This is a genomic window from Pseudomonas fluorescens, assembly GCF_900636825.1.
Lineage (GTDB): Bacteria > Pseudomonadota > Gammaproteobacteria > Pseudomonadales > Pseudomonadaceae > Aquipseudomonas > Aquipseudomonas fluorescens_BG.
Map to the genome: position 1 here is coordinate 888,907 of NZ_LR134318.1, position 229,603 is coordinate 1,118,509.

The following is a 229,603-nucleotide window of genomic DNA, read 5'->3' on the forward strand; positions in this document are numbered from 1 at the left end:
ATCCGTTTCCTATGGCTTTTCCCAACCAGATTTTCCGAATCATCGGGGATCGAGCCTCAGAAATGCAAAACTCTAACAACCCCTCTACGGCCCATTATTTCACGGCGAACACTATCAACTGGTCTGTGACCCATGTGCGAGCATCGGGAAGCGTGGCGATTCCTTTCGTTTATTTGGCCATTGGCCGTTGAGGTAAGAATGAAATATCTGACTTTTAATGACGCTGGTGAGATCAACGGTCGCTACGACAGCAGCTTCTATGTGGCCCTTCCCAGTGATGCAATGGAGATATCGGAAGCTTTGTGGCGTTCAACGCTGAACGAAACGGATGGTGTTTGGCGCTTGGTAGACGGTGAGTTGTTGAAGCAGCCGCAGCCTGTCGTTGAGCCGAATCTACACGAGCAGGAACGCGACTGGCGGGATAAGGAGTTGGTGAAACTGATATGGCTGCGTGACCGACATCGCGACCAATTAGAACTAGGCATCGAGACAATCCTCACTCCCGAGCTGTTTACCGAACTACTGGTGCACATGCAGTCGCTGCGCGACTGGCCCCAGTCGCCGCAGTTTCCCGATCAAGCTCAGCGGCCTGTGGGACCAACATGGATTGCTGACCAAGATAAATAAACGCCCGCACCGCCTGGGCGTTTTTTTGTATTCGTAACTAGGCCCGCCATCGCGCGGGTTTTTTTGTGCCTGGAGAGAGCTGATGACTTTGACTGATAAAGACCGAGACATACTTGCCCGCACGCTTTGGGGGGAGGCGCGCGGCGAATCACTGGCTGGACAGTTAGCCGTGGCCTGGACGATTCGCAATCGAGTGAACGACGGTAAGACCAAGTCGTGGTGGGGCGAGGGCTACGTGGGCGTGTGCCAGAAGCCTTATCAGTTCAGCTGCTGGAACAAAACAGACCCGAACTATCAATTCCTGATCGGCGTGAAGCAGATCCCGTTCCGCGAACTGGCGCAGTGCCGAATTGCTGCTGACCAAGTGATCGACGGCAAAGTGCCGGATCCTACCGGCGGCGCCACGCACTATTACGCCACCAGCATCAAGGCACCGGGCTGGGCGGCGAAGGCCAAGCAGACATTGAAGCTCGGGCACCACGTCTTTTTCAAGGATGTTCCGTGACAGCCGTCGCTTGGCGCCTAATTGGCGTGCTGGCGCTGATGCTCGCCGGCTTCGGCAGTGCCTGGCAGTTTCAGGACTGGCGCTATGGTCGTCAGCTCGCCGAGCAGGCCAGGCTGCACACCGACACCCTCAATCAAATGGCCCTGGTCGGTGCGGCCGCGCAACAAGCTGAGCAGGACAAGCGTCTCGCGCTCGAACAGAAGCTGTCGGCCAGCGAGAAAACCCACTTTGAGAAAATGACCAATGCACAAAACGATCAGGCTCGCCTGCGCGATCGTCTTGCCACTGCTGATGTGCGGCTGTCAGTCCTCATCGCCGCGGATTCAGCCAGTGGGTGTGACGTGCCAAAAACCACCGGCGCCGGCAGCGTGGATCATGCAACCGTACGAGCCAGACTTGACCCGGCGCATGCTCAACGAATTATCGCCATCACCGACACCGGCGACCGTGGACTGATCGCGCTTCAGGCGTGCCAAGCGTATGTAAAAGCGCTGGCTCAATGACGAACCGATGCGCTTTCTACAATGATGAAAAGCGCCTCAATCGTGGCGGGGTTCAAGCAGCGAGCAGCTTCCAGCCCTTCCACAAAACCCTCGGCGCGTTCGACCGCCAGGCGGATATCGGCCTCACCCTGAGCATCCGAAACCCTGCGCACGTGACCGCCGATCTTGCTCTGCATTACTTGTGGAAGCTCGAGATCTTCAAGGTTCTTCATGGCGCTGGCCACTTCATTCCTCTTCACTGTCTCTCCGCTCCTGGAGCAATCGCTGGTTTTCATCATGGAGAAAGCTCCTTTGGTGTTCAACTTGAACAAATTTACGCTTCTCAGTCAGTAACTCCGATTCAACTGACATGAGCTTTGCTCTCAGAGAATCCCTCTCCTGTGTGATCCGGTCATTATCCCGAACCAAGCCTTGAACGTTTTCCAGCGCTCGCTGCAGCTGAAGGGTGAGCGCTTCGAATTCGTTCTCGTACATCCGGAGCTGATGCCGGCAGGTTTCGAGCGGAGTCGGGGTGCCGAGCCAATCGTCGGTGTCTTCTATATAGAGGGGGTCCACGGAGGCGCCTTGCTGAGTACTGTTTGGATGTACAGTAATCGAGGCGCCGTAACTGGGCGACCTTAAGGCGACGAGCTGCAGGCACAACCATTCAACGTGGAACTGGCGTCAATTTAGCTTAAGCATCTGCGCCAGTAATGGATCATTCGACCCCAAGACGGCCGCCTGTATATCCACGAAGTACATGCCTCCCGTAATTTCACCTACGACCTCGCCCTCTTCAATCCATTTTTTCAGCTGCTGCAGGCTAGGTTTATTGCCCGCATAGCGCAGCTTTCGATACTCGCTGGCCTCCATCAGCCTGGGCAGTCTAACGGTGACCTGAGAAAGAATTTTCATACTCCTTGCCCTCTCCGAGCCGCCTCTACACGCTCAACCAGACTGCTTCCAGCCGTCCTATCAAGCCGCGCTGGTTCACGGTAGTGAGCATTTGGCTCCACATAGTAATTGCGCCCATGCTTGATCGGGGCAGGGGAGATTCGCCCTTCGCGTGCCCACTTTCTCAGCGTGTTTGAGCAGGGAGGCGTTCTGAAGTGATCTTTGGCCCATTCAGTGAGAGTCAGTTTGGTCATGAAGGCACCGGGTCATGAGTTTATTATCAAACTTATTTCAGTCGGAGCTCTGGCTCTTTCTTAGCTTCGCAGCGCCCTCCGAGGAGGCTGATGACAACTTGGCGCAACACCTTTGCATGCCCATCCCCGCCGCGAATGCAAGGGATCGAGTTGTCATGTAACCAGCGTGACTGAGCGGCCGGCCGCTCATAGCCCGTAAATACGGCCATTTCGTCTTTCGTTAGAAACATATCGTTCGCTCGTGCAATGCTTATAACCCCTGCATTTGCTGCCGCTTGCGAGTAAAGAATTATCGCCATCACCGACACCAGTGACCGCGGACTGATCGCGCTGCAAGCCTGCCAGGCATACGTGAAAGAGTTCGCTTACGCGCGCACTGAATGAGTATAGCGGCGGTGATGTGAGGATTTGTCAATCCGGCGCCATCATGACAGCCAAGGTCATCTTGATGAATTCCTCATTCTTGTTGATGGCCCATAGTGCGCCACGCACGTTCTCAGCAACCTCGGCCGAGCCTCGCTGCTCAACCCAGTTTGTCAGCTCCATGATGGCTGCTTCGAGGGCGAGCTGGTTCTCGTTAATTTTGTAGAGCAGAGAAGGGAGCAAGTCTGAATTTGGCATGTGATGTCCTCCTTGATGAGGACAGCGTAGCAGTCGGAAGCGTCGAGACTTGTTTGGTAGAGAGCAGCCAGCAGTCACTCGTCGCGTTGCGTCGCTATGAAATAATCCAAAGAGGGGAGTTTGAAGGGAGGATGCTTAGCCCAATGGACGATTGTAGTTTTCGTCCCGCAAGGATGCCTCTGAAGATGAAGAACATATTCAGAGGTTCTGTCTCCGAACGGCTTTCCTGGGTCATAGGAAGGATAGCCAATATGATAATGCCAGAGATTGTGCTCGCGAACGAAGAGAACTTTTTTAAGCCATTCCCCGTCATCGGTAGGGATGTCGTCGGACTTCTTCAAGCGACCTTCTAGCAGTATCAGGCCGTTTTCCTCAACGTGCGTGATGAAATTATCAACAGGGAAGAGCTCATTCGCAGCCATGTCGAGATAGGTAATCTCGAAATGATCGCTCATGTTCACGATGTGGGCTGGCTGTTTTTCCTTCGGTTGCGTATCCATTCTCTTCGCTCTTCACCGGTTAGGCCGGCTGGAAAATTCACCACACCACTTCCTAGGGCCTTCTTCATAATTTCGAGATCGAAATTGAAGACCCGTTCCTCGGAATCATTCCTTGGCACGTTTGGTTTCTTCTGCATGTTTTTTGGCCCTTTTGGGTCCATAACCTCAGCTCGTATGAGATGAGTCCCGATAAAGCAACTACACGTTAGAGTGCGCCGGGAGCCAAGCGTTCATGTTCTACTCTCGTAGCGCTGTGGCGTAACGCAATCATAGCCTAGTGATGGCTCGCTAGAGAATAGATCCAATACTGTTCATTTGAACAGGTAAATTCGGGTGTGTGACGTGCAAAAGCTGTCATAAAGCTGGCAATACCGAGCCAAAACCACCCATTCAGACACAAAAAAGACACTTGCGGTAATCGCTAAGTGTCTGATTTGTAACGCTTATTTGGTGGAGCCGGGGGGATTTGAACCCCCGTCCGCCAGTACTCCGCTGTCGGTACTACATGCGTAGCCGTGTCTATTAAGTTAACCCTCAGCGACCCGACGGGCAGGGTGCTTTGGGCGAGTTGTGTAAGTTTTAGCCGCTTCGTCCACAACGTACTGCACGGCGATTCTGTTCTATATGACAATCATTTTGGGTTTACAGACATCCCCTGATGATTGCTGGACCCGAAGGTACCAGGAGCATTGTCAGCTGCAATTAAGCAGCGAGAGCAACACCGTATTGGTCGTCATTGGCAACTATAAGTAGTTGCAACAGTGGATTTACGACTTCTGTTACCAAGTCGGCATGCACCTAAAGTTTCGCAACCGGCGTCGAATCCTAAACGGCCCCGAACTCATTGCTCAATGAATCTGTTTGAGCAACAAGCCTGCACAGTGTACGTCAATCAGCCCGCGAGGCCAACCCGCAGGTTGGCCCGGCGTTGATCAATTGTTGGTGCCGGTGGCTTTGCGCATTTCCACGATGAGTTGCGAGGTTTCCGCAACGCAGTCGTCGATTTTGCCTTCGGCTTTGAGCGACTGGGCTCTGGCCACGCTGGTTTCAGCGCGCTGCACCAGCTCTGGTTTAGACGCCAACTGCGCCTTGGAATTGTTGATCGTCTGAATATTGGCATCACACAGATCGGCTGGTTTGTCTGCGGCGAACGAAGTGGACGCCATCATCGAGGCAGTAACGAACAGACCTAACAGTACAGAACGCTTCATGTGTATCTCCTTGAACTGAGGGATCCAGGCTTCGCTGACCGCTGGGCGAGCCACCGAATGGAGGAAAAGCCCCGATTGTTCGGGGCCTGTTCTGTGGATCGCCGTCTCGCTTGAGAGTTCTATTTTTCTTCAGGCGACTTTCGCCCGCGTGACCCGATCGACCAGATAAACCAGCCCGTGGTAGTCGATTCCGCCATGTTGCGTCAGACCGATCTCGCACGTCCGGCTGGTCGAAATCCCTTCGCTGCAATGCTGCACCGCCTCCTTGAGCGTGCGCAGCGAGTGACTGTTCAGCTCCGGCGTGGTGAATCCCTTGTCGCCGGCAAATCCGCAGCAATGAATACCTTCCGGAATGACCACCTGCTTGCTGCATTTGCGTGCGAGGTCGATCAGCGCTTGGCTTTCGCCCAGATGCTGGGTGCTGCAGGTGACGTGCACGGCAATCGGTGCGTCTTGAGGGGTGAAGTCCAGTCGGTCGAGAAGATGCGTACGGATGAAGCGCACCGGATCGTACAGATCCAGGCGAATGTCTCCTACGTCTTGAACCAGGCGCAAGGTGCACGGGCTGGTGTCGCAGTAAATCGGGTCGAGTCCGCCGCGGCTGGCGTGCAACAGTGCGCTGATCAATTCTTGACGTTTGTGTTCGGCCTGCTCGGCGTAGCCTTTGGAGGCGAAGGGCTGGCCGCAACAGAGATTGTCGAGATTGTCCGGGAAGACCACTTGGTAACCGGCTTTTTCCAGCAGACCGCGAGTTTTGTCGTACAGCGACATCTGCTCTTTATCGCCGGCTGCGGGGCCCATGACGCGCGAAACACAGGCTGCGAGATAGACCACCCGCGGGCGTTCGTCAGGCACGCTCGGGCTGAAGCGAATGGCTTTTTCCGGTCGGGGCATGGCGTTGGTCCATAACGGGACGTGGCCTTTGGACAAGCGTGTAAGCGTTGCCGACAACTTCGCCAATCGCGGCGCCCCAAGCATCATCCGTGCGCCGTTGGCGGCGTGCAGAGTGAAGCGTGCGCCTTGCAGGGTCTTGGCGAAATTTCCTTCGATCCAGTCAGCGCTTTTCTGATGGGTTGCGTGTCGGCCACGGAGCTTTTTCACCAGCTCACCGGTATTGATGCCTACAGGGCAGCGTTGCGCGCACAGACCGGTCGCGGCGCAGGTGTCGATGCCTTGGTAGTCGTAGGCTTTTTCCAATTCGGTGGTGTCGATGCCGGCACGTTTTTTTGCCTGAATATCACGCCAAATGACGATGCGCTGGCGCGGGCTCAGCGTCAGCCCTTTCGATGGGCAAACCGGTTCACAGAAACCGCACTCGATGCATTTGTCGACAATCTCGTCCGCCGCCGGCAGCGGTTTGAGATGTTTGAGATGGATCTGCGGATCTTCGCTGAGCACTACGTCCGGATTGAGAATGCCGTTCGGGTCGAGCAGACGTTTGAGCTGCCACATGAGTTGATAGGCGTCGCTGCCCCATTCCAGTTCCACGAACGGCGCCATGTTGCGCCCGGTGCCGTGTTCGGCCTTCAGCGAGCCGCCGAATTCCACCGCGACCAATTGAGCGACGTCGTCCATGAACGCCTGATAGCGTGCGACTTCTTCCGCGCTGTTGAAGCCCTGGGTGAAGACGAAGTGCAGATTGCCTTCCAGCGCGTGTCCGAAAAGGATCGCCTCGTCGTAGGAATGTTTTTCGAACAGCTCGATCAAGCGGTTCACGCCGATCGCCAGTTGCTCAACCGGGAAGGTCACGTCTTCGATGATCACCGTAGTGCCGGTTTTGCGCACGGCACCGACGGCGGGGAAGGTATCTTTGCGGATCGCCCAGAGTCGGGCGTTTTCCACCGGGTCTTCGGTGAAGTCGACCTGTTTCTCCACGGGGAAATCGCGCAGCGAAGCCATGATTTCCGCCAGTTGCTCCTGCAGCAATGTGGAAGACGCGGCGCGGGATTCGATGAGCAGCGCGCAGGCATTTTCCGACAGCAACTGTACGAAAGCGGGCATGCCTTTTTTATCCTGCACCGAGCGCAGACTACGTCGGTCGAGCAGTTCCACTGCGGATACCGGTTGGCTTTTCAGCACGGTCACCGCGTTGCAGCACGTCTCGACATCCGGAAACACGATCAGCGCCGAGGCCTTGTTCGGATGATCGATGACCGTGTCGTAAGTCACCGCACTGATGAACCCGAGCGTCCCTTCGGAGCCAACCAGCAAGTGGCTCAAGATATCCACAGGCTCGTCGAAATCCACCAAGGCGTTGAGTGACAGGCCAGTGGTATTTTTCAGACGATATTTGTGGCGGATTCGCGCAGACAGATCGGCATTCGCGCGGGTTTCGCGGCCCAATGTCGCCAGGCGTTCGAGCATTTCGCCGTGGCTTGAGCGAAATTCCGCGACGCTGGCAGGGTCTTCGGTATCCAGGCGTGTGCCATCGGCCAGCACCAGACGAATCCCGGCCAGGGTGTGATAGGTGTTTTGCGCGGTGCCGCAGCACATGCCACTGGCATTGTTGGCGACGATTCCGCCGATTTTGCAGGCATTGATCGACGCCGGGTCCGGACCGATCTTGCGCCCGAACGGTGCCAGCCAGGCGTTGGCCTGCGCGCCGATCACCCCCGGTTGCAGGCGGATCTGCGTGCCCTGCGCGCGAATCTCGCGAGCGTTCCAGTTATCCCCAAGCACAATCAGCACGGAATCGCTGATCGCCTGCCCGGACAGGCTGGTGCCGGCGGCGCGGAATGTCACCGGAACGTGGTCGCGTTGAGCCAGTTGCAGCAGCGCTACGACCTCTTCTTCAGACTCAACGCGGATCACCAGTTTAGGGATCAGCCGATAAAAACTGGCGTCGGTGCCAAAGGCCAGGGTCGACAGCGGATCGTCGAAACGCCGGTCAGCCGGAATCAGTTGTTCGGCATCACGCAGGAAAGCAGCAGGAAGACTCATTGATCCTCCAGAATCAGCACGACCAGATCTTTCGGGCCGTGTGCGCCGTAAGCCAGCACTTGCTCGATGTCAGCGGTTTTCGACGGGCCGGAGACCAGCAGCGCGTTGGTCGGCATGCCTTGCGCCCATTCGAATTCCTCTTGCACCTGATAGAAGTCGTCGCGGATCTGGCTGGCCTTGAGCAGGGCAAAATGTACCGGCGGCACCAAACTCATCAAGCGTGGCTCTTCACGGGTTGGCCAGATAATCAGGCTGCCGGTCGCGGCGATGGCGCCGAGGGTGCCGGTGAGGCTGGCCGGGGTGTCGTTGAACAGCTCGGCTTTCCACTCTTCCATCGGTCGGTCGTAGGATTTCAGTGCTGGCAGCTCTGGATTATTCGCCCAGTGCTGCGTGATGCGTTGCCCATGCGGCGTGGTCGGCGCGATCAACAGGCTTGGCAACTGGCGATCCCTTAGCAGTTGCGCGAGCAGCGCCGGCCACTCGGCGTCCGAGGTCAGATGTATTTCGGTGTGCACCGCTTCCATCAGTTTGCGAAATTGCGGGATGCGTTGTTCGGGGCTGTAAGTGTACGGCTGCGTCAGTAGCTCGACGTCGAAGTTGTCGGCGATCGGCGTGGTGCCTGTCAGACTTTTCCGTAGCTTGCCGAGGATATTGTGCTTGGCGCTCATCGATGCTCTCCCTGTTTGGCCAAATGCTCGCGGGCCATGTCATGCAACGAACGCGCGGCGGGTTTGGGCGCGCTGTGGTTCTGCGTCCATGGGCCGACGTTGCTCGGTGTCAACGCGCGTAGACGCGTGGCGAAGAAAGCGAACAAGCGATACAGCGTCGGCGAGCTGTTGAGCCTGGCCCAGGCATTCCAGATGAAACGTTCTTTGCGCGAATATTTGCTGCCCTGGCCCCGCATCACCTGATTCGGCGCGTCCGGGGCTTTGACGTTTTCCTCACGCAGACGGCGCAGGATTGCCGGGATCGGAATTTTTACCGGACACACTTCACCACAGGCGCCGCACAAGGAAGATGCGCTTGGGTGATCCGGGACTTTCGCCAGGCCGACCATGTGCGGCGTGATGATCTTGCCGATTGGCCCCGGATAAACCTCGCCATAAGTGTGGCCGCCGACTCGGGTGTAAACCGGGCAATGATTCATGCAGGCGCCGCAGCGGATGCAGTTCAGGGTCTGGCGCAATTCACTGTCGGCGAAGGCCTGGCTGCGACCGTTGTCGAGCAGCACCAGATGCACTTCCTGCGGGCCGTCGAGTTCATGTTCCTTGCGCGGGCCGGAGATCATGTTGACGTAAGTGGTGATCGGAATGCCCAGCGCCGAGCGCGTCAGCAGTGACAGCAGCGGCACCACGTCACGCAGGTTTTCCACGACTTTTTCGATGCCGGTGACGGCGATGTGCACCGGTGGCACGGTGGTGGTCATGCGCCCGTTGCCTTCGTTTTCCACCAGCAACAGGGTGCCGGTTTCGGCCACGGCGAAGTTGACGCCGGAGACGCCGATGTCCGCTTCGAAAAATTTCTGCCGCAGGACCCTGCGACCGATCTGAATGAGTTGGTCAACGTCCTTGGTGTATTCCACGCCAAGTTTGTCGTGGAACAAGGACGCGACCTGACCGGCATTCTTGTGGATCGCCGGCATAATGATGTGTGAAGGCTTCTCGTGGTCGAGCTGGACGATGTACTCCCCCATGTCGGACTCCAGACATTCAATGTCTCGAGCCTCGAGGAAATGGTTCATCTCCATCTCTTCGCTGACCATCGATTTGCCCTTGATCACTTGCCGCGCCTCGTGAGCGCGGATGATCGATAAGACGATGCCGTTGGCCTCGTCCACCGTTTCCGCCCAGTGCACTGTCACACCGTTGCGGGTCAGGTTCTGTTCCAGTTGCTCAAGCAAATCGGGCAACTTGGACAGCGCGCGGGCCTTGATCGAATTGCCCAGTGCGCGCAAGTGTTCTCTTTCGTGGGCATCGCTGAAAGCCGCTGCCCGCTTGGTCATCAGTGAGTCCATGGCAGTGCGGAAATTGTTCCGCAGCTGCTGATCACCCAAGGCGTTGTGTGCCCGGGTGCGGAAATCTTCTTCCACGGCCACCGTAGGAATAATCGCGGAAGTGCTCATTGCGCATCTCCGGTTCGCTGCCAGAGGAAGCTCGCCAGATGTTGCCCGCGTAACGCTTCCTGCTGTTTCTCCAGCGCGCCGTTGATGTTCATCAAACAGCCGCAGTCGGCACTCAGTACCTTGTGCGCGCCGGACTCCTTCAGTGCGCGGGTCTTGTCAGCCACCATCGCGCCGGAAATGTCTGGCATACGGACGCTGAATGTCCCACCAAAGCCACAGCATTCGCTTTCATGGTCATGATTGACCCGTTCCACGTTGCTCAACTGCGCCAACAACTCGCGGCCGTGCAGGTGGGTATTCATTTCACGGCGTGCCGAACACGAGGTGTGCAGCGCGACCTTCACCGGTTCGCCGCTGTCCTTGAGCTGCACCTTGCAGACGAACAGCAGAAATTCGGCCAGTTCATAAGTCCGAGCCGCGAGAGCCTGAACCTGTTTCAACGTTTCCGGCTCGTCCTTGAACAAGTTGGCGTAATGTTCGCGCAGCATGCCGGCACAGGAACCCGATGGCACCACCACCGGATAATCCCCGGCAAACAGCGCCAGTTGCGAGCGCGCTACCGTTCGCGCCTGCTCGGTGTAACCGGAGGTGTAAGCCGGTTGCCCACAGCAGCTCTGGCCTTGCGGATACTCGACCCGGATCCCTTCGCGCTCCAGCAAGTGGATCGCGTCCATCCCGGCCTCGGGGTAGAACAGGTCGACCACACACGTGCCGAACAGGTAGACCCGCGATGGTTTTTCGCTGGGGTATTGCCGAGGTTCGGGCAGTGGCGGTGCCACGCGAGTCGCGTTTGGCACAGCGTTGTAAAAAAGCTCGCTCATCAGGCGTGTCTCCGGGTGGGCCCGGTTATCCGTCTGTTGCGGCTGCTGAATATAGAGAGCATTGCTTTCAGCAGCCTTACAGACCGGGTGGTGAATTGCTGACGCCGGATCACGGGCCGGCGTCGGTTATTTCTGTCCTGCTTGTAGGATTAATGCACCAGCATGCCGGTGAACCAGTAGGCCTGAGCCAATGTGATCAAACCGACAATCGTTGCAAAGAATAGGCTGTGCTTGAGGGTGAAGCGGAACAGATCCGATTCTTTGCCCACCAGACCGGTCGCGGCGCAGGCCACGGCGATCGATTGCGGCGAGATCATCTTGCCGGTCACGCCGCCACTGGTATTGGCCGCGACCAGCAGGGTGTCGTTGACGCCGATTTGATGCGCGGTGGTTGCTTGCAACGAACTGAACAGCGCGTTCGACGAAGTATCCGAGCCGGTGAGGAACACACCCAGCCAACCGAGGAACGGCGAGAAGAACGGAAACGCCGCACCAGTACCGGCCAGCACAAGTGCCATGGTCGAGGACATGCCCGAGTAATTGGTGACGAAGGCGAACGCCAGCACCATGCCGATCGACAGGATCGGCCAGCGCAGTTCGTAGAAGGTCTCTTTCAAAGTGGTCAGACCAGTTTTGAGGTTGATCTTCAGCACCAGCATCGAAATCAGCGCGGAGAAGAAGATCGCCGTGCCGGTCGCGGAAATCGGGTCGAGTTTGAACACCGCTGGAATCGCGGTCGGGTTGGCCACGATCGGTGCAGTCTTGATCACCAATTGATCAAGATGCGGAATCGCGAAGTTGAACACCCAGCTGTACATCGAACCGCCCGCAGCGAACATCGCTTTGAAGGGCTTCAGCGTCCAGATCGTCACCAATACGGTAAGGATCAGAAACGGCGACCAGGCCTTGAAAATTTCCCCAAGGCTGTAGGGCGAAGCCACGGTGCTGCGCTTCTGGCCGAAACCGCCGACGCTGGCGCTCACCACCGAGGCAGACACAGCACCGACGATGTGCTGACCGGCAGCGCGGCGTGGTTGCCAGACTTTCAGGAACAGGGTCAGCGAGATCAGGCTGGCCAGCGCCGAGGTAATGTCCGGCAGTTCCGGGCCAATGAAGTTGGAGGTGAAGTATTGAGTGACGGCGAAGCTGAAGCCCGCAACCAGCGCCGCCGGCCATGTTTCGCGCACGCCGCGCAGGCCGTCCATCATGAACACCAGCCAGAACGGCACGAACAGCGACAGCAATGGCAATTGCCGTCCGGTCATGGCGCCGATCTTGAATGCATCGATGCCGGTGACCTGGCCGGCGACGATGATCGGAATCCCCAGCGCACCGAACGCAACCGGCGCGGTGTTGGCGATCAGGCACAAACCGGCGGCGTACAGCGGATTGAAGCCGAGTCCGACAAGGAGGGCAGCGGTGATCGCTACCGGCGCGCCGAAACCGGCGGCGCCTTCCAGAAATGCACCGAAGCAGAAGCCGATCAACAGCACTTGCAGGCGCTGGTCGTCAGTAATCGATAGCACCGAACTGCGGATGACCTCGAACTGACCGCTTTTCACCGTCAGTTTGTAGAGGAATACCGCCGCGACAATGATCCAGGCAATCGGCCACAGACCGTAAGCGAAGCCATAACCGGCGGCGGCGAATGCCATGTCCACCGGCATCTGAAAGGCGAAGATCGCCACGGCAATCGAAAGCGCGAGTGTGATGCTGCCGGCCACATGGCCTTTGAGGCGAAACACCGCCAGCGCGAGAAAGAAGAACACGATGGGAATGACGGCCGCGAGAGCGGAGACGCCAAGACTGCCGAGCGGACTGTAGAACTGTTGCCAGGTTTGCATGGTGGGGTGGCCCCTAATTGTTGTTGGTCAGGCACTGCCAGCGTTTTTGGATAATTGGTAAGACCAATTTACATTCGCTGTTGGCTAGGGTAAAAGCCTTGGTATCGGTGTGTCAATTTGTCGCCCTAGAACTTTTGTCGAATGCGCGGTGCATCTGGCAGCCGGGCTGCTTGGCTGAAGTGGTTGACCGGTAGGTGCCGGCGAGGCGCCGATACGCCAGAATAGAGAGCCCGGCGAGCGGTCGGGATCGTGGAGAGTTGAGTTATGGGGTTTGATCAGATACGTCAGCGCCGTTTGTCTGACGATATTGTCGAGCGACTCGAGGGGATGATTCTTGAGGGCACGTTGAAGTCCGGTGAACGGCTTCCGGCGGAGCGCACGCTGGCCGAGCAATTTGGCGTGTCGCGCCCTTCGTTGCGCGAGGCGATCCAGAAACTGGCAGCCAAAGGCTTGCTGGTAAGTCGTCAGGGCGGCGGCAATTATGTCGTGGAGAATCTGGGCTCCACGTTCAGCGATCCGCTGCTGCAACTGCTCGAAACAAATCCCGAGGCGCAGCGGGACTTATTGGAATTTCGCCACACCCTGGAAGCATCGTGCGCGTACTACGCCGCATTGCGTGCAACGGATGTTGATCGCGAGCGACTGACGGCGGCGTTCGAGGAATTGCAGGACTGTTATGCCCGTCACGACGAGGTTAGTCGTGCCGAAGAGGGCGCGGCGGATGCGAAATTTCACCTGGCGATTGCCGAAGCCAGCCACAACGCCGTACTGCTGCATACGATTCGCGGTTTGTTCGATCTGCTCAAGCGCAACGTCGTGACCAACATCGGCGGCATGTACAAGCAACGCGCGGAAACCCGCGACATGCTGATCACGCAGCACCGGGAATTGTATCTGGCAATTATTGAGGGGCGTGCGGAGCAGGCGCGGGAAGTGTCCAGCCGACATATTTTGTATGTGCAGGAAGTGCTGGAAGAGGTGCGTCAGGAGGTTCAGCGCATGGCTCGGGCGGAGCGGCGCAAAGGGATGTGAGGTGGCAGATTAATTGTGGCGAGGGAGCTTGCTCCCGCTGAGGCGCGCATTGGGTCTCGCTTTTATCGATAATCGCGAGAACCAAATGCGCCTGCTGCGCAGTCGAGCGGGAGCAAGCTCCCTCGCCACAGGCCGGGAATCAGTCTTCCTTGCCCTTGTTGCGCACTGCACGCTGCAACTCGCGACCGGCATCGCGCTCGCGCTCGGTATCACGCTTGTCGTATTCCTTCTTGCCCTTGCCCAGAGCGATCTCGCACTTGACCATGTGCTTGCTCCAGTACCAGGACAGGCAGACGCAGGCGTAACCCTTTTGCTGCACAGCGGCGGCGAGCTTTTCCAGCTCGCGGCGGTTGAGCAGCAATTTGCGCGTGCGCACCGGGTCAGCGATGACGTGGGTACTTGCGGTCATCAACGGTGTGATGTGGCTGCCGAGCAACCACGCCTCGCCATCCTTGAGCAGCACATAGCTGTCGACCAGCTGTAGCTTGCTCGCCCGCAGACTTTTTACTTCCCAGCCGGCCAGGACCAGACCAGCCTCGAACTTGTGTTCGATGAAGTAATCGTGTCGCGCCTTTTTGTTCTGCGCGATGGTCCCTGTAGGGTGTTTCTTCTGTTTAGCCATAGGGGCGGCATTATATGGAGATAAATGGCTGTCGGCTACGGTGATGCAGCGTGCTTGAGCAGGTTGAGTGAATCCCGGACAATGCGGCCTCTTTTTCTAACGCTTGGGCGTGATAAACGATGTCGACAGACAAGGTTTCTGTCCACGGCAGTTGGGCTAGCCGCTGGGTTTTCATACTCGCCGCGACCGGTTCGGCCGTGGGGCTGGGTAGTATCTGGAAGTTCCCCTATATGGTCGGGGTCTACGGCGGCGGCGCATTTGTCCTGATGTTTCTGGCCTGTATCGCGCTCATCGGCATCCCAGTCATGCTGGCCGAAACCCTGATCGGCCGGCGTGCGCGGCAGAGTCCAGCGAATGCCCTGAAGGTGCTGGCGCTGGAAGCCGGGCACTCGGCCAAGTGGTCGTGGGGTGCTTTCGCCGGAATGATCACGGCGTTGCTGATTCTGTCTTTTTACAGTGTGGTGGGTGGCTGGTCGCTGGATTACATCGTCGACATGGGCCGGGGCGATTTCCAGGGCGCCACGGCGGATCAGGTCGGTGCTTATTTCGGCAATGTCATCTCCAATCCATGGCGCCTGACACTTTGGCACACGATTTTCATGCTGTTGTCGGCGTTCGTCATCGCAAAAGGCGTGGTCGCCGGGCTTGAGCGCAGTCTGCGAATCATGATGCCGTTGCTGTTCGTGATGATTCTGGTGCTGCTGGGCTACAGCATGACCACCGGGCATTTCATGGAAGGCGTGCATTTCATGTTCGATTTCCACCCGGAAAAAGTCCTCGATGGCCTGCTGCCGGCTATGGGGCACGCATTCTTTTCGCTGAGCGTCGGCGTCGGTTCGATCATGATCTACGGCGCCTACATGCCGAAAAATACCTCGCTGTCCGGCACCGTGGTCGGCGTGGCGCTCCTGGACACCTTCGTTTCGCTGGTGGCCGGTCTGGCGTTGTTTCCGATTGTATTTGCGGCCGGCCTTAACCCGAGCGAAGGCCCCGGCCTGATGTTCGTCAGCCTGCCGTTTGCTTTTGGTAATGTACTTTTCGGCCAATTGATGGGCGTGGTGTTCTTCGTTCTGGTTGCCGTAGCGGCCTGGAGTTCGGCGATTTCCCTGCTCGAGCCGATGGTGGCCTACCTGGTTGAACGCACCAAAATCAGCCGCGCCTGGGTGACGTTCTCGCTGGCATTCACGTGCTGGTTCGTCGGTTTGGGTACGGTGTTTTCTTTCAATATCTGGAAGGAAGCCAAATTTTTCGTGAACGAAGGCGGGATGTTTCACCTCTACCAATGGGGTGCGCAGAGCGGTCTGGACTTCTTCGGCGTGATCGATTTCTTCACCTCGCGGATCATGTTGCCGCTCGGTGGCTTGTGTTTCGTCCTGTTCGCCGGATGGGTGATGGGGCGTGACGCGGTGCGAGACGAGTTGTCGATCCGCAATCCGAAGCTGTTCGCCCTGTCTTTGTTCTTGATGCGCTACGTGGCGCCTATCGGCATTCTGGTTGTGTTTGCCGCTCAGCTCTGGAAGTAACGCTTACATGACGACACATATTCAACGCTCGGCGCTGCTGCCGTATCCGGCGCAATTTCTCTACGACCTGGTCAACGACGTGGCGCGTTACCCGGAGTTTCTACCCTGGTGTTCATCCGCTGAAGTGCTGGAAAGCTCGCCTGAGCATATGCGGGCCAGTGTTGGGGTGGCGAAAGGCGGACTCAGTCAGCATTTCGTCACGCGCAATACGCTGGTGCCAGGGCAGTCGATCGAAATGAATCTGGAGGAGGGGCCGTTCAACCAGTTGCACGGTATCTGGGTGTTCAAGGTCTTGAACGAGAAGGCCTGCAAGATCAGCCTCGACCTGTCTTTCGATTACGCTGGGCCGCTGGTTCGCGCGACGCTTGGGCCGTTGTTCAATCAGGCCGCGAATACGCTGGTGGATGCGTTCTGCCAGCGCGCCAAGCAGATGCATGGTTAAGTCGATGATCGAAATAGAGGTCGTCTACGCCGCCGTTGATCGCCAGATTCTGCGTACTGTCAGCGTTGCAGAGAGTGCAACGGTGCGGGCTGCGGCGCTTGCTTCGGGCGTAGATGCCGAATTTCCTGAACTGGATCTGGCGCATTCTGCGCTGGGGATTTTCGGCAAGGTGGTGACTGATCCGGATTCGCGGCTGGTTCAGGCGGGTGATCGCATCGAGATTTATCGCCCGTTGCTCGCTGATCCGAAAGAAGTGCGTCGCTTGCGGGCGGCCAAGGCTGCCGCCGCCAAGGCGCGAAACGAGTAACGGCCGTATTGCAGGCAATAAAAAACCCGGAAAATCCGGGTTTTTTATTGCTTCGCCAATTACTGCGGCGAAGTATCTAGCGGCTCTGGCGTCGGCACCGGAACGGTTTCCACACCATCGACATCCTTCTGGATCTGATCCAGCAAGGAGCCAGGCTTGGCCGGTTTTTCGGCTTCCGGCTTCTCGGCGTTTTCAGCAGGAGCGGTCACGGTCGTGCCACTGTCCTTGCCGAGAATCGCTTCGTCGCGGCTCACGCCCGGCATAAAGTCACCGGACAGGCTGACAAGCTGGTCGTTCGAATTGAAAATAACGCTGACGCGTTCCTGTTGGCGTTCACCGCCACCCGGTTGCAGGCTGTACAGATAATCCCAGCGATCGGCATGGAACGTGTCGGCAAGCAGAGGGTTGCCCATGATAAACCGTACTTGCGGCCGGGTCATTCCCGGGCGTAACTGGTCTATCATGTCCTGCGTGACGACATTGCCCTGCTGGATGTCGATTTTGTAAACCCCGGGGAATGAACAACCGGCGAGTGCGAGCAGTCCCACAAAGGTGAAACTGGTTAGCAAGAGCTTGGTGTTTTGCATCGGTGGGCGACTTCCACTATCTTGGCTGGGACAACGTAAACGCCGATCATACCCGCATTAAGAGAAGCTGCGAAGCAGCATCGCGAGAAAGCTGACCATGGTTGAAAATAGCGAACTACGCAAAGCCGGCCTCAAAGTGACCCTGCCACGGGTCAAGATCCTGCAAATGCTCGACTCTACCGAGCAGCGCCACATGAGTGCCGAAGACGTCTACAAGGCGTTGATGGAAGCCGGTGAGGACGTCGGTCTGGCCACGGTTTACCGTGTCCTGACCCAGTTCGAAGCGGCCGGCCTCGTGGTCCGCCACAATTTCGACGGCGGCCACGCGGTCTTCGAATTGGCTGACGGTGGCCACCACGACCATATGGTCAACGTGGAATCGGGTGAAGTTATCGAATTCTTCGACGAAGAAATCGAAAAGCTTCAGAAGTCGATCGTCGAGAAGCATGGCTTCGAGATGGTTGATCACAACCTGGTGCTGTACGTGCGCAAGAAAAAGTAAGCAAGTCGCGCGAATTTCATATTCGCGAAACGAACGAAGGCGACCCAAGGGTCGCCTTCGTGCTGTCTACCGTTTGTTAAGCCTTGGCGGTCACCACCATTTTTTTCGCGTGGGCCAAAGACTCTTTGGTCAGATCGATGCCGCCGAGCATGCGTGCGACTTCTTCGATGCGTTCGTTCTTGCTGAGCTTCGCGACGGCCGTGTGAGTGGCCTCTTTATCGCGGACCTTATGCACGAACAAGTGCTGATGCCCTTGCGCCGCGACTTGCGGCAGGTGCGTCACGGTCAACACTTGGCCGCGATCGCCGAGGCGACGTAACAATTGGCCGACGATCTCGGCCGTGGGGCCGCCAATCCCCACATCCACTTCGTCGAATACCAGCGTGGGAACTCGGGAGGTCTGTGCAGTGATCACCTGAATTGCCAGGCTGATTCGCGACAGTTCGCCACCGGACGCGACTTTTGCCAAAGCCTTGAGCGGTTGACCGGGGTTGGCACTGACCAGCAATTCGACTTGTTCCAGCCCGTTCGGCAGCAATTCGTCGCTGCTGTTGGCTTTCAGTTCAATGGTGAAGCGGCCCCCGGGCATGCCCAGTCGCTGAATCTCTTGCTCCACTGCGCTCGCCAGATTACCGGCCGCTTGCTGTCGGAGGTCGCTGAGCTCGCGCGCTTTCTCCTGATAATGCCGCGCATAGGAGGCCAACTCTTCGCCCAGTCGCTCGATGGATTCGTCATTGGCATTGAGGGTTTCGATTTCATCAAGCAACTTTTGCTGCATTTCGCCGACTTCGGTCGGTTGGATCCGGTGTTTGCGCGCCAGGGTATAGATGGCGTCGAGGCGTTCTTCCAGATATTGCAGGCGCGCCGGATCGGCATCGAAGTTGTCGAGGAAGCGGTTGAGCTCGCCGACCGCTTCCTCGACCTGGATTTGTGCGCTGGTCAGCAGGCTGCTGGCTTCACCCAGCGCGCCGACTGAATTATTCACGCTGGAAAGACGATTGAGGCTGGCGGTGAGCGCATTCAGCACATTGCCGGAATCGCTTTCACTGCATTGCTCGACCACTTGCCGGCAAATGCCCAGCAAGGTTTCCGCATTGGTCAGGTTTTTGTGTTCCTGCTCCAGCTGTTCAAGCTCGTTTTCGCCGAGGCCGAGGTTTTCCAGCTCTTCAAGTTGATAGCTGAGCAACTGGTGGCGGGCGCGTTGTTCGTCGCCGGAATTGGAGAGCCGCTCCAGTTCCTGGCGGGTCTGGCGCCAGCGTTGTGCGGCAAGCTGCACCTGACGGGCCAGGTCGGTGGCGCCAGCGTACTCATCCAGCAGGCGGCGATGGGTGTCGGTCTTCAGCAGCGACTGATGTTCGTGCTGGCTGTGAATATCGATCAGCAGCTCGCCAAGTGCTTTGAGGTCGCCAAGCGGGCAGGGCGTGCCGTTGATATAGCCGCGAGAGCGGCCTTCCGAAGTGATCACCCGGCGCAGGATGCACGGACCGTCGTGTTCCAGGTCGCGTTCGGCCAGCCAGGCGCTGGCTTCGGGGATATCAACCAGATCGAACGTGGCGAGAATGTCAGCCTTGTCCGCGCCCGGGCGAACCACGCCGCTGTCGGCGCGATCGCCCAGTGTCAGGCCCAGGGCGTCGAGCATGATCGACTTGCCGGCGCCGGTTTCCCCTGTGATCACGCTCATCCCGCGATCGAGTTCGAGATCGAGATGTTCAACGATGGCGTAGTTATGTACAGACAGGTGCACCAGCATGAAGGCCGCTCCCAGGCTTTAGGTCTGGTTATTTATACAGTGTTTTGTTTCTGGCTGACAATGCCTCGCCTTAGCTCGATTTGCTTGAACCGCAAACTTCCTTAGCGCAACCAGGAATGAGAAAGCGGCACTTTTTAGTAGGGTTAATCCTTGCAGGCCCTTGAAGCCTGATTTTGCGGCCCCATATATCGGGGCAGAAGCGCGAGTCAGGCTCGCGGACGAAATTGAAAGGAGAATTCTATGGCTGACGAACAGACAGTAGATACGCAAAACCCAGACGCCAATCAGGCGCCCGAAAATACGGGTGATGACTTGGCGACCCGTGTGCAAGTGCTCGAAGAGCAATTGGCCGCCGCGCAGGATCAGTCTCTGCGTGTAGCTGCTGATCTGCAGAACGTCCGTCGTCGCGCCGAGCAGGACGTCGAGAAGGCGCACAAGTTTGCCTTGGAAAAATTCGCCGGCGACTTGCTGCCGATCGTCGACAGTCTGGAGCGCGGCCTCGAGCTGTCGAATCCGGATGACGAAAGCATCCGTCCGATGCGCGAAGGCATCGAGCTGACCCTGAAAATGTTCCACGACACCCTCAAGCGCTATCAGCTTGAAGCGATCGATCCGCATGGCGAACCATTCAATGCCGTTCACCATCAGGCGATGGCCATGCAGGAAAGTGCCGACGTCGAACCGAACAGTGTTTTGAAGGTGTTTCAAAAGGGCTATCAGCTCAATGGTCGCCTGCTGCGTCCGGCCATGGTTGTGGTCAGCAAGGCGCCTGCGCCAATTTCGCCTTCGATTGACGAGAAGGCTTGAAATTAGCCGCAAGGCCCCCATTTAGAAGTCAAGCGTTTAAGTGCTACCGCAGTCAGCCACCACTGCTGCGGCAACAAAATCCAAAGTTTCGGGAGAGTGAACATGGGCAAAATCATCGGTATCGACCTGGGGACTACCAACTCCTGCGTCTCCGTGCTGGAAAACGGCAAAGCCAAAGTTATTGAAAACGCTGAAGGCGCGCGTACCACGCCGTCGATCATCGCTTACGCCAACGATGGCGAAATTCTGGTAGGTCAGTCCGCCAAGCGTCAGGCTGTGACCAATCCGCACAACACTCTGTACGCAGTTAAGCGTCTGATCGGTCGTCGTTTTGACGAAGAAGTTGTGCAGAAAGACATCCAGATGGTCCCTTACAAGATCGTCAAGGCTGACAACAACGACGCCTGGGTTGAAGTGAACGGCCAGAAAATGGCACCGCCACAAATCTCGGCTGAAATTCTGAAGAAGATGAAAAAGACCGCCGAAGATTACCTCGGCGAGCCAGTGACTGAAGCGGTGATCACCGTTCCGGCCTACTTCAACGACAGCCAGCGTCAAGCGACCAAAGACGCCGGCCGCATCGCTGGTCTGGACGTGAAACGTATCATCAACGAACCAACCGCGGCCGCTCTGGCTTACGGTATGGACAAGGCCAAGGGCGATCACACCGTGATCGTTTATGACCTGGGTGGCGGTACTTTCGACGTTTCCGTGATCGAGATCGCTGAAGTCGACGGTGAGCACCAGTTCGAAGTGTTGGCCACCAACGGTGACACTTTCCTCGGCGGTGAAGACTTTGACATTCGTCTGATCGACTACCTCGTTGACGAATTCAAGAAAGAAAGCGGCATGAACCTTAAAGGTGACCCGCTGGCCATGCAGCGCCTGAAAGAAGCCGCTGAGAAAGCCAAGATCGAGCTGTCGTCCGCTCAGTCGACCGATGTCAACCTGCCGTACATCACTGCAGACGCAACCGGTCCTAAGCACCTGAACGTGAAAATCTCGCGTGCCAAGCTCGAAGCACTGGTTGAAGACCTGGTTCAGCGCACCATCGAACCTTGCCGCATTGCCATGAAAGACGCCGGTATCGACGTCAGCGCGATCAACGACGTGATTCTGGTCGGTGGTCAGACTCGTATGCCGCTGGTGCAAAAACTGGTTACCGATTTCTTCGGTAAAGAAGCACGTAAAGACGTCAACCCGGACGAAGCTGTTGCCATGGGTGCTGCGATTCAGGGCGCTGTTCTGGCTGGCGACGTGAAAGACGTTCTGCTGCTCGACGTCAGCCCGCTGACCCTGGGTATCGAAACCATGGGCGGCGTGATGACCGCACTGATCGAGAAAAACACCACGATTCCTACCAAGAAATCGCAAGTGTTCTCGACCGCTGACGACAACCAGGGCGCAGTGACCATTCACGTTCTGCAGGGTGAGCGCAAGCAAGCCGCACAGAACAAGTCGCTGGGCAAGTTCGATCTGGCCGACATTCCGCCTGCTCCACGTGGCGTGCCGCAGATCGAAGTGACCTTTGACATCGACGCTAACGGCATCCTGCACGTTGGCGCGAAAGACAAGGCTACCGGCAAGACCCAGTCGATCGTGATCAAGGCCAACTCCGGTCTGTCCGACGAAGAAATCGAGCGCATGGTGCGTGACGCCGAGGCGAATGCCGAGGAAGACCGCAAGTTCGAAGAACTGGCCGCTGCCCGTAACCAGGGTGATGCGCTGGTGCACTCGACTCGCAAGATGATCGCTGACGCAGGTGACAAGGTCACTGCTGAAGAGAAGACTGCTATCGAAGCCGCTGTGGTTGCCTTGGAAGCCGCTGTCAAAGGCGACGACAAGGCTGCCATCGAAGCCAAGGTCGAAGAGCTGTCGAAGGTCTCCGCGCCGGTTGCTCAGAAGATGTACGCCGAACAGGCTCAGCCAGCTGATGGCGCAGCCCCGCAAGGCGAATCGGCGGAAAAGGCTGATGATGTTGTCGATGCCGAGTTCGAAGAAGTAAAAGACCACAAGTAAGTTGTTGGTCGCCCGGTTGACTGCCTTGCGGCGGTGACTGGTAGGATGTCGCCGCGCGGGAGCTTGCTCCCGCGTTGGCGTATCTGGAATACGCGAATTTTTACAGCATGCGACAAGCTTCGCGTGTTGGCGGTATGGCCGAAAATGCTCCTGCTTTTCACGCCGCAGATACCGCATGAATCAAAGACCAGGATCGTTGAATTGACGTGAGTTGGGTCCGGGCCTGTATTGGGGCTCAACGAGTTTGGCCATCCTCAGGAGGGGTTTGCCGAACGTCCTCAAGAGTGCAAAGAACTTATGGCAAAGCGTGACTATTACGAAGTATTGGGTGTTGAGCGGGGCACGAGCGAAGCAGACCTGAAGAAGGCCTATCGCCGCCTGGCCATGAAGCACCACCCCGACCGTAATCCCGGTGACAAAGCATCGGAAGACATGTTCAAAGAGGCCAACGAGGCCTATGAAGTGTTGTCGGATTCCAGCAAGCGCGCAGCCTACGACCAGTACGGTCATGCCGGCGTTGACCCAAGCATGGGTGGTGGTGGTGCGGGTTTCGGAGGTCAGAACTTCTCGGACATCTTCGGCGATGTGTTCAGCGATTTCTTCGGTGGCGGTCGCGGCGGATCCCGTGGCGGTGCTCAGCGCGGCAGCGACCTGCGTTACACGCTGGAGCTGAACCTCGAAGAAGCGGTGCGCGGCACGTCGGTGAATATCCGCGTACCGACATTGGTCAATTGCAAGCCGTGTGATGGTTCCGGCGCGAAGAAAGGCTCGTCGCCTACGACGTGTCCGACCTGCGGCGGCATCGGTCAGGTGCGCATGCAGCAAGGCTTCTTCTCGGTGCAGCAGACCTGCCCGCGCTGCCATGGCCAAGGCAAGATCATTTCCGATCCGTGTGACTCCTGCCACGGTGACGGTCGTGTTGAAGAGTACAAAACGCTGTCGGTGAAAGTACCTGCCGGCGTCGACACCGGCGATCGCATTCGTCTTTCCGGCGAAGGTGAGGCGGGCACTCAGGGTGGGCCTACTGGCGACCTGTACGTGGTCATCAATGTCCGCGAACACGATATCTTTCAGCGCGATGGCAAGCATCTGTTCTGCGAAGTGCCGATCAGTTTCGTCGATGCGGCGTTGGGCGGCGAGCTGGAAATTCCGACCCTCGACGGTCGCGTCAAGCTGAAAATCCCTGAAGGCACGCAGACCGGCAAGCAGTTCCGTGTCCGCGGCAAAGGCGTGGCGCCAGTGCGTGGCGGCGGTGCCGGCGACTTGATGTGCCGAGTGGCGGTCGAGACTCCGGTCAACCTCAATCGCCGTCAGCGCGAGTTGCTGGAAGAATTCCGTAGCTCGCTGGCCGACGACAACAGCCATTCGCCGAAAACCACCGGTTGGTTCGACGGTGTGAAGCGCTTCTTCGGCGATCTGTAAGGAGTCGGCATGCGACGTATAGCTGTGATGGGCGCTGCTGGGCGCATGGGCAAGATTCTGGTCGAGGCCGTTCAGCAGCGTGCGCCGCTGACCGGTTTGACCGCTGCCGTGGTTCGCCCGGGCAGTACGCTGATTGGCGTGGATGCCGGTGAACTGGCCTCGCTGGGGCGTATCGGCGTGCCGTTGTCCGGTCACATCGAAGCGGTGGCTGAAGAGTTCGATGTGTTGATCGACTTTACGCTGCCGGAAGTGATGCTGAAGAACCTGGCTTTCTGCCGCAAGGCGGGCAAAGCCATGGTCATCGGCACTACCGGTCTGGATGCGGCGCAAAAGCAGTTGCTGGTCGAGGCGGGCAAGGATATTCCGATCGTGTTCGCGGCCAATTTCAGCGTCGGCGTAAATCTGTCGCTGAAATTGCTCGATATGGCCGCGCGGGTGCTGGGTGATGAGGCTGACATCGAAATCATCGAAGCCCATCACCGGCACAAGATCGATGCGCCGTCGGGTACTGCGCTGCGCATGGGCGAGGTGATTGCCAGTGCGCTGGATCGCGACTTGCAGAAGGTCGCAGTCTACGGTCGTGAAGGTCACACCGGTGCCCGGGAGCGCGAAACCATCGGTTTTGCCACCGTGCGCGGCGGTGATGTGGTGGGTGATCACACCGTGCTGTTTGCCTGTGAAGGTGAGCGTCTGGAGATCACGCACAAGGCGTCGAGCCGCATGACATTTGCCAAGGGCGCAGTGCGTGCTGCGCTGTGGCTGGATGGTCGCGAGCCTGGTCTGTATGACATGCAGGATGTGCTGGACCTGCGTTGATTCAATGTTGAACCCGGCGCAAATGCCCTGTTTGCGCTGGTTTTTCCCCGCCAAGTGACGCTCTGTCGCATTCTCCGGCCTTTCAGGCTCTTTAGCGGTGGACCAAAAAAGCCTTTTTCTGTAAGCTACAGCTTTAGTGTGTCCACTAAAAGCGCGCAGAATAATTCAGTGAAGAAGCGGGGTGACGTGTCCATACGTCACTCCGCTTTTTTACAACCTGCGATCGCCCTTTCATGCGTTATTTACGGGAGGTCTTCTTGACTAAGCCAGCCATACTTGCCCTTGCTGATGGCAGCATTTTTCGCGGCGAAGCCATTGGTGCCGACGGTCAAACCGTTGGTGAGGTGGTGTTCAACACCGCAATGACCGGCTATCAGGAAATCCTTACCGATCCTTCCTACGCCCAGCAGATCGTTACCCTGACTTACCCGCACATCGGCAACACCGGCACCACGCCGGAAGACGCCGAGTCCGATCGTGTCTGGTCCGCTGGCCTGGTCATCCGTGATCTGCCGCTGGTAGCGAGCAACTGGCGTAACACGATGTCCCTGTCCGATTACCTGAAAGCCAACAATGTGGTGGCAATTGCCGGTATCGACACCCGTCGCCTGACCCGTATCCTGCGTGAAAAAGGCGCTCAGAACGGCTGCATCATGGCCGGCGACAACATCTCCGAAGAAGCGGCGATCGCTGCTGCGCAAGGCTTCCCGGGCCTGAAGGGCATGGACCTGGCGAAAGTCGTCAGCACCAAGACCCAATACGAGTGGCGCTCGACTGTCTGGGATCTGAAAACCGACAGCCACGCGACCATCGAAGCTTCCGAGCTGCCTTACCATGTGGTTGCCTACGACTACGGCGTCAAGGTCAACATCCTGCGCATGCTGGTCGAGCGCGGCTGCCGCGTCACCGTGGTGCCTGCCCAGACACCAGCCGCTGATATGCTGGCACTGAAGCCTGACGGCGTATTCCTGTCCAACGGCCCGGGTGATCCGGAGCCATGCGACTATGCGATCAAGGCGATCAAGGAAGTTCTCGAAACCGAAATTCCGGTATTCGGCATCTGCCTCGGCCACCAGTTGCTGGCACTGGCATCCGGCGCCAAGACCCTGAAAATGGGCCATGGCCACCACGGTGCCAACCACCCGGTGCAGGATCTGGACACTGGTGTTGTGATGATCACCAGCCAGAACCACGGTTTTGCGGTAGACGAAGAAACCCTGCCAGCCAACGTTCGTGCGATCCACAAATCGCTGTTCGACGGCACCCTGCAAGGCATCGAGCGCACCGACAAGAGCGCGTTCAGCTTCCAGGGTCACCCTGAAGCGAGCCCTGGCCCGAATGATGTCGCGCCACTGTTCGACCGCTTCATCAACGAGATGGCCAAGCGACGCTAAGCGTTCGCCTTGAGACTGTAGAGAGAAGCCCTCGAGGGCGGCCCCGGCACCGGCGGCCCCCTCGGACTTCAGAAATCGATCAAGACGGCTTGCCGACTGACCTGCGGATTTGAGTGACAAACCATGCCAAAACGTACAGACATTAAAAGCATCCTGATTCTCGGCGCTGGCCCGATCGTTATCGGCCAAGCCTGTGAATTCGACTACTCCGGCGCCCAGGCCTGCAAAGCCCTGCGCGAAGAGGGTTACCGCGTCATTCTGGTGAACTCCAACCCGGCCACCATCATGACCGACCCGGACATGGCCGACGCGACTTACATCGAGCCGATCAAATGGCAGACCGTTGCCAAGATCATCGAAAAAGAACGTCCGGATGCGGTGCTGCCGACCATGGGTGGCCAGACTGCATTGAACTGCGCCCTGGACCTGGAGCGCGAAGGCGTTCTGGAGAAGTTCGGCGTAGAAATGATCGGCGCCAACGCCGACACCATCGACAAAGCTGAAGACCGTTCGCGTTTCGACAAGGCGATGAAATCCATCGGTCTGGCCTGCCCGCGTTCCGGCATCGCCCACAGCATGGAAGAAGCCAATGCGGTTCTCGAAACCCTCGGCTTCCCGTGCATCATCCGTCCGTCCTTCACCATGGGCGGCACGGGTGGCGGCATCGCTTACAACCGTGAAGAATTCGAAGAAATCTGCGCCCGTGGTCTGGACCTGTCGCCGACCAAAGAGCTGCTGATCGACGAATCGCTGATCGGTTGGAAAGAATATGAAATGGAAGTTGTCCGCGACAAAAAGGACAACTGCATCATCGTCTGCTCAATCGAAAACTTCGACCCGATGGGCGTGCACACCGGTGACTCGATCACTGTTGCTCCGGCACAGACCCTGACCGACAAGGAATACCAGATCCTGCGTAACGCCTCGCTGGCGGTACTGCGCGAGATCGGCGTCGAGACTGGCGGTTCCAACGTTCAATTCGGTATCTGCCCGAACACTGGCCGTATGGTCGTGATCGAAATGAACCCGCGTGTATCGCGTTCCTCGGCCCTCGCTTCGAAAGCCACCGGTTTCCCGATCGCCAAGGTCGCGGCCAAACTGGCTGTGGGTTACACCCTTGATGAGCTGTCGAACGACATCACCGGCGGCAAGACCCCGGCGTCCTTCGAGCCGTCGATCGACTACGTCGTCACCAAGCTGCCACGCTTCGCCTTCGAAAAATTCGCCAAGGCTGACGCGCGCCTGACCACGCAAATGAAATCGGTGGGCGAAGTCATGGCCATCGGCCGGACCTTCCAGGAATCCCTGCAGAAAGCCCTGCGCGGTCTGGAAGTTGGCGTTTGCGGTCTGGACGAGAAGCTCGACCTGAGCAATCCGGAAAGCATGAGCGTGCTCAAGCGCGAGCTGACCGTGCCGGGCGCCGAGCGTATCTGGTACGTGGCGGACGCCTTCCGCGCCGGCCTGTCGGTCGAAGACATCTTCGGCATGAACATGATCGACCCGTGGTTCCTTGTGCAGATCGAAGACCTGATCAAGGAAGAAGAGAAGGTCAAGACTCTCGGTCTGTCCTCCATCGATCGCGACCTGATGTTCAAGCTCAAGCGCAAAGGCTTCTCCGATCAGCGTCTAGCCAAGCTGCTGGGCGTGACTGAAAAGAATCTGCGCACGCACCGGCAGAAGCTGGAAGTGTTCCCGGTCTACAAGCGCGTCGACACTTGCGCGGCCGAGTTCGCCACTGACACCGCTTATCTCTACTCGACGTACGAGGAAGAGTGCGAAGCGGCGCCGTCCGGTCGCGACAAGATCATGATTCTGGGTGGCGGTCCGAACCGTATCGGCCAGGGCATCGAGTTCGACTACTGCTGTGTTCACGCCGCTCTCGCACTGCGCGAAGACGGTTACGAAACCATCATGGTCAACTGCAACCCGGAAACCGTTTCCACTGACTACGACACCTCCGACCGTCTGTATTTCGAGCCGGTAACCCTGGAAGACGTACTGGAAATCTGCCGCGTCGAGAAGCCGAAAGGCGTGATCGTGCAGTATGGTGGCCAGACTCCGCTGAAACTGGCTCGCGCTCTCGAAGCGGCCGGCGTGCCGATCATCGGCACCAGCCCTGACGCCATCGACCGCGCTGAAGACCGTGAGCGCTTCCAGCAAATGGTTGAGCGTCTGAACCTGCGTCAGCCGCCAAACGCCACCGTGCGCAGCGAAGACGAAGCCGTTCGCGCGGCGGCGAAAATCGGTTATCCGTTGGTGGTGCGCCCGTCCTACGTACTGGGCGGCCGCGCGATGGAAATCGTTTACAAGGAAGACGAGCTCAAGCGTTACCTGCGTGACGCGGTGCAAGTGTCCAACGACAGCCCGGTGCTGCTCGACCACTTCCTCAACTGCGCCATCGAAATGGACGTGGACGCGGTTTGCGACGGCAAAGATGTGGTGATCGGCGCGATCATGCAGCACATCGAACAGGCTGGCGTTCACTCCGGTGACTCGGCTTGCTCGCTGCCGCCGTACTCGCTGCCGGCGCACATCCAGGACGAGATGCGCGAGCAGGTCAAGAAAATGGCCCTGGAACTGGGCGTTGTCGGCTTGATGAACGTGCAACTGGCATTGCAGGGCGAAGACATCTACGTCATCGAAGTCAACCCGCGTGCTTCGCGTACCGTACCGTTCGTATCGAAGTGCATCGGTGTCTCTCTGGCCATGATCGCTGCCCGCGTGATGGCCGGTAAGACCCTGAAAGAAATCGGCTTCACCAAAGAAATCATCCCGAACTTCTACAGCGTGAAAGAGGCGGTGTTCCCGTTCGCCAAATTCCCTGGCGTTGACCCGATCCTCGGCCCAGAGATGAAGTCGACCGGTGAAGTGATGGGTGTCGGCGACACCTTCGGTGAAGCCTTCGCCAAGGCCCAGATGGGCGCCAGCGAAGTTCTGCCGACCGGCGGTACTGCGTTCATCAGCGTACGTGACGACGACAAGCCACTGGTTGCAGGCGTGGCCCGTGATCTGATCAACTTGGGCTTCGAAGTGGTCGCCACGGCCGGCACTGCCAAGCTGATCGAAGCCGCAGGTCTGAAAGTGCGCCGCGTGAACAAGGTGACCGAGGGTCGTCCGCACGTGGTCGATATGATCAAGAATGACGAAGTCACGCTGATCATCAACACCACCGAAGGTCGTCAGTCGATCGCTGATTCGTACTCCATTCGTCGTAATGCCCTGCAGCACAAGATTTACTGCACCACCACCATTGCTGCGGGCGAGGCTATCTGTGAAGCGCTGAAGTTCGGTCCGGAAAAGACCGTGCGCCGCTTGCAGGATCTACACGCAGGATTGAAGGCATGAGCATAACCAAGTACCCAATGACTGTTCAGGGCGCTCGCGCCCTGGAAGAAGAGCACACTCATCTGACCAAGGTCGTTCGTCCGAAGCTCAGCCAGGACATCGGTACGGCCCGTGAGTTGGGTGACCTTAAGGAAAACGCTGAATACCATGCCGCGCGCGAACAGCAGGGCATGGTCGAGGCGCGTATTCGTGACATCGAGGGCCGGATTCAGAATCAGGTCATCATCGACGTCACGACTATTCCGCACACCGGCAAGGTGATCTTCGGCACGACCGTCGAAATCGCCAACGTCGAGACCGATGAAAGCGTCACCTACCACATCGTGGGAGAAGATGAGGCTGACTTCAAACTCGGCAAGATTTCGGTTGGCTCGCCTCTGGCTCGCGCCTTGATCGGTAAGGAAGAGGGCGATGTAGTCGCCGTGAAAACGCCTGGTGGCGTTATCGAGTACGAGATTGTCGAAGTTCGTCACATCTGAAAGAAGGCGCCCGCTGCAGGCGGGCGCCATGCTTTGGCAATTGACCCAGATGCTGTGGGTCGGTGGTCTATGGTTGATTCATCTCGGTTTGCAGCCGGCGTTGGGCGAAATCGGTCTGGCGCCGCTGTTGATCGACGAAGTGGCCAGTGCGTTTGAAGTGCTGGTGGTGGGATTTGCCGCCGCATGCGTATTGTTTCAGGCTTTGGTGCTGATACAGGCCGAGGGCCTTGCCAGTCTATGGCGTGATCTTCGCGGGCAGGTGCTGCTGTTGGCGTTGTACGCATGTGCGATGTTTTTCGCAGTGCGTTTCGGCTGGCCGGATGCGCAGCGCTGGCAGGTGTTCAGCTTTCTGATTCTGGGTTTTTCCGGGCTGGTGCTGGTATTGCAACCTGTGCCGGGGTGGAGTGGCAGGGTGCGCGAAGCACACCCTTGACCCCTTTCATCACTTGAAGCGATGAACGTTCGACAGCTGCTTGTTAGCGCTGAAGTTCTTGCGGTAAACCAGCGCCATCTTGCCGATGACCTGCACCAGATCAGCTTTGCCGACCTTGCACAGCTCCGCGATGTGCGCCAAGCGCGACTCGCGATCAAGAATGTTGAGCTTGATTTTGATCAGTTCGTGATCGGCCAAAGCGCGTTCAAGTTCTGCTAGCACACCTTCAGTCAACCCATTGTCAGCCACGGTCAAGACCGGTTTCAGGTGGTGACCGATGGATTTGTACTGTTTCTTCTGCTCGGGAGTGAGCGGCATAATCTGACCCTTTCGTCTGGATTCTGTAAAATGGCGGCCATTTTACCCGAGGGTTCGTGGATCCGCCCAACTAATCACGACCCTTATCATCGAGGTGCCCAATGGCGCGTTCCAAGACAAGCCTTGGTTGGCTGAAAAGACATGTCAACGATCCCTATGTGAAGCAGGCGCAGAAGGATGGCTATCGTTCGCGTGCAAGTTACAAACTGCTGGAGATCCAGGAAAAGTACAAACTGATCCGTCCAGGCATGAGCGTGGTCGATCTGGGCGCGGCGCCTGGTGGCTGGTCCCAGGTGACCAGTCGTCTGATCGGCGGTCAGGGGCGTTTGATCGCCTCGGACATTCTGGAGATGGACAGCATTCCCGACGTGCAATTTATCCAGGGGGACTTTACCGAGGACGCAGTGCTCGCCCAGATCCTTGAAGCCGTGGGTAATTCGCAGGTGGACCTTGTGATTTCCGATATGGCCCCCAATATGAGTGGTACGCCTGAAGTGGATATGCCGAAAGCCATGTTCCTTTGCGAGCTGGCGCTTGATCTGGCAGAGCGGATCCTCAAGCCGGGTGGTAATTTCGTGATCAAGATTTTTCAGGGCGAAGGGTTTGACGTATACCTGAAGGATGCCCGGAAGAAATTCGACAAGATCCAGATGATCAAGCCGGACTCTTCCCGCGGCAGTTCTCGCGAGCAGTACATGCTGGCGTGGGGCTACCGCGGTAATGAATAAAACGCGGTTTTTTTGCGGGGTGATAGGTTTTTAATATTTCGCCCCGCCAGCATTAGCGAATATTGTGTAGAAAGTGTTTCACAAAGGGTTACAGACGGCGCCTGCCAGAGCTGTAGGTAATGTAGTAAGTTAGGCCGGTGAATTCATGCGAAGCGCGCGCCAGTAGCGGAGCTTGCTTCAGAGGGTAGTTAATTGAACGATATGGCAAAGAATCTGATCCTGTGGTTGATCATCGCGGCAGTCCTGGTGACGGTGATGAACAACTTCTCCAGCCCTAACGAGCCGCAGACCCTCAACTATTCCGACTTCATCCAGCAGGTCAAGGATGGCAAGGTCGAGCGCGTTGCCGTCGACGGTTATGTCATCACGGGCAAGCGTAACGATGGCGATAGCTTCAAGACCATTCGTCCGGCCATTCAGGACAATGGCCTGATTGGTGATCTGGTCGACAACCACGTTGTGGTTGAAGGCAAGCAGCCTGAGCAGCAAAGCATCTGGACCCAGCTTCTGGTGGCCAGCTTCCCGATCCTGGTGATCATCGCGGTGTTCATGTTCTTCATGCGCCAGATGCAGGGCGGTGCGGGCGGCAAGGGCGGCCCGATGAGCTTCGGCAAGAGCAAGGCACGCCTGCTTTCCGAAGATCAGGTGAAAACCACTTTGGCTGACGTTGCCGGTTGCGACGAAGCCAAGGAAGAAGTCGGCGAGCTGGTCGAATTCCTCCGTGATCCGGGCAAGTTCCAGCGCCTGGGCGGTCGTATTCCTCGGGGCGTACTGATGGTCGGTCCTCCGGGTACCGGTAAAACCTTGCTGGCCAAGGCGATTGCCGGCGAAGCCAAGGTGCCGTTCTTCACCATTTCCGGTTCTGACTTTGTCGAAATGTTCGTCGGCGTCGGCGCAAGCCGTGTCCGTGACATGTTCGAGCAGGCCAAGAAGCACGCGCCTTGCATCATCTTCATCGACGAAATCGACGCCGTTGGTCGCCATCGTGGCGCCGGTATGGGTGGCGGTCACGACGAACGCGAGCAGACTCTCAACCAATTGCTGGTTGAGATGGACGGCTTCGAAATGAATGACGGCATCATTGTGATTGCCGCAACCAACCGTCCTGACGTTCTCGATCCAGCGCTGCTGCGCCCGGGTCGTTTCGACCGTCAGGTGGTGGTTGGCTTGCCGGACATTCGTGGTCGCGAGCAGATCCTGAAAGTGCACATGCGCAAAGTGCCAATGGGCGACGACGTTGCTCCAGCCGTTATCGCACGCGGTACTCCGGGCTTCTCGGGTGCTGACTTGGCGAACCTGGTCAACGAAGCATCACTGTTCGCTGCGCGCAGCGGCAAGCGCATCGTTGAAATGAAGGAATTCGAGTTGGCCAAAGACAAGATCATGATGGGCGCCGAGCGCAAATCAATGGTCATGTCTGAGAAAGAAAAGCAGAACACGGCTTACCACGAAGCGGGTCACGCTATCGTTGGTCGCGTCGTGCCTGAGCATGATCCGGTTTACAAAGTGTCTATCATTCCACGCGGTCGTGCACTGGGGGTGACGATGTTCCTCCCGGAAGAAGATCGCTACAGCCTGTCCAAGCGTGCCTTGATCAGTCAGATCTGCTCGCTGTACGGCGGTCGTATTGCTGAAGAGATGACTCTGGGTTTTGACGGTGTAACTACCGGTGCTTCCAACGACATCATGCGTGCCAGCCAGATCGCGCGGAACATGGTGACCAAGTGGGGCTTGTCGGAAAAACTCGGTCCGTTGATGTACGCAGAAGAAGAGGGTGAAGTATTCCTGGGTCGCGGCGGTGGTGGTCAGGCTGCCAGCTTCTCTGGCGAAACAGCCAAGCTGATCGACTCGGAAGTTCGCAGTATCATCGATCAGTGCTACGGCACCGCCAAGCAGATCCTCACGGACAACCGTGACAAGCTGGATGCGATGGCTGACGCGCTGATGAAATACGAGACGATTGATGCTGAGCAGATCGACGACATCATGGCGGGTCGCACACCTCGCGAGCCTCGTGACTGGTCTGGTGGTACGGGCACGCCTCCGCCGCCTGTCGTTCGAGACGAGCGTCCGGAAAATCCGATTGGCGGTCCGGCTGCTGACGTTTAAGGTTTGAAATGACTTTTGCACAGTCCCTGACCCGGTTGCCTTGCGGCAACCGGGTTCTTGATTTGGCCCAGACGCACGTCATGGGCATTCTCAATGTCACTCCCGATTCCTTTTCTGATGGCGGCCGATACAGTCAGCTCGATGCGGCCCTGCGCCACGCTGATGCGATGGTGGCGGCCGGTGCGACACTCATCGATGTTGGTGGAGAATCCACTCGGCCAGGCGCCCGCGCCGTTTCGCCCCTTGAGGAGCTCGAGCGTGTTGCGCCGATCGTCGAGTTAATCAATCGCGAGCTGGATGTGATCATCTCGGTCGATACCTCGACACCGGCAGTCATGCGTGAAACCGCGCGACTGGGCGCTGGCCTGATCAACGATGTACGCTCCCTACGGCGCGACGGTGCGCTGGATGCGGCGGCCGCAACCGGGTTGCCGGTATGTCTGATGCATATGCAGGGCGAGCCTGGCGATATGCAGGATGACCCGCAGTATCAGGACGTCACCCGGGAAGTGGCTGAATTTCTGGCTGAGCGTATGACTCAGTGCGCGCAGGTGGGTATCCCGGCCGAGCGCATCATTCTTGATCCTGGCTTCGGCTTCGCCAAAACGCTGCAGCACAACCTGAGTTTGTTCAAGCATATGGAAGCCTTGCATGCGCTGGGTCGGCCCCTATTGGTTGGTGTTTCGCGAAAAAGCATGATCGGTCATGCCTTGAATCGACCGGTCGGCGAACGTTTGCATGGCGGTCTTGCATTAGCGGCACTGGCATCCGTCAAGGGTGCGCGTATATTGCGCGTCCATGATGTGGCGGAAACAGTGGACGTGTTGCGGATGATCGCGGCCGTGGAATCAGCTGAATAAGAATGATGGAGCACTTATGAGCAAAAAATATTTTGGTACCGACGGCATTCGCGGTCGTGTCGGTGTTTACCCGATTACTCCTGATTTCATGCTGAAGCTTGGGTGGGCTGCCGGTATGGCGTTCCGCAAGATGGGCGCCTGCAAGGTTCTGGTCGGCAAGGACACGCGGATTTCCGGCTATATGTTTGAATCGGCACTCGAGGCCGGCCTGACCTCGGCGGGTGCCGATGTGATGCTGCTAGGCCCGATGCCGACCCCGGCGATCGCTTATCTGTCGCGCACGTTTCAGGCCGAGGCCGGTATCGTGATCAGTGCATCGCACAATCCCCATGACGATAACGGCATCAAGTTTTTCTCCGGTAAGGGCACCAAGCTGCCGGATGAGTTGGAGTTGATGATCGAGGAGTTGCTCGACACGCCAATGACCGTTGTTGAATCGAACAAGATCGGCAAGGTTTCGCGAATCAACGACGCCTCTGGGCGCTACATCGAATTTTGCAAAAGCAGCGTGCCGACCGGAACCAGTTTTTCTGGTCTGAAGATTGTCATCGACTGCGCGCATGGTGCGACCTATAAGGTGGCTCCGAGCGTGTTTCGTGAGTTGGGTGCGGAAGTCGTTGTGCTCTCGGCGCAGCCGAATGGCCTGAACATCAACGATAATTGCGGCTCAACCCATATGGATCAGCTGCAGGCTGCGGTGCTGGCCGAGCACGCCGATCTGGGCATCGCTTTTGATGGCGATGGTGATCGGGTGCTGATGGTTGATCACACCGGTGCGATCGTTGACGGTGACGAGTTGTTGTTCATCATTGCTCGAGATCTGCACGAGCGCGGCAAATTGCAGGGCGGTGTCGTCGGCACGCTGATGAGTAACCTGGGCCTGGAACTGGCGCTCGCGGATTTGTCGATCCCGTTCATTCGGGCGAATGTCGGCGACCGTTACGTCATTGCCGAGTTGCTTGAGCGCAACTGGCTGGTGGGCGGAGAAAACTCGGGGCATATCGTCTGCTTCAACCACACCACCACTGGTGACGCGATCATCGCGGCGTTGCAAGTACTGATGGCGCTGAGAACACGCAACGAAAGTCTCGCGCAATGCCGTCAGGCGCTGCGTAAATGCCCTCAGGTACTGATCAATGTGCGGTTTGGTGGCGGCGAGAGTCCGCTGGAGCATCCGGCTGTCAAGGAAGCCAGCGCTCGCGTGACCCAGGCGATGGCAGGTCGTGGACGTGTGCTTTTGCGCAAGTCCGGAACAGAGCCGTTGGTGCGCGTGATGGTTGAGGGCGAGGACGAAACCCAGGTTCGTAACTATGCCGAAGAACTGGCAAAACTGGTAACTGAAGTTTCTGCCTGATTCGGCTTGCAAGCCATGATTGTGTTGGGTAACATCTGCGCCCACTTTGACCGACGAGGTACAGCATGCGTCGCCCTATGGTAGCTGGTAACTGGAAGATGCACGGTACCCGCGCCAGCGTCGCTGAGCTGATCAACGGCCTTCGTCATCTGGCCTTGCCTAGCGGTGTTGATGTCGCGGTATTCCCGCCTTGCTTGTATATCAATCAAGTGATTGATGGCTTGAAAGGCAAATCGATTTCGGTCGGTGCGCAGAACTCTGCGGTGGAAGCGATGCAAGGTGCATTGACGGGTGAGATTGCTCCCAGTCAATTAGTGGATGCAGGATGTTCCCTGGTACTTGTGGGGCACTCGGAACGCCGTCAGATAATGGGCGAGCGAGACGGAATGCTGAATCGCAAGTTCGCAGCGGCACAGGCATGTGGCTTGATCCCGGTGTTGTGTGTAGGGGAAACCCTCGAGCAGCGCGAAGCTGGGAAAACTCTTGAGGTTGTCGGGCGTCAGCTGGGCAGCATCATCGAGGAGCTGGGTGTAGGTGCTTTTGCCAAGGCAGTCATTGCTTATGAGCCGGTCTGGGCCATTGGTACCGGACTGACTGCAACGCCGCAACAGGCGCAGGATGTGCATAAAGCCATCCGCGAACAGTTGGCGGCAGAGAATTCTGAAGTCGCGCGAGGTGTGCGGCTTCTATACGGCGGCAGCGTGAAGGCGGCCAATGCGGTCGAACTGTTCGGCATGCCGGATATCGATGGGGGGCTCATTGGTGGAGCCTCCCTGAATGCAGATGAGTTCGGTGCGATCTGTCGCGCCGCGGGAAACTGAAAAAATGCTGGAAACAGTCGTAGTCGTTTTTCATCTGCTGGGTGCATTGGGCGTAGTTGCTCTGGTTTTGCTGCAGCAGGGTAAGGGTGCGGACGCTGGCGCGTCTTTCGGAGCAGGTGCTTCAAATACTGTGTTCGGAAGCCAAGGTTCCTCTACCTTTCTTAGTAAGTTTACTGCTATACTTGCCGCCGGTTTCTTCATAACCAGCTTGGGGTTAGGTTATTTTGCTAAAGAGAAAGCTCATCAGCTGACTCAAGCAGGTTTGCCAGATCCAGCAGTGTTGGAAGTACCTAAGCAACAACCGGCTTCTGATGATGTCCCGGTGCTTCAAGAGCAAAAGTCGGCTACTCCAGCGACTGACGTACCTCCAGCTCAAGAGCAGAAGTAAGAAGGGTTTCAAAGTAGTTTTGCCGAGGTGGTGGAATTGGTAGACACGCAACCTTGAGGTGGTTGTGCCCATAGGGTGTAGGGGTTCGAGTCCCCTTCTCGGTACCAATTAGTCAGGAGAGCCCGCTGTTGCGGGCTTTCTTGCAGGTGGAAGGTTACATTGACCCTATAAGGGATCGGTCGTATACTTCCGCCCCAGCTTTGTCGCGGGGTGGAGCAGTCTGGTAGCTCGTCGGGCTCATAACCCGAAGGTCGTCGGTTCAAATCCGGCCCCCGCAACCAGTTTCAGGAGCCCCTTTTAAGGGGCTTTTTGTTAGCTGGATACTTTCAACGCCGCTGTTCGACGGCGTTTCAAGGATGGGCGTTAGGCCCATTTTTTTATTTTGCAAAGCATGCACATATCATGCACTAGGGGGTTCAGGTGTCGAGCAAGCTAGAAGAGTTGCAGGCCTTGCTGGCCCCGGTGGTCGTGGCCCTGGGCTATGAATGCTGGGGTATCGAGTTTTCGGCTCAGGGTCGTCACTCGATGTTGCGCGTTTATATCGATAAAGAGGGCGGTGTGCTGGTGGACGATTGCGCCATTGTCAGCCGTCAGATCAGCGGTGTGCTGGATGTTGAAGATCCAATTTCCGTTGAATATACCCTCGAAGTTTCCTCGCCTGGCATGGAGCGCCCACTGTTCACTCTTGAGCAGTTTGCAAAATTTGCCGGTGAACAAGTGAAGATCAAGCTGCGCTCGCCTTTCGAAGGTCGACGCAACTTTCAGGGCCTTCTGCGCGGTGTAGAAGAGCAGGACGTCGTGGTGCAGGTAGACGACCATGAGTTTCTGTTGCCGATCGATATGATCGACAAGGCCAACATTATTCCCAGTTTTGACTGAGACGCGGATCCCGCGGATCCAATGGCTTGCGAAAGGCGAGGCGTACGATGAGCAAAGAAGTACTGCTGGTTGTTGAGTCGGTATCCAATGAAAAGGGCGTACCGGCAAGCGTAATTTTTGAAGCGTTGGAGCTGGCGTTGGCCACTGCTACCAAAAAGCGCTTTGAAGACGAAGTAGATCTGCGTGTGGAAATTAATCGCCACACCGGTTCCTACGAAACATTCCGTCGCTGGACGGTCGTCGAAGAGAATGATCTCGACGATCCGGCTATCGAGACCTGGCCGAGCAAGGTTGCCCTGACGCATCCGGGTGCCAACGTAGGCGACGTCGTCGAAGAAAAGATCGAATCCATCGAGTTCGGCCGCATTGCTGCACAGACTGCCAAGCAAGTCATCGTGCAAAAAGTGCGTGAAGCCGAGCGCGCTCAAGTGGTCGATGCTTATCGCGAGCGCCTGGGAGAAATCATCTCCGGCACCGTGAAAAAGGTCACCCGCGACAACGTGATCGTCGACCTTGGCAACAATGCAGAAGCGTTGCTGGCCCGTGAAGACATCATTTCTCGCGAAACCTTCCGTGTCGGCGTGCGTCTGCGTGCGCTGCTCAAGGAAATCCGCACCGAGAACCGTGGCCCGCAGCTGATCCTGTCGCGTACCGCGCCGGAAATGCTGATCGAGCTGTTCCGTATCGAAGTGCCGGAAATCGCTGAAGGCCTGATCGAAGTAATGGCGGCGTCCCGTGATCCGGGTTCGCGTGCCAAGATCGCCGTCCGCTCCAAGGACAAACGCATCGACCCGCAGGGCGCTTGCATCGGTATGCGCGGTTCGCGCGTCCAGGCAGTGTCGGGTGAGTTGGGCGGTGAGCGTGTTGATATCGTTCTGTGGGACGACAACCCGGCTCAGTTCGTAATCAACGCCATGTCCCCGGCTGAGGTTGCGGCAATTATCGTTGACGAAGATGCCCATGCCATGGACATCGCCGTTGGCGCAGACAATCTCGCTCAGGCCATCGGTCGTGGTGGTCAGAACGTGCGTCTGGCCAGCCAATTGACTGGCTGGACCCTGAACGTGATGACCGAATCGGACATCCAGGCCAAGCAGCAAGCAGAAACCGGCGACATCCTGCGCAACTTCATCGACGAGCTGGAAGTCGACGAAGATCTGGCACAGGTGCTGGTAGATGAAGGCTTCACCAGCCTGGAAGAGATTGCCTACGTACCGTTGGAAGAAATGCTCAACATCGACGGCTTTGACGAAGATACCGTCAACGAGCTTCGCGCTCGTGCCAAGGATCGTTTGTTGACCAAAGCCATCGCTACTGAGGAAAAGCTGGCAGACGCCCATCCGGCCGAAGACCTGCTCTCGCTTGAGGGTATGGACAAGGATTTGGCGATGGAACTGGCGGTGCGCGGCGTAATTACCCGCGAAGACCTGGCCGAGCAGTCTATTGACGACCTGCTCGACATCGACGGCATTGACGATGATCGTGCCGGCAAGTTGATCATGGCCGCCCGAGCCCATTGGTTCGAGTAATTAGGCGCGGCCTGAGGAGAGAAGTGCATGACGCAAGTCACGGTGAAACAACTGGCCGATGAGGTCAAAACACCGGTAGAGCGCCTGTTGCAGCAGATGCGTGAGGCAGGTCTGCCGCACACCGCCGCCGAAGAGAATGTGACTGACAGTGAGAAGCAGTCCCTGCTGACTCACTTGAAGAGCAGTCACAAGGCGAAAGTGGAAGAACCACGCAAGATCACGCTGCAGCGTAAAACCACCAGCACCCTGCGGGTTGCTGGTAGCAAGAGCATCAGCGTAGAAGTTCGCAAGAAGAAAGTTTTCGTACAGCGCAGCCCGGAAGAAATCGAAGCCGAGCGCAAACGTGAACTGGATGAGCGTCGCGCAGTAGAAAACGCTGCCCGTCAAAAGGCTGAAGAAGAAGCCAAGCAGCGCGCCGAAGAAGAAGCGCGTCGCCAGCCTGCTGCTCAGACTGCAAACAGCGACGCCGTTGCGGCGCCGGCTGCTGCTGCCGAACCGGTACGCGAAAGCGCGCCAGTAGTGGCTGCTGCTCCAGCGCCATCCGCTGACGTTCGCAACAAGCAGAACGAACAGCGCCGTCCGGACAAGCCACGTGCAGACGATAACAATCGTCGCAGCGGTGGCGGTGATGGTGAGCGTAAAAACGCTCCGCATCGCGCTTCGGTCAAAGAAAAAGCGCCGGCGCCACGTGTGGCACCACGCACTACCGACGAAGAAAGCGATGGCTTCCGTCGTGGTGGTCGCGGCAAGGCCAAGCTGAAAAAGCGCAACGCCCACGGTTTCCAGAGCCCAACCGGTCCTGTCGTGCGTGATGTGCAGATCGGCGAGACCATCACTGTTGGCGATCTGGCCAATCAGATGTCGGTCAAGGCTGCTGAAATCATCAAGTTCATGTTCAAACTGGGTACTCCAGCGACCATCAACCAGGTGCTTGATCAGGAAACTGCTCAACTGGTAGCCGAAGAACTGGGCCACAAAGTGACCCTGGTCAGCGACACCGCCCTGGAAGATTCCCTGGCCGAGTCCCTGAAGTTTGAAGGTGAGTCGTTCTCCCGTGCACCGGTCGTGACCGTAATGGGCCACGTAGACCACGGTAAAACCTCGCTGCTCGACTACATTCGTCGTGCCAAGGTGGCCGCTGGCGAAGCCGGTGGTATCACCCAGCACATTGGTGCCTACCACGTTGAAACCGAACGCGGCATGGTTACCTTCCTCGACACCCCGGGTCACGCTGCGTTTACCGCAATGCGTGCTCGTGGTGCCAAGGCCACCGATATCGTGATCCTCGTGGTTGCAGCGGATGACGGCGTGATGCCGCAGACCATTGAAGCTGTTCAGCACGCGGTAGCGGCTGGCGTTCCACTGGTTGTAGCGGTGAACAAAATCGACAAGCCGGGCGCCGATCTCGACCGCATCCGTAGCGAACTGTCGGTTCACGGCGTGACTTCCGAAGAGTGGGGCGGTGACACGCCGTTCGTACCGGTGTCGGCGAAAGTCGGTACTGGCGTGGACGAGCTGCTGGAAGCCGTTCTGCTGCAGGCTGAAGTTCTCGAACTGAAAGCGACTCCATCGGCTCCTGGCCGTGGTGTTGTGGTTGAATCGCGTCTCGACAAGGGTCGTGGCCCGGTCGCAACCGTTCTGGTTCAAGACGGTACTCTGCGCCAAGGCGACATGGTGCTGGTCGGTTCGAACTACGGCCGTGTACGTGCCATGCTCGACGAGAACGGCAAGCCAATCAAGGAAGCCGGTCCGGCCATTCCTGTCGAGATTCTCGGCCTGGACGGTACCCCGGACGCTGGCGACGAGATGAGCGTGGTTGCCGACGAGAAGAAAGCCCGTGAAGTGGCTCTGTTCCGTCAAGGCAAGTTCCGCGAAGTCAAACTGGCTCGCGCTCACGCCGGCAAGCTGGAAAACATTTTCGAAAACATGGGTCAGGCGGAGAAGAAGACGCTCAACATCGTCCTCAAATCCGACGTCCGTGGTTCGCTGGAAGCGTTGAACGGCGCCTTGAATGGCCTGGGCAACGACGAAGTTCAAGTGCGCGTAGTAGGCGGCGGTGTCGGTGGTATCACCGAGTCCGACGCTAACCTGGCACTGGCTTCCAACGCTGTACTGTTCGGCTTCAACGTGCGTGCCGATGCTGGCGCACGGAAGATCGTCGAGCAGGAAGGTCTGGACATGCGTTACTACAACGTGATCTACGACATCATCGAAGACGTCAAGAAAGCCCTCACCGGCATGCTCGGCAGCGATGTTCGCGAGAACATCCTGGGTGTGGCCGAAGTGCGTGACGTGTTCCGTTCGCCGAAGTTTGGCGCGATCGCTGGTTGCATGGTGATCGAAGGTGTTGTGCACCGTAACCGTCCGATCCGTGTACTGCGTGAAGACATCGTTATCTTCGAAGGCGAGCTGGAATCCCTGCGCCGCTTCAAGGATGACGCTTCCGAAGTACGTGCCGGCATGGAATGCGGTATCGGCGTGAAGAGCTACAACGACGTCAAAGTCGGCGACAAGATCGAAGTCTTCGAGAAGGTTCAGGTTGCTCGCAGCCTCTGACTCGCGCACTTCAGGAGCCGTGATGGTCGGCCGCACTCAACAGTGCGGCGCATCACCCGGACTCTAAACGCAACGCCCGGTCTGGCTTTTGTCAGGCCGGGCGTTTGCCGCTTTCAGACCTTGCGGGTTTCACCGCCGGGCAGTAACAGGTAACAAAACATGGCAAAAGAATACAGCCGTACCCAACGTATCGGCGATCAGATGCAGCGTGAGCTGGCTCAACTGATCCGTCGCGAAGTCAAAGACCCGCGCGTTGGTCTGGTCACCATTACTGCAGTGGAAGTCAGCCGTGACGTCGGTCACGCGAAGATCTTCATCACCGTGATGGGGCAGGACAATGCCGAAGATATCGCGCAAAGCATCAAGGTGCTGAACGCTGCCGCAGGTTTCCTGCGCATGCAACTGGCCCGTGAAATGAAGCTGCGCAGCGTGCCGCAATTGCATTTCCACTACGACGAGTCTGTCGTGCGTGGTGCGCATTTGTCGGCCCTGATCGAGCGTGCCGTTGCTGAAGACAATCAGCATCCGGTCGCTGCTGAACCTGAAGACACCAAGGAGTAATTCGTTGGCTCAGGTTAAACGTATCCGTCGTAACGTCAGCGGTATCATCCTGCTCGACAAGCCGCTGGGGTTCACCTCCAACGCCGCGTTGCAGAAGGTTCGCTGGTTGCTCAACGCCGAGAAGGCCGGTCACACCGGCAGCCTCGACCCGTTGGCTACTGGCGTGTTGCCGCTGTGCTTCGGCGAAGCGACCAAATTCTCGCAATACTTGCTCGATTCCGACAAGGCCTACGAAACGCTGGCACAGCTCGGCAAAACCACCACCACGGCAGACGCCGAGGGTGAAGTTTTGCAAGAGCGGCCGGTGACCGTTGGTCGCGCCGATATCGAAGCGGCGTTGCCGAAATTTCGTGGTCAAATCAGCCAGATACCGCCGATGTACTCGGCGCTCAAGCGTGATGGCCAGCCGTTGTACAAGCTGGCTCGTGCAGGTGAAGTAGTGGAGCGCGAACCGCGTTCTGTTACTATTGCGCGCTTGGAATTACTGGCCTTCGAAGGCGATACTGCGCGTCTTGCGGTGGATTGCAGCAAGGGCACCTATATCCGCACGCTGGTGGAGGATATCGGTGAGCAACTTGGTTGTGGTGCGTACGTCGCTGAATTGCGTCGTACCCAGGCCGGGCCTTTCACCCTGGCGCAGACCGTGACCCTCGAAGAGCTGGAAGCGGTACATGCCGAAGGCGGCAATGAAGCGGTTGATCGCTTCCTGATGCCATCGGACAGCGGCCTGCAGGATTGGCCGTTGTTGCAGTTCTCCGAAGCGAGCGCGTTCTACTGGCTCAACGGCCAGCCGGTGCGTGCCCCGGATGCTCCGAAGTTCGGCATGGTGCGGGTTCAGGATCACAATGGTCGCTTCATCGGTATCGGTGAAGTGAGCGAAGACGGACGCATCGCGCCCCGTCGACTGATTCGGTCAGAATGACCGGAACCGGTCTGCGTAAAAGCAGGCCGGCGAGTGTGGCTGTTAACAGGCATGGTCACTACTCATTTATAGATACAGGGATTTGTCCCTGGCCTGTTGAAACTGTTTTTTTGAAACAGTTTCCTGATAAGGAAGGATTGCCTCATGGCTCTCGACGTTCAAGAAAAAGCTCAAATCGTTGCTGACTACCAGCAAGCTGTTGGTGACACTGGTTCGCCAGAAGTGCAAGTTGCACTGCTGACCGCCAACATCAACAAACTGCAAGGTCACTTCAAGGCCAACGGTAAAGATCACCACTCCCGTCGTGGTCTGATCCGCATGGTAAACCAGCGTCGCAAGCTGCTGGACTACCTGAAAGGCAAGGACGTGAGCCGTTACAGCGCTCTGATCGCTCGCCTGGGTCTGCGTCGCTAATCAGCGATTGCGCTATGAGGTTGGTGGTCTGTCGGACGTCAGTGGTTTACCGCTGGCGTCTTGCAGGCTCCCAGCCTCAAGTTTTATCTGGATGCACGTTTTACCCTGGACAGGCGTTGGGCCGATTCCCGACATTGCCCAAGAATTCGCAAGAACCGATTTCCCCAAGAGCCACAAAGAAGGTAGGACACCGTGAACCCGGTAATCAAAAAATTCCAGTTCGGTCAATCGACCGTTACCCTCGAGACAGGCCGTATCGCCCGTCAGGCCTCCGGCGCAGTATTGGTCACCGTTGACGACGACGTCAGCGTGTTGGTGACTGTCGTCGGTGCAAAGCAAGCCGATCCGGGCAAGGGCTTCTTCCCTCTGTCCGTTCACTACCAGGAAAAGACTTACGCTGCCGGTAAGATCCCTGGCGGTTTCTTCAAGCGCGAAGGCCGTCCTTCGGAAAAAGAAACCCTGACTTCCCGACTGATCGACCGTCCGATCCGTCCGCTGTTCCCGGAAGGTTTCATGAACGAAGTGCAGGTTGTCTGCACCGTCGTTTCCACCAGCAAGAAAACCGATCCGGACATCGCTGCGATGATCGGTACCTCGGCTGCTCTGGCCATTTCCGGCATTCCATTCGACGGCCCGATCGGCGCCGCTCGCGTGGCTTTCCACGAAAGCACCGGCTACCTGCTGAACCCGACCTACGAACAGCAAGCCGCTTCGAGCCTGGACATGGTCGTTGCCGGTACTTCCGACGCCGTGCTGATGGTTGAATCGGAAGCCAAAGAGCTGACCGAAGACCAGATGCTGGGCGCGGTACTGTTTGCTCACGACGAATTCCAGGTTGTGATCAACGCTGTTAAAGAACTGGCTGCCGAAGCCGCCAAGCCAACCTGGAACTGGGCTCCGGCTCCAGAAGCCACCGAGCTGCTGGGTGCGATCCGTGCCGAGTTCGGCGAAGCGATCTCCCAGGCTTACACCATCACCATCAAGGCCGACCGTTACGCTCGCCTGGGTGAGCTGAAGGATCAGGTTGTTGCCAAGCTGTCCGGCGAAGAAGGCCAGCCTTCGGCCAGCGAAGTCAAAGCGGCTTTCGGCGAAATCGAATACCGCACCGTTCGCGAAAACATCGTAAACGGCAAGCCACGTATCGATGGTCGAGACACCAAGACCGTACGTCCGCTGAACATCGAAGTCGGCGTTCTGCCGAAGACTCACGGTTCGGCGCTGTTCACCCGTGGTGAAACCCAGGCACTGGTTGTTGCAACACTGGGCACCGCCCGTGACGCACAGCTGCTGGACACCCTGGAAGGCGAGAAGAAAGACCCGTTCATGCTGCACTACAACTTCCCTCCGTTCTCGGTGGGCGAGTGTGGTCGCATGGGTGGTGCCGGTCGTCGTGAAATCGGTCACGGCCGTCTGGCTCGTCGTTCGGTTTCGGCCATGCTGCCAGCCGCTGACGTGTTCCCGTACACCATCCGCGTGGTTTCGGAAATTACCGAATCCAACGGATCGAGCTCGATGGCTTCCGTTTGCGGCGCTTCCCTGGCCCTGATGGACGCTGGTGTTCCGATGAAGGCCCCGGTTGCCGGTATCGCCATGGGTCTGGTTAAAGAAGGCGAGAAATTCGCCGTCCTGACCGACATCCTCGGTGACGAAGATCACCTCGGCGACATGGACTTCAAAGTTGCCGGTACCGCCAAAGGTGTTACCGCGCTGCAGATGGACATCAAGATCAAGGGCATCACCGAAGAAATCATGGAAATCGCTCTGGGCCAAGCCCTGGAAGCGCGCCTGAACATCCTCGGTCAGATGAACCAGATCATCGGCCAGTCGCGTACCGAACTGTCGGCCAACGCTCCGACCATGATCGCGATGAAGATTGACACCGACAAGATCCGTGACGTTATCGGTAAAGGTGGCGCGACCATCCGTGCGATCTGCGAAGAAACCAAGGCTTCGATCGACATCGAAGACGACGGTTCGATCAAGATCTTCGGCGAAACCAAAGAAGCGGCTGAAGCAGCACGTCAGCGCGTTCTGGGTATTACCGCTGAAGCCGAGATCGGCAAGATCTACGTGGGTAAAGTTGAGCGCATCGTCGACTTCGGCGCATTCGTAAACATCCTGCCGGGTAAGGACGGTCTGGTTCACATCTCGATGTTGAGCGATGCTCGCGTCGAGAAAGTGACCGACATTCTGAAAGAAGGCCAGGAAGTGGAAGTGCTGGTACTGGACGTGGACAACCGCGGCCGTATCAAGCTGTCCATCAAAGACGTGGCAGCTGCCAAGGCTTCGGGCGTTTAATCACCCCTTCGCTTTAGCGCAATAAAAAAGCCCCGCCGTGAAAACGGCGGGGCATTTTTTTGTCTGGCATCTGGATCAAGAGATCGCAGCCTGCGGCAGCTCCTACACACAGGGCTACTGTAGGAGTCGTCGCGTGCGGTGATCTTTGCTTTTGTGAAAACCGGTGCTAGGTTTAGCCCACCGCCCGTGTAGCTCAGCCGGTAGAGCAGCGCACTCGTAACGCGAAGGTCGCAGGTTCGATTCCTGTCTCGGGCACCATCTTTCTTATTTCACCTTGCGGCTCAAATCCTCAACGGTACGTTTGAGCTGATCCATCGCTCGATCCTGATCGTTGATTTTCTGCTTCAGACTGGAAATCTCACTGCTGTTGGAATTTGAACTGGACCCGCTGTTGCGCTTGAGTTCTTCAACCTGACGCCCGAGCGTCTCGAGTTTGCGGTCCTGTTCTTTGACCTTGTTTTGCAGTTCATCGATTTCCTTGCCGTTGGAAGTCGAGCTTGTGCCGCTGCTGCGTTTAAGCTCTTCGATCTGGCGGGATTGCTCGCCGATGGTGTCACGCATCTTTTTCAGCTCATCAATGCTGATGTCGCTTCTGATCACCACTTCTTTGCCGTAATCGTTATGAACCAGCGAAACCTTGTCACCAGTGGACTGGCTGGTGTTGCTCAACTCAATGGCCATGGCGCTTGCTGGCACGACTAAGGCGGTGATCAGAGCCGAGGTAGAAACAACTGCGGAAATCTTCGAAAAGCTGCGCATCACTGGTTTTCCTTGTGAACAGCATAGAGGTGCCGAAGTGGCACATCGCTATGACTCGAAATCCGCATTTATGTTCCGCAGGTCAGCTTTTTCTGCGGCAGATGAAAAGAGCCGTGTAATTCGTCATGCAAACGTCCTATATTCGGTGCCTGCATGAGCATCGCTTAGCAGTTTTCAGATGATCCCGAATGGTTCCGAAGGCCGGTCTATCCGCGTCAGAGAGATCCTTGATGATCCAGATCCATCCTCCATTCCAATGATCAGCGAGAACCCCATGACTGAATTGACTCAAGAGCAACGCCACGAACAAGCGCTGGAAAAATACCTTCTGGATGTCCCCGACCTGAAGGAAGAGATCAAGGACCTGAGCGCCGATGATCAGAAAGACCAGATCCAGTGGGCCTTCGAGGATGAAGCCGAAGCGCAGGGCTTGCAGCCGTGGGAGTTGACGCTCAAGTACACGAGCACGCCGGAAGAATTCGAGGCACAGCGCCTTGTGCTGCACAAGGAGGCGGCTGAAGTATTGGGTGTCGAATGGGATGAATACTGCGAGATGAATAATCTCGTCGTTTGACGAGAGCTGCTAGCTCCAAGCGGCAAGCTGCAAGTCAAAGCAAAAGCGCTGTGGCTTGCAGCTTTACCGCTGCTGTCAGAGGCTGAGTCGCATCGACAGATCGACAGCTTTGACGTCTTTGGTCATTGCGCCGATCGAGATGTAATCCACACCGGTTTCAGCAATCGGCAGCAGCGTGCTTTCGTTGATGCCGCCGCTGGCCTCCAGTTTTGCCTTCCCGCCGTTAAGGCGCACGGCTTCGCGCATGTCAGCCAGGCTCAGCTCGTCGAGCATGATGATATCGGCACCGGCCTCCAGCGCTTCTTTCAGTTCTTCAAGGCTTTCCACTTCGATTTCCACCGGTTTGCCCGGGGCGATCTTGTGCGCGGAGGCCACTGCTTCGGCGATGCCACCGCTGGCGGCGATGTGGTTTTCCTTGATCAGGAACGCATCGTAAAGACCGATGCGGTGATTGTGGCAGCCGCCGCAGGTGACGGCATATTTTTGCGCCAGGCGCAGGCCCGGCAGCGTCTTGCGGGTGTCCAGCAGTTTCACTTGGGTCTGTGCAACGAAGTCAGCCAGGTACTGCGCGCGTGTCGCCACTCCGGAGAGCAATTGCAGAAAGTTAAGCGCGCTGCGTTCGCCGGTCAGCAACGACCGGGCCGGGCCTTCCAGGTGAAACAGCGGCTGATTGGCTTTCACGCGCTGGCCATCGACCACTTGCCAATGCACGGCAACGCGCGGATCAAGCTGACGAAACACGGTGTCGACCCACGCGGTGCCGCAGATGACGGCGTCGTCGCGGGTAATGATGGTGGCTTTGGCCAGACGTTCGGCCGGGATCAGTTGCGCGGTGATGTCGCCGCTACCGATGTCTTCGAGCAACGCACGGCGCACGTTGGCTTCGATTTCGGCGGTCAAATCGGCGAGACGTAGATTCGGCATAACGGGCTCCACAAACAAAGTGATTCGATTATAGGGGCATGCCGCAAGCCAACCCAAGGCGAGAACGCGGCTGCCTGAATGCATCCGGTCGAATTTCTTTGAGTAAACGGCATCGCAGCATGGTCTGTGGAAGGGCTGCGACATAAGGGAAACCCTGAGGGCTATAGCGCCGGTGACAACTTTTGCAAGATAATCCGCCTTGCATTTGACGTCATAGCTTTGACGTGAAGGGCCGCCAGCATTGTTGGGAGCTGTGGAAGCGAGCCTGCTCGCAAAAGCGCACTGCCAGTCACCGACAATGTCACTGACATGTCGCCTTCGCGAGCAAACTCGCTCCCACAGGGGGCTCAATCGAAAGTGACCGAAGAATCACCGCTTCAGGAGGCTGGGATGCACAACGACGGGAAAGTAGTTCCCTTGCACAAGGTTGCTACCGATCAGGCCAATCACGCGCCGCTCGCCCGCCTGCCTGTGATTCTGCTGCAGGTTCGCGATAAGGCTGCGCAGCAACTGCGCCACGCCTTGCAGGACCTTTTCGATAACGCCGATGACACACTGTTCGAAATGGCGGATCGAGCACGCAACGACGTCGATCAGAACATTTTCTTCGAAGCCATGCGCGACCTGCGTCTAAAGCGCAAGAATATCGAGCGCGGTTTTCTTGAGCTGTTCTTCGAGGCTTTTGTTGGTCTGACTCGCTACGATTCTGTCGACCCGGTGTTGCCGCAAGCGTTGATCGGCGAAGCGTCTACCCCACGCACCGATGACATGGAACGCCAAGTGGCGGTCGAAACCATGGTCAGCCGGGTGCTCAAACGTGATGGCTTCGCCCTCGGCCAACTGACCGCGCGGCTGAATGCGCTGCTCGGCAATCCCCTCGATGATCACCACAATCCGCTCGGCCCGGCATTGCTTTGCGAGTTCTTCTTGCAGGCGGGTCGTAATCTCGGTGTGGAAATCAAGGTCAAACTGATCCTGCTGAAGCTGTTCGAGCGCTATGTATTGGCGGACACCGAGCAGCTGTACGCCGAGGCCAATCAGTTACTCAGAGCTACCGGCGTATTGCCCGAACTCAAACCCGCGCCGACGCGACGTGCAATGGACCGTGCGACCGCCAGCGTCTATGGCGAAGAGCGCATTGTTCCGCCCCCGGCCGATGATGGCGAGCCTGAAGTCTTCCCCGCGTTGCAGAAATTGCTTCTGCAAGTACGTGGCAGTGTTGCGCCGACGCTTGAGTCCGGCGCCACCGCCCAGCCAATTTCAACCCGCGACCTGCTGCGCTTGCTGTCGCACTTGCAGCAATACGTGCCGACCCTGACTGCGCAGGACGACTTCGATCTGCGCCAACAACTCGAACAGTTGCTGACCCGCGTCAGCGTCAGGAGCGGCAAATCCCGCAGCGTAGACGGTGCAGATGAAGATGTGATCAACCTGATCGCGATGATCTTCGAGTGCATGCTCGCGGACCGCAACCTGCCGGATTCGTTGAAAGCATTGATCGCTCGTTTGCAGATTCCAATGCTCAAGGTCGCCGTACTCGACAAGAATTTTTTCAGCCGCAGCAGCCACCCGGCGCGGCGCCTGCTCAACGAAATCGCGGCGGCGGCCATGGGCTGGGGCGATTGCGACGGTGATGCGCGCGATAGCCTGTATCTGCGGATCGAACAGGTGGTGCAACGGTTGCTGAGCGATTTCGTCGATGATCCGGCAATTTTCTCCGAGCTGCTGGCGGATTTTCTCGCCTTCACCAACGATGAACGGCGCCGCAGTGAATTGCTTGAGCAACGTTTGCGTGACGCCGAAGAAGGCCGGGCGAAAACCGAACTGGCTCGGCGCCGGGTCGAGCAAGCGTTGAACCACGCCTTGCTGGGCAAGGTTTTACCACCGTGCGTGGTGAACTTTCTGCAGAACGCCTGGAGTCAGGTGCTGTTGCTGACCCGCCTCAAGCATGGCGATCAGTCTGCCGAGTGGCAGGCCGATGTGCAGACCATGGAGCAACTGATCTGGAGCGTCCAGCGTGACGATGACGCTGAGTTCAGCCTGCATTTATTGGCGCTGGTGCCGGGCTTGCTCAAATCGCTGCGTGACGGGCTGAACAGCATCGCGTTCGATCCGTTTGCCACCAGCGAGTTTTTCAGTGAGCTCGAAGCGCTGCACGTGAGCGTGCTGGAACCTGCGGCGGACGCCCATCCAGCGCCCGCAATGGTTGAAGTGTCGCAACGCATCGTGCTCCACACTGCTGAAGAGAGCAGCATGACTGCAGAGCGCCAACCCCATAACGACGCTGTTTTGCGTCAGGTTGAGCAATTGCGCCTGGGCAGTTGGGTGCTGTTTGAGGAGGAAGACGAGCAGACCCTGCGCTGCAAGCTGGCGGCCATCATTCAGGCGACCGGCAAATACGTGTTTGTCGATCGCACCGGGATGAAGGTGCGCGAGCGCAGTCGTGTGGCGCTTGCGCAGGAATTACAGCGCGGTGCGGTGCGGGTACTGGACGATACGTTGTTGTTCGATCGCGCGCTGGAGTCGGTGCTCGGTCAACTGCGTCGACTCAATCGCGCCAAGTGATCGCGCGTGATGGATCCACACGGCATACTGAGCGCCAACACAGTCGGCGTTGAAGGAATCGGTATGCAGTTGGATCCCGCGAGCGGGTGGTGTCATGGCGTGCAGATCTGCCCGTCGCCCAACTTCAATGAGCGCCCGGCGGGCGAAGTTTCGCTGTTGGTCATCCACAACATCAGCCTGCCGCCGGCACAGTTCGCCACCGGCAAGGTGCAGGAATTTTTCCAGAACCTTCTGGATGTCACCGAACATCCCTACTTTGCAGGGATCGCTGACCTGCGGGTTTCAGCGCATTTTCTGATCGAACGTGACGGCACAGTCTCCCAGTTTGTCTCTTGTCTGGATCGGGCGTGGCACGCGGGCGTATCAGTGTTCGAGGGTCGCGAAACCTGTAACGATTTTTCCGTGGGCATCGAACTCGAAGGCACCGATGATCTGCCGTTCACCGATGCGCAATATCGCGTGTTGACGGTGCTGACCCGACAATTGCAAAAAGCATTTCCGGCCATCACCGGCGCGCGTATTTGCGGGCACAGCGACATTGCTCCCGGGCGCAAGACCGATCCTGGGCCGGGGTTCGACTGGGCGCGCTACCGTGCGGCCCTGGCAGAAGAGGAAGGACAATGAGTTTTCTGGTGTTACTGCTGGCGGTCTGGATCGAGAAATTCTCGGCACTGCGCCATCGGCTTCAGCGTGATGGCGGATGGGTCCGCGAGCTGCACAAACTCGAAAGCAGCCAGCGCCTGGCTGATAAGCCGTGGCTGGTTTTGACGATTCTGATCTTGCTGCCGGTGGCGCTGCTCGGCTTTTTGCTGCTGGTGCTCGAACCGGTGGCTTATGGTCTGCTGGCCTTGCCCGTACATTTGCTGGTGGTGATTTACAGTCTGGGGCGAGGCGATCTGCTCGGCGGCCTCGGACCGTTCCGCGATGCGTGGCGCCGCGAGGATTTGCAGGCAGCGGCTCACGTGGCCAAGCGCGACCTGGATATCTGCGCCGACAGCGGTGAGCAATTGCTGGATCGGGTCCAAGGGCATTTGCTATGGCAGGCTTATCAGAGTTTCTTCGCGGTAATTTTCTGGTACTTCCTGCTCGGGCCTGTGGCTGCGCTGGCCTACCGCTTGTTGGCGCTGGCCGAGGAGCATGGCAAGAATCCCGCGCTAGTGGAACGCGCAGCGCAACTGCGCCACGCCTTTGACTGGGTGCCGGTGCGCTTGCTGGCAGCGAGCCTGGCACTGGTCGGTAATTTCGTTGCGGTCAGCCGAGTCATGCTGCATGAATTGCTGAACTGGAACATTAGCGCTGCGCATCTGATCAACAAAGTCGGTCTGGCAGCGGGCGAGATCCCGCCTCCGGCGCTCGGCCCGGAAGGCATCAACACCCTCGATTGTCTGTGGGAGTTGCTGCTGCGTGCGGCGGTGTTGTGGTATGCCGGGTTTGCCTTGTGGACGGTTCTGGTTCACTGATCTGCTGATTCATCAAAAGACCGAACCACCTAAAGATCAAAAGCGCAGATCAAAAGATCGCAGCCTGCGGCAGCTCCTACACAGGGATTGTGTGTTTCCTGTAGGAGCTGCCGCAGGCTGCGATCTTTTTGTTGTTAACCTTAAGTTACAAAACCTCCCGCCGATTTGCGCTATACAGAGACTGCGCCCGATAGTGGCTATCTGCTGTCGCCCCGCGCCTGCTAATAAAAACAAGAAAAACCAAGGGAGACTTCCAGTGAAGAGCTTGCTCTATCCCGCCGTCTCGCTGATGAACCGTCTGAGCTTCGGCATGAAGTTCAGCCTGATCAGCGTGCTGTTCCTGGTGCCGATGCTGGTGACCAATTTCTATCTGGTGCGCGATTCCTATCGCGAATTCCAGGGCACCCGGATCGAGCTCAAGAGCCTCGACCTGCTCGGCAGCAGCCTGGCGCTGCGCCGCGATCTGGAAACCCTGAATAATCTGGTGCAGATCGATGTCACCCTCGGCCAGTCGGGCAAGGCCGGGAATGTCGAGGCGCAGATCAACAATCTGGAGCAGGCCGTGCTCGCTCGCCTCGAGGGCTTGACGGCGATGACCGACGATCCTGACCAGATCAGCGTGTTCGATGGGAAGCGCGATGAAATGGTCGCCGCGTTCAAGGCGCAGCAAGCGGAGAACTCGCTGCAAAGCAAAAGCGCGTTGATCGGCAAACTGCTCGCCAGCGCGCAGATTTTCAGCCAGATCATCACCAGTCAGGCCGGCCTGAGCCGCGACAATCAAAGCGATATCCGCCAGCTCAGTGAACTGGTGACGCTGGTCACCCCGACCGTGACGCAAACCCTTGGCGAAGGTCGGGCGATTGGCGCTTATTCGTTAGGACAAGGATTTCTCAACAGTGCGTCGAGCACCCGTTTCGATGAATTGCTGGTGCAGATCGAAAAGCTCCAGGCCGAATACGGCTTGAAGTTGCAGGATGCCCTCGGCTCCAGCAAGGCCGCCCGGGAACAGCTGAGCACGCCGGCCGACGGCAGCAGGGTCTCGCTCAAGCAAGCCAGCGAGCTGTTCGAAGAACAGGTGGTGATGGCCGATACCCTCGATGCCCCGTGGCAAGGGTTTTACGAGCAGGTCACCGGGTTGATCGACAAGACCTATGAGCTCAACGAAGCGACGCTGAAATTTCTCGACACCCAATTACAGCAACGCCTGATGCATAACCGCACGCACATGGTTTTGCAGGCCGTGGCGCTGTCGGTGGTGTTTGTGCTGATTTTCTATCTCTACGGCGGTTTCTACGCCTCGACCCGCACCACCCTTAAACGCCTTGGCGCGATGATGGACAAGGTCGCGGCGGGCGACATGACCGTCAACTTCAAGGCCAGCAGCCGCGACGAACTCGGTGAGTTGGGCGAGGTGTTCAACGCCACCGTGAAGAAGATCCATGATCTGATCGAGCGCGTGGGCCACACCGTCAGCGAAGTTGAACGGCAAGCCGGGCAGGTCGAAGACGTCTCGGCGCAAAGCAACCTGGCCGTCGCTGGACAGCGTACGCAGATAGAACAGGTGGCCACGGCGATGAACCAGATGTCGGCGACCTCGCTTGAGGTCGCGCGCAGTGCCGCAGCCGCCGTGAGCAGCGCGCACAGCGTCAACGACGAAACCATCAGCGGCCGCGGTCTCGTGGAGTCGCAGCAGGGCAGCATTGCCGCACTCGCCGGCGAGATTGATCAATCGGTGCGGGTGATCAATCAACTGGCGAGCGACAGCCAATCGATCAGCCGCGTGTTGGAAGTGATCAAGAGCATCGCCGAGCAGACCAACCTGCTGGCGCTCAACGCGGCGATCGAAGCGGCCCGCGCTGGCGAGCAGGGGCGCGGTTTTGCCGTAGTCGCCGATGAAGTGCGCACCTTGGCCAAGCGCACTCAGCAATCGACCGAAGAAATCGAGCAGATGATCGCCAAGCTGCACGGTGGGGTGGGCGCGGCGGTGAAGGCCATGGGTATCAGTCATCAGATGGCCAACGGCACCGTTGGCCAGTCCGAGAAAGTGCAGCAGGCGCTGGAAAACATTCTCGGTGCGGTCGGCATGATCGTCGATCAGAACCAGCAGATCGCCGCAGCCGTCGAACAGCAAACCGCAGTGGCCCACGACATCGATCAAAACATCGTCGAGATCAATCGCGCCGGGGAACGCACGGCGCAGGGCGCGCACCAGACCGAAGATGCCAGCCGCGCGCTATCTGCACAGGTCGTGGAACTCAAACAACTGATCAGCGCCTTCCGCGTCTGAGACCTACACAACCCCCCTGTAGGAGCTGCGGCACGCTGCGATCTTTTGATCTTCAAACACAGAATCAAGAGATCGCAGCGTGCCGCAGCTCCTACAAAAGCGGTTACCAGCCGAAGACTTCGCAGCAGTTGGTTGTGCTGGCGTTCGCCAGTTGCTCAGGGGTGACGTTCATCAACTCGGCCAACGCCTCGCAAATCGCCGGCAAGTGCGCCGGTGAATTACGAACGCCGGGAAACATCGCCGGCGCCATGTCCGGTGAGTCGGTTTCCAATACCACTGATGCCAGCGGCAGTTCGGGTAGCACCCGATGCATGCGCAACGCCTGCGGCCAGGTCGGCGCGCCGCCCAGGCCGAGTTTGAAACCGAGTTTGATGTATTCCCGCGCTTCCTCGCGGCTGCCGGCGAAGGCGTGGATAATCCCGGCGCGCTTGAGCTTGAAGCGTTTGAGCGTGGCGATCACTGCGGCGTGGCTGCGGCGTACGTGAATCAGCGCTGGCAGTTCAAAGTCCGCTGCCAATTGCAGCTGCGCTTCGAACAGCATCTGCTGGCGCTCGCGATCCAGCGTTTCGATGAAGTAATCCAGACCGATCTCGCCCACCGCGCAGAGTTGCCGATGGCCACGCAAGCGGCTCAGCCAATCGCCGAGAGCGGTCAAATCTGCCGGGCGATGCTGATCGAGAAACACCGGGTGCAAACCGAACGCCGCGTACAGATCGACATCGCTTTGCACCAGATCCCACACCCGCTGCCAGTTGCCCTGGTGCACCCCCAGCACGACGATACGCCGCACTCCAAGAGCGCGGCTTTCAGCGAGTAACGCCGAACGATCCGCGTCGAAGTCAGGGAAGTCGAGGTGCGTGTGGCTATCGATCAGCTCCACGATTCAGTCCCGATGAATACGCTGCTTGAAAGTCCGCGCAATGGCTTGCACGCCCGGTTGGTAATCGTCCTGTTCGACGGCGGCCAGCGCCAGTTCCAACGCCTTGTCGGCGATCAACTGGTGTTGCTGGGACATGGCGTTGACCGGCAACGGCAGGAAATCCAGCAGCTGCGTGTCGCCGAAGGTACCGAGGCGCAGCGGGCGCGGTTTCAGCGGAAAGTCATGCAACGCATCGAACACACCCTGCAACAGCACGTAGGAAGTGGTCACCAGCGCGTCGGGCAAATGCCCTAGGCGTTGCAGGAGTTCTTCCATCAATTGCTTGCCGCATTCACGGCTGAACGCTTCAGCGTGTTCGACCAGCACTTCGCCTTTGAACGCGCTGAGCGCTTCGCGGAAACCGGCGGCACGTTCCTGGCTGATGCTCAATTCGGGACGTGCGCCGAGCAGCACGATCTGCTTGAGTTGCGGTTCGAGCAGGCTTTGCGTGAGGTGCTGACTGGCCTCGCGGTCGTCACTGATCACCGAGCAAAAATGCTCCGGCTCCATGACCCGGTCGATGGCGATGATCGGCGTGCCCTTGGCCTGCAACTGGCGATAACTGTCATCACCGGCCGGCAGGCAACTGGCAACGATCAGCGCATCGCAACGGCGGGCGCGGAACAATTGCAGCAATTGCCGCTCGCTGTCAGGCGCATCGTCGGAACTGGCGATCAGCAATTGATAGCCGCGTGCGCGAGCGCCTTGTTCCAGCAGCTTGGCGATGCGTGCGTAACTGGGGTTTTCCAGATCCGGCAGAATAAAACCCAACGTGCGCGTGTGCCGACTGCGCAAGCCGGCCGCTTGCGGATTGGGCGTGAAGCCGTGCAGATCGACCACGGCGCGCACGCGCTCAACGGTCGCGGTGCTGATGCGTTGCTGTTCGGCTTTGCCGTTGATGACGTAGCTGGCGGTGGTCACGGACACTCCGGCCAAGCGCGCAATATCACTGAGTTTCAACCCGGTATTTCCTTGTTTTTTCGAGCTTGCTGCAACATTTCGCCAATCCTAACCGATTAGGGCGGGTGACTATTGTCGCAACGCATCCGACAAGTTGGACTTCAAGGATGAGACATTATCGAGTAACGTGCCGATCAATCTAGATTAAACGTTTCAGCAAGCGTATTTTCTACGTTTTAGACGCCTTTGGCCGGTGCTGCCGTGAAACCGCCAAAACTGCCGCTGAAAAGCAAAGCAGCAGAGCGCCTAAGCTGCAACCATTCAAAACAATACCTGGCACCTCCTGTGCCAAAAAGGAGATCGCATGCTCGAGCTCACTATAGAGCAGATATCCATGGGCCAATCGGCTGTGGATAAACCCGCCGCTTTGCAATTGCTGGCCAACCATCTGGTCGCCGATGGCCTGGTTGCCGACGGCTACCTCGCCGGCTTGCAGGCCCGGGAAGCCCAGGGCTCGACCTTTCTCGGCCAGGGCATCGCCATTCCCCACGGCACCCCGGAAACCCGCGATCAAGTATTCGCCACCGGCGTGCGCCTGATGCAATTTCCCGAAGGTGTGGATTGGGGCGATGGCCAGATCGTTTATCTGGCGATCGGCATCGCGGCGAAATCCGACGAACACTTGCGTCTGCTGCAACTGCTGACCCGCGCCCTCGGCGAGACCGATCTGGGCCAGGCCCTGCGCCGTGCCAGCTCGCCCGAAGCGCTGTTGAAACTGCTGCAAGGCGCGCCGCAAGAGCTGGCGCTCGACGCGCAGATGATCGGCCTCGGTGTTTCGGCCGACGATTTCGAAGAACTGGTCTGGCGCGGCGCACGTCTGCTGCGTCAGGCCGATTGCGTGAGCAATGGTTTCGCTGGCGTTTTGCAGCAAGTTGAAGCGCTGCCGTTAGGCGATGGCCTGTGGTGGCTGCACAGCGAGCAAACCGTCAAGCGTCCGGGGCTGGCCTTCGTCACCCCGGACAAACCGATGCGTTACCTCGGCCAGCCGCTCAGCGGCCTGTTTTGCCTGGCCAGCCTGGGCGAAGCGCATCAGGCGCTACTCGAACGTTTGTGTGCGCTGTTGATCGAAGGTCGCGGCCATGAATTGGGCCGCGCCACCAGCAGCCGCAAAGTCCTTGAAGTTCTCGGCGGTGAATTGCCGGCCGACTGGCCGAGCGCGCGTATTGCGCTGGCCAACGCCCACGGTTTGCATGCGCGCCCGGCGAAGATTCTGGCGCAACTGGCGAAGCGTTTCGATGGCGAAATTCGCGTGCGCATCGTCGACGGGCAGGACAGCGCCGTGTCGGTGAAGAGTCTGAGCAAACTGCTGAGCCTTGGCGCACGGCGCGGTCAGGTGCTGGAGTTGATCGCCGAACCGAGTATCGCCGCCGACGCCTTGCCGGCCCTGCTCGCCGCCATTGAAGAAGGGCTCGGTGAGGAAGTCGAGCCGCTGCCCGCCGTGAGCCAACAACGTGAGGTGATCGCCGACATCGCCGAAGTGCTGGTCGCCCCGGCGTCCGGCAGCTTGTTGCAGGCAATTCCCGCCGCGCCGGGCATTGCCATCGGCCCGGCGCACATTCAGGTGCTGCAAACCATCGATTATGCATTGCGTGGCGAGTCTGCAGCGATCGAGCGCGAACGCCTCAAGCAAGCGCTGAGCGACGTGCGCAGCGACATCCAGGGCTTGATCGAGCGCAGCAAGGCCAAGGCGATTCGCGAAATTTTCATCACCCACCAGGAAATGCTCGACGACCCGGATCTGACCGACGAAGTCGACACCCGCCTCAAGCAAGGCGAAAGCGCTGAAGCGGCGTGGATGGCAGTAATCGAAGCGGCAGCCAAGCAGCAGGAATCCCTGCAGGACGTATTGCTGGCCGAGCGCGCGGCAGATCTGCGCGACATTGGTCGCCGCGTGCTGGCGCAACTGTGTGGCCTGCAAACTGCGAACGAACCGGAGCAACCGTACATTCTGGTAATGGATGAAGTCGGCCCGTCCGACGTGGCGCGGCTTGATCCGGCGCGAGTGGCGGGGATTCTCACCGCACGCGGTGGGGCTACCGCGCACAGTGCAATCGTTGCTCGTGCCCTCGGTATTCCGGCGCTGGTCGGTGCGGGTGCCGCGGTGTTGCTGCTCGAACCGGGCACGCCGTTGTTGCTCGATGGCCAGCGCGGGCGCCTGCATGTCGACGCCGATGCCGCGACCCTCAAACGCGCCGCCGAAGAACGCGACACCCGTGAACAGCGCTTGAAGATCGCCGCCGAACAGCGTCATCAACCGGCGCATACCACTGACGGCCACGCCGTCGAAGTGTTCGCCAACATCGGCGAAAGCGCAGGCGTCACCAGCGCTGTGGAGCAGGGCGCCGAAGGCATCGGTCTGCTGCGTACCGAACTGATTTTCATGGCTCACCCGCAGGCGCCGGACGAGGCGACGCAAGAAGCGGAATACCGCCGCGTACTCGACGGCCTGGCCGGGCGTCCGCTGGTGGTGCGCACGCTCGACGTCGGCGGCGACAAACCGCTGCCGTATTGGCCGATCGCCAAGGAAGAAAACCCGTTCCTTGGCGTGCGTGGCATTCGCCTGACCTTGCAGCGCCCGCAAATCATGGAAGCGCAACTGCGCGCCTTGCTGCGCTCGGCCGACAACCGTCCGTTGCGGATCATGTTCCCCATGGTCGGCAGCGTTGATGAGTGGCGTCAGGCTCGCGATATGACTGAGCGTTTGCGTCTGGAAATCCCGGTCGCTGATCTGCAACTGGGGATCATGATCGAAGTGCCGTCCGCCGCTCTGCTCGCGCCCGTATTGGCCAAGGAAGTCGATTTTTTCAGCGTCGGCACCAACGACCTGACTCAATACACCCTGGCCATCGATCGCGGTCATCCGACGCTGTCGGCGCAGGCGGACGGCTTGCACCCGGCGGTGCTGCAACTGATCGACATCACCGTGCGCGCCGCCCATGCCCATGGCAAATGGGTTGGCGTCTGCGGCGAGTTGGCGGCCGATCCGCTGGCGGTGCCGGTGTTGGTCGGCCTCGGCGTCGACGAGCTCAGCGTGTCCGGTCGCAGCATCGCCGAAGTGAAGGCGCGCATCCGCGAACTCAGCCTGACCCAGGCGCAAACCCTTGCTCAACAGGCTTTGGCCGTGGGCAGCGCCAACGAAGTGCGCGCATTAGTGGAGGCCCTGTAATGGCCAGAATTCTTACCCTGACCCTCAACCCGGCACTCGACCTCACCGTCGAGCTGTCACGGCTGGACGCCGGTCAGGTCAATCGCAGCGAAGAAATGCACACCCACGCCGCCGGCAAAGGCGTGAACGTTGCGCAAGTGCTGGCCGACCTTGGCCATCAAGTCACCGTCAGCGGCTTTCTCGGTGAAGATAATCTGCAAGCCTTCGAAACCCTGTTCACCAAGCGCGGTTTTGTGGACGCGTTTATCCGTGTGCCGGGCGAGACGCGCAGCAACATCAAGGTTGCCGAACATGACGGGCGCATCACCGACATCAACGGCCCAGGGCCGGTGGTCGATGCGGCGGCGCAGCGAGCTTTGCTCGAGCGGCTGTTGCAGATCGCACCGGGGCACGATGCGGTGGTGGTCGCCGGTAGCCTGCCGCGTGGTGTCGCCGCGCAGTGGTTGCGCGAGCTGATCGAAAAACTCACTGCGCTTGGCTTGAAGGTCGCCCTCGATTCCAGCGGTGAAGCTTTGCGCGCCGCGTTGCAGGCCAGCCCCTGGCTGATCAAACCGAACACCGAAGAGCTGTCCCACGCACTGGGCTGCGAAGTGGTGTCGCCGATCGCTGAAGCGCAAGCGGCCGCACGCCTGCACGAGCAAGGCATCGAGCACGTGGTGATTTCCCACGGCGCCGACGGAGTCAACTGGTTCAGTGTCGGCTCGGCCCTGCATGCCTCGCCGCCGAAAGTCAGCGTCGCCAGCACGGTCGGTGCCGGTGATTCATTGCTCGCCGGCATGCTCCACGGTCTGCTCAGCGCCGACACGCCTGAGCAAACCCTGCGCACCGCCACCGCCATTGCGGCGATGGCGGTGACGCAGATCGGTTTCGGCATCAACGACGCTGCGCAACTGGCGCAGCTCGAGCAGGGCGTGCGCGTGCGTCCGCTGACAGAACAATAAGAGGGTTTGTCATGAAATTAGCCATTGTTACGGCTTGCCCGAACGGCATGGTCACCAGTGTGCTGTGCGCGCGTTTGCTCGATGCGGCAGCGCAGCGTCAGGGCTGGAGCACCAGCGTGGAAGTGGTCGATCCGGCGCACCCGGAGCGCGAATTGTCGGCGGCGACCATCGAAGCCGCTGAGTGGGTTTTGCTGGTCAGCACCGGCGCGGTGGACATGAACCGCTTCGTCGGCAAACGCGTGTTCCAGATCGCTCCGGCGCAGGCACTGCAGGATGTTGAAGCGGTGCTGCGTCGTGGCGCTGAAGAGGCTGAAGTTTACGTCGCCAGCGCGGTCGAACCAGTGCTTGATGCCCCGCGCGCACCGCGCATCGTTGCCATCACTGCGTGCCCGACCGGTGTCGCCCACACCTTCATGGCGGCCGAAGCGTTGCAGCAGACGGCCAAGCGTCTGGGCTATGAATTGCAGGTCGAAACCCAAGGTTCGGTCGGCGCGAAAACCCCATTGAGCGCGACGGCGATTGCCGAAGCCGACGTGGTGCTGCTGGCGGCGGATATCGATGTCGCCACCGAGCGATTTGCGGGCAAGAAAATCTATCGCTGCGGCACTGGCGTTGCGCTCAAGCAATCCGAAGCGACGTTGAAAAAAGCCTTGGCCGAAGGCGCAGTGGAGAGCGCGGCAAGCGATAGCAACGCTGCCGCGCGTTCGGAAAAAAACGGCGTCTACAAACACCTGCTTACGGGCGTGTCGTACATGCTGCCGATGGTGGTGGCCGGTGGTTTGCTGATCGCGTTGTCCTTCGTGTTCGGCATCACCGCGTTCAAGGAAGAAGGCACCCTCGCAGCCGCGCTGATGCAGATCGGCGGCGAGTCCGCGTTCAAACTGATGGTGCCGCTGCTTGCCGGGTACATCGCCTATTCGATCGCCGACCGTCCGGGCCTCGCGCCGGGGATGATCGGCGGACTGCTGGCAAGTACCTTGGGCGCCGGGTTCATCGGCGGCATCGTTGCCGGTTTCATCGCCGGTTACGCTGCCAAAGCGATCGCCCGCTATGTGAAGTTGCCGCAGAGTCTGGAAGCGTTGAAGCCGATTCTGATCATCCCCTTGCTGGCGAGCCTGATCACCGGTCTGGTGATGATTTACGTGGTCGGCAAACCGGTGGCCGGCATGCTCGCCGCGCTCACCCAGTTCCTCGACAGCATGGGCACCACCAACGCGATCCTGCTCGGTGTGTTGCTCGGCGGCATGATGTGCGTCGACCTTGGCGGGCCGATCAACAAGGCTGCCTATGCGTTTTCGGTGGGGTTGCTGGCCTCGCAGAGTTACGCGCCAATGGCGGCGACCATGGCGGCCGGCATGGTGCCGCCAATCGGGCTGGGCATTGCCACGTTCATTGCCCGGCGCAAGTTTGCCCAGACTGAACGCGAGGCCGGCAAAGCGGCTTTCGTACTGGGCCTGTGCTTTATCTCCGAAGGGGCGATTCCGTTTGCGGCGAAAGATCCGCTGCGGGTGATCCCGGCGAGCATCGCTGGCGGCACGCTGACCGGTGCGTTGTCGATGTACTTCGGCTGCAAACTGATGGCGCCGCACGGTGGCTTGTTCGTGCTGGCGATCCCGAATGCGATCAACCATGCGCTGTTGTATCTGCTGGCGATTGTCGCAGGGAGCCTGGTTACGGCGGTGGTGTATGCGCTGCTCAAACGGCCTGAGGCTGTCGAGCTGGCAGTCGAGCCCGTCAACGCCTAAGGGCAAAAGATCGCAGCCTGCGGCTCCTACAGGGAATTGTGTTTTTGTAGGAGCTGCCGAAGGCTGCGATCTTTTCGTGTCATGTCTGTTTCACACGCGCGTGCTTAAGTTTTCCCTTTTGCAGGGAGAACACCATGAGCGATTTCAATCTCGGTCGGCGTCGCGTCATGCAAGCGGTCGGCGCCGGGCTGTTGCTGCCGGGGCTGGCGCCGGCGGTGATTGCCTCGGTCAAGGATCGTCCACAACTCACCGATGGCGTGCAGTCCGGCGACCTGCTCGGCGACCGCGCGATGATCTGGAGCCGCAGCGATCGCCCGGCGCGCATGGTGGTCGAATGGGACACCGGCAGCCTGTTCGGCAACCCGCGCAAGTTCGTCTCGCCACTGGCCGATGCACGCAGCGATTTCACTGCCCGCGTCGAACTCACCGGCCTGCCGGCCAACCAGGCGATCTTTTATCGCGTGCACTTCGAAGACGCCCAGAGCGGCGTCGCCAGCGAACCGTGGTTCGGTCATCTGCGCAGTGTGCCGACTGCCAGGCGCGACATCCGTTTTGTCTGGAGCGGCGACACCGTCGGCCAGGGCTTCGGCATCAACCCGGACATCGGCGGCATGCGCATTTACGAAGCCATGCGCCTGCGTCTGCCAGACTTCTTCATCCACAGCGGCGACACCATCTATGCCGACGGCCCGGTGCCCGCGCAACTGACCACCGAAAGCGGGCGCATCTGGCGCAATATCACCACCGAAGCCAAGAGCAAAGTCGCGCAGACCCTCGACGATTATCGCGGCAACTATCGCTACAACCTGATGGACGAAAATATCCGCCGCTTCAATGCCGAAGTGCCGCAGATCTGGCAGTGGGACGATCACGAAGTGGTGAACAACTGGTCGCCGGGCAAGCAGTTGGACGAGCGTTATCAGGAGAAAGATATCCACAAGCTGGTCGGCCGTGCGCGGCAGGCATGGCTGGAATACGCGCCGATGCGTTTGCAGGCGGCAGACGGTGGCGGGCGGATCTATCGCAGGCTGAGTTACGGGCCGATGCTCGATGTATTCGTGCTGGATATGCGCAGCTATCGCGAGGCCAATGACGACAACCTTGGCGCGGCAAAACCGTTTCTTGGGCGCGAGCAACTGGATTGGCTCAAGCGAGAGTTGCAGGCATCGAAGGCGCAGTGGAAAGTCATCGCCGCCGACATGCCCATCGGCCTTGGCGTCCCGGATGGCGAGGTCAGCCCGGCTGTGGCGCGTTGGGAAGCAGTGGCCAACGGCGACCCCGGCCCGGCGCAGGGGCGTGAACTGGAAATCGCCGAATTGCTCGGGTATCTGCGAGCGCAACAGGTGCGTAATTTCGTCTTTCTGACGGCGGATGTGCATTACTGCGCAGCGCATCACTACCACCCGGATCGCGCCGCGTTTCAGGATTTTGAGCCATTCTGGGAATTTGTCGCCGGGCCGTTGAATGCCGGGAGTTTCGGGCCGAATCCACTGGACAAGACCTTTGGCCCGCAGGTGGTATTCGAAAAGGCACCGCCCGCACAGAACACTTCACCGTTTGCCGGGTTTCAGTTTTTTGGCGAGGTGAATATTGAAGGGCAGAGCGGCGAGATGAGCGTGGTGTTGCGCGATCTGGATGGGGTGGCGGTGTTTGAGCAGAAGTTGCAGCCGATTTGATCTCTGTAGGAGCTGCCGAAGGCTGCGATCTTTTGACTTTGATTTTTTGAAAACAAGATCAACAGATCGCAGCCTTCGGCAGCTCCTACAGAGTCAGAGTGTTGTCAGTAAACATCCCGGCGATAACGGCCCTGTTCGATCAGGCGTTCGACTTCGGCGCTGCCGAGGATATCTGTGAGTGCCTGGTCTACGCCTGAGGCCATCCCTTGAAGGCTGCCGCAGACATAGATGACGGCACCATCAGCCAGCCATTTGTTCAGCTCATCCGCAGACTCACGCAAGCGATCCTGCACATAAATCTTCTCGGCCTGATCGCGGGAAAACGCCAGGTCCAATCGCGCCAGATCGCCATTGACCAGCCACTCTTCCAGCTCGGTGCGGCAGAGGAAATCGTGCTCACGGTTACGCTCGCCAAACAGCAGCCACTGGCGTTGCTGGCCGTCGGCAATTCGCGCTTTGAGCAGGCTGCGCAAGCCCGCCAGGCCAGTGCCGTTGCCCAGCAGAATCATCGGCACAGGTTCGTTCGGCAGATGAAAACCACTGTTGCGCCGCACCCGCAGGCTGACGCTGCCGCCGACCGGCGCATGCTCGGTGAGCCAGCCGGAACCGATGCCGAGCGTGCCATCAGCGTGCTGTTCCTGACGCACAATCAACTCGAGCATGCCGTCAGCGGGGATCGAAGCGATCGAATATTCGCGCATGGCCAGCGGCACCATCGCGTCGACCAGTGATTGCGCATGCAACCCGACCAGATGCGCGCGGTGTTCCGGCAACTGGCGCGAGGCGAGTGCCACTTCCAGTGGCTCGTCGATGCCGTTGACCTTGACCAGAGTTTCGCCACGAATGCCGAGGCCGTCGAGGAAATGTTCGATCGCCCACGGGCAATTGCGCGGCAACACTTCGACCAGGTCACCGGCCAGCCAGCTGCGAGTATCTGGCGCTTTGAGCCCGAGCAGGTAGACCGGCGCGCCGCTGCTGTCGGGGTTCATCAAGTCACGACGGACCAGCGTCCAGTTGTCGTAGCTCGGCGCTTGCCAGGTGTCGGCGGGTGCTTGTCCGGTGAGTTGGCCGAGTTGCGTTTGCCAGTGGCGCAACGCGTAGGGATCACCGCTGTCGACTTCCACCGGGGCGAACAGCGTCTTGCCGCCGTGCTCGCCGAGCCATTGATGCAGGCGCTTGGCGAAGCCGCAAAAGTGCGCGTACTGGCGATCGCCGAGGCCGAGTACCGCGTAGTTGAGGCCGTCGAAGGTCGAAGCTTTGCCCAGCACTTTGCGTTCGAAACCGCGGGCGCTGTCCGGGGCTTCGCCGTCGCCGAACGTGCTGACCACGAACAGCGCATTGTTCGATTCACGCAAATCCTGCTCGCTGACATTCGCCAGCGGCTGCACGTTGACCGGTAGACCGGCGGCCTGTAATTGTCCGGCGGTCTGCCACGCCAGTTGCTCGGCGAAACCGCTTTGGCTGGCGAAGCCGATCAGCCACGCCGAAGCATCTGCGGACGGTTGCGCGAGCCCCTGACGAGCATCCTTGATCTGCTTTTTCTTGCGCCGCCGATCCAGATACAGCAACCAGCCAGTGATGAAAAACAGCGGCATGCACACCGCCGCCAGCGTCACGATGATCCGCCCGACCAGACCGAAATAACTGCCGACGTGCAATGCATAAATGCTGGTCAGCAGCTGCGCCTTGAAGCTTTTATCGGCGTAGCGGTCGACGCGTTTGACGATGCCGGTGGCCGGATCAAGCGTGATCTGGTTCAGGGCGCGGTCGTGCGGCGAGCTGTCGAGCAGATAGAACACCGTCGCCGGTTGGCCGGCCACCGCCGGCATGCGAATGTTGTACGCGGCCAGACCCGGGCCGGCAGCGCTGTATATGCTGCTCCACATTGCTGCGTAGTCGGCAACCGGCGGCGGACCTTCCGGCGCCGGTCCGCGACCGCCGCGCACGCGTTCGTTTTGCGGCGCATCCGATAGCAGTTTGGTCAGGCCCTTGTTGTACCACTCGTACGACCACGACAACCCGGTCAACGCCAGCAGCAAATACACCAGCAGGCACCAGGTACCGGCCACCGAGTGCAGATCCCAATTGAACGCGCGGCCCTTCTTTTTCCAATCCAGAGTCAGCCACACGCGCCAGCTGTTCCACTGGCGCGGCCAGCGCAAATACAGACCAGAAAGGCAAAAAAACAACAGCATCAAGGTGCAGGCGCCGGTGATGTTGCGCCCGGTATCGCCCATCGCGAGGAAGCGATGCAGTTGCAGCATCAGGCCGAAGAAGTCCTGGCCAGTGGCGTCGCCCTTGAACTCGGCGGTGTACGGATCGAAGTAGCGCATCTCGCCGCGACGCTCACCCTTGGGCGGGGTGAAGAACACCCGGGCGGCGTGGCCGCTGTCGGTTTCGACCCAGAGCATCGCGACTTTCTTGCCGGATGCGGTTTCGATGCGTTCCACCAGCTCCACCGGCGGCAACACCCCGGCGACCTGTTTTTCCACCTGCAGGACGGACGGATTCAGCGCGCGGAGGATTTCGTCCTGAAACGAATACGCCGCACCGGTGATGCCCATCAGAGCCAGCACCAGCCCCGCGGTGATGCCAAAAAACCAGTGCAACTGGAACAGGGTTTTCTTCAACACGTCACTCGCCGTCCGTTCGGAAATTGTCATCACGGCGCGCATTATGCCGTGGGTTATCAAGATGCGTTTTGCGTAACACACAAAAGCCCCGTTCAATCGAATGAACGGGGCCCCACCATTTTTCTAGGAGCTGCGGCACGCTGCGATCTTTTGACTTTTCTCTTGAAGATCAAAAGATCGCAGCGTGCCGCAGCTCCTACAGGATCAGAAATGGAAGTTGGTGCTCAACAGCGCCGTCCGGCCCGCCGCCTGGTTGGCGAAGTGGGTCGAGAAAGCTTTGTCGTAATAGTTTTCGTCGGTCAGGTTCTGCACGTTGAGTTGCAGGTCGACGTTCTTGGTCAGCTTGTAGGCCGCCATCGCGTCGTAACGCACATACGAATCGACCATCGTCGTGTTCGCCACACTGCCGTAGACGTCATCGACGTAGAACGCGCCACCACCGATGGTCAGCTTCGGCGTGACCTGATAGGTGGTCCACAGGCTGGCGCTGTTTTTCGGCGTGTTCGGCAGATCGTTACCGTCGTTGGCACGACCCAGCGGGCCACCGTCGACTTGTTCGCTGTCCATGAACGCGTAACCGGCGAACACCTGCCACTTGTCGGTGATCTTGCCGCTGGCCGACAGTTCGAAGCCTTGCACGCGGGTCTTGCCAGCGTTCTCGTAGGAACTGGTGTCGACCTGCACGCGAGCGTTTTCCTTCTCGGTGCGGAAGATGTCGGCGGTCAGCGACAGGCGATCATTGAGCAGATCCCACTTGGTGCCGATTTCGTAGTTCTTGGTGGTTTCCGGCTCCATGTCGCTGTCCAGCAGGACGCCGTTGCGATCCGGTGTGCCGCCCAGAGGGTTGCCTTCCTGACCTTCGCCCAAGGTGTTGCCCGGCGGCGTCGCCGAGGTCGCATAGGAGGCGTAGATGCTGCCGTTTTCCGCAGGTTTGTAGACCACGCCGAACTGACCGGTGACGAACTCGCTGGTGTCATCGCCCTTCGAGGTGGTGCGGCCAGCGCCGTTGTAAGTCTGGTAGCCGGTTTCGAAATGGTCGTAACGCAGGCCCATGTTCACCAGCCATTGCTCGGACAGCTCAAGGGTGTCGAACACGTACAGTGCGTAAGTATCGGACTGGGTGTCGGTGCCAGCGTAGTTGCGCGAGATCGCGCCGTTCCACGGATCGTTCGGATTCGGATTCGACAGCGAGGTGCAGTTGTAGCCGCTGGCGGCGCCGATCAGGCCCGGGTTGCAGTTGGTGGTCGCGGCGCTGGTGCGCGGCGTGGTGTCGGTGTTGACGTTGTACGAGGATTTCTCGCTTTGTTCGCGAGTGTATTCGACACCGGTGGAGAAGCTGTTCTTGAAGCCGCCCAGGTAGAAATTGCCAAACAGGTCGGTTTGGTTGGTGGTGGTTTCGGTGTTGCTCACCCGCGTGTTCGCACGACGCCAGACGCTGCCATTGTTGACGTTGCCTTTGCTGTCGTCCGGCTGAGTGAGGATGTAATCCTGCATGCTGGTGCCGTGACGCAGGGTGTTCTTGAGCGTCAGCGAGTCGTTCAGGTCATGCTCGATGGCGAAGGTCGCGGTGTCGGTACGGCCCTTGCGGAAGTCGCGGTCCAGACCGTAGAAATTGTCGTGATCGCCACCTGCGTTCGGCTTGTCCGGATTGGACTTGGTGCGTGCGGCCGAACCACCGGTTGGAATGGTGTACGGGATGCCCGAATCTGGCGTGTCGTTGCTTTCCAGATGGTAGTAATCGAGGTTGACGCGGGTGTCGGTGCCCAGGCCAAAGGCCAGGGACGGGGCAATGCCCCAACGGTCGTAATCGACTTTGTCGCGACCGGCGACGTTGCTCTCGTGGCTCATCAGGTTCAAACGACCGGCAGCGCTGTCGCTGAACTGATAATTGCCGTCGAGGGTGTAGCGCTGGGTCTGATCGGAGCCGTAGGTAAAGCCGCCGTCAAACGAGTTGCCCAGGTGCGCTTTTTTGCTCACCAGGTTGATGCTGCCGCCCGCTGCGCCGCGACCGCCGATGGCGGAGTTCGGGCCTTTGCTGACTTCGATGTTTTCTACGGCGAAAATCTCGCGGCTCTGCGAACCGGTGTCGCGCACGCCGTCCAGATAGGTGTCGCCCTGAGCATCGAAACCGCGAATGAACGGACGGTCGCCCTGTGGGTTGCCGCCTTCACCAGCGCCAAAGGTGATGCCCGGCACGGTGCGCAGTGCGTCCTGCATGTTGAGGGCGCCGGTGTCTTTGAGCACCTGTTGCGGAATCACGGTGACCGAGCGTGGTGTGTCGACCAGTGGCGCGGTGTACTTGGGCGAAGAAGCTTTCTCCACCTGGTAGGAAGTCGAATCCTGGGCTTCGCCAGTGATTGAGGTGGCGTCGAGGGCGATGGCGTTGCCGGAGGCTTTGCTCTCGGTTTTTTCCGCAGCGAATACCATCTGACCAGCTGACCCGGCGGTAATCGCCACGCCAATTGCAGACGCGAGCAGACGTGGTGAACTGACCGGTAATTGTGCGTGTAGACGTGCCATTTTTATTCCCCTCCCCAAGGATTTGAGGCGGCGGAATATAGGGTAAACGGGTATTCGTATCAATTGCGAAACATTGCTAACTGCACTGAATTTACATTCTTTACAATTTGCCCTTACGGTTTTGGCGATTTCATTCGTCTGTCGGGTTTTACATGGCCAATGGGAATCAATACCATTGCCGCCTCTTTGCCATCAGGTGACATCGCCATGCTGCTGCACATTCCCGGGCTGTTCGCAAAAGACGAAGTGCAGCGTATCCGCCAGGCTCTGGAGCAAGCGGACTGGGCCGACGGCAAGGTCACCGCAGGCTTCCAGTCGGCCAAGGCCAAGCACAATCTGCAACTGCCGGAAGGTCATCCGCTGGCCAAGGAGATCGGCTCGGCGATGCTTGAACGGCTGTGGAAAAACCCGCTGTTCATGTCCGCTGCGCTGCCGCACAAAGTCTTCCCTCCGTTAGTGAACTGTTACACGGCCGGTGGCAGCTTCGATTTCCATATCGACAACGCCGTGCGCCAGCCCAAGGGCAGCATCGAACGGGTGCGTACTGATCTCTCGGCGACGCTTTTTTTCAGCGAGCCTGAGGATTACGACGGCGGTGAACTGGAAATCCAGGACACCTACGGCACCCAGCGCGTAAAGCTGCCGGCCGGTGACATGGTTCTGTATCCGGGCACCAGTTTGCACAAGGTCAATGCGGTCACTCGCGGCGCGCGTTACGCGTCGTTCTTCTGGACGCAAAGCCTGGTGCGCGAAGACAGCCAGCGCGCATTGCTGTTCGAGATGGACGGAGCGATCCAGCAGTTGACGCAGGACATCCCCGATCATCCTTCGCTGATTCGCCTCACCGGCACTTATCACAATCTTTTGCGGCGCTGGGTCGAGGTATGACTTTTCAACTGCGGCGCGAAGAAGTCCTCGATGGCGCGCAACTCAGCGCCATGCTCGAACAAAGTCCGGCCCGTGCCGCACAGGCGATTCTGCTGGCGGCGGGCGAGGGCGAAGTCGAAGCGCAGGCCTTGCTCGGGCAGATCCTGCTCGACGGCCGAGGCATCGCCCGGGATCAACCGTTGGCGCTGCGCTGGTTCGGCATTGCCGCCGGACGAGGACATCTGATGGCGCGCAACATGCTCGGACGCTGTCATGAGCATGGTTGGGGTTGCGTGGCGGATGCCTCGGTGGCGGCACAGCATTATCGGATCGCCGCCGAGGCGGGGCTGGACTGGGCGATGTACAACCTCGCCAATCTGCTGGCGACCGGGCGCGGAGTGGCCGTGGATCATCTGCAGGCGCTGGCGTTGTATCGACGCGCGGCTGAGTTGGGTCATGCGAAGTCGATGAATCTGCTGGGGCGCTATCTGGAAGATGGGCAGGTGTGCCCGGCGGACCCGTTTGCGGCTCGCGATTGGTATCGGCGTTCGGCTGAGGGCGGGGATTTTCGTGGGCAGTTCAGCTTTGCGGCGGTGCTGGCCGATGAAGGCAGGATCGATGATGCCGTTCTGTGGTTGCAGAAAGCGCTGGCGGGGGGGAACTTGAACTTTCTGCGCACGAGTGCCGAGTCATTACTGAAAGCACAACATCCTAAAGTCCGTGAAATGGCGGATGCCTATCACGCGCGTCTCGCTCAATGGAGTGCGGTGTAAGGCGTTATTAGTAGGGTTTGTTTTCTCGATGAAAGTGCAAGAAATTCAACTTTCCAGGTCCCGTGGAGGACCGAATTGTGCGGCAGTGGTTGTTAGGCCTTAGTTGGTTTTTTCGATAGGGGTTATTGTCGTATTTTAGAACATTTTAAAACTTGTGGGATTCGCACGTTGACGATTAATGTTGTTCGGCACTTCGCTAGTTTAATTGGCGGGTGACTAACTTCAGATATTAGTTGTTGACGCCCGATATGGGTAAGGATCTCAAGGATGAACGGTAAGATATTTGATGCGGCGGCTAAAGCGCCAAAGCTATTTGTAAACGCTTCGGCGGGTGAGGGAGAAGAATATACTCGTGAGCCCGGACTGCAACTAACCAAAGAGCAAATTATTGATCTGCGCAAGTATGAAGTCTTGGGGCTTTCGCTTCCGGTCAATCTCCATGATGTAGGCGTGTACCTGGATTATGGTCAAGGTGAATCAGGTGGGGCTGGTCTGACCGCCGCGGACTTTCTGGTAACGTTCAAGAAAACGTTCGAGCACGCCAGACGCTGGTCGCCGTTGCGGGAAAAAATAATGCTCACCGGCACGGATCTGAAGATCTTCGCTGGCAGCATTCTTTTGACTGGCAATGCGATTGTGGAGATCTATGAAGATCTCAAGGTTTCCAAGTACCTTGAGGAACATGATATCAATACGCCGGAAGAGTATTTGAAGTTGAAGCTGCAGAACCCGGGTCTTCCCGATCTCGGCTTGCCTGCCGGCGATGTGCCTGAATTGAAGTTGTACCTTGACGACATACTCAAGAAAGTCCGCGATGCTCACGTACGGGCCGAAAACGTACGGGAGGAGTTGGATAACTTCGGCAAAGACATGCGCGAAGACGTGCTGCCACAAATCAAACTTCGATTGAAAGCTGTGGCGAGCAATACCTATCAAAAAGATGTCAAGGAACTGCAGGATCAAATTGATGAGCGCTCTAAAGAAATTGATGTCCTTAATAAACAATATGATCAGATGGTTCAGGAAGCGATCAAGTCGGCGGCAGGGCTGAATATCGGTGGGCTGATCCTTGCCATTTACACTGGCGTTAAAGCTGAAGGTATTCGCAAGCAGCGAAACGCGCTCAGGGAAGAGCAGCAGCGGGACAACCAGAAAATGGCGGCCAAAAGCAAAACGTTAAGTTCGCTGAACCGGGTTCGTGATGATCTTCAAGAACTCACCAGCGTGGCCATCGATGCGGAAGTTGCGACGCAAAATCTCATGCTGGTCTGGAACGCGCTGAGCCTGTTTATCGGCGAATCGAAAAAGTCTGCTGACTTGCTTGAGGATGCGACCTCGTTGAGGCGTTTCAAGAATCAGATCATCAGTATTGTCGAGCCTTGGGAGCAGATCAAAACCAGTTCGGATCAACTGCTGAATGTGTTCGTGCAGGCTGATAAAGAATACGAGCGTGGTCGAATCAATTTTTCTGGGAAGGTAAGTATGTTCAGGTCTTTTAATGGCTCGGCCGATTTCGACGTGGCCAAATTGCGCGCTTCTAACAATGAGTTGCAAAGCAACAATACGACGGCGCAGATGCTTTTCGAAAGATACAACTACGCCCCTGGCGCCGTTCAGACGATTAATAATCTGGCCGTTTCTGCAAATACGGCAACGGTCGATGTGCGGCTGCAAAGTCAGACCATTGCCTTCAATCTGCAACGCTCGCAAAACAAGCTGGAGGAGTATCAGGAGGAGGTCAAGAATCCCGACGACGCGGAAGAAGTTCGTGAGGATATGGAGATTGAACTGAAAAGTCTGCTCGGCAAGCTATCGACGGAAACCCGAAATTTCAAGAGTGTTCATAAGAACCTGCAGTCGCCCTACAGTCGAGAGGATTCTGCCAAGTTGGTGACTACCCTGCAAGACGATCAAGCATTTGCGGAAGAGCGAAAGGGTAAAATCGATTCGCAGTTGCAAGAACTGGAGGAGGAGGTCAAGTCGGTATCCGAGGCCATCGACCTGATCGTTAAAGCAGGGATCGAGAAAATCGGTGAAGAAGCAGCCTTATCGCTGGACAGCTTGAAAAGCCTCGGGTTGGCTCCGCCCCAGGTGCAAGTCGCGATGCTGGCCATGGACACGCTGAAGAAGTTGATCGCGGGTATCGGCGAGGCGGTTAACTTTCTGCAGATGGTGGCGGCATATAACCAACTTAGAGGCAAAGTCGCCACCCTGAAAGCACAGTCGAAGAAGTGCCTGCAGGATGTCGAGTTGGCCATGGGACGAATAGAGTTGCTGGAAACACTGGATAAAGTTGACGGCGACCGTCAGATGTTCGTCGATGAATATGCCAAGTTGCCGGCCTACTTCGAAGGTGTGCTTGATCAGTTTGCGCAGATCAAATCGAAAGCAGTCGAGGAGCGCGTTGATTTTGCCATCGCCACGCTCCCTGCCATTGGCAAGTATCTGAAAACACTGACTGTATAACGAGGAGGTGAGGGCAGCGTGTGTTTGCACGCTACCCTCTTCAGGGGATATGAATACAGTCACCTATGAGTTCACCAGGGAGCAACGTCGGGTACTGGATCGCTTTACGTTTATGCTGGGGCAGTTTGTGCCGACCCATGACAAAGCCAATCTTGTACTTGAGCGTCGCGCAAAAAGCGGCCACCAGGCGGCCTATTTGCCTTACGACTCACGCTTGAACAGCGTTGTCTTCAATGAGCGAAATCTGCAAGGCGTTTGGCGGCGTATCGAAGAAGTGAGAAACCGGGCATATGGCTGCGCACGCGCACTGGAGACGTTCACCCGTGAAGCTTCAGAGATCATGGCGCAGACGTCCAGAAGCGTACCGGTTGATCAAGTGGATTTTAGCTACTTCACCCAGTCCCCGATCTGGAGTTCGAATCCGCCGCGCACGATTAAAGCGCTGGTGAGCGGGCTTGGGAGTTTGTTTTATGCGCTCAAGGGCGATCTGATTACAACTGATCAGTCAATCCAGGCGGCGTATGAAAATTCATTCGGGTTGAAATCGGTTTTTCTCAAGGAGATGGGATATCGCACTTGCGAGTGCCACGCCCAGCCTGTTGTTGCCTCGGAGATGTTCAAGAGTTTCGATACGACACCCATCTGGCAGATCAACTACTCGGCGCCTGATCCTGTTATCAGAGCACGCGAGTACGTGGCTGATGTGTCGCAAGTCTTCGATCAGTTCGCGATATTGGCAACTCACTGGGGGGTATTTATCGAAGAAATCTCCCAAAGCCTGGATCGCCTGCGCCTCGCACTGTCGAAAACCGATGACATGGAGACCCTGGGCAGATTGAATTTCAAACTGGCCACTGTTCGGGAGGATGCTGAAGGCGCTATGAGTAAGTTGACTCATCTCGAGTCGTGGTTAAGGAAATAAAAAAAAGGTCCATTTTCATGGACCTTTTTTCTGGATCAGGGGGCTTAAACGTAGAACGATTTCAACGGCGGAAAGCCATTGAACTCAACCGCGCTGTAACTGGTGGTGTACGCACCGGTCGACAGCCAGTACAAACGGTCACCAATCGCCAGGTTCAGCGGCAGACCATACTTGTAGTTCTCATACATGATGTCGGCGCTGTCACAGGTCGGGCCGGCGATGACGATTTCTTCCATCTCGCCTTTCTTCTCGGTCCAGATCGGGAACTTGATCGCTTCGTCCATGGTTTCGATCAGGCCGGAGAATTTGCCCACATCGGTGTACACCCAACGCTCGACTGCAGTGCGGGATTTACGCGCCACCAGTACCACTTCGCTGACCAGAATGCCGGCGTTGGCGATCAGTGAACGGCCCGGTTCCAGAATGATTTCCGGCAAGTCATCACCGAAGTCTTCTTTCAGGAAACGGATGATTTCTTCAGCGTAGGTTTCCAGGCTGTTGGTGCGGGTGATGTAGTTGGCCGGGAAGCCGCCGCCCATGTTGATCAGCTTGAGGTGGATGCCGTCTTCTTCTTTCAGACGTTCGAAGATCACCTTGACCTTGGCGATCGCCGCGTCCCAGACGCTGATGTCGCGCTGCTGCGAACCGACGTGGAACGAGATGCCGTAAGGCACCAGGCCGAGGTCGCGAGCGAGGATCAGCAGGTCCATGGCCATGTCGGTCTGGCAGCCGAATTTGCGCGACAGTGGCCAGTCAGCCGTGGTCGAGCCTTCGGTGAGGATACGCACATAGACTTTCGAACCCGGTGCAGCCTTGGCGATGTTGCGCAGGTCGGCTTCGGAGTCGGTGGAGAACAGACGTACGCCCTTCTCGTAGAAGTAGCGGATGTCCTTGGATTTCTTGATGGTGTTGCCGTAGCTGATACGGTCGGCGCTGACGCCGCGATCCATCACTTTGTCCAGCTCGTAGATCGAGGCGATGTCGAAGCTCGAACCTTTTTCCTTGAGCAGGTCGATGATCTCGACGGCCGGGTTGGCCTTGACCGCATAGTAGACCTTGGCGAATTCGAAACCGGCGCGCAGGTCATCGTAGGCCTGGGCGATCATCGCGGTGTCGATCACCACGAACGGGGTTTCCTGTTTGTCGGCGAACGCCTTCATTTTGTCAAAAGTGGCGCGCGCGAAATAATCTTCGACCTTGATCGACATGCTGGGAACTCCTACTGGCAAACAAAAAGTATCAATGGGTGCAAATGAACGCCCTCCGTATCCCCACTTTGGTTCGCCTACTTCCCAAGGCATGTCGCCGAAAGCAAAAAGGCCCAGAGATGTGCAGCTATCCCTTGGCCTTGCTGTCTCGTCGTCAGTACTTGAGCCGGATGGATCGTTTCCAGCATGGACGTTCGGCGCGAACTTTAGGGCGTGAGGGGCGTGAGATCAACTAAAAATGTCGCGTTTTTGCACGCTTCTGACGTGCGACGCGTTCATCACTCCTTGTAGCCGACCGAGATGACGGAAAGATGTTCCCGGCGTTTTTTCGAGTGTTAAACATACCTGCACGTTCGCGGCTTTTGGCGGCGAAGTCAGTGGTAAGTGTGATGGCGGCAACATCGGCGATGTTAGCGGCGAGAGTGGGGCGTGGGAGGGATTTTGGCTGTTTGAAGGGTTATCGCGGACAACCTAGGCGGTTGCCAGGTGTTGAGATTCTTTTGCGTATGACCAAGGTCTGGAAAATTGCACCGAACCTGTGGGAGCCAGCCTGCTGGCGATGACAATTTCATCATCAAAACAGGTTGACTGATCTGGCCTCATCGCTAGCAGGCTAACTCCCACAGGTTTTGCGTGTTTATCGGTAGATCAGGCGACCACGGCCTCAGCTGGCGAGACGATATTGGTCTTCATCCCCCGCGAACGCCCCGAACTCAGATAAGCCGCAATCGACTCCTGCGTCACTTCGCCAAGGAATACCCGCTCGGCATCCATCACCGGCAGCCAGGCGCGGTTGAACTCGTACATGCGCGACAACAGGATGCGCAAATGCTCGTCGTACGCCGCCGTGGCGTTGAACTCACGGAGGAACTGCGCGCAGGTGCCGGTCTGGCGGTGCAGGTCGCGACGACGCACATAACCCAGCGCCTTGTTCTCGGCGCAAGTCACCACGACGTAACGACGGTCATGTTCGTCCATCAATTCCAGCGCATCGGCCACCGGCGTTTCCGGGCTCACCGACGGCGCGTTGTCTGCCGCGTCTTCGGCTTTCACCAACAGCAGACGCTTGAGCGTGCTGTCCTGGCCGACGAAATTGCTGACAAAGTCATCTGCCGGGTGCGCGAGCAGGGTGTCCGGATGATCGATTTGCAGCAGTTTGCCGGCGCGGAAGATCGCGATCTTGTCGCCGAGTTTGATCGCTTCGTCGATGTCGTGGCTGACCATGATCACGGTCTTGTTCAGCGCGCGCTGCATCTCGAAGAATTCGTTCTGGATCATCTCGCGGTTGATCGGGTCGACCGCACCGAACGGTTCGTCCATCAACAGCAGCGGCGCGTCAGCGGCCAGTGCACGGATTACACCGATGCGCTGTTGCTGACCACCGGACAATTCGCGCGGGTAGCGATGCAGATACTGCTTGGGCTCGAGCTTGATCATGCTCATCAGCTCGCGGGCGCGGTCGTGACATTTCTGTTTGTCCCAGCCGAGCAGTTTCGGCACGACAACGATGTTCTCTTCGATGGTCATGTTCGGGAACAGACCGATCTGCTGGATGACGTAACCGATGTTGCGGCGCAGGGTCACTTCGTCGAGATCGGTGGTGTCTTCGCCGTTGATCAAGATCTTGCCCGAGGTCGGTTTGATCAGGCGGTTGATCATTTTCAGCGTGGTGCTTTTGCCGCAGCCCGATGGCCCGAGGAACACGCAGATCTCGCCTTCATTGACGGTCAGGCTCACCGAGTCCACGGCTTTGACATCTTTGCCGTTGCTTTGGAAAGTTTTGCTGAGGTTTTGAAGTTCGATCATTTGAGGAGTCCTTTTGGAGTCAACGAGCGTTGCAGCCATTGGAGAAACAGGTCGGCGAAGATCGCCAGAAGACTGACCAGCAGCGCGCCGACGATGAGCATCGACATGTCACTGCGGCTGATGGAGGCGAGGATCAAGACACCGAGGCCGCCAGCGCCGATGGTCGCGGCGATGGTCATCACACCGATATTCATCACCACGGCGGTGCGCACCCCGGCGAGGATCACTGGCACAGCGATCGGCAGTTCAACCATGCGCAGGCGCTGGCCGAACGTCATGCCGATGCCGCGAGCGGCTTCACGGATGCCAGGTTCCACGCCGGTCAAGGCGAGGTAGGTGTTGCGCATGATCGGCAGCAGCGAATAGAGGAAGACGGCGGTGATTGCCGGCAGCGGCCCGAGGCCTTGGCCGAACTTGGAATAGAACGGCAGCAGCAGGCCGAACAGCGCGATCGACGGCACCGTCAGCAGCACGGTAGCGCTGGCCTGCAGCGGGCCCGCGAGGCTCGGAAAGCGTGTCATCAGAATGCCCAGCGGCACACCGATGACAATCGCCAGAGTCACGGCGATGCCGACCAGAGTGATGTGCTGCCAGGTCAGGTGCATCACCTGCTGCCAGTCGAGATGGGAAAAGGCGTTCAGAAATTCCATGACTTCTCCTCTCTTAATTCAGTGGATGCTGGCGCAGGAAATCGGCGGCAACGGACGATGGGCTTTCATGATTGACGTCGACCCGCGCGTTGAGCTGGCGCATGGTTTCGTCGTCGAACAGTTCGGCCAGCGGCTTGAGCTGCTCGGCCAGTTTCGGGTTGGCGTCCAGCGTGGCCTGACGCACCACGGGAGCTGCGGTGTAGTCGGGGAAATAATGCTTGTCGTCTTCCAGTAATTTCAGGCCGAAGGCGTTGAGGCGACCGTCGGTGGTGTAGACCAGACCGGCAAACACCTGACCGTTACGCAGCGCGGTGTACACCAGCCCGGCGTCCATCTGGCGGATGTTCTTGCGGCTCAGATTCATGCCGTAGAGATCGACCATGCCGATCAGCCCGTCGGAACGATTGGCAAACTCGGTGTCCAGCGCCACCAGGTGATTGGTCTTGGCTTCAGCGCGCAGCACTTCATTGAGCTGGCTGATGTTGGTGATCTGCGGATATTCCTCAGCCACTTTTTTCGGCAGCGCGAGGGCGTAGGTGTTGCTGAATTTCGACGGGGTCAGCCAGATCAGGCCTTTTTTCGCGTCGAGTTCTTTCACCCGGGCGTAGGATTGGGCGCTGTCGAGTTTTTCCGTGACGTGGTTGTAGGCCACCAGCGACACGCCGGTGTACTCCCAGAGCAAATCCAGTTGCCCGCTTTCGTGGGCGCTGCGCGCAAGATTGCTGCCCAGGCCGCCGGTGATCTGCGCGTCGTAGCCTTTGCTGCGCAGGTATTGCGCGGTGATTTCAGCCAGTAGGGTCTGCTCGGTGAATACGCGAGCGCCGAGGCGGATGACCGGTTTTTCAGCGGCTTGCGCAATGCCTGCGAGCAGCAATATGCAGCCTAAGATCAAGCTAAGTCGTTTCATAAATATTCCTTCGCAAAGCCTTAAGACGGGCGCAAACCGCGTTCCAGCCAGAGACGGCTGGCGAGGGTGACCACGCCATCGAGCAGCAGGGCCAGCAGCGCGGTGCACGCGGCGCCGAGCAGCAGTTGCGGCTGATTGTTCAGGGCGATGCCAGGGAAGATCAGGCTGCCGAGGCTGTTGGCGCCGATCAGGAACGCCAGCGGTGCGGTGCCGACGTTGATCGCCAAAGCCACGCGTACTCCGCCGACGATGATTGGAACAGCGTTGGGCAATTCGACTTTCCACAGCACCTGGTGCGGGGTCATGCCGATGCCGACGGCGGCTTCTTTCAGCGAGCCCTGGACGTTTTTCAGGCCTTCGTAGGTGTTGCGCACAATCGGCAACAGGGAGGCGAGGAACAGCGCAAAGATCGCCGGGCCACTGCCGATACCGAGAATGCCCAGCGCGATAGCAAGCACGGCCAGCGGGGGCACGGTGTTGCCGATATTGAAGATCTGCATGAAGCGTTCGGCGCGGCCGACCATGCTCGGGCGGCTGAGGAAGATACCGGCAGGGATGCCCACGACGAGGGCGGCCAGCATGGAAGCGAGGACGAGAACCAGATGAGCTTGCAGGTAAAACAACAAATCGTCGCGGTAGTGTTCGATCGTGTTGATGCCGATCCAGTGGACCAGCAGGGCCAGGAGCGCGATCACCACCGCACCTCCCATCAGCCCTTTGCCATAGCGGATAGCCACAGGCGGACTCCTTTTTTGTAGTCGGCGAGCGCAGTCCCGTGTGGCATGCCGTGCATGGCTGCCGGGAAAGTCGTTCGCGAAAAGTAGCCTTTTCCCAGCACCGGCCAAGCGGTGTGAAAGCGAGCCATGAGCGCAGCCTCGTCAGGCTAACTTGCTGATTTTTCAGCCCCTGACGAAAATTCGTAACAGGGGATGGACGTCTCCGTGCTTTAAAAGGTTCCCACATCGGATGCCATTTGGCCACCTGTAGGAGCTGCCGCAGGCTGCGATCTTTTGACCTTGCTTCTTGAAAACAAGATCGAAAGATCGCAGCCTGCGGCAGCTCCTACGGGGTTTTACGGAGCGAGGGACGGTGGTTTGGCGATCACTTTTTAAGCTATACTCGCCGCCCTTTTTTGAATCACCGCCAGGCGATTTCCCATGACCAACCAGGCCGCCGAAGTCGCGAAACGCCGCACTTTCGCCATTATTTCCCACCCCGATGCCGGTAAAACCACGATCACCGAAAAGCTCCTGTTGATGGGCAAGGCGATTGCAGTGGCCGGTACGGTGAAATCCCGTAAATCCGATCGCCATGCGACCTCCGACTGGATGGAGATGGAGAAGCAGCGGGGCATCTCCATTACCACGTCGGTCATGCAGTTCCCCTATCGCGAACACATGATCAACCTGCTCGACACCCCGGGCCACGAAGACTTCTCCGAAGACACCTACCGCACCCTGACGGCGGTCGACTCGGCACTGATGGTTCTCGACGGCGGTAAAGGTGTCGAGCCACGGACCATTGCGCTGATGGACGTCTGCCGTCTGCGTGACACGCCGATCGTCAGCTTCATCAACAAACTCGACCGTGACATCCGCGACCCGATCGAACTGCTCGACGAAATCGAAGCCGTTCTGAAGATCAAGGCTGCGCCGATCACCTGGCCGATCGGCTGCTACCGCGACTTCAAAGGCGTGTATCACCTGGCCGACGACTACATCATTGTCTACACCGCCGGTCACGGTCACGAACGCACCGAAACCAAGATCATCGAAAAACTCGACTCCGACGAGGCGCGCGCGCATTTGGGCGACGAGTACGAGCGCTTCATCGAGCAGCTTGAACTGGTGCAGGGCGCCTGCCACGAATTCAACCAGCAGGAGTTCCTCGACGGTCAACTGACCCCGGTGTTTTTCGGTACAGCGCTGGGCAACTTCGGTGTCGACCACGTGCTCGATGCGGTCGTCGATTGGGCGCCGCGTCCGCTGGCCCGTGTCGCCAACGAGCGTACTGTTGAGCCGGTCGAAGAGAAGTTTTCGGGCTTCATCTTCAAGATCCAGGCAAACATGGACCCGAAGCACCGCGACCGCATCGCCTTCATGCGTATCTGCTCGGGCAAGTACGAAAAAGGTATGAAGATGCGCCACGTGCGCACCGGCAAGGACGTGCGCATCGGCGACGCCTTGACGTTCTTCTCCTCCGAGCGTGAGCAACTGGAAGAGGCTTACGCCGGCGACATCATCGGTCTGCACAACCACGGTACGATCCAGATCGGTGACACCTTCAGCGAAGGCGAAGCCCTGGGGTTCACCGGCATTCCGCACTTTGCCCCGGAACTGTTCCGTCGTGTGCGTCTGCGTGATCCGCTGAAGTCCAAGCAATTGCGTCAGGGTTTGCAGCAGTTGGCGGAAGAGGGCGCCACCCAGGTGTTTTTCCCGGAGCGCAGCAACGACATCATTCTGGGCGCCGTCGGTGTGCTGCAGTTCGATGTGGTCGCGAGCCGGTTGAAGGAGGAATACAAGGTTGAGTGCTCATACGAGCCGATCACCGTTTATTCGGCGCGCTGGATCGAGTGCGACGACAGGAAGAAGCTTGAGGAATTTTCCAACAAGGCGGTGGAGAACCTGGCTTTGGATGGCGGTGGGCATTTGACGTATCTGGCGCCGACGCGGGTGAATCTGGCGTTGATGGAAGAGCGTTGGCCGGATGTGAAGTTCCGGGCGACGCGGGAGCATCATTAAGGTTTGAGTTGTATTTTGAAGCCCCCAAGGTGTAGGCCTTGGGGGTTTTTTTATGCTTTGTGTATATCCGTTATTGCGGGTGTTGCTGATTACGGTTTCGCCCTTACGGCGACTTACTTTTTTACAAGCGCCAAAAAAAGTAAGCAAAAAACGCTAGCTCCTGCGTGCGGCCCTCGCAGGCTCGGGTTCCTTCGCTGCGGGATCGATCCGGGCGCAGCGGCTCCGGTTTGCTTCGCTGCACCTCCTTCCGCTGTGTACGACTGCGTCGTACGGTCGCTGCGCTCCCACGCCCGGATCAATCCCTCCACTCAGCCTTCCGACGTCGCCTGGGGATCAAGATCAAGAGCTTTACTCGAGCTTGCGCTCATTGTTTTGAGTGGTGAGAAGCGTGTGGTCTGCTTTGGATCTGTGTTGGATTCACCCCTCACCCCTCACCCCTCACCCCAGCCCTCTCCCGAGGGAGAGGGAGCCGATTGATAAGCTGTTCAAATCCTGAGTTCGGCTCGGTATTTCAGGTCGGCGTACCTTGCCCGAACAACGCGGTCAGTTCCCTCTCCCTCCGGGAGAGGGTTAGGGTGAGGGGCTGTTGATCTTTAGCGCCGCGTGAACAATGAACTTGAAATCCGGGCAGCGATTTCTCTGTAAGACGTTTTCCTTCAGCGTCGTAGCCATACTCTGCTTTTACTTCGGCTGACCTCACCCCCACGACATTCCAATCCAACCCGTCTACTGTTCAGCAAACCCTCGCGCCCAGCGGACGTTACATGCTCAAAGGACTGACCCATCTCCTGCGCCCCAACGGCTATTTCACCCCCATGGCCTGGGTCCTCGCGGCTCTGTTGTTCATCAACCGGCTCAGCGCCATGGTCAAACTCTTCATGGCGCTATACCTGCGCCAGGAGCTGGGGCTGGCGATCGAGACCGTCGGCTGGTTGCTATCGGCCTATGGTGCGGGTTTGCTGGTCGGTTCGATCTTGGGTGGCTGGCTCAGTGATCACGTGCGCACTGCGCGGCTGACGGCGGCGTTGTTTTTCGTGTCGGTGTGGGTGCTGATGCTGTTGGGGCTGGTGACGCAGGTGCCGTGGCTGGCCGGTTTGCTGTTGCTCAGCGGTGTCATCGATGGCGCGATTCGCACGCTGCATCAACGGCTGATCATGGAATATTGCGAGGTCGCGCAGCGCTCGCGGGCGCAGGCCTTGAGCCGGGTGGCGCGCAATCTCGGCATGGCGGCTGCCGGGGTCGCCGGTGGCGTGCTGGCGCAGGCGGATTTTCGTTGGGTGTTTTTCGCCAGTGCGGCGATGACGATGCTGGCGCTGCTGTGGTTCGTGAAAACAACATGGCGGCGGCCGGTGCTGATGCTTGAAGACAAATCCGCAGATGGCGTAAGCATGCCGCTCCGCGACAAGCCGTTCCTTTGGCTGCTGTCGGCGACGGCCGTGCTGGGCATCGCGTTTGACACGGTCTACAGCACGCTGGGCAATTATCTGCGTGATTACTATCACCTCAGCACCGAAGCGATCGGCTGGCAGTTCGGGCTCAATGCATTGTTAGTGATCGCGCTGCAAATCCCGCTGTCGCACGCGATCGAGCGTTGGGGCGCGCGCTGGCAGATGCTCGCCGGCAGTGTGCTCCTGGCCTGTGGGCTGGGAATGTTGCCGTTCGGTTCCGGGTTGGCTTTTGTGTGTTTGTCGACGCTGATCTGGACGCTGGGCGAGGCGTTGTTCATGCCGCCTCTCAATGTACTGGCGATGCAGTTTGCCCAGAGTGGCAAAAGCGGTCAGTACTTCGGGCTGTTCTTCATGAGCTGGAGCGCCAGCGCGTTGTTGTCGCCGGTGCTCAGCGGTCAGCTTTATGGCGAGTTTGGCGGGCACAGCGTCTGGCTGATGAGTGCGCTGCTGGTGCTGATCTCTATCCCGCTGACCTGGCAAGCCACGCGCGGCGCTTAGCTGTTTCGGTTATTGGCGTTATTCGAAAGCAATCTGTCTGCCAATGGCATTTCTACCCGCGCCGTCGCGTCCTAAGTGTTGAGCCGGCCGGATCGCAACTGGATTTCACACGAAGCCAGTCCGGCAAGCATGTCTCAGCGCAACAGGATGGAGTCGGCCATGAAAAGCAGATTGTTACGGATTTTGATGTTGGTGAAAGTGATGGTGATGCTGTCCCTCGGCACCGCGACGGCGTGGGCCGAGTGCGAGGATCACGACTCGCAGGCGTTCAACGGGCAGGTGGGGCATAGCGGGCTGATGCTCGCCAAGTCCGAGTCGGAGCCGGGTGATATGAATCAGGGCGGCAGCGCCGATGATGACGACTCGACCACGGATGAGCCGGATACCGATGACCCGGATGACGAAGGCGATAGCCAGACGTAGGTAGTCGACCAAAGAAAAACCCCTTCGGCCTCGACTGATGTGCAATCGAGGTAGAAGGGGTTCTATTGACTCTGGTTCAACGCAAGTCCCCTGTAGGAGCTGCGGAACGCTGCGATCTTTTGATCTCGCTTCTGAAAATCAAAAGATCGCAGCCTCGTTGCACTCGTCAGCTCCTACAGGTTTTGCCGTGGCCTACGCCGCGCCGTCGAGGAACTGCTCGGCGTAATGGCATGCCACCTGCCGATTATCCAGTTCGCGCAACAGCGGTTCTTCCGTGCTGCAGCGCTCGGTCGCATACGGGCAGCGCTTGTGGAAAGCACAGCCCGACGGCGGGTTGAGCGGGTTAGGCAGTTCGCCGACAATTTTGATTTTCGGCTTGTTCGGGTCCGGGTGAATGGTCGGGGTCGCCGACAGCAGCGCTTGGGTGTACGGGTGCAGCGGGCGTTCATAGATGGCGTTTTTCGGACCCAGTTCCACCGGGCGACCGAGGTACATCACCATCACGTCATCGGCGACGTGCTGCACCACCGCGAGGTTGTGCGAGATGAACACGTACGCGGTGTTGAACTCCTGCTGCAGATCCATGAACAGGTTGAGCACCTGGGCTTGAATCGACACGTCCAGCGCCGAGGTCGGTTCATCCGCCACCAGCACTTTCGGTTGCAGCATCATCGCGCGTGCCAGAGCAATACGCTGACGCTGACCGCCGGAGAACATGTGCGGATAGCGCTGATAGTGCTCAGGACGCAAGCCGACCTGCTTCATCATCGCCTGGACTTTCTCGCGACGCTCGGCAGCGGAAAGTTTGGTGTTGATCAACAGCGGTTCAGCGAGTTGGTCGCCGACTTTCTGCCGTGGATTCAACGACGCGTAGGGGCTTTGAAACACCATCTGCACGTCTTTGCGCAGCTGTTTGCGCTGCGCTTTGTCGGCGCCGGCGACTTCCTGGCCGGCGATCTGCAGCGAGCCCGAGGACGGTTCTTCGATCAGCGTCAGCGCGCGGGCGAGGGTGGATTTGCCACAGCCCGACTCGCCCACCACGGCGAGGGTCTTGCCGGCTTCCAGTTCGAACGACACGCCATTCAGCGCGCGCACGGTCGCGTGGCCCTTGAACAGGCCGCGGGAGACTTCATAGTGGCGGGTCAGGTCGCGGGCGGTAAGTACGACGGCCATTACGCCACCTCCTGGTTCAACGGGTAGAAGCAGCGGGCGAGGCTGTTGGCTTTCGGATCAAGGCCCGGACGTTGCGTGCGGCAGTTTTCCTGCACGTACGGGCAGCGCGGCGACAGCACGCAACCCTGCGGACGGTCGTAACGGCCCGGGACGATGCCCGGCAACGTCGACAAGCGTGAGGCGCCGAGGCTGTGCTCGGGAATCGCCTTGAGCAGCGCTTCGCTGTACGGGTGCGCCGGGATATCGAACAGTTGCGGCACCTGACCGACTTCAACAGCTTGCCCCGCGTACATCACGCAGACGCGCTGAGCGGTTTCTGCCACGACCGCGAGGTCGTGGGTGATCAGCACCAGGCCCATGTTCTGTTCTTTCTGCAGCGCCAGCAGCAGATCCATGATCTGCGCCTGAATGGTCACGTCGAGTGCCGTGGTCGGTTCGTCGGCGATCAGCAGTTTCGGCTCGCCGGCAATCGCCATGGCGATCGCGACACGCTGGCTCATACCGCCAGACAGTTGATGCGGGTAGGCGTCCATGCGGCTGGCGGCGCCCGGGATCTCGACTTTTTCCAGCAGTTCAATAGCGCGCTTGCGTGCTTGCTTGCCGGACATTTTCAGGTGCAGGCGCAGCACTTCTTCGATCTGGAAGCCGACGGTGTAGCTCGGGTTCAGCGCAGTCATCGGGTCCTGAAACACCATCGACAAGTCTTTGCCGACGATTTGTCGACGCTGACGATTGCTCAGTTTGAGCATGTCCTTGCCGTCGAAGCTGAGCGAGTCGGCGGTGACGATGCCGGGATGCTCGATCAGGCCCATCAGCGCCATCATGGTCACGGATTTACCCGACCCCGACTCGCCAACGATGGCCAGCACTTCGCCTTTGTCGATTTTCAGGTCGAGGCCATCGACGACTGGCGTTGCGGTCTTGTCGCCGAAGCGGACGTTGAGATTCTTGATTTCCAACAGTGACATGTGAATCTCCTCAGGCGGCGTTCTTGAGTTTCGGGTCCAGCGCGTCGCGCAGGCCGTCGCCCATCAAGTTGATTGCCAGCACGCTGAGCAAAATGGTCAAACCAGGCAGACTTACCACCCACCAGGCGCGTTCGATGTAGTCGCGGGCTGAGGCCAGCATGGTGCCCCACTCAGGGGTTGGCGGTTGTACGCCGAGGCCGAGGAAGCCCAGTGCGGCGGCGTCGAGAATCGCCGAAGAGAAGCTCAGGGTCGCCTGCACGATCAGCGGCGCCATGCAATTTGGCAGCACGGTGATGAACATCAGGCGCGGCAGACCTGCACCGGCCAGACGCGCGGCGGTGACGTAGTCGCGGTTCAGTTCGCCCATCACGGCGGCGCGGGTCAGGCGCACGTAGGACGGCAGCGAAACCACAGCAATGGCGATCACGGTGTTGATCAGGCCAGGGCCGAGGATGGCGACGATTGCCACAGCCAGCAGCAGCGACGGCAGGGCCAGCATGATGTCCATGAGACGCATGATGGTCGGGCCGATCATTTTCGGGAAGAAACCGGCAAACAGACCCAGCAGGATCCCCGGGATCAACGACATCACCACCGACGACAGGCCGATCAGCAGCGACAGCCGCGAGCCCTGGATCAGACGCGACAGCAAGTCACGGCCGAGTTCGTCGGTGCCGAGCAGAAATTGCCACTGCCCGCCTTCCAGCCACGCCGGCGGCGTCAGCAGGAAGTCACGGTATTGCTCGCTCGGATTATGCGGCGCGACCCATGGCGCGAAAATCGCGCAGAAAATGATCAGCAGCATGAACAGCAGGCCGGCGACCGCGCCCTTGTTCTTCGAAAACGCTTGCCAGAATTCTTTATACGGGGACGGGTACAGCAGGCTTTGATCCGCGGCGGAAGCGGCGGTGGCTACTGAGGATGTTGGAGTGCTCATGGTATGGACCTCAGCGCTGATGACGGATGCGTGGGTTGGCAAAGCCGTAGAGGATGTCCACTACGAAGTTGACCAGAATCACCAGGCAGGCGATTAACAGGATGCCGTTTTGCACAACCGGGTAGTCCCGGGCGCCGATGGCTTCGATCAGCCATTTGCCGATGCCGGGCCAGGAGAAAATGGTTTCGGTCAGCACCGCACCGGCGAGCAGGGTGCCGACTTGCAGGCCGACCACGGTCAGTACCGGAATCAGTGCGTTACGCAGACCGTGGACGAATACCACGCGCGACGGCGACAGACCCTTGGCCTTGGCGGTGCGGATGTAGTCTTCGCGCAGCACTTCGAGCATCGACGAACGGGTCATCCGCGCGATCACCGCCAGCGGAATGGTGCCGAGGACGATGGCCGGCAGAATCAGGTGATGCAGGGCATCGAGGAAGGCGCCCATGTCATCGGCCAACAGCGTATCGATCAGCATGAAGCCGGTTTTCGGCTCGATGTCATACAGCAGGTCGATGCGCCCGGATACTGGCGTCCAGCCCAGGCTGACCGAGAAGAACATGATCAGAATCAGGCCCCACCAGAAGATCGGCATCGAATAACCCGCCAGGGAGATGCCCATCACCCCGTGGTCGAACAGCGATCCTCGTTTGAGTGCCGCGATCACCCCGGCCAGAAGCCCGAGGATGCCAGCGAACAGCAGGGCGGCCATGGACAGTTCCAGGGTCGCCGGAAAAAGGGAGGTGAACTCGGTCCACACGCTCTCGCGCGTACGCAGGGATTCGCCCAGATCGCCTTGAGCCAGTTTGCCGATGTAGTCCAGGTATTGGGCATACAGCGGCTTGTTCAGACCTAGGCGTTCCATTGCCTGAGCGTGCATTTCGGGGTCGACCCGACGTTCGCCCATCATCACTTCCACGGGGTCGCCCGGAATCATGCGAATCAACGCGAAAGTCAGCAGGGTGATGCCGAAAAACGTGGGGATCAACAACCCCAGTCGGCGGGCAATAAAGCTAAACATCTTGTGTGGTACCTCATCAGCCGGTTAGGCGTGTCCGGCGTCCCTCAGGTCAGGGACGCCGGGCGTTTCTTATCTACTTCACCTGGGTGGTGGCGAAGTTATTAGTGGTGAGAGGGCTGATGTGATAACCCTCTACGTTGTTGCGCATTGCAGTAAACATCCGTGTGTGGGCCATGCTGATCCATGGCTGGTCCTGATTAAACAGCACTTGGGCCTGTTCGTAGAGCGCGGCGCGTTCGGCCGGATCTACTTTAGCCCGTGCTTCATCCAGCAACGCCTGGAATTTCTCGTTGCACCAGCGCGCATAGTTTTCGCCGTTCTTGGCGGCCTCGCAACTGAGCATAGGCGTCAGGAAGTTATCCGGGTCGCCGTTGTCGCCCGCCCATCCGGCAGACACCATGTCGTGCTCACCGTTCTTCGCGCGTTTAAGCATTTCGCCCCATTCCATCACGCGGATGTCGATCTTGATCCCGACTTTCGCCAGGTCAGCCTGCATCATTTGCGCGCCCAGCATCGGGTTCGGGTTGGTCGGACCGCCGCCGTTACGGGTGAACAGGGTGAAGGTAGTGCCTTCCGGAACCCCGGCTTCCTTGAGCAATTTGCGCGCAGCATCGAGGTCGCGCGGCGGGTTCTTCAGTGCATGGTTGTAGCCGAGCAGAGTAGGTGGGTACGGATTGACCGCCACCGACGCGTTGCCTTTGCCAAACAAGGCGTTGACGTAGGCCTCCTTGTCGAACGCAATGTCGATGGCCTTACGCACGCGCACGTCGCTCATGTATTTGTGCTGGGTGTTCATGGCGATGTACGAGACGGTCATCGCGTCCAGCTCGTCGACTTTCAGGTTGCTGTCTTTCTTGATGCTCGGAATGTCGTCGGGCTTGGGATACAGCGCGATCTGACACTCGTTGGCCTTGAGCTTTTGCAGGCGCACGTTGTTGTCGGTGGCAATTGCCAGGATCAACGCGTCAGCCGGTGGCTTGCCGCGGAAATAATCCGGGTTGGCCTTGAAGCGCACCTGAGCGTCTTTCGCATAACGCTGGAAGATGAACGGGCCGGTGCCGATCGGCTTGTTGTTCAGATCGCCGGTCTTGTTCGCCTTGAGCAACTGGTCGGCATATTCGGCGGAGTAGATCGAGGAGAACGCCATGGCGATGTCGGCCAGGAACGGTGCCTCGCGGCGGGTCAGGGTGAACTTGACCGTGCTGTCGTCGACTTTTTCTACGCTTTTCAGCAGTTCCTTGAAGCCCATGCTTTCAAAGTACGGGAAGCCCACGCTCGACAGTTTGTGCCATGGGTGATTCGGGTCCAGCTGACGCTGGAAGCTCCAGACCACGTCGTCGGCGTTCATGTCGCGAGTCGGCTTGAAGTATTCAGTGGTGTGAAACTTGACGCCTTTACGCAGGTGGAACGTGTAGGTCAGGCCGTCTTCACTGATGTCCCAGGAATCGGCAAGGGCCGGAATCACCTCGGTGGTGCCGGGCTTGAAGTCGGCCAACCGGTTGAAGATGGTTTCGGCCACAGCGTCCGCCGTGACTGCAGTTGTGTACTGGACCATATCGAAGCCTTCCGGGCTGGCTTCGGTGCAGACCACCAAGGGTTTGGCCGAGACGCCGACAGCGACACTCAGCAACGCAGCCGCGATGGCCGCTCGTAGGGGAAGCATTTTCATCAATAACCCTCTGCAATCGGTTGAAGACAAAAAACCTGCGGCCGACTCGTCATGAGTCAGCCGCAGGTTTGCGTTTTACAGAATGTTGAACGGAATCGTGGTCACGAGACGGAACTCGTTGATGCTGCCGTCAGCCTGGTTTTCGCTGGCGCGGTGAGCGGTGTAAGTGCCGCGAATCGTCGTGGCTTTGAGCGGACCGCTTTGTACTGCGTAGGTTGCGCCCACGCCGTATTCATAGTGGTGCTCGCCGTCCATCGCCTGCACGCCGTCGTAGCCGCCACCCTTGTAGTGAGTGCCGTCGATGCCCCAGCCGCGCGCTTGGTAGATGTTGAACTTCAGGCCTGGCACGCCGTACTCGGCCATGTTGATGCCGTAGGAAATCTGGAAGGATTTCTCGTTCGGGCCGTTGAAGTCCGACAGCAGGGAGTTGGCCAGGTAGATACCGTTGGTTTCGTGCAGGTAATCGAAGTACTCGTTACCGTTCACTTCCTGATACGAGAAGGTCAGGGTGTGGGCCAGGTGAGTCAGGCCGAACGACAGCGAGTAGGTGTCGTTGTCGATGTCGCCCAGCAGTTTTTTGCCTTCATCGACGGTTTTGTAGTAGTTCAGGCCGGTGGTCAGGCTCAGCACCGAGCTGTCGCCCAGCACATGGGTAGCGCCGAAGTAGTACTGGTTCCACAGGTCTTCAGCCTGAGTGCCCCACAGGCTGGTGGTCAGACTGGCGAACGGCTGGTACGAGATACCGGCGGTGTTGACGTGGTCGGCTTCAGCGTCGATCGCGCCGTACTCGGAGCGGAACTTGCTCAGGCTTTCTTCGGTACGTGGCGAGACGCGGTCGAAGGTGGCCAGGTCGAACGACAGGTTGTTGAGTTCTTCGCTGTGCAGCGCGATACCTTCGAAGCTCGATGGCAGCGGACGGTTGCCGATCACATCGACCTGCGGACTGCTGAAATTCATGCGGCCAGCGGTCAGGGTGGTGTTGGAAATGCGCGCCTTGACGTTGGCCAGGCCAACTTTGCTCCATTGACCCTGAGCGTCGCCGCCTTCTTTGGTCAGCGTACGGTTGTTGCCTGCGCCTGCACGGGTGCCCGGGGCGCCGCCATTGTTGGAAGCGAGATTCTCGCGATCACGCTCCAGCGCGATAGCGTTGTACGCAGCCACTTCGGTGCTGAAGCCAACAGTCCCTTCAGTGAAGCCCGAGTTGTACTTGATGATCGTGCCTTGCACCCAGTTGATACGGCGGTCGGTTTCGGTCGACTGGCCATTCTTGCGGTAAGCGAACTTGCCGCCACGCTTGAGTTGCTCGTTGGCGTACCAGTTACGGGTCGAACCGCTGATCGATTGACCTTCGAGGAAGCCAGTGGCGTCTGCCTGGGCGCTTTTCTCGTTGACGGTCACCGGAGTGAACGCCTGGCTTTGGGTTTCCGCATAAGCCGTGGCGGTGATGCTGCTGATGGCCAGAGCCAGTATCGCGGTGCTGCTCAGTTTCATGGGTGAAGCTCCTTTACTTTCTTTTTATCCCGGCTTTTTTTGGTATGCCGGTTATTGGTTTAGAACTCATTCACACATCGCAAACGTTTGCAAAAGGCCGATTTGGCGAATTTAGGCAAAGCGCTTGCGTGAGGGGATAGACAGCTCCCCTCAGCGTTGCGGCTAATCGGTTGGTTTAATCGATACTGACGCCCGAGAAAACGTTGCGTCCGAACGGGCTGACTTTGAACCCTTCAACCTTGGCGTTTAAGGGCTGGTTGACCGTCGAGTGAGCGACAGGCGTGATCGGCACTTGCTGTTTAAGCAACTGCTGAGCCTGTTTATAGAGCATGGTGCGTTGGTCGCGGTCAGTGACGACCTTGGCCTGTTTGATCAGCTTGTCGTAAGCCGGATCGCACCACATGGAATAGTTGTTGCCGCCGATCGCATCGCAGCTGTACAGCGTACCGAGCCAGTTGTCCGGATCACCATTGTCACCGGTCCAGCCGATCAGGCTGACGTCATGCTCGCCGTTCTTGGTGCGCTTGATGTATTCGCCCCATTCGTAGCTGACGATCTTCACTTTCAGGCCGATTTTCGCCCAGTCCGACTGGAGCATTTCAGCCATCAATTTGGCGTTGGGGTTGTACGGACGCTGCACCGGCATCGCCCATAGGGTGATCTCGGTGCCTTCTTTCACGCCGGCAGCCTTAAGCAGCTCTTTGGCTTTTTCCGGGTTGTAGGCGGCGTCTTTGATGGTGTCGTCGTAGGACCACTGGGTCGGCGGCATGGCGTTGACCGCCAGTTGGCCGGCGCCCTGATAAACAGCGTTGAGAATCCCTTGTTTATTGACCGCCATGTCCAGCGCCTGGCGCACTTCGAGCTGGTCGAACGGCTTGTGGCGGACGTTGTAGGCGATGTAGCCGAGGTTGAAGCCAGGTTTGGTGATCAGTTGCAGTTTCGGATCGTTCTTCAACGCTTCAACATCCGCCGGACGCGGGTGCAGAGTGATTTGGCACTCATTGGCCTTGAGTTTCTGTACCCGTACCGAGGCGTCGGTATTGATCGCGAAAATCAGGTTGTCGAGTTTGACGCGGCTCGGATCCCAATATTGTTTATTACCGGTGTAACGAATGTTCGAGTCTTTCTGATAGCTCTTGAACACGTACGGCCCAGTGCCGATGGGCTTCTGGTTGATGTCGCTCGGCTTGCCGCCGGCCAGCAATTTGTCGGCATATTCAGCGGACAGAATGGACGCGAAGCTCATTGCGATGTTCTGGATGAACGCGGCGTCGACGCTGTTGAGCGTGAACTCCACGGTCAGCGGCGCGGTTTTTTCTACCTTGGCAATGTTCTTGTTCAGGCTCATCCCGTTGAAATACGGGAATTCGGTTGGGTAAGCCTTACGGAATGGCTGCTGCGGATCGAGCATGCGGTTAAACGTGAACAGCACGTCGTCGGCGTTGAAGTCGCGTGTAGGTTCGAAGTAAGGCGTTGTATGAAACTTCACACCTTCACGCAGGTGGAAGGTGTACTTGAGACCATCCTCGGAAATGTCCCACGTGGTGGCCAGGCCCGGAACGACGTTGGTCGCGCCTTTTTCGAACTCGACGAGGCGGTTGTACAGCGGCTCAGCGGCGTCGTTATCGGTAGCCGTCGTGTATTGCGCGGTATCGAAACCCGCCGGGCTGCCTTCGGAACAGAACACCAGACTCTTGCTGGCGGCGAAACTGGCGGACGATGCGGCCAACAGGCCGGCGCCCAGCAATGCGGAAAAAACCAAGGTATGGCGCATGACGCTCCCTCTTTTTTAGTGGTGTTCAATGCCCCGTCGCCTCATCCGGAGATGTCTTGGCGGCAGCATCGAGCTCAATCCAGTACGTGCGGCAAACCGGTAGCCCACGCAGAAACTGGTCAGTACCCGACGGTAGGGGCCGCGGTTCTGGCAGTAAATGCGTAAAAGCCTTAAAGCTTGTAGGAAAAGGCGACGCGTCCTATCCCGCTGCGGTAATCCGCAGTGGAATTGGCTGTAGGCAAATTCCTAATTTCCCGGTAGGTAAAACAACGGCGACGTCCAGGACGTCGCCGCCGCAGTGCCTTATTTGCTGACGCTGACGCCGTAGAAGGAATTCAGGCCAAATGGGCTGATCTTGAAATCCTGCACGTTGGCGCGCATGGGTTGATACACCGTCGAGTGAGCGATAGGTGTCATAGGGACGGCATCTTTGAGGACGTGTTGCGCCTGTTTGTATAGCTCGGTGCGCTTGCCCTGATCAGTGGTGCGTTTGGCTTCTTTCACCAGACCGTCGAACTTCTTGTCACACCACTTGGAGAAGTTGTTGCCGCTCAGCGAGTCGCAGCCGAACAGAACGTTGAGCCAGTTGTCCGGATCACCATTGTCACCGCTCCAGCCAATGATCATGGCCTGGTTCTCGCCACCTTTGGAGCGTTTGATGTACTCGCCCCACTCGTAGCTGGTAATTTTCACTTTCAAGCCGATCTTGGCCCAGTCGGACTGGAGCATTTCAGCCATCAGTTTGGCGTTCGGGTTATACGGACGCTGAACCGGCATCGCCCACAGGACGATCTCGGTACCTTCCTTGACGCCGGCTTCCTTGAGCAGCTGTTTGGCTTTCTCAGGATCGTACTTGGCGTCCTTGATGGTGGTGTCGTAGGACCACTGGGTCGGTGGCATGGCATTGACGGCCAACTGGCCGGCGCCTTGGTAAACCGAATCGATGATCTGCGGCTTGTTCACCGCCATGTCCAGCGCCTGGCGGACACGCAGGTCAGCCAGCGGGTTGGCCTCGTTGCTGCCCTTGACCTTGTCCATCACGTTGTAGGCGATGTAGCCAAGGTTGAAACCGGCCTGATCCGGCATCTTCAGCGCTTTGTCTTCTTTCAGCGCTTTCAGATCGGCCGGACGCGGGAACAGGGTGACCTGGCACTCGTTCTTTTTCAGCTTCTGGATACGCACGGACGGATCGGTGGTGATGGCGAAGATCAGGTTGTCGATCTTCACGTCTTCAGGCTTCCAGTAATCCTTGTTGCCGGTGTAACGGATGTTGGAATCTTTCTGGTAGCTCTTGAACACGAACGGGCCAGTGCCGATCGGCTTCTGGTTGATGTCGGCGGCTTTGCCGTCCTTGAGCAGTTGCGCGGCGTATTCGGCGGACTGCACGGAGGCGAAGCTCATGGCCATGTTCTGAATGAACGCAGCGTCGACTTCTTTCAGCGTGAACTTGACGGTGTGGTCGTCGACTTTATCGATCTTGGTGATGTTGGTATCCATCCCCATGTCGGTGAAGTACGGGAATTCGGTCGGATACGCCTTACGGAACGGGTCGTCCTTGTTGATCATGCGGTTGAAGGTAAACAGCACGTCGTCGGCGTTGAACTCACGAGTCGGCTTGAAATACGGGGTGGTGTGGAACTTGACGCCTTCGCGCAGGTGGAAGGTGTAAGTCAGGCCATCGTCGGAAATGTCCCACTTGGTCGCCAGACCAGGAATCACGGCGGTGCCGCCGCGCTCGAACTGGGTCAGACGGTTGAACATGGTTTCGGCTGAGGCGTCGAAGTCGGTTCCGGTGGTGTACTGGCCTGGATCAAAACCGGCCGGGCTCCCTTCGGAGCAGAACACCAGGTTAGTCGCAGCGGTGGCGAAAGGTGCGGAGGCTAACAAGCCTGCGCCGACTAGAAACGGAATGACCGCGTGTTTAAGCATGTTGGCCTCATGATTTGTTGTCATTTTTTAGTAGTGAGGTACGACCTCGTGAGTCGTGCCTGCGGATACTTATGCAGGGGCCATACCCATTGCAAGATCCACAGCGGCTAGCAGCCTTAAACCGTGGCACGAACGTACCTTAATGTCGCATCTGTATAACTTCTGACGCATTTGACCGTTTGCGGGTGGTTTTTACGGTGCAAATGAGGCCCCAAAACAGTGCGCTGGTCACACCATGCGCGCTGCCTTGGAGCCTGGTGTTACTTATTTATACCGACCCCATAGAAGGGCGTCAGGCCAAACGGACTGATCCGAAAGTCGGTGACTTCTTTGCGCAGCGGCTGAAATACCGTCGAGTTGGCAATTGGTGTGATGGGCACCTGCTGTTTAAGAATCAGTTGCGCTTGTTGATAGAGTTTGACCCGCTGCTCTCTGTCGGTGGACAGCTTGGCCTGTTGCACCAGTTTGTCGTAAGCCGGATCACACCATTTTGCGTAGTTGCTGCCTTTCACCGCCGCGCAGCTGTAGAGCACACCGAGCCAGTTGTCCGGGTCGCCGTTGTCACCGGTCCAGCCATAGATCATGGCGTCATGTTCACCATTTTTGGCGCGCTTGATGTACTCGCCCCACTCATAGCTGACGATGTTGGCCTTGATGCCGATTTTGTCCCAATCCTGCTGAATCATCTGCGCCGACATTCGCGCATTCGGGTTCGAAGCGCGCTGCACCGTCATTGCCCAGAGGTTGATGGTTGTACCCGGTGCCACCCCCGCTTCTTTAAGTAGCACCCGGGCTTTGACCGGGTCATAAGGGGCATCCTTGATATTCGGGTCATACGACCATTGCGCCGGCGGCAGGGCGTTGCGTGCCAGCTGGCCGGCACTTTGGTAGACGGCTTTGATGATCGCCGGTTTGTCGATAGCCATGTCCAGCGCCTGCCGTACCTTGAGCTGATCCAAAGGGGCGTGGGTGGTGTTGTAAGCGAGGAAGCCAAGGTTGAAACCGGCCTGTTTGAGTACTCGCAGGTTGGGGTCTTTTTCCATGACTTCGATGTCGGCCGGGCGTGGATAGCCGCTGACCTGGCATTCGCCAGTCTTCAACTTCTGCAGGCGCACCGCGGCGTCCGGGGTGATCGAGAAAATCAGGTTATCGATTTTCACGTCCTCGGGTTTCCAGTAAGCCGGGTTGGCGGTGTAGCGAATCTGCGAGTCTTTCTGGTACCGCTTGAACACGAACGGGCCGGTGCCGATGGGTTTCTGGTTGAGGTCGGCGGCTTTGCCTTCCTCCAGTAACTGCGCGGCGTATTCGGCCGACTGGACGGAGGCGAAACTCATTGCCAGGTTTTGCACGAATGCGGCGTCGACGTTGTTGAGGTTGAAGCGCACGGTGTTGTCGTCGAGTTTTTCCACTGATTTGATCGTGGTGTTCAGGCCCATGTCGGTGAAATACGGAGATTCTGCCGGGTAGGCCTTGCGGAAGGCGTTGTTCGGGTCGAGCAGGCGCTGGAAGGTGAACAGGATGTCGTCGGCGTTGAAGTCGCGGGTTGGTTTGAAGTAGTCGGTGGTGTGGAATTTCACGCCTTGGCGCAGGTGGAAGGTGTATTGCAGGCCATCCGGGGAGATGTCCCATGTTGTCGCCAGACCGGGTTCGATTTCGGTGCCGCCGCGTTTGAATTGGGTGAGGCGGTTGAAGACGGTTTCGGCGGAGGCGTCGAAGTCGGTGCCGCAGGTGTATTGGCTGGGGTCGAAGCCGGCGGGGCTGGCTTCGGAGCAGTAGACCAGGGTTGTGGCGGCGTTTGCGATCGGGGCTATGGCTGTTAGGGCGAGGGAGATCAAGAGCGGTTTTAGGGTGGATCTTGGCATGGGGTCCCCGGGGAATCGGCGGTGGTAATCGTGGAAGAGTAGCTGGGGCGGGGGTGTTGGCGGAAATATCGTTTTTCCTTTTGAAGCGTCTATCTCGGTATATCCAGCGGTTGTGGGCATATCCGTTGCTGCGGTGATGGCTGCTTAGGGTTCCGCCCTTACGGCGGGTCACTTTTGACAAACGCCTCAAAAGTAACCAAAAACGCTTGCTCCTGCGTGCGGCCCGCTCGCTGGGGCTCGGGGTTCCTTCGCTCCGGGATCGATCCGGGCGCAGCGCCTACGGTTTGCTTCGCTGCACCTCCTCTCGCTGTGTTTGGCTTCGCCAAACGGTCGCTGCGCTCCCACGCCCGGATCAATCCCTCCACTCAGCCTTCCGAAGTCGCCCGTGGATCAAGATCAAAAGCTGCAGCCGAGCTTGCGCTCATCCTGCGAGTGGTGCGGCTGCGCCGCGGGCTGCGCGACAAATTCCATGTAGGAGCTGCCAAAGGCTGCGATCTTTTGATCTTGCTTCTGGTGTTGGAAGATCAACGTCAAAAGATCGCAGCCTTCGGCAGCTCCTACAGGGGAGGGGTGTTTAAAAGGGTTTTGTAATGGGTGAACCTTCCCACAAGGTTTTCAGGTTGTCCGTCGGACGTCCGCTCTCTAGGCTTGGGTCGTCGCTGGTTGTTCAGCGATCGGGTGTGACCGGCCGGGTGCCTATGACCGGTTTCTCACCCCGCACAAAGCTGCCACCTCTTCGTCGTGTGAGAAACGGCATAGAGATAGCTCAACTTCATAGGTGAAGCACATGAACAAGCCAGTTCCCGATCTACCCCTCGAATCCATTTCCTTCCTCGAAAACGCCATCCGCGCCGACGATCAGATCAAGAACCGCGAAGCGATCAAGCGCGCGCTCGATTTCTATCTCACCCCCGAACCGAGTAAACCGCGATCCCCCAGCACAATGTTTCTCGTCCACCCGAACATCGACACCGAAAGCCTGCTCGCGCATGCCAGTGAATCGCTGGCTTCGGCCGATGTCATGGCGGGTGATTTCGCTGATCAGCTCAGCCGCCCGCAACGCAATACGGCGCTGGCTATTCAGCAAATCATCATGCTGGCGGAGCTGGCGGTGAATCGGGCGCTGGATCGGGTTGATCCACGTTCCTGATTGGTCGAAGCACCGCGTTATCGTTCATCGCGGGCAAGCCCGCTCCCACAGGGTTATATGCAATTTTCAAAACACTGCAGAACTTGTGGGAGCTGGCTTGCCAGCGATGGCGGCAGATCATTCACCGCAAAAATGAGGCACAAAAAAACCGGCAATCATCCGCTGATTGCCGGTCCTTCATTCAGCCAGGCTCAAATCACTGCATCAACACTTCAATCGAGCCATCAGCGGTCATGCTCACTTGGCTGGTGCCGGCTTCTACTTCAGGTGTCACCGGTGCCGAGTCCATAGCTGCCGCTTTCATCATCATCGGTGCACGCAGGTACGGTTGTGGATAACCGTTGCTGTTTAGGTTCAGGTTGACGATTTTATAACCCTTGCCGCCCAGTGCATCGGTGGCCAGTTGCGCGCGGGTCTTGAACGCGGTGACGGCTTCTTTGAGCAATTGGTCTTCGCTGGCCTTGCGGGTCGGGTCGGCGATGGCGAAGTCCATGCCACCCATCTTCAGGTCGGTCAGCAACTCGCCGGTGAGTTTGGACAGGGCGGCGAAGTCGGTGCTTTCCAGGCGCAGTTCGGCGCGTTCACGCCAGCCGGTGATTTTCTGGCCTTTGGTGTCGTAGATCGGGTAACTGTTGCGGCTGCCCGTGCGCAGGGTGATGTCTTTGACTTGTTTGGCCTGGGCGGTTGCCTTGTTCATGGTGGTGCTGATGGCGGCAGCGAGTTTTGCCGGGTCGGTGTTCTGCTCTTCGGTGTAGAGCGTCACGATCATCTGGTCGCGAGCGACTTCCTGGCTGACTTCGGCGCGCAGGGAAATCTGGTTGTAGTGCAGCTCATCGGCAGCCAGCGCCGGAAGGCTGGCGACGCTGCCGATGGTCAGGGCGAGAAGGGCGGCGCTGCGGCGAAATGTGTGCATGAAGGCTCCTTGATAAGGGCGCAGAGGGCGCTGCGTGAACCATCAGACTCTATAAAGCAGCTGCAAGTTGCAAGCTTGAAGCTGCAAGTAAAGGCAAGAGCAAGAACTGCGGCGCTTTCGATCCTGCTTGCCGCTTGAAGCTTGCAACTTGCAACTGCTCTCCTGTGGTCGTTTGCCGCACTTTCGCCTCTGAACCCCGCGCCTTGGTTATACTCCCTGCGATCCGCCTGGAGCGCTCATCAGGAGAGCTCATGCTCGCCCCCGTACAACTGACTTCCGCGACTCGCCAGAACCTCTGGCGGTTGACCTTCATCCGCACCCTGGTGCTCGCCGCGCAGGCTGGCTCCGTCGGCCTGGCCTACTGGCTGCAATTGTTGCCGTTGCCGTGGGTGCAACTGGCGATGACCCTGGGCTGCTCGACGCTGCTCTGCGTGTTCACCGCGGTGCGTTTGCGCACTTCGTGGCCGGTGACCGAGCTTGAATACGCGCTGCAACTGGCCTGCGATCTGGTGATTCACAGTGCCTTGCTGTATTTCTCCGGCGGTTCGACCAACCCGTTCGTTTCCTATTATCTGGTGCCGTTGACCATCGCCGCGGTGACGCTGCCATGGCGCTATTCAGTGATCCTCTCGGGTATTGCGCTGGCGCTGTACACGGTGATGCTGACGCGCTTTTATCCGCTGGAAACCTTGCCGGTCGCCCGCGAAAACCTGCAGATTTATGGCATGTGGCTGAGCTTCGCGCTGGCCGCCGCGGTGATCACGTTCTTCGCCGCGCGGATGGCCGAAGAACTGCGCCGGCAAGAAGAATTGCGCGCGATTCGCCGCGAAGAAGGCCTGCGGGATCAGCAATTGCTGGCCGTCGCCACCCAAGCCGCCGGTGCCGCGCATGAGTTGGGTACGCCGTTGGCGACCATGAGTGTGCTGCTCAAAGAGATGCAGCAGGATCATCCCGACCCGCTCCTGCAAGACGATCTGAAAGTGCTGCAGGATCAGGTCAAGTTGTGCAAGGAAACGCTGCAACAGCTGGTGCGCGCGGCCGAAGCCAATCGGCGTCTGGCGGTGGAAATGCAGGATGTCACCGACTGGCTCGACGAAGCGCTGAACCGCTGGCACCTGATGCGCCCTGAGGCCAGTTACCGCTTCCAGCGTCTCGGCCAGGGCACTGTGCCGCGCATGGCGCCGCCGCCGGATCTGACCCAGGCGTTGCTCAATCTGCTCAACAACGCCGCCGACGCCTGCCCGGAAAACCTTCAGGTCACGCTCGATTGGGACGCGGAAACCCTGACCATCAGCATTCGTGACCACGGCGCCGGTGTGCCGCTGGCCATCGCCGAGCAGATCGGCAAACCGTTCTTTACCACCAAGGGCAAAGGTTTCGGCCTGGGCCTGTTTTTGAGCAAGGCCAGCGTGACACGCGCCGGCGGCTCAGTGAAACTCTATAGTCATGAGGAAGGCGGCACGCTCACCGAGCTGCGCCTGCCCCATGGCGCCCGAGGAGACCAACATGAGTGACGAAATCCAAGTTGAAGGCGAAGAACTGCCGCATTTGCTGCTGGTCGACGACGACGCGACCTTCACCCGCGTCATGGCCCGCGCCATGGCCCGCCGTGGCTTTCGCGTCAGCACCGCCGGTTCCGCCGAAGAAGGCCTGACCATCGCCCAGGCAGATCTGCCGGATTACGCCGCGCTGGACCTGAAAATGGACGGCGATTCCGGGCTGGTGCTGCTGCCGAAACTGCTGGAGCTCGACCCGGAAATGCGCGTGGTGATCCTCACCGGTTATTCGAGCATTGCCACGGCGGTCGAGGCGATCAAACGCGGCGCCTGCAACTACCTGTGCAAACCGGCCGATGCCGATGACGTGCTTGCTGCGCTGCTGTCCGAGCATGCCGACCTCGACAGTCTGGTGCCGGAAAACCCGATGTCCGTCGACCGCTTGCAGTGGGAACACATCCAGCGCGTGCTCACCGAGCATGAAGGCAACATCTCCGCTACGGCGCGCGCGCTGGGCATGCACCGCCGCACCCTGCAGCGCAAGTTGCAGAAGCGTCCGGTTCGTCGCTGAACCTGCGCTGAACGACTATTGCCAGCCCTCGCGATAAAACGCGCCGATCATCTATGATCGGCGCGTGTCTGTTCTTTTCTTTATCGAGCCTTATCCATGAATCAGAACGCTGAATATTCCGCGGTCAACGATGCTGTGCGCGGGCAGTTTTTTCGCAAAGTCTGGGCGATGACCACGCCTTACTGGCGCAGCGAAGAGAAGGGCAAGGCCTGGACGTTGCTGATTGCCGTGATCGCGCTGACGCTGTTCAGCGTGGCGATTTCGGTGTGGATCAACAGTTGGTACAAGGATTTCTACAACGCTCTGCAGAAAAAGGATGAAGCGGCGTTCTGGCAGCTGATCCTGTATTTCTGCGGCATTGCCGCCGTGGCGATTCTTGGCGCGGTGTATCGCCTGTACCTGACGCAGATGCTGACCATCCGCTGGCGCGCGTGGCTGACGGAAAAACACTTCAAGCGCTGGCTTGACCATAAAAACTATTACCAGCTGGAGCAGGGCGGTTACACCGATAACCCTGACCAGCGCATTTCCGAAGACCTCAACACTTATACCGCCAACACCTTGAGCCTGGGCCTCGGGCTGCTGCGCACGATTGTCAGTCTGGTGTCGTTCTCGATCATTTTGTGGGGTGTGTCGGGCAGTATTGAAGTGTTCGGCATCGAGATTCCCGGCTACATGTTCTGGTGTGCGCTGCTGTACGCGGCAGTCGGCAGTTGGCTGACGCACTTGATCGGTCGGCGCTTGATCGGTCTCAACAACCAGCAGCAACGCTTCGAAGCGGATCTGCGTTTCTCCATGGTGCGGGTCCGCGAGAACGCTGAAAGCATTGCGTTGTACAACGGCGAGCCAAACGAGAATCGTCGCTTGAGCAGCCGCTTCGGGCTGGTCTGGCATAACTTCTGGGACATCATGCGCGTGTCCAAACGCCTGACGTTCTTCACCTCCGGTTACGGCCAGATTGCGATTATTTTTCCGTTCATCGTCGCCGCGCCGCGCTACCTGTCCGGCAAGATCGAACTGGGCGAGCTGATGCAAATCAACTCGGCGTTCGGCAATGTGCAGGAGAATTTCAGCTGGTTCATCACGGCCTACTCGGATCTCGCCGCATGGCGTGCCACCTGTGATCGTCTGCTGAGTTTCCGTCAGGCCATGACCGATAACGAGCAGCGCACCCCGGCCATTGATGTGCAAAATCAGGGCAGCGAATTGCAGGTGCATAGCCTCGGGTTGGATCTGGCGGATGGTCGTCACTTGCTGACCGGCGCCGACATGACCGTTGAACCGGGTGAGCGCGTAATGCTCAGCGGGCGTTCCGGCAGCGGCAAATCGACCCTGCTGCGCGCGATGGGGCATTTGTGGCCGGCGGGGCATGGCAACATTCGGCTGCCGGCGGCGCGTTATCTGTTCTTGCCGCAAAAGCCTTACCTGCCGATCGGCACGTTGCGAGAAGCGCTGAGTTATCCACAGCCGGGCGACACCTACACGTCAGAGCGTTATGCACAGGTGCTGGAGACCTGCCGTTTACCGCATTTGGTCGGTCGGCTGGATGAAGCCAATCATTGGCAGCGCATGTTGTCGCCGGGCGAGCAGCAACGTTTGGCGTTTGCTCGAGCGCTGCTTTATGCGCCGCAATGGCTGTACATGGACGAGGCCACGTCGGCGATGGATGAAGAAGACGAGGCGACGTTGTATCAAGCGCTGATCGATCAAATTCCAGGGGTGAGCATTGTCAGCGTCGGCCATCGCAGCAGTTTGAAACGATTCCATCCACGGCATGTGCGGATCGATAGCGGGCATTTGATAGAGCAACCCGTGACTGCCTGACTAAGTGCAATACCTCTGTGGGAGCTGGCTTGCCAGCGATGGCGGCGCAACAGACGACATCTATGTTGCCTGATTTGGCCTCATCGCTGGCAAGCCAGCTCCCACAGGATTTGTGTAGATACGGAAAGTGATCGTACAACCCGCTTGAGCTATGATGGCGCCAAGCCGAACTTTCGAGACAAGATGCAGACCATGGAAAAGCTGATCGAGACCCCGCGCCTTCCCCGCAAGCGCCGCAGCCTGGCCCAGGAACTGGTGACGGTGCTGAGCGAGCAAATCCGTGATGGCCTGCTCAAACGGGGCGATAAGCTGCCCACCGAATCGGCAATCATGGAAGCCCATGGCGTCAGCCGCACCGTGGTGCGTGAGGCGATCTCCCGTTTACAGGCTGCCGGCCAGGTCGAGACTCGCCACGGCATCGGCACCTTTGTCCTCGACACTCCGAGCCCGAGCGGTTTCCGCATCGACCCGGCCACCGTCGTCACCCTGCGTGATGTCCTCGCCATCCTCGAACTGCGCATCAGCCTCGAAGTGGAATCCGCCGGCCTCGCCGCGCAACGCCGCAGTCCCGAGCAACTGGCAACCATGCGCGCCGCCCTCGACGCATTGAACGAAAGCGCCTCGCATGCCAGCGATGCCGTGTCGTCGGACTTTGCCTTCCACCTGGAAATCGCCTTGTCCACCGGCAACCGCTATTTCACCGACATCATGACTCACCTGGGTACCAGCATTATTCCGCGTACGCGTTTGAACTCGGCGCGCTTGGCCCACGATGACCAGCAGCACTACATGGGTCGCTTGAGCCGTGAGCACGAAGAAATCTACGACGCCATTGCTCGCCAGGATTCAGATGCCGCCCGTGCGGCAATGCGTCTGCACCTGACCAACAGCCGCGAAAGACTGCGCCAGGCCCATGAAGAGGCGCAGGCGCAGGGGTAAGCGGATCAGGCGATCAGCGTGGCAGGATCAAGCCTCGATCCGCAGCAGCAACGGGTTAGAGTAGGGTTCCTGGCTCGACTCATCCTGAAACTTGTAGCGCAGTTCTATTTCCGTATTCAGGAAGGGGCGCAATGCCTCTTTGGGAATCTGCACTTCGATGCCCGTCAGTTTTTCCATATCGTCCTCGGCGTCGTCCCAGGTGCCGGTGTCGACTTCTTCGCCGGCCCATTCCGGATGGTCGGGGTCGACGCCGAGGATGGCGTAGACGCTCCAGTTCGCCGGGAAGTCGCTAGAGTCTGGAACACCTGCGAGCAAAACGTCGGGCAGCAGCGAGAGCTGCAGGGTGACCCGCTCCGGTTCCAGGGATGAGAGTTGCGACAGTGTCGGGGCAGCGTAACGGCTGAGCATGGTCAGTCTCCTTCGAAATATCCACCACGATCCTTCGTGGCGGTGACCGTACGGTACGCGGTATCGGTTGATCTTCAATTAAACCAATCTTGACCACACGTTTCGGTTGCGAAACGCCGCGAACGCTTGGATTACGTGGGTCTTCGTACAACTCATCACTTATGAGTCCGAGGTACAAACCGCACCAATCGCGATTTTGTCGGACAAAAAACCGCTCACAACGATGAAATGCAGTTGACGGTTATATTTTAAGTTGTACGATGACCTACAACTTCGGCGAAGGCTGAACGTTCCACTCACAATAAAACGTTGCTACCAGGGTGTTCGAATAATGAATCCACAAGAACTGAAGTCCATCCTCTCTGCCGGCCTGCTGTCTTTCCCGGTGACCGATTTCAACGCGCAAGGCGATTTCAACCGCGCGGGCTACATCAAACGCCTGGAATGGCTGGCTCCGTATGGCGCTTCGGCTCTGTTCGCCGCCGGCGGCACCGGTGAGTTCTTCTCCCTGGCCGCCAGCGAATACTCGGAAATCATCAAGACTGCCGTCGACACTTGCGCCACCAGCGTGCCAATCCTCGCCGGTGTCGGCGGTTCGACCCGCCAGGCCATCGAATACGCTCAGGAAGCCGAGCGCCTGGGCGCCAAAGGCCTGTTGCTGCTGCCGCATTACCTGACCGAAGCGAGCCAGGACGGTGTTGCCGCTCACGTTGAAGCCGTGTGTAAATCGGTCAACATCGGCGTGGTCGTATACAACCGCAACGTTTGCCGCCTCAACGCGCCGCTGCTGGAACGTCTGGCCGAGCGCTGCCCGAACCTGATCGGCTATAAGGACGGTCTGGGCGATATCGAGTTGATGGTGTCGATCCGTCGCCGCCTCGGTGATCGCTTCAGCTACCTGGGTGGTCTGCCGACCGCCGAAGTCTACGCCGCTGCCTACAAGGCTTTGGGCGTGCCGGTCTACTCTTCGGCAGTGTTCAACTTCATCCCGAAAACCGCGATGGACTTCTACCACGCGATCGCTCGCGAAGATCACGCCACCGTCGGCAAGATCATCGACGACTTCTTCCTGCCGTACCTGGACATCCGCAACCGCAAGGCCGGTTACGCCGTCAGCATCGTCAAGGCAGGTGCAAAAATCGCCGGCTATGACGCAGGTCCGGTGCGTGCGCCGCTGACCGACCTGACTGGCGAAGAGTACGAAATGCTCGCCGCGCTGATCGACAAGCAAGGCGCGCAGTAAACGAGAAAAGCGAGGCCGCTGAGCAATCAGCGGCTTTTTGCGTGAAGGCTTCAGAGTTGAGGGCTGCCCTGTGACAACTGCAAAACGCTACGACAACTACATCAATGGCGAATGGGTCGCCGGTGCCGATTACTCGGCCAACATCAACCCGTCCGAACTGAGCGACACCATCGGCGACTACGCCAAGGCTGACCTGACTCAGGTTCACGCGGCCATCGACGCCGCTCGCGCCGCGTTCCCGGCGTATTCCACTTCGGGCATTCAGGCCCGTCACGATTCGCTGGACAAAGTCGGCACGGAAATCCTCGCCCGTCGCGAAGAGCTCGGCACGCTGCTGGCCCGTGAAGAGGGCAAGACTCTGCCGGAAGCAATCGGCGAAGTGACCCGCGCCGGCAACATTTTCAAGTTCTTCGCTGGTGAATGCCTGCGCCTGTCCGGCGACTACGTGCCGTCGGTACGTCCGGGCGTCAACGTTGAAGTTACCCGCGAAGCGCTGGGCGTGGTCGGTCTGATCACTCCATGGAACTTCCCGATTGCCATCCCGGCGTGGAAAATCGCCCCGGCCCTGGCCTACGGCAACTGCGTCGTGCTCAAACCTGCCGATCTGGTGCCGGGTTGCGCCTGGGCCCTGGCTGAAATCATCTCCCGCGCAGGCTTCCCGGCCGGCGTTTTCAACCTGGTGATGGGCAGCGGCCGCGTGGTTGGCGATGCCTTGGTGCAGAGCCCGAAAGTTGATGGCATCAGCTTCACCGGTTCGGTGGGCGTTGGCCGCCAGATCGCGGTCAACTGCGTATCGCGTCAGGCCAAAGTGCAGCTGGAAATGGGTGGTAAAAACCCGCAGATCATTCTCGACGACGCCGACCTCAAGCAAGCGGTCGAGCTGTCGGTACAGAGCGCGTTCTACTCCACTGGCCAGCGTTGCACCGCGTCGAGCCGCTTGATCGTTACCGCCGGCATTCACGACAAATTCGTCGAAGCCATGGCTGAGCGCATGAAGTCGATCAAGGTCGGCCACGCGCTGAAAGCCGGCACCGACATCGGTCCGGTGGTATCTCAGGCGCAGCTGGAACAGGACATGAAGTACATCGACATCGGCCAGTCCGAAGGTGCGCGTCTGGTCAGCGGCGGTGGTGTGGTGACGTGCGACACCGAGGGCTACTTCCTCGCGCCGACGCTGTTTGCCGACAGCGAAGCGTCGATGCGTATCAGCCGCGAAGAGATCTTTGGCCCGGTGGCCAACATCGTTCGCGTGGCCGATTACGAAGCCGCGCTGGCGATGGCCAACGACACCGAGTTCGGTCTGTCTGCGGGCATCGCGACCACGTCGCTGAAGTACGCCAACCACTTCAAACGCCATTCGCAATCCGGGATGGTGATGGTCAACCTGCCGACCGCCGGCGTCGATTACCACGTTCCGTTCGGTGGGCGTAAAGGCTCATCCTATGGCTCCCGCGAGCAAGGCCGCTATGCGCAAGAGTTCTACACGGTCGTGAAGACCAGTTACATCGGTTCCTGATACACGCAACACCCCTGTAGGAGCTGCCGAAGGCTGCGATCTGTTGATCCTGATTTCGGGCGTCACGGATGGCGCTGAAGATCAAAAGATCGCAGCCTTCGGCAGCTCCTACAGAGGACACCCGAATTACCAAGGGCACCCCGCAAAACGGGGCGCGTGGAATACCGGGACCAAAGAAGCTTCACCCGCGCATAAAAATAATCAGTGGGAGTACATCTACATGCAATCGACTCAAAAGCCGACTCACGTCCGCTATTTGATCCTGCTCATGCTGTTTCTGGTGACCACGATCAACTACGCCGACCGTGCCACGATCGCTATTGCCGGCTCCAGCCTGCAAAAGGATCTGGGCATCGACGCCGTCACCCTCGGCTATATTTTCTCCGCATTCGGTTGGGCGTACGTGGCCGGGCAAATTCCCGGTGGCTGGTTGCTCGATCGCTTCGGCTCGAAAAAAGTCTATGCCCTGAGCATTTTCACCTGGTCGCTGTTCACCGTGCTGCAAGGCTTCGTCGGTGAGTTCGGCATGTCCACGGCAGTGGTTGCGCTGTTCATGCTGCGCTTCCTCGTAGGCCTGGCCGAAGCGCCATCGTTCCCCGGAAATGCGCGCATCGTCGCTGCATGGTTCCCGACCGCAGAACGCGGCACCGCCTCGGCGATCTTCAACTCGGCGCAATATTTCGCCACCGTGTTGTTCGCGCCGCTGATGGGCTGGATCGTCTACAGCTTCGGCTGGGAGCACGTGTTCATCGTCATGGGTATCCTCGGCATCGTCTTCTCGATGGTCTGGCTCAAAGTCATCTACAGCCCGCGCGAACACCCACGCGTCAACGAGGCTGAGTTCAAGCACATCGCTGACAACGGCGGCATGGTCGACATGGATCAGAAGGGCAAGAAGTCCGACGGTCCGAAGTGGGATTACATCCGTCAACTGCTGACCAACCGCATGATGCTGGGCGTGTATCTGGGCCAGTACTGCATCAACGGCATCACCTATTTCTTCCTGACCTGGTTCCCGGTGTATCTGGTGCAAGAGCGTGGCATGACCATTCTCAAGGCTGGTTTCATCGCCTCGTTGCCGGCAATCTGCGGTTTCATCGGTGGCGTGCTTGGCGGGGTGATTTCCGACTACCTGCTGCGCAAGGGCCACTCGCTGACCTTCGCCCGCAAGGCGCCGATCATTGCCGGTCTGCTGGTTTCGAGCAGTATCGTTGCGTGCAACTATGTTGAAGTGGAATGGATGGTCGTTGGCTTCATGGCCCTGGCCTTCTTCGGCAAAGGCGTTGGTGCACTGGGCTGGGCGGTGGTTTCCGACACCTCGCCAAAACAGATCGCTGGTCTGAGCGGTGGCCTGTTCAACACCTTCGGCAACATCGCTTCGATTACCACGCCGATCGTGATTGGCTACATCATCAGCTCCACCGGTTCGTTCAAATGGGCGCTGGTGTTCGTCGGTGCCAACGCACTGGTCGCGGTGTTCAGCTATCTGGTGATCGTCGGCCCGATCAAACGTGTGGTCTTGAAAGAGCCGCCAACCAAGGGCGGCAATGAAGTCACCGGTAATTTGTCTCAAGCGCATTCCTGAGGAGCGGCGTCATGCAGTTGATTGAACATTCCGACTCGCCGCGCTACATCCGCCTGCACGAGCGGGACAACGTTGTAGTGGTGGTCAACGATCAGGGCGTACCGGCCGGTACCGAGTTTGCCGACGGCCTGGTAACCGTGGATTTCGTGCCGCAGAGCCACAAGGTCACCCTGGAGGATATTCCCGAAGGCGGCCCAGTGATTCGTTACGGGCAGATCATTGGCTATGCGTTGCAGCCGATCCGTCGTGGCAGTTGGGTCAAGGAAGATCAACTGCGCATGCCGACCGCGCCGCCGCTGGACAGCTTGCCGCTGTCCACCGATGTGCCGGACGCGCAGGCTCCGCTGGAAGGCTTTACCTTCGAAGGTTATCGCAACGCCGACGGCACCGTCGGCACGCGCAACATTCTCGGTATCACCACCACGGTGCAGTGCGTCACCGGCGTGCTCGATCATGCGGTCAAGCGCATCAAGGAAGAACTGCTGCCGAAATACCCGCACGTCGATGACGTGGTTGCACTGACCCACAGTTACGGCTGCGGTGTGGCGATCACTGCCACCGATGCCTACATCCCGATTCGCACTGTGCGCAATCTGGCGCGCAACCCGAACCTGGGTGGCGAGGCACTGGTGATCGGTCTGGGCTGCGAGAAATTGCAGGCCGCGCAGGTGATGCACGAGGACGACGCCTCGGTGGATCTCAGCGATCCGTGGCTGTACCGCTTGCAGGATTCCAGTCACGGTTTCACCGAAATGATCGAGCAGATCATGGAACTGGCGGAAGTGCGCTTGAAGAAACTCGACCAGCGCCGTCGCGAAACCGTGCCGGCCTCCGAGCTGATTCTGGGCATGCAGTGCGGCGGCAGCGATGCCTTCTCCGGGATCACCGCCAACCCGGCGCTGGGTTATGCCTCGGATTTGCTGCTGCGTGCCGGGGCGACGGTGATGTTTTCCGAAGTCACCGAAGTGCGCGATGCGATCTATCTGCTGACCTCTCGCGCACAAACGCAAACCGTCGCCGAAGAGCTGGTACGGGAAATGGACTGGTACGACCGTTACCTGGCCAAGGGCGAGGCCGATCGCAGTGCCAACACCACGCCGGGCAACAAGAAGGGCGGGTTGTCGAACATTGTCGAGAAGTCGCTGGGCTCCATCGTCAAATCCGGCAGCAGCGCGATCAACGGCGTGCTCGGCCCGGGCGAGCGTTTCAAGCAGAAGGGCCTGATTTTCTGTGCGACACCGGCCAGTGATTTCGTCTGCGGCACGCTGCAACTGGCGGCGGGGATGAACCTGCACGTATTCACCACCGGTCGCGGCACGCCTTATGGGCTGGCGATGGCGCCGGTGGTCAAGGTCTCGACGCGGACAGAACTGGCGCAGCGCTGGCCGGATCTGATCGATATCGATGCCGGACGTATCGCCACCGGGCGCGCGACCATCGAGGAGCTGGGTTGGGAGTTGTTTCACTATTACCTGGATGTTGCCAGTGGCAAGCAACAGACCTGGGCGGAGAAGCACAAGTTGCACAACGACATCACCCTGTTCAACCCGGCGCCGATTACCTGATGGTTTGGGGGTAGGTCAAAAGCTACCCTCACCCCAGCCCTCTCCCGGAGGGAGAGGGGGCCGACCGAGTTGTCTTGCGCCATACATTGACCCGACAAATCGGGTCGATTATGGATTCGGCGATGTCATTTCAGGTCGGTGGAATCATTGAAGATCCCGCGATCGGTTCCCTCTCCCTCTGGGAGAGGGCTAGGGTGAGGGGCTTTTGCTTTATCATTGGCATCCAACGACGCTCACCCAAGGCTCCCCGGCATGCTGGCAATCTTTCTCGAAACCCTGAACATCACCGCGCCGGTGTTTGCCATGCTGTTTCTCGGTGTGCTGCTCAAGCGCATCAACTGGATCAACGACAACTTTATCCACACGGCTTCGTCACTGGTGTTCAACGTGACCATGCCGGCGCTGCTGTTTCTCGGCATCCTCCACGCGGACCTGCATGCCGCGCTGCAACCTTCGCTACTGATCTACTTCTCTCTCGCCACCCTGGTGAGTTTCGCCGTGGCCTGGGGTTGGGCGATTTTCAAGTGTCCGCGGGAAGATCGCGGCATCTACACCCAAGGTGCGTTTCGCGGCAACAACGGCGTGATCGGTCTCGCGCTCGCCGCGAGCATGTACGGTGACTACGGAATTTCCCTCGGGGCGATTCTCGCGGCGCTGGTGATCCTGTTTTACAACACGCTGTCGACCATCGTGCTGGCGGTGTACAGCCCGGTGATCAAGTCCGATCCGTGGAGCATCTGCAAAAGCGTGTTCAGCAATCCGCTGATCATCAGCGTGATTTCGGCGGCGCCGTTTGCCTATTTCAAGATCGGTTTGCCGGGCTGGCTGGAAACCTCCGGCCAGTATCTGGCGCAGACCACCTTGCCGCTGGCGTTGATCTGCATTGGCGGCACGCTGTCGCTGGTGGCGTTGCGCAAGAGCGGCAAGATGGCACTCAGTTCCAGCCTGGTGAAGATGGTCGGCTTGCCCGTGCTGGCGACGCTGGGCGCGTGGTTGTGGGGCTTTCGCGGGGCGGAACTGGGGATTCTTTTTCTCTATTTTGGTAGCCCGACGGCAGCGGCGAGTTTCGTCATGGCGCGGGCGGCGCAGGGCAATCATGAGTTGGCAGCGGCGATTATCGTGCTGACCACGTTGATGGCGGCGATTACCACTAATGTCGGGATATTCGTTTTGCAGTGGGGCGGGTGGATCTGAGGCCAGATCAAAAGATCGCAGCCTCCGGCAGCTCCTACAAGAGACCGCATTTCCATGTAGGAGCTGCCGCAGGCTCGGGCCGCGTTCGGACGATCTTTAGCTTTTCTGGTAGGTATCGATCACTTCCTGCGCCGCGCGAAACGCATCGATCGCCGCGGGCACGCCGGCGTACACCGCGCAATGCAGCAACGCTTCGCGAATTTCGTCTACCGTACAGCCGTTGTTCAGCGCACCGCGCACGTGGCCTTTCAATTCCTGCGGACACTTCAACGCAGTCAGCGCTGCCAGAGTAATCAGGCTGCGGGTTTTCAGTGGCAGACCATCACGGTTCCACACACCGCCCCAGGCGTGCTCGTTGACGAAATCCTGCAACGGCTGAGTGAACTCGGTGGCATTGCCCAATGCGCGATCAACGAAGGCATCGCCCATGACCTGACGACGGATTTCAACCCCGGATTGCTTCGACTCGCTCATGGCATATCACTCTTGTGGTGTTGGCGGCGCCAGGCGCGGATTGACGTGAACAGCAAGAACGTCAGCAGCGTCGGCAGGACATAAAACAGCATCAACCGCTCCAGTTTGCCGGCCAGCGGCATGCCGGTGGTGAACGACACCACGTGCAGCCCGTAGACCAGATACAAACCGAGCAGCAACAGGCCTTCAGCGCGGGTCACGCGGTAGCCGGAATAAAACACCGGCAGACACAGCGCGGCGACGCCGAGCATCACCGGCAAATCGAAATCCAAGGCGTTGGGCGAGACCGACAGCGGCGTCGGCGCGATCAGCGCGGTAAGACCCAGCACGCCGAGCAGATTGAACAGATTGGCGCCGATCACGTTGCCCACGGCGATGTCGCGCTGGCCGCGTAGCGCGGCGATCAACGAGGTCGCCAGTTCCGGCAGCGACGTGCCCACAGCCACCACGGTGAGGCCGATCACGCGTTCGGAAAAGCCCAGGTCCGTCGCCACCACCACGGCCGCGCCGAGCAGCAAATGCCCGGCAAACACCAACATCGCCAGACCGCCGACGATCATCAGCAAACTGCGAACCCAGGAGACTTGCGCGGTTTGCGCCTGCGGCGAATGCGGACGCGTCGAGTGCCGTGACTGACGCAGCAGCAAACCGAGGTAGAGCGCCAGGGCACCGAGCAAGAGAATACCGTCGAAACGACCGATCTCTTCGTTCCAGGCCAGGACGAACACCAGCAGGCTGGCGCCGATCATCAGCGGGATATCCAGTCGCACCAGTTGCCGTGACACGCGCAACGGGATGATCAAGGCTGACAGGCCGAGAGTGACAAGGATGTTGAAAATGCTGCTGCCGACCACGCTGCTGACGGCAATGTCGGGGTTGTGCGCCAGCGCCGCCTGCACACTGACCGTCATCTGCGGCGCACTGCTGCCAACGGCGACAATCGTCAGGCCGATTATCAGCGGGCGCACGTGCAGACGTTCGGCCAAACCCACAGCGGCGCGCACCATCAGCTCGGCGCCGAGAATCAGCAGGCCGAGGCCGGCGAGCAGCTCGATGATGTTAATCAGCGGTAGATCGGCTAATCCGAAAATGGTCGGCGCTCCATCAGTCGAGGGCCTGCACGCGCACCCGTGCGGTGCCGCTGCGCAACATACCGATATCGTCGGCGGCTTCGCGCGACAAATCAATCAGCCGACCACGGGTGTGCGGGCCACGGTCGTTGATACGGACCACAACGGATTCATCGTTTTTCAGATTGGTGACCTTCACCCGTGTGCCGAACGGCAACTGGCGGTGGGCAGCGGTCAAGGAATGCTGGTTGAACGCTTCGCCGCTGGCGGTGCGCTTACCATGGTGTTTGGCTCCGTAATAGGAGGCGACGCCGGTCTGGTCGTAACCGTGCGGGTCGATGACGTCGTTGCTGGCGCAACCGGCCAGCAGAGAGAGCAGGGCGCAGCTGAGGAACAGACGCTTCATTCAAAGGCTCCACAAAACAAATGTGGAAACAACCCGGTATGGGGATGAGCTTCTGTGGCGAGGGGATTTATCCCCGATGGGGCGCGCAGCGGCTCCAAATTCCAAGTACACAGGAATTGGGACTGCTTCGCAGCCCGTCGGGGATAAATCCCCTCACCACAAAATCCGTCCAGCCACAGAGGATTATTCCCACAGGGGATGGAGCCAGGCTTTGAGTCTGGCTCCATTTTCATCAGCCTTCGAGCTTGCTTTTCAGCAGTTCGTTCACCTGCTGCGGGTTGGCTTTGCCTTTCGACGCTTTCATCGCCTGACCGACGAAGAAGCCGAACATCTTGCCGCGCTTGGCTTCGTCTGCCGCACGGTACTGTTCGACCTGCTCAGCGTTGGCCGCGAGCATTTCATCGAGCACGGCCGAGATCGCACCGCTGTCGGTAACCTGCTTCAGACCGCGCTTTTCGATGATCTCGTCAGCACTGCCTTCGCCGTTGGCCATCGCTTCAAATACCACCTTGGCAATTTTGCCGGAGATGGTGTTGTCCTTGATGCGCTGCAGCATGCCGCCCAATTGCTCGGCGGACACTGGCGATTCGTCGATGTCCAGGCCTTGCTTGTTGAGCAAGCTGCCCAACTCGACCATCACCCAGTTTGCCGCCAGTTTGGCGTCGCCACCGATGGCCGCGACTTTCTCGAAGTAATCCGCCTGCTCTCGACTGGTCGCCAGCACGTTGGCATCGTAGGCCGACAGACCGAACTGGCTCTGGAAACGCTCGCGCTTTTGCGGCGGCAGTTCCGGCAAGGTGGCGCGCACCTCGCCGAGGAACGACTCTTCGATAACCACTGGCAGCAGGTCCGGATCGGGGAAGTAACGGTAATCGTTGGCTTCCTCTTTCGAGCGCATCGGACGGGTCTCGTCCTTGTTCGGATCGTACAGGCGGGTCTGCTGGATCACTTTGCCGCCGTCTTCGATCAGCTCGATCTGGCGCTGGATCTCGGAGTTGATCGCCTTCTCGATGAAGCGGAACGAGTTGACGTTTTTGATCTCGCAGCGGGTGCCGAATTCAACCTGGCCTTTCGGACGGATCGACACGTTGCAGTCGCAACGCAACGAGCCTTCGGCCATGTTGCCGTCGCAGATGCCGAGGTAGCGCACCAGCGCGTGGATCGCCTTGACGTAAGCTACGGCTTCCTTGGCGCTGCGCATGTCCGGCTCGGAAACGATTTCCAGCAGCGGCGTGCCGGCACGGTTCAGATCGATGCCGGTGGCACCGTTGAATTCTTCGTGCAGGCTCTTGCCGGCGTCTTCTTCCAGGTGCGCGCGGGTGATGCCGACGCGTTTCACCGTGCCGTCTTCCAGGGCGATGTCCAGGTGGCCCTTGCCGACGATCGGCAACTCCATCTGGCTGATCTGATAGCCCTTGGGCAGATCCGGGTAGAAATAGTTTTTACGGGCGAACACGTTGTGCTGACCGATCTCGGCGTCAATCGCCAGACCGAACATCACCGCCATGCGCACCGCTTCCTGGTTCAGCACCGGCAGCACGCCGGGCATGCCCAGGTCGATCAGGCTGGCCTGGGTGTTCGGCTCGGAACCGAAGGTGGTGGAACTACCGGAAAAGATTTTCGATCGGGTGGTGAGCTGAGTATGAATCTCCAGCCCGATCACGACTTCCCATTGCATGTGTGTCTCCTCAGAAGCCGGTTGGGGTGCGGGTGTGCCAGTCAGTGTTCAACTGATACTGGTGCGCAACATTAAGCAAACGGCCTTCCTGGAAATACGGCGCGAGCAACTGCACGCCCACCGGCAGACCGTTGACAAAACCGGCCGGCATCGACAGACCTGGCAGGCCTGCGAGGTTGGCGGTGATGGTGTAGACGTCTTCCAGATAGGCAGCAACCGGGTCGCTGTTCTTCGCGCCGAGTTTCCACGCCGGGTTCGGCGTGGTTGGGCCGAGAATGATGTCGACTTCGTTGAAAGCCGCCATGAAATCGTTTTTCACCAGACGACGGATCTTCTGCGCTTTCAGGTAGTAGGCGTCGTAGTAACCGGCGGAGAGCGCGTATGCACCGACCATGATCCGGCGCTGCACTTCAGGGCCGAAGCCTTCGCCACGGGAGCGTTTGTACAGATCGATCAGGTCTTTCGGTTGCTCGCAACGGTGGCCGAAACGCACGCCATCGAAACGCGACAGGTTCGAAGAGGCTTCTGCCGGGGCGATCACGTAATACGCCGGAATCGCGTGCTGCATGTTCGGCAGGCTGATTTCCTTGATCACCGCACCGAGCTTCTGCAACTGCTGGATGCTGTTCTGGATCAGCTCGGCGATGCGCGGGTCGAGACCGGCGCTGAAGTATTCCTTCGGCACGCCGATGCGCAGGCCTTGCAGCGAGTCGCCGAGACTGGCGGAGTAATCCGGCACGGGCTCATCGATGCTGGTGGAGTCGTTCTGATCGAAGCCGGCCATACCTTGCAACAAAATTGCGCAGTCTTCGGCCGTGCGCGCCAGCGGCCCGCCCTGATCGAGGCTGGAGGCGTAAGCGATCATGCCCCAGCGCGAAACGCGACCGTACGTCGGTTTCAGACCAGTGAGATTGGTGAACGCCGCTGGCTGACGGATCGAGCCACCGGTGTCGGTGGCGGTCGCCGCAGGCAGCAGGCGAGCGGCGACGGCGGCTGCCGAACCACCGGACGAGCCGCCCGGTACATGTTCCAGGTTCCACGGGTTTTTCACCGCGCCATACCAGCTCGACTCGTTGGCCGAACCCATGGCGAATTCGTCCATGTTGGTTTTGCCCAGAGTCACGGCGCCGGCGGCAGCCAGTTTCGCGACCACGGTCGCGTCGTACGGAGCCTTGAAGTTGTCGAGCATCTTCGAGCCGCAGCTGGTGCGAATGCCCTGGGTGCAGAACAAGTCCTTGTGAGCGATCGGCGCGCCAAGCAGGGCGCCGCTCTCACCGTTGGCGCGGCGCGCATCGGCGGCTTTCGCCTGCTCGAGGGCCAGCTCTTCGGTGAGGCTGATGAAACTGTTGAGCTGCGGATCAAGCTGGGTAATACGCGCCAGCAGGACTTTGGTCAGCTCTTCGGAGGAAAACTTTTTATCGGCGAGACCGCGGGCGATCTCGGCCAGAGTCATTTGATGCATTGCAGGCTCTTTCCCTTTAGTCGATGACTTTCGGAACCAGATACAGGCCGTTTTCGACCGCTGGTGCGATGGACTGGTAGGCCTCGCGGTTATTCGTCTCGGTCACGACATCGGCGCGCAGGCGCTGACTGGCTTCCAGCGGGTGCGCCAGAGGTTCGATACCGTCGGTATCGACCGCCTGCATTTCGTCGACCAGCCCGAGAATGCTGTTGAGGGCGGAAGTGATATGTGGAAGATCGGCATCATCGAGGCCAAGGCAGGCCAGATGCGCGATTTTTTCCACGTCGGAGCGTTCTAGCGCCATCGGGATTCTCCTGTGGAAAACAGAACGGACGTCGTCCGTGTGTTAGATTGTCGGAACACTACCGCACTTCTACGGTCATAAGGCCGCGATTGTGGGGCTTGGTGCACAGAAAAGCGGCCAATTTAACATATTGGCGCCTTGCCCAAAATCCCTGTCGTTGTTAGAGTTTGCCGCACTTTTTTACCCACGCGTTGCCTAGGGTCCCTTTCCCATGTTCAAGAAACTGCGTGGCATGTTTTCCAGCGATCTTTCCATTGACCTGGGCACTGCCAACACCCTTATTTACGTGCGCGAGCGCGGTATCGTCCTGAATGAGCCATCGGTTGTGGCCATTCGGACACACGGTAACCAGAAAAGTGTCGTCGCTGTCGGCACCGAGGCCAAGCGCATGCTCGGCCGTACGCCGGGCAACATTGCTGCCATTCGTCCGATGAAGGACGGCGTGATCGCCGACTTCAGCGTCTGCGAAAAGATGCTGCAATACTTTATTAACAAGGTTCACGAAAACAGCTTTCTGCAGCCCAGCCCTCGTGTGCTGATCTGCGTTCCATGCAAGTCCACCCAGGTTGAGCGTCGTGCCATCCGTGAATCGGCCCTCGGTGCCGGTGCCCGTGAAGTGTTCCTGATCGAAGAGCCGATGGCGGCTGCGATCGGTGCCGGTCTGCCGGTTGAAGAAGCGCGCGGTTCGATGGTCGTGGACATCGGTGGTGGTACCACTGAAATCGCCCTGATCTCCCTGAACGGCGTGGTTTACGCCGAATCCGTACGGGTCGGCGGCGACCGTTTCGACGAAGCGATCATCACCTATGTGCGCCGTAACTACGGCAGCCTGATCGGTGAATCCACCGCCGAGCGCATCAAGCAGGAAATCGGTACGGCCTACCCGGGCGGCGAAGTTCGCGAAGTCGACGTTCGCGGTCGTAACCTGGCCGAAGGCGTTCCACGCGCATTCACCCTGAACTCCAACGAAGTGCTGGAAGCTCTGCAAGAGTCGCTGGCAACCATCGTTCAGGCGGTGAAAAGCGCTCTGGAGCAATCGCCCCCGGAACTGGCTTCCGATATCGCCGAGCGCGGCCTGGTGCTGACAGGTGGTGGCGCGCTGCTGCGTGACCTCGACAAGTTGCTGGCTCAGGAAACCGGTCTGCCGGTGATCGTCGCCGAAGATCCGCTGACCTGTGTGGCTCGCGGCGGTGGCCGTGCATTGGAAATGATGGATAAGCACACCATGGATCTGCTCTCGAGCGAATAAGTCGCCGAGTGCAATACGTGGGTGAGCGCGCGCAGGCAGCACTTTGCAGTGCTGCCTGTTGGCGTTTATCTTCTGTCAGTCTTCATCCAGGCCGGTTTGATGCCGTATGAATAAACAGAACATTTGCCTGGGAGGAGCGGCTTATTAAACCGCTTTTCGCCAAAGGCCCTTCGTTGGGCGTGCGCCTGTTGGTGCTGGCCGTGCTGTCGGTCGCGCTGATGGTGGTCGATGCCCGTTTCGAGCTGCTCAAGCCCGCGCGCAAACAAGCATCGCTGGTGCTGATGGACGCCTACTGGATCACCGATCTGCCCGGCCGCTTGTGGGAAGGGATCGCCAGTCAGTTCGGCAGCCGTACCGAGCTTGTCGCCGAAAACGAAAAACTCAAGACCGAGAACCTGCTGCTGCAGGGGCGCATGCAAAAGCTTGCCGCCCTCACCGAGCAGAACGTTCGGCTGCGCGAGTTGCTCAATTCCTCCGCACTGGTCAACGAAAAGGTCGAAGTGGCCGAGTTGATCGGCATGGACCCGAACCCGTTCACTCATCGCATCATCATCAATAAAGGTGAGCGTGATGGCGTGGTGCTTGGTCAGCCGGTGCTCGACGCGCGCGGCTTGATGGGCCAAGTGGTGGAGTTGATGCCGTATACGTCGCGGGTATTGCTGTTGACCGACACCACTCACAGCATTCCTGTGCAGGTCAATCGTAACGGCTTGCGCGCGATTGCCAGCGGCACCGGTAACCCGGAGCGCCTGGAATTACGCCATGTTGCCGACACGGCGGACATCAAAGAGGGCGATCTGCTGGTCAGCTCCGGCCTCGGCCAGCGCTTCCCCGCGGGTTATCCGGTGGCAACGGTGAAGGAAGTGATCCACGATTCCGGTCAGCCGTTTGCCATCGTCCGCGCGGTGCCGACCGCAGCTTTGAATCGCAGCCGTTACTTGCTGCTGGTGTTCAGCGACAATCGCACCGCCGAAGAGCGTGCCAATGACGCGGCGCAGGCGCAGGAACAGCTCGATGCCCACGGCGGCGGTCCGATGTTGCCGGCCAGCGTGCCGAAGCCTTTGATCATGCCTGCCACACCGGCGACGACTGCTGCTACGCCGACCGCGGAAGCGGCAGCGCCCGCAGCCACACCTGCCGCTACACCGGCGAAACCCGCCGCGAGCAAACCGCCCACCACCGCACCGGCCGCTGCCAAGCCGCCGGCCGCGAGCAAACCACCGGTGAAACCGCCGGCAACCACGGGGGGACGCGAATAATGGTCGGTGCCAAAGCTTCCGGAAACGGCTGGATGATCTGGCTGACGTTCGTCGTCGGTATCCTGCTCAGTGTTTCGCCGTTACCGATTTTCATGGAAATCCTTCGTCCGCTGTGGCTCGCCTTGCTCGTGACCTTCTGGGCGCTGTATATGCCGCATACGGTCGGCATGGTCACGGCGTTCTGCCTGGGGCTGGCCGAAGATGTGCTGCAGGGCGATCTGCTTGGCCAGAACGCGCTGATCCTGACCTTGATCACCTTCCTTGTTCTGTCGTTGCAGCAGCGGCTGCGCATGTTTCCCATGTGGCAGCAGTGTCTGGTCATCCTGGTCATCTTCGGCCTCGCGCAACTGGCGCAGCTGTGGCTGAGCGCTTTGACCGGTAATCGCCAGCCAACCCTTGCGCTGGTCCTGCCGGCGTTGGTCAGTGCCTTGCTCTGGCCGTGGGTCAGCTTCGCCCTTCGCGGAATGTGCCGACGCTACAGAATCTACTGACCGGAAGCAGGGCACTGAACAGGGAGATGTTTTGATGAAACGGCTTTACCTCGCTTCCGGATCGCCACGTCGCCGCGAGCTGCTGACGCAGATCGGCGTGGCGTTCTCCGCTATCAGTGCGGACATCGATGAAACCCCATTTTCCGAAGAATCGCCCTCGGCCTACGTCGAACGCCTCGCGCGTGGCAAGGCCGAAGCTGGCCGGTGCACGGTCGTGTCCGACGCACCATTCTGCGTGCTGGGCGCTGACACCGCTGTGGTACTCGACGGAAAGATTCTCGGCAAACCGGTGGACGAAGCTGACGCATGCGCCATGCTGATGATGTTGTCGGGTAGGGAGCACGAAGTGCTGACCGCCATCGCCGTGCTCGAGGGCGAACGCTGCGAGTCGCGGGTGGTACGCAGTCTTGTGCGGTTTCGGCCGATCAGCCGCGAGGAGGCCGCTGCCTATTGGGCGAGCGGCGAGCCGCGCGACAAGGCCGGCGGTTACGGCATCCAGGGCCTCGGTGGCGTGTTCGTCGCCGGGCTCAACGGCAGCTATTCGGCGGTGGTCGGCCTGCCTGTTTGCGAAACCGCAGAACTGTTGGGCCATTTCGGCATACCCTGTTGGCAAAACCTGAACGCGCAATAAGCGGCGTACGAATCCAGATGCGGCCACTATCGTGAACATGCCTGAACGAGATCCTGCCATGAGTGAAGAGATTCTGATCAACATCACGCCGATGGAATCGCGCGTGGCGGTGGTCGAAAACGGTGTGCTGCAAGAGGTCCACGTCGAGCGCACGCAAAAACGCGGGATCGTCGGCAACATCTATAAAGGCAAGATCGTCCGAGTATTGCCGGGGATGCAGGCGGCGTTTGTCGATATCGGTCTGGATCGTGCTGCGTTCATTCACGCCGCGGAAATTTCCCTGCGCGAAGGCCCGGCCGTGGAGAGCATCAGTTCGCTGGTGCACGAAGGCCAGAGCCTGGTAGTGCAAGTCACCAAGGACCCGATAGGCTCGAAAGGTGCGCGCCTGACTACGCAGTTGTCGATCCCGTCGCGTTATCTGGTGTACATGCCACGGACTGCTCATGTCGGCATTTCGCTGAAGATCGAAGACGAAGCCGAGCGCGAACGCCTCAAGCAAGTGGTCAGCGATTGTGTGGCCAAAGAAGGCATCAAGGAGGCGGGCGGTTTCATTCTGCGCACGGCGGCCGAAGGCGCAGGCGCTGACGAAATCCTCATGGACATCCGCTACCTGCGTCGTCTCTGGGATCAGATCAACGAACAGATCAAAACCATCGCCGCGCCTAGTGTGATCTATGAAGACCTCGGCCTGGCTCTGCGCACGCTGCGAGATCTGGTCAACCCGAAGATCGAGAAGATCCGCATCGATTCCCGGGAGACGTTTCAGAAAACCACGCAGTTCGTCGCCGAACTGATGCCGGAAATCGCCGATCGTCTTGAGCACTACCCCGGCGAGCGTCCTATTTTCGACCTGTACGGTGTCGAAGACGAAATCCAGCGAGCGCTGGAACGCAAGGTGCCGCTAAAGTCCGGTGGTTATCTGGTGATCGATCCTGCGGAAGCCATGACCACCATCGACGTCAACACCGGCGCTTTCGTTGGCCATCGCAATCTCGAAGAGACCATTTTCAAGACCAATCTCGAAGCGGCCACGGCCATTGCCCGGCAGCTGCGACTGCGTAATCTGGGCGGGATCATCATCATCGATTTCATCGACATGGAAGATGAGGAGCATCAGCGCCAAGTGCTGCGCACGCTGGAAAAACAGCTGGAGCGTGATCACGCCAAGACCAACATCATCGGCATTACCGAGTTGGGCCTGGTACAGATGACGCGCAAGCGCACCCGCGAAAGTCTCGAACAAGTGCTGTGTGAACCGTGCAGCAGTTGTCAGGGCCGCGGCAAATTGAAGACCGCCGAAACCATCTGTTACGAGATTTTCCGGGAGATTCTGCGCGAGGCTCGAGCCTATCAGGCCGAAGGCTACCGCGTGTTGGCGAACCAGAAAGTCGTCGATCGCTTGCTCGACGAAGAATCCGGTAACGTCGCCGAGCTTGAAGGGTTCATCGGCCGCACCATACGCTTCCAGGTGGAAACCATGTATTCCCAGGAACAATATGACGTGGTGTTGCTCTGAACCCCGGCATCACACCTTTTTCACCGCGGCTGGCCTCAGCTTTTCGCAGTATTTTTGCCATGGGAGCCAACTGACATGGAGCGTCTGACACGCATTTTGGCCGCAATCACCCGATGGGGGCTGGGCCTGTGCGCGTTGGTTCTGGTGTTGATGGCGTTATACGTCAGCCTCGGCCGCGAGCTGACCCCGCTGGTGGCCGAATATCGTGCCGATATTGAAGACAAAGCCAGCGCCGCCCTCGGCATGCCGCTGCAAATCGGTGGGCTGGAAGGTAGCTGGAGTGGGTTTGCGCCGATCCTGCTCGCCCACGATGTGATGGTCGGCGACGGTGCCAATGCGTTGCGTCTGGACAGAGTGCGGGCTGTACCGGATTTGTGGGCCAGCCTGCTCGCCCGCGAAGTGCGCATCGCACATCTGGAACTCAATGGCCTGAAAATCAGCGTCAAGGAAGCCGAGGATGGCACATGGGCGCTCGAAGGTTTGCCGGTGCAGAAGGATCAACCGTTCGATCCGGTGCAGTTATTCCAGCGCTCGCAAATGATTCAGCAACTGTCGGTACTCGACAGCCAGGTGACCCTGCAACCGCTCGATCACCCGCCGATGACCCTGACCTATGTCGGACTCAGCCTGAAAACCGGCGCCAGTCGCCAGCGTCTCGATGCCCGTTTGACCTTGCCTGACGGTCAGCCTGTAGCGCTGAACCTGCGCACCCGGCTGCGCCCTGATCAATGGCAGAACAGTACGATCGACGGTTACGCCAGTCTGCCGCAGAGCGACTGGTCGAAATGGTTACCCGAACGCCTGACCCAACAATGGAATTTTTCCGAGATCAAGGCCGGCGGCGAGCTTTGGGTCAACTGGGCCGAAGGCGCGCTGCAAAGCGCGGCGTTGCGCCTGAATGCGCCCCAAATCAAAGGCGCCTATGCCGAGCGCAAACCGATCAAGATCGACAATCTGGCGCTCAACGCTTACTACCGCAACAGCCCCGAGGGTGCGCGCGTCACCTTCGATTCGCTAGCCATGAGTTTCGGCGAAACCCGCTGGGAATCGCGGGTTCAAATCCAGCAAACCCGAGCGACCGACAAGGATCAGGAACTCTGGCATTTGCAGGCCGACCGCCTCGACCTGACACCGCTCACACCGTTGCTCAATGCGTTGGGGCCATTACCGCAAGGCGCCGCCACGGCGGTCGAGCGTTTGAAGGTGACTGGCGGCTTGCGCAATGTCTTGCTGGATTTCCGCCCGACTGCCACCGACGGCAACGAATTCGGCTTTGCCGCCAATCTCGATAACGTCGGCTTCGATGCCTATCACGGGGCCCCGGCGGCGCGAAATGTCAGTGGCAGCCTCAGCGGCAATCTGGCTGGCGGCGAATTGCGCCTCGACAGCAAGGATTTTGTCCTGCACCTCGACCCGATTTTTGCCAAGCCGTGGCAGTACCTCCAGGCCAACGCTCGCTTGACCTGGAAGCTCGACAAGGATGGCTTCACTCTGATCGCGCCATACCTCAAGGTGCTGGGCGAAGAGGGCAAGATTGCTGGTGACTTCCTGATTCGCCTGCACTTCGACCACAGTCAGGAAGACTACATGGACCTGCGTGTCGGGCTGGTTGAGGGCGACGGCCGCTACACCGCCAAATATCTGCCCGCAGTCCTGAGCCCGGCGCTCGACGAGTGGCTGCGCACGGCGATTCTCAAGGGCGCGGTCGATCAGGGCTTCTTTCAGTATCAAGGTTCGCTGAGCAAGAATGCCGGCGAGGCTGAACGCAGCATCAGTCTGTTTTTCAAGGTGCATGACGCTGAACTGGCATTCCAGCCGGGCTGGCCGCATGTCAGCAAAGTCACTGGCGATGTGTTCATCGAAGATAGCGGCGTAAGGATCTGGGCGAATAAAGGCCAGTTGCTCGATACCCAGGTCAAAGATGTTTTCGTCAATATTCCTCACGTGCCGGCCGGGCAGAACACCCATATGTTCCTGAATGGGGCATTTGCCGGCGGTTTGGGCGACGGTTTGAAGATTCTTCAGGATGCACCGATCGGCACGGCAGACACTTTTGCAGGATGGGAGGGTGCCGGCGATCTGACCGGCAAGCTCAAGTTGGACATCCCGCTGGCCAAGGGCGATCAGCCGAAAATCCTGGTCGACTTCAAGACCGCCAATGCGCGACTGAAACTGGCCGAACCGACGTTGGAACTGAGCCAGCTCAAGGGTGATTTCCGCTTCGACAGCGCCAAGGGCCTCAGCGGTCAGAACATCGCTGCCCGCGCGTTCGACAAACCGGTCACTGCACAGATTTTCGCCGATGGCAGCCCTCGCAACCTCAAGACCCGCGTCGCGGCGTCGGGGCAAGTCGAGGTTAAAAAGCTCACCGACTGGCTGGGCGTGACCCAGCCATTGCCGGTATCCGGGACGATTCCCTATCAGTTGCAGCTGAATCTGCAGGGTGCCGACAGCCAGTTGATGGTCAGCTCCAGCCTTAAGGGCGTGGCGGTCGATCTGCCCGCGCCGTTCGGCATGGCCGCCGATGTCGGGCGTGACACTGTGTTTCGCATGACCTTGCAAGGGCAGGAGCGGCGTTATTGGGTCAACTACGATCAACTGGCCAATTTCACCTTTGCCGCGCCGCCGAGCGATTTTACCGCCGGTCGTGGCGAATTGTTTCTGGGCGCCGGCGAGGCAGTATTGCCGGGCGCCAAAGGGTTGCGGATTCGCGGCGTGCTGTCGGAGCTGGACGTCGCACCATGGCAGGATCTGGCCAGTAAATACGCCGGGCAGGATCCGGGTGACAGCGCCAAACAGTTGCTCAGCAGCGCGGATATCAAGGTCGGCAAGCTCACGGCGTTCGGCACGACTCTGGATCAGGCTGCAGTGCAGCTGAATCGCAAGCCGGGGGCGTGGAATCTGGCGCTCGACAGTCAGCAGGCCAAGGGCACTGCCAGTCTGCCGGATGCCAAAAGCACGCCGATCGCCGTCAACCTGCAATACGTGAAGCTGCCGGCACCCGATCCCACGGTTCAGGCCGATGAAAATGCCCCTGATCCGCTGGTGTCGGTCGACCCGACGAAAATTCCCGCACTGGATATCACCATCAATCAGCTGTTCCAGGGCCAGGACCTGGTCGGTGGCTGGTCGCTCAAGGTGCGCCCGACGGCGAAAGGTCTCGCACTGAATAACCTCGATATGGGCCTCAAGGGCATTCTGTTGCAGGGCAATGGTGGCTGGGAAGGTGCAGCGGGCTCGACCAGCAGCTGGTTCAAAGGGCGGATCGGCGGCAAGAACCTCGCCGATGTGCTCAAGGGCTGGGGCTTTGCGCCGAGCGTGACCAGCGAAGAATTTCACATGGATGTCGACGGCCGCTGGCCGGGCTCGCCGGCATGGCTGGCGACCAAGCGCTTCTCCGGGACCCTCGATGCCTCGCTGAACAAAGGCCAGTTCATCGAAGTGGAGGGCGGTGCGCAGGCTTTGCGCGTGTTCGGCCTGCTCAACTTCAACTCCATCGGTCGGCGCTTGCGCTTGGACTTCTCCGATCTGTTTGGCAAAGGTTTGAGCTATGACCGGGTCAAGGGGCTGCTGGTGGCGACCAACGGTGTTTACGATACTCAGGAGCCAATTCGCCTGACCGGGCCGTCGAGCAATATCGAGCTCAACGGCAGGCTGGATATGGTAGCGGAGCAGGTCGACGCGAAGTTACTGGTGACTTTGCCGGTGACCAACAACTTGCCAATCGCTGCGCTGATCGTCGGCGCACCCGCAGTCGGCGGCGCGTTGTTCTTGATCGACAAGCTGATCGGTGATCGCGTGGCGCGCTTTGCCAGCGTGAAATACACCGTCAAAGGCCCATGGAAAGAACCGAAAATCACCTTCGACAAGCCTTTTTGAGTAGCATGAGGTTATCCCGCCTGTAGAAGCTGCGGCACGCTGCGATATTTGCTCTTAGACGATCAAGATCAAAAGATCGTCCGATCGCGGCCCGAGCCTGCGGCAGCTCCTACACGGTTATGTGCAGATTCGGAGGAGTGGCCATGTCTTTCGCAGTGATTCAAATGGTCAGCCAGAGCGACGTGCTGGCCAATCTGGTTCAGGCCCGGCGCCTGCTGGAACAGGCTGCGGCAGGCGGCGCCAGGCTTGCGGTGCTTCCGGAAAACTTCGCCGCCATGGGCCGCCGTGACGTCGCCGACATCGGCCGTGCCGAAGCCTTGGGCGACGGACCGATCCTGCCATGGTTGAAACAGACCGCCCGCGACCTCAAGTTATGGATAGTGGCCGGCACATTGCCGCTGCCGCCGGTGGATCAGCCGACGGCCAAGGCGAATGCCTGCTCGCTGCTGGTCGATGAACACGGCGAGGTTGTCGCGCGCTATGACAAGCTGCATCTGTTCGATGTCGATGTGGCGGACAATCGCGGCCGATATCGCGAATCCGATGACTATGCTTATGGCAGTGGCGTGGTAGTGGCGGACACCCCGGTGGGCAAAGTTGGCCTGAGCGTGTGTTACGACCTGCGCTTTCCGGAGCTGTACAGTGAATTGCGCGCTGCCGGTGCCGAGTTGATTACCGCACCGTCGGCGTTTACCGCAGTGACCGGCGCTGCGCATTGGGATGTGCTGATCCGCGCGCGGGCCATCGAGACTCAGTGTTATCTGCTGGCGGCGGCACAGGGCGGCAGCCATCCAGGGCCGCGGGAAACTTTCGGCCATGCGGCGATTATCGACCCGTGGGGGCGCGTGCTGGCGCAACAGGATCAAGGCGAAGCGGTGTTGTTGGCCGAACGCGATAGCGATGAACAGGCGTCGATACGGGCGCGAATGCCGGTGACACGTCATCGGCGGTTTTTCTCGCAGGGCGCACAGCGACCTGCTTCAGAACACGAATTTAAGGCGTAAACCTATGAGCGAGTTGTTGTCCTCAGTCAGTGATCATCTCTTGGCGCCCGGTGGCGTGACGATCGAGAGCCTGCAAGGTGTGCTCGGCGATCTGGCCGGCCCAGGCATCGACGCTGCCGACTTGTACTTCCAGGGGCAGATTTCCGAGTCATGGTCGCTGGAAGACGGCATCGTCAAGGAAGGCAGCTTCAATCTCGACCAAGGCGTCGGCGTGCGTGCGCAATCCGGGGAAAAAACCGGTTTTGCCTACAGCAACGCGATCACCCTCGAAGCGCTTGGCGCTGCGGCGCGCGCGGCACGTTCGATCTCCCGTGCGGGGCAGAACGGCACGGTGCAGGCATTCTCGAGTCAAGACGTCGCTCAGTTGTACGCGCCGGATAATCCGCTGGAAGTCTTGAGCCGCGCCGAAAAAGTCGAACTGCTCAAGCGCATCGACGTCGCGACTCGCGCGCTCGACCCGCGTATTCAACAAGTCAGCGTGAGCATGGCCGGAGTCTGGGAACGCATTCTCGTGGCCTCCACTGACGGCGGCCTGGCGGCGGATGTTCGACCGCTGGTGCGTTTCAACGTCAGCGTGATCGTCGAGCAGAACGGCCGTCGCGAGCGTGGCGGACATGGCGGCGGCGGGCGTACCGATTACCGCTATTTCCTCGCCGAAGACCGCGCCATGGGCTATGCACGTGAAGCGCTGCGCCAGGCGTTGGTCAACCTCGAAGCCATTCCGGCGCCGGCAGGTACTTTGCCGGTGGTGCTCGGTTCCGGCTGGTCTGGCGTGCTGTTGCACGAGGCGGTTGGTCATGGTCTGGAAGGCGATTTCAATCGCAAGGGCAGTTCGGCCTACAGTGGGCGCATGGGCGAAATGGTTGCGTCGAAGCTCTGCACGATCGTCGATGATGGCACCTTGAGTGGCCGTCGCGGATCACTCAGCGTCGACGACGAAGGCACGCCGACCGAGTGCACCACGCTGATCGAAAACGGCGTGCTCAAGGGTTATATGCAGGACAAACTCAACGCCCGTCTGATGGGCGTGGCCCGCACGGGTAACGGTCGACGCGAATCCTACGCGCACCTGCCGATGCCGCGTATGACCAACACTTACATGCTCGGCGGCGAAAGCGATCCGGCGGAAATCATCGCTTCGGTGAAAAAGGGCATTTACTGCGCCAACCTCGGCGGCGGTCAGGTCGATATCACCAGCGGCAAGTTCGTGTTCTCGACCAGCGAAGCCTACCTGATCGAAGACGGCAAGATCACGGCACCAGTCAAAGGCGCGACGTTGATCGGCAACGGCCCCGAGGCGATGAGCCGGGTGTCGATGGTCGGTAACGATCTGGCGTTGGACAGCGGTGTGGGCACGTGCGGCAAAGACGGGCAATCGGTGCCGGTGGGAGTCGGTCAGCCGACGCTGAAAATCGATGCGATCACCGTGGGTGGCACGGGCGCATAGGGAACCGTGTGCAGGAGCTGCCGAAGGCTGCAATCTTTTGACTTTGATCGTAAAAAACGAAGATCAAAAGATTGCAGCCTTCGGCAGCTCCTACAGGGGACGAGGTTTAACGCAGGCCGCGTTGAGTGTCGTCCAGCTCACGGATGTACTTGAAGATCTTGCGGCTGGAAGCAGGCGCTTTGTTTTGCGCAACTTCGTGCTGAGCCTGACGGATCAGGGAACGCAATTGCTGGCGCTCTGCGTTCGGGTACTCGGCGACGAATTTCTCCAGCACGGCGTCATCGCCCGCAATCAAGCGGTCACGCCAGCGTTCGAGATTGTGAAAACGCTCGTTGTACTGACGAGTCGAGGCATCGAGTTGATCGAGCAGCGTGAGAATCGCGTCAGTGTCCTGATCGCGCATCAGCTTGCCGATGAACTGCAAGTGCCGTTTACGCGCGATATTCGCGGTGTGCTTCGGCGCATCGGCCAAGGCCCGGCGCAAAGCGTCGGTCAGTGGCAGTTTTGCCTGCAAGTCGGGCTTGAGTGTTGTAAGGCGCTCGCCAAGGTCAACCAGAGCATGCAGCTCGCGTTTGACCTGAGATTTGCTTTTTTCTCCCGTATCGAGGGAGTCGTCGTAAGAATCAACCATGGTGGCAGTCCGCAAAGAAACGCCGCCATGATAACCAGTCGGGGGCCGCTTGTCCGGCCCGGTCGCTCGATGACCCTAGCCGAAAGCAGAATTTGAGTGGAGATGAGCATGAGTGCAGTTGAAAGCGTCGGCCCGCAGGCATTGCCGGCACTGCAGGATCAAGTCGAGCAGATCATCGCCGAAGCCAAGCGTCAGGGCGCCAGTGCCTGCGAAGTCGCGGTGTCGTTGGAGCAGGGCTTGTCGACATCGGTGCGCCAGCGCGAAGTCGAGACGGTCGAATTCAACCGCGATCAAGGTTTTGGCATCACATTGTATGTCGGCCAGCGCAAGGGCTCTGCCAGCACGTCTGCCACTGGGCCGGATGCGATTCGGGAAACCGTCGCTGCGGCGCTGGCGATTGCCAAGCATACCTCCGAAGACGAAGCCTCAGGCTTGGCGGACGCGGCATTGATGGCTCGTGAACAGCAGGATTTCGACCTGTTCCACGCTTGGGACATCACCCCGGAGCAAGCCATCGAAAAGGCGTTGTCATGTGAGGCGGCCGCTTTCGACGCCGACGCACGCATCAAAAACGCCGACGGCACGACGCTCAGCACCCATCAAGGCTGCCGTGTTTACGGCAATAGTCACGGCTTTATTGGTGGTTATGCGTCGACCCGGCATAGCTTGAGCTGCGTGATGATCGCTGAAGCGGACGGGCAGATGCAGCGCGATTACTGGTACGACGTCAGCCGTCAGGGCGAGTTGTTGGCCGATCCGGTCAGCATCGGTCAGCGGGCAGCGCAACGTGCGGCGAGCCGTTTGGGCGCACGTCCGGTGCCGACATGTGAAGTGCCGGTGCTGTTTTCAGCGGAACTGGCTGGCGGTTTGTTCGGCAGTTTCCTCTCGGCAGTCTCCGGTGGCAGCCTGTATCGCAAATCCTCGTTCCTTGAAGGCACGTTGGGGCAGAAGCTGTTTCCGGAATGGCTGACCATTGATGAGCGTCCGCACCTGATGCGCGCCATGGGCAGTGCGTCTTACGACGGCGATGGGCTGGCAACGTACGCGAAACCGTTCGTCGAAAAAGGCGAATTGGTCTCGTACATTCTGGGGACCTACTCCGGGCGCAAACTCGGCATGCCGAGCACCGCCAACGCTGGCGGCGTGCACAATCTGTTCGTCACCCATGGCGATGAAGACCAGGCCGCGCTGTTGAAGCACATGGGCCGCGGATTGTTGGTCACCGAGCTGATGGGCCATGGCTTGAACATGGTCACCGGCGACTATTCGCGCGGAGCCGCAGGTTTCTGGGTCGAAAACGGCGAGATCCAGTTCGCGGTGCAGGAAGTGACCATCGCCGGCAACATGCGCGACATGTTTAAACAGATCGTTGCGGTGGGTAATGACCTGGAGTTGCGCAGCAACATCCGCACCGGCTCGGTGTTGATTGAACGGATGACTGTCGCAGGAAGCTAAGCCCCGGCCGACACACCAAAAGGCGCGCCATCCACCCGGATGGCGCGCCTTTTTCATGCCTGCCCTGTAGGAGCTGCCGCAGGCTGCGATCTTTTGATCCTGTTTTTACCCGTCAAGGCGTAGATCGCAGACTGCGGCAGCTCCTGCACAAGCACTCTTGTTTTGGTTCTCATTATCATCTAATAATAAATCTCATTATCGGATGAGCCCCGAATCATGAGTTCTGCCTTGCACGAGCAGCCTTACCTCGAAAGCTGGCGCTGGATGAGCCGCCAGATCCGCTGCGCGATGGATCCCGACGAGCCGCGCCTGATCGAGCATTACCTGGCCGAAGGGCGATACCTGTCTTGTTGCACCACGACCTCCGCCTGGACAGTCGCTGAAACCTCATTCCGTCTGCTGCTCGATACGGCCACCGACATCGCGTTGCCCTGGCACTGGCGCAGTCTCTGTCTCGATCAAGCCTGGCGCCCGTTACGTGAAATGGAGCGCCTGTCGCTGTGCCAATGCCGACTCAAGCGCTGGCAACGCTACACCTGGCAGCTCGCCACCTGCGAATTGCAACCGTCGATTCCTCTCATAGAACTGCTGCAAGGACACTCGAATGACCAAGACACGTATTGAGCGCGACAGCATGGGCGAACTGCAGGTGCCAGTAGACGCTCTCTACGGCGCGCAGACCCAGCGCGCGGTGGATAACTTCCCGATCAGCGGCAAACCGATGCCAACGCAGTTCATCCGCGCGTTGATTCTTGCCAAAGCCGCTGCCGCCCGCGCCAACGTCGAGCTCAACCAGATCGGCGCGGCGCAGGGCAAAGCCATCAGCGACGCTGCACAAGGTCTGCTCGAAGGTGATTTCATGCAGCACTTCCCGGTGGATATCTTCCAGACTGGCAGCGGGACCAGCTCGAACATGAACGCCAACGAAGTGATCGCCACGTTGGCCAGCCGCCTGCTCGGCGAGCCAGTCAACGCCAACGATCACGTCAATTGCGGGCAAAGCAGCAATGACATCATTCCCACCACGATTCACGTCAGCGCTGCGCTGGCCCTGCACGAACAACTGCTGCCAGCGCTGTTGCATCTCGTGCAAGTGATCGAACGCAAGGCCGAGCAGGTGCACCACCATGTGAAAACCGGCCGCACGCATTTGATGGATGCGATGCCGGTGCGCATGAGCCAGGTGCTCAACGGCTGGGCGCAGCAGCTCAAGGCCAACATCGGCCATTTGCAGGATTTGTTGCCAAGCCTGCAATCCCTGGCGCAGGGCGGTACGGCGGTCGGCACCGGCATCAATGCACATCCTGAATTCGCCGCGCGTTTCAGCCGCCACTTGAGCCAGTTGACCGATGTGCAATTCACGCCGGGCAAGGATCTGTTCGCGCTGATCGGCTCGCAGGACACGGCCGTCGCGGTCTCCGGGCAGCTCAAAGCCACGGCGGTGTCGCTGATGAAAATCGCCAACGATTTGCGCTGGATGAATTCCGGCCCGCTAGCCGGCCTTGGTGAAATCGAGCTCGAAGCCCTGCAACCGGGCTCCTCGATCATGCCAGGCAAGGTCAATCCGGTCATTCCGGAAGCCACTGCGATGGTTGCCGCGCAAGTCATCGGTAACGATTCGGTCATCACCGTCGCTGGCCAGTCGGGCAATTTCGAACTCAACGTGATGCTGCCGATCATCGCGCAGAACCTGTTGAGCAGTATCGAACTGCTGGCCAATGCCAGCCGTCTGCTCGGCGACAAAGCCATCGCCAGCTTCAAGGTCAATGAGTCGCGCTTGAAGGAAGCGCTGTCGCGTAACCCGATTCTGGTCACCGCGCTCAACCCGATCATCGGTTATCAGAAAGCCGCCGAGATTGCCAAGCAAGCCTATAAGGAAGGCCGCGCGGTGATCGACGTCGCGCTGGAACACACCGATCTGTCGCGCAGCCAGCTGGAAGAGTTGCTCAACCCCGAGAAACTCACCGCCGGCGGCGTGTAAATCCCGCAACCGCTTTGGAGGCTCACCATGGAGCACTGGAAACGCACGATCGAACGGGCCAATCGCTGTTTCATGCTGGGCGAGCTGATCGATGCCCGTGAGGCTTATCTGCAAGCTCTGGCTCTGGCGCAAGTGTTGTTCGAACGCTGGGCGGACGCCGACGAAGCGGTGGCGGCTTGCGTCATCTCGCACCACAACCTGGCCGATCTGCACCTGCGTCTGAATCAGCCGGAGGAGAGCGCCGAGTATCTCTGCGCAATTCATCAACGCCTGTTACAGACCATGCAGGACGAGCGCTTGCGCCTGGCGTTGCGCGAGGCGGCGCTGCGCCAGAGCAGCAAGACGTACGTCGAACTGCTGAATTTCATCAGCGAACACGGCGAATACCCGCGCACCCAGCGCCTGCTGCACCCGGATACCGGCAATGCGCGCCGCGCGCCTGCCCCACATCACCATGGAGTTCACTGATATGGCTTTTACCTTGCCCGCATTGCCTTACGCCTATGACGCGCTCGAACCACACATCGACGCGCAAACCATGGAGATTCACTACACCAAACATCACCAGACCTACATCAATAATCTCAACGCAGCCGTTGAAGGCACCGAGTACGCCGAGTGGCCGGTGGAAAAACTGGTTGCCAGCGTCAAGGAGTTGCCGGAAAAACTTCGCGCGGCGGTGATCAATCAGGGCGGCGGTCACGCCAATCACTCGCTGTTCTGGGAAGTCATGGTGCCCAACGGCGGAGGCAGGCCGGACGGCGCGCTGGCGAAGGCCATCGATGAGCAACTTGGCGGTCTCGACAGTTTCAAGGAAGCCTTTACCAAAGCTGCGCTGACCCGGTTTGGCAGCGGCTGGGCCTGGCTCAGCGTGACCCCGGAAAAACAACTGATTGTGGAAAGCAGCGGCAATCAGGACAGCCCGCTGATGAACGGCAATACACCGATTCTCGGCCTCGACGTCTGGGAACACGCCTACTACCTGCGCTACCAGAACCGGCGGCCGGAATACATCAACGCGTTCTACAACGTGATCAATTGGCCGGAAGTTGCTGCGCGCTATCAGGCCGCACTGGTCTAAGCCTTCAATAAAAACAATCCAGGGCTGACTATGGGCACTGAAACACTGACGATCGGCAGTGGGCGTATGTTTCGGTACGCAGTGGGATCGTTGTTGCTGTTGGCGGGCATGACTTTGCTCGCCGCTCATGGCCTGGAATGGCTGGATCTGCAGCCCAGACTGTTGCGGGCGCTGCAGGGTGGTGCGATCTGCGCGCTCGGCACGGCGCTGGGCGCGGTTCCGGTGCTGGTGATCCGGCGTATGCCTCAGGCACTCAGTGACACCTTGCTGGGGTTTGGTGCCGGGGTCATGTTGGCGGCAACGGCGTTCTCGCTGATCGTGCCGGGTATTGCGGCAGCCGAAAGTCTTGGCCTGACGCCGTGGGGCGCCAGTGGCCTGATCTGCTTCGGCATCATGCTCGGCGCGCTTGGTCTGTATCTGGTTGATCGCCGGGTCTCGGGGGCATCTCCGGAAATGCTCGTTGGCACGGTTGAGCATCCGGCGATCCCGCCGCGGATCTGGCTTTTCGTATTTGCCATCATCGCCCATAACATCCCGGAGGGTATGGCGGTCGGCGTGTCGGCCGGCGGTGGTATGGCGGATGCGGACAGCCTGGCCATGGGCATCGCTTTGCAAGACGTCCCGGAAGGTCTGGTGATTGCTTTGGTGCTGGCGGGGGCGGGGATGTCGCGGGTCAAGGCGTTTCTGATCGGCGCGGCGTCAGGTCTGGTCGAACCGGTATTCGCCTTGTTGTGCGCATGGCTGGTGAGCCTGGCGCAGGTACTTTTGCCCTTGGGCTTGGCTTTGGCGGCAGGGGCGATGTTGCTGGTGGTGACCCACGAAGTGATCCCCGAGTCGCGACGCAATGGTCATGACAAACTGGCCAGTCTTGGCTTGTTGAGCGGGTTTTGTCTGATGATGGTGATGGATACGGCGTTGGGTTGAATAAGATCAAAAGATCGTCCGATCGCGGCCCGAGCCTGCGGCAGCTCCTACCTTGCGAGGTGCAAATACGGTTACGGCGTCGCACCTGATCCCTGTAGGAGCTGCCGCAGGCTCGGGCCGCGATCGGACGATCTTTTGACTTTGGCTGTCAGCCGCCTTCATCGAAGTAGTTGTTAATCAACGCCACCAACGCATCCAGCGCTTCCTGTTCCTGATGCCCTTCGGTGCTCAAATAGATTTTCGTGCCCTTGCCAGCCGCCAGCATCATCATCGCCATGATGCTTTTGCCATCGACTGTAGTTTCGGGTGTGCGACCCACTCTGATCGTGCAATCCGGATATTGCCCAGCCACGCCAACGAACTTGGCCGACGCGCGGGCATGCAAACCCAGTTTATTGATGATTTCGATTTCACGTGCAGGCATCGCGGTGTGAATCCTTTAGGTGAGGTCGCGGTGGCGAACCTGGACGTTCTTCAGGGTTTTCTGCAGGGCCTGACCCAGGCGTTCGGTCAGGTAGACGGAGCGGTGGTGTCCGCCGGTACAGCCAATGGCAATGGTGACGTAGGCGCGGTTGCTGGCGGCGAAGCGGGGCAGCCACTTGTTCAGGTAGGCAAAGATATCTTGGTACATTTCTTCGACATCGGGCTGTTCTGCCAAATATTCAGCGACCGCCGCGTCGAGACCGGATTGCTCGCGCAACTCTGGTTTCCAGTACGGATTGGGCAGGCAGCGCACGTCGAAAACCAGGTCCGCATCCACCGGCATGCCGCGCTTGAAACCGAATGACTCGATCAGAAACGCCGTACCTGGCTCTGGCTGATTCAGCAGACGCAGCTTGATGGTGTCGCGCAGCTGGTACAGATTCAGATTGGTGGTGTTGATCTTCAGGTCGGCGAGGTCGGCGATAGGGCCGAGCAGGGCAGATTCATCGTGAATCGCCTCGGCCAGAGAACGGTTGGCGTTGCTCAGCGGGTGACGACGACGGGTCTCGGAAAACCGCTTGAGCAAAGTCTCCTCGTCGGCGTCCAGATAAAGCACATCGCACTGGATATGCTTGCTTCTGGCATCTTCAAGCAGTTCTGGGAAGCGTGACAGATGGCTGGGCAAGTTTCGGGCGTCGATCGACACGGCGACCAGCGGTTGCGCCAGTTCCGTGTGGATCAAGGCGCGCTCGGCCAGCTCTGGCAGCAAGCCTGCCGGCAAATTGTCGATGCAATAGTAGCCGTTGTCCTCGAGGACATTCAGCGCGGTACTTTTACCCGAGCCCGAACGGCCACTGACGATGATCAAACGCATGATTAATGCCCGTTCTGCTCGTCCAGTACAACCTGGTACAAGGCTTCGTTGCTCGGAGCGTTACGCAGTTTTTCGCGCACTTCCTTGCGATCGAGCATGCTGGCGATCTGGCGCAACAACTCCAGATGCGCATCGGTAGCGGCTTCCGGGACCAGCAGCACGAACAGCAGATCTACCGGAGCGCCGTCGATGGCGTCGAAATCGATAGGGGCTTCGAGGTGCAGCAAGGCACTGACTGGTGCCGTGCAACCCTTGAGGCGGCAGTGGGGAATGGCGATGCCGTTGCCAAAACCGGTGGAACCGAGTTTTTCACGGGCAATCAGAGCCTCGAAGACATCTTGCATTGCCAGATCCGGCACTTCGCGGTGGATCAGGTTGGCAATCTGTTCGAGGGCTTTTTTCTTGCTGCCGCCCGGCGCGTTCACTTGGGAACGGCCGGGGGTCAGGATGGTTTCAAGTCGGATCATGGGATAGGGGTGTTAACGACCGGTCGCGCCCTGGAGGAGGCTCTGGGTCTTTTCCTTATGCTTTTTGAGTTGGCGATCCAGCTTGTCGGTCAGCAGGTCAATGGCGGCATACATGTCGTCATGCTCGGCATTGGCAACCACTTCTCCGCCGGGAATATGCAGCGTGGCTTCGATTTTCTGCTTCAGCTTTTCGACGTTAAGAATTACCTGAACATTGGTGATCTTGTCGAAATGCCGCTCCAGTCGGTCGAGTTTTTCGCCGATGTAGATGCGCAGGGGTTCGGTCACTTCCAGTTGGTGTCCACTGATGTTGACTTGCATACAGCTTCTCCTTCGTTGCCAGTGCATAAAGCGGCAGGCCGAAAAGCCTGCCACTGGAACGCTGTAACGTGGCTTACATCAACCGCTTGCGTTCGCTCGAAGGCGCGATTCCGAGGGATTCGCGGTACTTGGCGACGGTGCGGCGAGCCACCTGAATGCCTTGTGCCTCCAGTAAACCAGCGATCTTGCTGTCACTCAACGGCTTTTTCTGATTTTCCGCCGCAACCAGTTTCTTGATGATCGCGCGGATCGCCGTGGACGAGCATTCGCCGCCTTCGGAGGTGCTGACGTGGCTGGAGAAAAAGTATTTCAGCTCATAAATACCGCGCGGGGTATGCATGAATTTCTGCGTGGTCACGCGGGAAATGGTCGATTCGTGCATGCCCACCGCTTCGGCGATGTCATGCAGGACCAGCGGTTTCATCGCTTCGTCGCCATACTCCAGAAAACCGCGCTGATGCTCGACGATCTGGGTGGCTACTTTCATCAACGTTTCGTTGCGGCTTTGCAGGCTCTTGATGAACCAGCGAGCTTCCTGCAACTGATTGCGCATGAAGGTGTTGTCAGCGCTGGTATCAGCGCGGCGGACGAAACCGGCGTACTGAGCATTGACGCGCAGGCGCGGTACCGATTCCTGATTGAGTTCGACCAGCCAGCGCTCATTGTGCTTGCGCACGATGACGTCCGGGACGACATATTCGGCTTCGGTCGACTCGATCTGCGAGCCTGGACGCGGATTGAGGGTCTGCACCAGTTCGATGACCTGACGCAGCTCATCTTCCTTGAGCTTCATGCGGCGCATCAACTGGCTGTAATCGCGACTGCCGAGCAGGTCGATATAGTCGCTGACCAAGCGTTTCGCTTCGTTGAGCCAAAGCGTCTTGGCGGGTAGCTGACGCAGTTGCAGCAGCAGACATTCGCTCAGGTTGCGGGCACCGATACCCGCCGGTTCGAATTGCTGGATGCGGTGCAGGACGGCTTCGATTTCGTCCAGTTCGATGTCCAGTTCCGGATCGAACGCTTCGAGGATTTCTTCGAGGCTTTCGTCCAGGTAGCCCTGATTGTTGATGCAATCGATCAGGGTCACGGCGATCAGCCGATCGGTGTCCGACATCGGTGCCAGATTGAGTTGCCAGAGCAGGTGGCTTTGCAGACTTTCGCCGGCAGAGGTGCGCGTGGTGAAATCCCACTCGTCGTCATCACTGCTGGGCAGGCTGCTCGCGCTGGTCTGGTAGACGTCTTCCCAGGCGGTATCGACCGGAAGCTCGTTGGGGATTCGCTCGTTCCACTCGCCGTCCTCGAGATTGTCTACTGTCGGCGCAGTTTCCTGATAGGACGGTTCCTGGATGTCGGTGTTGGGCTTCTGTTCAGCGTTGTCGGCCAATGGGTCCGAGTTGTCGAAGTCGTCGCCTTCTTCCTGGCGTTCGAGCATCGGATTGGATTCCAGCGCCTCCTGAATTTCCTGTTGCAGATCCAGGGTCGACAATTGGAGCAGGCGGATGGCCTGTTGCAGCTGCGGTGTCATCGTCAGCTGCTGGCCCATTCTCAAGACTAGCGATGGTTTCATGGCAGGGGCTTAACACCTTATTCGCCGGCGCTGTGCGCCATCCACTACAGGGCGCCGGAGCGCCAAAATTAAGCAAATTATATGCCTGAAACTGAAGTGTTTGCCTAGAGCGCTGTAACAATTAAAGCGTATAAAAAGCTGCTTCATCGATACAGCGCCCCCGCAGCTCACCCGGGCATGTTCATGCTTACAGGCGGAATTCGTGACCCAGATAGACTTCCTTCACCAGATCGTTGGCAAGGATGGTCTCGGCATCGCCCTCGGCGATCAGCTGGCCGTCATTGACGATGTAAGCCGTTTCGCAGATATCCAGCGTCTCACGCACGTTGTGGTCGGTGATCAGCACACCGATGCCCTTGGCCTTGAGGTGATGGATGATTTGCTTGATGTCGCCGACCGAGATCGGGTCGACACCGGCGAACGGTTCGTCGAGCAGGATGAATTTCGGTGCGGTTGCCAGGGCGCGGGCGATTTCAACCCGGCGGCGCTCACCACCGGACAGGCTCATGCCGAGGTTGTCGCGGATGTGGCTGATGTGGAACTCCTGCAACAGGCTTTCCAGCTCTTTGCGGCGGCCGGCCTTGTCGAGCTCCTGGCGCGTTTCGAGGATGGCCATGATGTTGTCGGCCACCGACAGTTTGCGGAAGATCGACGCTTCTTGCGGCAGATAGCCGATGCCAGCCTTCGCGCGGCCGTGCATGGGCTGATGGCTGACGTCCAGATCATCGATCAAAACGCGACCCTGATCGGCCTGCACCAGGCCGACGATCATGTAGAAACAGGTGGTCTTGCCGGCGCCGTTGGGGCCGAGCAGGCCGACGATCTGGCCGCTGTCGATCGACAGGCTGACATCACGCACGACCTGGCGGCTTTTATAGGCCTTGGCCAGGTGCTGAGCTTTCAGAGTTGCCATTACTGGGTTTTCTCGTCGGTTTTCTTCTTCGGCTGGATCACCATGTCGATGCGCGGACGCGCTTCGGTGACTTTGCTGCCGGTAGCGCGACCGGCGCTGGCCAGTTTTTTCACCGTGTCGTAGACGATTTTCTCGCCCTGAGTGGTGTTGTTGTCCTTGTCGACAACCTTGGCCTTGTCGATCAGCACGACGCGATTTTGCGCGGCGTGGTATTGAATCGTCACGCCCCAGCCCTGCACAGGCTTGGTGTCGCCAGCGGTTTGCAGCTGTTCGAAGTAAGCAAGGTTGCCGACCGAAGTCACCACGTCGATATCACCGGTCTGGGTGCGGGTGATGGTCACGGTGTTGCCTTTGACGATCATGGAACCCTGGGTAATGATCACGTCACCTTTGTAGGTGGCGACGCCATTCTTGTCGTCCAGCTGGGCGTCGTCGGCCTGAATGCGGATTGGCTGCTCCTGATCGTTCGGCAGGGACCAGGCGCTCACGCTTCCCAGTGCTGCGCCCAGACTGAGCAAAATAGGGAGGGTTTTAACGAGCCTCATACTGTCCTCTTACGTTCGATTGCAGGTGTATCCTGCTTTCCTTCAGGTACGCTTTCATTCCTACGCCAGTCGATACACCGCCAGCGCCCTCGATTCTAACGGGTTGCTCGGTCTGCGCATATTCCCGCTGCGGGAACACTGTCATGCGAGTGGAAGTGATCAGCGTGTCACGTTTCTTTTCATCGGTACGCTTTACGCGCACCGAATCGATCAATTCGACTTCGGTACCGCCCGAGTTCACTTCGCCGCGCTCACTGGTCACGTGCCACGGAAAATCCGTGCCGCGGTACATGTTCAAGTCGGGTTTGGTGACCAGGGTGATGTCGGTTGCCTTGACGTGCTCGGCTTTGTCGGACGTCATTTCGTACTGCACTTTGCCGTCCGGCAGGTACTGCACGGTATGCGTGTTGGTTGCATACCAGTCGATAGGGTTGTCCACCGTCGAAGTCGGTGGCTTGTCGAGGAAGCGTTCCGGACTGATGTTCCAGTAGCCGACGGCGGCGAAGATCGCCGCGATGCAGCCGAACAACAGAAAGTTACGAAATTTTTTGCTAAACATGGTCTGGCTCACAGATACGCAGCGTTGGCGGCATCGAGGCGGCCCTGGGCGCGCAGGATCAACTCACAGAATTCGCGGGCGGCACCTTCGCCGCCACGGGCGCGGGTAACGCCATGGGCGCGTTCTCGGACGAAATCGGCCGCATTGGCGACCGCCATGCCCAGGCCGACGCGGCGAATCACCGGCAGGTCAGGCAGGTCGTCACCGAGGTAAGCGACTTCTTCATAGCTTAGGCCCAGTTGTTCGAGCAGGCCGTCCAGCACCACCAATTTATCTTCGCGCCCCTGAAACAGGTGCGGGATGCCCAGGTTTTTCGCGCGACGCTCGACCACCGGGGTCTTGCGACCGCTGATGATGGCGGTTTGTACGCCAGCATTCATCAACATTTTGATGCCTTGGCCATCGAGGGTATTGAACGTCTTGAATTCACTGCCGTCTTCGAGGAAGTACAGGCGGCCGTCGGTGAGGACGCCATCGACGTCGAACACCGCCAGTTTGATCGCTTTGCCGCGTTGCAGCAGATCGTTGCTCATTACATGACTCCTGCGCGCAGCAGATCGGAGAGGTTGAACGCGCCGATCGGGCGATCCTCCTCATCGACGACTACCAGTGCGTTGATTCGATGGTCTTCCATGATTTTCAGGGCTTCGGCGGCGAGCATCTCGGGCCGGGCGGTCTTGCCGTGAGCGGTCATCACCTGGTCGATGGTGGCGCTGCGGATGTCGATGCTGCGATCCAGCGTGCGGCGCAAATCGCCGTCGGTGAAGATCCCGGCCAGTTTGCCGTCGGTTTCAAGGATCACGGTCATTCCCAGGCCTTTGCGGGTCATTTCCATGAGGGCGTCCTTGAGCAGCGTGCCGCGCTGTACTTGCGGCAGCTCCTGGCCGGCGTGCATGACGTTTTCCACTTTCAGCAACAAGCGACGGCCCAACGCGCCGCCCGGATGGGAGAAGGCGAAATCTTCAGCGGTAAAGCCGCGCGCTTCGAGCAATGCAACAGCCAGAGCGTCGCCCATCACCAGCGCCGCGGTGGTGGAGGAGGTCGGTGCCAGGTTCAGCGGACAGGCTTCCTGCTCGACGTGGACATTGAGATTGACCTCGGCGGCCTTGGCCAGTGGCGATTGCGGGTTGCCGGTAACGCTGATCAACTGGATGCCCAGGCGCTTGATCAGCGGCAGCAGGGTCACGATTTCGTTGGTCGAGCCGGAATTGGACAAAGCCAGGATCACGTCATCGCGGGTGATCATGCCCATGTCGCCGTGGCTCGCCTCCGCCGGGTGTACGAAAAACGCCGGCGTCCCGGTACTAGCCAGGGTCGCGGCAATCTTGTTACCAACATGCCCCGACTTGCCCATGCCGACCACGACCACACGGCCTTTGCTGGCCAGAATCATCTCGCAAGCGCGCACGAAATCGGCGTCGATATGGGGCAACAAGCCTTGGACGGCCTCCACTTCGAGCTGGATGGTGCGTTGTGCCGATTGAATCAGGTCGCTGGATTGGCTCATGTCAGAAATCGTATAGCCCGATGAAAAGGCGGCGATTATAGCGGTTATGTTGCAAAGCCTCACGCAAGTTCGTCGTGCTTTGTCATTACTCGTTACCAAAACCCTTCAAAAGTGGCTTCGGCCCTGTCCTGTCGCTGATTGCGGCAGGGTTCATGCTTGGGCGCTTGGCCTTTGCAGTGATATAGTTCGCCGCCAGTTCGGCCTGCCCGGGATGATGTGCTTTCTGATGAAAGACAGGCGTCCGAGTGAGAGGCTGCATCGCAAGGAGTTTAGATGAGTGCCGATAACGCCTACGCGGTCGAGCTGAAGGGAGTCTCCTTCAAGCGCGGTGCGCGCAGCATTTTCAATAACGTCGATATTCGCATCCCGCGCGGCAAGGTCACCGGCATCATGGGGCCTTCCGGTTGTGGCAAGACCACGCTGCTGCGGTTGATGGGCGCACAGTTGCGTCCCGCCAGCGGCGAAGTCTGGGTCAACGGTCAGAACCTGCCGAAGCTGTCGCGCAGTGATCTGTTCGATGCGCGCAAGCACATGGGTGTGCTGTTCCAGAGCGGCGCGCTGTTCACCGATCTCGATGTGTTCGAGAACGTCGCTTTTCCCCTGCGCGTTCATACCGAGCTGCCGGAAGAAATGATCCGCGACATCGTCTTGCTCAAGTTGCAGGCGGTCGGTTTGCGCGGTGCCATTGAGTTGATGCCCGACGAGTTGTCCGGTGGCATGAAGCGCCGCGTTGCACTGGCCCGAGCCATCGCGCTCGACCCGCAGATTCTCATGTATGACGAACCCTTTGTCGGTCAGGATCCCATCGCCATGGGTGTGCTGGTGCGCCTGATCCGTCTGCTCAACGATGCGCTGGGCATCACCAGCATCGTGGTCTCCCACGATCTGGCCGAGACCGCGAGCATCGCCGACTACATCTATGTAGTGGGTGATGGTCAGGTGCTGGGGCAGGGCACGCCGGATGAATTGCTGAATTCGGATGAGCCGCGTATCCGGCAATTCATGACCGGAGATCCAGATGGCCCGGTGCCGTACCATTTTCCAGCGACGGATTACCGCGCAGATCTTCTGGGGAAGCGCTGATGCGCAGAATTTCATTATTAGAACGCGTACGCCGGTTCGGCGCTGCAGCGATCGACGCCATTGCGGTGTTCGGTCGTGCCACGCTGTTCCTGTTTCACGCCTTGCTCGGGCGCGGCGGGATCAGCGGCGGTTTTGGCCTGCTGGTCAAACAGCTGCACTCGGTCGGCGTGATGTCGCTGGTGATCATCGTCGTTTCGGGGATCTTCATCGGCATGGTTCTGGCGCTGCAGGGCTTCAGTATTCTGTCGAGCTACGGTTCAGAGCAGGCGGTCGGGCAGATGGTTGCCCTGACGTTGCTGCGCGAACTCGGCCCGGTCGTGACAGCACTGTTGTTCGCTGGCCGCGCCGGTTCGGCGCTCACCGCTGAAATCGGCAACATGAAATCTACCGAACAGCTTTCCAGTCTGGAAATGATCGGTGTCGATCCGCTCAAGTACATCATTGCCCCGCGTCTGTGGGCCGGCTTCATTTCCCTGCCGGTGCTGGCGATGATTTTCAGCGTGGTGGGCATCTGGGGTGGTTCGTGGGTGGCCGTCGACTGGCTGGGCGTGTATGAAGGCTCGTACTGGGCGAACATGCAGAACAGCGTCAACTTCACCAGTGACGTGCTCAATGGCGTGATCAAAAGTATCGTTTTCGCCTTCGTTGTGACCTGGATCGCCGTATTCCAAGGCTATGACTGTGAACCCACTTCCGAGGGAATCAGTCGTGCCACCACCAAGACCGTGGTGTATGCCTCGCTGGCAGTGCTCGGCCTGGACTTTATTCTGACCGCTTTGATGTTTGGAGATTTCTGATGCAAAACCGCACCCTGGAAATCGGTGTCGGCCTGTTCCTGCTGGCAGGGATCCTGGCTTTGCTGCTGCTCGCATTGCGCGTCAGTGGCCTGTCTCCGACGTCGACCACCGACACGTACAAGCTGTACGCCTATTTCGACAATATCGCCGGTCTGACCGTCAGAGCCAAAGTGACCATGGCCGGTGTAACCATCGGCAAGGTCACGGCCATCGATCTGGATCGCGACAGCTTTACCGGTCGTGTCACGCTGCAGGTTGATAAAAAGGTCGACAATCTGCCGGTTGATTCCACAGCGTCTATTCTCACCGCGGGTCTGCTGGGCGAGAAATACATCGGTATCAGCGTCGGCGGCGAAGACACCCAGTTGAAAGATGGTGGAACCATCCACGACACGCAGTCGTCACTGGTACTGGAAGACCTGATCGGTAAATTCCTGCTCAATACCGTTAGCAAAGACGCCAAATGAGGAGCTTTTGAATGATCTCTATCTTGCGACGTGGCCTGTTGGTGTTACTCGCGGCATTGCCGCTGATGGCTAACGCTGCACCGGGGCAATCGGCACACGACCTGGTTCAGGACACGACCAACCGGTTGCTGTCTGACCTGGCGGCCAATAAAGAGAAGTACAAGCAGGATCCGAGCGACTTCTACGCAGCGCTCAACAACATCGTCGGGCCGGTTGTGGATGCCGAAGGCATTTCCAAAAGCATCATGACGGTGAAGTATTCGCGCAAGGCTACGCCAGCGCAGATGCAGACTTTCCAGGAAAACTTCAAAAAAGGCCTGTTCCAGTTCTACGGTAACGCGCTGCTTGAGTACAACAACCAGGGCATCACCGTTGATCCGGCCAAAGACGAGTCGGGCGACCGCACCAGCGTCAACATGACCGTCAAAGGCAGCAATGGCGCGATCTATCCTGTGCAGTACACGCTGGAGAAGATCAACGGCGAGTGGAAACTGCGTAACGTGATCATCAACGGTATCAACATCGGCAAGCTGTTCCGTGACCAGTTCGCCGACGCCATGCAGCGCAATGGCAACGATCTGGACAAGACCATCAATGGCTGGGCCGGTGAAGTGGCCAAGGCCAAGGAATCCACCGAAAAGAACACGCCACAATGAGTGAGGCCGCCGTTCGTATGAGTGATGTCGATGAGCTTTCGCTCAGCGGAGTGCTGGATTACCGCACCGGGCCTGATTTGCGCAAGGAAGGTCAGGCGCTGATCAAGTCCAGCAAGGCGGCAGCGCTTGTGATCGATTGCTCGGCGGTGAAGAAGTCCAGCAGCGTCGGCTTGTCCCTGCTGCTGTGCTTCATGCGCGATGCGCAGGCGGCCGGCAAGACCGTCAGCATCCGCGCAATGCCTGAAGACATGCGCGAAATCGCTCAGGTCAGTGAATTGACCGAGTTGTTGGCGCACCCCTGAACCCACATCTATAAAGAGGCCCCCCGTCAGAGTCCTGCGTTGCGGGGTTCGCAGGCGCGGGGCTTTTTTGTATGATGTCCGACCCGTGCGCACAGGGCGCCGATTGAGGTTGAGCATGCAGGCCGTAGAAGTGAAGAGCTTCCTTGAAGGAAAGCTGCCCGGAACGTTGGTAGAAGTTGAAGGTGAAGGCTGCAACTTCCAGCTGAACGTGATTAGCGATGAACTGGCGGCCTTGAGCCCGGTGAAGCGTCAGCAGCAGGTCTATGCCCATTTGAACCCATGGATCACCGATGGCAGCATCCATGCGGTCACTATGAAATTTTTCAGCCGCGCGGCCTGGGCCGAGCGCACCTGAGCCCTAGGGCGTCGAGATACTAATGGATAAATTGATTATTACCGGTGGCGCTCGTCTTGATGGCGAGATCCGCATTTCCGGCGCGAAGAACTCCGCCCTGCCAATTCTGGCCGCCACGCTGCTGTGCGATGGCCCGGTGACCGTTGGCAACCTGCCGCACCTGCACGACATCACCACCATGATCGAGCTGTTCGGTCGCATGGGCATCGAACCGGTGATCGACGAGAAGCTCAGCGTCGAAATCGACCCGCGCACCATCAAGACCCTGATCGCACCGTACGAATTGGTGAAAACCATGCGTGCGTCGATTCTGGTGCTGGGCCCGATGGTTGCGCGTTTCGGTGAAGCCGAAGTCGCACTGCCTGGCGGTTGCGCCATCGGTTCGCGTCCGGTAGACCTGCACATCCGTGGCCTCGAAGCCATGGGCGCGGTCATCGACGTTGAAGGTGGCTACATCAAGGCCAAGGCGCCTGAAGGTGGCCTGCGCGGCGCGCACTTCTTCTTCGACACCGTCAGCGTGACTGGTACCGAGAACATCATGATGGCCGCTGCACTGGCCAAAGGTCGCAGCGTGTTGCAAAACGCCGCTCGCGAGCCGGAAGTGGTCGATCTGGCCAACTTCCTCAACGCTATGGGCGCGAAGGTTTCCGGTGCCGGCACCGACACCATCACCATCGACGGCGTCGAACGTCTGGGTTCGGCGTTCTATAAAGTCATGCCTGACCGTATCGAAACCGGCACTTATCTGGTCGCCGCTGCCGTGACCGGTGGCCGCGTGAAGGTCAAGGACACCGATCCGACCATCCTCGAAGCAGTGCTTGAAAAGCTCCGCGAAGCTGGTGCCGAAATCACCTGCGGCGAAGACTGGATCGAACTGAACATGCACGGCAAGCGCCCGAAAGCGGTAAACGTGCGCACCGCGCCGTACCCGGCGTTCCCGACCGACATGCAGGCGCAGTTCATCTCGCTCAACGCCATTGCCGAAGGCACTGGTGCGGTGATCGAGACGATCTTCGAAAACCGATTCATGCACGTCTACGAGCTGCACCGCATGGGCGCCAAGATCCAGGTTGAAGGCAACACTGCCATCGTCACCGGCACCGAAACCCTCAAGGGCGCGCCAGTGATGGCTACCGACCTGCGTGCTTCGGCCAGTCTGGTGATCTCGGCGCTGGTTGCCGAAGGCGACACCCTCATCGATCGCATCTACCACATAGACCGTGGCTACGAGTGCATCGAAGAAAAACTGCAGATGCTGGGCGCCAAGATCCGTCGCGTTCCGGGCTGATTGCTGCATTCGGACACACGGACGTGTCCATTGAATTCGTTTCGAGTCGAGGGTGTACGCACCCTCGATGTGTGTCCGGCGCCGATTGCGACCGGACATGAGTACCTTGATAAGGACTGACGTTTCCCATGTTGACCATCGCACTGTCCAAGGGCCGCATCCTTGACGATACCCTGCCGCTTCTCGCCGAAGCGGGCATTGTGCCGACCGAGAATCCGGACAAGAGCCGCAAGCTGATCATCCCCACGACCCAGGACGACGTTCGTCTGCTGATCGTGCGCGCCACCGACGTGCCGACGTACGTTGAACATGGCGCGGCCGACCTCGGCGTGGCCGGTAAAGACGTGCTGATGGAATACACAGGCCAAGGCCTCTACGAGCCGCTGGATCTGCAGATCGCCCAGTGCAAACTCATGACCGCCGGCAAGATCGGTGCGGCCGAGCCCAAGGGCCGCCTGCGCGTGGCGACCAAGTTCGTCAATGTCGCCAAGCGTTACTACGCCGAGCAGGGCCGTCAGGTCGACATCATCAAGCTCTATGGTTCGATGGAACTGGCGCCGCTGATCGGTCTCGCCGACAAGATCATCGACGTGGTCGATACCGGCAACACGCTGCGCGCCAACGGCCTGGAACCCCAGGAACTGATCGCTACGATCAGCTCGCGTCTGGTGGTCAACAAGGCTTCGATGAAAATGCAACACGCCCGTATCCAGGCGTTGATCGACACCCTGCGCAATGCAGTAGAGTCTCGACACCGCGGCTGATTTACCTGCGCGACCCGAGGTCGCGCCGTCTATCCGCCTCATAGCCAGAATTCTCAGGTGCCCAAGCGGATCGAATGATAGTTTCGGGCGCCTGAGTTTTTGCCAATTCCTATGAGGCTCTCGCTATGACCGCACCGACTGCAATTCGCCGACTCAACGCTGCTGATCCGGATTTCGCGCATCATCTGGATCATCTGCTGAGCTGGGAAAGTGTGTCTGACGACTCGGTCAATCAGCGCGTGCTGGACATCATCAAAGCTGTACGCGAGCGCGGTGACGCGGCGCTGGTCGAGTTCACCCAGAAATTCGACGGCCTCGAAGTGGCGTCGATGGCTGACCTCATCCTCCCGCGCGAGCGTCTGGAACTGGCTCTGACCCGCATCACCGTGGCCCAGCGTGAAGCGTTGGAAAAAGCTGCGGCGCGGGTGCGCAGTTACCACGAGAAACAGAAGCAGGATTCCTGGAGCTACACCGAGGCTGACGGCACGGTGCTGGGCCAGAAGGTCACGCCGCTGGATCGCGCAGGCCTGTATGTGCCGGGCGGCAAGGCTTCGTATCCGTCATCAGTGTTGATGAATGCGATTCCGGCCAAGGTTGCCGGCGTGACCGAAGTGGTCATGGTCGTACCGACGCCGCGCGGTGAAATCAATGAACTGGTGCTGGCCGCCGCGTGCATCGCTGGAGTTGATCGCGTTTTCACCATCGGTGGCGCGCAAGCCGTCGCGGCTTTGGCTTACGGCACCGAAAGCGTGCCGAAAGTCGACAAAGTGGTCGGCCCGGGCAACATCTATGTCGCCACCGCCAAGCGCCACGTGTTCGGTCAGGTCGGCATCGACATGATCGCCGGCCCTTCGGAAATCCTCGTGGTCTGCGACGGTCAGACCGATCCGGACTGGATCGCCATGGACCTGTTCTCGCAAGCCGAACACGACGAAGACGCGCAGGCGATCCTGGTCAGCCCGGATGCTGAATTCCTCGACAAGGTCGCCGCAAGCATCGACAAACTGCTGCCGACCATGGACCGCGCGACCATCATTGAAACGTCGATCAATGGCCGTGCCGCGCTGATTCAGGTGCGAGATATGGCGCAGGCGATCGAAGTCGCCAACCGTATTGCCCCGGAACACCTGGAGCTGTCGGTCGCCGACCCGCAAGCGTGGCTGCCACAGATCCGCCACGCCGGTGCGATCTTCATGGGCCGCCACACCTCGGAAGCGCTGGGTGATTATTGCGCAGGCCCGAACCACGTGTTGCCGACCTCCGGCACGGCTCGTTTCTCGTCGCCGCTGGGCGTGTACGACTTTCAGAAGCGTTCGTCGATCATCTTCTGCTCCGAGGCCGGTGCTTCCGAGTTGGGGAAAACGGCATCGGTCCTGGCCCGTGGCGAATCGCTGAGCGCTCATGCGCGCAGCGCTGAATACCGCATCAAAGACGAAGACTTTCTGAAAGGGCAGGGGGAATGACCATGAGTAAATTCTGGAGTCCGTTCGTCAAGGATCTGGTGCCCTACGTGCCGGGTGAGCAGCCGAAGCTGACCAAACTGGTCAAGCTCAACACCAACGAAAACCCGTACGGCCCATCGCCCAAAGCTTTGGCGGCGATGCAAGTTGAGCTCAACGACAACCTGCGCCTGTACCCGGACCCGAACAGTGATCTGCTGAAAAACGCCGTGGCCAAATACTACGGTGTGCAGACCAGTCAGGTGTTCCTCGGCAACGGTTCGGACGAAGTGCTCGCGCACATTTTTCACGGCCTGCTGCAACACGATCAGCCGCTGTTGTTCCCGGACATCAGCTACAGCTTCTATCCGGTGTACTGCGGGTTGTACGGGATAGAATTCGACGCAGTGCCGCTGGACGCGCAGTTCCAGATTGATCCAGCGGACTACGCCAAGCCGAACGGCGGGATCATTTTCCCCAACCCGAACGCCCCGACCGGTTGCCTGCTGGCGCTGGATGCGGTCGAGCAAATCCTCAAGGCCAGCCCGGATTCGGTGGTGGTGGTAGACGAGGCGTACATTGATTTCGGCGGGGAAACCGCAATCAGTCTGGTGGATCGTTATCCGAACCTGCTGGTGACCCAGACCCTGTCCAAGTCGCGCTCGCTGGCCGGCCTGCGCGTGGGTCTGGCGGTTGGGCATCCGGACCTGATCGAGGCGCTTGAGCGGATCAAGAACAGCTTCAACTCTTATCCACTGGATCGGCTGGCAATTGTCGGCGCGGCGGCGGCGTTTGAAGATCGTGAGTATTTCGACAAAACGTGCCGTTTGGTCATCGAGAGCCGCGAATGGGTGATTGCGCAATTGCAGGCGAAAGGCTTTGAAGTACTGCCGTCAGCGGCGAATTTCATTTTTGCGCGGCATCCGCAGCATGACGCGGCTGGGTTGGCGGCCAAATTGCGCGAGCAGGGTGTGATCGTGCGTCACTTCAAACAGCAACGGATTGCGCAGTTCTTGCGGATCTCGATTGGTACGCCGGAGCAGAATCAGGCGTTGATCGAAGGCCTCGGCGACCTCTAAAAGCAACAGCCCCTCACCCTAGCCCTCTCCCTCCGGGAGAGGGGACTGGATGGGGAATATTGCAGAGGTTCGCCGACTCGAACGATTTGTATTGAATCCATAATCGACTCGGTCTTTCAGGTCGATGTATCCCGCAAGACATCTCGGTCGGCTTGCTCTCCCAAAGGGAGAGGGGACTGAATGGGGGATATTGCAGAGTTTCGCCGACTTGAACGATTTGTATTGAATCCGTAATCGACTCGGTCTTGCAGGTCGATGTATCCCGCAAGACGCCTCGGTCGGCTCCCTCTCCCTCCGGGAGAGGGCTGGGGTGAGGGTGTGCTTTTACTCGTGATGTGGTTCACCGAGGAAGGTCAGTGATGTGAACAACCCGCGACTATTCACATCAGGGCTGTCCTTAACCGGCACCTCAACCTGCGCCGCGATCACATTCAAGCCCTCATTCCTCACCAGCACCTGCGCACGCCCATCCTTGTCGGTCTCGGTGCTCAGGGTGTTCGGCGAACTGCGATAGTCGCCGTACAACTTCACCCCCGCCACGGGCTTGCCATCGAGCAAAACCCGCACCGGCATTGACTTGCCAGGCCCGACAGTCAGCGGATCGACCTCCGGCACAATCAGCAGCTTGATCTGATCGAGCTTGGGCAATTTCGCCCCCGGCTGATAGATCGCCAGACTGTATTTGAACGTCTCGGTCGCCTCGATAGCCCCGGGGACCTTACTGCGGCCTTCGTTGATCCATTTCTTGTCAGCCGTCTGCGACCACATGCCGTTGTTCAGCGCCAGGGCCATCACCGCTGGCGCCTTCAACGGTTTCAGTCGTGCGTGATCCGATAGGCGCTCGACGCTGACCGGAATCATTTTGCCGCCTGCGTCATACGCCCAGGCACCACTGATTTTCTGCGCCTTGAACGCGTTGTCTTCGGCGCCGTGGCCGTAAACCACTTCAATGTTGCCGCGTCGCTCCTCGGTCCACAGGCCGTGGGCCGATACCTGGCCGGCGAAGAGTGCTGCGAAGAGCAATAGAGATTTGCGGTATTGCATGGTGGACATCCTTTTACAGGTTGAGTGTCAGGCTGACGGTGAAATTGCGCGGCTCGCCGGGGTTGACCCAGTAGTTGCTGTAGGAGCGCTCGTAATACTTTTCGTCGAAGAGATTGTTCAGGTTGAGGCCGACCGTGACGTTGTCGCTGGCCTTGTAATGCGCGAGCAGGTCGACGGTGTGATAGGCCGGCAACTCGAAGTCGCTGCCGGATTCGCCCGAACGATCACCGACGTAGGTGAACGCCGCGCCAACGTCCGAGCCGCGCAAACGCCCATCCTGAAATTCATAAACGCCGAGCAGACTGCCACTGCGTTTGGCCACGCCGAGGATGCGGCTGCCGGTGGGAATGGTCGCGTCGCCTTGGGTCACTTCAGCGTCGATGTAGGCGAAGGCGCCGATGACCCGCACCGCATCGCTCAGCTGACCGGTCACTTGCCAATCGAAACCCTGGCTGCGCGCCTTGCCCATGGCGCGGCTGGTGTCGGTGCCCGGATCGAGGGCGAGGACGTTTTCCTTGTCGATGTGGAAGAAGGCGAGAGTGCTGCTCAGGCGTTCGTCGAACAGCTCGTTCTTGATGCCGACTTCGTAACCGACGCCTTCTTCCGGGTCGAAGGATTTGCCGGAGGCATCGAGGCCGTTGTTCGGTTTGAACGAGGTCGAAGCGTTGGCGAAGAGCCCGGTGTTCGGCGTCAGTTGATAGAGAAGGCCGGCGCGCTGGGTGAGTGCGTCATGGCGCTGCTGGCTTTTGGCGTTACGGCTGTGGTCATCGATACGCTGATCGAAATGCTCGAAGCGCGCGCCAACCATGCTGCGCAATTTGTCGGTGAAGATGATCTGGTCTTGCAGGTTCAGCGCGTGGCTTTCGACGTGTTCGAAGAAGTCAGTGCCCGAGCGAGTGCCGTTGGGTTTTGGCTGACCGTAGATCGGCTTATAGATGTCGATGGCGTAGGGGCCGCCGGCGATGGTGGTAACGCGCTCGTCCTTGCGGTAATTCTCGTACTCGCTGCCTATCAGCAATTCATGCTGCCACGGCCCGAGGTCGAACAACCCGCGCAGTTCCAGTTGGGTAATGCTGTCGTGCCAGTTCGTGTCGCGCTCACGCAAGCGACGATTGACGGTATGTCCGTCGGCAGTCAACGGTCGCGCTTCGGACGCGTCGCCCCAAAGCTTGCCTTCCTTGTAATGACTGGCCAGGCGCAGTTTCCAGCTGTCATTGAGGTGGTGCTCGAGGGTGGCTTGCAGCAAGTTGTTGTGGTTGTCGATGTTGCCGTCGTTGGGTTCACCGAGGAAGGTCGAACGCGACACGCCGCTCCATTTATTGTTCGGCGCCACCACGCCGCGATCGAACGTGGAGTTGTGCCGGACGATTTCGCTTTCTACCAACAGCGACGTGTCCGGGTTCAGTTGCCAACTGATCGAAGGCGCGACGAATACTCGCTGGCTGTCGACGTGATCGCGAAAACTGTTGTTGTCTTCCACGGCGAGATTGATCCGTGAAAGCACGTCGCCCTGTTCATCGAGAGGCGTATTGACGTCCAGCGCGGTGCGATAGCGATCCCAACTGCCGGCGCTGGTTTGCAGGGCGGTGAACGCTTCCGGCTGCGGCTTTTTCGTGACGATGTTCACCGTACCGCCAGGGTCGCCGCGGCCGTACAGGCTGGCGGCCGGACCTTTGAGTACTTCGATGCGCTCGATGTTTGCCGCGTCCGGTGTGCTCGGATAACCGCGATTGGCGCTGAAACCGTCTTTATAGAATTCCGAGGTGGTGAAGCCGCGCACGCTGTATTCGTACAGAGTCAGGCCGCCGAAGTTGTTTTGTTTGGACACGCCCCCGGCAAAATCCAGCGCACGTTCGACGCTGCTGCTGCCCAGATCCGTAAGCACGCTGGCCGGAACCACGCTGATGGCTTGCGGGATATCGCGGATCGCCGTATCGGTTTTGGTCGCGCTGGAGGAGCGCGTGGCACGGTAGCCGCTGACCGGGCCAGTCGGCGATTCGTAGTCGGAGATGACGCTGATGGCGTCGAGTTCGAGCGGTTCGGGTTCGTCGGCGAAGGCGTGGTCAACCAGCAAACCGAGAGTCAGGCCCAGTACTGAAGCCTTTGTTCGAGACGACATGTTATGTTGTTCCAATTGCGAGAATTGAAACAATATAACATGCCCGTTGAGAATGTCTGTTATTCGCGCCGTTGGCGCGAAAACATTTTTACTCGGCTTTTTCTTTCACCGGCGCAGGCGGCGGACGCAGGCCGATTTCAGCGGAAAGCTTCAACTCCTTGCCATTACGCATCACTTGAATGGTGACCTTGTCGGTCGGTTTGATCCGCGCCACCTGATTCATTGAGCGGCGACCATCGCCGGCCGGTTCGCCATCGATGCTCAGAATCACGTCGCCCAATTGCAGGCCGGCCTTCTGCGCCGGGCCATCACGGAAAATCCCCGCGACGACAATCCCCGGCCGCCCGGACAAACCGAACGACTCGGCCAGTTCCTGAGTCAGCGGTTGCACTTCAATGCCCAGCCAGCCGCGAATCACCTGGCCGTGTTCGATGATCGACTTCATCACTTCCATTGCCAGTTTCACCGGAATCGCAAAACCGATGCCTTGCGAACCGCCGGACTTGGAAAAGATTGCAGTGTTGATGCCGGTCAGGTTGCCGTTGGCATCGACCAGCGCACCGCCGGAGTTACCCGGGTTGATCGCCGCGTCGGTCTGGATGAAGTCTTCGTAGTTGTTCAGGCCCAGTTGGTTGCGGCCGGTGGCGCTGATGATGCCCATGGTCACGGTCTGGCCGACGCCGAACGGGTTGCCGATTGCCAGCGCGACGTCGCCGATGCGGATATTGTCGGAGCGCCCGATGGTGATGGCTGGCAGGTTTTTCAGATCGATCTTCAGAACGGCGAGGTCGGTTTCCGGGTCGCTGCCAATCACTCGGGCCAGGGTTTCGCGGCCGTCCTTCAGGGCGACAACAATCTGATCGGCACCGCTGGTGACGTGGTTGTTGGTCAGAATGTAGCCTTCCGGACTCATGATCACGCCGGAACCGAGGCTTGATTCCATGCGTTTCTGCTTCGGCGAGTTGTCGCCGAAGAAGCGCCGGAATTGTGGATCCTCAAAAAGCGGATGCGCCGGTTTGTTGATGACTTTGGTGGTGTACAGGTTGACCACCGAAGGCGCGGCGATGGTCACCGCATCGGCGTAGGACACCGGGCCTTGCTGCACGGTGGTGGTTTGCGGGGCCTGTTGCAGGTTGACGTCGAGGCTCGGCAGGCCGACCCACTCGGGGTAACGCTGAATAATCAACAGAGCGATCAGCACACCGGCCAACAGCGGCCAGCCCATAAAACGTAGCGCCTTGAACATTAAGCACGTCCTGGAAAAGTTGCAGGCGAGGTCAGACCGCCCATAATGTCGCGCATTATACGAGGCCGCGCGCGCCTCTGAACGGGATATTTAGGAGTCTTTCATGGCCGTTGCCCTCAGCACCCTCGTCGAAGAAGCCGACCGTTACCTGGGCAGTGCGAAAATCGCCGATTATTGCCCCAACGGATTGCAGGTCGAAGGGCGTCCACAGGTGATGCGCATCGTCAGTGGCGTCACCGCCAGCCAGGCGTTGCTCGACGCTGCCGTCGAGGCCGAAGCCGATCTGATTCTGGTCCACCATGGATATTTCTGGAAAGGCGAAAACCCTTGCGTCACCGGCATGAAGCAGCGTCGCCTGAAGACCCTGCTCAAGCACGACATCAGTCTGCTGGCCTATCACTTGCCGCTGGATTTGCATCCGGAGGTTGGCAATAACGTGCAACTGGCGCGTCAGCTCGATATCACTGTCGAAGGCCCGCTGGACCCGAGCAACCCGAAAATCGTCGGCCTGGTCGGATCGTTGAACGAACCGCTGACCGCGCGGGATTTCGCGCGCAAGGTACAGGAAGTCATGGGTCGTGAACCGCTGCTGATCGAAGGCAGCGGCATGATCCGCCGCGTCGGCTGGTGCACCGGGGGTGGTCAGGGTTACATCGATCAGGGCGTGGCGGCGGGTGTCGACTTGTTCATCAGTGGCGAGGCGTCCGAGCAGACGTTCCACAGTGCGCGGGAGAACGACATCAGCTTCATCGCCGCCGGCCACCACGCCACAGAACGCTACGGCGTACAGGCGCTGGGCGATTACCTGGCAAAACGTTTTGCCCTCGAACATATCTTCATCGACATCTCGAACCCTATCTGACACGCCATTCCCTGTGTAGGAGCTGCCGAAGGCTGCGATCTTTTGATCTTGATCTTCAAAAACAAAATCAAAAGATCGCAGCCTTCGGCAGCTCCTACATGGGCTTTTGGCGCCCAAACGAGTGGGCATATTCATATACCCTTTCGATCTAGTTGGCGTCCTGATTAGAAGAGGTCGCTGTGCTAGGATTCCTCGCTCGAACACGGCCCGCTGGCCGTTCATAAGAAAGCTTTCGTGAGTAGCCATGGTCGACAAACTGACGCATCTGAAACAGCTGGAGGCGGAAAGCATCCACATCATCCGCGAGGTGGCCGCCGAGTTCGATAACCCGGTGATGCTGTACTCCATCGGTAAAGACTCCGCCGTGATGCTGCACCTGGCACGCAAGGCGTTCTTCCCGGGCAAACTGCCGTTTCCGGTGATGCACGTCGACACCCGGTGGAAATTCCAGGAGATGTACAAGTTCCGCGACAAGATGGTCGAAGAACTGGGCCTGGACCTCATCACTCACATCAACCCCGATGGCGTGGCGCAGAACATCAACCCGTTCACCCACGGCAGCGCCAAGCACACCGACATCATGAAAACCGAGGGCCTGAAACAGGCACTCGACAAGCATGGTTTCGACGCAGCATTCGGCGGCGCCCGTCGCGACGAAGAGAAGTCCCGCGCCAAAGAGCGCGTGTACTCGTTCCGCGACAGCAAGCACCGCTGGGACCCGAAGAACCAGCGTCCCGAGCTGTGGAACGTCTACAACGGCAAGGTCAACAAGGGCGAATCCATCCGTGTGTTCCCGTTGTCGAACTGGACCGAGCTGGACATCTGGCAATACATCTACCTCGAAGGCATCCCGATTGTGCCGCTGTACTTTGCCGCCGAGCGCGAAGTGATCGAGAAGAACGGCACGCTGATCATGATCGACGACGAGCGCATCCTTGAGCACCTGTCCGATGAAGACAAAGCGCGCATTGTCAAAAAGAAAGTGCGTTTCCGTACCCTTGGCTGCTACCCGTTGACGGGTGCGGTGGAGTCCGAGGCAGAAAGCCTCACGGACATCATCCAGGAAATGCTCCTGACGCGAACTTCCGAGCGCCAGGGCCGGGTCATCGACCACGATGGCGCAGGCTCGATGGAAGATAAAAAACGTCAAGGCTACTTTTAAGCTTCGAGTTACAAGCGGCAAGCTGCAAGTTAAAGGCGGTATGAGTAGCTTTGCAGGTTGGCGCTTGCAGCCGGTTGCTGCGGGCCGGAATCGGATGACTCGTAATGGATTTCGAGAGACTGGTTGTATGGCAGCGAAGCAAATGTCTGGCGGTGAGGATTTTCAAAGAGTTTGCGCGGTGCGGGGATTTTGGATTCAAGGATCAGATCACCCGTTCTGCACTTTCAGTGCCTTCCAATATCGCTGAAGGCATGGAGCGTCGGAGTTGCAAAGAAAAGGTTCATTTTCTTTGGATTGCGAAAGCTTCTTGTGGAGAGCTGCGCACCCAGATCCTGATAGGCCGAGATATCGCTTACATCGCAGAACCACTGGCTGAAAATTGGATTATGGAGACCCGAGAGCTTTCTAGGATGCTGGTTGGGTTGATCAACAAAATTTCTGACTAGCTGTACGCCGACAAGCTTGCCGCTTGAAGCTTACAGCTTGGAGCTTGAATGCAATGAGCCATGTTTCTGATTTGATCAGCGAGGACATCCTCGCCTACCTGGGCCAGCACGAACGTAAAGAGCTGCTGCGCTTTTTGACTTGCGGTAACGTCGATGACGGCAAGAGCACGCTGATCGGGCGCCTGCTGCACGACTCGAAGATGATCTATGAAGATCACCTCGAAGCGATCACCCGCGACTCGAAAAAAGTCGGCACCACCGGGGACGACATCGACCTGGCACTGCTGGTCGATGGCCTGCAGGCCGAGCGTGAGCAGGGCATCACCATTGATGTTGCTTACCGCTATTTCTCTACCGCCAAACGCAAATTCATCATCGCCGACACTCCCGGCCATGAGCAGTACACCCGCAACATGGCCACCGGTGCGTCCACCTGTGACCTGGCGATCATTCTGGTCGACGCCCGTTACGGCGTGCAGACCCAGACCCGTCGCCACAGCTTCATCGCTTCCCTGCTGGGCATCAAACACATTGTCGTCGCCATCAACAAGATGGACTTGAAGGACTTCGACGAAGGCGTGTTCGAGTCGATCAAGGCTGACTACCTGAAGTTCGCTGAAGGCTTGAAAATGAAGCCGACCAGCATGCACTTCGTGCCGATGTCTGCCCTTAAAGGCGACAACGTGGTCAACAAGTCCGAGCGCTCGCCTTGGTACAAAGGCCAGTCGCTGATGGAAATTCTCGAGACCGTGGAAGTCGCCGGCGATCGCAACTTCACCGACCTGCGTTTCCCGGTGCAGTACGTCAACCGTCCGAACCTGAACTTCCGTGGTTTTGCCGGCACGCTGGCCAGCGGCATCGTGCACAAGGGTGACGAAGTCGTGGTGCTGCCGTCGGGCAAGAGCAGCCGCGTGAAGTCCATCGTCACTTTCGAAGGTGAACTGGAACATGCAGGGCCGGGTCAAGCGGTGACGCTGACCATGGAAGACGAAATCGACATCTCCCGTGGCGACCTGCTGGTCCATGCCGACAACGTGCCGCCGGTCACCGACAGCTTCGAAGCGATGCTGGTGTGGATGGCTGAAGAGCCGATGCTGCCGGGCAAGAAATACGACATCAAACGCGCCACCAGTTATGTGCCGGGCTCGATCGCGAGCATCGTCAACAAGGTCGACGTGAACACGTTGGAAGAAGGCCCGGCGAGTGCGTTGCAGCTTAACGAAATCGGCAAGGTGAAAATCGCGCTCGACGCGCCGATCGCCCTCGACGGTTACGAAAGCAACCGCACCACTGGCGCGTTCATCGTCATTGATCGTCTGACCAATGGCACCGTTGGCGCTGGCATGATCGTCGCGCAGCCGGTGACCCATGGCACCGCCACACACCACGGCAAACTGGCGCACGTTGCGACTGAAGAACGCGCCCAGCGCTTCGGCCAGCAACCGGCCACCGTGTTGTTCAGCGGTCTGTCGGGAGCGGGCAAGAGCACGCTGGCTTACGCGGTCGAGCGCAAGCTGTTCGACATGGGTCGTGCGGTGTTCGTGCTCGATGGCCAGAACCTGCGTCACGACCTCAACAAAGGTCTGCCACAGGATCGTGCCGGGCGTACCGAGAACTGGCGTCGTGCCGCGCATGTGGCGCGTCAGTTCAACGAGGCGGGTCTGCTGACACTGGCCGCGTTCGTTGCGCCGAGTGCCGAAGGCCGCGAGCAGGCGAAGGATCTGATCGGCAAGGATCGTCTGCTGACAGTCTACGTGCAGGCTTCGCCGACCGTGTGCGCCGAGCGTGATCCGCAAGGTCTGTACGCTGCTGGCGGCGACAACATCCCGGGCGAATCCTTCCCGTACGACGTGCCGCTGAATGCCGATCTGGTGATCGACACGCAAGCGCTGAGTCTGGAAGAGAGCGTCAAGCAAGTGCTGGAATTGCTGCGTCAGCGTGGCGCCATTTAAGCGGTAAAGCAGCGGCAAGCTTTTAGCTTCGAGCGGCAAGAAAAAGCCCGCCGATGAGCAATCATCGGCGGGCTTTTTTGTGCCTTTGAAAAGTCAAAAAATTGCAGCCTTCGGCAGCTCCTACAGGAAGTTCACCGATCCAATGTAGGAGCTGCCGAAGGCTGCGATCTTTTGATCTTCAACGCTTTGGATACTCGTGGTGCAGCTGTTCCAGCAACGCATCCTTGTCCAGCCACAGCTGGTTGATCCAGCCCTGAAACTGCAGGCGATATTCGCCATCCTGATCGTAGTTCTTGCCGATGAAGGCCGGCGGGATCTTCAGCTCTTCAAAATGCACCACCACATCGCGCACATTGCCGCTGAGCAAATCCCAGAAACCCGGACGGCCGGCCGGGTAATGAATTGTCACGTTGACGATCGACTCCAGCTGCTCGCCCATCGCATCCAGCACAAAAGCAATCCCGCCAGCCTTGGGCTTGAGCAGATATTTGAAGGGTGATTGCTGCTGCGCATGCTTGCCTTCGGTGAAGCGCGTGCCTTCGACGAAGTTGAAAATTCCCACCGGGTTATGGCGAAACTTCGCGCAAGTCTTGCGAGTGGTTTCGAGGTCTTTGCCTTTCTTCTCCGGGTGCTTTTCCAGATACGCCTTGGAGTAGCGCTTCATGAACGGAAAGCCCAGCGCCCACCACGCCAAACCGATCACTGGCACCCAGATCAGCTCCTGCTTGAGGAAGAACTTCAGCGGTTGAATCTTGCGGTTGAGCACGTATTGCAAAACCAGAATATCGACCCAGCTCTGGTGGTTGCTGGTGATCAGGTACGAGTGCTGATAGTCGAGGCCTTGCAGGCCGCTCACGTGCCAACGGGTGCGGCGCACCAGGTTCATCCAGCCCTTGTTATTGCTGATCCACGCTTCGTGGGTGTGGCTCATCAGCCAGGCGGCGATGCGCTGGGTCAAGGCAAACGGCAGGGCCTTGACCAGCGCCACGCAGAACAGAAACGAGCAGAGCAGGATCGTATTGAGCGCCAACAGCAGCGAGGCGATCACGCCGCGCACGGGTGCAGGTAGAAAATCCAGCATTTACACATCCATAGGTCGGTTGGCGGCTTGAATCGCGGTGAGCGCGATGGTGTAGACGATGTCATCGACTTGCGCACCGCGCGGCAGGTCATTGACCGGTTTGCGCAGGCCTTGCAGCATCGGCCCGAGGCTGACGCAATCGGCACTGCGCTGCACGGCTTTATGCGTGGTGTTGCCGGTGTTCAGGTCGGGGAACACAAAGACCGTGGCGCGCCCGGCCACCTGGCTGTTCGGCGCCAGTTGTCGGGCGACTTCGGCGTTGGCAGCGGCGTCGTATTGCAGCGGACCGTCGATCAGCAACGAATGTTGTTGTTCATGGGCGAGCAGGGTGGCCTCGCGAACTTTTTCCACCTCTTCGCCTGTGGCCGATTCGCCGCTGGAATAACTGATCATTGCCACCCGTGGGGTGATGCCGAATGCCGCCGCCGAGTCGGCACTTTGCAGAGCAATCTCCGCCAGTTCTGTGGCGCTCGGATGCGGGTTCATCACGCAGTCGCCGTACACCAGCACTTCTTCCGGAAACAGCATGAAAAACACTGACGACACCAGCGTGCAACCCGGCGCTGTCTTGATCAGTTGCAGAGCCGGGCGGATGGTGTTTGCAGTGGTATTGATAACCCCGGACACCAGGCCGTCGACTTCATCCAGCGCAAGCATCATGGTGCCGATCACCACGGTGTCTTCCAGTTGCTGCTCGGCCATCGGCGCATTGAGACTCTTGGTTTTGCGCAGCGCAACCATCGGCTCGACGTAGCGCTCGCGGATCAGGTCCGGATCAAGAATCTCCAGCCCCGGCGGCAACACGATGCCCTGGGCGCGAGCGACGGCTTCGACGTCTTCCGGTTTGGCCAGCAACACGCAACGGGCGATCCCGCGTTCCTGGCAGATCGCCGCCGCTTGGACGGTGAACGGCTCGCTGCCTTCGGGCAAGACGATGCGCTTGTTCGCCGCTTGTGCGCGCTGAATCAATTGATAACGGAACACCGCTGGCGACAGGCGCATTTCCCGCGGTGTGCCGCAGCGCTGGTGAAGCCATTTGGCGTCGAGGTGGCTGGCAACGAAATCGGTGATGATTTCCGCACGCTCGCGGTCATCAATGGGGATTTCCTTGTTCAGACCATTGAGCAGGTTGGCGGTGTCGTAGGAACCGGTGCTCACCGACAATACCGGCAAACCGGCCTGCAACGCCCCACGGCACAGATCCATGATGCGCGGGTCGGGCAGGGTGTCGCTGGTCAGCAGCAGGCCGGCCAAAGGTACGCCGTTGATCGCAGCGAGGCTGACGGCGAGGATGATGTCATCGCGATCCCCCGGCGTTACCACCAGCACGCCGGGCTTGAGCAACTCGACGGTGTTGCGCATCGTGCGTGCGCAAATGATGATTTTGCTCATCCGGCGGGTTTCGTAATCACCGGCATTGAGTACTTGCGCGCCCATCAGGTCGGCAACGTCGCGGGTGCGTGGTGCGTTGAGTTCCGGCTGGTATGGAATGCAGCCGAGCAGGCGGAAATCACCGCTGCGCAACAATGGCGAATGCTCCTTCAGACGCGTGGCGAAGACGTCCATGCTCTCATCGGTTTTGACCTTGTTGAGGATCACACCAAGGACTTTCGGGTCTTTCGGGCCGCCGAACAATTGCGCCTGCAACTCGACCCGGCCGGACAGCTCCGCAAGCACTTCGTTTTCCGGCGCCGAGACCAGAATCACCTCGGCATCAAGGCTTTTGGCCAAGTGCAGATTGACCCGCGCGGCATAGCTGGCGCTGCGCGTCGGCACCATGCCTTCGACGACCAGCACGTCTTTGCCAATGGCGGCCTGTTGATACAGGGTGATGATTTCTTCGAGCAACTCGTCGAGTTGCCCGTCGCCGAGCATGCGCTCAACGTGGGCCAGGCCCAGCGGCTGGGGCGGTTTGAGGCCATGGGTGCGCGCCACCAGTTCGGTAGAGCGCTCAGGGCCGGTGTCACCCGGATGCGGTTGGGCGATCGGCTTGAAGAAGCCGACTTTCAGCCCGGCTCGCTCAAGCGTACGCACCAGCCCGAGGCTGATGGAGGTCAGACCCACACCAAAATCGGTGGGTGCGATAAAAAAAGTTTGCATGGGAATTCTCTATGCAAGGGTGCAGGCCCATGTCTGGCCGACTACTGAAATTCAGTCGCCAAGGTTATCGCTAACCGGGCCTTGTGCGCACCAACCGCAGGCAAAGGGTTGACCTGTTTTTTCAATACGTTGCGCCGCATCCATGACCCAGGCGCGGGATTGCCACGGCGGCTGATGGCGTAGATGCTGGGTGTGGCCACAGGAAAGCTCGACGACCCAATGGCCCTCTTCATCCTGATGGAAGCCTGTGATCGTCGAAACCCGTTTGTCCGGGTTGTGTTCGCTTTCGCGCGATTGCTTCGCTAAACTTGGCCTTTCTATATTCTTCTGCAAAAGGTCTCGCCCCATGCTGATCGCCGCCAATAAGGCTGTCTCCATCGACTATACCCTGACCAACGACGCTGGTGAGGTCATCGACAGCTCCGCCGGCGGCGCTCCGCTGGTTTACCTGCAAGGCGCAGGCAACATCATCCCGGGCCTGGAAAAAGCTCTGGAAGGCAAAGCGGTCGGTGACGAACTGCAAGTTGCCGTTGAACCGGAAGACGCTTACGGCGAATACGCCGCCGAGCTGGTCAGCACCCTGAGCCGCAGCATGTTCGAAGGCGTTGACGAGCTGGAAGTCGGCATGCAGTTCCACGCTTCGGCGCCGGACGGCCAGATGCAGATCGTCACCATTCGTGACCTGGACGGCGACGACGTAACTGTCGACGGCAACCACCCACTGGCTGGTCAGCGTCTGAACTTCCAAGTGAAGATCGTTGATATCCGTGATGCCAGCCAGGAAGAAATCGCTCATGGTCACGTCCATGGCGAAGGTGGCCATCACCACTGATTTTCTGCGCTAAGCTTCGAGTACTGGAGAGGCGCCTGTGGGCGCCTTTTTAGTCCGCGGCTGTCCTTGGTGGCCTCGCCAAGTGGCTGTTTCGAGTAGAACACCGGAATCCTGGAGTACGTCATGAGTGCTTTTCACGACCTTAAGTTGACAGCCCTGGATGGTCAGGAGCTACCGCTGGCGCCGTTCAAGGGCCAAGTCGTGCTGGTGGTCAACGTCGCCTCCAAATGCGGCTTGACCCCTCAGTACGCGGCACTGGAAAACCTCTATCAGCAGTTCAAAGACAAAGGCTTCAGCGTGCTGGGCCTGCCGTGCAACCAGTTTGCCGGTCAGGAACCAGGCTCGGAAAAAGAAATCCAGGAATTCTGCAGCCTCAATTATGGCGTGACGTTTCCGCTGGCGAGCAAACTGGAAGTCAACGGTCACGAACGGCATCAGTTGTACCGCTTGCTGGCGGGCGAGGGCGCCGAGTTTCCCGGTGATATCACCTGGAATTTCGAGAAATTCCTGCTCGGCAAGGATGGCCGGGTGCTGGCGCGGTTCTCGCCGCGTACGGCGCCGGATGATCCGACTGTGATTGCCGCGATCGAAAAAGCGCTGAGCTGATCAAGCAAGATCAAAAGATCGCAGCCTTCGGCAGCTCCTACAGGTGACCTCAAACCCCGTGTAGGAGCTGCCGAAGGCTGCGATCTTTGCTTTTCAAGCTTTTAATCCTCAATCACCCAAATCAATAGTGCTGTTCAAAGGGCTCGCGCCTCCATATTATCGTCGTCATAAAGTCATCTCTGTGGAGCCTCTCGATGCCCGTTCAAGCCTTGTTCAAACCGTTCCACCTCGGTTCCCTCGAATTGCCGACCCGTGTGGTCATGGCGCCAATGACCCGCTCGTTCTCCCCAGGCGGCGTGCCCAATTCCAAAGTCATCGAATACTACCGCCGTCGCGCGGCCGCGGGCGTTGGTTTGATCATCACCGAAGGCACCACTGTCGATCATATTGCCTCCAACGGTTACCCGAACGTGCCGCAATTTTTCGGTGACGCGCCACTGGCCGGCTGGAAGAAAGTCGTCGACGCCGTACACGCCGAAGGCGGCAAGATCGTCCCGCAACTGTGGCACGTCGGCAGCGTCCGCCGCATCGGCACCGAGCCGGACGCCAGCGTGCCGGGTTATGGGCCGTCGGAAAAACTCAAGGACGGTCAGGTCGTGGTTCACGGCATGACCAAACAGGACATTCAGGATGTAATCGCCGCGTTCGCCCAGGCTGCGAAGGACGCGCAGAGCATCGGCATGGATGGCGTGGAAATCCACGGCGCCCACGGTTATCTGGTCGACCAGTTCTTCTGGGAAGGCAGCAACCAGCGCACCGACGAATACGGCGGTAGCCTGGCCAATCGTTCGCGTTTCGCCATCGAATTGATTCAAGCGGTGCGCGCGGCGGTCGGCGAAGGTTTCCCGATCATCTTCCGGTTCTCGCAATGGAAGCAGCAGGATTACACCGCACGCTTGGTGCAAACCCCCGAAGCGCTGGGTGAGTTTCTCAAGCCGCTATCGGACGCCGGCGTGGATATTTTCCACTGCTCGACGCGGCGTTTCTGGGAGCCGGAATTCGACGGCTCTGAGCTGAACCTGGCCGGCTGGACGCGCAAGCTGACTGGCAAGCCGACCATCACCGTTGGTAGCGTGGGCCTCGACGGCGAGTTCCTGCAGTTCATGGTCAACACCGACAAGGTTGCCCAGCCGGCCAGTCTGGAAAACCTGCTGGAGCGCCTGAATAAAGAGGAGTTCGATCTCGTGGCCGTGGGCCGTGCACTATTGGTCGATCCGGACTGGGCGCAGAAAGTCCGCGAGGGGCGAGAGCAGGATATTCTGCCGTTCAGCCGTGAGGCGTTGATGACGCTGGTTTAAATGTAGTACTCGCGGACGCTATCGCTGGCAAGCCAGCTCCCACAGGTTTCTCTGGTGTTCACAAAAGCTGTGTTCACCGCAGATCACCGTGGGAGCTGGCTTGCCAGCGATGGCGGCTTCAAAGTCAGCAATTGTTCAAGGTAATGTCTGCGCATTCGGGACAACCAACTCCCCCACACAAGCCCCACGCAAATGGCTCTCAAACTGCTCGATAACCGCCGCCCATCCCTGGCGACTCGCGTGTTGCCGCGCATTCAGCCGCACACAGCGTAATCTTTCATCCTCTTCCAATAACCACACCGCCGCCTCGCAGAACGCCTGTTCATCACCCGGCATCGCCAACACGCCGCTGTAGCCGTGGCGAATGTGCTGCGCCGCCGCTGCCTGATCGTAAGCCACCACGCCCAGCCCGGAAGCCAACGCCTCCAGCACCACATTGCCGAACGTCTCAGTCATGCTTGGGAACAGAAACAGATCACCGGACGCATAATGCGCGGCTAACGTCTCGCCCCGCTGGGCGCCGCAGAAAATCGCTTCAGGCATTTCCTTTTCCAGCGCCAGCCGTTGCGGCCCGTCGCCGACCACGATCAGTTTCAGATTGCGCTGTGGATAAGTGCTGCGCAGCGTTTCAAAGCTGCGCTTGAGCAAGGGCAGATTTTTCTCCGGTGCGAGGCGTCCTACGTGAATCACGGCAATGTCGCGCTCGCTCAAACCCCATTGCTCGCGCAGTGCACTCAGCCGTTTGCTTGGGTGAAACAATTGGCTGTCCACTCCGCGCGACAACAACGCCAGCCGCTCGAAATGCCGCCGTTCCAGCTCCAGGTGCTGGCTGAGGCTGGGCACGAGGGTCATCGCCGAGCGGTTGTGAAACCAGCGCAAGTAATGGGTGAGCATCCGCGTCAGCAGGCCGAAACCGTACTGACTGGTGTATTGCTGAAAGTTGGTATGAAAGCCGCTCACCACGGCAATTTTCAAGCGCCGCGCTGCGCGTAACGCCGACAACCCCAGCGGCCCTTCGGTGGCGATGTACAGTACATCGGGACGCTGGCGTTTCCAGCGGCGCAGCAGTTTGTGCATTGACGACTGCCCCCATTGCAGCCCCGGATACCCCGGCAACGGCCAGCCACGACACAGCAACACGGCGTCATCTTCACTGCGCTGCGGATCAATCGCCTGACGCGGGCGCACCAGATCCACTTCATGCCCGCGCGCGCGCAAGCCATCGCACAAGCGGCCAAGGGTGTTGGCCACGCCGTTGATTTCCGGTGGGAAGGTTTCGCTGATGAGGGTGATGCGCAGAGCTGTCGTCATGGCCTCAGTGTCGACTGAGGCCGTGTCGTCGTTATGACGCTCGGATGATGGATTTGTGACGCGCTCAGCGCTCGATCAACAGGTTCTCGGCGCCACGCTCACGTACCCAGAATAACGTCGCCCCGGCCACCGCAGCCGGCATCATCAGGATGTTGACCACCGGAATCAGCAGCACCAGATAGACGATCCCGCCAAAACTCATGCTCTGCCAGCGCTTTTGACGCAACCAGGCGAGCATCTCGTTCCAGCCGAGTTTGTGGTTGTCCGCCGGGTAGTCGATGTACTGGATCGCCATCATCCACACGCCGAACAAAAGCCACAGCGGCGCGGCGACGATATTCACTACCGGGATGAACGAGAGGATAAACAAACCGATGGCACGGGGCAGGAAGTAGCCCAGCTTGCGCATTTCCCGGGCAAAAGTACGCGGAACCATTGCGATCAATTCGCCCCAGCTGAAGGCCGGGAAGTCATCCGTGCCACGCACCACCACCTCGACTTTTTCCGCGAGGAAACCGTTGAACGGCGCGGCGATGACATTGGCGAGCAGGGTGAAGGTAAAAAACACCATCAGCGCCACTAGCACCACGAATAATGGCCAGAGGATGTAACTCAGGAAACTCAGCCATTCAGGCAGCGATGGCATCAGGGTATCGACCCACAGGCTGAACTGGTAGCCGGCCAGATAGATCAAACCGACGAACAGCACCAGGTTGATCGCCAGCGGCAGCAACACGAACAGGCGCAGGCCGGGACTCAAGACCAGTTTGAGACCTTCACGCAGGTATTGCGGGCCGGACAGAACAGGGGCGGGCATAAGGTGCTCCGAACAAGGGAAAACGCGCCGACCTTACCGACTTTGCCACGGCGGCGAAAGCGCAGCAGAGCGATCGACATTCACTGTAACAAAGACGTCCAGCTCGTCAGTGTCTGGGCATAGAAGCCACCTATGAGCTGGATTGTTAAACCGTATTTCCTTAATCTTGCCCCCCTCGATACGCTGCACCCAACTTTTTACAGGACTGTCGAGTTCAAGCCTTCCCCAAGGTTTCCACGGTCCTTTTTTATTCCCGCCGGCAGTCCGGCGATCCGAGCCCGTTTTTCGGCCCGGTCAACAGGAGCAGGTCATGTCTGAAGTCCGTCATTCGCGAGTGATTATTCTCGGTTCCGGCCCTGCCGGTTACAGCGCTGCGGTATATGCGGCCCGTGCCAACCTCAAGCCACTGCTGATCACCGGCATGCAGGCTGGCGGTCAGCTGACCACCACCACCGAAGTCGACAACTGGCCGGGCGACGTGCACGGCCTGACCGGTCCAGTGCTGATGGAGCGGATGCGCGAGCACGCCGAGCGCTTTGAAACCGAAATCGTCTTCGACCACATCAACGCTGTGGACTTCGCGGCCAAGCCGTACACCCTGACCGGCGACAGCGCCGTGTACACCTGTGACGCGCTGATCATCGCCACCGGCGCCAGCGCTCGCTACCTTGGCCTGCCTTCGGAAGAAGCGTTCATGGGCAAAGGCGTGTCGGCCTGCGCCACTTGCGACGGTTTCTTCTACCGTAACAAACCAGTCGCCGTGGTTGGCGGTGGCAACACCGCCGTCGAAGAAGCGCTGTACCTGGCGAACATCGCCAGCACCGTGACCCTGATCCACCGCCGCGAAACCTTCCGCGCCGAGAAGATCCTGATCGACAAGCTCAACGCCCGTGTAGCCGAAGGCAAGATCATCCTCAAGTTGAACGCCAACCTCGACGAAGTCCTGGGCGACAACATGGGCGTGACCGGTGCGCGCTTGCGCAACAACGATGGCAGCTTCGACGAAATCAAAGTCGACGGTGTGTTCATCGCCATCGGCCACACCCCGAACACTTCGCTGTTCGAAGGCCAGTTGACCCTCAAAGACGGTTACCTGGTGGTACACGGCGGTCGTGAAGGCAACGCCACCGCGACCAGCGTTGAAGGCATCTTCGCCGCCGGTGACGTGGCTGACCACGTTTACCGTCAAGCCATCACCTCGGCCGGCGCCGGCTGCATGGCGGCACTGGACACCGAGCGTTACCTGGATGGTCTGCAGAACGCTTCGTTCTAAATCGCAGACACAAAAAAACCGGCCAGATTGGCCGGTTTTTTTTGCAAATCAAAAGATCGCAGCCTGCGGCAGCTCCTACAAGGGTTTGATCGTTCCCACGCTCTGCGTGGGAATGCCTCATCTGGACGCTCTGCGCCCGTTGGGACGCGGAGCGTCCCCGGCTGCATTCCCACGCGGAGCGTGGGAACGATCAGATCAGGGTAGGAGCTGCCGAAGGCTGCGATCTTTTGATCTTGAATCAGCGGCGGGTCAGCGGTTGGGCGGTGAACTTCACACCGGCCAGGCCATGCTTGATCAGCGCACGGATATTGCCGTGATCGCTGCCCTCAGGCGTCGCAACCACCGCGCGGTAGTGCTCACCGAACGCCAGTAGCGCTTCGTCATCGCTCAGACCTTCCAGCAGCGCCAGGCCCAGAGTCTTGCACGAACCTTCGTTCTGCCCGGCGGCATTCTCCACGCCGCCATTGTTGAAAGCTTGCGGCTGATAATCGTAGCCGGCGGCAATGAACGCCAGGGTGTCGGCGAAAGCGTGTTCACCGCTTTTCAGGCTGGCGCGCAAAGTGTTCAGATCACTCATGGGTTTTTCCTTTGGCGAAGGCTGCTTGTTGGTCAGCGCTGGCTTCTTGCTGAAATTGGGCTTTCCACTCGGCGTAAGGCATGCCGTAAACCACTTCACGGGCGTCGTCCAGGCTGACGTCGATCTGGCGTGCGTCCGCTTCGGCCTTGTACCACTTCGACAGACAGTTGCGACAAAACCCCGCGAGGTTCATCAGGTCAATGTTCTGCACATCCTTGCGGCTGTCCAGATGGGCGACCAGCCGACGAAAAGCGGCGGCTTCGAGTTCGAGGCGTTGTTGATCAGTCATGGGAGTCTCTGCGAGACAGCTCTGAGCGGCGAGCTTCAAGCTGCAAGATGGGTGGCGGTGATACGAAGTTTACAGCTTGCCGCTTGAAGCTTGAAGCTAGCGGCTCGCTGCAAGCGTAATCGATACCGACTCGGCAAAGCGCAGCGCGTGCGGTTTATCGACTTCTACTTCGGCATACAGCACCGATTCGTTGGTCATCACCAGATCCAGCAGTTCCTGGGTCAAACGTTCGAGCAGCGCGAAGCGATTGCCTTCGACGTGGGCGATGATCGCCTTGGTGATCGTGCGGTAATTGAGCGCGTGATCGATATCGTTGTCACGCACCGCTTCCTGCGCGGCATACAGGATGGTCAGGTTGATCAACACGTCCTGCTTATTGAGGATCTCGTCCTCGTTGATCCCGATAAAGGTGCGCAAGCGCAGATCCTTGACCCGGATGCGCGCCATTCCCGGTTGAAGTTGTGACATTTACTTGCTCCGTCCAATCAATTGCAGGAACTCCTGACGGGTGTTGCTCGACTCGCGAAAGGCGCCGAGCATGACCGAGGTGTTCATGGTCGAATTCTGTTTTTCCACGCCGCGCATCATCATGCACATGTGTCGTGCCTCGATGACCACGGCGACGCCGGCGGCAGCGGTGACCTGTTGTACCGCGTCGGCGATCTGCCGCGTGAGGTTTTCCTGAATCTGCAAACGACGGGCGAACATGTCCACCAGCCGCGCGATTTTCGACAACCCCAACACCTTCCCCGTCGGAATATAAGCCACATGGCCTTTGCCGATGAAGGGCAGCAGGTGATGTTCGCACAAAGAATACAACTCGATGTCGGCGACGATGATCATCTCGTCGTTGTCCGAGGCAAACAACGCGCCGTTAACGATCTCGTCGACGCTCTGTTCGTAGCCGCGACACAGGTATTGCATGGCCTTGGCGGCACGCACCGGAGTGTCGCGCAAGCCTTCGCGGTCAGGATCTTCACCGAGGCCAATGAGGATGTCGCGGTAATTCTCAGGCAGTGAGCGGGTCATGGACATCCTCGCGGGCAGGCGTTATTTGAGGTGCCGTCCTCCGTTGACGGTCAGGGTGGTGCCGGTGACATAGGGGTTGTCGAGCAGATAGCGCAGGCTCTGATAAATCACTTCGCTGCCCGGTTCGAAGCCCAGCGCGGATTTGGCCAGGGCCTTGGCGCGGTACGCTGCGTCGTCGTCGGCATTGAACAATAGCAGGGCCGGGGCGATGCCGTTGACCTTGATTGCCGGTGCGTAACGGGCGGCGAAAGACAGCGTCAGGCTGTCGAGTCCGGCCTTGGTCGCACAATAGCCGATGTGTTTGCTGCTGCCCTTGCGGGTGACGTCGTCGCTGATATGGATGATGTCGGCGGGGGTGGAGCCGCGCAATAGATCGGCGCAGTGCAGGTTGATCAGGTATGGCGCAAGCATATGCACAGTGAACAGGCGACTGAACGCCTCGGCTTGCTGCTCCGGCGTTTCTGCCAGCCATTCGGAAGCATTGTGGACAATGGCACGCAAACTGTCGGTATGGGTTTTCAGCTCAGTAATGAAGGCGAGAATCCCGGCTTCGCTGGAGAAATCGGCGAACAGGCCGAGAGCGCCGAGATCGCGCAGTGTCTGCACGCCTGGGCGTTCAGTGCGATAGGTGAAAATCAGGCGATGACCATCGTTGAGCAAACGCTGGGCGCAATGCAGACCGACACGCTGGCCGGCGCCGGTGATGAGGATCGGAGCTGCAGAATTGGACATGAACGGCTCGCGTCGCGGTGAGAGCAAAAACTATAACAGCGACGAGCCTGAAAAGATCGCAGCCTGCGGCAGCTCCTACCCTGGTCTGTGTTCAGTCCTGTAGGAGCTGACGAGTGCAACGAGGCTGCGATCTTTAATGTTTCTGAGGTGTCGCCGAAACAGGCAGGCGCACTGGCGTGCTGTTCAACCAGTTCGCCAACAGCCGCGTCGACAGTGGAATAAAGAAATAAACCATCAAGGGTGTAAGGCACGCCGTGCTGATCAATACACGTGGCAACAGCGCCATTTCAGCGAGCAACGGGCCTGAAACGAAGTTGAACAACAGCGATACCGGAAAAAATGCCAACCAGATCGCCACCGCCTGCTTCCAGCGCGGTGGACGTTGCCCGGCAGCGCCGAACCAGCCCTCGATGCCACTGACGCGATGCTCTTTCGGGTGCGCAAACAGATCGCTGCCACGACTCAGCCACGCCGTGCGTGAAGCCGAATGCTCCCACGCATGCAAAGTCTGCTCATCGACAAAGCGGAAAATGATCTGGAATTCATCATCGCCGGGCGGCGGCGCGAGTACGCCGGAGCCGAGATAACCGGGAAAGTCGGTGGCCAGTTGTTCGCCTTCGCGCAACCAGGCAATCAGATCCTGATAACGACCTTCAGCCACACGGCGTGCGACCATCAACGTGACGGGGGAAGTAGACATTGTGTATCTCCGCATTACGAACGCGTTATTCCGGGTAGGAATTTCGCCTGACGCCGGCCGGGGTAGTGGCCTGCGTTTTTCACCAAGCAAGGATTATTCCTGAATTTCGTGAATAAACCATAGGCTTTCGTCGCAAGATCCCCCCTTGAACTCCAATGGGTCATCGGGGTTAAAATGGATCCAATTATCCAGCAAGGAAGTTATCCCGCGATGCCTGCCACGACTGATGCTCTCCTTGTTCCGCAGGTCGCTTTCTCGCTCGAGCGTGAAGAGCTGTTTCCGATACGCGAAGTCGCGCGGTTGACGGGTATCAATCCGGTAACGTTGCGCGCTTGGGAGCGCCGCTACGGATTGATTCAGCCAACGCGCACCGTAAGTGGGCATCGGCTGTATTCGATGGCCGATATCGAGCGCGTCCGCAACATTGTCGAATGGATCGACCGCGGCGTGGCGGTGAGCAAGATCGGCAGGATTCTCGCCCGGACCGAACCGTTGAAAGCCCTGGCCCACATCATCTCCGACGATCTGGTGCAGGCCGATTACCAGCAATGGCAGCATCAGGTTCAGCGCGCTATCAGTTCATTCGACGATCAGGAACTGGATCGAGTCTATGCCCAGATATTTTCTTCTTATTCACTGGCCGTGGTGTTTCAGGACATTCTGATGCCGCTCTGGCGAGCATTGCTGCAGCGTCAGGACGCTTTCGGGCAGACCAGTGAATGGTTGTTTTTTGATGGCTTTCTGCGCGCACGCGTACTGCAACGGATTGTCGCGTTGCGCGGGGCGCAGCCGCGTAGAGTCGTGGTCAGCGCATTGGCCGGCCAGTGCCGCGAGCTGGAACTGTTGGTGGCGGCGCTGTTCTTGAGCAGCAGCGATTCGGGCGTCCGTGTGCTGACGACGGGGCAGCCGTTCGACGAATTGACATTGATTTGCGAGAAGACCAGGCCTGAGGCATTGGTACTGTTTTCCAACCACGCACCGAGCGCAGATTTGCCACGTCGTTTGCAGCGGCTGGCGTTGAGTCTCGATTGTCAGCTGCTATTGGCGGGGGACGCGGCCGATCTGGCACAAGAGAGTCTGGCGGACGGCCCGATCGGATGCATCGGCAATGAAGGGACGACGATGCGCCAACGCCTGATGCAGTTTCTCTCTGGCAAACTGGATACCTGACGATCAGGTATGCAGGGCAGGATGGGTCAGGCGATGTTGTTGCAGAATGAACTGACGCAGGCGTTCGGTCTCATCGACATCGGTCTGGCTGAGTTCGTAGGCGTAAAAACCCTGCTCGGTCTCGCGCTCGAAATTTCCGCGCAATGAAATCCGCTCATAGCCCGAAGGGCTGAACCACAACGCGAAATGTTTTGGCGGTTTGGTCTTGTTGCGCATTTCCAGCAAGACGCCTTTGTGCGAAACCTCGTGAACCCACATTACGCCGGGCTGGCCCTTGGCATTTTCCAGCGCCACCGGCTCTTCGAGCACCAGGCGCCATGGCCGCACCATCGGGCCATCTTCGTAAATGCTCGGGACCCCAAGGCGCAAATGCAGCGCATGAAACTCGTCTTCCACCAGGTGCAGCGGAAAAGTCATCTGCTGGTTTTCGAAATTGGCCTGAATGGTCACTTGCTCGTGAGCGGCGAGGCGCGTGAGCAAATCACGGATCTGCGAACCGCCGTTGACCAGCAGACTCGACGTTGCATCCCGCACGTTCAGTTGCGGGTTGTGCTGCATGGTCTGGATAAAATCCAGCTCATCCTGAGTGAGGAGGGCGTCGCGCTGCATGGCTAACTCAAAAGAAATAGTTACAAAGTCATTGGTGATTGTAGTTAATGACAATCGGTTCGCTGTTTTGTTTTAACCGTCCGTCGCTTTAAGTTTTGCCAGCTCGGCTTGCAGCGCTGCGACCTGCGCCTCGAGCTGCGAAATTCGCTGCTGTGCTTTGACCTGAGCGGACACATCCTTCTGTACACCGATGTAATACGTCATGCCGTCAGCATCGTTCTCCACCGTCGAAAGCGACAGTTCGTTCCAGAACGGCGTACCGTCCTTGCGGTAGTTGCGCAGGATTTCCCGGCACGATCCGTTGCTTTGCAGCACATGACGTATGCGCTGCAGAGCCGCCTGATCCCGGTCTCCCGCCTGCAGAAAGCGGCAATCCTGATAAAGAATTTCTTCACTGCTGTAACCCGTCAGCCGTTCGAACGCGGGGTTGACGTAAAGCAGGATGGAGTCGCGATCGCCTTCCTTTTCCGCAACAACTATTCCGTCGTTCGATGCATTGATCACCATTTGCAGCAGGTTGGCATTGATCATCTGTCAGTCTGTTCAGATTGGGGCGGTAGGCTCGCATTCTAGTTAAACCATAGGCGCTGTCTACTGGCCATTATCCGAAGATGAGATCCAATCGCAGCACTGCGGCTCGGGCTGCTACTATCGCCGTTCATTTTTTCAGTTTCAGGATCAGATTGATGAAAGTCGCCATCCTCTCCGGTTCGGTCTACGGCACCGCCGAAGAAGTCGCCCGTCACGCCCAGAATCTGTTGCAAGCCGCTGGCTTTGAAACCTTCTACAACTCCCGCGCCAGCCTCGCCGACCTTCAGGCTTTCGGCCCTGAAGCGTTGCTGGCCGTGACCTCGACCACCGGCATGGGCGAATTGCCGGACAACCTGCAACCGCTGTATTCGACCCTGCGCGACCAGTTGCCCGCGGCATGGCGCGGTTTGCTGGGGGCGGTCATTGCGTTGGGCGACGCCAGCTACGGCGACACTTTTTGCGGCGGCGGTGAGCAGATACGCGAGTTGTTCGGCGAACTCGGTGTGCGCGAAGTGCTGGAAATGCTGCGCATCGATGCCAGCGAAAGCGTCACCCCGGAAACCGACGCCGAGCCGTGGCTGGCGCAGCTGATCGATGCACTGAAGAGCTGATCGGCCGAACGTGGATCCAGGCTGTCTGCTCGGCTGACCCGGTCAGTCATCAAGCTGGCTGCGAATGCAACTACGCGATGGGCTGCGCGTGACTAGACTGGTCACGTGCAGAACAATAAGAACGCAGAGGTGCATACAGTGAGCGTAGCCCCCGTCCAATCGTCCCTTAATGTCAAAGACCAGGTCAGCGCTGCGGAATGGCAGACCCGTGTCGACCTCGCCGCTTGTTATCGTCTGGTTGCGCTGCATGGCTGGGACGATCTGATTTTTACCCATATTTCCGCCAAGGTGCCGGGCACTGAAGATTTCCTGATCAATCCGTTTGGGCTGATGTTCCATGAGATCACCGCCTCAAGCCTGGTCAAGGTCGATCAGGCCGGCCATAAGCTCATGGACAGCCCGTACGAAATCAACCCCGCCGGCTACACCATCCACAGCGCCGTACATGAAGTGCGGCACGATGTGGTTTGCGTGCTGCATACGCATACCGCTTCCGGTGTTGCGGTGTCGGCGCAAAAACAGGGCGTGTTACCGATCAGCCAGCAGTCGCTGTTCGTGCTGTCGAGTCTGGCTTATCACGCCTATGAAGGTGTTGCGCTCAATCATGAAGAAAAGGCGCGTTTGCAAGCCGATCTCGGCGACAACAACTTCCTCATGCTGCACAACCACGGTCTGCTGACCTGTGGCGGCACCATCGCTGACACCTTTCTCATGATGTTCACCTTCCAGCGCGCCTGTGACATTCAGGTCATGGCGCAAACCGGCGGTGCAGAGCTGATCGCTGTCGAACCGCACATTCTGGCTGGCGCCAAGGCGATGATCGCCGGCGTCACCAAAAGTGCCCAAGGCATGGGTGGCACGCTGGCCTGGCCAGCGTTGCTGCGCAAACTCGATAAACAAGACCCCGGATATAAACTCTGATGCCTCTTGCCGAGATCCCGTTGTGTGTCTGGCGCAAGCGCAGCCGGACGTTTGTCTTCCGTGGGCAGCCGATCCGTTACTGGACGGCAGGGCAGGGTGAGCCGCTGCTGCTGATCCATGGTTTCCCGACAGCCAGTTGGGACTGGCATTACCTCTGGCAACCGCTGGCCCAGCGTTATCGGGTGATCGCCTGCGACATGCTCGGTTTTGGCGATTCGGCCAAGCCGGTGGATCACACCTATAGCTTGCTGGAACAGGCCGATTTGCAGCAGGCACTGCTCGCGCATTTGCAAATCGAGCGGCCGGTGCACGTCCTGGCCCACGATTACGGTGACAGCGTCGCGCAGGAGTTACTCGCGCGGCATTACGAGGCGCGGATTGATGTCGCCAGTTGCGTATTTCTCAACGGTGGCCTGTTCCCGGAAACCCATCGTCCGCTGCTGATGCAAAAATTACTGCTGAGCCCGTTGGGCTGGATGATCGGTCGCGCGTTCACCCGCGATGCGCTGGTGAAAAGCTTTCGCCACATTTTCGGTCCGCAGACACGGCCAAGCGAAAGCGCTATGGATGACTTCTGGAGCCTTGTCGACAGCAATCGCGGGCAGCGAATCATGCACAAGCTGATCAGCTACATCCCCGAGCGCCGGGTGCAACGCGACCGTTGGGTGGCAGCGATGCAGCGCGGCGAAATTCCACTGCGGGTGATCGACGGGGAAGTCGACCCGATTTCGGGAGCGCACATGGTCGCGCGTTATCGCGAGTTGATCGCTGACGCGGACACGGTGCTGTTGCCGGGTATTGGTCACTACCCGCAGACTGAGGCGCCGGTGCAGGTGCTCAAGCATTATCTGGCGTTTCGCGAATGCCAGGTGTTGCCGCCACGTAAAGTGGCATGCTCCTGATATCAAGATCAAAAGAACGCAGCCCCCGCACCAATCCCTGTAGGAGCTGCCGCAGGCTGCGATCTTTTGATCTTTTGATCTTTTGATCTTTTGACTTACGCATCATCCCCCAACCTTATCGCACACCATTCAGCCTCAGCCGTGTTCGTTGTGACCGAAAGCCGCGTGCCTGACACTCGGGATCAATACTGGCCTGCTGGAGTTGTTGCGATGAATGAGTCTGTGCGTTTCGAAGATAAAGTCGTAATCGTCACTGGCGCGGGTGGCGGCCTCGGACGCGCGCACGCACTGCTGTTTGCCAGGCAGGGCGCGAAAGTGTTGGTCAACGATCTCGGCGGCTCGACTCAAGGCGAGGGCGCGAATGCCTCGGCTGCCGACCGCGTAGTCGCAGAAATTCGCGAGGCGGGTGGCATCGCCGAGGCCAATCACGACTCCGTCACCGATGGCGACAAACTGGTGCAGAACGCCCTCGATGCGTTCGGCCGTGTCGACGTGGTGGTCAACAACGCAGGCATTCTGCGCGACAAGACGTTTCACAAAATGGACGACGCCGATTGGGATCTGGTGTACCGCGTCCACGTCGAAGGCGCCTACAAAGTCACCCGCGCCGCATGGCCACATCTGCGCGAGCAAAATTACGGCCGTGTGATTTTCACCGCTTCGACCTCAGGCATCTACGGCAACTTCGGCCAGTCCAACTATGGCATGGCCAAGCTCGGCCTTTACGGACTGACTCGCACCCTGGCCATCGAAGGGCGCAAGAACAACATTTTCGTCAACGCCATCGCACCGACTGGCGGCACGCGCATGACCGAGGGCTTGATCCCGCCGCAAGTGTTCGAGCAACTCAAACCGGAACTGGTGAGCCCGTTGGTGGTGTATCTGGCCAGCGAGCAATGCCAGGAGACATCCGGGTTGTTCGAGGTCGGTGGCGGCTGGATGGGCAAGGTGCGCTGGGAACGCAGCCTGGGTGCCGGGTTCGATCCGCGCGAAGGCTTCTCGCCCGAGGATGTCGCGGCGCATTGGCAGCAGATCTGTGATTTCGAAGGCGCGGCGCATCCGAAGGACAATATTGAAGCGCTGAAGGAAATGATGGCGAATTTGCAGAAGTATTCGGTTTAAGGATCTTCAAGCCTCGCTGCCGTTTGAATACAGCGAGGCTTTTCCATTATTACGCTTACCGTTCGCAGTTATAAGATCCGGGCCATGGCGATCGGACTCTGGATTGGCGCATCCAAAAAATTTATCGATGGAAGCAAATGCCAAGCTCGCAGAGTCTCATTGCCTTACTTGTCGGACTCTATGCGTTGGATACTCGTAACGTGGCTCAGCATCTCGGCAAAGTGCTCCGCAGACCACTCTTTGCGGTCTGATACCTGGCCATCACCCAACTCGATCACACGTAATACGCCGTCAGACCTGAGCGCTACGTCTATCGAGAAAAAGGGACTGTCGATTAGTCGTGAACATTCGTTAACCAGATCGGGTACTTCACCGTTGACCCCATAGGTCTGCCCAAGAAGCACAAAGTAGCGACGCTCGGTATCTTCGAGATATTCCTCTCGTCGTCTGACGCATATACCGCCTTCAATCTGACCACGATATCGGCGCATAGCCTCAACAACCGGCCCTATGCATTCGGGCGTGTCTACCAGACTGCCTCCTCCCGTATTGAGCGACTTTACGTAGTCCTTGATGAAGTAGCCCGGCCAGTGCAAACCGTCCAGTGCCTGTTTGAAATTTGCGTCCCAGGGCAGCACCACCGTTTCGCTCGTGCAGGACACCAACAACGGATACCACTCTGGCAGGTGATGACAGTGTCGATATTGCGTGGCGCTGGTAAATTCAACGGCACCCTTGTCGCGCAGGTGGGCAACCAAAGCAGCATAGGCGTCGGGTGTCAGCATCCACCCCCGGTACAAAACCGCGTCACCGGGCGAGACAGGCGCAGACGTCCTGAACAAACCTGTTTCGAAATCTTCAAATGAGAACAACACAGCCTGCAATCCCGCAGCCACTACTGCGTCGAACTCTACAGCGTAATGTTCATCGGGACGTTTCTTGTCAAACGGGTCACTGGGATAGAGGAGGTGCATATCGCGTCCTATCGATGGGATGTTGCGGCTCAAATTTACCTGCGTCAGGGCTTTCTAAAAGTTCTTTCAGATATCCAGTATCAAGGTCTCGTTCCGGGGTTCGTATCAGCTGCAGTCTGGCGTCATTTGCACAGCGATTAACTTACAACAGCTTTCGAACGGACATATCTGCATCGATCGCCAGTAAAGACTTACGTGGCTGTATGAATAATCTCGAACGCGGGTGAATAGTCTGTCTAAGAACGGTAAGAGAGAGGTTTCCTACAGGTGGTGCGGAAACTGTCCTCGTCGAGATAAGGAAGCTAAGAAAACGACGCCCATAAAAAAGGCCGCTGCAAACGCAGCGGCCAAGGTAAGACGTTGGATCAAGGAGCTACAAATCAACGTCAGTGAACACCGGGGTGACGAACCGAGACTTTCGATTCCTCTGAAATCTGTCGCCAATCGCTTCAATGTCTTAGCGTAGTCGGCTTCTCGCTTTACGGCGTCTGCCGGGAAAGCGCGTTCAGAATAAGCGCTCGGATGCGTAGGAAACATCCCGATTCCGGACATGCACTGTTACGAGGCGTGCAACAGTTCCGCGCACTGATGTGCACCATGCGTAACGTTGATGGTGTGCCATCCAGACGATCCATGAATCGCGCCAGGCCCCGTACCGAGCGGGCATTCATCCTTTCGAGCGACAACACGAATACCTCCTTGGTGCGCTTATCGACCCGCTGGCACGGCAGTAGGGTGGGGCCTTCTGTCACTCACCGGGGAAGACGCATGACAAAAACAACAATGCGCGCCATCTTCACACCGCAGGCGCTGGCCGCTGCGGTGGCTTTGGGTTGCTGCGCTCAGGCGCACGCGGTTGCCTTCAACATCGGCGAAATCGAAGGCACCTTCGATTCCTCGCTTTCGGTCGGTGCCAGTTGGGGCCTGCGCGATGCCGACAATTCGCTGGTCGGCACGGTCAACAGTGGCACCGGGCAATCCTCGACCGGCGATGACGGACGTCTGAACTTCAAGAAAGGCGAGACGTTTTCGAAAATTTTCAAAGGCATTCACGACCTCGAACTCAAGTACGGCGATACCGGTGTATTCGTGCGCGGCAAGTACTGGTATGACTTCGAACTCAAGGACGAAGACCGTGAGTTCAAACAGATCAGCGACAGCGGCCGCAAGGAAGGCGCAAAGTCTTCCGGCGCGCAGATCCTCGATGCCTTCGTTTATCACAACTACGCCATCGCCGATCTGCCGGGCACCGTGCGTGCGGGCAAGCAGGTGGTGAGCTGGGGTGAAAGTACCTTCATCGGCAACTCGATCAACAGCATCAACCCGATCGACGTTTCGGCGTTCCGCCGCCCGGGCGCGGAGATCAAGGAAGGTCTGATCCCGGTAAACATGCTGTTCGGCTCGCAGACCCTGACGGACAAACTATCGGTCGAAGGTTTCTATCAACTGGAATGGGACCAGACCGTTCTCGACAACTGCGGCACGTTCTTCGGCGTCGATGTCGCGGCAGACGGCTGCAACAACGGCTACACCGTCGGCAGCCCGGCGGTGGCGCCACTGGTGCCGCTGACCACCGCGTTCGGCCAAGGCATCCAGGTGACGCGCGAAGGCGTGGTGATTCCGCGCGGCGGCGATCGTGATGCGCGTGATTCGGGGCAGTGGGGCACGGCGTTGCGCTGGCTGGGTGACGACACCGAGTACGGGCTCTATTTCATGAACTACCACAGCCGCACGCCAACGGTCGGCACCACGACGGCGGGCCTGTCGACGCTGGCGGCGTTGCCGGGACTGGTCGGTATCGCCAACGGCCTGGCGCCCGGCAGCGGTGCGGGGCTGGCGCAAAGCGTGATGCTTGGACGCGGCCAGTACTATCTGGAATATCCGGAAGACATCCGCCTGTACGGGGCGAGTTTCTCCACGACGCTGCCCACCGGCACCGCGTGGACCGGCGAAATCAGCTATCGCCCCAACGCCCCGGTACAGGTCAACACCAATGACCTGACGCTGGCGCTGGTCAATCCGATTGCCGGCGGTACTGCATCGCCGCTGGCGACTTCGCCGGGCGCCGACAACAAAGGTTATCGCCGCAAAGAAGTGACGCAAATCCAAAGCACTCTGACGCACTTCTTCGATCAGGTGTTGGGCGCAGAACGTCTGACTGTGGTCGGCGAAGCGGCGGTGGTGCACGTCGGCGGTCTGGAATCGCGCAGCCAGCTGCGTTACGGCCGCGATTCGGTGTACGGCCAGTATGGGTTCGGCGGCGATACCGACGGTTTTGTCACTTCCACGTCGTGGGGCTACCGCGCCCGGGCCATTCTCGATTACGGCAATGTGATCGGCGGGATCAACCTCAAGCCCAATCTGTCGTGGTCGCACGACGTCGCCGGCTATGGCCCCAACGGCCTGTTCAACGAAGGCGCGAAAGCGATCAGCGTCGGCGTCGATGCCGACTATCGCAATACCTACACCGCAAGCCTGAGTTACACCGACTTTTTCGGCGGTGACTACAACGTCCTCGAAGACCGTGACTTCGTGGCCCTGAGCTTCGGCGTGAACTTCTGATCTGCTCGAGAAGGATGACTGCAATGCGCAAAACGATTCTGCAATGTGGCGTGCTGGCCCTGAGTCTGCTGGCGGCCAATGTGATGGCGGCGGTGTCGCCGGACGAAGCCAACAAGCTCGGCACCAGCCTGACTCCGCTCGGGGCGGAGAAGGCGGGCAACGCTGACGGCTCGATCCCGGCCTGGACCGGTGGTCTGCCGAAAAACGCCGGGGCGGTGGACAGCAAAGGTTTTCTCGCCGACCCGTTCGCCAGTGAAAAACCGTTATTTACCATCACCGCCGCCAACGTCGACAAATACAAGGACAAGCTGTCCGACGGCCAGGTCGCCATGTTCAAGCGCTACCCGGAAACCTACAGGATTCCGGTCTATCCGACCCATCGCACGGTAGGCGCACCCGCGGACATCTACGAGTCGGCCAAGCGCAGCGCGCTCAATGTGACGTCGATCAATGATGGTAATGGCTTGGCCAATTTCACTGGCAACCGCTACTACGCGTTCCCGATTCCAAAGAACGGCGTCGAGGTGCTGTGGAACCACATCACCCGCTATCACGGTGGCAACCTCAAGCGCACCATCACCCAGGTGACTCCGCAAACCAACGGCAGCTATACGCCGATCCGCTTTGAGGAGGTGATCGCTGTACCGCAACTGATGAAGGATATCGATCCGGAAAAAGCCGCCAATGTGCTGACCTTTTTCAAACAATCGGTAACGGCCCCGGCGCGATTGGCCGGTAACGTGCTGCTGGTGCACGAAACCCTCGATCAGGTCAAAGAGCCGCGTCTGGCCTGGATCTACAACGCCGGCCAGCGCCGCGTGCGTCGCGCACCGCAAGTCGCCTATGACGGGCCGGGCACTGCCGCAGATGGCTTGCGTACCTCGGACAACTTCGACATGTTTTCCGGCGCGCCCGATCGCTACGACTGGAAACTGGTCGGCAAGAAGGAAATGTACATTCCGTACAACAGCTACAAACTCGATTCGCCAAGCCTGAAGTACGACGATGTGGTCAAGGCCGGGCACATCAATCAGGACCTGACCCGATACGAACTGCACCGCGTGTGGGAGGTGATCGGCACGGTCAAGCCGAGCGAGCGGCATATTTACGCCAAGCGTCACATGTACATCGACGAGGACAGCTGGCAAGTGGCGCTGGCCGATCATTACGACGGTCGCGGCCAATTATGGCGAGTCGCCGAAGGTCATGCGCAGTTCTACTACGATCACCAGGCGCAGGCTTACACGCTCGAGGCGCTCTACGACATCATCGCCGGCCGCTACATTGCCCTTGGCATGAAAAACGAAGAGAAGCGCAGCTTCGAATTCGGCTTCGAAGCCAAGGCGGCGGATTTCACCCCGTCGGCCCTGCGCACGGAAGGCGTTCGTTAAGTTTCGATCTATCGGCTGGACAAAAGGCGACCGCACGGTCGCTTTTTTTATGGACAGCAATCAGCGCTCTGAATACTCGTCAACAAGCGGATTGGAGAGGGCTAGGGTGACTGCACAACGATAATAAGGCTCACCCGATGACCGCCATGACTTTGTGCCAGGATCGCCCCGGATTTCTTCCCCGACTGTCCTCCCACCATCAGTTGCGTCCGCGCCTGAGCGAACCATTACTTGAGTCGGCGGCGCGGGTCAGGTTGATTTGCGCACCCGCTGGCAGCGGTAAAAGTGCGTTGCTGACCGAGTGCATGGGACAGGCGCCCACCGCGTGTGAGGTGCGCTGGTTGCCTTTGACTGGCGCAACATTGAGCCAAGGCGAATTCTGTCATCGACTGACGCAGACCTTGGGTCTGCCCGGGAACGTTGATACTACGTCATTGCTCTCGATCCTGGCGCAATGGTCAACACCGACGTGGCTGTTTATCGACGATTACTGTCGTCAGCCGGATCCGGCTCTGGACGCCTGGCTCGACCGCCTGCTGGCAGTCAGCAGTCCGGCGTTGATCTGGTGGATCGCTACGCGCCGACGTCCGCAATGCAATTGGCCGCGACTGTTGCTTGGCGATGAGTTGTACGAGTGCGAAAGCGCAACGTTAGCGTTGACGCCACTGGAAATCGCTGGCGCCCTGAGGCATCTGACCCCGGAGCAGGCCGGCAGCGTCGCCGCACGCATCGGCGAGCGCACCGGCGGTTGGTGCGCCGGTGTGCGGATGGCGCTGCTGCAAAAGTGTGACTGGTCACAAAGCATTCAGCCCCGGCAACGCGTCGACACGTTGCTCGATTATCTGCAGCACGAACTATTCAGCAGCCTCACGCCTGAGCTGACAGAGGCGTGGCGGGTGCTGGCGCATTTGCCGCGCTTCAATGCCGAACTGTGTGAGCATTTGTTCGGTGCGGGGGAAGGGGCGCAATACCTGCGCACGCTGCAAGAACTCGGCTGCTTTATCGAGCCATGGAACGATTCAGTGCATTGGTTGCAGATATTTGCGCCGCTGTCGCGGGTCATGCGTGACGAGCAATGGCCCTGCGCCCGGTCATGGCATCGACGGGCGTGCCAATGGTTCAGCGCTGCGCAGGATTGGCGCTCGGCGTTTGAGCAGGCGCTGTTGGCTGAAGAGTATGAGGCGGCGGTCAGTCTGTTGCAGTACTTCAGTTTCGAAAATCTGTTCGAAGAGCAAACCGTTGTGCTGTTGTTGCGTCTGCACGAGTGCCACGGCGAAGCATTGACCATGAGTACGCCGCAATTGGTCGGGTTGATCACTGCAGCGCTGCTGTTTGCCGGTCGATTCGAACAGGCCGCGCATTGCATCGAACAACTATCGCGCTTCATGCCCCAACCTACAGCCGCGCTCGAGCGGCAATTGATTGCTCGGTGGCAAACGTTGCAGGGCTGGTTGTTTCATCTTGAAGGCCGGATGAGTTGTGCTGAGGGACTCTTTAACGAGGCGCTGGATTCGCTCGATGGCGATAACTGGATTGCCCGGTTGATGTGTTTGTCCGGCTTGACTCAGCAGGCGCTGCTCAGAGGCGAGCTCGATGTGGCACACGCGCAGAATCGCCAGGCGTTATGTCTGGCACGGGCGCATGATTCGCTGGTTTTCGAAGCGCTGCTTGAACTCGATCACGCGCAAATACTCGAACAGCGCGGCGCGGCCTCTCGGGCGGAAAGTCTGTTGGCGGCGGTGCATGATCTGCTCGGCAGACTCTCTACCCCGCCGGCGCCGCTAATGGGACGGGTTGCGCTGCGACGCGGTCGTCTGGCTCTGAGTCAGGGATTGGATGATGTCGCGGCGAAGTTCTTTCGGTCGGGACTGGACGATTGCAAACGCAACCATGACAAGCGTGCGTTGTACGGATATCTGGGGCAGGCGCAACTGGCGGCTAATCAGGGGGATTTCGAAAACGCATTCGTCTGGCTGCGCGATGCGCAGCGATTGATGCAACAGCGACAGATCCCGGAAACGGTCTATCGCGGGGTGCTGTTACAGGTCAGCAGTGTGTTCTGGTTACAACAAGGACGTGCCGAGTTGGCAAGCGAGGCCATGAATCGTCTTCTGCGACACTATCAAGGTCCGGATGCAGTGCAGGCCCCGCCAGCGACAATCGAGTTGATTCCCCGGGTTGAATGCCTGTTGATGTTGGCGCAGGCGGCTTTATGTGCGGCCTGTAATGCGATTGCCCGTCTCAATGAATTATTGGCGGCTGCTGCACATTGCCGAATGCATGTTCTCGAAACCGACTTGTATCTGGCGTTGGCCGAGGTGGCTTACTTGCAGGGCGATCAGGATTCAGCGCGAAACTATTTGCAGCAAGGACTGCAACGGGTCAGTCAGTACAGGTTGTATCAGGCATTGCGCGAACTGACATTGCGCCGACCTGGGTTGCTGCCAGCACTCGATGACAAGATGTCACCAAACCATCCGACACCGGAATTGAGCGGTAGCGTTCTGCTTAGTCAGCGAGAGCTTGAAGTTTTACGGTTGATCGCCAAGGGTTATTCCAATCAACAGATTGCAGATGAGCTTTTTATCTCGCTACATACGGTAAAGACTCACGCGAGAAGGATACATGGAAAGTTGGGAGTGGAGCGAAGAACTCAGGCGGTGGCCAGTGCCAAGTTACTGGGGTTGAAACTCGATTGATATTATTGCTTTTATCCATGGATATCACTGTTTACTTGCCGGTCCGAGACGTTTGATAACTTTTAAACATGTGTGGTAACGGCTGTTTGATGTTCTTTGGAATCCAGCTTCGATAACTTTCGACTTTCAAGTGGCGCAGGGTCATTTGAATTCTGGAAGTGAGAAACTGATGATGAATTTTATAGAATATTATTCGGCTGTTCTGCCGGCATGGCTGTCTGGCGTCAGTGAGCAAAACCAGCAGCGTTATGCAGAGTTACTTCAGACCATGCAGGCTCAGGAAAGCCAGCGTGATCAGTTGCTCGGTAAAGCGGCATCGCTGAAGGCCTACGCCACTGAGCGGTGTAAAGAGTGGATCAATAGTGCGTTGGGTGTTGCGGCAGATCCGGAAAAAATCAACGTAACTTGCCGCTATCAGATCAAGGTCGGTCAACGAACTCTGGTCCAGGAAGACAAGCGCACGTTTGTAGAACTGGCGCTGTTCGGCCTGCATGATCGGGATCAGCGTTTCGATATGACCTTCGACGGTCAGGTCCCTTCGGGATTGTCCCGGTTGCGTGTGGAAAGCTGGTTGTCGAGCGTCGATCTTCGCTCGGAATTTTGGGACGTGCGTCAACAGGCTCTCAGTCACTACGACGTGGTAATGGCGCTGAGGGAAGTCTTGGGAGCGCGCACCGCCTACAGCCTGTTTGTCGCCAACCTGCAGGGCCATTTGGATCAACAACGTGTGAAGCTGGTTGAACGCTTCATGCAAGGCGACTGCAGTGTGTCGGCGTCACCCTTTGTGATCAATGGATACCGATTCGGCTTCAGGGACCTGATGGTCTTTCAGGAAAAGGCTGAGCCCTATGGCGGCTGCGCTCTATACGCTCCTGGTGCCCCGGAGGGGCGCGCCTGGACTCAGTTTCCCAATATTCGCGAACTTGAGTTTCACGTCGCTAGCTGGGTCAAAACGAAGCAAGGACTGGCCTATCTCATCGGGCAGGCGCATCCGACGGAGCGGCGCGCGCTGGAGAAATACGCGGCTATCCTGCGGCAACTTCCCAGCGCTTGGAAGGGTGCGACGCTCACCGAGTGGCCGATCTCGCCTGAGGGCATTCTTGTACAGGCAATTCTTCACCAGATTAACTGGGATCTGGCGCAGGAATCGCTAGCCCATCCTGCCGCTTATCGAAACGCGACGCGTGAGCTGCACCAATCGTTCTCCCGATTGAGCACCGAGTTGAAAGCGCTTTACACCGTTGGCACCCGCGAAGCCGGTTTAATTACTTATGAGCGGTTCTGCTACGACCTCATCAAGCATAAGATCGAAGACCTGTTGAGAACCTTCGGGAAAACAGTGCAGGTCAACCCCGATGAGATCCTTATTGATCTGAGTGAGAACGAACAGGTACCGCTCACTCAGTTGATAATCAAGGAAACGTCATTTTATGCTCATGAACGTGGCGGCGAAGTTATTGGAGTTTATCCCCGCTTTGTCGTGAGTGCGGAGCATCCGGCGCTGCCCGATCTGGATATACGTCAGCTGGCCAGCTGGTCGAGGACTTTACGTCCGGGCGAGCAATACATTGCCATGCTGCGTACCCACTACTTGAATAGTCAGCAACCGGATTACGATTTCAGGAAAGAGGTTCATTTCAAAGCCCGGCAAGCGGAAATGCATCACGCAGTACTGTCCAGTTTTTTCAGTGGAGTAATCACAAGTGGAGTGGCTGAGCAGTTGAGGATGTTGATAGCAGGTCTTAAAAAAGTGCCTGTTTCATACTTTCCACCGTTCGGAGAAACACCTTCCAGTGTGCAATACAGTGCGGTATTCAAATTTCATGTAAAAAGATGTCTTGTTGAAGGTGTGTATGTGTTCAGGCTGGTGAACAATCGCACCATTGATGAAATTCTCTACACTCCGGACGCACCGGACGGCGTCTATTTTCGCCCACTGAGTCAATTGTTCCAGTCGATAAAGGAGCATGGCCTGGGGCAGTATTTCTACAATCGGGTCAAATTCATTGATCAGCGGATCATGGGTACGTTCATCAATAATATTGAATATAGGAACATTACAGAAACACAGCCCGTCCTTGAGTTGAACAGTCGGGTGCTTGCGTTAGGCTCAAGTTACGATGAACGCATCGAACGAATCATTTCCGACGTGGATGCGCAAACTACCAGTCTCAACGAAATTATCAGCAGACTCGCTTATGACGCGGTGGTGTTAGCCTCAAGTGCCGTGAGTATGGTCATTCCGCCTGTTGGGCTGGCACTTACTTTGGTACAAATCACCAAAAACGTGCTGGATGGCGCCGAAGCCTACCGCTATGGCGATCGGGAATCGGCATTCAACAATTTCAAGGATGCCTTGCTCGATCTGGCATCGCTGGTGCCTGGCGGCAAGGAAGCGAGCAAGGCGCAAAAGACCTTGATCCAGCTCATGGGAGACAGCAAGGCGATCGCCGGTCTGGTTGCCTCCGCGACCGGCCAGTCCTTCGACTACGAACAGCTTTTGAAGCTACTCGAAGAAATTCTGCACGAGGAGCCAGCAGCCGACAGCAAAACGTTGTTGCTGTAACAATTCGGCCTGTCGCTGACTAGCGTTTCGGCAGCGCGTCGGCGCCAAACCCCATCCGCCAACTTACGGCCCGCGTCGCATCGAGTAATCGCTGCGCCGCAGGGCCGTTTTCGTCGGCATGAAACAGGGACGTCGGGCCGACGATGGTGAGCACCGCCGCGACCTGCCCGACCGCGTTGAACACCGGCGCGGACAACGCATCCACGCCCGGCATCAACAAGCCATGCACATGATGCAGGCCACGCTCGCGGATCTGCTCGCACAATGTGGTGTAGGTCTTTTCATCCTTCAGCGGATGACCGATCACGGCGATTTCCTGTTCGCGCAAATCAGCGGTTTCCCGGTTCGGCAGATAAGCGCTGAAGACCAGGCCGGTCGATGAACTGAGCAATGGCAACACCGAGCCCAGTTGCGTCACCACCGTCACGGCGCGCACGGCCGGTTCGATGTGCACGACGGTCGCGCCCTGGTTGCCCCACACCGCCAAAAAGCAGGTTTCGTTGAGTTCGTCGCGCAGTTCCGCCAATGGCAGGGCGGCGACTTTCAGCACGTCCATACTGTTGAGTGCCGCCAGACCCACGCGCAGCGCTTCGCGACCGAGTCCGTAATGGTTGGTGGCGGGATTCTGCTCGGCGAAGCCCGAAGCGATCAACGCCTGTAGATAGCGATGGACCTTGCTCGCCGGCATCTGCACGTGTTCGGCCAGGCGCGACAGCGAGGTCGAGGGTGACAATTCAGCCAGAGCCTTGAGGATGTCCGTGCCGACTTCCGCCGAGCGGACTTTCTGTTTGCCATTGCTGTCGCTGGGTTTTTCCATGATGCGGTCAGGTTCCGAAACGAATGGGCGTCTTTATAGCTTGACGCTGGATAGCGAGCAAATTACGTTATGCGTAATCAGATTACGATAATAACAACCCCGGCGTGTCGAGACCTCTGAGCCAGAGGAATGGGCCACGACCGACTCCCCGTTCAGGAGGCTCCATGAACCTCGATTCAACCGCGTCGGCGCTGGTTTATCAGTCCGGCTTCGGCAACGAATTCAGCACCGAAGCGTTGCCCGGTGCGCTGCCCGTTGGCCAGAACGCCCCGCAAAAAGCGCCATACGGCCTCTACACCGAATTGTTTTCCGGGACCGCATTCACCATGCCGCGCAGCGAAGCACGGCGCACCTGGATGTACCGGATTCATCCGTCGGCCAATCATCCGGCATTCGTCAAACAGGAACGGCAACTGGCCGGTGGCCCGCTGGGTGAAGTGACGCCGAATCGCCTGCGCTGGAATCCGCTGGAGCTGCCCACCGAGCCGACGGATTTCATCGACGGACTGGTCAGCATGGTGGCCAACGCGAGCGCAGAAAAACCGTCCGGGATCAGCATTTACAACTATGCCGCCAACCGTTCGATGGAGCGGGTTTTCTTCAATGCGGACGGCGAATTGTTGCTGGTACCGCAGCTCGGCCGTCTGCGCATTGCCACGGAATTGGGTGTGCTCGAAGTGGCGCCGCTGGAAATCGTGGTGCTGCCGCGCGGCCTGAAGTTTCGCGTCGAACTGCTTGACCCGCAGGCGCGCGGTTATGTTGCCGAAAATCACGGCGCGCCGCTGCGGCTGCCGGACCTGGGGCCGATCGGCAGCAATGGCCTGGCCAACCCACGGGACTTTCTGGCCCCGGTTGCGGCCTATGAAAACCTTCAGCAACCGACCACGCTGGTGCAGAAGTTTCTCGGCCAGTTGTGGGCCACCGAGCTCAACCATTCGCCGCTGAACGTGGTTGCCTGGCACGGCAACAACGTTCCGTATAAGTACGATCTGCGTCGCTTCAACACCATCGGTACGGTCAGTTTCGATCACCCGGATCCGTCGATCTTCACCGTGCTGGCTTCGCCGACCAGCGTACACGGCCTGGCCAACCTCGACTTTGTAATCTTCCCGCCACGCTGGATGGTCGCTGAAAACACTTTCCGGCCGCCGTGGTTCCACCGCAACCTGATGAACGAATTCATGGGCCTCATCCAGGGCGAATACGACGCCAAGGCCGAAGGCTTCGTACCCGGCGGAGCCTCTCTGCACAGTTGCATGAGCGCCCACGGCCCGGATGGCGAGACCTGCACCAAGGCGATCAACGCTGATCTCAAACCAGTGAAGATCGATAACACCATGGCCTTCATGTTCGAAACCAGCCAAGTGTTGCGGCCAAGCCGCTTCGCCCTCGACTGCCCGCAATTGCAATCCAGTTACGACGCCTGCTGGGCCACGCTGCCCGCCACGTTTGACCCGACCCGGAGATAACCCATGACGCAAAATTCGATCACCCGCAGTTGGGTCGCTTCGGCCAATGGCCATGCGGATTTCCCGTTGCAGAACTTGCCGCTGGGCGTATTCAGCCTGAACGGTTCAGCGCCGCGCGCCGGCGTGGCGATTGGCGAGCACATTTTCGACCTGCAAGTCGCGCTTGAGGCCGGTGTGTTCGATGGCCTGGCGCGCAGTGCCGTGGAAGCGATGCACGGCGGTCAGTTGAACGCCTTCTTCGAGCTCGGTCGTCCTGCGCGGGTGGCTTTGCGTGAGCGGCTGCTGGAGCTGTTCAGTGAAGGCAGCACCTTGCGCGGCAACATCGAGGCGCAAGGCGCGACTGTGCTGCCGCTGGCCGCCGATTGCCAGATGCATTTGCCGGCGCGGATCAGTGACTACACCGACTTCTATGTTGGCATCGAGCACGCGCAGAACGTCGGCAAGCTGTTCCGCCCGGATAATCCGCTGCTGCCCAACTACAAGCATGTACCGATCGGCTATCACGGTCGCGCCTCCACCGTGCGTGCGTCCGGCACCGATGTGCGGCGTCCGAAAGGCCAAACCCTGCCTGCCGGTGCGAGCGAGCCGACGTTTGGTCCGTGCGCACGGTTGGATTACGAACTGGAGCTGGGTATCTGGATCGGGCAGGGCAACGAAATGGGGGAGCCGATCGCCATCGGTGATGCCGCCGAACACATCGCCGGTTTTTGTCTGCTCAACGACTGGTCGGCGCGCGATATCCAGGCTTGGGAATACCAGCCACTTGGGCCGTTCCTGTCGAAAAGTTTCATTACCAGTGTTTCGCCATGGGTGGTGACGGCCGAAGCGCTGGCGCCATTCCGTACCGCACAGCCGGCGCGGCCTGATGGTGATCCGCAACCGCTGCCATATCTGTTCGACAAGCGCGATCAGGACGCTGGCGCGTTCGACATCGAGCTGGAAGTGTTGCTGCTCACCGAAACCATGCGCGAGCGGAACCTGCCGGCTCATCGGCTGACCCTGAGCAACACCCGCCATATGTATTGGACGGTTGCGCAAATGGTCGCCCACCACAGCGTCAACGGTTGCCAGTTGCAGGCCGGTGACCTGTTTGGCTCGGGCACTTTGTCCGGTCCGGAAAACGGTCAGTTCGGCAGTTTGCTGGAAATCACTGAGGGGGGTAAAAAGCCGATCGAACTGGCGTCTGGCGAGGTGCGCAAATTCCTCGAAGATGGCGATGAAATCATCCTGCGCGCCCGCTGTGTTCGTGACGGGTTTGCCTCGATCGGCTTCGGCGAATGTCGCGGCACCGTGGTCGCGGCACGCTGACGGGAGCGGTTCATGGATCTTTATACCTATTACCGTTCCACTTCGTCGTACCGGGTACGGATTGCGCTGGCGTTGAAGGGCCTCGACTACCAGGCACTGCCGGTAAACCTGATTGCGCCGCCGGGTGGCGAGCATCGTCAGGCCGGCTATCTGGCGATCAATCCCCAGGGGCGGGTGCCGGTCTTGCGCACCGACGACGGAGCGTTGCTGATCCAGTCGCCGGCGATCATCGAGTATCTGGAAGAATGTTATCCACAGGTGCCGTTGCTGCCGGAAGACCTCGTTGCCCGTGCTCAGGTGCGCGGCGTGGCGGCGGTGATCGGCTGCGATGTGCATCCGTTGCATAATGTCAGCGTCCTCAACCGCCTGCGTCAATCGGGGTACGAGGAAACTCAGGTGGTGGAGTGGATCAGTCACTGGATCAGCCAAGGGCTGACGACGGTGGAGCAACTGATCGGTGACAGTGGTTTCTGTTTCGGCGAGTGGCCATGTGTGGCGGACGTGTACCTGATTCCGCAGCTGTACGCGGCGGAACGTTTCAACGTCAGCCTCGACGCCTATCCGCGGATTTGCCGCGTCGCCGCGCTCGCGGCGCAACACCCGGCCTTTATCAACGCCCATCCCGCCAACCAGCCCGACACCCCGTAAAAACCTGTGGGTGCGAGCCTGCTCGCGAAGAACGATGACGCGGTCCGCCAGAGCGACTGCGCCGTCCGCTTCGCGAGCAGGCTCGCTCCCACTGGCTCGGGCTGTGTTCCGAAACGTATTTCAGTGGACGACGGAGTTGGGTGGCAAGTGGCCGAGGCGTTCGGTCAGGCGCAAGCGCTGGATTGGATCGTCACTGAGCAACAGCGCATGCTCGAGGTCGAAGCGCTCGGCATTCGGGCAATCGAGCCGCTGGTACAGGCTGGCGCGGGCCAGATAATCGGCGGCGCCGGCATCACCCAGTTCGAGCACGCGTTCGGCGTCGATCAACGCAGCGATAAAATCATCATGCGTCAGGTGCAGTTGGCGCAAATTGCGCGACAAGCGCTGGAGCATCTGCTTCGGTGTGGCGGTCAGCAAATGTTCGGCGCTGAGCTTCATGTTCGGCCCGTATTGACGCTGCAACAGTTCGCGGCAGTCATTGGGATACAAGCGCCGGCCGCCGCACGGGTCCAGCAGGTGATCGGCGCCGGGCACCCGCAGCAGGAAGTGCCCGGGGAAATTGACGCCGACCAACGGAATCTCCAGACCTCGCGCCAACTCCAGAGCGATCAGAGCCAGTGCCAACGGCTGGCCGCGCCGCGACTGCAACACTTTCGGCAACAACGCAGCCTGCGGACGCAGCGGCAAAAAATCGTCCTGGGCAAATCCCAGATCGGTCATGCGCCGCAACAACGGCTGCGCCAGTTCACTCACCGGCAGCATCGGCAAGCCATAGCTGACTCGTCGTTGCAGATCCTCGAATTCGTGCATCAAGGCTTCGACATCGAGCGCTTTTTCGTGCTCGGCCGCCATCCACAGCGCGGCCTCGAACAGCGCGGGCGGGGAACGGTGCAGACATTCGAAAAAACGTTGACGCGGGCTCATCGAAATCTCCGGCGAATGCCTCGTTTTAGCCCCGTCCGTGGGATTCGTCCAGTGCCGCCTGCAAGCGCGTCCGGTTATGCCGCGAAGCGGTTGTCCTGATGAGTGCTTATTCCGGTGCGCTCCAGCAATTTTCAGGCGCAGGCCTATACTGGCGTTCTACAAGAAGTGATTCGGGAGCCTGTCGATGTTCGCTCTCATGCAAAGCACTCGCCTGGAATCGCTGCACCTTAGCGTCGACCCGGTTTCCGGGTTGAAGGCGGTTATTGCCATTCATAACAGTCGCCTCGGGCCAGCTCTGGGCGGATGTCGTTATCTTGCCTACCACAATGACGAATCTGCGGTCGCCGACGCCATTCGCCTTGCTCAGGGCATGAGTTACAAAGCGGCGCTTGCCGGACTCGAACAGGGCGGCGGGGTGGCGGTGATCGTGCGTCCGGTGCACGTGGAAAACCGCGCGGCGCTGTTCGAAGCCTTCGGCCGCTGCATTGAGCAGCTCGACGGTCGCTACATCACCGCCATCGACAGCGGCACCTCGGTGGCAGACATGGATTGCATCGCCCAGCAGACCCAACATGTCACCAGCACCACATCGGCAGGCGACCCGGCGCCGCATGCCGCGATGGGCGTGTTCACCGGTATTCGCGCGACAGCCATGGCACGTTTGGGCAGCGATAATCTGGAAGGTTTGCGGGTGGCGATTCAAGGGCTGGGCAACGTCGGTTTTGCCTTGGCCGAGCAACTGCATGCCGCCGGCGCCGAACTGCTGGTCAGTGACATCGACCACGGCAAGGTGCAACTGGCGATGGAACAACTCAACGCCCACCCCATTGCCAACGACTCGCTGCTGAGTACGCCGTGCGACATTCTCGCGCCTTGTGGTCTGGGCGGTGTTCTCAGCAGCCATTCCGTCTCGCAACTGCGCTGCTCGGCAGTGGCGGGGTCGGCAAACAATCAACTGACGCACCTGGACGTGGCTGATCAACTGGAGCGACGCGGAATTCTGTATGCGCCGGATTATGTGATCAACGCCGGAGGGCTGATTTACGTGTCGTTGAAACATCGTGGCGAAGAACTGCCGACGATTACCGCGCATCTGTCGAAAATCAGCTCGCGGCTGACCGAAGTGTTCGCCCATGCCCAGGCAGAGAAACGTTCGCCGGCGCGGGTCGCAGATGAACTGGCGGAAAAGGTTTTGTATCGCTGAAAAAACAAAAAATCGTCCAACCGCGACCAGCGATTGAACGATCTTTTGATGAGGGCGCCGATTACTTCGGCGCTTTCGCTGCTTTGGCTGGCTTCGCCGGCGCCTCTTCAGGCTCTGCTGCTTGCTGTTCCTCGACAGGTTCAACCGGCGCGTTGAGCAATTCGCTCAGAGCGTCCGGCTGACTCTTGAACGCCCGGGCGAACACTTCGCGGTTCTTCGCCATGTAGATCCCGGCTTCTTCCACCTGCTGTTCGGTCAACGACGGAACGGCTTTTTGCAGCACATCGGCCAGATATTCGGCCAGTTCGAGCATTTTGTCATGACGGTCAGCTTCGGCTTTATCCATGAACAAGCGCTCCAGATCTCGGCTGCTGCGGTATACCACTTCGACGGCCATTCACCACCTCACATGCCTTCACATTAAGTTGTCTTGACGACTACTGTATCCATATACAGCGAAAAGGATAAGCGAATCCCTGCGCCATGGGTAGTGGCTTTTCAATGTAGACCGGATTTTGCGTTTGTCAGGCCGTCGCTTCGTAGCCTTACGCGAGCAAGCTCGCTCCCGCAAAAACAGTGCCGTGCCGCAAGCCTGCGACCAAACGTCACGGCGCGGGATTAGCGGCGGATCGCAATGATGCGTGGCCCTGAACCTGCATGAAAACCGGGGCAAAAGGGCGCGTGCGCAAAACCGTCACGTCCGATACGCATCATCCGCCCGAAACGGGCTAAGGAAATTCATCTTGAAAATCAACTGGGCCGAGAAATTACGGCAAAACGTGCATCAGCTGGCCGAGTCACTGGGCAACCTGTTCGTTGAAACCTTCCATTACCTGGCACTGTTCGCCATCGGCGCGGTGACGGCGTGGGCGGCGGTGATGGAATTTCTCGGCATGCTTGAAGAAGGCCATATCAAGATCGATGACATTCTGTTGCTGTTCATCTATCTGGAGCTGGGGGCGATGGTCGGGATTTACTTCAAGACCAACCACATGCCCGTGCGCTTTCTGATTTACGTGGCGATTACCGCGCTGACCCGTTTGCTGATTTCCAATGTATCGCACCACAACCCGCCGGACATGGGCATCATCTACCTGTGCGGCGGGATTCTGTTGCTGGCATTTGCGATCCTGGTGGTGCGTTACGCTTCGTCGCAATTTCCATCAGTGAAGATCGAGAAACCACAGCGCACGCTCGGTACGGGGTCGAGCGAGCATCCGGAAGTGGAGAAGGGCGAACTTTAAAGCCCTGCCGCCTGACCGGGCTGGCTTTTGACGCGTGGCGGTGGCGGGGTAAGTCCTGCGCCGCTGGTCATGGCTTCGAGTATCGTCATGGCGCTGTGCCCCTGTTCGATGGCAATACCAAACTGGATGCTCTGCACCAGTCGCTTCAACCGCGCTGGATCGTTGCGCTGCTCAGCGCTGATCATGCGTTTGGCGACGATTCGCCCAGCATTGGACAGGGTCAGCATGATGCTGCCGTCCAGGCCCTGAATGCTCAGATTGATCTGATAGTCCGGCGCGAATGCATCGGTAATGATTTGAAATGGGTTGTCCATGATGCGTCACCGCCTGATTGAACGTGCAGTTGTTGACCGGCCATGATCCGATTTGGTTCGCCGAATCTGATCACCGGCCATTCCATGGCCATATCGCCATTACGCTTCTTGTGTGGCTTGCGCATGTGATGTAGCAAGGGCTGTGCCGGGAAAGTTGTCGGACAATGATCACGGCACCAAACGAAAAAGGCGGGCCTTGCGGCGCGCCTTTTTTTGGCCTGTTTCAGGGCAGGAATGAATAGATGATCGCTGACAGTGCAATCAGGCCGATCAGCACCACGAATACGTTCGACGCGTGTCCCGAATACTGGCGCAAGGCTGGCACTCGGCGGATCGCGTACATCGGCATCAGGAACAGCAAGCAGGCAATCACCGGGCCGCCGAGGGTTTCGATCATGCCGAGGATGCTTGGATTGAATGTCGCGACCGCCCAGCAGCTGAGGATCATGAACAGTGCGGTGGCGCGGTTCAGCCAGTTTGCCGACATCACCCGGCCGCGGCTGCGCAGGCTTTTGACGATCATGCCCTGAAAGCCTTCGCTGGCGCCGATGTAGTGGCCAAGGAAGGATTTGGTGATCGCCACCAAGGCAATCAGCGGCGCGGCGTAAGCGATGACCGGGGTCTGGAAGTGGTTGGCCAGATACGACAGGATCGAAATGTTCTGCGCCTTGGCTGCGGCCAGGTCCGCCGGCGACAGTGCCAGCACACAGCTGAAGCAGAAGAACATCACCGTCACTACCATCATGCCGTGGGCCATGGCGAGAATGCCGCTGCTCTTGCGTTCGGCCTGTTCGCCGTAGCGTTGTTTCTGCTCCACCGCGAAGGCCGAAATGATTGGCGAATGGTTGAAGGAAAACACCATCACCGGGATCGCCAGCCACATGGTCTTGAGGAACGCCGACATCGGCACCGCCTCTTGAGCGCTGGCGAAGAAGGCGCCGTTCCAGTTGGGAATCAGACTGACCGCGAGCAACAGTAACGCCGCAACGAACGGATAAACCAGCACGCTCATGGCCTTGACGATGACGCCTTGGCCGCAGCGGACGATGGCCATCAGCCCCAGGATCAATGCCAGCGAAAGGATCGCCCGAGGCGGCGGGGCGATGTGCAATTGATGTTCGAGGAAACTGCTCAACGTGTTGGTCAGCGCAACGCTGTACACCAGCAGAATCGGGAAGATCGCGAAGAAATACAGGAGCGTGATCAACTTGCCGGCACCGATGCCGAAGTGTTCTTCAACCACTTCAGTGATGTTCCCGGAACGTCCGGACAGCACGAAACGGGTCAGCCCCCGGTGCGCGAAGAAGGTCATCGGAAAGGCCAGCACCGCCAGCATCAACAGCGGCCAGAAACCGCCAACCCCGGCGTTGATCGGCAGGAATAGCGTCCCGGCGCCGATGGCTGTGCCGTAGAGGCCCAGCATCCAGGTGGTGTCGAATTTATTCCAGCCTTTGTGGGCCGTTTCTGTATTGCGTGTGTGATCTACAGCGGGATTTTCGGCAGCAGGTGTACGTACATCGGTCATCGTTTTTGCCTCGTTATTATTCTTGCTCGGGCTCACGTGTTACGGGCGGCGGTGGAGGCTGCTCAGCACTCCACCCAGTTCACGGCCAGGCCGCCCCGTGAAGTTTCTTTGTATTTGTCGTGCATGTCGGCGCCGGTGTCGCGCATGGTGCGAATCACCCGGTCGAGGGAAATGAAGTGGTTGCCATCACCGCGCAGGGCCATTTGCGTGGCGTTGATCGCTTTCACGGCGGCGATGGCGTTGCGCTCGATACATGGCACCTGGACCAGACCGCCGACCGGGTCGCAGGTCAGGCCCAGATTGTGTTCCAGACCGATTTCGGCGGCGTTTTCCAGTTGCTCCGGCGTTGCGCCGAGGACGTCGGCAAGACCGGCTGCAGCCATGGCGCACGCCGAGCCGACTTCGCCCTGGCAGCCGACTTCGGCACCGGAAATCGAAGCATTTTTCTTACACAAAATGCCGACGGCGGCGGCGCCGAGGAAGAAAGCGACGACATCATCGTCAGACGCATCGGGATTGAATTTCATGTAGTAATGCAGAACGGCCGGGATGATTCCCGCGGCACCGTTGGTCGGCGCGGTGACCATGCGCCCGCCGGCGGCATTTTCTTCGTTGACGGCGAGGGCGAACAGGTTGACCCACTCCATCGCCGACAGGGTCGAACTGATGACGTTCGGTTTGCCGATTTCCAGCAGGCTGCGGTGCAGTTTCGCCGCGCGACGCGGCACATTCAGACCGCCGGGCAGAATGCCTTCGTGACGCAAACCCTGTTCGACGCATTCGCGCATCACTGACCAGATGTGCAACAAGCCCTGGCGGATTTCGGCGTCGGTGCGCCAAGCGCGCTCATTGGCCATCATCAGTTCGGAAACCCGCAAACCGTGTTGCTTGCACAGCGACAGCAGTTCGGCAGCGCTGGAAAAATCGTACGGCAAGACCACGTCGCCGCTCGGCGCTACTCCGGATTCGGCTTCCGCCGCCTCAATGATGAAACCGCCGCCCACCGAGTAATACGTCTGCTCGAACAGTTCGCCGTTTTCGCCGAAGGCTGTCAGCGACATGGCATTGGGATGGTACGGCAGGCTCTCGTCAAGCAGCAGCAGGTCGCTTTGCCAGTTGAAAGTGATCGTTTTCTGGCCGGCGAGGGTGAGTTGCCCGGCTTCGCGAACTTGCCGGATGCGCGGTTCGATGGTCGCCGGATCGATGCTGTCCGGCCATTCGCCCATCAATCCCATGACCGTCGCGCGGTCGGTGGCGTGACCGACGCCGGTGGCCGACAGCGAACCGTATAAGCGGATCTGCACGCGACTTACATCGTTCAACAGCTGTTGATCGAGAAGCGCCTGAGCGAATGTCGCCGCCGCTCGCATCGGACCGACGGTATGGGAGCTGGACGGGCCGATGCCGACTTTGAATAGATCGAAAACACTGATAGCCATGCTAAACCCTTACAAGCAATGGAGTAGGAATCGCTGCCATTTTTTGTAGGACGAGCGCAATGTCGGCGATACTGCCTAGCTCGGTCTGACGTGACCAACGAAACTTCCTAAGACAGCCTTTAGCAGGACTAAACAATGAGTCGTCAATTGCACGCCCAGACCTACGTCTGGCTGCAGGTGTTCGCCTGTGCTGCGCGGCACCTGTCGTTCACCCGTTGTGCGGAAGAACTGCACATCACGCCGGGCGCGGTCAGCCAGCAAATTCGTCAGTTGGAAGAGCGCCTGGGCTTTCGGCTGTTTCATCGACGCGCGCGGGGCGTGGAATTGAGTGCAGAAGGGCAGCGGCTGGCGATTACGGTCAATGAAGCCTACGGCAGCATCGATGCGGAGTTGCGCCGGCTGGATGCGGGGATGATCAGCGGCATCTTGCGGGTGCGCTCGATTCCGTCGTTCCTGAGCAAATGGCTGACTCCGCGTCTGCCACGCTTGCAACAACGTTTTCCGGACATCCAGTTGCGACTGGTGGCCGAGGACAGCAGCGTGCCGTTGCACGAAGGCGACTTTGATCTGGCGATCGATTTGAACGACGGCAGTTATCCCGGATTGTTATCCACAGCCTTGCTCGACGAGCAGATATTCCCGGTCTGTGCGCCGAGCTTGCTGCGCGGGCGACCGCCGCTGCACGGGCCGGCGGATCTGGCGCATTTCCCGCTGCTGCACGACATCACCGCCTGGCGCGGCAGTTATGAATACGCGGAGTGGGAGTTCTATTTGAATGCGATCGGCGTTGAGGGCGCGGATGTGCGCCGAGGCCACACCTTCAATCGCAATCACCTGACCATCGAGGCGGCAATTGCCGGCATGGGCGTGGCGATTGCCCGGCGCACGTTGCTTAACGATGAGCTGGAACGCGGGACGTTGATCGTGCCGTTCGGCCTGGCGGTGCCCAATCACAAACGCTACGTGCTGCTGTATGCGCCGGGAGCGTTGAGCCATCCGGGCGTGCGCGCCGTGCATGACTGGCTGGTGGAAGAGGCGGGGATTTTTCGCAGTTTGCACCCGTTGAATGACGGGCAATTGTGAGTAGATTTTGCAGTGGGGCGGGGCGACCCAACTCCCGACCTTACCAGCGCTTCGCTCGGATGTCCGGCTTTTTTTGCGAATGAATATTTTTCTTTTTTCAGGGGTTGAAATGTTCGGTAGTCGGGCCGATTGTTGTAACCAGGAGGTCAGGAAATTCACACCAAGACCTCCAACGAGCTAGCTGAAATAAGGGATGAACTATGCAAATCCAAGTCAACAGCGATAACCATATTCAAAGTAGTCAGCGACTGGAGGAGTGGGTACGTACAACTATTGAGAGCACGCTCGAACGTTATGAAGAAGACCTGACCCGTGTCGAAGTCCATCTGAGCGACGAGAACGGCGACAAACCAGGTCCCCATGACTTGCGCTGCCAACTGGAAGCGCGGCCTAAAGGCCACCAACCGATTTCCGTGACCCACAAAGCCGATTCGCTGGAACAGGCGATTGACGGCGCTGCCGAGAAGCTCGAGCACAAGCTGGATCACCTGTTCGGCAAACTGCGAGGTAAACCACGCGCCGCTGTTGTGCCATTCACTGGCAAAGCCAATGACAAACTGTTGGCCGAAGAATTTGACGAGAACGAACAGGCAGCGATAAACAGTTGATGCGCTGATTTTTCAAGTCACACAAGGAGAACGGGCCTGCTTAAGCAGGCCCGTTTTTTGTTCGTGGCAGAACAGCCCCTCACCCCAGCCCTCTCCCGGAGGGAGAGGGGGCCGATTTGTGTGCTTTTCAAACGTAAGCTCGACTCGATACCTCAGGTCGGCTTAACCCGCAAAACAACGCGGTCAGTCCCCTCTCCCAGAGGGTGAGGGCAATCTGCGAACTGCCGCGATTTGTATGATCTGCTCCAGTACGTCATCCATCTGCTGAATGACCTCCTTATTGCTGAACCGCACGACCTCAATACCCTGCTCATACAGATGGAACGTTCGGCGTTGGTCATGAATCAATCCCGACGTTTCGTAATGCTGGCCCCCATCCAGCTCAATCGCCAATTTCAATTCAGCACAGTAAAAATCCAGCACGTAAGGCGGGCAGGGAAACTGTCGACGGAATTTAAGATTGGCGATTTGCCGTGAGCGAAGCTTCTGCCAGAGCAGGTGTTCACAGTCGGTTTGCTTGGCGCGTAACTGGCGGGAGAACTGGACGAGGGTGGGGCGGGTTTGCATGCTTCACGATCCTTGTGAAGTTGATTTGATATTTCACTGTAGCCGAGAACCCTCACCCCAGCCCTCTCCCGGAGGGAGAGGGGGCCGATTTGTGTGCTTTTCAAACGTAAGCTCGACTCGATATCTCAGGTCGACGTAACCCGTAAAACAACGCGGTCAGTCCCCTCTCCCCAGAGGGAGATGGGGCCGATTTGTGTGCTTTTCAAACGTAAGCTCGACTCGATATCTCAGGTCGGCGTAACCCGTAAAACAACGCGGTCAGTCCCCTCTCCCTCCGGGAGAGGGTTAGGGTGAGGGGCTTTTCCAATCTCAGAACGCTACGGACGTCTGCACATAAACCGTCCGCGGTTCCCCCACATATTTGCCCTTGTTGTTGTCATCAAACGAACGCGTGAAGTACTGCGTGTTGAAGATGTTTTTCACTCCCACCGCCACGTTCAGATCCGCCAACTGCGGCCCGAAGTCATACCCGGCGCGGCTGCTGAACAGCATGTAGCCGGGGATCTTGCCGGTGCTGCCATCGGCGCTTTCGTTCGAGGTGTTGGCGTTGTCGGCGAACTGGTCGCTCTGAAAGCTGCTGTCCAGGTTCAGCTTCCACGGCCCTTCGGTGTAGCCGACGCCAATCGTGCCTTTGTGTTTCGAGGCAAACGGCACGCGGTTACCTTTGTTCGGCCCGTCTTCGCGGATCGTGGCGTCAACATAGGCGTAACTGGCGTAGACATCGAAACCGGCCAGCGTCGGGTTCAGATCGTCCAGGGCGTAGTTGACGCTGGTTTCGATGCCCTGATGGCGGGTTTCGCCACGGGCGATCACCGAATCGTTGGTCTGGTTGCTTTCGTATTGATTGTCGAAGTTGATCAGGAAGGCGCCGATTTCCGCTCGCAATGCGCCGTTGTCATAGCGCGTGCCGATCTCCCAGGTGCGCGCTTTTTCCGGTTTCACTTCGCCGCTGGTGACGCGGTTGGGCATTTGACTGTATTGCACGCTGCCGAACGAGCCTTCGGTGTTCGCGTATAAATTCCAGCTGTCCGTCAGGTGATAAAGCACGTTCAGCGCCGGCAGCGCGGTGTTGTAGTCGCCTTTGTATTTGACGTTGGTCAGGTTTTTGGTTTGCTGCGAGTCGATCATCTCGTAGCGCACGCCCGGGGTGATGGTCCATTTGCCGATGTCGATGCGGTCATCGACGAAGAACGCATTGGCCTCGGTGCCGCCGCGAGTGTCACGGTCGTTGCGGCTGTTGGTGGTCGGGTATTCGTTGGCGCTGATCGGCGTTCGATAGCGCAGTTCGTGGCCGGCCTCGTTGATGTAGCGGTAGCCGACACCGACTTCATGGCTGGTCGGGCCGAGGTCGAAGCCTTGGGCGAAGCGGGTTTCCAGACCACGCACCCAATACTCGCGCGGCGACAGCGAGAGGAACGTGCCCTGGTCCAGATAACCACTGCGCAAGGTTTTGGTGAAGAACGTATTGGCGGTGAACTCGCGGCGATCTTCCTGATAGCGATAGCCGAAATTGAACATCGTCCGACGGCCCCAGAACTGGTCTTTGCGGCGCGTTGACTGATACGGATCGGCGTCGTAATCGGCGACGTTCAGACCGCCGGGCATGTCGGCCTTGCCTTCGTAATACTGCGCCATGGCGTTGAAGCTGTTGGCATCGTCGAGCTGATAGTTGCCCTTGAGGATCAGGTCGTCGATTTCGCTGTCGCTGTGTTCGCGCCAATCGCCGCCACGCGTTCCGGAGTACAGCAATGCACCGCCCAGACCATTGGTGTTGGTGCCGCCGGCCAGCAAGTTGGCGCTGGTCTTGAAACCATCGTGACTGGACGATGGACTGGTTTCGGTCTGGAAACCGCCCTTTACCGTCGGCTCATCAGGAATCGCCCGGGTCACGAAGTTGACCACGCCGCCGACGTTCTGCGGGCCGTAGCGTACGGCACCGCCGCCACGTACCACGTCCACCGCATCCATGTTGCCCATGCTGATCGGCGCGAACGACAGCTGCGGCTGGCCGTAAGGAGCGAACGGCACCGGGATGCCGTCCATCAAAACGGTCGAGCGTGCCGCCAGGCGCGGGTTCAAGCCGCGAATGCCGAAATTCAGCGCCATGTCATGGCTGCCAGTGCCGTTGTTTTCCGGGGCGTTGACGCCGGGGATGCGGTTGAGCACATCACGGGCCTGCGTTGCGCCTTGACGCTCGAATTCTTCGCGACGGATCACATCACGCGCACCGGGATGTTCGAACACATTGATCTGCGCGGCGTCGCCCAGCCAGTCGCCGACTACGGTCGAGGTGTCCAGCTCCAGCGCCGCATCAGCCGCCGGTTGCAGGCTGAATGCGTTATTGCCCTCTGCGCGTGCTTGCAGACCGGTGCCTTCGAGCAATGCATGCAGACCTTGCTCGGGCGAATAGCTGCCTTCCAGACCAAGGCTTTGCACGCCGCTGGTGACTTGCGAGCCGAAGGAAATCAGCACGCCGGCCTCACGGCCAAACTGGTTCAGTGCGGTTTCCAGCGACGCTGGCGCGATGTGATAAACCTTGGCATCGGCGGCCAGTGCGGCGGGTGCGGCGATGAAGCTCAGGCTGGCGCCGAGCACAAGATTGCGCAGGCTGCGGGCCAGTGGCGTGAGGCGGGTGGGGTGCATGTCGAATGATCCTGAGAAGGTTGCATCAAGGGGGCTTTCCTTCTCTGTCACGCCAGATCTGAAAAACGGCTCATTTATTTTTCAAGATCAAAAGATCGTGCGATCGCGGCCCGAGCCTCCGGCAGCTCCTACATTTGGAATGCATATCTCCTGTAGGAGCTGCCGCAGGCTGCGATCTTTTGATTTTTGCTGTTCAAACCCGCGCTTCAACGCTCACCCAATACCGGGTAAACCGCCTCACTTTCACCGGCAAACTGATCTCCAGCAGGTCGAGAATCCGCTCGCTGTCGTCCAGTGGATAAGTCCCGGATATCAGCAGATCGGCAACGTGACTGTCGCAGCTCAACTGGCCGCGACGGTAGCGCCCCAACTCGTCAAGAAAATCACCCAGCCGCATATGCGCCGCCACCAATATGCCATCAACCCAAGCACCGCTATTAGCATCCAGTGGTCTGGCTTCGCCAACCGACGTTGCGGTAAAACTCAATTGCCGAGCAACCGGTAACAGCATCGGCGCGCGTCCGCTGACGGTCAGTTCGACCTGTCCCGCAAACAGCGCAACCTGCGTACGATCGCCAAATTGCCGCACATTCACACGCGCACCCTGGGTTTTCAGCAGGCCCTGCGCCGTGCGTATTTCGAACGGGTTAGCCGTACTCAACAGTATTTCGCCTTCCAGCAGCCGAATCAGCCGTCGCGGGCCATCAACATCAACTGAGCTTGCTGTATTGAGTTGCAACGAATCGGCACCACCGAGCGAAACCTGGCGCCGCTGCCCAATCGGGCTGCGGTAATCGGCGACCAGCGAAGGCAGCGGATTGTGCTCGCGCAGGCCCCAGGTCGCAGCCGAGCCGGCGCCGAGAATCAGCAGCAGTTTCAGCGCCTGACGACGGCTGGCCGATTTCGGCCCGTTCAATGCCGCGTGGGCCACGGGTGACGACACGCCGCGCAAACGCTGGTTGACCCGCTGAATATGCTCCCACGCCCGGCGGTGTTCGCTGTGCGCATCCAGCCATTGTTGCCAGGCCAGTTGCTGGCGCGGCGTCAGCGCGCCTTGCTGCGTTTCCAGCAGCCAGTGCACCGCTTGTTCGGCGACCTGCGCGGAAAAATCTGCTTGGCGAGTCATAGGGCGAAATAGCAGCGCATCGCCGCTTTGTTCAAATGACGTTTGACGGTGGCCACCGAAATACCGAGCTCTGCGGCAATCTGCGGATACGTCAGCCCATCGACCTGCGCTAGCAAAAAAGCGCGTTTGACCTGACGCGGCAAACCGTCAAGCAACTGATCCAGCTCGATCAGCGTCTGCAGGATGATCGCTTTGTGTTCTTCCGACGGTGCAAGCATTTCCGGCATCTGCGCCAGGGTATCGAGATAGGCGCGTTCCAGGTCCTGACGCCGGTAATGATTGAACAACACGCGTTTGGCGAGGGTAGTCAAAAACGCGCGCGGCTCGATGATCGCCGCGGGTTCGCGTGCGGTCAGCACCTTGATGAAGGTGTCCTGCGCCAGATCCGCCGCGCTGTCCGGGCAGCCGAGTTTGCGCCGCAGCCAGCCGGTGAGCCAGCCATGATGGGCGTGATAGAGCGATTCGACGGAATGGGCGGGCGGCAACGAGATGACTCCGGACGCAGGGTTGCGTAGAGAACGTGCATTAGAGAACAAGAACTGTTCGCATTGTAGAGGTTGAAACCCCCGCCCGGCAATCAGATGCTTTTGCGTATGAGAATATTTATCATTAATATCGCCCGCTTGTAGGTTCGGCTCGTCGGCCGAACGTTTTTCGTTTCAGGGTCGAAACATGAAAGGCAAATTTGCCACGGTTCCCATGTCCTATCGTCTGGCAGTCACCTCGCGGGTGCTGGCGGCGATTTTTGGCGGCTATCTGGTCGCGGCGCTGGCCAGTGTCACGCTGACGTTGTGGCTGCCATTGAGCCGCGCCGAAGCCGTGGTTACCGGCATGACGGTTTCCTTTCTGGTCTATCTGGTCGCGGTGCTCTGGTGCTTCGCGTGTCGCACCGCGTGGTCGGCGTGGGTCGGCTTGCTGGTGCCTAGCGTGATTCTCGCCACCGTTGCTGGCGCCGCACGCGGCTTGGGCCTGGCATGAAAGAGGGATTTCGCCAGGCGATGGCCTGGCTGCACACCTGGACCGGGCTGGTCTTCGGCTGGCTGTTGTTCGCCATTTTTCTAACCGGCACCCTGGCGTATTTCAAGGATGAAATCAGCCACTGGATGCATCCGGAAATTCCCGCGCGGTCGGTGAATGCGGAGACCAGCCTGACGCTGGCCCAGGATTATCTGCAGCAACACGCGGCGGGCGCCGCACGCTGGCTGATCGATTTGCCCGACGCCCGTAGCCCCGGTTTGACCGTCCGCTGGCAGCAGGCGCCGGCGACGCCCGGCCAGCGCGGGCGCTTCGAAACGAAAACCCTCGATGCGCAAACCGGCGCCGAAGTGCAGGGCCGCGAGAGCCTCGGCGGCGAGTTCTTCTACCGTTTCCACTTCGAGTTGCAGATGCCTTATCCGTGGGGCCGCTGGCTCTCGACCATTGCCGCCATGGTGATGTTCATTGCGCTGATCACCGGGATCATCACCCACAAGAAAATCTTCAAGGATTTCTTCACCTTTCGACCGCGCAAGGGCCAGCGTTCCTGGCTCGACGGGCACAACGCGGTGGGCGTGCTGGTGTTGCCGTTTCACCTGATGATCACCTACAGCAGCTTGGTGATTTTCATGTCGATGGTCATGCCGGCGAGCATCGTTGCGTCCTATGGCAGTGACGTGCGCAAGTTCTATGACGAAGTCTTCCCCGCCTCGAAAACTCCCGAGCGCGCCAACATCGCTGCGCCGCTGGTGGCAATGGCGCCGCTTTTGAGCAAAGCCTCCGAGCAATGGTCCGGCGGCCACACGGCGCGTCTGTCGGTGAGCAATCCGGGGGATGCCAATGCCACCGTGGTGTTGTCCCGCGCGGGCGATCGCGTGGTGCATGATTTTGGCCGCGCCGTGACCTTCAACGGTGTTAGCGGACAACAGCTCGGCAGCACCCCGGAACAGCCGGCGGCGATGGCCGTAGGTGGGGCTTTCTACGGTTTGCACATGGGGCATTTCGCCGGGCCGCTGTTGCGTTGGCTGTATTTCATCTGCGGCCTGGCCGGCACGGCGATGATCGGCACTGGGCTGGTGATCTGGTTGAGCAAACGCCAGCTCAAACATGCCAAGAGCGCAGCGATGCCGTTCGAACTGCGGCTGGTGGAAGTCTTGAATATCGCCGGTATGGCCGGGCTGGTTGCAGCGGTGGCGGTGTTTTTTCTGGCTAATCGGCTGTTGCCGCTGGATCTTGCGGGACGCGCAGATTGGGAAGTGAAAGGGTTCTTTATTGCTTGGGCGTTGAGCGTGGTGCACGCCATGTGGCGTCCGGGGCGCAAGGCCTGGGTCGAGCAACTTGCATTGGGCGCGGCGCTGTTTTTCGCAGTGCCACTGGTCAATGCGCTGACCACGCCGTGGAATCTCGTCGCCAGCCTCAAACAAGGCGACTCGGTGTTGGCCGGGTTCGATCTGACTTGCCTTGCAACCGGTTCTTTTCTTGCCTGGGCTGCCTGGAAAATGCAGCGCGCCGGCACCACGCACAGCGTGAAAAAGCCACGGCGCGCAACGCCTCGGCCGATCACTCTTGAACAAGGCGCCAGCTGATGCTCCTGCCGCTGCTGCTCGCCTATGCCGGGTTCACCGCATTGTGTTTGTCGATGCCGCGGCATCATGCCGAGTTGCTCGGCCGAACACTTTCGGCGAGGCGTCGGCAGGTTTTGAAATTGGCCGGCTGGCTGTTGCTGGGCTTGTCGCTGTGGGCCGCCGTCGCCACCAATGGCTGGAGCTTCGGTCTGGTCGACTGGTTTGCCGTGCTGATGCTCAGCGCCTTGGCGTTGGTGCTGTTGCTGCCGTATCGCCCGCAACTGGTATTGGCGCTGGCCGCAGCGAGTTTGCTGGCCAGTCCGCTTGCAGCCTGGGCGTTGACCTGAAGTGCTGATCGGTCGCCCACCGGAATCGCGCGACGACGAACCGCGTGGGGCGCGTGCGCATTTTCTCCAGGTGTTCCTGTCGCAGCGTTCGCAAATGGAGGCGCTGGTGAACCGGCGTGTCGGCTGTCGGGCGACGGCGGCGGACCTGGTGCAGGATCTGTTTCTGCGTTTCTGGCGGCGGCCACTGGTGCAGGTCGAGGAACTCAGCACCTACCTGTTGCGCTGCGCCGGCAATATCGCCATCGATCATCTGCGCAGCGAAGGCACGCGCACGCGGATTAACGAAGACTGGCAACCAGACGAACCGGACAGTCATGGCAGCGAGCCGCAAGCCGCGCTCGAAGCGGGCAACGATTTGCGCCACGTCGAAGCGGCGTTGCGTGCCTTGCCCGAGCGCACTCGGCAGATTTTTTTGCTCAATCGCATCCACGGCCGCAAGTACGCGGAAATCGCCAAAGTCATGGGGCTGTCCCAAAGTGCCGTGGAAAAACATATGATGCGCGCCCTCGAGGCCTGCAAGGCCAGCCTGCGCGAACCCGCGCCACGCTTGCCAGGGAAAGCACCGTGAAGCCAGCCGATTCCATCACCCCGACCGCCGCCCAGGAGCAGGCCGCCCTGGCTTGGCTAAGTCTGTTGCATGATCGGCCGAGCGCGGGCGATCAACTGATCTTCAGCCAATGGTTGCGCGCCGATCCGGCGCACGCCGAGGCTTACGCCCAGGCGCAGGTCATCTGGGAGCTGAGCGAAGGCCCGGCGCAGGCGCTGGCTGCGGAAGAGGCGGTGGCGTTGCAGGGCTATCTCGGTGCGATGGATCGACCGCGTCGGCGACCGCTTTTACGCTGGTCGGGCGCGCTGGCAATGGCGGCGTGTCTGGTGCTGATGATCAGCCTGGGGACGGGCTGGCAACCGCAGCGCTGGATCGAAGATCTCGGTGCCGATTACGTTTCCGCGCCCGGTGAGATTCGTACGGTGACGCTGGCCGATCAATCGCAAGTAACGCTCGATGCCGACAGCGCCATCGCCGTGGATTTCGGCCACGGCGAGCGGCGCGTGCAACTGCGACGCGGCGCCGGTTTCTTCAGCGTCACCCACACCGGCGATCCGTTCGTGGTCACGGCCGAGGAGGGCGAGGCGCGGGTACTCGGCACGCAATTCGAAGTGCGGCTGCAACCTCGCGGGGCGCAGGTTACGGTGCTGTCAGGACGTGTTGGCGTGCAGGCGAATCGCGACGGCAATCAGCAGATCCTCAGCGCTGGTCAGCAGTTGGCTTACGCTGGCGGAGCGGCGCAGACGCCTCATGCGGTGGACAGCGAGGCGCAACTGGCCTGGCGCCAGGGCTGGCTGACGTATTACCAGGCGACGCTGGCGGAGGTTGTTGAAGATTTGCGGCGCTACTATCCGGGGCGGATTGTGTTGTTGAACGATCAGTTGGCCGAGCGCAAGGTCAGTGGCAGTTTTCCGAGCAAGGATCCGCAAGCGGTGCTCAGCTCCCTGCAAGGGGTGATGGGGTTTGAGCAGCATCGGGTGCTTGGGCATTTGATTATTTTGCGCTGAGGCAAAGTCAAAAGATCGCAGCCTCCGGCAGCTCCTACATTTGGGCTGCGATCTTTTGATCTTCAAAAATATTTGCAAATTTGTGATGAGGTAAATTCGGGCCCGATCCGTGTAATGACTGAAACGGCGAATCATTCGCATCCGTTGCGGTTCTACACAGGTCATTGAGCAATGAAGTCCAAGGCAAAATCGGGTTCGGTCAAACAGTGGTTGGGCGTGTCGGCAATGAGTTTTTCTGCTCTGGCGTTATTGCCGATCAGCGTGGCGTTTGCCGCTGAGACCGTCAGCAGCCAGGCACAGAAACAGTTTGATTTCGCCTTGGTCGCCAAACCGCTGCCCCAAGCGCTTAACGACTTCAGCCGCGTCACCGGGCAAAGCGTGGTCTACACCGATGAAGCGCCGTACAGCCTCAACGCCCCTGCGGTAAAGGGTCGGATGAGCGCGGAGGTAGCGTTGCAACGTTTGCTCGACGGTTCCGGCCTGAGCTTTCGCCGCACTGACAGCCACACTTTGGCGCTGCAACCGAAACCCACCGAGGGTGCGCTGAATCTCGGCGCCACCACCATCACTTCACTGCGCGACGATTCGATGAGTTACCAGCCGCCGGAAACCAGTTCGGTGATGCGCTCCTCGGCGTCCCTGCAAGAAGTCCCGCAGACCGTCAACGTGACCCCCGCGCAAGTGATCCGCGATCAGGCGCCACGCAATCTCGACGATGCGCTGGCCAATGTCAGCGGCATCACCCAAGGCAACACCCTGGCGAGTACCCAGGACTCGGTAATGACCCGCGGTTTCGGTGACAACCGCAATGGTTCGATCATGCGTGACGGCATGCCGATCGTGCAGGGCCGTGGCATGAACGCCACCGTCGACCGTGTCGAAGTGCTCAAGGGGCCGGCCTCGTTGTTGTACGGCATTCAGGATCCGGGCGGCGTGGTCAATATGGTCAGCAAGAAGCCTGAATTGACGCCATACAACGCCTTGACGGCGCGCGGCTCGACCTATGGCGACGGCAAAAACGGCAGCGGCGGCACCTTCGACAGCACCGGCGCGCTGGGCGATTCCGGGCTGGCTTATCGCATGGTGCTCGATCATGAAGATGAAGATTACTGGCGCAACTTTGGTACCCATCGCGAAACCCTGATCGCCCCGTCGCTGGCCTGGTTCGGCGACAGCACCACGCTGTTGTTCGCATACGAGCATCGTGAATTTCTGACACCGTTCGATCGTGGCACGCTGATCGATCCGCGAACCAACCATCCGCTGGACATCTCGCGCAACGAGCGCCTCGACGAGCCGCTCAACAACATGGAAGGGCGTTCGGATCTGTATCACTTCGAAGCGGATCACCAACTCAACGATGACTGGAAAGCGCACTTGGGCTACAGCTGGAATCGCGAAACCTACGACGCCAGCCAAGTCCGCGTGACAGCCATCAACACCCGCAACGGCACGCTGACCCGCAGCATGGACGGCACGCAAAACGCGATCAGCACCGATCGTTTCACCACCGCCAGCCTGGAAGGGAAAGTCAATGTGCTGGGCATGCAGCATGATCTGGTGTTCGGCGTCGACGACGAGTACCGCAAGATCTATCGCGAGGATCTGATCCGGCAAAAAAGCCTGACCACGTTCAGCTACCTCAATCCGGTGTACGGCCGCGAAGTGGTGGGCACCACGGTGAGCGCGCCGGACAGTGCGCAGACCGATGAACTGCGCAGCGATTCGTTGTTTCTGCAGGACTCGATTCACCTCAACGATCAGTGGATTCTGGTCGCCGGTGGACGCTTCCAGGAATATGACCAGTACGCCGGCAAAGGCGTGCCGTTCCAGGCCAATACCGACAGCAACGGGCAAAAGTGGGTGCCGCGCGCCGGTCTGGTGTATCGCTACACCGACGCGCTGTCGTTTTACGGCAGCTATACCGAATCGTTCAAGCCCAACTCGACCATCGCGCCGCTGAGCGGCAGCAGCACCGTGCTCGACGGCAGCATCGCCCCCGAGGAAGCCAAGTCATGGGAACTGGGTGCGCGTCTGGATATGCCGGGGCAAATCACCGGCAACATTGCCCTTTTCGACATCAAGAAACGCAATGTGCTAGTGGCCAACTCGGAAGGCCCGACGACGATTTACAGTGCCGCCGGTGAGGTGCGTTCTCGAGGTCTGGAAGTCGACCTTAGCGGTCAATTGAGCGAGCGCTGGAGCCTGATCGGCAGCTACGCCTACACCGATGCCGAAGTGACCGAAGACCCGGATTACAAAGGCAATCGCCTGCAAAACGTAGCGAAGAACAGCGGTTCGCTGTCGGCAGTGTATGACTTCGGCAGCGTGATCGGTGGCGACCGGTTGCGCGTAGGCGCGGGCGCGCGTTATGTCGGTGAGCGTGCGGGTAACGCGGTGAATGATTTCGACCTGCCGAGTTATACCGTTGCCGATGCGTTTGCCACTTACGAAACGCGGGTTGAAGGGCAGAAGGTCAAGTTCCAGCTGAACGTGAAGAACCTGTTTGACCGCACTTACTACACGTCATCGGCGAGCCGGTTCTTTGTATCGATGGGGGATTCGCGGCAGGTTTCGCTGTCCAGCACCCTGGAGTTTTAAGGCGAGATCAAAAGCCCCTCACCCTCTCCCCGAGGGAGAGGGGACCGACCGTGACGACTTCAAAGTAATGCTCGGAACCTATAATCGACTCGGTCATTCAGGTCGATGTATAGCGCCAGACACCTCGGTCGGCCCCCTCTCCCTTTGGGAGAGGGCTGGGGTGAGGGGAGACGAGTTCAGCGCAAAAACGCCTGCCGATACTCGCCAGGCGTCCCGCCCAACACCTGCTTGAACCGATTGGTGAAATGACTCGCACTGGCGAATCCGCATGCCAATGCAATCTCGCCCAACGGCAGCGCCGTCCCACGCAGCAGATCCCGCGCCCGGCTCAAACGGCGCGCCAGCACGTATTGATGCGGCGGCAAGCCGAAGCTGGTGCGAAACATGCGCGCAAAATGATATTCGGATAAAGCACACAACCCGGCCAGTTGCCCGAGGCTGATCGGCTCGGCCAACTGCGTGTCGATGTACTCGACCAGTTGTCGGCGCTGGTGCGGTGCGAGGCCGCCCTTCAAGCGCAAACCCTGACGCGCGCCAACATGGCTGAGCAGGGTATGGCTGATCAATTCATGGGCAAGGCTGCTGGTCAGCAAGCGTTCGGCGGGCTCGTCCCAATTCTGCGTCAGCAACTGACGAAAGCGCTGCGCCTGCTGCGGGTCTTCGAGAAAGGTCTGTTCGCGCATCTGCATTTCCCGAGGTTCACGGTCGAGCAGCGTGACGCAACCCAGGGCGAATTGTTCGGCGCTGAAATACAGATGAGCGAGGCGGATGTCGCCATTGATCACCCAGCCGGACTCATGGTCCGCCGGCAAAATGCATAACTTGTCCGGCCCGCCCTTGTTGCCCGGCTGGCCACGGCGAAAGGTGCCGGTGCCGCCGGCGATGTAGCACGACAGCGTGTGATGGCTCGGCGCGGCGTATTCCTGAGCGTCGTGGTGATTGGTCCACAGTGCGGCGGACAAGCCGTCGCCGAGCTCGGCACTGCGCAACAGGCGCGCGTTCGGCGAGCTGCTGAGTGCCTGGAAGACTTGCAGGGTATCGATGGCCATAGTCGCTTCTCTCCAACGCCTTGCATCGTACCCTTTAGAAGCTGGCATGCCAGCCTGTCGGGCGACAAATGCGCAAGATTGTGCAAGCGCTCCGGTGCTCGGTGCCTCACGCTCTATTCCTCTCCAGCGTGTTACTTGTGGCGAGGGGCTGGCTCTCGCTTGACTGCGCAGCACTCACGAATGATGTGCAGGCGGCCTGATACCTGAGGCCGCTCCGCAGCCGGGACGAGCAAGCTCGCTCGCCACATGACCGCGCATGGAATGACTTTCAGGAGCTGGCGTCATGAACCTATCGCTTTACTTACTCACTGTGCTGATCTGGGGCACCACCTGGATTGCCTTGAAATGGCAATTGGGCGTGGTGGCGATTCCGGTCTCGATCGTTTACCGCTTCGGTCTCGCCGCGCTGATTCTGTTTGCGCTGCTGGTGCTCAGCCGTCGCCTGCAGCCGATGAACCGCCGCGGTCATATGATTTGCGTAGCACAAGGATTGTGTCTGTTCTGCGTCAATTTCATGTGTTTCCTGACCGCCAGCCAATGGATTCCCAGCGGCCTTGTGGCCGTGGTGTTTTCCACTGCGACCCTGTGGAATGCGCTGAATGCGCGGGTGTTCTTCCGGCAGCGCATCGCGCGTAATGTGCTGATGGGTGGTGCGCTCGGCCTGTTCGGTCTGGGCATGTTGTTCTGGCCGGAGCTGGCCGGGCATCACGCCAGCCCGCAAACCTTGCTGGGGCTTGGCTTGGCGTTGTGCGGCACATTGTGCTTTTCCGCCGGCAACATGCTTTCGAGCCTGCAACAAAAGGCCGGTCTCAAACCGCTGACCACCAATGCCTGGGGCATGGCTTACGGCGCGGCGATGCTGTCGGTGTGGTGCCTGGTCAAAGGTATTCCGTTCGACATGGACTGGTCGCCACGCTATGTCGGCGCGCTGCTGTATCTGGTTATTCCGGGTTCGGTAATCGGTTTCACTGCTTATCTGACACTGGTCGGGCGCATGGGGCCAGAGCGTGCGGCTTACTGCACCGTGTTGTTTCCAGTAGTGGCGCTGAATGTCTCGGCGTTTGCTGAAGGCTACCAATGGACAGCGCCAGCGCTGATCGGCTTGGTGCTGGTCATGTTGGGCAATGTTCTGGTGTTTCGTAAACCCAAACCGCTGACGCTTTTGCAAGGCAAGTTGGTTTGAACGCGAGAGCGCTGAACTTCAGCGCTCGACTTTCAGTGTGAGATAAATCATTGCCGGGAAGATGAAATCGACTATATCCCGCGCCCAATCCTTCGCATTCCATGATTGTGAAGTATCCATGTCGAACCACTCGACGCCAACCGTTTGCAGACACACGTAGTAGATGAATATGGCGGCCAGAATACCCATGATCGAAAACTTTTTCGCTTCATGAAAAACCTCCGCCGATGCATTGACGCAGCGATACAACTGGTAAGTACCGATCAGGCAAAGCACCGTGTAGATGACTTCCATGGTGATGATGAACCAGTAGATACGGTGGTGAATCATCGGCGAGTCAATTGCCCGGTACATCAGGTTTTCGCCGCCGTCGGTGGTGTCCATGCTCAGGATATGCGCGACGTAGGCGTAGTTTGATTCGTAATCGGTAAAGTTTTGAAACATGACTAAAAGTCCGAAGAAGCTTATATAAGCCATCAGAATGACTTTGCTGTAGCGGATGAGTTTGTCTGTGGTCAGGTTGTTCACGGGGTTTGCTCTCCATGGCAATTAATCAATTAATTGATGCGTGCGAGAGCTTATATTGCAGGTGCGCGATTTTGTTTGTTGTTTAATTGCGAGTTATGTAGTCAGCACAAGTAAGGGCCAGCGCATTGTTGCGCTGGCCCTTTTTTTCAGCCGCGCCAGACTTGCGGATTGACCAGATCCTGTGGGCGTTCGCCGAGCAAGGCGCTGCGCAGATTGGCAACGGCGCGGTTGGCCATGGCTTCGCGGGTTTCGTGAGTCGCCGAGCCGATGTGGGGCAGGGTCACGGCATTTTTCAGTTGGAACAGCGGCGACTCGGCCAGCGGTTCTTTTTCATAGACGTCGAGACCGGCGCCACGGATGCGGTCGTTCTGCAGGGCTTCGATCAGCGCAGGTTCGTCGACGACGGGGCCGCGAGAGATGTTGACCAGGATTGCGCCAGGTTTCATCAATGCCAGTTCGCGGTGGCTGATCAAGTGGCGGGTCTTGTCGCTGAGGGGCACTACCAGGCAGACGAAATCGGCTTCGGCGAGCAGTTGGTCGAGGCTGCGGAATTGTGCACCGAGTTGTTGTTCCAGTTCGGTTTTGCGGCTGTTGCCGCTGTAGAGAATCGGCATGTTGAAGCCAAAGTGGCCACGCCGGGCGACAGCCGCGCCGATGTTGCCCATGCCAACGATGCCGAGGGTTTTGCCGTGTACGTCAGAGCCGAACAGCGGGGCGCCGACACTGGCTTGCCATTGGCCGGCCTTGGTCCAGGCGTCGAGTTCGGCGACGCGGCGGGCGCTGCTCATGATCAGCGCGAAGGCCAGGTCGGCGGTGCTTTCGGTGAGCACGTCCGGGGTGTTAGTGAGCATGATTCCGCGTTGGTTGAAGTAGTCGAGGTCGTAGTTGTCGTAGCCGACGGAGACGCTGGAGACCACTTCGAGTTTTGTTGCGTTTTCAAGTTGAGCCTGGCCGAGTTTGCGACCAACGCCGATGAGGCCGTGGGCGTGGGGCAGGGCTTCGTTGAATTGGGCGTTGATGTCGCCGTTCTTTGGGTTGGGGACGATGACGTCGAATTCTTCTTTGAGGCGTTCGATCATGGGAGGGGTGATGCGGCTGAAGGCCAGGACTGTTTTTTTCATCGTTTTGGCTCTTGTTCGGGCTTGATGCCAAGCACGCTAACATTTCTGGCTCGGGGTTGTCTTGGCGGCCTCTGGGCCGACCATGCTGTTGGGGGGGGTGGGGGGATATCCGGTTTTTCGGGTGTGGCTGATTGCGGTTCCGCCCTTACGGCGGGTCACTTTTTCCAGACGCCGAAAAAGTAACCAAAAAGGCTTGCTCCTGCGTTCGGCCCTCGCAGGCTCGGGTTCCTTCGCTGCGGGATCGATCCGGGCGCAGCGCCTCCGGTTTGCTTCGCTGCACCTCCTCTCGCTGTGTTCGACTTCGTCGAACGGTCGCTGCGCTCCCACCCCCGGATCAATCCCTCCGCTCAGCCTTCCGACGTCGCCCGTGGATCAAGGTCAAGAGCGGGACGCGAGCTTGCGCTCATTGTTGAGTGGTGCGGCTTCGCCGCGGGCAGCTGCGCTGCTTTTTCGCCGAAGGCGGCCTGACAGCCGACCTGAATTCGGCGGATTGCTTGCACATGTAGGAGCTGCCGCAGGCTGCGATCTTTTGATTTTGCTTTTCTTTCCTGTGGGAGCGAGCTTGCTCCGGGCGGCGATCCGACCAGGGCGGCCTGACAGCCGACCTGCTTTTTTGGATGCAGTCGATCCAAATGTAGGAGCTGCCGCAGGCTGCGATCTTTTGATTTTGCTTTTCTTTCCTGTGGGAGCGAGCTTGCTCCGGGCGGCGATCCGACCAGGGCGGCCTGACAGCCGACCTGCTTTTTTGGATGCAGTCGATCCAAATGTAGGAGCTGCCGCAGGCTGCGATCTTTTGATTCTGCTTTGCTTTCCTGTGGAAGCGAGCCTTCGGTGCTCCTCGTTTGAGGTCAGTTGGCGATTCTAGCCCCGGCGAGGCTGTCGCTTAGTTCGTAGGCGGCGAGTTCGGCCTGGTGCGCGGCAAGTATTTCCGGCAGTGATCCACGCAGATACTCGACCCACGTTTTGATCTTCGCATCGAGGTATTGCCGCGATGGGTAGATGGCGTAGAGGTTGAGTTCTTGCGAACGGTAGTTGGGCATTACGCGCACCAGCGTGCCGTTGCGCAGGCCTTCGATGGCGGCGTAGACCGGTAGCACGCCGACGCCCATGCCGCTGGTGATCGCGGTTTTCATTGCATCGGCGGAGTTCACCAGGAACGGCGAGCTGTTGATGGTGACCATTTCCTGGCCGTCCGGGCCGTCGAAGGCCCATTTCTCCAAGGGGATCACCGGGCTGACCAGGCGCAGGCAGGCATGGTTGAGCAGGTCGCTGGGTTTCTGTGCTGCGCCGTTGGCTTTGACGTAGGCCGGCGAGGCGCAAACGATGCTGTAGGTGATGCCCAGGCGCTGCGAGACGAAGCCGGAGTCGGGCAGTTCGCTGGCGAGGACGATGGACACGTCGTAGCCCTCGTCGAGCAGATCCGGCACGCGGTTGGCCAGGGTCAGGTCGAAGGTCACGTCCGGGTGCGTCTTGCGGTAGCGGGCGATGGCGTCGATGACGAAGTGCTGGCCGATGCCGGTCATGGTGTGCACTTTCAGCTGCCCGGCCGGGCGCGCATGGGCGTCGCTGGCTTCGGCTTCGGCTTCTTCGACGTAGGCGAGAATCTGCTCGCAACGCAGCAAATAGCGTTTACCGGCTTCGGTCAGGGCGATGCGTCGCGTGGTGCGATTGAGCAAACGGGTTTGCAGGTGGGCTTCCAGATTGGAGACCGCGCGCGAAACGTTGGCGGTGGTGGTGTCGAGTTGCACGGCGGCCGCGGTGAAGCTGCCGGCCTCGGCCACACAACTGAAGGCGCGCATGTTTTGCAAAGTGTCCATGGGGTGCTCTCAAGGGAGATGGCAAATTGTGACACGAAGTTTCGAAGGCGAAAGCCCCGACTTAGGGATTATCTCGTTAACCGTAACAAAGATTCACAGAAAACCCAGCTTATCGCCGTAGAGGCAGCTCCATAGAATTGCGCCGCTCCCTGCGTAGGAGCTGCCGAGATCGGCGATCGGTTGATTTTGTTTTAAGGGAAGCAAAATCAAAAGATCGCAGCCTTCGCCAGCTCCTGCACAAACCACTGGTTCTTCCCCTATTTCAGGAATTCGCAGCTGTGCCGCGTCGCATCAACAGAGCGCTTTTGCCGCTCAGTGTTCTGGTCTTTACCCTGGCTCTCGGCGGCTGCATCTCAACCCAAGGCATTGCCCCGCACGGCGAGACGCTGGACGCCGACTCATTGGCCACCGACACAGCCATCGCCGACGCCGCCAAGGACGCGCACTGGCCCACCGCACAATGGTGGCACGCGTTTGGCGATCCGCAGCTCAATCACTGGATCGACCTCGCGGTACAGGGCAGCCCAACGATGGCCATGGCCGCCGCTCGTGTGCGCCAGGCCAGCGCCATGGCCGGGATTGCCGAGTCGGCCGAATCGTTGCAGATCAATGGCGAGTCGACGCTCAAGCGCCACAACTGGCCGACCGATCAGTTCTATGGCCCGGGCGATCTGGCCAATACCACCACCTGGGACAACAACGCCGCACTCGGCTTCAGTTACGCCCTCGACTTGTGGGGGCGCGAGCGCAATGCCAGCGAACGGGCGGTGGATCTGGCGCACCTGAGCGCGGCCGAAGCGCGGCTGGCGCAGTTGGAATTGCAGAGCAACATCGTTCGCGCTTACATCGAACTGTCGCTGCATTACGCTCAGCGCGACATTGTCGTGGCGACGCTGAAGCAGCAGGAGCAGATTCTCGATCTGGCGCAAAAACGTCTGGACGGCGGCATCGGTACGCATTTCGAAGTCAGCCAGGCGCAAACCCCGCTGCCGGAAACCCATCGGCAACTCGATGCACTGGACGAAGAAATTGCCCTCAGTCGCAATCAGATCGCCGCGCTGGCGGGCAAAGGCCCGGGCGCGGGCGCGCAATTGCAGCGTCCGACTTTGTCGCTTGGTGCGGCGCTGAAACTGCCGTCGGCCTTGCCGGCGCAATTGCTCGGCCAACGCCCGGACGTGGTTGCCAGCCGCTGGCAGGTGGCCGCGCAGGCTCGCGGGATCGATGTGGCCCACGCCGGTTTCTATCCCAATGTCGATCTGGTCGGCAGTCTCGGCTACATGGCCACCGGCGGTGGCGCGCTGGAGTTTTTGACCGGCAGAAAACTCAATTACAACGTCGGACCGGCGATCTCGCTGCCGATCTTCGACGGCGGACGGTTGCGCTCCCAACTCGGTGAGGCGTCTGCCGGTTACGACATTGCCGTGGCGCATTACAACCAAACGTTGATCCATGCGCTGAAAGACATTTCCGATCAGTTGATCCGGCGCGAGTCGATGGACAAGCAGCAGCAGTTTGCCGCTGAGTCAGTCGCTACCGCACAAAAAACCTACGACATCGCGATGATCGCCTACCAACGCGGATTGACCGATTACCTCAACGTGCTGAATGCGCAGACGCTGTTGTTCAAGCAGCAACAGGTGCAACAGCAAGTGCAGGCGGCGCGCCTCAGTGCGCATGCCCGACTGGTGACCGCATTGGGCGGCGGCCTCGGCGCCGGTCGCGACATGCCGACCGCCGCGCAAACTCAAGCTCCGCAAATCCCGGCGCTGCTGCGTTGAACACAGCATCCATTGTGGGAGCGAGCCTGCTCGCGAAGAGGACGTACCAGTCAATGAACATCTTGCCTGACACACCGCTTTCGCGAGCAGGCTCGCTCCCACAGGTTCCGAATCCGGATCGAATGCCTGAGTATTTTCAATGACCTCTTTGCCCGCCCCTCTGCGCTGGCTCTACTCCCTGGAATGGCGCCGGGGTTTTTTCGACTGGGCGCGCAGCGATGGCGTGACCTGGGTCTATATCTTCAAGGTGTTGCTCGCGGCATTCCTCACTCTGTGGCTGGCCATGCGTCTGGAATTGCCGCAGCCGCGCACGGCGATGATCACGGTGTTCATCGTCATGCAGCCGCAAAGCGGCCAAGTGTTCGCCAAGAGTTTCTATCGCTTCCTCGGCACGCTGGCCGGGTCGGCGATGATGGTCACGCTGATCGCTTTGTTCGCGCAAAACACCGAGCTGTTCCTCGGTTCGCTGGCGATCTGGGTCGGGATCTGCTCGGCCGGGGCCGCGCGTTGCCGGAACTTCCGCGCCTACGGATTCGTCCTGGCCGGCTACACCGCCGCGATGGTCGGTTTACCAGCGCTGGCGCATCCTGACGGTGCATTCATGGCAGCGGTGTGGCGGGTGCTGGAAATCTCGTTGGGCATTCTCTGTTCGACGTTGGTCAGCGCGGCGATTCTGCCGCAAACCGCCAGCGCGGCGATGCGCAACGCCTTGTACCAGCGCTTCGGTGTCTTCGCCCTGTTCGTCACCGATGGCTTGCGCGGGCGCAGCCAAGCCGAGGCGTTCGAGGCGAGCAACGTGCGTTTCATCGCCGAAGCGGTGGGGCTGGAAGGCTTGCGCAGTGTGACGGTTTTCGAAGACCCGCACATGCGTCGGCGCAATGGGCGCCTGAGTCGTTTGAACAGCGAGTTCATGGGCATCACCACGCGATTCAACGCTCTGCATCAGTTGCTCGAACGCCTGCGCGGCCATGGCGAAGAACATGTCGTTGCGGCGATCAAACCGGGGTTGCAGGATCTTGCTGAAGTGCTCGACGGCTTCAGTGGACGCGCCCTGACCAGCCCGGACGCCGCGCGTTTGGCCACAGCCCTTGCGATTTACAAGGAAGGCTTGCCGACGCGGGTGCGCACCTTGCGTGGAATCTTTCAGGAAACCGATCCGAGCGACGCCGAGCAACTGGATTTTCATACCGCGTACGAGTTGCTTTATCGCTTCGTCGACGACCTCCACAGTTACGCACAAACCCACGCTTCGCTGGCCGATCATCGTCACGAACGTGAGCGCTGGGACGAACCGTTCACCCCGCAAACCAACTGGTGGGCGGCTGCCGCTTCTGGCATTCGTGCCGCGTTTATCCTCGCCGTATTGGGCAGCTATTGGGTCGCGACCGCATGGCCGAGCGGGGCGACCATGACCCTGATCGCTGCCGCCACGGTGGGCCTGTCCGCCGCCACGCCGAACCCGAAACGCATGGCGTTTCAGATGGCCTGCGGGACTTTTCTCGGTGCGCTGATCGGCTTCGTCGAGATGTTTTTCATCTTCCCGTGGATCGATGGCTTCCCCTTGCTCTGCGTGATGCTCGCGCCGGTGATCGTCCTCGGTTCGTTCCTCACGTCGCGCCCGCAATACGCCGGCGTCGGCCTCGGGTTACTGATCTTTTTCAGTACCGGTTCGGTGCCGGACAACCTCACGATCTACAACCCCTACACCTTCATCAACGACTACATCGCCATGGTCATGGGCATGCTGGTTTGCGCCGCTGCGGGAGCGATCATTCTGCCGCCCAACAGTCGATGGTTATGGCAGCGTCTGGAGCAGGATTTGCGCGGCCAGGTGGTCTACGCGATCAGCGGCAAACTCAAGGGCCTGGCGTCGAGTTTCGAAAGCCGCACCCGCGACTTGCTGCATCAGGCTTACGGCCTCGCCGCCGGGCAGCCGATGGTGCAAAAGAGCCTGCTGCGCTGGATGTTCGTGGTGCTTGAAGTCGGCCACGCGATCATCGAGTTGCGCAAAGAACAGGCGATTCTGCCGGTGCACCCGGCCTATGCCGAATCGCAGCCGTGGCGCCAGGCGATCCGCGTGATGGGCCGCGCGCTGGTGCGGCTGTTTCTGCAACCGAATGCAAGCAATCTGGAACGCGCGCTGGTCGCGGTCGATCACGCCATCAGCCGCGTCGCCGCTACCGATGAACCGTTCGCCCCGCACTTCGATACCTCGGCATTGCGGCGGGTGAAAAGCTACTTGCACTTCATCCGCACCTCGCTGCTCGACCCGCAATCACCACTCGCTGCCTACGCCGTTGCCCAGCCCGAAGGACTCACTCATGCCTCGTGAAATCGCTTTCCATGGCGTGTACATGCCGACCATGACCCTGATGTTTTTCCTCGCTGCCGCCCTGGCCTGGGCGCTGGACCGGTTTCTCTCCGGGCTGGATCTGTATCGCTTCTTCTGGCATCCGGCGCTGCTGCGTCTGAGCCTGTTTACCTGTCTGTTCGGCGCCATGGCGCTGACTGTCTATCAATGACGATTCGTCTCTAAAGAAGGCTCTGATGAAAAAGTTTTTCAGCCTGCTCGCGACCCTGTTGGTGCTGGCCATCGCAATGTGGATCGGTCGGACATTGTGGGTGCATTACATGGACACGCCGTGGACTCGCGACGGTCGCGTCCGCGCCGATATCATCAACGTCGCCGCCGATGTCACCGGCGAAGTGATCGATGTGCCGGTGCGCGATAACCAGTTGGTGAAGAAGGGTGATTTGCTGATGCAGATCGATCCGGAGCATTACCGCATTGCCGTCAAACAGGCGCAGTCGCTGGTTGCCGCGCGCAAGTCGACCTGGGAGATGCGCAAGGTCAACGCCCATCGCCGCGCAGATCTGGACAATCTGGTGATCTCCAGGGAAAACCGTGATGACGCCAGCAACATCGCTGACGCAGCGCTGGCCGATTATCAACATGCGCAAGCGCAACTGGAAGCGGCCGAACTCAATCTCAAACGCACCGCAGTCCGCGCGGCGGTGGATGGTTATGTGACCAACCTCAACGTGCATCGCGGTGATTACGCGCGCATCGGCGAGGCGAAGATGGCTGTGGTCGACATGAACTCGTTCTGGGTTTACGGCTTCTTCGAAGAGACCAAATTGCCCCACGTGCACGTCGGTGACGCCGCCGAGATGCAGCTGATGAGCGGCGAAGTGCTCAAGGGCCATGTGGAAAGCATCTCGCGCGGCATCTACGACCGCGACAACCCGGAAAGCCGTGAGCTGATCGCCGATGTAAACCCGACCTTCAACTGGGTGCGCTTGGCGCAGCGAGTGCCGGTGCGCATTCATATCGATGAAGTGCCGGAAGGTGTCTTGCTGGCGGCGGGGATTACCTGCACGGTGGTAGTGAACAGGGCTGATGCGAACCTCTGACAGACCGAGTCGTCCGCAATCGCCAGCAGGGCTGGCTCCCACATTGGATCTCTGAGACGCTGAAATCCCCTGTGGGAGCCAGCCCTGCTGGCGATTGCTGGCGACTCGGTCTATAGCTGCCCACCCAAGCCGAAGCGCTTCATCAAAGTCGATTCCAGCAAACCCTTGGGCAGCAACGCCGCCAGCAACGGCAACGCTCGACTGCCGTTACCAATGCGCACCAGCCGTGGCGGCGAGCTCCGTTGTACGGCTTTCAACAACTCAGCCGCAAACTCACTGGCCGGCGTCGGCTTGTCCTGTGACGCCTTGGCCCTGGCGCGGATGCCTTCGCGCAGCGGAAACCACGGCGATTGCTCATTGATCAATTGCTCGGCCTCATGCCCGGCATTCCTGGCGAAGCTCGATTGAATCGCCCCCGGTTGCACCTCCATCACACGGATACCGAACGGCGCCAGTTCCATGCGCAAGGCATCGCTCAAGGCATGTACCGCAGCTTTCGACGCGCAATAGGCGCCGGCGAACGGCGTGACCAGCACGCCGGACACACTGCCGATATTCACCACCAGACCCTTGGCCCGTCGCAGCGCTGGAAACAAGGCGCGAGTGACGCCGACGATGGAAAACACGTTGGTTTCAAATTGCCGTTGCATGGCAGGAACGCCTCCGTCGAGCAGCGGCCCCATCGCGCCGTACCCGGCGTTGTTGATCAGCACATCGAGGCCGCCGTGTTGCTGGTGGATCCGCTCAGCGAGTTGCTCCAGCGCCGCGCTGTCATTGACGTCGAGTTGCACGGCGGTAAACCCGGCAGAGGCCAGCATCGCCACATCTTCAGGCCTGCGCGCACTGGCCCAGACTTCATATCCCGCCGTTTTCAACGCATCGGCGAGGGCGCGGCCGATGCCGCTGGAACATCCGGTAATCAACGCAACGGGCATGGCGCATTCCTTGTGCAGCAGGAGAGGAAAAGAAGATCAGTCAGAGAAACTACCCTGCAGGCGCTCGGCGCGGAACTCCAGGGTTTGCGGACGATAACCGGGACGCAGCGGCGGCAGCGGCAGGCAGTCTTGCCACTCGGCGCCGGCCTGCAATTCACCGGGGCCGCGATAGCGCGGGGCAGTGTATTGATTGTCGGCCAGGTTGACCGTATCGCCCGGCGCATAGGCGGCGATGCGCCAACGCAGTTCGGTCAGCGGCACATCGTTGCCGTTGTTCATTTTCAATTGCAGTGGACGGTCGGCCGGGCATTGCTCGGGAGCGTAGGCAATGCGCAATTCCAGGCGTGCCAGTTGCTTGATCTCGCGGTTGTCCAGCCACACCACCCACATTGCCACAAAGCCCAGGCCGACTGCCGCCGCTACCGACACCGGCAAGGCCTTGGCCGGATAGCGCAGCAACAGGATCAGCCAGGTGATGACCAGCAGGATGCCGATGAACATGTTGGAACACTCCTTGAGTTCGTGCGCTTCATCCTACCGAAGGATGCCGGCGAAGGACATTTATCAGGCACGTGAATGCACCGTTGGTCGGAACTGTAATTTCTGACAGTTGGCACAGCGCTGCCTGCTTGTTCAGATGGCTGCGAGCACCAATGGAAGTGGTCCGAATCATGAGCATTCACAGCAAGACACCAACACTTGCCGTGCGTGATCCGCGCGCGATGGCGATCCTCACGGTCAATTACTGGCGCAACAAAGCATTGGTACCCAGCGAGTCGCGGATCGAGCGAACATTGCTTGATGCTCGCGGCCGCGCGGTCAAGCAATGGGACGCGCGGCTGTGGGGCTCGTTGGCGCAAACGCTGGACACGCCAGCGAGCCTTACTGTGGTCTATTCCTTGACGGACAGCGTACTGCGCTCCGACAGTAATGACGCGGGGACACTCGTCGCGTTGCCTGGTCCGGGCGGCGAAATTCTGTTCGGCTGGGATAGTCGAGGCACCTGTCGCAAAGTCGAATACGATGACTTGTTGCGACCGGTGGCCGTGTTCGAAGAAGGCGTCGATCAACCGAAGAATTGTGTCGAGCGTATGAGCTACGGGCGTCCTGGCAACGGCGACCCCCGCTGCAACCAGCTCGGCCAGTTGACTCGTCATGACGATCCGGCCGGCAGCGTGTTGTTCGACAGCTTCGCGCTGACCGGCCAGTGCATCGAAAATACCCGTTATTTTACCCTCGACGCTGTCAGCCCTGACTGGCCGCTATCGGCGCAAGAGCGCCAGCGCCTGCTTGAGCCGGGGGACGGAGCCACCAGTCAATGGCGCTTTGCGGCATTGGGGCAAATGCTTGAGCAGGTCGACGCTCGGGGCAATCGGCAAACCTTCGGTTCGACCGTCGACGGGCGCTTGCGGGAGGCTCATCTACAGCTGAAGCACCAGCCTGCTGCGCAGCCGATGGTCAGCCAGATTCGATACAACGCTGCCGGGCAGGTGGAGCAAGAATTGGCAGGCAACGGTGTACGCACAACCCTCACGTATCAACCTCGGAACGGTCGCTTGGCCACGCGCCGCGCTACAACCGCCAGCGACAAATTATTGCAGCAGTTGAGTTACGGCTATGACCCGATGGGCAATGTGCTGAGCATTACGGATGAGGCTCTGCCCATTCGCTACTTCGCCAATCAGCGCATCGAGCCGATCAGTGCTTTCAGCTACGACAGTCTCTATCTGTTGAGCGAGGCGAGCGGTTGGGAAGCCGGGGCGACGAACAAGGGGCCGGCGTCTGTGGGACGCATCGATCCGGCAGCTGTCAGTCATTATCGACAAACCTTTCATTATGATGACGGCGGCAATCTGCTTGAGTTGACGCATGATGGCGCGCAAGCGCACGGGCGGCGATTCAAGCCCCTGCCGAACAGCAATCGCGGCCTGCCGTGGCGCAACGACGTGCCGCCGACGGAGGAGCAGATCGCAACGGCCTTCGATGCGCGCGGCAATTTGCTGCAGCTCGATCAAGGACGCTTGGTGCGGTGGAACCTGCGCAATCAGCTGCAATCGATCAGTCCGGTGGAACGGGCCGGCGGCGATAGCGATCAGGAAAATTACCTGTACGACGGCGGTGGTCAGCGAGTGCGGAAAATCCGCTCGTTGCAGACCAACGCGCGTACCGTCATCAACGAAGTGCGCTATCTGCCAGGGCTTGAGTTGCGCATTGATGGCAGCGGCGTTGTTCTGCAGGTCATTGCTGCGCAGACCGGACTCAACGACGTCAATGTCTTGCATTGGGAAACCTCGCCGCCGCCAGGTGGCAATGACCGCTATCGCTACACCTTTACCGATCATCTTGGTTCGGCCAGCCTGGAATTGGCCGAGGAAGCACGAATCATCAGTCAGGAAATCTATTATCCGTTTGGCGAGACGGCATGGAACCGGGAGACCGAAGTCAGTTACCGCACGATTCGATACTCGGGCAAGGAGCGCGATGCCACGGGTCTTTATTACTACGGCTATCGGTATTACATGCCGTGGTTGCACCGGTGGATGAATCCGGATCCGGCGGGGACGGTTGATGGTCTGAATCTGTACAGGATGGTTCGCAATAGTCCGGTGACTTTTTTTGACGAATTGGGCACAAACCCCATATCTAAATCGGCGGTCAAGTCGGCCACGGAGATCTTTGAGAGTTACAGAGGCAATTTTGACGATAAGGACCGAGCGCTTCCCTACAAAATGATGGGTGACATCACGCAGGGAGTTTTGAAGTTAAAAACTGCCAAGGCGTCACCCACAGTAATCGAGAAGACTAAAGCCCAGCGCTTCACCTTGCGTCATTACAGCGTCTATGGAAGTCAGGGAGACACGCCGCCGTTCATGGAGATCGCGTCGAATTTTTCTCTGGTCAACAAGAAATTGAAGACGTTGGGCGGCAAGGGGGGGAATACCAATGAGAAGGATTGGACCAAAGCCGGAAACATGGGCTTCACGTTTTTTTTGTTGGCTATTAACGGGGACGTCAACGAGCGCAAGTTTCTAAGCTCAATGACGCATTACGCTGAATATGACCTCGAGGATGACAAAGCACTTGAGGCCGCACTGGGCAAAGACTTCGACCAGGTAGAATTTTTTGCCTCTCCTGATGTTCTCGACCCGAAACATTCATCGAATATGGAGAGCGTGCCTATGGTCAAGGGCCGGATCAAGGATCTGAAAGCTGTGTTGTTGGGTAATTCGGGTATCAGCCCGGTGCAGGTCGGTCGAATGGATTCCCGCACTCTGCTGAACAGTCTCGACAATGCGTTCCATGGCTCGCTGGAAATCAAAATTCCTGGCTCCGTAAAAGTTGCCAAGTGGCACAAAAAAGCGAACCGTCCAGGCAATTCGCAGTAATCGTAAAAGAGTCCAGCCCGCTGCGGATAGGGGACGCAGTGGGCTGGACGGGGGCTTCTTGTTTTCAGCGAGCGATTATTGCGCGATGGTTTTCACCGACACGCCGCGTTCGATCGGGGTGGAGCGGCCGTAGATATCTTCGAAGCGTTCGATGTCGTCTTCGCCGAGGTAGCTGCCCGACTGCACTTCAATGATTTCCAGCGGGATCTTGCCCGGGTTGCGCAGGCGATGCACCGAGGCGATCGGGATGTAGGTCGACTGGTTTTCGGTGAGCAGGAACACGTTTTCGTCGCAGGTCACTTCAGCGGTGCCGCTGACCACGATCCAGTGTTCGGCGCGGTGGTGGTGCATCTGCAGCGACAGGCACGCGCCCGGCTTGACCGAGATGTGCTTGACCTGGAAACGCCCGCCCATGTCCACCGAATCGTAGGAGCCCCACGGACGATAGACTTCGCAGTGGTTCTGGGTTTCGCTGCGGCCCTGCTCGTTGAGCGTGTTGACCATCTGCTTGACGCCCTGAACCTTGTCTTTGTGGGCGATCATCATGGCGTCCTTGGTTTCGACCACGACGATGTTTTCCAGACCGATCACCGAGACCAGTTTGCCGTTGCCATGGATCATGCAGTTCTTGCTGTCCTGGATGACCACGTCGCCTTTGCTGACGTTGCCGTTGGCATCTTTCTCGTTGACTTCCCACAGCGACGACCAGCAGCCGACATCGCTCCAGCCAGCAGTCAGAGGCACGACGCAGGCGCGCTGGGTTTTCTCCATCACCGAGTAGTCGATGGAATTGTCCGGGCAGCAGGCGAAAGTGGCTTCGTCGAGGGTGACGGTGTCGGCATCCTGCTGGCTGCGCTCGAGAGTCAGCAGGCAGGTGTCGTAGATGTCCGGATCATGTTTTTTCAGTTCTTCGAGGAAGCGGCTGGCGCGGAACAGGAACATGCCGCTGTTCCAGTAGTAGCCGCCGGACTGAACGTATTCAGTGGCGCGTTTGACGTCCGGTTTTTCCACGAAGTGCGAGACGCGGCTGACGCCTTCTGGCAGCAGCGAGTCGCCGGTGGATTTGATGTAGCCATAACCGGTTTCCGGCTTGGTCGCCGGCACGCCGAACAGCACCATTTCGCCGTTTTCGGCAGCGACGGTGGCCAGGGCGAGGGCGCGTTGCAACGCTTTCTGGTCTTCCAGCACGTGGTCGGCCGGCAGGACGAGCATGAGTTCGTCGCGACCTTCATTGACCAGCATCATCGCAGTCACGGCCACGGCCGGCGCGGTATTGCGGCCGAACGGTTCCATCAGGATGCGTTGGCATTCCAGATTGCGATTGGCCAACTGCTCGTTGACGATGAAGCGGTGATCCTTGTTGCAGACCACGATCGGAGTGTCCATGCCTTCGAACACCAAGCGCTCGAGGGTTTGCTGGAACAGCGTATGTTCGCCGGTCAGGGCGAGGAATTGCTTGGGGAACTGCTTGCGCGAAAGAGGCCACAGACGCGAACCGCTACCACCTGACAAGATCACCGGAATCATAATGTTTACTCCATAAAATCAATTTGGTTAGAGCAACGAACGTTGTGTCGTTTCACTCTTGTTTTTGTCTCGTATCCGAAGACGCCGCATCCCCTGTAGGAGCTGCCGAAGGCTGCGATCTGTTGATCTTGATCTTCAAAATCAAAAGATCGCAGCCTCGTTTCACTCGACAGCTCCTACAGGGATCGGCGTCAGTTCGGGAAAAGGGTTAGCGGGTCGACACCGGGCGTTTTACCCAGACTGGCGACAGGTTGCTGCCGTTGCCGGTGACGTACAGCACTGCTGCCTCACCACGCTCCAGCGCTACCGGTTTTACGTCGCCGACTTTCTTGTCACCTTCGTACAGCGCCAGGCTGACTTTCACCGGGTTGATTTCACGCTCGCCACGGCCCTTGGCTGCCACGTTCGGCACCACGTCGGTCTTGCCGTCGGCGGTCTTCAGGGTCAGCGATTTGTCGCTGAGGTTCTGCACGCGCACCAGGGATTTCTGCTTGTTCTTGAACGGTGGTTCTTCGATCAGTTGCGGCGCGCCGGAAGCGTTGTTGACCAGGGTGTAGTAGTGGTCACCGGCAAGTTTGACCGGCAGGGTCTGGCTGCCGACCTTGGCGCTGTAGTCACCGCCCGGCATGAAGCTGAAGTCGCTGCTGGCCAGTGGCGCAACGTCGCTCAGGTTGGTGCTGCCGACAGTGGCGCTGACTTCAGCGTTGCTGGCGTTGTAAATGCGCACGAAGGTCGAGCCTTTCGGTGCGGTCGGGCCGTACAGTGCGGCATCGCCACCGGCGAAGGCAGGTACGGAAAGCACGCTGAGGCCAGCAACCAGTGCGAAGCTTTTAGCGAGACGACGAGGAGTAGTAGTGAAAGTCATGGTGTACCTCTCTTTCAGTTTTGCGCCCGATCGGGCGTCTCGGATTTAGTGTTGATGGCTACGTTTTGTTGGCGGGCGCCGGCTTCTTTGAGCTCTGCGACCCACTGCGGGTCGGCGTCGCCGATTTCGTTGTTCACAGGCAGATATCGTTCAGGAAACTCCCAGATCAGCACTTGTGGCGGGCTGTTCTTGAAGTCATCGCTTTTCAGGTAGCTGAGCATCGGCAGAATCGGACCGTGGCCGTCTTCGGCGTAGTTGACGACGTCACTGTGCAGCGCTTGTTTCAGTGCACCGACGAAGTTCCAGTTAGGGTTGGCGCTGTAGCTGGTGCCGATCAGCGCGACCGGCACTTCGCTGTTGGCGAACAGGGCGTCGTCACCGGCCGGTTGCTCGGCGGCAACAGTGTTGCGTTTGAGCAGTGGCTCCGGCGCCGGCATCATGTTTTCGAACAGCGGATCGAGGGGCAGGAACAGACGCAGATCACCCTTGTGCGTGACTTTCTCCGCAGGCGTCGTGACGAAGCGCTGCGGCTCGCCGCTCAGCGGGAATTTCTCGGCAATGGTTTTCGCCAGCGTGTTCGCGGCGATCTCGGCGCCTTCCGGAGTCCAGTGCGTGTCGGTGCGCAGGAACACTTGCTGACCGTTCTGCTTGGCCTGTTGCAGCGGGCCGAGCAGGTCAGGGGCGAGGATCTTGTCGGCCGCAACACGGGCGTGGAAATCCTGATACAGGTTCTCGTGAATGCTCGAAGGCTTCACTTCACCCAGATGCTCCGGGTACAGACGAACCTTGGCCGGCACGATTGCCATCACCAGTTTCACGCCTTTCTCTTTCAGCGTCTGGCGCACGCCTTCGACCAGCGCGTAGTTGCCTTGCAGGTTCAGTTCTTCGTTGACGATCGGGTTGAATTCTTCATCGCTGTACAACCACTGATCGCGGCCGAGCACGACGCCCGGACGACCTTCGTTGAACAGTTTGAAATCCAGCGCGGCCCAGAGGTTGGTGCCCAGACGCTTGATCGGGAATTCATCGTCATAGTGGGTTTCCACAGCCTTG

207 protein-coding genes, 3 tRNA genes, 1 other RNA gene and 1 pseudogene (2 of these 212 running past the window's edge) are annotated in these 229,603 nt (G+C 59.0%); 119 read left to right on the forward strand and 93 right to left on the reverse strand.

Annotation, left to right across the window (positions count from 1 at the left end):
* The 4 genes from EL257_RS28340 to EL257_RS03985 all read left to right on the forward strand — a co-directional run.
* Positions 1-191: the 3' portion of a gp53-like domain-containing protein gene (locus EL257_RS28340; protein WP_419866609.1), read on the forward strand. Its footprint begins 124 nt before the window's first position; 191 of the gene's 315 nt are visible here — the last part of the coding sequence; the start codon falls outside the window, past its left edge; its stop codon occupies positions 189-191.
* A gap of 7 nt (positions 192-198) precedes the next feature.
* Positions 199-627 (forward strand): phage tail assembly chaperone, encoded by a 429-nt coding sequence (locus tag EL257_RS03975; RefSeq protein ID WP_232013065.1) that lies wholly within the window; start codon positions 199-201, stop codon positions 625-627.
* A gap of 82 nt (positions 628-709) precedes the next feature.
* Complete coding sequence (locus tag EL257_RS03980; RefSeq protein WP_126360030.1) at positions 710-1,132, forward strand: cell wall hydrolase; 423 nt, start codon at positions 710-712, stop codon at positions 1,130-1,132.
* A 38-nt stretch (positions 1,133-1,170) separates the two neighbouring features.
* The gene (locus EL257_RS03985; protein ID WP_126367988.1) at positions 1,171-1,635 is read left to right on the forward strand and encodes a lysis system i-spanin subunit Rz; all 465 of its coding nucleotides are present in this window, start codon (positions 1,171-1,173) and stop codon (positions 1,633-1,635) included.
* Here EL257_RS03985 and EL257_RS03990 read toward each other — a convergent pair.
* The 13 genes from EL257_RS03990 to EL257_RS04055 form a co-directional block, all read right to left on the reverse strand.
* Positions 1,629-1,913, reverse strand: coding sequence for a hypothetical protein (locus tag EL257_RS03990; RefSeq protein WP_126360033.1), 285 nt, complete (start codon positions 1,911-1,913; stop codon positions 1,629-1,631). The genes EL257_RS03985 and EL257_RS03990 overlap by 7 nt on opposite strands.
* Before the next feature lie 385 nt (positions 1,914-2,298).
* Positions 2,299-2,529 carry a hypothetical protein gene (locus EL257_RS04000; RefSeq protein WP_126360037.1) on the reverse strand — a complete coding sequence of 77 codons (231 nt, stop codon included), beginning with the start codon at positions 2,527-2,529 and terminating at the stop codon, positions 2,299-2,301.
* The gene (locus EL257_RS04005) at positions 2,526-2,762 is read right to left on the reverse strand and encodes an excisionase (RefSeq protein WP_126360039.1); all 237 of its coding nucleotides are present in this window, start codon (positions 2,760-2,762) and stop codon (positions 2,526-2,528) included. Before EL257_RS04005 ends, EL257_RS04000 begins: the two co-directional genes overlap by 4 nt.
* Positions 2,763-2,794: 32 nt before the next feature.
* A complete protein-coding gene (locus EL257_RS04010; protein ID WP_331852529.1) occupies positions 2,795-3,061 on the reverse strand; it encodes a DUF4224 domain-containing protein in 267 nt (88 codons plus the stop codon).
* Positions 3,062-3,173: 112 nt separating this feature from the next.
* Positions 3,174-3,383, reverse strand: a complete 210-nt coding sequence (locus EL257_RS04015) for a hypothetical protein (protein WP_126360041.1) — start codon at positions 3,381-3,383, stop codon at positions 3,174-3,176.
* Positions 3,384-3,457: 74 nt separating this feature from the next.
* On the reverse strand, positions 3,458-3,883 hold the full coding sequence (locus tag EL257_RS04020) for a hypothetical protein (RefSeq protein WP_126360043.1): 426 nt from the start codon (positions 3,881-3,883) through the stop codon (positions 3,458-3,460).
* Between the two features lie 448 nt (positions 3,884-4,331).
* Positions 4,332-4,720, reverse strand: a transfer-messenger RNA (tmRNA) gene (gene ssrA, locus EL257_RS04025).
* A 95-nt stretch (positions 4,721-4,815) separates the two neighbouring features.
* A complete protein-coding gene (locus EL257_RS04030) occupies positions 4,816-5,094 on the reverse strand; it encodes a hypothetical protein (protein WP_093104826.1) in 279 nt (92 codons plus the stop codon).
* Between the two features lie 129 nt (positions 5,095-5,223).
* Entirely contained in the window at positions 5,224-8,034 is a 2,811-nt protein-coding gene (locus tag EL257_RS04035) for an FAD-binding and (Fe-S)-binding domain-containing protein (protein ID WP_126360045.1), read from the reverse strand.
* Positions 8,031-8,702, reverse strand: coding sequence for a LutC/YkgG family protein (locus tag EL257_RS04040; protein WP_126360047.1), 672 nt, complete (start codon positions 8,700-8,702; stop codon positions 8,031-8,033). Before EL257_RS04040 ends, EL257_RS04035 begins: the two co-directional genes overlap by 4 nt.
* The gene (locus EL257_RS04045) at positions 8,699-10,156 is read right to left on the reverse strand and encodes a LutB/LldF family L-lactate oxidation iron-sulfur protein (protein WP_126360049.1); all 1,458 of its coding nucleotides are present in this window, start codon (positions 10,154-10,156) and stop codon (positions 8,699-8,701) included. Before EL257_RS04045 ends, EL257_RS04040 begins: the two co-directional genes overlap by 4 nt.
* Entirely contained in the window at positions 10,153-10,977 is an 825-nt protein-coding gene (locus EL257_RS04050) for a (Fe-S)-binding protein (RefSeq protein ID WP_126360051.1), read from the reverse strand. Before EL257_RS04050 ends, EL257_RS04045 begins: the two co-directional genes overlap by 4 nt.
* A 149-nt stretch (positions 10,978-11,126) precedes the next feature.
* Complete coding sequence (locus EL257_RS04055) at positions 11,127-12,821, reverse strand: lactate permease LctP family transporter (protein ID WP_126360053.1); 1,695 nt, start codon at positions 12,819-12,821, stop codon at positions 11,127-11,129.
* A 264-nt stretch (positions 12,822-13,085) separates the two neighbouring features.
* On the opposite strand from EL257_RS04055, the gene EL257_RS04060 reads away from it, so the two are divergent.
* Positions 13,086-13,853, forward strand: a complete 768-nt coding sequence (locus tag EL257_RS04060) for an FCD domain-containing protein (RefSeq protein ID WP_126360055.1) — start codon at positions 13,086-13,088, stop codon at positions 13,851-13,853.
* 139 nt (positions 13,854-13,992) lie between these two features.
* Here the strand turns inward: EL257_RS04060 and smpB are convergent, their stop codons facing one another.
* Positions 13,993-14,475, reverse strand: coding sequence for an SsrA-binding protein SmpB (smpB, locus tag EL257_RS04065; RefSeq protein ID WP_007915208.1), 483 nt, complete (start codon positions 14,473-14,475; stop codon positions 13,993-13,995).
* A 119-nt stretch (positions 14,476-14,594) separates the two neighbouring features.
* Between smpB and EL257_RS04070 the strand changes: the two genes are divergently transcribed.
* Genes EL257_RS04070 through EL257_RS04080 form a run of 3 tightly spaced genes read left to right on the forward strand, consistent with a single transcriptional unit; the run spans position 14,595 to position 16,747 of the window.
* Positions 14,595-15,998, forward strand: coding sequence for a sodium-dependent transporter (locus EL257_RS04070; RefSeq protein ID WP_126360057.1), 1,404 nt, complete (start codon positions 14,595-14,597; stop codon positions 15,996-15,998).
* 7 nt (positions 15,999-16,005) lie between these two features.
* Entirely contained in the window at positions 16,006-16,440 is a 435-nt protein-coding gene (locus EL257_RS04075) for a type II toxin-antitoxin system RatA family toxin (protein WP_126360059.1), read from the forward strand.
* The gene (locus tag EL257_RS04080) at positions 16,433-16,747 is read left to right on the forward strand and encodes an RnfH family protein (protein WP_126360061.1); all 315 of its coding nucleotides are present in this window, start codon (positions 16,433-16,435) and stop codon (positions 16,745-16,747) included. Before EL257_RS04075 ends, EL257_RS04080 begins: the two co-directional genes overlap by 8 nt.
* Before the next feature lie 59 nt (positions 16,748-16,806).
* Here the strand turns inward: EL257_RS04080 and EL257_RS04085 are convergent, their stop codons facing one another.
* Positions 16,807-17,334: an outer membrane protein assembly factor BamE gene (locus EL257_RS04085; protein ID WP_093104791.1), complete on the reverse strand. Its 528-nt coding sequence runs from the start codon at positions 17,332-17,334 to the stop codon at positions 16,807-16,809.
* Between the two features lie 97 nt (positions 17,335-17,431).
* Here EL257_RS04085 and fur point away from each other — a divergent pair, with 97 nt between their 5' ends.
* Complete coding sequence (fur, locus tag EL257_RS04090; protein ID WP_016771770.1) at positions 17,432-17,836, forward strand: ferric iron uptake transcriptional regulator; 405 nt, start codon at positions 17,432-17,434, stop codon at positions 17,834-17,836.
* Positions 17,837-17,912: 76 nt separating this feature from the next.
* Here fur and recN read toward each other — a convergent pair whose 3' ends face one another.
* The gene (recN, locus tag EL257_RS04095) at positions 17,913-19,586 is read right to left on the reverse strand and encodes a DNA repair protein RecN (protein ID WP_126360063.1); all 1,674 of its coding nucleotides are present in this window, start codon (positions 19,584-19,586) and stop codon (positions 17,913-17,915) included.
* Between the two features lie 240 nt (positions 19,587-19,826).
* Between recN and grpE the strand changes: the two genes are divergently transcribed.
* The 8 genes from grpE to EL257_RS04135 all read left to right on the forward strand — a co-directional run bounded on the left by grpE (position 19,827) and on the right by EL257_RS04135 (position 30,301).
* A complete protein-coding gene (gene grpE, locus EL257_RS04100) occupies positions 19,827-20,393 on the forward strand; it encodes a nucleotide exchange factor GrpE (RefSeq protein ID WP_126360065.1) in 567 nt (188 codons plus the stop codon).
* A gap of 102 nt (positions 20,394-20,495) precedes the next feature.
* Positions 20,496-22,412, forward strand: a complete 1,917-nt coding sequence (gene dnaK / locus EL257_RS04105) for a molecular chaperone DnaK (RefSeq protein ID WP_126360066.1) — start codon at positions 20,496-20,498, stop codon at positions 22,410-22,412.
* A 297-nt stretch (positions 22,413-22,709) separates the two neighbouring features.
* Entirely contained in the window at positions 22,710-23,834 is a 1,125-nt protein-coding gene (gene dnaJ, locus EL257_RS04110; RefSeq protein WP_126360068.1) for a molecular chaperone DnaJ, read from the forward strand.
* A gap of 9 nt (positions 23,835-23,843) precedes the next feature.
* On the forward strand, positions 23,844-24,650 hold the full coding sequence (dapB, locus tag EL257_RS04115; protein WP_008088318.1) for a 4-hydroxy-tetrahydrodipicolinate reductase: 807 nt from the start codon (positions 23,844-23,846) through the stop codon (positions 24,648-24,650).
* 257 nt (positions 24,651-24,907) lie between these two features.
* The gene (gene carA / locus EL257_RS04120) at positions 24,908-26,044 is read left to right on the forward strand and encodes a glutamine-hydrolyzing carbamoyl-phosphate synthase small subunit (RefSeq protein WP_126360070.1); all 1,137 of its coding nucleotides are present in this window, start codon (positions 24,908-24,910) and stop codon (positions 26,042-26,044) included.
* Between the two features lie 123 nt (positions 26,045-26,167).
* Positions 26,168-29,389, forward strand: coding sequence for a carbamoyl-phosphate synthase large subunit (gene carB, locus EL257_RS04125; protein WP_126360072.1), 3,222 nt, complete (start codon positions 26,168-26,170; stop codon positions 29,387-29,389).
* Positions 29,390-29,391: 2 nt separating this feature from the next.
* Positions 29,392-29,868, forward strand: coding sequence for a transcription elongation factor GreA (gene greA / locus EL257_RS04130; protein ID WP_064387939.1), 477 nt, complete (start codon positions 29,392-29,394; stop codon positions 29,866-29,868).
* Between the two features lie 28 nt (positions 29,869-29,896).
* Complete coding sequence (locus tag EL257_RS04135; protein WP_126360074.1) at positions 29,897-30,301, forward strand: MFS transporter; 405 nt, start codon at positions 29,897-29,899, stop codon at positions 30,299-30,301.
* Between the two features lie 9 nt (positions 30,302-30,310).
* Here EL257_RS04135 and EL257_RS04140 read toward each other — a convergent pair whose 3' ends face one another.
* Positions 30,311-30,619, reverse strand: coding sequence for a YhbY family RNA-binding protein (locus EL257_RS04140; protein WP_016771761.1), 309 nt, complete (start codon positions 30,617-30,619; stop codon positions 30,311-30,313).
* Positions 30,620-30,720: 101 nt separating this feature from the next.
* On the opposite strand from EL257_RS04140, the gene rlmE reads away from it, so the two are divergent.
* The 16 genes from rlmE (at position 30,721) to EL257_RS04220 (ending at position 46,296) form a co-directional block, all read left to right on the forward strand.
* Complete coding sequence (gene rlmE, locus EL257_RS04145; RefSeq protein WP_126360076.1) at positions 30,721-31,347, forward strand: 23S rRNA (uridine(2552)-2'-O)-methyltransferase RlmE; 627 nt, start codon at positions 30,721-30,723, stop codon at positions 31,345-31,347.
* Between the two features lie 201 nt (positions 31,348-31,548).
* Complete coding sequence (ftsH, locus tag EL257_RS04150; protein ID WP_126367992.1) at positions 31,549-33,456, forward strand: ATP-dependent zinc metalloprotease FtsH; 1,908 nt, start codon at positions 31,549-31,551, stop codon at positions 33,454-33,456.
* An 8-nt stretch (positions 33,457-33,464) separates the two neighbouring features.
* A complete protein-coding gene (folP, locus tag EL257_RS04155) occupies positions 33,465-34,316 on the forward strand; it encodes a dihydropteroate synthase (protein WP_126360078.1) in 852 nt (283 codons plus the stop codon).
* 16 nt (positions 34,317-34,332) lie between these two features.
* Entirely contained in the window at positions 34,333-35,670 is a 1,338-nt protein-coding gene (gene glmM / locus EL257_RS04160) for a phosphoglucosamine mutase (protein ID WP_126360080.1), read from the forward strand.
* A gap of 65 nt (positions 35,671-35,735) precedes the next feature.
* Positions 35,736-36,491, forward strand: coding sequence for a triose-phosphate isomerase (tpiA, locus tag EL257_RS04165; RefSeq protein ID WP_007915248.1), 756 nt, complete (start codon positions 35,736-35,738; stop codon positions 36,489-36,491).
* Between the two features lie 4 nt (positions 36,492-36,495).
* Entirely contained in the window at positions 36,496-36,879 is a 384-nt protein-coding gene (gene secG, locus EL257_RS04170) for a preprotein translocase subunit SecG (RefSeq protein ID WP_016771756.1), read from the forward strand.
* A 21-nt stretch (positions 36,880-36,900) separates the two neighbouring features.
* Positions 36,901-36,986 (forward strand) — tRNA-Leu (locus EL257_RS04175).
* 97 nt (positions 36,987-37,083) lie between these two features.
* Positions 37,084-37,160, forward strand: a tRNA-Met gene (locus tag EL257_RS04180).
* Positions 37,161-37,299: 139 nt separating this feature from the next.
* Complete coding sequence (gene rimP / locus EL257_RS04185; protein WP_007915250.1) at positions 37,300-37,758, forward strand: ribosome maturation factor RimP; 459 nt, start codon at positions 37,300-37,302, stop codon at positions 37,756-37,758.
* A gap of 47 nt (positions 37,759-37,805) precedes the next feature.
* Entirely contained in the window at positions 37,806-39,287 is a 1,482-nt protein-coding gene (nusA, locus tag EL257_RS04190) for a transcription termination factor NusA (protein WP_122595204.1), read from the forward strand.
* A gap of 27 nt (positions 39,288-39,314) precedes the next feature.
* Complete coding sequence (infB, locus tag EL257_RS04195; protein ID WP_126360081.1) at positions 39,315-41,843, forward strand: translation initiation factor IF-2; 2,529 nt, start codon at positions 39,315-39,317, stop codon at positions 41,841-41,843.
* A 159-nt stretch (positions 41,844-42,002) separates the two neighbouring features.
* A complete protein-coding gene (gene rbfA / locus EL257_RS04200; protein ID WP_007915259.1) occupies positions 42,003-42,404 on the forward strand; it encodes a 30S ribosome-binding factor RbfA in 402 nt (133 codons plus the stop codon).
* Positions 42,405-42,408: 4 nt separating this feature from the next.
* Positions 42,409-43,326, forward strand: a complete 918-nt coding sequence (gene truB, locus EL257_RS04205) for a tRNA pseudouridine(55) synthase TruB (protein ID WP_126360083.1) — start codon at positions 42,409-42,411, stop codon at positions 43,324-43,326.
* Between the two features lie 144 nt (positions 43,327-43,470).
* Positions 43,471-43,740, forward strand: a complete 270-nt coding sequence (rpsO, locus tag EL257_RS04210) for a 30S ribosomal protein S15 (protein WP_011332409.1) — start codon at positions 43,471-43,473, stop codon at positions 43,738-43,740.
* 192 nt (positions 43,741-43,932) lie between these two features.
* The gene (gene pnp / locus EL257_RS04215; RefSeq protein ID WP_126360085.1) at positions 43,933-46,038 is read left to right on the forward strand and encodes a polyribonucleotide nucleotidyltransferase; all 2,106 of its coding nucleotides are present in this window, start codon (positions 43,933-43,935) and stop codon (positions 46,036-46,038) included.
* 182 nt (positions 46,039-46,220) lie between these two features.
* Positions 46,221-46,296 (forward strand) — tRNA-Thr (locus tag EL257_RS04220).
* A gap of 6 nt (positions 46,297-46,302) precedes the next feature.
* Here the strand turns inward: EL257_RS04220 and EL257_RS04225 are convergent.
* Entirely contained in the window at positions 46,303-46,797 is a 495-nt protein-coding gene (locus EL257_RS04225) for a hypothetical protein (RefSeq protein ID WP_126360087.1), read from the reverse strand.
* 274 nt (positions 46,798-47,071) lie between these two features.
* Between EL257_RS04225 and EL257_RS04230 the strand changes: the two genes are divergently transcribed.
* Complete coding sequence (locus EL257_RS04230; protein ID WP_126360089.1) at positions 47,072-47,371, forward strand: DUF6388 family protein; 300 nt, start codon at positions 47,072-47,074, stop codon at positions 47,369-47,371.
* Positions 47,372-47,446: 75 nt separating this feature from the next.
* Here the strand turns inward: EL257_RS04230 and nadC are convergent, their stop codons facing one another.
* The gene (nadC, locus tag EL257_RS04235; RefSeq protein ID WP_126360091.1) at positions 47,447-48,295 is read right to left on the reverse strand and encodes a carboxylating nicotinate-nucleotide diphosphorylase; all 849 of its coding nucleotides are present in this window, start codon (positions 48,293-48,295) and stop codon (positions 47,447-47,449) included.
* A gap of 390 nt (positions 48,296-48,685) precedes the next feature.
* Here nadC and EL257_RS04240 point away from each other — a divergent pair, with 390 nt between their 5' ends.
* The 4 genes from EL257_RS04240 (at position 48,686) to EL257_RS28345 (ending at position 54,607) form a co-directional block, all read left to right on the forward strand.
* Positions 48,686-50,860: a DUF1631 domain-containing protein gene (locus EL257_RS04240; protein WP_126360093.1), complete on the forward strand. Its 2,175-nt coding sequence runs from the start codon at positions 48,686-48,688 to the stop codon at positions 50,858-50,860.
* Between the two features lie 63 nt (positions 50,861-50,923).
* Positions 50,924-51,484 carry a 1,6-anhydro-N-acetylmuramyl-L-alanine amidase AmpD gene (ampD, locus tag EL257_RS04245; protein ID WP_126367994.1) on the forward strand — a complete coding sequence of 187 codons (561 nt, stop codon included), beginning with the start codon at positions 50,924-50,926 and terminating at the stop codon, positions 51,482-51,484.
* Positions 51,481-52,320 (forward strand): regulatory signaling modulator protein AmpE, encoded by an 840-nt coding sequence (gene ampE, locus EL257_RS04250; protein WP_126360095.1) that lies wholly within the window; start codon positions 51,481-51,483, stop codon positions 52,318-52,320. The genes ampD and ampE overlap by 4 nt, the downstream gene beginning before the upstream one ends.
* 1,582 nt (positions 52,321-53,902) lie before the next feature.
* Positions 53,903-54,607 (forward strand): methyl-accepting chemotaxis protein, encoded by a 705-nt coding sequence (locus EL257_RS28345; RefSeq protein WP_419866610.1) that lies wholly within the window; start codon positions 53,903-53,905, stop codon positions 54,605-54,607.
* A 103-nt stretch (positions 54,608-54,710) separates the two neighbouring features.
* Here EL257_RS28345 and EL257_RS04260 read toward each other — a convergent pair whose 3' ends face one another.
* Both EL257_RS04260 and cra read right to left on the reverse strand, forming a co-directional pair.
* Entirely contained in the window at positions 54,711-55,487 is a 777-nt protein-coding gene (locus EL257_RS04260; protein WP_126360099.1) for a TatD family hydrolase, read from the reverse strand.
* A 3-nt stretch (positions 55,488-55,490) separates the two neighbouring features.
* A complete protein-coding gene (gene cra, locus EL257_RS04265) occupies positions 55,491-56,486 on the reverse strand; it encodes a catabolite repressor/activator (RefSeq protein ID WP_126360101.1) in 996 nt (331 codons plus the stop codon).
* Between the two features lie 304 nt (positions 56,487-56,790).
* Here cra and ptsP point away from each other — a divergent pair, with 304 nt between their 5' ends.
* The 4 genes from ptsP to EL257_RS04285 all read left to right on the forward strand — a co-directional run bounded on the left by ptsP (position 56,791) and on the right by EL257_RS04285 (position 64,014).
* Positions 56,791-59,652, forward strand: a complete 2,862-nt coding sequence (gene ptsP / locus EL257_RS04270; protein ID WP_126360103.1) for a phosphoenolpyruvate--protein phosphotransferase — start codon at positions 56,791-56,793, stop codon at positions 59,650-59,652.
* Positions 59,652-60,593: a 1-phosphofructokinase gene (gene pfkB / locus EL257_RS04275; RefSeq protein WP_126360105.1), complete on the forward strand. Its 942-nt coding sequence runs from the start codon at positions 59,652-59,654 to the stop codon at positions 60,591-60,593. The genes ptsP and pfkB overlap by 1 nt, the downstream gene beginning before the upstream one ends.
* 11 nt (positions 60,594-60,604) lie before the next feature.
* A complete protein-coding gene (locus tag EL257_RS04280) occupies positions 60,605-62,338 on the forward strand; it encodes a PTS fructose-like transporter subunit IIB (protein ID WP_126360107.1) in 1,734 nt (577 codons plus the stop codon).
* Positions 62,339-62,472: 134 nt separating this feature from the next.
* Positions 62,473-64,014 carry an alkaline phosphatase D family protein gene (locus tag EL257_RS04285; RefSeq protein WP_126360109.1) on the forward strand — a complete coding sequence of 514 codons (1,542 nt, stop codon included), beginning with the start codon at positions 62,473-62,475 and terminating at the stop codon, positions 64,012-64,014.
* A gap of 104 nt (positions 64,015-64,118) precedes the next feature.
* On the opposite strand, the gene EL257_RS04290 is transcribed toward EL257_RS04285, so the two are convergent.
* Both EL257_RS04290 and EL257_RS04295 read right to left on the reverse strand, forming a co-directional pair.
* Positions 64,119-66,647 carry a PepSY domain-containing protein gene (locus EL257_RS04290; protein WP_126367996.1) on the reverse strand — a complete coding sequence of 843 codons (2,529 nt, stop codon included), beginning with the start codon at positions 66,645-66,647 and terminating at the stop codon, positions 64,119-64,121.
* 204 nt (positions 66,648-66,851) lie between these two features.
* Positions 66,852-69,167: a TonB-dependent receptor gene (locus EL257_RS04295; protein ID WP_126360111.1), complete on the reverse strand. Its 2,316-nt coding sequence runs from the start codon at positions 69,165-69,167 to the stop codon at positions 66,852-66,854.
* 207 nt (positions 69,168-69,374) lie between these two features.
* On the opposite strand from EL257_RS04295, the gene EL257_RS04300 reads away from it, so the two are divergent.
* From EL257_RS04300 to EL257_RS04315, 4 genes are all read left to right on the forward strand, one after another.
* Positions 69,375-70,055: a Fe2+-dependent dioxygenase gene (locus tag EL257_RS04300; protein WP_126360113.1), complete on the forward strand. Its 681-nt coding sequence runs from the start codon at positions 69,375-69,377 to the stop codon at positions 70,053-70,055.
* The gene (locus EL257_RS04305) at positions 70,052-70,807 is read left to right on the forward strand and encodes a tetratricopeptide repeat protein (protein ID WP_126360115.1); all 756 of its coding nucleotides are present in this window, start codon (positions 70,052-70,054) and stop codon (positions 70,805-70,807) included. The genes EL257_RS04300 and EL257_RS04305 overlap by 4 nt, the downstream gene beginning before the upstream one ends.
* Before the next feature lie 267 nt (positions 70,808-71,074).
* Positions 71,075-73,273, forward strand: a complete 2,199-nt coding sequence (locus tag EL257_RS04310) for an alpha-xenorhabdolysin family binary toxin subunit A (RefSeq protein WP_126360117.1) — start codon at positions 71,075-71,077, stop codon at positions 73,271-73,273.
* A gap of 49 nt (positions 73,274-73,322) precedes the next feature.
* Complete coding sequence (locus tag EL257_RS04315) at positions 73,323-74,195, forward strand: hypothetical protein (protein ID WP_126360119.1); 873 nt, start codon at positions 73,323-73,325, stop codon at positions 74,193-74,195.
* A 44-nt stretch (positions 74,196-74,239) separates the two neighbouring features.
* Here EL257_RS04315 and EL257_RS04320 read toward each other — a convergent pair whose 3' ends face one another.
* From EL257_RS04320 to EL257_RS04340, 5 genes are all read right to left on the reverse strand, one after another.
* Positions 74,240-75,403 (reverse strand): type III PLP-dependent enzyme, encoded by a 1,164-nt coding sequence (locus tag EL257_RS04320; protein WP_126360121.1) that lies wholly within the window; start codon positions 75,401-75,403, stop codon positions 74,240-74,242.
* Positions 75,404-76,051: 648 nt separating this feature from the next.
* On the reverse strand, positions 76,052-77,209 hold the full coding sequence (locus EL257_RS04325) for a betaine/proline/choline family ABC transporter ATP-binding protein (RefSeq protein WP_093104729.1): 1,158 nt from the start codon (positions 77,207-77,209) through the stop codon (positions 76,052-76,054).
* On the reverse strand, positions 77,206-77,859 hold the full coding sequence (locus EL257_RS04330) for an ABC transporter permease (protein WP_126360123.1): 654 nt from the start codon (positions 77,857-77,859) through the stop codon (positions 77,206-77,208). Before EL257_RS04330 ends, EL257_RS04325 begins: the two co-directional genes overlap by 4 nt.
* A 13-nt stretch (positions 77,860-77,872) precedes the next feature.
* A complete protein-coding gene (locus EL257_RS04335) occupies positions 77,873-78,766 on the reverse strand; it encodes a glycine betaine ABC transporter substrate-binding protein (RefSeq protein ID WP_126360125.1) in 894 nt (297 codons plus the stop codon).
* A gap of 20 nt (positions 78,767-78,786) precedes the next feature.
* The gene (locus tag EL257_RS04340) at positions 78,787-79,476 is read right to left on the reverse strand and encodes an ABC transporter permease (RefSeq protein WP_172604535.1); all 690 of its coding nucleotides are present in this window, start codon (positions 79,474-79,476) and stop codon (positions 78,787-78,789) included.
* 447 nt (positions 79,477-79,923) lie between these two features.
* On the opposite strand from EL257_RS04340, the gene EL257_RS04350 reads away from it, so the two are divergent.
* From EL257_RS04350 to EL257_RS04360, 3 genes are all read left to right on the forward strand, one after another.
* Positions 79,924-81,507, forward strand: a complete 1,584-nt coding sequence (locus EL257_RS04350; RefSeq protein WP_126360129.1) for a peptide chain release factor 3 — start codon at positions 79,924-79,926, stop codon at positions 81,505-81,507.
* A gap of 764 nt (positions 81,508-82,271) precedes the next feature.
* Complete coding sequence (locus EL257_RS04355; RefSeq protein WP_126360131.1) at positions 82,272-83,453, forward strand: MFS transporter; 1,182 nt, start codon at positions 82,272-82,274, stop codon at positions 83,451-83,453.
* A gap of 159 nt (positions 83,454-83,612) precedes the next feature.
* Positions 83,613-83,876 carry a hypothetical protein gene (locus tag EL257_RS04360; RefSeq protein WP_126360132.1) on the forward strand — a complete coding sequence of 88 codons (264 nt, stop codon included), beginning with the start codon at positions 83,613-83,615 and terminating at the stop codon, positions 83,874-83,876.
* 192 nt (positions 83,877-84,068) lie between these two features.
* On the opposite strand, the gene EL257_RS04365 is transcribed toward EL257_RS04360, so the two are convergent.
* From EL257_RS04365 to EL257_RS27675, 10 genes are all read right to left on the reverse strand, one after another.
* Complete coding sequence (locus EL257_RS04365; RefSeq protein ID WP_126360134.1) at positions 84,069-85,049, reverse strand: peptide ABC transporter ATP-binding protein; 981 nt, start codon at positions 85,047-85,049, stop codon at positions 84,069-84,071.
* Positions 85,049-86,017 (reverse strand): ABC transporter ATP-binding protein, encoded by a 969-nt coding sequence (locus EL257_RS04370; protein WP_126360136.1) that lies wholly within the window; start codon positions 86,015-86,017, stop codon positions 85,049-85,051. The genes EL257_RS04365 and EL257_RS04370 overlap by 1 nt, the downstream gene beginning before the upstream one ends.
* A 10-nt stretch (positions 86,018-86,027) precedes the next feature.
* Positions 86,028-86,954, reverse strand: a complete 927-nt coding sequence (locus EL257_RS04375) for an ABC transporter permease subunit (protein WP_126360138.1) — start codon at positions 86,952-86,954, stop codon at positions 86,028-86,030.
* A gap of 10 nt (positions 86,955-86,964) precedes the next feature.
* Positions 86,965-87,975 carry an ABC transporter permease subunit gene (locus tag EL257_RS04380; protein ID WP_126360140.1) on the reverse strand — a complete coding sequence of 337 codons (1,011 nt, stop codon included), beginning with the start codon at positions 87,973-87,975 and terminating at the stop codon, positions 86,965-86,967.
* A gap of 73 nt (positions 87,976-88,048) precedes the next feature.
* Positions 88,049-89,644 carry an ABC transporter substrate-binding protein gene (locus tag EL257_RS04385; protein ID WP_126360142.1) on the reverse strand — a complete coding sequence of 532 codons (1,596 nt, stop codon included), beginning with the start codon at positions 89,642-89,644 and terminating at the stop codon, positions 88,049-88,051.
* Positions 89,645-89,719: 75 nt separating this feature from the next.
* Positions 89,720-91,135, reverse strand: a complete 1,416-nt coding sequence (locus tag EL257_RS04390) for an OprD family porin (protein ID WP_126360144.1) — start codon at positions 91,133-91,135, stop codon at positions 89,720-89,722.
* A gap of 175 nt (positions 91,136-91,310) precedes the next feature.
* Complete coding sequence (locus tag EL257_RS04395) at positions 91,311-92,909, reverse strand: ABC transporter substrate-binding protein (RefSeq protein WP_126360146.1); 1,599 nt, start codon at positions 92,907-92,909, stop codon at positions 91,311-91,313.
* A 303-nt stretch (positions 92,910-93,212) separates the two neighbouring features.
* Positions 93,213-94,838, reverse strand: coding sequence for an ABC transporter substrate-binding protein (locus EL257_RS04400; protein ID WP_126360148.1), 1,626 nt, complete (start codon positions 94,836-94,838; stop codon positions 93,213-93,215).
* A 260-nt stretch (positions 94,839-95,098) separates the two neighbouring features.
* A complete protein-coding gene (locus EL257_RS04405) occupies positions 95,099-96,700 on the reverse strand; it encodes an ABC transporter substrate-binding protein (RefSeq protein WP_126360150.1) in 1,602 nt (533 codons plus the stop codon).
* 396 nt (positions 96,701-97,096) lie between these two features.
* A complete protein-coding gene (locus EL257_RS27675; protein WP_172604449.1) occupies positions 97,097-97,234 on the reverse strand; it encodes a hypothetical protein in 138 nt (45 codons plus the stop codon).
* A gap of 253 nt (positions 97,235-97,487) precedes the next feature.
* On the opposite strand from EL257_RS27675, the gene EL257_RS04410 reads away from it, so the two are divergent.
* Positions 97,488-97,850, forward strand: coding sequence for a DUF6124 family protein (locus EL257_RS04410; RefSeq protein ID WP_126360152.1), 363 nt, complete (start codon positions 97,488-97,490; stop codon positions 97,848-97,850).
* Between the two features lie 196 nt (positions 97,851-98,046).
* Here EL257_RS04410 and EL257_RS04415 read toward each other — a convergent pair whose 3' ends face one another.
* Positions 98,047-98,763 (reverse strand): SIMPL domain-containing protein, encoded by a 717-nt coding sequence (locus tag EL257_RS04415; RefSeq protein WP_073473817.1) that lies wholly within the window; start codon positions 98,761-98,763, stop codon positions 98,047-98,049.
* 251 nt (positions 98,764-99,014) lie between these two features.
* Here EL257_RS04415 and EL257_RS04420 point away from each other — a divergent pair, with 251 nt between their 5' ends.
* The 4 genes from EL257_RS04420 (at position 99,015) to EL257_RS04435 (ending at position 103,593) form a co-directional block, all read left to right on the forward strand.
* Entirely contained in the window at positions 99,015-100,277 is a 1,263-nt protein-coding gene (locus tag EL257_RS04420) for an ATP-binding protein (protein ID WP_126360154.1), read from the forward strand.
* Entirely contained in the window at positions 100,270-100,830 is a 561-nt protein-coding gene (locus EL257_RS04425) for a response regulator transcription factor (RefSeq protein ID WP_003221630.1), read from the forward strand. The genes EL257_RS04420 and EL257_RS04425 overlap by 8 nt, the downstream gene beginning before the upstream one ends.
* A 96-nt stretch (positions 100,831-100,926) precedes the next feature.
* Entirely contained in the window at positions 100,927-102,654 is a 1,728-nt protein-coding gene (locus EL257_RS04430) for an ABC transporter ATP-binding protein/permease (RefSeq protein WP_126360156.1), read from the forward strand.
* Positions 102,655-102,846: 192 nt separating this feature from the next.
* The gene (locus EL257_RS04435; protein WP_197722578.1) at positions 102,847-103,593 is read left to right on the forward strand and encodes a FadR/GntR family transcriptional regulator; all 747 of its coding nucleotides are present in this window, start codon (positions 102,847-102,849) and stop codon (positions 103,591-103,593) included.
* A 27-nt stretch (positions 103,594-103,620) separates the two neighbouring features.
* Here EL257_RS04435 and EL257_RS04440 read toward each other — a convergent pair whose 3' ends face one another.
* Positions 103,621-104,001 carry a hypothetical protein gene (locus tag EL257_RS04440; RefSeq protein ID WP_126360160.1) on the reverse strand — a complete coding sequence of 127 codons (381 nt, stop codon included), beginning with the start codon at positions 103,999-104,001 and terminating at the stop codon, positions 103,621-103,623.
* Positions 104,002-104,332: 331 nt separating this feature from the next.
* Here EL257_RS04440 and kdgD point away from each other — a divergent pair, with 331 nt between their 5' ends.
* From kdgD to EL257_RS04465, 5 genes are all read left to right on the forward strand, one after another.
* The gene (gene kdgD, locus EL257_RS04445; protein ID WP_007915340.1) at positions 104,333-105,244 is read left to right on the forward strand and encodes a 5-dehydro-4-deoxyglucarate dehydratase; all 912 of its coding nucleotides are present in this window, start codon (positions 104,333-104,335) and stop codon (positions 105,242-105,244) included.
* A 70-nt stretch (positions 105,245-105,314) separates the two neighbouring features.
* Positions 105,315-106,760 carry an aldehyde dehydrogenase family protein gene (locus EL257_RS04450; RefSeq protein ID WP_126360162.1) on the forward strand — a complete coding sequence of 482 codons (1,446 nt, stop codon included), beginning with the start codon at positions 105,315-105,317 and terminating at the stop codon, positions 106,758-106,760.
* 220 nt (positions 106,761-106,980) lie between these two features.
* Positions 106,981-108,345: an MFS transporter gene (locus EL257_RS04455; RefSeq protein WP_126360164.1), complete on the forward strand. Its 1,365-nt coding sequence runs from the start codon at positions 106,981-106,983 to the stop codon at positions 108,343-108,345.
* Positions 108,346-108,356: 11 nt separating this feature from the next.
* On the forward strand, positions 108,357-109,910 hold the full coding sequence (gene garD, locus EL257_RS04460; RefSeq protein WP_126360165.1) for a galactarate dehydratase: 1,554 nt from the start codon (positions 108,357-108,359) through the stop codon (positions 109,908-109,910).
* A 252-nt stretch (positions 109,911-110,162) separates the two neighbouring features.
* On the forward strand, positions 110,163-111,104 hold the full coding sequence (locus EL257_RS04465; RefSeq protein ID WP_126360167.1) for an AEC family transporter: 942 nt from the start codon (positions 110,163-110,165) through the stop codon (positions 111,102-111,104).
* Positions 111,105-111,200: 96 nt separating this feature from the next.
* Here the strand turns inward: EL257_RS04465 and EL257_RS04470 are convergent, their stop codons facing one another.
* The 6 genes from EL257_RS04470 to gatC all read right to left on the reverse strand — a co-directional run bounded on the left by EL257_RS04470 (position 111,201) and on the right by gatC (position 116,498).
* Positions 111,201-111,578, reverse strand: a complete 378-nt coding sequence (locus EL257_RS04470) for a carboxymuconolactone decarboxylase family protein (RefSeq protein ID WP_126360169.1) — start codon at positions 111,576-111,578, stop codon at positions 111,201-111,203.
* Positions 111,575-112,636 (reverse strand): calcium/sodium antiporter, encoded by a 1,062-nt coding sequence (locus tag EL257_RS04475; RefSeq protein WP_126367998.1) that lies wholly within the window; start codon positions 112,634-112,636, stop codon positions 111,575-111,577. The genes EL257_RS04470 and EL257_RS04475 overlap by 4 nt, the downstream gene beginning before the upstream one ends.
* A 46-nt stretch (positions 112,637-112,682) precedes the next feature.
* Positions 112,683-113,054, reverse strand: a complete 372-nt coding sequence (locus EL257_RS04480; RefSeq protein WP_126360171.1) for a septal ring lytic transglycosylase RlpA family protein — start codon at positions 113,052-113,054, stop codon at positions 112,683-112,685.
* A 232-nt stretch (positions 113,055-113,286) separates the two neighbouring features.
* The gene (gene gatB / locus EL257_RS04485) at positions 113,287-114,732 is read right to left on the reverse strand and encodes an Asp-tRNA(Asn)/Glu-tRNA(Gln) amidotransferase subunit GatB (RefSeq protein ID WP_122595164.1); all 1,446 of its coding nucleotides are present in this window, start codon (positions 114,730-114,732) and stop codon (positions 113,287-113,289) included.
* A gap of 10 nt (positions 114,733-114,742) precedes the next feature.
* On the reverse strand, positions 114,743-116,194 hold the full coding sequence (gene gatA / locus EL257_RS04490) for an Asp-tRNA(Asn)/Glu-tRNA(Gln) amidotransferase subunit GatA (RefSeq protein WP_126360173.1): 1,452 nt from the start codon (positions 116,192-116,194) through the stop codon (positions 114,743-114,745).
* Positions 116,195-116,210: 16 nt separating this feature from the next.
* Positions 116,211-116,498: an Asp-tRNA(Asn)/Glu-tRNA(Gln) amidotransferase subunit GatC gene (gene gatC / locus EL257_RS04495; RefSeq protein WP_126360175.1), complete on the reverse strand. Its 288-nt coding sequence runs from the start codon at positions 116,496-116,498 to the stop codon at positions 116,211-116,213.
* A 211-nt stretch (positions 116,499-116,709) separates the two neighbouring features.
* On the opposite strand from gatC, the gene mreB reads away from it, so the two are divergent.
* The 8 genes from mreB to tldD all read left to right on the forward strand — a co-directional run bounded on the left by mreB (position 116,710) and on the right by tldD (position 127,974).
* Positions 116,710-117,747, forward strand: coding sequence for a rod shape-determining protein MreB (gene mreB, locus EL257_RS04500; protein ID WP_002555108.1), 1,038 nt, complete (start codon positions 116,710-116,712; stop codon positions 117,745-117,747).
* Positions 117,748-117,926: 179 nt separating this feature from the next.
* The gene (gene mreC, locus EL257_RS04505; protein ID WP_232013093.1) at positions 117,927-119,006 is read left to right on the forward strand and encodes a rod shape-determining protein MreC; all 1,080 of its coding nucleotides are present in this window, start codon (positions 117,927-117,929) and stop codon (positions 119,004-119,006) included.
* Positions 119,006-119,497 (forward strand): rod shape-determining protein MreD, encoded by a 492-nt coding sequence (gene mreD, locus EL257_RS04510; protein WP_126360179.1) that lies wholly within the window; start codon positions 119,006-119,008, stop codon positions 119,495-119,497. Before mreC ends, mreD begins: the two co-directional genes overlap by 1 nt.
* Positions 119,498-119,531: 34 nt before the next feature.
* On the forward strand, positions 119,532-120,128 hold the full coding sequence (locus EL257_RS04515) for a Maf family protein (RefSeq protein WP_126360181.1): 597 nt from the start codon (positions 119,532-119,534) through the stop codon (positions 120,126-120,128).
* Positions 120,129-120,186: 58 nt separating this feature from the next.
* Positions 120,187-121,644 (forward strand): ribonuclease G, encoded by a 1,458-nt coding sequence (gene rng / locus EL257_RS04520; protein WP_126360183.1) that lies wholly within the window; start codon positions 120,187-120,189, stop codon positions 121,642-121,644.
* Positions 121,645-121,719: 75 nt separating this feature from the next.
* Positions 121,720-125,523 (forward strand): YhdP family protein, encoded by a 3,804-nt coding sequence (locus EL257_RS04525; protein WP_126360185.1) that lies wholly within the window; start codon positions 121,720-121,722, stop codon positions 125,521-125,523.
* 143 nt (positions 125,524-125,666) lie between these two features.
* Positions 125,667-126,527 (forward strand): carbon-nitrogen hydrolase family protein, encoded by an 861-nt coding sequence (locus EL257_RS04530; RefSeq protein WP_126360187.1) that lies wholly within the window; start codon positions 125,667-125,669, stop codon positions 126,525-126,527.
* Between the two features lie 4 nt (positions 126,528-126,531).
* Positions 126,532-127,974, forward strand: a complete 1,443-nt coding sequence (tldD, locus tag EL257_RS04535; protein ID WP_126360189.1) for a metalloprotease TldD — start codon at positions 126,532-126,534, stop codon at positions 127,972-127,974.
* A gap of 106 nt (positions 127,975-128,080) precedes the next feature.
* Here the strand turns inward: tldD and yjgA are convergent, their stop codons facing one another.
* Positions 128,081-128,605: a ribosome biogenesis factor YjgA gene (gene yjgA, locus EL257_RS04540; protein ID WP_126360191.1), complete on the reverse strand. Its 525-nt coding sequence runs from the start codon at positions 128,603-128,605 to the stop codon at positions 128,081-128,083.
* Between the two features lie 102 nt (positions 128,606-128,707).
* Here yjgA and pmbA point away from each other — a divergent pair, with 102 nt between their 5' ends.
* From pmbA to EL257_RS04570, 6 genes are all read left to right on the forward strand, one after another.
* A complete protein-coding gene (pmbA, locus tag EL257_RS04545; protein WP_172604450.1) occupies positions 128,708-130,060 on the forward strand; it encodes a metalloprotease PmbA in 1,353 nt (450 codons plus the stop codon).
* 216 nt (positions 130,061-130,276) lie between these two features.
* A complete protein-coding gene (locus tag EL257_RS04550) occupies positions 130,277-130,684 on the forward strand; it encodes a FagA protein (protein ID WP_126360195.1) in 408 nt (135 codons plus the stop codon).
* Entirely contained in the window at positions 130,665-132,041 is a 1,377-nt protein-coding gene (locus EL257_RS04555) for a class II fumarate hydratase (protein WP_126360197.1), read from the forward strand. The genes EL257_RS04550 and EL257_RS04555 overlap by 20 nt, the downstream gene beginning before the upstream one ends.
* 27 nt (positions 132,042-132,068) lie before the next feature.
* Positions 132,069-132,509 carry a hypothetical protein gene (locus EL257_RS04560; RefSeq protein WP_110719038.1) on the forward strand — a complete coding sequence of 147 codons (441 nt, stop codon included), beginning with the start codon at positions 132,069-132,071 and terminating at the stop codon, positions 132,507-132,509.
* A gap of 1 nt (position 132,510) precedes the next feature.
* Positions 132,511-133,122 (forward strand): superoxide dismutase, encoded by a 612-nt coding sequence (locus EL257_RS04565; protein ID WP_126368000.1) that lies wholly within the window; start codon positions 132,511-132,513, stop codon positions 133,120-133,122.
* 30 nt (positions 133,123-133,152) lie between these two features.
* The gene (locus EL257_RS04570; RefSeq protein ID WP_126360199.1) at positions 133,153-134,046 is read left to right on the forward strand and encodes a ZIP family metal transporter; all 894 of its coding nucleotides are present in this window, start codon (positions 133,153-133,155) and stop codon (positions 134,044-134,046) included.
* Between the two features lie 148 nt (positions 134,047-134,194).
* On the opposite strand, the gene EL257_RS04575 is transcribed toward EL257_RS04570, so the two are convergent.
* The 10 genes from EL257_RS04575 to EL257_RS04620 all read right to left on the reverse strand — a co-directional run bounded on the left by EL257_RS04575 (position 134,195) and on the right by EL257_RS04620 (position 141,222).
* Positions 134,195-134,470, reverse strand: coding sequence for an HPr family phosphocarrier protein (locus tag EL257_RS04575; protein ID WP_126360201.1), 276 nt, complete (start codon positions 134,468-134,470; stop codon positions 134,195-134,197).
* Positions 134,471-134,485: 15 nt separating this feature from the next.
* The gene (rapZ, locus tag EL257_RS04580; protein WP_126360203.1) at positions 134,486-135,343 is read right to left on the reverse strand and encodes an RNase adapter RapZ; all 858 of its coding nucleotides are present in this window, start codon (positions 135,341-135,343) and stop codon (positions 134,486-134,488) included.
* 2 nt (positions 135,344-135,345) lie between these two features.
* Positions 135,346-135,810: a PTS IIA-like nitrogen regulatory protein PtsN gene (gene ptsN / locus EL257_RS04585; RefSeq protein WP_126360205.1), complete on the reverse strand. Its 465-nt coding sequence runs from the start codon at positions 135,808-135,810 to the stop codon at positions 135,346-135,348.
* 12 nt (positions 135,811-135,822) lie between these two features.
* Positions 135,823-136,131 carry a ribosome hibernation-promoting factor, HPF/YfiA family gene (hpf, locus tag EL257_RS04590; RefSeq protein WP_126360207.1) on the reverse strand — a complete coding sequence of 103 codons (309 nt, stop codon included), beginning with the start codon at positions 136,129-136,131 and terminating at the stop codon, positions 135,823-135,825.
* A 73-nt stretch (positions 136,132-136,204) separates the two neighbouring features.
* Positions 136,205-137,698 carry an RNA polymerase factor sigma-54 gene (locus tag EL257_RS04595; protein ID WP_126360209.1) on the reverse strand — a complete coding sequence of 498 codons (1,494 nt, stop codon included), beginning with the start codon at positions 137,696-137,698 and terminating at the stop codon, positions 136,205-136,207.
* Between the two features lie 187 nt (positions 137,699-137,885).
* A complete protein-coding gene (gene lptB, locus EL257_RS04600; protein ID WP_008085069.1) occupies positions 137,886-138,611 on the reverse strand; it encodes an LPS export ABC transporter ATP-binding protein in 726 nt (241 codons plus the stop codon).
* Positions 138,611-139,156 carry a lipopolysaccharide transport periplasmic protein LptA gene (gene lptA / locus EL257_RS04605; RefSeq protein ID WP_126360211.1) on the reverse strand — a complete coding sequence of 182 codons (546 nt, stop codon included), beginning with the start codon at positions 139,154-139,156 and terminating at the stop codon, positions 138,611-138,613. The genes lptB and lptA overlap by 1 nt, the downstream gene beginning before the upstream one ends.
* On the reverse strand, positions 139,143-139,715 hold the full coding sequence (lptC, locus tag EL257_RS04610) for an LPS export ABC transporter periplasmic protein LptC (protein WP_126360213.1): 573 nt from the start codon (positions 139,713-139,715) through the stop codon (positions 139,143-139,145). Before lptC ends, lptA begins: the two co-directional genes overlap by 14 nt.
* Before the next feature lie 8 nt (positions 139,716-139,723).
* A complete protein-coding gene (locus EL257_RS04615; protein WP_126360215.1) occupies positions 139,724-140,248 on the reverse strand; it encodes a KdsC family phosphatase in 525 nt (174 codons plus the stop codon).
* Positions 140,248-141,222: a KpsF/GutQ family sugar-phosphate isomerase gene (locus EL257_RS04620; protein ID WP_126360217.1), complete on the reverse strand. Its 975-nt coding sequence runs from the start codon at positions 141,220-141,222 to the stop codon at positions 140,248-140,250. Before EL257_RS04620 ends, EL257_RS04615 begins: the two co-directional genes overlap by 1 nt.
* Before the next feature lie 273 nt (positions 141,223-141,495).
* Here EL257_RS04620 and EL257_RS04625 point away from each other — a divergent pair, with 273 nt between their 5' ends.
* The 10 genes from EL257_RS04625 (at position 141,496) to hisC (ending at position 149,452) form a co-directional block, all read left to right on the forward strand.
* On the forward strand, positions 141,496-142,305 hold the full coding sequence (locus tag EL257_RS04625) for an ATP-binding cassette domain-containing protein (protein ID WP_126360219.1): 810 nt from the start codon (positions 141,496-141,498) through the stop codon (positions 142,303-142,305).
* Positions 142,305-143,102: a lipid asymmetry maintenance ABC transporter permease subunit MlaE gene (mlaE, locus tag EL257_RS04630; protein ID WP_126360221.1), complete on the forward strand. Its 798-nt coding sequence runs from the start codon at positions 142,305-142,307 to the stop codon at positions 143,100-143,102. The genes EL257_RS04625 and mlaE overlap by 1 nt, the downstream gene beginning before the upstream one ends.
* On the forward strand, positions 143,102-143,569 hold the full coding sequence (gene mlaD, locus EL257_RS04635; protein WP_126360223.1) for an outer membrane lipid asymmetry maintenance protein MlaD: 468 nt from the start codon (positions 143,102-143,104) through the stop codon (positions 143,567-143,569). Before mlaE ends, mlaD begins: the two co-directional genes overlap by 1 nt.
* Before the next feature lie 11 nt (positions 143,570-143,580).
* On the forward strand, positions 143,581-144,225 hold the full coding sequence (locus EL257_RS04640; protein WP_126360225.1) for an MlaC/ttg2D family ABC transporter substrate-binding protein: 645 nt from the start codon (positions 143,581-143,583) through the stop codon (positions 144,223-144,225).
* A complete protein-coding gene (locus EL257_RS04645; protein ID WP_126360227.1) occupies positions 144,222-144,527 on the forward strand; it encodes an STAS domain-containing protein in 306 nt (101 codons plus the stop codon). The genes EL257_RS04640 and EL257_RS04645 overlap by 4 nt, the downstream gene beginning before the upstream one ends.
* A 115-nt stretch (positions 144,528-144,642) precedes the next feature.
* On the forward strand, positions 144,643-144,882 hold the full coding sequence (locus tag EL257_RS04650; protein WP_016771670.1) for a BolA family protein: 240 nt from the start codon (positions 144,643-144,645) through the stop codon (positions 144,880-144,882).
* Between the two features lie 22 nt (positions 144,883-144,904).
* On the forward strand, positions 144,905-146,170 hold the full coding sequence (gene murA / locus EL257_RS04655; RefSeq protein ID WP_126360229.1) for a UDP-N-acetylglucosamine 1-carboxyvinyltransferase: 1,266 nt from the start codon (positions 144,905-144,907) through the stop codon (positions 146,168-146,170).
* Positions 146,171-146,298: 128 nt separating this feature from the next.
* Positions 146,299-146,934 carry an ATP phosphoribosyltransferase gene (hisG, locus tag EL257_RS04660; protein ID WP_007967226.1) on the forward strand — a complete coding sequence of 212 codons (636 nt, stop codon included), beginning with the start codon at positions 146,299-146,301 and terminating at the stop codon, positions 146,932-146,934.
* 125 nt (positions 146,935-147,059) lie between these two features.
* A complete protein-coding gene (hisD, locus tag EL257_RS04665) occupies positions 147,060-148,397 on the forward strand; it encodes a histidinol dehydrogenase (protein ID WP_126360232.1) in 1,338 nt (445 codons plus the stop codon).
* Positions 148,398-148,399: 2 nt separating this feature from the next.
* Positions 148,400-149,452, forward strand: a complete 1,053-nt coding sequence (gene hisC, locus EL257_RS04670) for a histidinol-phosphate transaminase (protein ID WP_126360234.1) — start codon at positions 148,400-148,402, stop codon at positions 149,450-149,452.
* A 324-nt stretch (positions 149,453-149,776) separates the two neighbouring features.
* Here the strand turns inward: hisC and EL257_RS04675 are convergent, their stop codons facing one another.
* From EL257_RS04675 to algW, 3 genes are all read right to left on the reverse strand, one after another.
* Positions 149,777-150,496, reverse strand: a complete 720-nt coding sequence (locus EL257_RS04675) for a DUF4198 domain-containing protein (RefSeq protein ID WP_126360236.1) — start codon at positions 150,494-150,496, stop codon at positions 149,777-149,779.
* Positions 150,497-150,509: 13 nt separating this feature from the next.
* Positions 150,510-152,615, reverse strand: coding sequence for a TonB-dependent siderophore receptor (locus EL257_RS04680; protein WP_126360238.1), 2,106 nt, complete (start codon positions 152,613-152,615; stop codon positions 150,510-150,512).
* A gap of 88 nt (positions 152,616-152,703) precedes the next feature.
* The gene (algW, locus tag EL257_RS04685; RefSeq protein ID WP_126360240.1) at positions 152,704-153,861 is read right to left on the reverse strand and encodes a Do family serine endopeptidase AlgW; all 1,158 of its coding nucleotides are present in this window, start codon (positions 153,859-153,861) and stop codon (positions 152,704-152,706) included.
* Positions 153,862-153,964: 103 nt separating this feature from the next.
* Here algW and EL257_RS04690 point away from each other — a divergent pair, with 103 nt between their 5' ends.
* The 4 genes from EL257_RS04690 (at position 153,965) to cysN (ending at position 158,283) form a co-directional block, all read left to right on the forward strand.
* On the forward strand, positions 153,965-154,723 hold the full coding sequence (locus EL257_RS04690; protein WP_126360242.1) for a Nif3-like dinuclear metal center hexameric protein: 759 nt from the start codon (positions 153,965-153,967) through the stop codon (positions 154,721-154,723).
* A 244-nt stretch (positions 154,724-154,967) separates the two neighbouring features.
* Positions 154,968-155,885, forward strand: coding sequence for a sulfate adenylyltransferase subunit CysD (gene cysD, locus EL257_RS04700; protein WP_007912374.1), 918 nt, complete (start codon positions 154,968-154,970; stop codon positions 155,883-155,885).
* A 104-nt stretch (positions 155,886-155,989) separates the two neighbouring features.
* Complete coding sequence (locus EL257_RS04705; RefSeq protein ID WP_039759341.1) at positions 155,990-156,331, forward strand: four helix bundle protein; 342 nt, start codon at positions 155,990-155,992, stop codon at positions 156,329-156,331.
* 53 nt (positions 156,332-156,384) lie between these two features.
* Positions 156,385-158,283: a sulfate adenylyltransferase subunit CysN gene (gene cysN / locus EL257_RS04710; protein WP_126360244.1), complete on the forward strand. Its 1,899-nt coding sequence runs from the start codon at positions 156,385-156,387 to the stop codon at positions 158,281-158,283.
* Positions 158,284-158,461: 178 nt separating this feature from the next.
* Here cysN and EL257_RS04715 read toward each other — a convergent pair whose 3' ends face one another.
* Genes EL257_RS04715 through EL257_RS04725 form a run of 3 tightly spaced genes read right to left on the reverse strand, consistent with a single transcriptional unit; the run spans position 158,462 to position 161,842 of the window.
* The gene (locus tag EL257_RS04715; protein ID WP_126360246.1) at positions 158,462-159,364 is read right to left on the reverse strand and encodes an acyltransferase; all 903 of its coding nucleotides are present in this window, start codon (positions 159,362-159,364) and stop codon (positions 158,462-158,464) included.
* Positions 159,365-161,464, reverse strand: a complete 2,100-nt coding sequence (gene pta / locus EL257_RS04720) for a phosphate acetyltransferase (RefSeq protein ID WP_126360248.1) — start codon at positions 161,462-161,464, stop codon at positions 159,365-159,367.
* Positions 161,465-161,515: 51 nt separating this feature from the next.
* On the reverse strand, positions 161,516-161,842 hold the full coding sequence (locus EL257_RS04725; protein WP_126360250.1) for a DUF3565 domain-containing protein: 327 nt from the start codon (positions 161,840-161,842) through the stop codon (positions 161,516-161,518).
* On the opposite strand from EL257_RS04725, the gene EL257_RS04730 reads away from it, so the two are divergent.
* The 3 genes from EL257_RS04730 to EL257_RS04740 all read left to right on the forward strand — a co-directional run bounded on the left by EL257_RS04730 (position 161,811) and on the right by EL257_RS04740 (position 164,200).
* On the forward strand, positions 161,811-162,296 hold the full coding sequence (locus EL257_RS04730) for an FKBP-type peptidyl-prolyl cis-trans isomerase (RefSeq protein ID WP_101159261.1): 486 nt from the start codon (positions 161,811-161,813) through the stop codon (positions 162,294-162,296). The two genes, EL257_RS04725 and EL257_RS04730, sit on opposite strands and share 32 nt — an antisense overlap.
* A 123-nt stretch (positions 162,297-162,419) precedes the next feature.
* Complete coding sequence (locus EL257_RS04735) at positions 162,420-162,902, forward strand: glutathione peroxidase (RefSeq protein ID WP_126360252.1); 483 nt, start codon at positions 162,420-162,422, stop codon at positions 162,900-162,902.
* Between the two features lie 194 nt (positions 162,903-163,096).
* Positions 163,097-164,200: an NADH:flavin oxidoreductase gene (locus EL257_RS04740; RefSeq protein ID WP_126360254.1), complete on the forward strand. Its 1,104-nt coding sequence runs from the start codon at positions 163,097-163,099 to the stop codon at positions 164,198-164,200.
* A gap of 135 nt (positions 164,201-164,335) precedes the next feature.
* Here the strand turns inward: EL257_RS04740 and EL257_RS04745 are convergent, their stop codons facing one another.
* Both EL257_RS04745 and cysZ read right to left on the reverse strand, forming a co-directional pair.
* Complete coding sequence (locus EL257_RS04745) at positions 164,336-165,511, reverse strand: glycosyltransferase family 4 protein (RefSeq protein ID WP_126360256.1); 1,176 nt, start codon at positions 165,509-165,511, stop codon at positions 164,336-164,338.
* A gap of 64 nt (positions 165,512-165,575) precedes the next feature.
* On the reverse strand, positions 165,576-166,328 hold the full coding sequence (gene cysZ / locus EL257_RS04750; RefSeq protein WP_126360258.1) for a sulfate transporter CysZ: 753 nt from the start codon (positions 166,326-166,328) through the stop codon (positions 165,576-165,578).
* Positions 166,329-166,638: 310 nt separating this feature from the next.
* Here cysZ and trxB point away from each other — a divergent pair, with 310 nt between their 5' ends.
* Positions 166,639-167,601, forward strand: coding sequence for a thioredoxin-disulfide reductase (gene trxB, locus EL257_RS04760; protein WP_126360259.1), 963 nt, complete (start codon positions 166,639-166,641; stop codon positions 167,599-167,601).
* 238 nt (positions 167,602-167,839) lie between these two features.
* On the opposite strand, the gene EL257_RS04765 is transcribed toward trxB, so the two are convergent.
* From EL257_RS04765 to EL257_RS04790, 6 genes are all read right to left on the reverse strand, one after another.
* Positions 167,840-168,178 carry a HopJ type III effector protein gene (locus EL257_RS04765; RefSeq protein ID WP_126360261.1) on the reverse strand — a complete coding sequence of 113 codons (339 nt, stop codon included), beginning with the start codon at positions 168,176-168,178 and terminating at the stop codon, positions 167,840-167,842.
* Positions 168,171-168,467, reverse strand: coding sequence for a DUF1244 domain-containing protein (locus EL257_RS04770; RefSeq protein ID WP_126360263.1), 297 nt, complete (start codon positions 168,465-168,467; stop codon positions 168,171-168,173). The genes EL257_RS04765 and EL257_RS04770 overlap by 8 nt, the downstream gene beginning before the upstream one ends.
* A 96-nt stretch (positions 168,468-168,563) precedes the next feature.
* Positions 168,564-168,935 (reverse strand): dihydroneopterin triphosphate 2'-epimerase, encoded by a 372-nt coding sequence (gene folX / locus EL257_RS04775; protein ID WP_126360266.1) that lies wholly within the window; start codon positions 168,933-168,935, stop codon positions 168,564-168,566.
* A complete protein-coding gene (gene folE / locus EL257_RS04780; RefSeq protein ID WP_126360268.1) occupies positions 168,936-169,496 on the reverse strand; it encodes a GTP cyclohydrolase I FolE in 561 nt (186 codons plus the stop codon).
* A 21-nt stretch (positions 169,497-169,517) separates the two neighbouring features.
* Entirely contained in the window at positions 169,518-170,228 is a 711-nt protein-coding gene (folM, locus tag EL257_RS04785) for a dihydromonapterin reductase (protein ID WP_126360270.1), read from the reverse strand.
* A gap of 133 nt (positions 170,229-170,361) precedes the next feature.
* Complete coding sequence (locus EL257_RS04790; protein WP_126360272.1) at positions 170,362-170,928, reverse strand: antibiotic biosynthesis monooxygenase; 567 nt, start codon at positions 170,926-170,928, stop codon at positions 170,362-170,364.
* A 210-nt stretch (positions 170,929-171,138) separates the two neighbouring features.
* Between EL257_RS04790 and EL257_RS04795 the strand changes: the two genes are divergently transcribed.
* Positions 171,139-172,098: a MerR family transcriptional regulator gene (locus EL257_RS04795; RefSeq protein ID WP_126360274.1), complete on the forward strand. Its 960-nt coding sequence runs from the start codon at positions 171,139-171,141 to the stop codon at positions 172,096-172,098.
* A gap of 3 nt (positions 172,099-172,101) precedes the next feature.
* On the opposite strand, the gene EL257_RS04800 is transcribed toward EL257_RS04795, so the two are convergent.
* Positions 172,102-172,707 (reverse strand): hypothetical protein, encoded by a 606-nt coding sequence (locus EL257_RS04800; protein WP_126360276.1) that lies wholly within the window; start codon positions 172,705-172,707, stop codon positions 172,102-172,104.
* Positions 172,708-172,779: 72 nt separating this feature from the next.
* A complete protein-coding gene (locus tag EL257_RS04805) occupies positions 172,780-173,238 on the reverse strand; it encodes a PAS domain-containing protein (RefSeq protein ID WP_126360278.1) in 459 nt (152 codons plus the stop codon).
* Between the two features lie 155 nt (positions 173,239-173,393).
* On the opposite strand from EL257_RS04805, the gene EL257_RS04810 reads away from it, so the two are divergent.
* The 4 genes from EL257_RS04810 to EL257_RS04825 all read left to right on the forward strand — a co-directional run bounded on the left by EL257_RS04810 (position 173,394) and on the right by EL257_RS04825 (position 176,794).
* Entirely contained in the window at positions 173,394-173,849 is a 456-nt protein-coding gene (locus tag EL257_RS04810) for a flavodoxin (RefSeq protein WP_126360280.1), read from the forward strand.
* A gap of 138 nt (positions 173,850-173,987) precedes the next feature.
* Positions 173,988-174,770, forward strand: coding sequence for a class II aldolase/adducin family protein (locus tag EL257_RS04815; protein WP_126360282.1), 783 nt, complete (start codon positions 173,988-173,990; stop codon positions 174,768-174,770).
* The gene (locus EL257_RS04820; protein WP_126360284.1) at positions 174,770-175,672 is read left to right on the forward strand and encodes an alpha/beta fold hydrolase; all 903 of its coding nucleotides are present in this window, start codon (positions 174,770-174,772) and stop codon (positions 175,670-175,672) included. The genes EL257_RS04815 and EL257_RS04820 overlap by 1 nt, the downstream gene beginning before the upstream one ends.
* Before the next feature lie 210 nt (positions 175,673-175,882).
* Positions 175,883-176,794, forward strand: coding sequence for an SDR family oxidoreductase (locus tag EL257_RS04825; protein ID WP_126360286.1), 912 nt, complete (start codon positions 175,883-175,885; stop codon positions 176,792-176,794).
* Positions 176,795-176,958: 164 nt separating this feature from the next.
* Here the strand turns inward: EL257_RS04825 and EL257_RS04830 are convergent, their stop codons facing one another.
* On the reverse strand, positions 176,959-177,768 hold the full coding sequence (locus EL257_RS04830; RefSeq protein WP_126360288.1) for an ATP-grasp domain-containing protein: 810 nt from the start codon (positions 177,766-177,768) through the stop codon (positions 176,959-176,961).
* Between the two features lie 768 nt (positions 177,769-178,536).
* Here EL257_RS04830 and EL257_RS04835 point away from each other — a divergent pair.
* The 4 genes from EL257_RS04835 (at position 178,537) to EL257_RS04850 (ending at position 186,986) form a co-directional block, all read left to right on the forward strand.
* Positions 178,537-180,330: a DUF1302 domain-containing protein gene (locus EL257_RS04835; protein ID WP_126360290.1), complete on the forward strand. Its 1,794-nt coding sequence runs from the start codon at positions 178,537-178,539 to the stop codon at positions 180,328-180,330.
* Between the two features lie 23 nt (positions 180,331-180,353).
* Positions 180,354-181,721: a DUF1329 domain-containing protein gene (locus tag EL257_RS04840; protein WP_126360292.1), complete on the forward strand. Its 1,368-nt coding sequence runs from the start codon at positions 180,354-180,356 to the stop codon at positions 181,719-181,721.
* Positions 181,722-181,858: 137 nt separating this feature from the next.
* Positions 181,859-184,420, forward strand: a complete 2,562-nt coding sequence (locus tag EL257_RS04845) for a LuxR C-terminal-related transcriptional regulator (protein WP_126360294.1) — start codon at positions 181,859-181,861, stop codon at positions 184,418-184,420.
* Positions 184,421-184,589: 169 nt separating this feature from the next.
* Positions 184,590-186,986 (forward strand): dermonecrotic toxin domain-containing protein, encoded by a 2,397-nt coding sequence (locus EL257_RS04850; protein WP_126360296.1) that lies wholly within the window; start codon positions 184,590-184,592, stop codon positions 186,984-186,986.
* 19 nt (positions 186,987-187,005) lie between these two features.
* On the opposite strand, the gene EL257_RS04855 is transcribed toward EL257_RS04850, so the two are convergent.
* Entirely contained in the window at positions 187,006-187,803 is a 798-nt protein-coding gene (locus EL257_RS04855; protein WP_126360298.1) for an IclR family transcriptional regulator, read from the reverse strand.
* Positions 187,804-187,967: 164 nt separating this feature from the next.
* On the opposite strand from EL257_RS04855, the gene hmgA reads away from it, so the two are divergent.
* The 3 genes from hmgA to maiA are packed head-to-tail and all read left to right on the forward strand — an operon-like array spanning position 187,968 to position 191,228.
* On the forward strand, positions 187,968-189,272 hold the full coding sequence (gene hmgA, locus EL257_RS04860) for a homogentisate 1,2-dioxygenase (protein ID WP_126360300.1): 1,305 nt from the start codon (positions 187,968-187,970) through the stop codon (positions 189,270-189,272).
* Between the two features lie 3 nt (positions 189,273-189,275).
* On the forward strand, positions 189,276-190,580 hold the full coding sequence (gene fahA, locus EL257_RS04865; protein WP_126360302.1) for a fumarylacetoacetase: 1,305 nt from the start codon (positions 189,276-189,278) through the stop codon (positions 190,578-190,580).
* A gap of 12 nt (positions 190,581-190,592) precedes the next feature.
* Positions 190,593-191,228 carry a maleylacetoacetate isomerase gene (maiA, locus tag EL257_RS04870; RefSeq protein WP_126360304.1) on the forward strand — a complete coding sequence of 212 codons (636 nt, stop codon included), beginning with the start codon at positions 190,593-190,595 and terminating at the stop codon, positions 191,226-191,228.
* Positions 191,229-191,348: 120 nt separating this feature from the next.
* Here the strand turns inward: maiA and EL257_RS04875 are convergent, their stop codons facing one another.
* Positions 191,349-192,152, reverse strand: a complete 804-nt coding sequence (locus EL257_RS04875; protein ID WP_126360306.1) for a SirB1 family protein — start codon at positions 192,150-192,152, stop codon at positions 191,349-191,351.
* 184 nt (positions 192,153-192,336) lie between these two features.
* Between EL257_RS04875 and EL257_RS04880 the strand changes: the two genes are divergently transcribed.
* Entirely contained in the window at positions 192,337-193,356 is a 1,020-nt protein-coding gene (locus tag EL257_RS04880; RefSeq protein ID WP_126360308.1) for a Glu/Leu/Phe/Val dehydrogenase family protein, read from the forward strand.
* 157 nt (positions 193,357-193,513) lie between these two features.
* Here the strand turns inward: EL257_RS04880 and EL257_RS04885 are convergent.
* Positions 193,514-193,753 (reverse strand): annotated as a pseudogene (locus EL257_RS04885) (YebG family protein); the annotation flags it as partial.
* 346 nt (positions 193,754-194,099) lie between these two features.
* On the opposite strand from EL257_RS04885, the gene EL257_RS04890 reads away from it, so the two are divergent.
* Positions 194,100-194,600 (forward strand): phosphate-starvation-inducible protein PsiE, encoded by a 501-nt coding sequence (locus tag EL257_RS04890; protein ID WP_126360312.1) that lies wholly within the window; start codon positions 194,100-194,102, stop codon positions 194,598-194,600.
* Here the strand turns inward: EL257_RS04890 and EL257_RS04895 are convergent.
* The 3 genes from EL257_RS04895 to EL257_RS04905 form a co-directional block, all read right to left on the reverse strand.
* Positions 194,597-194,914, reverse strand: coding sequence for a DUF3509 domain-containing protein (locus tag EL257_RS04895; protein WP_126360314.1), 318 nt, complete (start codon positions 194,912-194,914; stop codon positions 194,597-194,599). The genes EL257_RS04890 and EL257_RS04895 overlap by 4 nt on opposite strands.
* Positions 194,915-195,137: 223 nt before the next feature.
* Positions 195,138-196,439 (reverse strand): HAAAP family serine/threonine permease, encoded by a 1,302-nt coding sequence (locus EL257_RS04900; protein WP_126360316.1) that lies wholly within the window; start codon positions 196,437-196,439, stop codon positions 195,138-195,140.
* Positions 196,440-196,501: 62 nt separating this feature from the next.
* Positions 196,502-197,878, reverse strand: coding sequence for an L-serine ammonia-lyase (locus EL257_RS04905; protein ID WP_126360318.1), 1,377 nt, complete (start codon positions 197,876-197,878; stop codon positions 196,502-196,504).
* A 135-nt stretch (positions 197,879-198,013) separates the two neighbouring features.
* Between EL257_RS04905 and EL257_RS04910 the strand changes: the two genes are divergently transcribed.
* Both EL257_RS04910 and EL257_RS04915 read left to right on the forward strand, forming a co-directional pair.
* Complete coding sequence (locus EL257_RS04910; protein WP_126360320.1) at positions 198,014-198,961, forward strand: LysR substrate-binding domain-containing protein; 948 nt, start codon at positions 198,014-198,016, stop codon at positions 198,959-198,961.
* Positions 198,962-199,161: 200 nt separating this feature from the next.
* A complete protein-coding gene (locus EL257_RS04915; RefSeq protein WP_126360322.1) occupies positions 199,162-199,569 on the forward strand; it encodes an HPF/RaiA family ribosome-associated protein in 408 nt (135 codons plus the stop codon).
* A gap of 183 nt (positions 199,570-199,752) precedes the next feature.
* On the opposite strand, the gene EL257_RS04920 is transcribed toward EL257_RS04915, so the two are convergent.
* From EL257_RS04920 to EL257_RS04935, 4 genes are all read right to left on the reverse strand, one after another.
* Positions 199,753-200,136, reverse strand: coding sequence for an endonuclease domain-containing protein (locus EL257_RS04920; RefSeq protein ID WP_126360324.1), 384 nt, complete (start codon positions 200,134-200,136; stop codon positions 199,753-199,755).
* A 309-nt stretch (positions 200,137-200,445) separates the two neighbouring features.
* Positions 200,446-202,779, reverse strand: a complete 2,334-nt coding sequence (gene fecA / locus EL257_RS04925) for a TonB-dependent Fe(3+) dicitrate receptor FecA (protein ID WP_126360326.1) — start codon at positions 202,777-202,779, stop codon at positions 200,446-200,448.
* 193 nt (positions 202,780-202,972) lie between these two features.
* Positions 202,973-203,905 carry a FecR domain-containing protein gene (locus EL257_RS04930; protein WP_126360328.1) on the reverse strand — a complete coding sequence of 311 codons (933 nt, stop codon included), beginning with the start codon at positions 203,903-203,905 and terminating at the stop codon, positions 202,973-202,975.
* Positions 203,902-204,390: a sigma-70 family RNA polymerase sigma factor gene (locus EL257_RS04935; RefSeq protein WP_126360330.1), complete on the reverse strand. Its 489-nt coding sequence runs from the start codon at positions 204,388-204,390 to the stop codon at positions 203,902-203,904. Before EL257_RS04935 ends, EL257_RS04930 begins: the two co-directional genes overlap by 4 nt.
* Positions 204,391-204,577: 187 nt before the next feature.
* Here EL257_RS04935 and EL257_RS04940 point away from each other — a divergent pair, with 187 nt between their 5' ends.
* The 6 genes from EL257_RS04940 to EL257_RS04965 all read left to right on the forward strand — a co-directional run bounded on the left by EL257_RS04940 (position 204,578) and on the right by EL257_RS04965 (position 210,947).
* The gene (locus tag EL257_RS04940; protein ID WP_126360332.1) at positions 204,578-204,883 is read left to right on the forward strand and encodes a DUF3649 domain-containing protein; all 306 of its coding nucleotides are present in this window, start codon (positions 204,578-204,580) and stop codon (positions 204,881-204,883) included.
* Positions 204,880-206,466 carry a PepSY-associated TM helix domain-containing protein gene (locus tag EL257_RS04945; RefSeq protein WP_126360334.1) on the forward strand — a complete coding sequence of 529 codons (1,587 nt, stop codon included), beginning with the start codon at positions 204,880-204,882 and terminating at the stop codon, positions 206,464-206,466. Before EL257_RS04940 ends, EL257_RS04945 begins: the two co-directional genes overlap by 4 nt.
* Positions 206,466-206,792: a DUF3325 domain-containing protein gene (locus EL257_RS04950; protein WP_126360336.1), complete on the forward strand. Its 327-nt coding sequence runs from the start codon at positions 206,466-206,468 to the stop codon at positions 206,790-206,792. The genes EL257_RS04945 and EL257_RS04950 overlap by 1 nt, the downstream gene beginning before the upstream one ends.
* Position 206,793: 1 nt before the next feature.
* Positions 206,794-207,360, forward strand: a complete 567-nt coding sequence (locus tag EL257_RS04955) for an RNA polymerase sigma factor (protein ID WP_126360338.1) — start codon at positions 206,794-206,796, stop codon at positions 207,358-207,360.
* Positions 207,357-208,346 carry a FecR family protein gene (locus tag EL257_RS04960; protein ID WP_126360340.1) on the forward strand — a complete coding sequence of 330 codons (990 nt, stop codon included), beginning with the start codon at positions 207,357-207,359 and terminating at the stop codon, positions 208,344-208,346. The genes EL257_RS04955 and EL257_RS04960 overlap by 4 nt, the downstream gene beginning before the upstream one ends.
* Positions 208,347-208,517: 171 nt before the next feature.
* Positions 208,518-210,947 (forward strand): TonB-dependent siderophore receptor, encoded by a 2,430-nt coding sequence (locus EL257_RS04965; protein ID WP_126360342.1) that lies wholly within the window; start codon positions 208,518-208,520, stop codon positions 210,945-210,947.
* Positions 210,948-211,123: 176 nt separating this feature from the next.
* On the opposite strand, the gene EL257_RS04970 is transcribed toward EL257_RS04965, so the two are convergent.
* On the reverse strand, positions 211,124-211,996 hold the full coding sequence (locus EL257_RS04970; protein WP_126360344.1) for an AraC family transcriptional regulator: 873 nt from the start codon (positions 211,994-211,996) through the stop codon (positions 211,124-211,126).
* Positions 211,997-212,279: 283 nt separating this feature from the next.
* Here EL257_RS04970 and EL257_RS04975 point away from each other — a divergent pair, with 283 nt between their 5' ends.
* Positions 212,280-213,179 carry a DMT family transporter gene (locus tag EL257_RS04975; RefSeq protein WP_126360346.1) on the forward strand — a complete coding sequence of 300 codons (900 nt, stop codon included), beginning with the start codon at positions 212,280-212,282 and terminating at the stop codon, positions 213,177-213,179.
* Positions 213,180-213,197: 18 nt separating this feature from the next.
* Here the strand turns inward: EL257_RS04975 and EL257_RS04980 are convergent, their stop codons facing one another.
* The 3 genes from EL257_RS04980 to EL257_RS04990 form a co-directional block, all read right to left on the reverse strand.
* The gene (locus tag EL257_RS04980; protein ID WP_126360348.1) at positions 213,198-213,707 is read right to left on the reverse strand and encodes a DUF2165 family protein; all 510 of its coding nucleotides are present in this window, start codon (positions 213,705-213,707) and stop codon (positions 213,198-213,200) included.
* Between the two features lie 146 nt (positions 213,708-213,853).
* Complete coding sequence (locus EL257_RS04985) at positions 213,854-214,828, reverse strand: 2-hydroxyacid dehydrogenase (protein WP_126360350.1); 975 nt, start codon at positions 214,826-214,828, stop codon at positions 213,854-213,856.
* Positions 214,829-215,676: 848 nt separating this feature from the next.
* Positions 215,677-216,645, reverse strand: a complete 969-nt coding sequence (locus EL257_RS04990) for a LysR family transcriptional regulator (protein WP_126360352.1) — start codon at positions 216,643-216,645, stop codon at positions 215,677-215,679.
* A gap of 278 nt (positions 216,646-216,923) precedes the next feature.
* Between EL257_RS04990 and EL257_RS04995 the strand changes: the two genes are divergently transcribed.
* The 4 genes from EL257_RS04995 to EL257_RS05010 all read left to right on the forward strand — a co-directional run bounded on the left by EL257_RS04995 (position 216,924) and on the right by EL257_RS05010 (position 221,837).
* On the forward strand, positions 216,924-218,423 hold the full coding sequence (locus EL257_RS04995; protein ID WP_126360354.1) for an efflux transporter outer membrane subunit: 1,500 nt from the start codon (positions 216,924-216,926) through the stop codon (positions 218,421-218,423).
* 139 nt (positions 218,424-218,562) lie between these two features.
* Positions 218,563-220,755 (forward strand): FUSC family protein, encoded by a 2,193-nt coding sequence (locus EL257_RS05000; RefSeq protein ID WP_126360356.1) that lies wholly within the window; start codon positions 218,563-218,565, stop codon positions 220,753-220,755.
* Complete coding sequence (locus tag EL257_RS05005; RefSeq protein ID WP_126360358.1) at positions 220,745-220,945, forward strand: DUF1656 domain-containing protein; 201 nt, start codon at positions 220,745-220,747, stop codon at positions 220,943-220,945. The genes EL257_RS05000 and EL257_RS05005 overlap by 11 nt, the downstream gene beginning before the upstream one ends.
* Positions 220,946-220,970: 25 nt before the next feature.
* A complete protein-coding gene (locus EL257_RS05010; RefSeq protein ID WP_126360360.1) occupies positions 220,971-221,837 on the forward strand; it encodes an HlyD family secretion protein in 867 nt (288 codons plus the stop codon).
* A 110-nt stretch (positions 221,838-221,947) separates the two neighbouring features.
* Here the strand turns inward: EL257_RS05010 and EL257_RS05015 are convergent, their stop codons facing one another.
* Together EL257_RS05015 and EL257_RS05020 are read right to left on the reverse strand one after the other, a co-directional pair.
* Positions 221,948-222,772, reverse strand: coding sequence for an SDR family oxidoreductase (locus EL257_RS05015; RefSeq protein ID WP_126360362.1), 825 nt, complete (start codon positions 222,770-222,772; stop codon positions 221,948-221,950).
* Positions 222,773-222,808: 36 nt separating this feature from the next.
* On the reverse strand, positions 222,809-223,273 hold the full coding sequence (locus tag EL257_RS05020; protein ID WP_126360364.1) for a multidrug transporter: 465 nt from the start codon (positions 223,271-223,273) through the stop codon (positions 222,809-222,811).
* A 170-nt stretch (positions 223,274-223,443) separates the two neighbouring features.
* Here EL257_RS05020 and EL257_RS05025 point away from each other — a divergent pair, with 170 nt between their 5' ends.
* Positions 223,444-226,158 carry an RHS repeat domain-containing protein gene (locus tag EL257_RS05025; protein WP_126360366.1) on the forward strand — a complete coding sequence of 905 codons (2,715 nt, stop codon included), beginning with the start codon at positions 223,444-223,446 and terminating at the stop codon, positions 226,156-226,158.
* Between the two features lie 75 nt (positions 226,159-226,233).
* Here the strand turns inward: EL257_RS05025 and EL257_RS05030 are convergent, their stop codons facing one another.
* From EL257_RS05030 to EL257_RS05040, 3 genes are all read right to left on the reverse strand, one after another.
* Positions 226,234-227,685: a mannose-1-phosphate guanylyltransferase/mannose-6-phosphate isomerase gene (locus EL257_RS05030; protein WP_126360368.1), complete on the reverse strand. Its 1,452-nt coding sequence runs from the start codon at positions 227,683-227,685 to the stop codon at positions 226,234-226,236.
* 208 nt (positions 227,686-227,893) lie between these two features.
* Positions 227,894-228,550, reverse strand: coding sequence for an alginate O-acetyltransferase AlgF (locus tag EL257_RS05035; protein ID WP_126360370.1), 657 nt, complete (start codon positions 228,548-228,550; stop codon positions 227,894-227,896).
* Positions 228,551-228,564: 14 nt separating this feature from the next.
* Positions 228,565-229,603, reverse strand: partial view of an alginate O-acetyltransferase gene (locus EL257_RS05040; protein ID WP_126360372.1) — the 3' portion only. The gene runs 134 nt beyond the window's last position; 1,039 of the gene's 1,173 nt are visible here — the last part of the coding sequence; its start codon lies off the right edge, out of view; the stop codon is at positions 228,565-228,567.

Excerpts from the sequence above, each read along its gene's own strand:
- EL257_RS04295 (WP_126360111.1), bottom strand. The coding sequence starts at position 69,167 with ATGGCACGTCTACACGCACAATTACCGGTCAGTTCACCACGTCTGCTC.
- nadC (WP_126360091.1), bottom strand. The coding sequence starts at position 48,295 with ATGCCGAATCTACGTCTCGCCGATTTGACCGCCGAAATCGAAGCCAAC.
- rapZ (WP_126360203.1), bottom strand. The coding sequence starts at position 135,343 with ATGCGTTTGATCATCGTCAGTGGCCGTTCGGGCTCGGGTAAAAGTACC.
- EL257_RS05015 (WP_126360362.1), bottom strand. The coding sequence starts at position 222,772 with ATGCCCGTTGCGTTGATTACCGGATGTTCCAGCGGCATCGGCCGCGCC.
- EL257_RS04050 (WP_126360051.1), bottom strand. The coding sequence starts at position 10,977 with ATGAGCGAGCTTTTTTACAACGCTGTGCCAAACGCGACTCGCGTGGCA.
- EL257_RS04830 (WP_126360288.1), bottom strand. The coding sequence starts at position 177,768 with ATGCACCTCCTCTATCCCAGTGACCCGTTTGACAAGAAACGTCCCGAT.
- secG (WP_016771756.1), top strand. The coding sequence starts at position 36,496 with ATGCTGGAAACAGTCGTAGTCGTTTTTCATCTGCTGGGTGCATTGGGC.
- pta (WP_126360248.1), bottom strand. The coding sequence starts at position 161,464 with ATGCAAACTTTTTTTATCGCACCCACCGATTTTGGTGTGGGTCTGACC.
- EL257_RS04420 (WP_126360154.1), top strand. The coding sequence starts at position 99,015 with ATGCTCGCCCCCGTACAACTGACTTCCGCGACTCGCCAGAACCTCTGG.
- EL257_RS04015 (WP_126360041.1), bottom strand. The coding sequence starts at position 3,383 with ATGCCAAATTCAGACTTGCTCCCTTCTCTGCTCTACAAAATTAACGAG.
- EL257_RS04895 (WP_126360314.1), bottom strand. The coding sequence starts at position 194,914 with ATGGACAACCCATTTCAAATCATTACCGATGCATTCGCGCCGGACTAT.
- nusA (WP_122595204.1), top strand. The coding sequence starts at position 37,806 with ATGAGCAAAGAAGTACTGCTGGTTGTTGAGTCGGTATCCAATGAAAAG.
- folP (WP_126360078.1), top strand. The coding sequence starts at position 33,465 with ATGACTTTTGCACAGTCCCTGACCCGGTTGCCTTGCGGCAACCGGGTT.
- EL257_RS04850 (WP_126360296.1), top strand. The coding sequence starts at position 184,590 with ATGATGAATTTTATAGAATATTATTCGGCTGTTCTGCCGGCATGGCTG.
- gatB (WP_122595164.1), bottom strand. The coding sequence starts at position 114,732 with ATGCAATGGGAAGTCGTGATCGGGCTGGAGATTCATACTCAGCTCACC.
- EL257_RS03990 (WP_126360033.1), bottom strand. The coding sequence starts at position 1,913 with ATGATGAAAACCAGCGATTGCTCCAGGAGCGGAGAGACAGTGAAGAGG.
- gatC (WP_126360175.1), bottom strand. The coding sequence starts at position 116,498 with ATGGCGCTAGAACGCTCCGACGTGGAAAAAATCGCGCATCTGGCCTGC.
- folM (WP_126360270.1), bottom strand. The coding sequence starts at position 170,228 with ATGTCCAATTCTGCAGCTCCGATCCTCATCACCGGCGCCGGCCAGCGT.
- EL257_RS04300 (WP_126360113.1), top strand. The coding sequence starts at position 69,375 with ATGCTGCTGCACATTCCCGGGCTGTTCGCAAAAGACGAAGTGCAGCGT.
- EL257_RS04680 (WP_126360238.1), bottom strand. The coding sequence starts at position 152,615 with ATGTCGTCTCGAACAAAGGCTTCAGTACTGGGCCTGACTCTCGGTTTG.
- EL257_RS04565 (WP_126368000.1), top strand. The coding sequence starts at position 132,511 with ATGGCTTTTACCTTGCCCGCATTGCCTTACGCCTATGACGCGCTCGAA.
- EL257_RS04835 (WP_126360290.1), top strand. The coding sequence starts at position 178,537 with ATGACAAAAACAACAATGCGCGCCATCTTCACACCGCAGGCGCTGGCC.
- kdgD (WP_007915340.1), top strand. The coding sequence starts at position 104,333 with ATGAATCCACAAGAACTGAAGTCCATCCTCTCTGCCGGCCTGCTGTCT.
- trxB (WP_126360259.1), top strand. The coding sequence starts at position 166,639 with ATGTCTGAAGTCCGTCATTCGCGAGTGATTATTCTCGGTTCCGGCCCT.
- EL257_RS04550 (WP_126360195.1), top strand. The coding sequence starts at position 130,277 with ATGAGTTCTGCCTTGCACGAGCAGCCTTACCTCGAAAGCTGGCGCTGG.
- EL257_RS04645 (WP_126360227.1), top strand. The coding sequence starts at position 144,222 with ATGAGTGAGGCCGCCGTTCGTATGAGTGATGTCGATGAGCTTTCGCTC.
- EL257_RS04315 (WP_126360119.1), top strand. The coding sequence starts at position 73,323 with ATGAATACAGTCACCTATGAGTTCACCAGGGAGCAACGTCGGGTACTG.
- EL257_RS04805 (WP_126360278.1), bottom strand. The coding sequence starts at position 173,238 with ATGATCAATGCCAACCTGCTGCAAATGGTGATCAATGCATCGAACGAC.
- EL257_RS05005 (WP_126360358.1), top strand. The coding sequence starts at position 220,745 with ATGCCTCGTGAAATCGCTTTCCATGGCGTGTACATGCCGACCATGACC.
- EL257_RS04735 (WP_126360252.1), top strand. The coding sequence starts at position 162,420 with ATGAGTGCTTTTCACGACCTTAAGTTGACAGCCCTGGATGGTCAGGAG.
- cysN (WP_126360244.1), top strand. The coding sequence starts at position 156,385 with ATGAGCCATGTTTCTGATTTGATCAGCGAGGACATCCTCGCCTACCTG.
- EL257_RS04355 (WP_126360131.1), top strand. The coding sequence starts at position 82,272 with ATGCTCAAAGGACTGACCCATCTCCTGCGCCCCAACGGCTATTTCACC.
- EL257_RS04740 (WP_126360254.1), top strand. The coding sequence starts at position 163,097 with ATGCCCGTTCAAGCCTTGTTCAAACCGTTCCACCTCGGTTCCCTCGAA.
- EL257_RS04615 (WP_126360215.1), bottom strand. The coding sequence starts at position 140,248 with ATGAGCAACGATCTGCTGCAACGCGGCAAAGCGATCAAACTGGCGGTG.
- EL257_RS04790 (WP_126360272.1), bottom strand. The coding sequence starts at position 170,928 with ATGTCTACTTCCCCCGTCACGTTGATGGTCGCACGCCGTGTGGCTGAA.
- EL257_RS04280 (WP_126360107.1), top strand. The coding sequence starts at position 60,605 with ATGAAATTAGCCATTGTTACGGCTTGCCCGAACGGCATGGTCACCAGT.
- hisC (WP_126360234.1), top strand. The coding sequence starts at position 148,400 with ATGAGTAAATTCTGGAGTCCGTTCGTCAAGGATCTGGTGCCCTACGTG.
- EL257_RS04950 (WP_126360336.1), top strand. The coding sequence starts at position 206,466 with ATGCTCCTGCCGCTGCTGCTCGCCTATGCCGGGTTCACCGCATTGTGT.
- EL257_RS04915 (WP_126360322.1), top strand. The coding sequence starts at position 199,162 with ATGCAAATCCAAGTCAACAGCGATAACCATATTCAAAGTAGTCAGCGA.
- EL257_RS04380 (WP_126360140.1), bottom strand. The coding sequence starts at position 87,975 with ATGTTTAGCTTTATTGCCCGCCGACTGGGGTTGTTGATCCCCACGTTT.
- pfkB (WP_126360105.1), top strand. The coding sequence starts at position 59,652 with ATGGCCAGAATTCTTACCCTGACCCTCAACCCGGCACTCGACCTCACC.
- cysZ (WP_126360258.1), bottom strand. The coding sequence starts at position 166,328 with ATGCCCGCCCCTGTTCTGTCCGGCCCGCAATACCTGCGTGAAGGTCTC.
- ftsH (WP_126367992.1), top strand. The coding sequence starts at position 31,549 with ATGGCAAAGAATCTGATCCTGTGGTTGATCATCGCGGCAGTCCTGGTG.
- EL257_RS04035 (WP_126360045.1), bottom strand. The coding sequence starts at position 8,034 with ATGAGTCTTCCTGCTGCTTTCCTGCGTGATGCCGAACAACTGATTCCG.
- EL257_RS04240 (WP_126360093.1), top strand. The coding sequence starts at position 48,686 with ATGCACAACGACGGGAAAGTAGTTCCCTTGCACAAGGTTGCTACCGAT.
- EL257_RS03980 (WP_126360030.1), top strand. The coding sequence starts at position 710 with ATGACTTTGACTGATAAAGACCGAGACATACTTGCCCGCACGCTTTGG.
- EL257_RS04715 (WP_126360246.1), bottom strand. The coding sequence starts at position 159,364 with ATGCTGGATTTTCTACCTGCACCCGTGCGCGGCGTGATCGCCTCGCTG.
- EL257_RS04410 (WP_126360152.1), top strand. The coding sequence starts at position 97,488 with ATGAACAAGCCAGTTCCCGATCTACCCCTCGAATCCATTTCCTTCCTC.
- EL257_RS04010 (WP_331852529.1), bottom strand. The coding sequence starts at position 3,061 with ATGGCGATAATTCTTTACTCGCAAGCGGCAGCAAATGCAGGGGTTATA.
- ptsP (WP_126360103.1), top strand. The coding sequence starts at position 56,791 with ATGCTCGAGCTCACTATAGAGCAGATATCCATGGGCCAATCGGCTGTG.
- hisG (WP_007967226.1), top strand. The coding sequence starts at position 146,299 with ATGTTGACCATCGCACTGTCCAAGGGCCGCATCCTTGACGATACCCTG.
- lptC (WP_126360213.1), bottom strand. The coding sequence starts at position 139,715 with ATGTTTAGCAAAAAATTTCGTAACTTTCTGTTGTTCGGCTGCATCGCG.
- EL257_RS04365 (WP_126360134.1), bottom strand. The coding sequence starts at position 85,049 with ATGGCCGTCGTACTTACCGCCCGCGACCTGACCCGCCACTATGAAGTC.
- EL257_RS04440 (WP_126360160.1), bottom strand. The coding sequence starts at position 104,001 with ATGCTCAGCCGTTACGCTGCCCCGACACTGTCGCAACTCTCATCCCTG.
- EL257_RS04525 (WP_126360185.1), top strand. The coding sequence starts at position 121,720 with ATGGAGCGTCTGACACGCATTTTGGCCGCAATCACCCGATGGGGGCTG.
- EL257_RS04350 (WP_126360129.1), top strand. The coding sequence starts at position 79,924 with ATGACCAACCAGGCCGCCGAAGTCGCGAAACGCCGCACTTTCGCCATT.
- EL257_RS04480 (WP_126360171.1), bottom strand. The coding sequence starts at position 113,054 with ATGAAGCGTCTGTTCCTCAGCTGCGCCCTGCTCTCTCTGCTGGCCGGT.
- EL257_RS04305 (WP_126360115.1), top strand. The coding sequence starts at position 70,052 with ATGACTTTTCAACTGCGGCGCGAAGAAGTCCTCGATGGCGCGCAACTC.
- rng (WP_126360183.1), top strand. The coding sequence starts at position 120,187 with ATGAGTGAAGAGATTCTGATCAACATCACGCCGATGGAATCGCGCGTG.
- fecA (WP_126360326.1), bottom strand. The coding sequence starts at position 202,779 with ATGCACCCCACCCGCCTCACGCCACTGGCCCGCAGCCTGCGCAATCTT.
- EL257_RS04425 (WP_003221630.1), top strand. The coding sequence starts at position 100,270 with ATGAGTGACGAAATCCAAGTTGAAGGCGAAGAACTGCCGCATTTGCTG.
- EL257_RS04470 (WP_126360169.1), bottom strand. The coding sequence starts at position 111,578 with ATGAGCGAGTCGAAGCAATCCGGGGTTGAAATCCGTCGTCAGGTCATG.
- EL257_RS04575 (WP_126360201.1), bottom strand. The coding sequence starts at position 134,470 with ATGCCTGCACGTGAAATCGAAATCATCAATAAACTGGGTTTGCATGCC.
- EL257_RS04465 (WP_126360167.1), top strand. The coding sequence starts at position 110,163 with ATGCTGGCAATCTTTCTCGAAACCCTGAACATCACCGCGCCGGTGTTT.
- murA (WP_126360229.1), top strand. The coding sequence starts at position 144,905 with ATGGATAAATTGATTATTACCGGTGGCGCTCGTCTTGATGGCGAGATC.
- EL257_RS04965 (WP_126360342.1), top strand. The coding sequence starts at position 208,518 with ATGAAGTCCAAGGCAAAATCGGGTTCGGTCAAACAGTGGTTGGGCGTG.
- pmbA (WP_172604450.1), top strand. The coding sequence starts at position 128,708 with ATGAGCATGAGTGCAGTTGAAAGCGTCGGCCCGCAGGCATTGCCGGCA.
- hpf (WP_126360207.1), bottom strand. The coding sequence starts at position 136,131 with ATGCAAGTCAACATCAGTGGACACCAACTGGAAGTGACCGAACCCCTG.
- folX (WP_126360266.1), bottom strand. The coding sequence starts at position 168,935 with ATGTCACAACTTCAACCGGGAATGGCGCGCATCCGGGTCAAGGATCTG.
- EL257_RS04640 (WP_126360225.1), top strand. The coding sequence starts at position 143,581 with ATGATCTCTATCTTGCGACGTGGCCTGTTGGTGTTACTCGCGGCATTG.
- EL257_RS04970 (WP_126360344.1), bottom strand. The coding sequence starts at position 211,996 with ATGGCCATCGATACCCTGCAAGTCTTCCAGGCACTCAGCAGCTCGCCG.
- algW (WP_126360240.1), bottom strand. The coding sequence starts at position 153,861 with ATGTTCAAGGCGCTACGTTTTATGGGCTGGCCGCTGTTGGCCGGTGTG.
- EL257_RS04675 (WP_126360236.1), bottom strand. The coding sequence starts at position 150,496 with ATGCAATACCGCAAATCTCTATTGCTCTTCGCAGCACTCTTCGCCGGC.
- EL257_RS04910 (WP_126360320.1), top strand. The coding sequence starts at position 198,014 with ATGAGTCGTCAATTGCACGCCCAGACCTACGTCTGGCTGCAGGTGTTC.
- tpiA (WP_007915248.1), top strand. The coding sequence starts at position 35,736 with ATGCGTCGCCCTATGGTAGCTGGTAACTGGAAGATGCACGGTACCCGC.
- EL257_RS04530 (WP_126360187.1), top strand. The coding sequence starts at position 125,667 with ATGTCTTTCGCAGTGATTCAAATGGTCAGCCAGAGCGACGTGCTGGCC.
- EL257_RS04045 (WP_126360049.1), bottom strand. The coding sequence starts at position 10,156 with ATGAGCACTTCCGCGATTATTCCTACGGTGGCCGTGGAAGAAGATTTC.
- mlaE (WP_126360221.1), top strand. The coding sequence starts at position 142,305 with ATGCGCAGAATTTCATTATTAGAACGCGTACGCCGGTTCGGCGCTGCA.
- EL257_RS04515 (WP_126360181.1), top strand. The coding sequence starts at position 119,532 with ATGAAACGGCTTTACCTCGCTTCCGGATCGCCACGTCGCCGCGAGCTG.
- glmM (WP_126360080.1), top strand. The coding sequence starts at position 34,333 with ATGAGCAAAAAATATTTTGGTACCGACGGCATTCGCGGTCGTGTCGGT.
- dapB (WP_008088318.1), top strand. The coding sequence starts at position 23,844 with ATGCGACGTATAGCTGTGATGGGCGCTGCTGGGCGCATGGGCAAGATT.
- tldD (WP_126360189.1), top strand. The coding sequence starts at position 126,532 with ATGAGCGAGTTGTTGTCCTCAGTCAGTGATCATCTCTTGGCGCCCGGT.
- EL257_RS04135 (WP_126360074.1), top strand. The coding sequence starts at position 29,897 with ATGCTTTGGCAATTGACCCAGATGCTGTGGGTCGGTGGTCTATGGTTG.
- gatA (WP_126360173.1), bottom strand. The coding sequence starts at position 116,194 with ATGCATCAAATGACTCTGGCCGAGATCGCCCGCGGTCTCGCCGATAAA.
- EL257_RS04055 (WP_126360053.1), bottom strand. The coding sequence starts at position 12,821 with ATGCAAACCTGGCAACAGTTCTACAGTCCGCTCGGCAGTCTTGGCGTC.
- EL257_RS04730 (WP_101159261.1), top strand. The coding sequence starts at position 161,811 with ATGCTGATCGCCGCCAATAAGGCTGTCTCCATCGACTATACCCTGACC.
- EL257_RS04230 (WP_126360089.1), top strand. The coding sequence starts at position 47,072 with ATGACTGAATTGACTCAAGAGCAACGCCACGAACAAGCGCTGGAAAAA.
- rbfA (WP_007915259.1), top strand. The coding sequence starts at position 42,003 with ATGGCAAAAGAATACAGCCGTACCCAACGTATCGGCGATCAGATGCAG.
- EL257_RS04370 (WP_126360136.1), bottom strand. The coding sequence starts at position 86,017 with ATGTCACTGTTGGAAATCAAGAATCTCAACGTCCGCTTCGGCGACAAG.
- EL257_RS04900 (WP_126360316.1), bottom strand. The coding sequence starts at position 196,439 with ATGACCGATGTACGTACACCTGCTGCCGAAAATCCCGCTGTAGATCAC.
- EL257_RS04690 (WP_126360242.1), top strand. The coding sequence starts at position 153,965 with ATGGCCGTTGCCCTCAGCACCCTCGTCGAAGAAGCCGACCGTTACCTG.
- EL257_RS04765 (WP_126360261.1), bottom strand. The coding sequence starts at position 168,178 with ATGAGTGATCTGAACACTTTGCGCGCCAGCCTGAAAAGCGGTGAACAC.
- EL257_RS04375 (WP_126360138.1), bottom strand. The coding sequence starts at position 86,954 with ATGAGCACTCCAACATCCTCAGTAGCCACCGCCGCTTCCGCCGCGGAT.
- EL257_RS04570 (WP_126360199.1), top strand. The coding sequence starts at position 133,153 with ATGGGCACTGAAACACTGACGATCGGCAGTGGGCGTATGTTTCGGTAC.
- EL257_RS05000 (WP_126360356.1), top strand. The coding sequence starts at position 218,563 with ATGACCTCTTTGCCCGCCCCTCTGCGCTGGCTCTACTCCCTGGAATGG.
- EL257_RS04940 (WP_126360332.1), top strand. The coding sequence starts at position 204,578 with ATGAAAGGCAAATTTGCCACGGTTCCCATGTCCTATCGTCTGGCAGTC.
- EL257_RS04335 (WP_126360125.1), bottom strand. The coding sequence starts at position 78,766 with ATGAAACGACTTAGCTTGATCTTAGGCTGCATATTGCTGCTCGCAGGC.
- EL257_RS04975 (WP_126360346.1), top strand. The coding sequence starts at position 212,280 with ATGAACCTATCGCTTTACTTACTCACTGTGCTGATCTGGGGCACCACC.
- EL257_RS04060 (WP_126360055.1), top strand. The coding sequence starts at position 13,086 with ATGGGGTTTGATCAGATACGTCAGCGCCGTTTGTCTGACGATATTGTC.
- garD (WP_126360165.1), top strand. The coding sequence starts at position 108,357 with ATGCAGTTGATTGAACATTCCGACTCGCCGCGCTACATCCGCCTGCAC.
- dnaK (WP_126360066.1), top strand. The coding sequence starts at position 20,496 with ATGGGCAAAATCATCGGTATCGACCTGGGGACTACCAACTCCTGCGTC.
- EL257_RS04555 (WP_126360197.1), top strand. The coding sequence starts at position 130,665 with ATGACCAAGACACGTATTGAGCGCGACAGCATGGGCGAACTGCAGGTG.
- EL257_RS03985 (WP_126367988.1), top strand. The coding sequence starts at position 1,171 with ATGCTCGCCGGCTTCGGCAGTGCCTGGCAGTTTCAGGACTGGCGCTAT.
- EL257_RS04320 (WP_126360121.1), bottom strand. The coding sequence starts at position 75,403 with ATGTCGATCAAGGTCGAAGATTATTTCGCGCGCGCCACTTTTGACAAA.
- rpsO (WP_011332409.1), top strand. The coding sequence starts at position 43,471 with ATGGCTCTCGACGTTCAAGAAAAAGCTCAAATCGTTGCTGACTACCAG.
- EL257_RS04040 (WP_126360047.1), bottom strand. The coding sequence starts at position 8,702 with ATGAGCGCCAAGCACAATATCCTCGGCAAGCTACGGAAAAGTCTGACA.
- hmgA (WP_126360300.1), top strand. The coding sequence starts at position 187,968 with ATGAACCTCGATTCAACCGCGTCGGCGCTGGTTTATCAGTCCGGCTTC.
- EL257_RS04825 (WP_126360286.1), top strand. The coding sequence starts at position 175,883 with ATGAATGAGTCTGTGCGTTTCGAAGATAAAGTCGTAATCGTCACTGGC.
- maiA (WP_126360304.1), top strand. The coding sequence starts at position 190,593 with ATGGATCTTTATACCTATTACCGTTCCACTTCGTCGTACCGGGTACGG.
- EL257_RS04985 (WP_126360350.1), bottom strand. The coding sequence starts at position 214,828 with ATGAAAAAAACAGTCCTGGCCTTCAGCCGCATCACCCCTCCCATGATC.
- EL257_RS05020 (WP_126360364.1), bottom strand. The coding sequence starts at position 223,273 with ATGTTCATCGGCATCCTGCTGGTCATCACCTGGCTGATCCTGTTGCTG.
- EL257_RS04020 (WP_126360043.1), bottom strand. The coding sequence starts at position 3,883 with ATGGATACGCAACCGAAGGAAAAACAGCCAGCCCACATCGTGAACATG.
- EL257_RS05035 (WP_126360370.1), bottom strand. The coding sequence starts at position 228,550 with ATGACTTTCACTACTACTCCTCGTCGTCTCGCTAAAAGCTTCGCACTG.
- EL257_RS04310 (WP_126360117.1), top strand. The coding sequence starts at position 71,075 with ATGAACGGTAAGATATTTGATGCGGCGGCTAAAGCGCCAAAGCTATTT.
- EL257_RS04725 (WP_126360250.1), bottom strand. The coding sequence starts at position 161,842 with ATGGAGACAGCCTTATTGGCGGCGATCAGCATGGGGCGAGACCTTTTG.
- EL257_RS05025 (WP_126360366.1), top strand. The coding sequence starts at position 223,444 with ATGAGCATTCACAGCAAGACACCAACACTTGCCGTGCGTGATCCGCGC.
- EL257_RS04795 (WP_126360274.1), top strand. The coding sequence starts at position 171,139 with ATGCCTGCCACGACTGATGCTCTCCTTGTTCCGCAGGTCGCTTTCTCG.
- EL257_RS04080 (WP_126360061.1), top strand. The coding sequence starts at position 16,433 with ATGGTTAAGTCGATGATCGAAATAGAGGTCGTCTACGCCGCCGTTGAT.
- carB (WP_126360072.1), top strand. The coding sequence starts at position 26,168 with ATGCCAAAACGTACAGACATTAAAAGCATCCTGATTCTCGGCGCTGGC.
- EL257_RS04000 (WP_126360037.1), bottom strand. The coding sequence starts at position 2,529 with ATGAAAATTCTTTCTCAGGTCACCGTTAGACTGCCCAGGCTGATGGAG.
- dnaJ (WP_126360068.1), top strand. The coding sequence starts at position 22,710 with ATGGCAAAGCGTGACTATTACGAAGTATTGGGTGTTGAGCGGGGCACG.
- mreB (WP_002555108.1), top strand. The coding sequence starts at position 116,710 with ATGTTCAAGAAACTGCGTGGCATGTTTTCCAGCGATCTTTCCATTGAC.
- EL257_RS04400 (WP_126360148.1), bottom strand. The coding sequence starts at position 94,838 with ATGCTTAAACACGCGGTCATTCCGTTTCTAGTCGGCGCAGGCTTGTTA.
- EL257_RS04820 (WP_126360284.1), top strand. The coding sequence starts at position 174,770 with ATGCCTCTTGCCGAGATCCCGTTGTGTGTCTGGCGCAAGCGCAGCCGG.
- EL257_RS04880 (WP_126360308.1), top strand. The coding sequence starts at position 192,337 with ATGTTCGCTCTCATGCAAAGCACTCGCCTGGAATCGCTGCACCTTAGC.
- EL257_RS04330 (WP_126360123.1), bottom strand. The coding sequence starts at position 77,859 with ATGGAATTTCTGAACGCCTTTTCCCATCTCGACTGGCAGCAGGTGATG.
- EL257_RS04070 (WP_126360057.1), top strand. The coding sequence starts at position 14,595 with ATGTCGACAGACAAGGTTTCTGTCCACGGCAGTTGGGCTAGCCGCTGG.
- EL257_RS04705 (WP_039759341.1), top strand. The coding sequence starts at position 155,990 with ATGGATTTCGAGAGACTGGTTGTATGGCAGCGAAGCAAATGTCTGGCG.
- EL257_RS05010 (WP_126360360.1), top strand. The coding sequence starts at position 220,971 with ATGAAAAAGTTTTTCAGCCTGCTCGCGACCCTGTTGGTGCTGGCCATC.
- EL257_RS04415 (WP_073473817.1), bottom strand. The coding sequence starts at position 98,763 with ATGCACACATTTCGCCGCAGCGCCGCCCTTCTCGCCCTGACCATCGGC.
- EL257_RS04625 (WP_126360219.1), top strand. The coding sequence starts at position 141,496 with ATGAGTGCCGATAACGCCTACGCGGTCGAGCTGAAGGGAGTCTCCTTC.
- EL257_RS04810 (WP_126360280.1), top strand. The coding sequence starts at position 173,394 with ATGAAAGTCGCCATCCTCTCCGGTTCGGTCTACGGCACCGCCGAAGAA.
- EL257_RS04560 (WP_110719038.1), top strand. The coding sequence starts at position 132,069 with ATGGAGCACTGGAAACGCACGATCGAACGGGCCAATCGCTGTTTCATG.
- EL257_RS04845 (WP_126360294.1), top strand. The coding sequence starts at position 181,859 with ATGACCGCCATGACTTTGTGCCAGGATCGCCCCGGATTTCTTCCCCGA.
- cysD (WP_007912374.1), top strand. The coding sequence starts at position 154,968 with ATGGTCGACAAACTGACGCATCTGAAACAGCTGGAGGCGGAAAGCATC.
- fur (WP_016771770.1), top strand. The coding sequence starts at position 17,432 with ATGGTTGAAAATAGCGAACTACGCAAAGCCGGCCTCAAAGTGACCCTG.
- EL257_RS04595 (WP_126360209.1), bottom strand. The coding sequence starts at position 137,698 with ATGAAACCATCGCTAGTCTTGAGAATGGGCCAGCAGCTGACGATGACA.
- EL257_RS04930 (WP_126360328.1), bottom strand. The coding sequence starts at position 203,905 with ATGACTCGCCAAGCAGATTTTTCCGCGCAGGTCGCCGAACAAGCGGTG.
- EL257_RS04405 (WP_126360150.1), bottom strand. The coding sequence starts at position 96,700 with ATGCCAAGATCCACCCTAAAACCGCTCTTGATCTCCCTCGCCCTAACA.
- EL257_RS04840 (WP_126360292.1), top strand. The coding sequence starts at position 180,354 with ATGCGCAAAACGATTCTGCAATGTGGCGTGCTGGCCCTGAGTCTGCTG.
- ptsN (WP_126360205.1), bottom strand. The coding sequence starts at position 135,810 with ATGATCCGACTTGAAACCATCCTGACCCCCGGCCGTTCCCAAGTGAAC.
- infB (WP_126360081.1), top strand. The coding sequence starts at position 39,315 with ATGACGCAAGTCACGGTGAAACAACTGGCCGATGAGGTCAAAACACCG.
- EL257_RS03975 (WP_232013065.1), top strand. The coding sequence starts at position 199 with ATGAAATATCTGACTTTTAATGACGCTGGTGAGATCAACGGTCGCTAC.
- EL257_RS04455 (WP_126360164.1), top strand. The coding sequence starts at position 106,981 with ATGCAATCGACTCAAAAGCCGACTCACGTCCGCTATTTGATCCTGCTC.
- lptB (WP_008085069.1), bottom strand. The coding sequence starts at position 138,611 with ATGGCAACTCTGAAAGCTCAGCACCTGGCCAAGGCCTATAAAAGCCGC.
- EL257_RS04285 (WP_126360109.1), top strand. The coding sequence starts at position 62,473 with ATGAGCGATTTCAATCTCGGTCGGCGTCGCGTCATGCAAGCGGTCGGC.
- EL257_RS04005 (WP_126360039.1), bottom strand. The coding sequence starts at position 2,762 with ATGACCAAACTGACTCTCACTGAATGGGCCAAAGATCACTTCAGAACG.
- grpE (WP_126360065.1), top strand. The coding sequence starts at position 19,827 with ATGGCTGACGAACAGACAGTAGATACGCAAAACCCAGACGCCAATCAG.
- fahA (WP_126360302.1), top strand. The coding sequence starts at position 189,276 with ATGACGCAAAATTCGATCACCCGCAGTTGGGTCGCTTCGGCCAATGGC.
- EL257_RS04855 (WP_126360298.1), bottom strand. The coding sequence starts at position 187,803 with ATGGAAAAACCCAGCGACAGCAATGGCAAACAGAAAGTCCGCTCGGCG.
- EL257_RS04430 (WP_126360156.1), top strand. The coding sequence starts at position 100,927 with ATGAATCAGAACGCTGAATATTCCGCGGTCAACGATGCTGTGCGCGGG.
- EL257_RS04770 (WP_126360263.1), bottom strand. The coding sequence starts at position 168,467 with ATGACTGATCAACAACGCCTCGAACTCGAAGCCGCCGCTTTTCGTCGG.
- mlaD (WP_126360223.1), top strand. The coding sequence starts at position 143,102 with ATGCAAAACCGCACCCTGGAAATCGGTGTCGGCCTGTTCCTGCTGGCA.
- EL257_RS04225 (WP_126360087.1), bottom strand. The coding sequence starts at position 46,797 with ATGCGCAGCTTTTCGAAGATTTCCGCAGTTGTTTCTACCTCGGCTCTG.
- recN (WP_126360063.1), bottom strand. The coding sequence starts at position 19,586 with ATGCTGGTGCACCTGTCTGTACATAACTACGCCATCGTTGAACATCTC.
- smpB (WP_007915208.1), bottom strand. The coding sequence starts at position 14,475 with ATGGCTAAACAGAAGAAACACCCTACAGGGACCATCGCGCAGAACAAA.
- EL257_RS04945 (WP_126360334.1), top strand. The coding sequence starts at position 204,880 with ATGAAAGAGGGATTTCGCCAGGCGATGGCCTGGCTGCACACCTGGACC.
- EL257_RS28345 (WP_419866610.1), top strand. The coding sequence starts at position 53,903 with ATGTCGGCGACCTCGCTTGAGGTCGCGCGCAGTGCCGCAGCCGCCGTG.
- EL257_RS04390 (WP_126360144.1), bottom strand. The coding sequence starts at position 91,135 with ATGAAACTGAGCAGCACCGCGATACTGGCTCTGGCCATCAGCAGCATC.
- hisD (WP_126360232.1), top strand. The coding sequence starts at position 147,060 with ATGACCGCACCGACTGCAATTCGCCGACTCAACGCTGCTGATCCGGAT.
- EL257_RS04875 (WP_126360306.1), bottom strand. The coding sequence starts at position 192,152 with ATGAGCCCGCGTCAACGTTTTTTCGAATGTCTGCACCGTTCCCCGCCC.
- EL257_RS04085 (WP_093104791.1), bottom strand. The coding sequence starts at position 17,334 with ATGCAAAACACCAAGCTCTTGCTAACCAGTTTCACCTTTGTGGGACTG.
- EL257_RS04920 (WP_126360324.1), bottom strand. The coding sequence starts at position 200,136 with ATGCAAACCCGCCCCACCCTCGTCCAGTTCTCCCGCCAGTTACGCGCC.
- lptA (WP_126360211.1), bottom strand. The coding sequence starts at position 139,156 with ATGAGGCTCGTTAAAACCCTCCCTATTTTGCTCAGTCTGGGCGCAGCA.
- EL257_RS04140 (WP_016771761.1), bottom strand. The coding sequence starts at position 30,619 with ATGCCGCTCACTCCCGAGCAGAAGAAACAGTACAAATCCATCGGTCAC.
- EL257_RS04650 (WP_016771670.1), top strand. The coding sequence starts at position 144,643 with ATGCAGGCCGTAGAAGTGAAGAGCTTCCTTGAAGGAAAGCTGCCCGGA.
- folE (WP_126360268.1), bottom strand. The coding sequence starts at position 169,496 with ATGACCCGCTCACTGCCTGAGAATTACCGCGACATCCTCATTGGCCTC.
- EL257_RS04395 (WP_126360146.1), bottom strand. The coding sequence starts at position 92,909 with ATGCGCCATACCTTGGTTTTTTCCGCATTGCTGGGCGCCGGCCTGTTG.
- EL257_RS04745 (WP_126360256.1), bottom strand. The coding sequence starts at position 165,511 with ATGACGACAGCTCTGCGCATCACCCTCATCAGCGAAACCTTCCCACCG.
- EL257_RS04435 (WP_197722578.1), top strand. The coding sequence starts at position 102,847 with ATGGAAAAGCTGATCGAGACCCCGCGCCTTCCCCGCAAGCGCCGCAGC.
- EL257_RS04800 (WP_126360276.1), bottom strand. The coding sequence starts at position 172,707 with ATGCAGCGCGACGCCCTCCTCACTCAGGATGAGCTGGATTTTATCCAG.
- mreD (WP_126360179.1), top strand. The coding sequence starts at position 119,006 with ATGGTCGGTGCCAAAGCTTCCGGAAACGGCTGGATGATCTGGCTGACG.
- EL257_RS04905 (WP_126360318.1), bottom strand. The coding sequence starts at position 197,878 with ATGGCTATCAGTGTTTTCGATCTATTCAAAGTCGGCATCGGCCCGTCC.
- EL257_RS04030 (WP_093104826.1), bottom strand. The coding sequence starts at position 5,094 with ATGAAGCGTTCTGTACTGTTAGGTCTGTTCGTTACTGCCTCGATGATG.
- ampD (WP_126367994.1), top strand. The coding sequence starts at position 50,924 with ATGCAGTTGGATCCCGCGAGCGGGTGGTGTCATGGCGTGCAGATCTGC.
- EL257_RS04325 (WP_093104729.1), bottom strand. The coding sequence starts at position 77,209 with ATGATCGAACTTCAAAACCTCAGCAAAACTTTCCAAAGCAACGGCAAA.
- ampE (WP_126360095.1), top strand. The coding sequence starts at position 51,481 with ATGAGTTTTCTGGTGTTACTGCTGGCGGTCTGGATCGAGAAATTCTCG.
- EL257_RS04075 (WP_126360059.1), top strand. The coding sequence starts at position 16,006 with ATGACGACACATATTCAACGCTCGGCGCTGCTGCCGTATCCGGCGCAA.
- EL257_RS04620 (WP_126360217.1), bottom strand. The coding sequence starts at position 141,222 with ATGAGCCAATCCAGCGACCTGATTCAATCGGCACAACGCACCATCCAG.
- yjgA (WP_126360191.1), bottom strand. The coding sequence starts at position 128,605 with ATGGTTGATTCTTACGACGACTCCCTCGATACGGGAGAAAAAAGCAAA.
- EL257_RS04340 (WP_172604535.1), bottom strand. The coding sequence starts at position 79,476 with ATGGGAGGTGCGGTGGTGATCGCGCTCCTGGCCCTGCTGGTCCACTGG.
- EL257_RS04990 (WP_126360352.1), bottom strand. The coding sequence starts at position 216,645 with ATGGACACTTTGCAAAACATGCGCGCCTTCAGTTGTGTGGCCGAGGCC.
- rlmE (WP_126360076.1), top strand. The coding sequence starts at position 30,721 with ATGGCGCGTTCCAAGACAAGCCTTGGTTGGCTGAAAAGACATGTCAAC.
- EL257_RS04360 (WP_126360132.1), top strand. The coding sequence starts at position 83,613 with ATGAAAAGCAGATTGTTACGGATTTTGATGTTGGTGAAAGTGATGGTG.
- EL257_RS04385 (WP_126360142.1), bottom strand. The coding sequence starts at position 89,644 with ATGAAAATGCTTCCCCTACGAGCGGCCATCGCGGCTGCGTTGCTGAGT.
- EL257_RS05030 (WP_126360368.1), bottom strand. The coding sequence starts at position 227,685 with ATGATTCCGGTGATCTTGTCAGGTGGTAGCGGTTCGCGTCTGTGGCCT.